The 230,686-nt window shown below is 48.0% G+C and carries 170 protein-coding genes and 8 pseudogenes (2 of these 178 only partly in view); 35 read left to right on the forward strand and 143 right to left on the reverse strand.

Annotation, left to right across the window (positions count from 1 at the left end):
- From MRBLPE1_RS04735 to MRBLPE1_RS04840, 22 genes are all read right to left on the reverse strand, one after another.
- A protein-coding gene (locus MRBLPE1_RS04735) for a carbohydrate ABC transporter permease (protein ID WP_364142179.1) crosses the window boundary here: on the reverse strand, positions 1-670 show its 5' portion. It extends 194 nt beyond the left edge of the window; only the first 670 of its 864 coding nucleotides appear in the window; its start codon is at positions 668-670; its stop codon lies beyond the left edge, outside the window.
- 5 nt (positions 671-675) lie between these two features.
- Complete coding sequence (locus MRBLPE1_RS04740) at positions 676-1,611, reverse strand: carbohydrate ABC transporter permease (protein WP_364144499.1); 936 nt, start codon at positions 1,609-1,611, stop codon at positions 676-678.
- 42 nt (positions 1,612-1,653) lie between these two features.
- The gene (locus MRBLPE1_RS04745; protein WP_414698851.1) at positions 1,654-4,557 is read right to left on the reverse strand and encodes an extracellular solute-binding protein; all 2,904 of its coding nucleotides are present in this window, start codon (positions 4,555-4,557) and stop codon (positions 1,654-1,656) included.
- Positions 4,558-4,693: 136 nt separating this feature from the next.
- Positions 4,694-6,094, reverse strand: coding sequence for an ABC transporter substrate-binding protein (locus MRBLPE1_RS04750; protein WP_364142183.1), 1,401 nt, complete (start codon positions 6,092-6,094; stop codon positions 4,694-4,696).
- A gap of 393 nt (positions 6,095-6,487) precedes the next feature.
- Positions 6,488-7,516 carry a LacI family DNA-binding transcriptional regulator gene (locus MRBLPE1_RS04755; protein ID WP_364142185.1) on the reverse strand — a complete coding sequence of 343 codons (1,029 nt, stop codon included), beginning with the start codon at positions 7,514-7,516 and terminating at the stop codon, positions 6,488-6,490.
- Between the two features lie 145 nt (positions 7,517-7,661).
- On the reverse strand, positions 7,662-10,484 hold the full coding sequence (locus MRBLPE1_RS04760) for a beta-galactosidase (protein ID WP_364142188.1): 2,823 nt from the start codon (positions 10,482-10,484) through the stop codon (positions 7,662-7,664).
- A gap of 259 nt (positions 10,485-10,743) precedes the next feature.
- Positions 10,744-11,976, reverse strand: a complete 1,233-nt coding sequence (locus MRBLPE1_RS04765) for a multidrug effflux MFS transporter (protein ID WP_364142191.1) — start codon at positions 11,974-11,976, stop codon at positions 10,744-10,746.
- Positions 11,977-12,108: 132 nt separating this feature from the next.
- Positions 12,109-13,095 carry a substrate-binding domain-containing protein gene (locus MRBLPE1_RS04770; RefSeq protein WP_364142193.1) on the reverse strand — a complete coding sequence of 329 codons (987 nt, stop codon included), beginning with the start codon at positions 13,093-13,095 and terminating at the stop codon, positions 12,109-12,111.
- Positions 13,096-13,100: 5 nt separating this feature from the next.
- Positions 13,101-14,912 (reverse strand): cache domain-containing sensor histidine kinase, encoded by a 1,812-nt coding sequence (locus MRBLPE1_RS04775; protein WP_364142196.1) that lies wholly within the window; start codon positions 14,910-14,912, stop codon positions 13,101-13,103.
- A complete protein-coding gene (locus tag MRBLPE1_RS04780; RefSeq protein ID WP_364142199.1) occupies positions 14,909-16,525 on the reverse strand; it encodes a response regulator in 1,617 nt (538 codons plus the stop codon). Before MRBLPE1_RS04780 ends, MRBLPE1_RS04775 begins: the two co-directional genes overlap by 4 nt.
- Positions 16,526-16,656: 131 nt before the next feature.
- On the reverse strand, positions 16,657-17,688 hold the full coding sequence (locus tag MRBLPE1_RS04785; protein ID WP_414698830.1) for an ABC transporter substrate-binding protein: 1,032 nt from the start codon (positions 17,686-17,688) through the stop codon (positions 16,657-16,659).
- 80 nt (positions 17,689-17,768) lie between these two features.
- A complete protein-coding gene (locus MRBLPE1_RS04790) occupies positions 17,769-18,737 on the reverse strand; it encodes an ABC transporter permease (RefSeq protein WP_364142202.1) in 969 nt (322 codons plus the stop codon).
- Positions 18,734-20,251 (reverse strand): sugar ABC transporter ATP-binding protein, encoded by a 1,518-nt coding sequence (locus MRBLPE1_RS04795; RefSeq protein ID WP_364142205.1) that lies wholly within the window; start codon positions 20,249-20,251, stop codon positions 18,734-18,736. Before MRBLPE1_RS04795 ends, MRBLPE1_RS04790 begins: the two co-directional genes overlap by 4 nt.
- A gap of 278 nt (positions 20,252-20,529) precedes the next feature.
- Positions 20,530-21,804, reverse strand: a complete 1,275-nt coding sequence (locus MRBLPE1_RS04800; protein ID WP_364142207.1) for a serine hydrolase domain-containing protein — start codon at positions 21,802-21,804, stop codon at positions 20,530-20,532.
- 176 nt (positions 21,805-21,980) lie between these two features.
- Entirely contained in the window at positions 21,981-22,295 is a 315-nt protein-coding gene (locus MRBLPE1_RS04805; protein ID WP_364142208.1) for a cupin domain-containing protein, read from the reverse strand.
- Between the two features lie 57 nt (positions 22,296-22,352).
- Positions 22,353-24,752 (reverse strand): hypothetical protein, encoded by a 2,400-nt coding sequence (locus MRBLPE1_RS04810; protein WP_364142211.1) that lies wholly within the window; start codon positions 24,750-24,752, stop codon positions 22,353-22,355.
- A 20-nt stretch (positions 24,753-24,772) separates the two neighbouring features.
- A complete protein-coding gene (locus MRBLPE1_RS04815; RefSeq protein ID WP_364142214.1) occupies positions 24,773-26,650 on the reverse strand; it encodes an alginate lyase family protein in 1,878 nt (625 codons plus the stop codon).
- 78 nt (positions 26,651-26,728) lie between these two features.
- On the reverse strand, positions 26,729-28,135 hold the full coding sequence (locus MRBLPE1_RS04820; RefSeq protein WP_364142216.1) for an ABC transporter substrate-binding protein: 1,407 nt from the start codon (positions 28,133-28,135) through the stop codon (positions 26,729-26,731).
- A 134-nt stretch (positions 28,136-28,269) separates the two neighbouring features.
- Positions 28,270-29,904 (reverse strand): helix-turn-helix domain-containing protein, encoded by a 1,635-nt coding sequence (locus MRBLPE1_RS04825; protein ID WP_364142218.1) that lies wholly within the window; start codon positions 29,902-29,904, stop codon positions 28,270-28,272.
- Positions 29,901-31,664 carry a sensor histidine kinase gene (locus MRBLPE1_RS04830; RefSeq protein WP_364142220.1) on the reverse strand — a complete coding sequence of 588 codons (1,764 nt, stop codon included), beginning with the start codon at positions 31,662-31,664 and terminating at the stop codon, positions 29,901-29,903. The genes MRBLPE1_RS04825 and MRBLPE1_RS04830 overlap by 4 nt, the downstream gene beginning before the upstream one ends.
- A 29-nt stretch (positions 31,665-31,693) precedes the next feature.
- Complete coding sequence (locus MRBLPE1_RS04835) at positions 31,694-32,530, reverse strand: carbohydrate ABC transporter permease (protein WP_364142223.1); 837 nt, start codon at positions 32,528-32,530, stop codon at positions 31,694-31,696.
- Between the two features lie 12 nt (positions 32,531-32,542).
- Entirely contained in the window at positions 32,543-33,433 is an 891-nt protein-coding gene (locus MRBLPE1_RS04840) for a carbohydrate ABC transporter permease (RefSeq protein WP_364142226.1), read from the reverse strand.
- 620 nt (positions 33,434-34,053) lie between these two features.
- Between MRBLPE1_RS04840 and MRBLPE1_RS04845 the strand changes: the two genes are divergently transcribed.
- The 3 genes from MRBLPE1_RS04845 to MRBLPE1_RS04855 are packed head-to-tail and all read left to right on the forward strand — an operon-like array spanning position 34,054 to position 35,119.
- Complete coding sequence (locus tag MRBLPE1_RS04845; RefSeq protein ID WP_364142227.1) at positions 34,054-34,470, forward strand: MerR family transcriptional regulator; 417 nt, start codon at positions 34,054-34,056, stop codon at positions 34,468-34,470.
- On the forward strand, positions 34,467-34,982 hold the full coding sequence (locus MRBLPE1_RS04850; RefSeq protein ID WP_364142229.1) for a hypothetical protein: 516 nt from the start codon (positions 34,467-34,469) through the stop codon (positions 34,980-34,982). Before MRBLPE1_RS04845 ends, MRBLPE1_RS04850 begins: the two co-directional genes overlap by 4 nt.
- A gap of 20 nt (positions 34,983-35,002) precedes the next feature.
- Positions 35,003-35,119 carry an ATP-dependent Clp protease proteolytic subunit gene (locus tag MRBLPE1_RS04855; RefSeq protein ID WP_364142232.1) on the forward strand — a complete coding sequence of 39 codons (117 nt, stop codon included), beginning with the start codon at positions 35,003-35,005 and terminating at the stop codon, positions 35,117-35,119.
- 467 nt (positions 35,120-35,586) lie between these two features.
- On the opposite strand, the gene MRBLPE1_RS04860 is transcribed toward MRBLPE1_RS04855, so the two are convergent.
- Positions 35,587-36,027, reverse strand: a complete 441-nt coding sequence (locus MRBLPE1_RS04860) for a nuclear transport factor 2 family protein (protein ID WP_364142234.1) — start codon at positions 36,025-36,027, stop codon at positions 35,587-35,589.
- Between the two features lie 85 nt (positions 36,028-36,112).
- A complete protein-coding gene (locus MRBLPE1_RS04865; protein ID WP_364142237.1) occupies positions 36,113-36,802 on the reverse strand; it encodes an SDR family NAD(P)-dependent oxidoreductase in 690 nt (229 codons plus the stop codon).
- Positions 36,803-36,964: 162 nt separating this feature from the next.
- On the opposite strand from MRBLPE1_RS04865, the gene MRBLPE1_RS04870 reads away from it, so the two are divergent.
- Positions 36,965-37,582 (forward strand): TetR/AcrR family transcriptional regulator, encoded by a 618-nt coding sequence (locus tag MRBLPE1_RS04870; protein WP_364142240.1) that lies wholly within the window; start codon positions 36,965-36,967, stop codon positions 37,580-37,582.
- Between the two features lie 84 nt (positions 37,583-37,666).
- Here the strand turns inward: MRBLPE1_RS04870 and MRBLPE1_RS04875 are convergent, their stop codons facing one another.
- The 6 genes from MRBLPE1_RS04875 to MRBLPE1_RS04900 all read right to left on the reverse strand — a co-directional run bounded on the left by MRBLPE1_RS04875 (position 37,667) and on the right by MRBLPE1_RS04900 (position 42,338).
- Positions 37,667-38,413, reverse strand: coding sequence for an SDR family oxidoreductase (locus MRBLPE1_RS04875; protein WP_364144504.1), 747 nt, complete (start codon positions 38,411-38,413; stop codon positions 37,667-37,669).
- A 41-nt stretch (positions 38,414-38,454) separates the two neighbouring features.
- Positions 38,455-38,613, reverse strand: a complete 159-nt coding sequence (locus MRBLPE1_RS33125) for a carboxymuconolactone decarboxylase family protein (RefSeq protein ID WP_414698852.1) — start codon at positions 38,611-38,613, stop codon at positions 38,455-38,457.
- Between the two features lie 285 nt (positions 38,614-38,898).
- Positions 38,899-39,606 carry an SDR family oxidoreductase gene (locus MRBLPE1_RS04885; RefSeq protein ID WP_364144506.1) on the reverse strand — a complete coding sequence of 236 codons (708 nt, stop codon included), beginning with the start codon at positions 39,604-39,606 and terminating at the stop codon, positions 38,899-38,901.
- 113 nt (positions 39,607-39,719) lie between these two features.
- Positions 39,720-40,292: a cyclophilin-like fold protein gene (locus tag MRBLPE1_RS04890; RefSeq protein ID WP_364142243.1), complete on the reverse strand. Its 573-nt coding sequence runs from the start codon at positions 40,290-40,292 to the stop codon at positions 39,720-39,722.
- On the reverse strand, positions 40,289-41,476 hold the full coding sequence (locus MRBLPE1_RS04895; RefSeq protein WP_364142245.1) for an MFS transporter: 1,188 nt from the start codon (positions 41,474-41,476) through the stop codon (positions 40,289-40,291). Before MRBLPE1_RS04895 ends, MRBLPE1_RS04890 begins: the two co-directional genes overlap by 4 nt.
- Complete coding sequence (locus tag MRBLPE1_RS04900) at positions 41,466-42,338, reverse strand: SDR family NAD(P)-dependent oxidoreductase (RefSeq protein ID WP_364142247.1); 873 nt, start codon at positions 42,336-42,338, stop codon at positions 41,466-41,468. Before MRBLPE1_RS04900 ends, MRBLPE1_RS04895 begins: the two co-directional genes overlap by 11 nt.
- A gap of 125 nt (positions 42,339-42,463) precedes the next feature.
- Between MRBLPE1_RS04900 and MRBLPE1_RS04905 the strand changes: the two genes are divergently transcribed.
- Both MRBLPE1_RS04905 and MRBLPE1_RS04910 read left to right on the forward strand, forming a co-directional pair.
- Positions 42,464-43,369, forward strand: a complete 906-nt coding sequence (locus MRBLPE1_RS04905) for a LysR family transcriptional regulator (protein ID WP_364142249.1) — start codon at positions 42,464-42,466, stop codon at positions 43,367-43,369.
- A 72-nt stretch (positions 43,370-43,441) separates the two neighbouring features.
- Positions 43,442-43,744 (forward strand): hypothetical protein, encoded by a 303-nt coding sequence (locus tag MRBLPE1_RS04910; protein WP_364142251.1) that lies wholly within the window; start codon positions 43,442-43,444, stop codon positions 43,742-43,744.
- A gap of 78 nt (positions 43,745-43,822) precedes the next feature.
- Here MRBLPE1_RS04910 and MRBLPE1_RS04915 read toward each other — a convergent pair whose 3' ends face one another.
- The 10 genes from MRBLPE1_RS04915 to MRBLPE1_RS04960 form a co-directional block, all read right to left on the reverse strand.
- A complete protein-coding gene (locus tag MRBLPE1_RS04915) occupies positions 43,823-44,689 on the reverse strand; it encodes a pentapeptide repeat-containing protein (RefSeq protein ID WP_364142254.1) in 867 nt (288 codons plus the stop codon).
- A 14-nt stretch (positions 44,690-44,703) separates the two neighbouring features.
- Positions 44,704-45,033, reverse strand: coding sequence for a PadR family transcriptional regulator (locus tag MRBLPE1_RS04920; RefSeq protein WP_364142258.1), 330 nt, complete (start codon positions 45,031-45,033; stop codon positions 44,704-44,706).
- A gap of 188 nt (positions 45,034-45,221) precedes the next feature.
- Entirely contained in the window at positions 45,222-45,545 is a 324-nt protein-coding gene (locus MRBLPE1_RS04925; RefSeq protein WP_364142261.1) for a hypothetical protein, read from the reverse strand.
- A gap of 134 nt (positions 45,546-45,679) precedes the next feature.
- Positions 45,680-46,387: a DNA alkylation repair protein gene (locus MRBLPE1_RS04930; RefSeq protein WP_364142264.1), complete on the reverse strand. Its 708-nt coding sequence runs from the start codon at positions 46,385-46,387 to the stop codon at positions 45,680-45,682.
- Between the two features lie 138 nt (positions 46,388-46,525).
- Positions 46,526-48,793, reverse strand: coding sequence for a helix-turn-helix domain-containing protein (locus tag MRBLPE1_RS04935; RefSeq protein WP_364142267.1), 2,268 nt, complete (start codon positions 48,791-48,793; stop codon positions 46,526-46,528).
- 114 nt (positions 48,794-48,907) lie between these two features.
- A complete protein-coding gene (locus MRBLPE1_RS04940) occupies positions 48,908-50,422 on the reverse strand; it encodes an extracellular solute-binding protein (RefSeq protein WP_364142270.1) in 1,515 nt (504 codons plus the stop codon).
- Between the two features lie 38 nt (positions 50,423-50,460).
- A complete protein-coding gene (locus tag MRBLPE1_RS04945) occupies positions 50,461-51,342 on the reverse strand; it encodes a carbohydrate ABC transporter permease (RefSeq protein WP_364142272.1) in 882 nt (293 codons plus the stop codon).
- Between the two features lie 20 nt (positions 51,343-51,362).
- The gene (locus tag MRBLPE1_RS04950) at positions 51,363-52,271 is read right to left on the reverse strand and encodes an ABC transporter permease (protein ID WP_364144509.1); all 909 of its coding nucleotides are present in this window, start codon (positions 52,269-52,271) and stop codon (positions 51,363-51,365) included.
- Positions 52,272-52,564: 293 nt separating this feature from the next.
- Entirely contained in the window at positions 52,565-54,250 is a 1,686-nt protein-coding gene (locus MRBLPE1_RS04955) for an alpha-L-rhamnosidase C-terminal domain-containing protein (RefSeq protein WP_364142275.1), read from the reverse strand.
- Positions 54,251-54,389: 139 nt separating this feature from the next.
- Positions 54,390-55,427, reverse strand: a complete 1,038-nt coding sequence (locus tag MRBLPE1_RS04960) for a glycoside hydrolase family 88/105 protein (protein WP_364142278.1) — start codon at positions 55,425-55,427, stop codon at positions 54,390-54,392.
- Between the two features lie 189 nt (positions 55,428-55,616).
- Here MRBLPE1_RS04960 and MRBLPE1_RS04965 point away from each other — a divergent pair, with 189 nt between their 5' ends.
- Positions 55,617-56,486, forward strand: a complete 870-nt coding sequence (locus MRBLPE1_RS04965) for a helix-turn-helix transcriptional regulator (protein WP_364142280.1) — start codon at positions 55,617-55,619, stop codon at positions 56,484-56,486.
- A 110-nt stretch (positions 56,487-56,596) separates the two neighbouring features.
- On the opposite strand, the gene MRBLPE1_RS04970 is transcribed toward MRBLPE1_RS04965, so the two are convergent.
- The 3 genes from MRBLPE1_RS04970 to MRBLPE1_RS04980 are packed head-to-tail and all read right to left on the reverse strand — an operon-like array spanning position 56,597 to position 64,320.
- Positions 56,597-58,897, reverse strand: a complete 2,301-nt coding sequence (locus tag MRBLPE1_RS04970) for a beta-galactosidase (protein WP_364144511.1) — start codon at positions 58,895-58,897, stop codon at positions 56,597-56,599.
- Between the two features lie 11 nt (positions 58,898-58,908).
- A complete protein-coding gene (locus MRBLPE1_RS04975; protein ID WP_364142283.1) occupies positions 58,909-60,915 on the reverse strand; it encodes a glycoside hydrolase family 2 protein in 2,007 nt (668 codons plus the stop codon).
- A 30-nt stretch (positions 60,916-60,945) separates the two neighbouring features.
- Positions 60,946-64,320 (reverse strand): DUF5107 domain-containing protein, encoded by a 3,375-nt coding sequence (locus MRBLPE1_RS04980; protein ID WP_364142285.1) that lies wholly within the window; start codon positions 64,318-64,320, stop codon positions 60,946-60,948.
- A 192-nt stretch (positions 64,321-64,512) separates the two neighbouring features.
- Between MRBLPE1_RS04980 and MRBLPE1_RS04985 the strand changes: the two genes are divergently transcribed.
- Positions 64,513-65,400: an AraC family transcriptional regulator gene (locus tag MRBLPE1_RS04985; protein WP_364142288.1), complete on the forward strand. Its 888-nt coding sequence runs from the start codon at positions 64,513-64,515 to the stop codon at positions 65,398-65,400.
- 64 nt (positions 65,401-65,464) lie between these two features.
- Here the strand turns inward: MRBLPE1_RS04985 and MRBLPE1_RS04990 are convergent, their stop codons facing one another.
- The 6 genes from MRBLPE1_RS04990 to MRBLPE1_RS05015 form a co-directional block, all read right to left on the reverse strand.
- Positions 65,465-67,045 (reverse strand): ABC transporter substrate-binding protein, encoded by a 1,581-nt coding sequence (locus MRBLPE1_RS04990; RefSeq protein ID WP_364142291.1) that lies wholly within the window; start codon positions 67,043-67,045, stop codon positions 65,465-65,467.
- Between the two features lie 104 nt (positions 67,046-67,149).
- The gene (locus MRBLPE1_RS04995) at positions 67,150-68,034 is read right to left on the reverse strand and encodes a carbohydrate ABC transporter permease (RefSeq protein ID WP_364142294.1); all 885 of its coding nucleotides are present in this window, start codon (positions 68,032-68,034) and stop codon (positions 67,150-67,152) included.
- Positions 68,035-68,065: 31 nt separating this feature from the next.
- Positions 68,066-68,932, reverse strand: a complete 867-nt coding sequence (locus MRBLPE1_RS05000; protein WP_414698853.1) for an ABC transporter permease — start codon at positions 68,930-68,932, stop codon at positions 68,066-68,068.
- 213 nt (positions 68,933-69,145) lie between these two features.
- A complete protein-coding gene (locus MRBLPE1_RS05005; RefSeq protein WP_364142299.1) occupies positions 69,146-70,933 on the reverse strand; it encodes a cache domain-containing sensor histidine kinase in 1,788 nt (595 codons plus the stop codon).
- 1 nt (position 70,934) lies between these two features.
- Positions 70,935-72,533 (reverse strand): helix-turn-helix domain-containing protein, encoded by a 1,599-nt coding sequence (locus MRBLPE1_RS05010; protein ID WP_364142302.1) that lies wholly within the window; start codon positions 72,531-72,533, stop codon positions 70,935-70,937.
- 20 nt (positions 72,534-72,553) lie between these two features.
- The gene (locus tag MRBLPE1_RS05015; protein ID WP_364142305.1) at positions 72,554-73,840 is read right to left on the reverse strand and encodes a cellulase-like family protein; all 1,287 of its coding nucleotides are present in this window, start codon (positions 73,838-73,840) and stop codon (positions 72,554-72,556) included.
- A 271-nt stretch (positions 73,841-74,111) separates the two neighbouring features.
- Between MRBLPE1_RS05015 and MRBLPE1_RS05020 the strand changes: the two genes are divergently transcribed.
- From MRBLPE1_RS05020 to MRBLPE1_RS05030, 3 genes are read left to right on the forward strand one after another with little or no spacing between them, the layout of a single operon-like run.
- Positions 74,112-74,966: an ABC transporter ATP-binding protein gene (locus MRBLPE1_RS05020; protein WP_364142308.1), complete on the forward strand. Its 855-nt coding sequence runs from the start codon at positions 74,112-74,114 to the stop codon at positions 74,964-74,966.
- Positions 74,959-75,612 (forward strand): ABC-2 transporter permease, encoded by a 654-nt coding sequence (locus tag MRBLPE1_RS05025; RefSeq protein WP_364142311.1) that lies wholly within the window; start codon positions 74,959-74,961, stop codon positions 75,610-75,612. The genes MRBLPE1_RS05020 and MRBLPE1_RS05025 overlap by 8 nt, the downstream gene beginning before the upstream one ends.
- Entirely contained in the window at positions 75,612-75,977 is a 366-nt protein-coding gene (locus MRBLPE1_RS05030; RefSeq protein ID WP_364142314.1) for a GntR family transcriptional regulator, read from the forward strand. The genes MRBLPE1_RS05025 and MRBLPE1_RS05030 overlap by 1 nt, the downstream gene beginning before the upstream one ends.
- Before the next feature lie 138 nt (positions 75,978-76,115).
- Here MRBLPE1_RS05030 and MRBLPE1_RS05035 read toward each other — a convergent pair whose 3' ends face one another.
- From MRBLPE1_RS05035 to MRBLPE1_RS05075, 9 genes are all read right to left on the reverse strand, one after another.
- The gene (locus MRBLPE1_RS05035) at positions 76,116-76,775 is read right to left on the reverse strand and encodes an SGNH/GDSL hydrolase family protein (RefSeq protein WP_364142316.1); all 660 of its coding nucleotides are present in this window, start codon (positions 76,773-76,775) and stop codon (positions 76,116-76,118) included.
- A 48-nt stretch (positions 76,776-76,823) separates the two neighbouring features.
- Positions 76,824-77,849: a glycoside hydrolase family 88/105 protein gene (locus MRBLPE1_RS05040; protein ID WP_364142319.1), complete on the reverse strand. Its 1,026-nt coding sequence runs from the start codon at positions 77,847-77,849 to the stop codon at positions 76,824-76,826.
- 12 nt (positions 77,850-77,861) lie between these two features.
- Entirely contained in the window at positions 77,862-79,154 is a 1,293-nt protein-coding gene (locus MRBLPE1_RS05045) for an ABC transporter substrate-binding protein (protein WP_364142322.1), read from the reverse strand.
- Complete coding sequence (locus MRBLPE1_RS05050; RefSeq protein WP_364142324.1) at positions 79,151-80,905, reverse strand: sensor histidine kinase; 1,755 nt, start codon at positions 80,903-80,905, stop codon at positions 79,151-79,153. The genes MRBLPE1_RS05045 and MRBLPE1_RS05050 overlap by 4 nt, the downstream gene beginning before the upstream one ends.
- A 155-nt stretch (positions 80,906-81,060) precedes the next feature.
- A complete protein-coding gene (locus tag MRBLPE1_RS05055; RefSeq protein ID WP_364142327.1) occupies positions 81,061-82,734 on the reverse strand; it encodes an ABC transporter substrate-binding protein in 1,674 nt (557 codons plus the stop codon).
- 31 nt (positions 82,735-82,765) lie between these two features.
- Positions 82,766-83,635: a carbohydrate ABC transporter permease gene (locus tag MRBLPE1_RS05060; RefSeq protein ID WP_364142329.1), complete on the reverse strand. Its 870-nt coding sequence runs from the start codon at positions 83,633-83,635 to the stop codon at positions 82,766-82,768.
- 13 nt (positions 83,636-83,648) lie between these two features.
- Positions 83,649-84,611, reverse strand: a complete 963-nt coding sequence (locus MRBLPE1_RS05065; RefSeq protein ID WP_364142331.1) for an ABC transporter permease — start codon at positions 84,609-84,611, stop codon at positions 83,649-83,651.
- A 217-nt stretch (positions 84,612-84,828) separates the two neighbouring features.
- The gene (locus MRBLPE1_RS05070; RefSeq protein ID WP_364142334.1) at positions 84,829-86,379 is read right to left on the reverse strand and encodes a response regulator transcription factor; all 1,551 of its coding nucleotides are present in this window, start codon (positions 86,377-86,379) and stop codon (positions 84,829-84,831) included.
- A gap of 426 nt (positions 86,380-86,805) precedes the next feature.
- Positions 86,806-87,384: a TetR/AcrR family transcriptional regulator gene (locus MRBLPE1_RS05075; protein WP_364142337.1), complete on the reverse strand. Its 579-nt coding sequence runs from the start codon at positions 87,382-87,384 to the stop codon at positions 86,806-86,808.
- Positions 87,385-87,548: 164 nt separating this feature from the next.
- Between MRBLPE1_RS05075 and MRBLPE1_RS05080 the strand changes: the two genes are divergently transcribed.
- Positions 87,549-88,778, forward strand: coding sequence for an MFS transporter (locus MRBLPE1_RS05080; RefSeq protein WP_364142339.1), 1,230 nt, complete (start codon positions 87,549-87,551; stop codon positions 88,776-88,778).
- A 473-nt stretch (positions 88,779-89,251) separates the two neighbouring features.
- Here the strand turns inward: MRBLPE1_RS05080 and MRBLPE1_RS05085 are convergent, their stop codons facing one another.
- The 20 genes and pseudogenes from MRBLPE1_RS05085 to MRBLPE1_RS05180 form a co-directional block, all read right to left on the reverse strand.
- Entirely contained in the window at positions 89,252-90,100 is an 849-nt protein-coding gene (locus MRBLPE1_RS05085; protein WP_364142342.1) for a formylglycine-generating enzyme family protein, read from the reverse strand.
- Between the two features lie 382 nt (positions 90,101-90,482).
- Positions 90,483-91,121 (reverse strand): glycoside hydrolase family 11 protein, encoded by a 639-nt coding sequence (locus MRBLPE1_RS05090; RefSeq protein WP_364142345.1) that lies wholly within the window; start codon positions 91,119-91,121, stop codon positions 90,483-90,485.
- A 578-nt stretch (positions 91,122-91,699) separates the two neighbouring features.
- A pseudogene (locus MRBLPE1_RS05095) lies at positions 91,700-91,798 on the reverse strand (RNA polymerase subunit sigma); the annotation flags it as partial.
- Positions 91,776-93,122 carry an amidohydrolase family protein gene (locus MRBLPE1_RS05100; protein ID WP_364142348.1) on the reverse strand — a complete coding sequence of 449 codons (1,347 nt, stop codon included), beginning with the start codon at positions 93,120-93,122 and terminating at the stop codon, positions 91,776-91,778. The pseudogene MRBLPE1_RS05095 and the gene MRBLPE1_RS05100, both read right to left, overlap by 23 nt.
- A gap of 11 nt (positions 93,123-93,133) precedes the next feature.
- Positions 93,134-94,390: a Zn-dependent hydrolase gene (locus MRBLPE1_RS05105; RefSeq protein WP_364142350.1), complete on the reverse strand. Its 1,257-nt coding sequence runs from the start codon at positions 94,388-94,390 to the stop codon at positions 93,134-93,136.
- On the reverse strand, positions 94,387-95,661 hold the full coding sequence (hutI, locus tag MRBLPE1_RS05110) for an imidazolonepropionase (protein ID WP_364142353.1): 1,275 nt from the start codon (positions 95,659-95,661) through the stop codon (positions 94,387-94,389). Before hutI ends, MRBLPE1_RS05105 begins: the two co-directional genes overlap by 4 nt.
- A gap of 10 nt (positions 95,662-95,671) precedes the next feature.
- Positions 95,672-97,345, reverse strand: coding sequence for a urocanate hydratase (gene hutU / locus MRBLPE1_RS05115; protein WP_364142356.1), 1,674 nt, complete (start codon positions 97,343-97,345; stop codon positions 95,672-95,674).
- Positions 97,346-97,366: 21 nt separating this feature from the next.
- Positions 97,367-98,908 carry a histidine ammonia-lyase gene (gene hutH, locus MRBLPE1_RS05120; protein ID WP_364142359.1) on the reverse strand — a complete coding sequence of 514 codons (1,542 nt, stop codon included), beginning with the start codon at positions 98,906-98,908 and terminating at the stop codon, positions 97,367-97,369.
- Between the two features lie 349 nt (positions 98,909-99,257).
- Positions 99,258-100,427: pseudogene (locus MRBLPE1_RS05125) on the reverse strand (glycosyl hydrolase family 95 catalytic domain-containing protein); the annotation flags it as partial.
- 27 nt (positions 100,428-100,454) lie between these two features.
- Positions 100,455-101,045 carry a response regulator transcription factor gene (locus MRBLPE1_RS05130; RefSeq protein WP_364142362.1) on the reverse strand — a complete coding sequence of 197 codons (591 nt, stop codon included), beginning with the start codon at positions 101,043-101,045 and terminating at the stop codon, positions 100,455-100,457.
- Positions 101,035-101,235, reverse strand: coding sequence for a hypothetical protein (locus MRBLPE1_RS05135; RefSeq protein ID WP_364142364.1), 201 nt, complete (start codon positions 101,233-101,235; stop codon positions 101,035-101,037). Before MRBLPE1_RS05135 ends, MRBLPE1_RS05130 begins: the two co-directional genes overlap by 11 nt.
- Before the next feature lie 70 nt (positions 101,236-101,305).
- Complete coding sequence (locus MRBLPE1_RS05140; RefSeq protein WP_364142367.1) at positions 101,306-102,136, reverse strand: hypothetical protein; 831 nt, start codon at positions 102,134-102,136, stop codon at positions 101,306-101,308.
- A gap of 69 nt (positions 102,137-102,205) precedes the next feature.
- Positions 102,206-103,084: a carbohydrate ABC transporter permease gene (locus tag MRBLPE1_RS05145; protein WP_364142370.1), complete on the reverse strand. Its 879-nt coding sequence runs from the start codon at positions 103,082-103,084 to the stop codon at positions 102,206-102,208.
- Positions 103,085-103,103: 19 nt separating this feature from the next.
- Positions 103,104-103,817, reverse strand: a pseudogene (locus tag MRBLPE1_RS05150) (ABC transporter permease); the annotation flags it as partial.
- Positions 103,818-104,028: 211 nt separating this feature from the next.
- A complete protein-coding gene (locus MRBLPE1_RS05155; RefSeq protein ID WP_364142372.1) occupies positions 104,029-104,592 on the reverse strand; it encodes an NADPH-dependent FMN reductase in 564 nt (187 codons plus the stop codon).
- A gap of 37 nt (positions 104,593-104,629) precedes the next feature.
- Complete coding sequence (locus MRBLPE1_RS05160; protein WP_364142375.1) at positions 104,630-106,234, reverse strand: AraC family transcriptional regulator; 1,605 nt, start codon at positions 106,232-106,234, stop codon at positions 104,630-104,632.
- 69 nt (positions 106,235-106,303) lie between these two features.
- Positions 106,304-106,894 (reverse strand): nitroreductase family protein, encoded by a 591-nt coding sequence (locus MRBLPE1_RS05165; RefSeq protein WP_364142378.1) that lies wholly within the window; start codon positions 106,892-106,894, stop codon positions 106,304-106,306.
- Positions 106,895-106,915: 21 nt separating this feature from the next.
- Positions 106,916-107,905 (reverse strand): FecCD family ABC transporter permease, encoded by a 990-nt coding sequence (locus MRBLPE1_RS05170; RefSeq protein ID WP_364142381.1) that lies wholly within the window; start codon positions 107,903-107,905, stop codon positions 106,916-106,918.
- Positions 107,902-108,909: a FecCD family ABC transporter permease gene (locus MRBLPE1_RS05175; RefSeq protein WP_364142383.1), complete on the reverse strand. Its 1,008-nt coding sequence runs from the start codon at positions 108,907-108,909 to the stop codon at positions 107,902-107,904. Before MRBLPE1_RS05175 ends, MRBLPE1_RS05170 begins: the two co-directional genes overlap by 4 nt.
- A gap of 73 nt (positions 108,910-108,982) precedes the next feature.
- Entirely contained in the window at positions 108,983-110,005 is a 1,023-nt protein-coding gene (locus MRBLPE1_RS05180; RefSeq protein WP_364142386.1) for an ABC transporter substrate-binding protein, read from the reverse strand.
- 296 nt (positions 110,006-110,301) lie between these two features.
- Between MRBLPE1_RS05180 and MRBLPE1_RS05185 the strand changes: the two genes are divergently transcribed.
- The gene (locus MRBLPE1_RS05185) at positions 110,302-111,837 is read left to right on the forward strand and encodes a sulfatase family protein (RefSeq protein WP_364142389.1); all 1,536 of its coding nucleotides are present in this window, start codon (positions 110,302-110,304) and stop codon (positions 111,835-111,837) included.
- A gap of 168 nt (positions 111,838-112,005) precedes the next feature.
- A complete protein-coding gene (locus tag MRBLPE1_RS05190) occupies positions 112,006-112,863 on the forward strand; it encodes an AraC family transcriptional regulator (protein WP_364142392.1) in 858 nt (285 codons plus the stop codon).
- Between the two features lie 54 nt (positions 112,864-112,917).
- Here MRBLPE1_RS05190 and MRBLPE1_RS05195 read toward each other — a convergent pair whose 3' ends face one another.
- Positions 112,918-114,684 carry a glycoside hydrolase family 2 protein gene (locus MRBLPE1_RS05195; protein ID WP_364142395.1) on the reverse strand — a complete coding sequence of 589 codons (1,767 nt, stop codon included), beginning with the start codon at positions 114,682-114,684 and terminating at the stop codon, positions 112,918-112,920.
- Between the two features lie 10 nt (positions 114,685-114,694).
- Entirely contained in the window at positions 114,695-116,716 is a 2,022-nt protein-coding gene (locus MRBLPE1_RS05200; protein ID WP_364142397.1) for an alpha-L-arabinofuranosidase C-terminal domain-containing protein, read from the reverse strand.
- A gap of 26 nt (positions 116,717-116,742) precedes the next feature.
- On the opposite strand from MRBLPE1_RS05200, the gene MRBLPE1_RS05205 reads away from it, so the two are divergent.
- Positions 116,743-117,009, forward strand: coding sequence for a hypothetical protein (locus tag MRBLPE1_RS05205; protein ID WP_364142399.1), 267 nt, complete (start codon positions 116,743-116,745; stop codon positions 117,007-117,009).
- A gap of 188 nt (positions 117,010-117,197) precedes the next feature.
- On the opposite strand, the gene MRBLPE1_RS05210 is transcribed toward MRBLPE1_RS05205, so the two are convergent.
- From MRBLPE1_RS05210 to MRBLPE1_RS05245, 8 genes are all read right to left on the reverse strand, one after another.
- Positions 117,198-117,701 carry a DinB family protein gene (locus MRBLPE1_RS05210; RefSeq protein ID WP_364142402.1) on the reverse strand — a complete coding sequence of 168 codons (504 nt, stop codon included), beginning with the start codon at positions 117,699-117,701 and terminating at the stop codon, positions 117,198-117,200.
- 40 nt (positions 117,702-117,741) lie between these two features.
- A complete protein-coding gene (locus tag MRBLPE1_RS05215; RefSeq protein WP_364142405.1) occupies positions 117,742-118,035 on the reverse strand; it encodes an RNA polymerase alpha subunit C-terminal domain-containing protein in 294 nt (97 codons plus the stop codon).
- Positions 118,036-118,429: 394 nt separating this feature from the next.
- Positions 118,430-124,108, reverse strand: coding sequence for a pectinesterase family protein (locus MRBLPE1_RS05220; RefSeq protein WP_364142408.1), 5,679 nt, complete (start codon positions 124,106-124,108; stop codon positions 118,430-118,432).
- A gap of 244 nt (positions 124,109-124,352) precedes the next feature.
- On the reverse strand, positions 124,353-125,882 hold the full coding sequence (locus MRBLPE1_RS05225; RefSeq protein ID WP_364142410.1) for an extracellular solute-binding protein: 1,530 nt from the start codon (positions 125,880-125,882) through the stop codon (positions 124,353-124,355).
- A 185-nt stretch (positions 125,883-126,067) separates the two neighbouring features.
- A complete protein-coding gene (locus MRBLPE1_RS05230) occupies positions 126,068-126,940 on the reverse strand; it encodes a carbohydrate ABC transporter permease (RefSeq protein WP_364142413.1) in 873 nt (290 codons plus the stop codon).
- A 33-nt stretch (positions 126,941-126,973) separates the two neighbouring features.
- Positions 126,974-127,945, reverse strand: coding sequence for an ABC transporter permease (locus MRBLPE1_RS05235; protein ID WP_364142415.1), 972 nt, complete (start codon positions 127,943-127,945; stop codon positions 126,974-126,976).
- Between the two features lie 297 nt (positions 127,946-128,242).
- On the reverse strand, positions 128,243-129,736 hold the full coding sequence (locus MRBLPE1_RS05240) for an extracellular solute-binding protein (protein ID WP_364142417.1): 1,494 nt from the start codon (positions 129,734-129,736) through the stop codon (positions 128,243-128,245).
- On the reverse strand, positions 129,733-132,039 hold the full coding sequence (locus MRBLPE1_RS05245) for an AraC family transcriptional regulator (RefSeq protein ID WP_364142420.1): 2,307 nt from the start codon (positions 132,037-132,039) through the stop codon (positions 129,733-129,735). Before MRBLPE1_RS05245 ends, MRBLPE1_RS05240 begins: the two co-directional genes overlap by 4 nt.
- 384 nt (positions 132,040-132,423) lie before the next feature.
- Between MRBLPE1_RS05245 and MRBLPE1_RS05250 the strand changes: the two genes are divergently transcribed.
- On the forward strand, positions 132,424-133,266 hold the full coding sequence (locus tag MRBLPE1_RS05250; protein ID WP_364142423.1) for a helix-turn-helix transcriptional regulator: 843 nt from the start codon (positions 132,424-132,426) through the stop codon (positions 133,264-133,266).
- A 707-nt stretch (positions 133,267-133,973) separates the two neighbouring features.
- Here MRBLPE1_RS05250 and MRBLPE1_RS05255 read toward each other — a convergent pair.
- From MRBLPE1_RS05255 to MRBLPE1_RS05310, 12 genes are all read right to left on the reverse strand, one after another.
- Complete coding sequence (locus MRBLPE1_RS05255; RefSeq protein ID WP_364142426.1) at positions 133,974-135,197, reverse strand: cytochrome P450 family protein; 1,224 nt, start codon at positions 135,195-135,197, stop codon at positions 133,974-133,976.
- Between the two features lie 425 nt (positions 135,198-135,622).
- A complete protein-coding gene (locus MRBLPE1_RS05260; protein WP_364144514.1) occupies positions 135,623-137,911 on the reverse strand; it encodes a family 78 glycoside hydrolase catalytic domain in 2,289 nt (762 codons plus the stop codon).
- On the reverse strand, positions 137,890-139,869 hold the full coding sequence (locus MRBLPE1_RS05265) for a GDSL-type esterase/lipase family protein (protein WP_364142429.1): 1,980 nt from the start codon (positions 139,867-139,869) through the stop codon (positions 137,890-137,892). Before MRBLPE1_RS05265 ends, MRBLPE1_RS05260 begins: the two co-directional genes overlap by 22 nt.
- A gap of 25 nt (positions 139,870-139,894) precedes the next feature.
- Positions 139,895-140,842: a zinc-dependent alcohol dehydrogenase gene (locus tag MRBLPE1_RS05270; protein WP_364142432.1), complete on the reverse strand. Its 948-nt coding sequence runs from the start codon at positions 140,840-140,842 to the stop codon at positions 139,895-139,897.
- A 100-nt stretch (positions 140,843-140,942) separates the two neighbouring features.
- Entirely contained in the window at positions 140,943-142,049 is a 1,107-nt protein-coding gene (locus tag MRBLPE1_RS05275) for an aminotransferase class V-fold PLP-dependent enzyme (protein WP_364142435.1), read from the reverse strand.
- Between the two features lies 1 nt (position 142,050).
- A complete protein-coding gene (locus tag MRBLPE1_RS05280) occupies positions 142,051-143,250 on the reverse strand; it encodes a hypothetical protein (protein WP_364142438.1) in 1,200 nt (399 codons plus the stop codon).
- A gap of 106 nt (positions 143,251-143,356) precedes the next feature.
- A complete protein-coding gene (locus MRBLPE1_RS05285; RefSeq protein ID WP_364142441.1) occupies positions 143,357-145,891 on the reverse strand; it encodes a carbohydrate binding domain-containing protein in 2,535 nt (844 codons plus the stop codon).
- A gap of 135 nt (positions 145,892-146,026) precedes the next feature.
- Positions 146,027-146,908 carry a carbohydrate ABC transporter permease gene (locus tag MRBLPE1_RS05290; protein ID WP_364142444.1) on the reverse strand — a complete coding sequence of 294 codons (882 nt, stop codon included), beginning with the start codon at positions 146,906-146,908 and terminating at the stop codon, positions 146,027-146,029.
- 11 nt (positions 146,909-146,919) lie between these two features.
- On the reverse strand, positions 146,920-147,819 hold the full coding sequence (locus MRBLPE1_RS05295; protein WP_364142447.1) for an ABC transporter permease: 900 nt from the start codon (positions 147,817-147,819) through the stop codon (positions 146,920-146,922).
- Positions 147,820-147,897: 78 nt separating this feature from the next.
- Positions 147,898-149,604: an extracellular solute-binding protein gene (locus tag MRBLPE1_RS05300; RefSeq protein ID WP_364142451.1), complete on the reverse strand. Its 1,707-nt coding sequence runs from the start codon at positions 149,602-149,604 to the stop codon at positions 147,898-147,900.
- 138 nt (positions 149,605-149,742) lie between these two features.
- A complete protein-coding gene (locus MRBLPE1_RS05305; RefSeq protein WP_364142454.1) occupies positions 149,743-151,383 on the reverse strand; it encodes a response regulator transcription factor in 1,641 nt (546 codons plus the stop codon).
- Between the two features lie 16 nt (positions 151,384-151,399).
- On the reverse strand, positions 151,400-153,154 hold the full coding sequence (locus tag MRBLPE1_RS05310; RefSeq protein WP_364142457.1) for a sensor histidine kinase: 1,755 nt from the start codon (positions 153,152-153,154) through the stop codon (positions 151,400-151,402).
- 1,176 nt (positions 153,155-154,330) lie between these two features.
- Between MRBLPE1_RS05310 and MRBLPE1_RS05315 the strand changes: the two genes are divergently transcribed.
- The 4 genes from MRBLPE1_RS05315 to MRBLPE1_RS05330 all read left to right on the forward strand — a co-directional run bounded on the left by MRBLPE1_RS05315 (position 154,331) and on the right by MRBLPE1_RS05330 (position 159,758).
- A complete protein-coding gene (locus tag MRBLPE1_RS05315; RefSeq protein WP_364142460.1) occupies positions 154,331-155,029 on the forward strand; it encodes a response regulator transcription factor in 699 nt (232 codons plus the stop codon).
- Positions 155,030-155,050: 21 nt separating this feature from the next.
- Positions 155,051-156,487: a sensor histidine kinase gene (locus tag MRBLPE1_RS05320; RefSeq protein ID WP_364142463.1), complete on the forward strand. Its 1,437-nt coding sequence runs from the start codon at positions 155,051-155,053 to the stop codon at positions 156,485-156,487.
- A gap of 95 nt (positions 156,488-156,582) precedes the next feature.
- Positions 156,583-157,341: an ABC transporter ATP-binding protein gene (locus tag MRBLPE1_RS05325; protein ID WP_364142465.1), complete on the forward strand. Its 759-nt coding sequence runs from the start codon at positions 156,583-156,585 to the stop codon at positions 157,339-157,341.
- 5 nt (positions 157,342-157,346) lie between these two features.
- Complete coding sequence (locus MRBLPE1_RS05330; RefSeq protein WP_364142468.1) at positions 157,347-159,758, forward strand: ABC transporter permease; 2,412 nt, start codon at positions 157,347-157,349, stop codon at positions 159,756-159,758.
- Positions 159,759-160,039: 281 nt separating this feature from the next.
- Here the strand turns inward: MRBLPE1_RS05330 and MRBLPE1_RS05335 are convergent.
- From MRBLPE1_RS05335 to MRBLPE1_RS05375, 9 genes and pseudogenes are all read right to left on the reverse strand, one after another.
- Positions 160,040-160,207 (reverse strand): annotated as a pseudogene (locus MRBLPE1_RS05335) (sigma factor); the annotation flags it as partial.
- Positions 160,208-160,221: 14 nt separating this feature from the next.
- Positions 160,222-161,067 carry a nicotianamine synthase family protein gene (locus MRBLPE1_RS05340; RefSeq protein WP_364142471.1) on the reverse strand — a complete coding sequence of 282 codons (846 nt, stop codon included), beginning with the start codon at positions 161,065-161,067 and terminating at the stop codon, positions 160,222-160,224.
- 118 nt (positions 161,068-161,185) lie between these two features.
- Positions 161,186-161,755 carry an SF0329 family protein gene (locus tag MRBLPE1_RS05345; protein WP_364142474.1) on the reverse strand — a complete coding sequence of 190 codons (570 nt, stop codon included), beginning with the start codon at positions 161,753-161,755 and terminating at the stop codon, positions 161,186-161,188.
- 393 nt (positions 161,756-162,148) lie between these two features.
- Positions 162,149-163,375: a carbohydrate-binding domain-containing protein gene (locus tag MRBLPE1_RS05350; RefSeq protein WP_364142476.1), complete on the reverse strand. Its 1,227-nt coding sequence runs from the start codon at positions 163,373-163,375 to the stop codon at positions 162,149-162,151.
- Between the two features lie 637 nt (positions 163,376-164,012).
- Positions 164,013-164,987 (reverse strand): formylglycine-generating enzyme family protein, encoded by a 975-nt coding sequence (locus tag MRBLPE1_RS05355; RefSeq protein ID WP_414698854.1) that lies wholly within the window; start codon positions 164,985-164,987, stop codon positions 164,013-164,015.
- 64 nt (positions 164,988-165,051) lie between these two features.
- Complete coding sequence (locus MRBLPE1_RS05360; protein WP_364142482.1) at positions 165,052-165,585, reverse strand: chromate transporter; 534 nt, start codon at positions 165,583-165,585, stop codon at positions 165,052-165,054.
- An 18-nt stretch (positions 165,586-165,603) separates the two neighbouring features.
- Positions 165,604-166,233, reverse strand: a complete 630-nt coding sequence (locus MRBLPE1_RS05365) for a chromate transporter (protein ID WP_364142484.1) — start codon at positions 166,231-166,233, stop codon at positions 165,604-165,606.
- A gap of 309 nt (positions 166,234-166,542) precedes the next feature.
- Positions 166,543-167,091 (reverse strand): hypothetical protein, encoded by a 549-nt coding sequence (locus MRBLPE1_RS05370; protein WP_364142487.1) that lies wholly within the window; start codon positions 167,089-167,091, stop codon positions 166,543-166,545.
- 262 nt (positions 167,092-167,353) lie between these two features.
- On the reverse strand, positions 167,354-168,811 hold the full coding sequence (locus MRBLPE1_RS05375; protein ID WP_364142490.1) for a sulfatase family protein: 1,458 nt from the start codon (positions 168,809-168,811) through the stop codon (positions 167,354-167,356).
- 245 nt (positions 168,812-169,056) lie between these two features.
- Between MRBLPE1_RS05375 and MRBLPE1_RS05380 the strand changes: the two genes are divergently transcribed.
- A complete protein-coding gene (locus MRBLPE1_RS05380) occupies positions 169,057-169,860 on the forward strand; it encodes a helix-turn-helix domain-containing protein (RefSeq protein WP_364142493.1) in 804 nt (267 codons plus the stop codon).
- 77 nt (positions 169,861-169,937) lie between these two features.
- Here MRBLPE1_RS05380 and MRBLPE1_RS05385 read toward each other — a convergent pair.
- Together MRBLPE1_RS05385 and MRBLPE1_RS05390 are read right to left on the reverse strand one after the other, a co-directional pair.
- Positions 169,938-170,225 (reverse strand): annotated as a pseudogene (locus MRBLPE1_RS05385) (formylglycine-generating enzyme family protein); the annotation flags it as partial.
- Between the two features lie 357 nt (positions 170,226-170,582).
- Positions 170,583-170,792: a hypothetical protein gene (locus tag MRBLPE1_RS05390; protein WP_364142496.1), complete on the reverse strand. Its 210-nt coding sequence runs from the start codon at positions 170,790-170,792 to the stop codon at positions 170,583-170,585.
- Positions 170,793-171,159: 367 nt separating this feature from the next.
- On the opposite strand from MRBLPE1_RS05390, the gene MRBLPE1_RS05395 reads away from it, so the two are divergent.
- Positions 171,160-175,398 (forward strand): GH32 C-terminal domain-containing protein, encoded by a 4,239-nt coding sequence (locus MRBLPE1_RS05395; protein ID WP_364142499.1) that lies wholly within the window; start codon positions 171,160-171,162, stop codon positions 175,396-175,398.
- Between the two features lie 163 nt (positions 175,399-175,561).
- Positions 175,562-175,693 carry a hypothetical protein gene (locus MRBLPE1_RS05400; protein WP_364144602.1) on the forward strand — a complete coding sequence of 44 codons (132 nt, stop codon included), beginning with the start codon at positions 175,562-175,564 and terminating at the stop codon, positions 175,691-175,693.
- Between the two features lie 33 nt (positions 175,694-175,726).
- Here the strand turns inward: MRBLPE1_RS05400 and MRBLPE1_RS05405 are convergent, their stop codons facing one another.
- The 11 genes from MRBLPE1_RS05405 to MRBLPE1_RS05455 form a co-directional block, all read right to left on the reverse strand.
- Positions 175,727-177,370, reverse strand: a complete 1,644-nt coding sequence (locus tag MRBLPE1_RS05405) for a response regulator (RefSeq protein ID WP_364142502.1) — start codon at positions 177,368-177,370, stop codon at positions 175,727-175,729.
- Between the two features lie 4 nt (positions 177,371-177,374).
- On the reverse strand, positions 177,375-179,120 hold the full coding sequence (locus tag MRBLPE1_RS05410) for a sensor histidine kinase (protein ID WP_364142505.1): 1,746 nt from the start codon (positions 179,118-179,120) through the stop codon (positions 177,375-177,377).
- A gap of 60 nt (positions 179,121-179,180) precedes the next feature.
- Positions 179,181-180,071 carry a carbohydrate ABC transporter permease gene (locus tag MRBLPE1_RS05415; RefSeq protein ID WP_364144517.1) on the reverse strand — a complete coding sequence of 297 codons (891 nt, stop codon included), beginning with the start codon at positions 180,069-180,071 and terminating at the stop codon, positions 179,181-179,183.
- Between the two features lie 47 nt (positions 180,072-180,118).
- The gene (locus MRBLPE1_RS05420) at positions 180,119-181,021 is read right to left on the reverse strand and encodes an ABC transporter permease (protein WP_364142508.1); all 903 of its coding nucleotides are present in this window, start codon (positions 181,019-181,021) and stop codon (positions 180,119-180,121) included.
- Between the two features lie 73 nt (positions 181,022-181,094).
- On the reverse strand, positions 181,095-182,702 hold the full coding sequence (locus tag MRBLPE1_RS05425) for an extracellular solute-binding protein (RefSeq protein ID WP_414698855.1): 1,608 nt from the start codon (positions 182,700-182,702) through the stop codon (positions 181,095-181,097).
- A gap of 403 nt (positions 182,703-183,105) precedes the next feature.
- Positions 183,106-183,363 carry a hypothetical protein gene (locus MRBLPE1_RS05430; RefSeq protein ID WP_364142514.1) on the reverse strand — a complete coding sequence of 86 codons (258 nt, stop codon included), beginning with the start codon at positions 183,361-183,363 and terminating at the stop codon, positions 183,106-183,108.
- Complete coding sequence (locus MRBLPE1_RS05435) at positions 183,350-185,338, reverse strand: YjhG/YagF family D-xylonate dehydratase (RefSeq protein ID WP_364142516.1); 1,989 nt, start codon at positions 185,336-185,338, stop codon at positions 183,350-183,352. The genes MRBLPE1_RS05430 and MRBLPE1_RS05435 overlap by 14 nt, the downstream gene beginning before the upstream one ends.
- 19 nt (positions 185,339-185,357) lie before the next feature.
- Complete coding sequence (gene gucD, locus MRBLPE1_RS05440; RefSeq protein ID WP_364144519.1) at positions 185,358-186,812, reverse strand: alpha-ketoglutaric semialdehyde dehydrogenase GucD; 1,455 nt, start codon at positions 186,810-186,812, stop codon at positions 185,358-185,360.
- 40 nt (positions 186,813-186,852) lie between these two features.
- Positions 186,853-187,758, reverse strand: a complete 906-nt coding sequence (locus MRBLPE1_RS05445; protein WP_364142519.1) for a fumarylacetoacetate hydrolase family protein — start codon at positions 187,756-187,758, stop codon at positions 186,853-186,855.
- Positions 187,759-187,857: 99 nt separating this feature from the next.
- Positions 187,858-188,616 carry an IclR family transcriptional regulator gene (locus MRBLPE1_RS05450; protein WP_364142522.1) on the reverse strand — a complete coding sequence of 253 codons (759 nt, stop codon included), beginning with the start codon at positions 188,614-188,616 and terminating at the stop codon, positions 187,858-187,860.
- A gap of 281 nt (positions 188,617-188,897) precedes the next feature.
- The gene (locus MRBLPE1_RS05455; RefSeq protein ID WP_364142524.1) at positions 188,898-189,689 is read right to left on the reverse strand and encodes an alpha/beta hydrolase; all 792 of its coding nucleotides are present in this window, start codon (positions 189,687-189,689) and stop codon (positions 188,898-188,900) included.
- A gap of 338 nt (positions 189,690-190,027) precedes the next feature.
- On the opposite strand from MRBLPE1_RS05455, the gene MRBLPE1_RS05460 reads away from it, so the two are divergent.
- Both MRBLPE1_RS05460 and MRBLPE1_RS05465 read left to right on the forward strand, forming a co-directional pair.
- The gene (locus MRBLPE1_RS05460; RefSeq protein ID WP_364142527.1) at positions 190,028-190,363 is read left to right on the forward strand and encodes a hypothetical protein; all 336 of its coding nucleotides are present in this window, start codon (positions 190,028-190,030) and stop codon (positions 190,361-190,363) included.
- Positions 190,364-190,378: 15 nt separating this feature from the next.
- Positions 190,379-191,047, forward strand: coding sequence for a cellulase family glycosylhydrolase (locus MRBLPE1_RS05465; protein ID WP_364142529.1), 669 nt, complete (start codon positions 190,379-190,381; stop codon positions 191,045-191,047).
- A gap of 292 nt (positions 191,048-191,339) precedes the next feature.
- Here MRBLPE1_RS05465 and MRBLPE1_RS05470 read toward each other — a convergent pair whose 3' ends face one another.
- Positions 191,340-191,474, reverse strand: coding sequence for a hypothetical protein (locus MRBLPE1_RS05470; protein WP_364142532.1), 135 nt, complete (start codon positions 191,472-191,474; stop codon positions 191,340-191,342).
- Between the two features lie 478 nt (positions 191,475-191,952).
- Between MRBLPE1_RS05470 and MRBLPE1_RS05475 the strand changes: the two genes are divergently transcribed.
- The 5 genes from MRBLPE1_RS05475 to MRBLPE1_RS05495 all read left to right on the forward strand — a co-directional run bounded on the left by MRBLPE1_RS05475 (position 191,953) and on the right by MRBLPE1_RS05495 (position 199,094).
- Entirely contained in the window at positions 191,953-193,518 is a 1,566-nt protein-coding gene (locus MRBLPE1_RS05475; protein WP_364142535.1) for a response regulator transcription factor, read from the forward strand.
- Between the two features lie 14 nt (positions 193,519-193,532).
- On the forward strand, positions 193,533-195,278 hold the full coding sequence (locus MRBLPE1_RS05480; protein ID WP_364142538.1) for a sensor histidine kinase: 1,746 nt from the start codon (positions 193,533-193,535) through the stop codon (positions 195,276-195,278).
- Positions 195,279-195,402: 124 nt separating this feature from the next.
- Positions 195,403-197,085 (forward strand): ABC transporter substrate-binding protein, encoded by a 1,683-nt coding sequence (locus MRBLPE1_RS05485; protein ID WP_364142541.1) that lies wholly within the window; start codon positions 195,403-195,405, stop codon positions 197,083-197,085.
- Positions 197,086-197,215: 130 nt separating this feature from the next.
- Positions 197,216-198,154: an ABC transporter permease gene (locus tag MRBLPE1_RS05490; protein ID WP_364144521.1), complete on the forward strand. Its 939-nt coding sequence runs from the start codon at positions 197,216-197,218 to the stop codon at positions 198,152-198,154.
- A 52-nt stretch (positions 198,155-198,206) separates the two neighbouring features.
- Complete coding sequence (locus MRBLPE1_RS05495; protein ID WP_364144524.1) at positions 198,207-199,094, forward strand: carbohydrate ABC transporter permease; 888 nt, start codon at positions 198,207-198,209, stop codon at positions 199,092-199,094.
- A gap of 664 nt (positions 199,095-199,758) precedes the next feature.
- On the opposite strand, the gene MRBLPE1_RS05500 is transcribed toward MRBLPE1_RS05495, so the two are convergent.
- From MRBLPE1_RS05500 to MRBLPE1_RS05515, 4 genes are all read right to left on the reverse strand, one after another.
- Positions 199,759-200,151, reverse strand: a complete 393-nt coding sequence (locus MRBLPE1_RS05500) for a hypothetical protein (RefSeq protein WP_364142543.1) — start codon at positions 200,149-200,151, stop codon at positions 199,759-199,761.
- A 10-nt stretch (positions 200,152-200,161) separates the two neighbouring features.
- On the reverse strand, positions 200,162-201,115 hold the full coding sequence (locus MRBLPE1_RS05505) for a DMT family transporter (protein ID WP_364142546.1): 954 nt from the start codon (positions 201,113-201,115) through the stop codon (positions 200,162-200,164).
- A 245-nt stretch (positions 201,116-201,360) separates the two neighbouring features.
- Positions 201,361-202,080, reverse strand: coding sequence for a hypothetical protein (locus MRBLPE1_RS05510; RefSeq protein ID WP_364142549.1), 720 nt, complete (start codon positions 202,078-202,080; stop codon positions 201,361-201,363).
- 14 nt (positions 202,081-202,094) lie between these two features.
- Positions 202,095-204,764 (reverse strand): Ig-like domain-containing protein, encoded by a 2,670-nt coding sequence (locus tag MRBLPE1_RS05515; protein WP_364142551.1) that lies wholly within the window; start codon positions 204,762-204,764, stop codon positions 202,095-202,097.
- A gap of 249 nt (positions 204,765-205,013) precedes the next feature.
- Between MRBLPE1_RS05515 and MRBLPE1_RS05520 the strand changes: the two genes are divergently transcribed.
- Complete coding sequence (locus MRBLPE1_RS05520) at positions 205,014-205,604, forward strand: response regulator transcription factor (protein WP_364142553.1); 591 nt, start codon at positions 205,014-205,016, stop codon at positions 205,602-205,604.
- On the opposite strand, the gene MRBLPE1_RS05525 is transcribed toward MRBLPE1_RS05520, so the two are convergent.
- Positions 205,601-207,070 carry a sensor histidine kinase gene (locus MRBLPE1_RS05525; protein WP_364142556.1) on the reverse strand — a complete coding sequence of 490 codons (1,470 nt, stop codon included), beginning with the start codon at positions 207,068-207,070 and terminating at the stop codon, positions 205,601-205,603. The genes MRBLPE1_RS05520 and MRBLPE1_RS05525 overlap by 4 nt on opposite strands.
- A 175-nt stretch (positions 207,071-207,245) precedes the next feature.
- Here MRBLPE1_RS05525 and MRBLPE1_RS33130 point away from each other — a divergent pair.
- Positions 207,246-207,446 (forward strand): annotated as a pseudogene (locus MRBLPE1_RS33130) (hypothetical protein); the annotation flags it as partial.
- A 27-nt stretch (positions 207,447-207,473) separates the two neighbouring features.
- Here MRBLPE1_RS33130 and MRBLPE1_RS33135 read toward each other — a convergent pair.
- From MRBLPE1_RS33135 to MRBLPE1_RS05545, 4 genes and pseudogenes are all read right to left on the reverse strand, one after another.
- Positions 207,474-207,575: pseudogene (locus tag MRBLPE1_RS33135) on the reverse strand (RNA polymerase subunit sigma-70); the annotation flags it as partial.
- A 139-nt stretch (positions 207,576-207,714) separates the two neighbouring features.
- Entirely contained in the window at positions 207,715-208,662 is a 948-nt protein-coding gene (locus tag MRBLPE1_RS05535) for a glycoside hydrolase family 43 protein (protein ID WP_364142561.1), read from the reverse strand.
- A gap of 52 nt (positions 208,663-208,714) precedes the next feature.
- Entirely contained in the window at positions 208,715-210,529 is a 1,815-nt protein-coding gene (locus MRBLPE1_RS05540) for a family 43 glycosylhydrolase (protein WP_364142564.1), read from the reverse strand.
- Between the two features lie 634 nt (positions 210,530-211,163).
- Complete coding sequence (locus MRBLPE1_RS05545) at positions 211,164-213,866, reverse strand: glycosyl hydrolase family 95 catalytic domain-containing protein (RefSeq protein ID WP_364142566.1); 2,703 nt, start codon at positions 213,864-213,866, stop codon at positions 211,164-211,166.
- Positions 213,867-214,001: 135 nt separating this feature from the next.
- Here MRBLPE1_RS05545 and MRBLPE1_RS05550 point away from each other — a divergent pair, with 135 nt between their 5' ends.
- Positions 214,002-214,889, forward strand: a complete 888-nt coding sequence (locus MRBLPE1_RS05550) for a helix-turn-helix transcriptional regulator (RefSeq protein ID WP_364142568.1) — start codon at positions 214,002-214,004, stop codon at positions 214,887-214,889.
- Positions 214,890-215,074: 185 nt separating this feature from the next.
- On the opposite strand, the gene MRBLPE1_RS05555 is transcribed toward MRBLPE1_RS05550, so the two are convergent.
- From MRBLPE1_RS05555 to MRBLPE1_RS05585, 7 genes and pseudogenes are all read right to left on the reverse strand, one after another.
- Positions 215,075-215,827 (reverse strand): response regulator transcription factor, encoded by a 753-nt coding sequence (locus MRBLPE1_RS05555; RefSeq protein WP_364142571.1) that lies wholly within the window; start codon positions 215,825-215,827, stop codon positions 215,075-215,077.
- On the reverse strand, positions 215,802-217,565 hold the full coding sequence (locus tag MRBLPE1_RS05560; protein ID WP_364142574.1) for a sensor histidine kinase: 1,764 nt from the start codon (positions 217,563-217,565) through the stop codon (positions 215,802-215,804). Before MRBLPE1_RS05560 ends, MRBLPE1_RS05555 begins: the two co-directional genes overlap by 26 nt.
- Positions 217,566-217,660: 95 nt before the next feature.
- The gene (locus tag MRBLPE1_RS05565) at positions 217,661-219,232 is read right to left on the reverse strand and encodes an extracellular solute-binding protein (protein ID WP_364142577.1); all 1,572 of its coding nucleotides are present in this window, start codon (positions 219,230-219,232) and stop codon (positions 217,661-217,663) included.
- Between the two features lie 76 nt (positions 219,233-219,308).
- The gene (locus tag MRBLPE1_RS05570) at positions 219,309-220,190 is read right to left on the reverse strand and encodes a carbohydrate ABC transporter permease (protein ID WP_364142580.1); all 882 of its coding nucleotides are present in this window, start codon (positions 220,188-220,190) and stop codon (positions 219,309-219,311) included.
- 32 nt (positions 220,191-220,222) lie between these two features.
- Positions 220,223-221,125, reverse strand: a complete 903-nt coding sequence (locus tag MRBLPE1_RS05575) for an ABC transporter permease (RefSeq protein WP_364142583.1) — start codon at positions 221,123-221,125, stop codon at positions 220,223-220,225.
- 330 nt (positions 221,126-221,455) lie between these two features.
- Positions 221,456-221,623 (reverse strand): annotated as a pseudogene (locus tag MRBLPE1_RS05580) (hypothetical protein); the annotation flags it as partial.
- 459 nt (positions 221,624-222,082) lie between these two features.
- A complete protein-coding gene (locus MRBLPE1_RS05585; protein WP_364142586.1) occupies positions 222,083-222,865 on the reverse strand; it encodes an alpha/beta hydrolase in 783 nt (260 codons plus the stop codon).
- 468 nt (positions 222,866-223,333) lie between these two features.
- On the opposite strand from MRBLPE1_RS05585, the gene MRBLPE1_RS05590 reads away from it, so the two are divergent.
- Together MRBLPE1_RS05590 and MRBLPE1_RS05595 are read left to right on the forward strand one after the other, a co-directional pair.
- Positions 223,334-224,557, forward strand: coding sequence for an SGNH/GDSL hydrolase family protein (locus MRBLPE1_RS05590; protein ID WP_364142588.1), 1,224 nt, complete (start codon positions 223,334-223,336; stop codon positions 224,555-224,557).
- Between the two features lie 397 nt (positions 224,558-224,954).
- Positions 224,955-226,121, forward strand: coding sequence for a glycoside hydrolase family 27 protein (locus tag MRBLPE1_RS05595; protein ID WP_364142591.1), 1,167 nt, complete (start codon positions 224,955-224,957; stop codon positions 226,119-226,121).
- A gap of 157 nt (positions 226,122-226,278) precedes the next feature.
- On the opposite strand, the gene MRBLPE1_RS05600 is transcribed toward MRBLPE1_RS05595, so the two are convergent.
- The 4 genes from MRBLPE1_RS05600 to MRBLPE1_RS05615 all read right to left on the reverse strand — a co-directional run.
- Complete coding sequence (locus MRBLPE1_RS05600) at positions 226,279-227,103, reverse strand: AraC family transcriptional regulator (RefSeq protein WP_364142594.1); 825 nt, start codon at positions 227,101-227,103, stop codon at positions 226,279-226,281.
- Positions 227,104-227,625: 522 nt separating this feature from the next.
- Positions 227,626-228,147: an IS3 family transposase gene (locus MRBLPE1_RS05605; protein ID WP_364142597.1), complete on the reverse strand. Its 522-nt coding sequence runs from the start codon at positions 228,145-228,147 to the stop codon at positions 227,626-227,628.
- 51 nt (positions 228,148-228,198) lie between these two features.
- Positions 228,199-228,747: an RNA polymerase sporulation sigma factor SigK gene (sigK, locus tag MRBLPE1_RS05610; RefSeq protein WP_081417215.1), complete on the reverse strand. Its 549-nt coding sequence runs from the start codon at positions 228,745-228,747 to the stop codon at positions 228,199-228,201.
- A protein-coding gene (locus MRBLPE1_RS05615; RefSeq protein ID WP_364142600.1) for an alpha-amylase family glycosyl hydrolase crosses the window boundary here: on the reverse strand, positions 228,737-230,686 show its 3' portion. 27 nt of this gene lie beyond the right edge of the window; 1,950 of the gene's 1,977 nt are visible here — the last part of the coding sequence; the start codon falls outside the window, past its right edge; the stop codon is at positions 228,737-228,739. The genes sigK and MRBLPE1_RS05615 overlap by 11 nt, the downstream gene beginning before the upstream one ends.

Raw genomic sequence — 230,686 nt, forward strand, 5'->3', positions numbered from 1 at the left:
CATCCGTTCCCCACAGCATTTGCATCATCAGGATGAGCAGCGTCAACCAGGCAGGCTTGACGAGCGGCATGACGACCTGCCAGAAAATGCGGTATTCGCTGGCGCCGTCGATCTTCGCGGCTTCCAGCAGCGCGTCCGGTATTTGTTCCATGAATTGCTTCATCAAATACAGGCCGAGCGGAAAAGCGAACGCTGGAACGACGACAGCCTGATACGAATCAATCCATCCCAAGACGGACATGATCATATAGTTCGGAATGGCTGTCACATGCGGAGAAAACATCAGCGAAAGGACAATGACCGTGAACAATATTTTATGACCGCGAAATTTGTGCTTGGCAAGCGGGTAAGCCGCCGCCGAGGCAAGCAGAATATGACCTGCGGTTCCTGCCACCGTAATAAAAAACGTATTGAAAATATATCTGGAAAATGGCACCCAGGAGTTTTTCATCACTTGAAACAAATCCGCGAAGTTATCGAACGTCGCATTCCTCACGAACAGCGTAGGCGGGAAGATGAACAGCTCATCCAGCGGTTTGAACGCATTATTTATGACATAAATCAACGGTACTGCCATAAAGGCACCGAACACGCCCAGCAAAAGAAGCAGCATGATATCCACCTGCCAAGAGCGGTTCACTTTTTTATTGAGACGTATGGCCAGCTTCATCCCGCCTATTCCCCCACCCTCTTCAGCAACTTTTGAACGACCAGATTCGAGCCCAGCATCAGAATAAACAGCACGGTTGCAATGGCCGACGCATAACCCATTTCAAACCGAATCGTGCCGTAATCCACCAAATGCGTAACAACCGTATGAGCTCCGTACTGCACGCTCGGAAAGCCCGCTAGAGCCATGGCGACGTCCGCTACTGCAAGGGAGGACGTAATCTGGATAACGGCGCCGAACATCAGCTGAGGCCGCATCGAAGGAAGGGTAATAAACCAAAGCTCCTGCCAGCGGTTTTTGACTCCGTCCACCGCTCCCGCTTCGTACAGCGTGCGGTCAACCGTCTGCAAGCCGGCAATGAACGCCAGAAAGCTGGTGCCCAGGCTCAGCCATAATTGGACGACGATGATAATCGTGAGCATGTATTTCGGATTCTGCAGCCACAGGATCGGCTCGTAAATGATCCCGATCTTCATCAGGAATCCGTTCATGATGCCGTACGAATCGCCGGAAAAAATAAATTGCCAGATAAAGAAAACGTTGCCCGATATCGACGGCGCGAAAAACACGAGCGTCATGAATGCCCTGACCTTCGGATTTAGCTCATTGATGAGCCAAGCAAAGACGAAACAAGCGATATAGCTGACCGGTCCGGTAATAACGGCAAAGATCATCGTATTTTTAAGCCCGATCAGGAATACGTCATCGTTCCACAACAGCTTGGAATAGTTTTCCCAGCCGATCCAGCGCGGAGGCTCCAGCATATTGAAATGCGTAAAGCTGAAGAAAATCGATATGACGACCGGGAGCACGGTAAATAACAGGAACAACAACACATATGGAGCCAGCAGGACGTATAAATGCCGATCCCGCTTTATGTCCTTGACGAACAACTCCCACTTCCCTTGCAAGCCGGCAGAGCGGCCCTTTGGCTGCATCATAATCTCGTCAGCGATTTTCGTTTTTTGCAAAAGAGTCCCTCCCTAGTCCTTTCCGTCCAAATTGAACTCGTTACGTTTTTCCGAGATCTCATAGTCGATTTCCTGTACATAGTCATACAAAGCGTCGGCTGTATTCGTGCCGTTGTTGATCACTTCGCGCAGCGCGTTGTCGAGATGCCTGCCCGTAAAATAACCGCCCGGCACCTCCGGCACACCCTGCACCCATTGCCATTGCTCTTCGAGATTGCGATAATCGCGCGCCGGCCACGGCAGCTCTTTGAGTGCTTCGATATTGGCCGTCGGATAACGTGCCGCTGCGCCCATCAGCCCTTCCATCTCTCTGCCGAAGCGTACCTGCGCGTCCTTGCTTACCCACCATTTCATGAATTCCCATGCCGCATCCTTATTCTTGGCCTGCTTGAGCATAATGGCGGCTGTTCCGCTGCTGGCTACGTCCCGGCGAATGGTGCCGTCCGGCTGCTCCATGCCTGGAACCGGAACGAACTCCCATAAGCCTTTGATTTCCGGCGCGGACACGGTCAAATAGTTATAGAAGGTATAATCTTGTATGCCAACGGGCATTTCTCCCGTTCTGAACCGCATCGGAAAATCGAAGATCAACGGAAGCTTGTAGCTGGTATAGAAGTCGGTCCATCTCTTGAATGCGCTGAGTCCAATCTCGGTATCGAGACCGCTCTTCGCCCCGTTGTCCGAGTAGAACGATCCGTCCATCTGGTATAACAGCATCGCGTAAGCACGGTTCGCCTCCAGCACGGGGACACCCGTCGCCTGGGCAATCGGAAGAGCGAAATCCATGTGGTTCTTCTGCAGAACCGGGATCATCGCGTATACATCCTCCCACGTCTGCGGCGGATCCAAATTCAGCTCCTCCAGGATGTCCTTCCGGTAAAACAGCATATTGAAGATTTGCTGTTCAGGCAGACCAAATACTTGATTCTCAAACTGGTAAGGAACAGTCGCGCTATCTCTGAATTGCTTTACGACCTCCTCGTAGTCCGGGAATTTCGTCAAATCCTCCGCTGCGTTCCGCATGCCGAAATTGACCGGCACATCATTTCCGACCTGCATGGCAACGTCGGGGCCTTCACCCGCTAGCGACGCGCGAAGCAGCACGTCCTGATTGACCAGCTTAAGATTTACGCCAATTCCGGTAAGCGGCGTAAACGTGTCGTCAATCATCGCTTTCAGAACTTGCGCCTGATCGCGCCCCGTTCCAACCCATACGGTTATAGACTGCTTATCGTGGGCCGTATTTCCGATCGTATTGTAATCTTCAATGAAGGAATGGAAGAAGGACGATACTTCGTGAACGGTTTTCTTGCCAAAGGAAGCATTCGCTTTAGGCAGCTTTACGTCAGACGATGCAAGAACTAAATAATCGATTTCGAGCGGCTGCTCTCTGACCTGGAGAATCCAGGCACCCACGCTGCCTACATTGATTTTGAATTGAGCCAGTCGCTTCTGAACCGATTCCGGTTTTTGGGCCAAATCTGCCAGCTGATAAGCCGTTTTGTTCAACACGGCGGTTTTGTCGCTTTTTTCGCCCGTCAGGCGTACTAACTCTTCCGACACGGCATACAAAATGTCGCTTTGTTTCTGGAACACTTCTACCATGTCGGGAATTTGTTTATCTAATTGATAATCACGGTAAGGATCTGGAACGTTACCGGTAATCATCAAGATTTTTCGATACATGGCATTTATTTCGAGCAGACTTGCTTCTACTTGGCGTATCAGAGGTGCGATCGCGCCCAGACTGATCTCAAGCTTCAGCTCGTGCTTCCCTTTGGTCAAATAGAATAAATAAGGCTCTTCCTCGCTGCCGAGCACATTCATCTGCCAGTCCGAGTCGTAATAAAACGGAATTTGCGTCATTTCCCGAAACGGGATTTTCCCGTCTATCCATAGCGAGCGCGTTGAATAAATACCCCGTAACAATTCTTGCCTATTCTTAATGGCAATGCGGTATAATCCGTCCTCCGGCGCTTCAATTTCCCATGCGATCCATTGGCCTGGCACGCGCCAGTTGTTTCCGCCGATTGTATTCATTCTGATCTTCGATACGTCATAAGGCTCTGTGGACGGACTAGAGCGGTCCGGAATGGGATATAAAGTCGGCGATGACTTAAGAGCGGCGTTCTCGCCCTGTACTTTGATCAGGTGCCCGCTGGTCTCGTTATAACCCTTAGACGCATAATCGGCCTTCGCCTCTTCGTAAGCAGCAGGCCCATCGTAGCGATACAATTTAATATAGTCGATAGCCATCGGCTCTCTGGAAGACACCAGTGTCAACGTGTGTTTGCCAGCCGAGAAATAGAAGAGATACGGTTCTTCGAAATATCCCTCTGTATCTCTAAACAGCGTCTCCTGCCACATAGGCGATTCGACCTGGCGCGGCCGCAGCTCGTTGCCCCGATTATCTTGCATGATTTGATCGCTTTCATTTTTCCATACACGGTTAAAAGTCAGGTTTCTGGCGCTGGTGAACGGAAGTTCTCCGTCGATCAACAGCTCCCTTTCGATTGCAGAGCTTTTGCCTTCTATCGGAAAATAGTTAATGGCGATATGATATAACCCGGCTGTCGGTACTTCGAGTTCCCACCCGACCGAACCGCTCTCCGCCGTCTTGACGAAGTTGCCCGATATTCCACCCAGTTCGCCTACGATTTCGGGGTTCATTTCATTTGCGCTTGTAAAGTCCGCCCCTCGAATCACGATCTCCTCATTTGGCCGTTCTTCATCTTCGTACTGCTGCAAATAATGCTCGTAGCTGTTCTCTGATACGTTCGTCAAGGAGTTCTGGCCGCTCTCTGCATCGGCTTCTGTATTTGTCGCGGCTTTAGTACCGGATGCGTCGGACTGATATGCAGGGAAAACCAATATCGAGATCAGCATAGCGATGACAATCAGCCAAGCGACGGTCATTCTGGAAAAGGCGATTTTCACCTCATTCCCCCCCTTTTGCAAACTAGCGGAATCTTGTTTTGTCAGCAACCGCCCAGTCTTCCTTAGTCGGAAAACCGGGCAGTGTCTGATTGCTTACCTATAATGCTTGGCGAATCTACTCTTTCTTCTCTTCGATCTCACCGCGCAGCACCTTTTCAGAAGCGGCTTGCGCGGGTCCGATAACTTGAGCGACACCCGTCGACGGCGTAATTTCACCTTTAATGAACTTACCTGTCACAGAGTCGAGCTGTTCCTTCACGCCGAGACCTCCGAACCGTCCGCCGATTACCCGCTGAACCTTGCCCGCTTCATTCATGGCATTTGCGATGGAAGTTTCATCCGGCAGCACATTTTCAAGCCACAGCTTGCGGTTTGCTTCATAGTTATCGAAATCTTGCAATTCTTCCCAGATTTTCACAATGGCTTCCGCGTCCTTGACTCCCTTTGGAATAACATAGGCAGCGGTTTGTCCGAGCGGATCCGTATACGTTGTTGCATTAGGTGCTTTAGGGAAGTAAACGTATCCCCATTCATCCTTCATCTTGTCTTGCAGGCGTCCCTCGATTTCCCATAGTCCGCCCGGATACATGGCAATGTTGCCTTCCGCGAAATATTTCGCCGGATCCTCCCAGTCATTTCCTTCGTTCTCCTTCACGACCTTGTGCGTGTTATACAGCTCATACAAGAAATTAAGCGCATCCATCGATTCAGGAGAATCAAAGCTTGCTTTTTTGTTCACTTCATCGTAGATAAGGCCGCCGTTGCTGGTGATCAGCTGCTCCGAGAAAATATAATGCGCGCCGGCCAAACCATATTGGTCAACCTTTCCGTCACCATTATTGTCAACAGTCAGTTTTTTCGCGGCATCAAGCATTGTCGTCCAATTCCAGTTGTCCTCGTCCATCAGCTGTTGCGGATCCTTCAAGCCTGCTTCCTTGAAAATCCGTTTATTGTAGTACATACCGGAATCGTTCGCGTTGTACCAGCCTTCCAGACCGAATACATTCTCACCGCCAAAACGCATCGATTCGACTACGTCTTGCGCAATGCGCGTATTATTGAGGGCGTCATCCAACGGCGTTAGGAATCCTCCGTGCATAAGCCCCCAAATGAAGCCGTCAGGCAGGCGGACGATTTCTGCAAAAGGATCGTTGGCCATGACAGAGGAAGAAAGCTTCTCTGAAGTCGACCAGTATTCCGTATTCAGATACTTAATTTTAACGTTGTATTTTTCTTCCACCTTTTTGATTCTTTCGCGGGCTAATTCGTCCGCTTCCGAATCTCCGACAGGAGTTGCATCCCACCAATGCGAAATACGAATTTCTCTGCCTCCCAAATCAGCGGCAGGCGGTTCAGGCTCCTCGGTCGGTGCAGCCGTTTCAGCCGGCGTCTCGCTTGCCGGTGCCTCGGTGGCCGGCGTATTTCCTCCGTTGTTGCCGCTGCATGCAGAAATAATCATCAAAACGACTGTTAATAAAACAATCAACATCGGTTTCATCTTTTTCATCTGTTTCATTGTTCAGCACACTCCCCTTAATGAATGATTAAACGAATAAAAGCAAGACGGTGCGGTAAAAAAAAGCGGCCCTACCCTCCCCGGAATGAAGTTATATATAGTGGCAGACTGCCATTATATAAATGATTTAGAAAAAATTTCTTTTCGAAAAAACAGACGTTCTGACCACTTTCAGATTTATGTAAGGGTTTTCATGAAACCCATTTCATTATAGCTCGCTTCCAATCCTTGGTCAATATTAAAGTTTAATTATTCCAAAATGTATCAGGGTTTTAAGAGGAACAAGCCATCGCCAACTCATCAGACCCTTAATAAAAAAAAGAGCAGCAACCCTATCAATCCGGCTGCTGCTCTTGAAGGAAGCTCTTCACTTTTATGTTCGCCGCGGAGGAATTATCCCCTCCGGGAACCCGAACTTTGCCGAACGATAAGCTGCGGTTCGAGCGAAGTCAACTTCTTGACATTTTCATTGTTCATCATGGCTTTAAGCACTTTAACAGCCGTCCTCCCAAGCTCATGCGCCTGCTGGGAAACGGTAGTCAGCTCGGGGATAAAATGACTCGCCAGCGGAATATCGTCAAATCCGACGATGGACATATCGTCCGGAATCGTCAGTCCGGCCTCCGTAGCCGCCTTGATCGCTCCGATCGCCGTATAATCATTGACGCAGAACACGGCAGTCGGCCTCTCCTTCATGGCCAGCAGCTTAAGCATTTGACGCTTGCCCGAATCGATGGAGAAGCTGTCCGGCAGCAGCCATCCCTCGCGTATCTTCAACCCCTCGTCTTTCATCGTCTTCCGGAATGCCCGCAGCTTGATAGATGTCGTCGTCATATGGCTTTCTCCGCCGATGAAGCCGATTTCCGTATGCCCCAGTTCGATCAAATGCCGGACCGCGAGAGCGGTGCCCGCAGACTCGTCCGTCGCTACCCTGACCAAGTCGGTGCCCCGCAAAGCTCCATTGACTAATACGGTCGGAATGACGCTGGCACACTGCACGAGCTCTTGCACCAGATGCTCCTCGCAGTTTTTTAAATTGATCCTCCCCCCCAAAAATATAATCCCATCCACACGTTTCTCCCGCAGAATGCTGAGATACTCCGATTCCTTCGCATAATCGCCGATCGTATTGCTAAGCAGGAATGTATGTCCAGACTGCTGCGCCTCTTGCTCTGCTCCGGCGAACACTTCCGGGAAAAAGGGATTGGTCAGATCGGGCACAATCACGCCAATAATTCCGGTTTCTTTACTAAGAAGGCTTCTAGCCATCGCATTAGGCTGAAAGTTGTATTTTTGAATTAGTTCTTCAATCTTCGCACGGGTGGATCCCCTTACCGGAGCAGTATCGTTCAATACTCGGGATACCGTCGAAATCGATACTTTTGCCTCCTTGGCAATGTCATATATCGTGACTTGTTTCACGCTTAACGCTTCCTTCCTACTTTCAAGTCTGTGCCCATTATAGCAAAATCAGACATTTTATATAATGGCATTACAAATTCCGCTGCTAAGAAGGGGCAGGCTCGTCGCTTCAACGATCGTTCCTGCCCCTGCTATAGTGTCTAAATTATGCTTCATTCAGCGTTTGCCAGCGCCGCTCCGATTGCATGTCAAAGAAGATACGTACCGAATCCGGCCGTCTGCCCTCTTCATCAAACAAGATCAGTTCATTGCTCGTTTCCTTCAGCCATGCCATCGGAATTTTGTAATCTTCTTGAGGTCCGATTTGCCAGTAGCGCCCTAGGTTGCGGCCGTTCAGAAGCAAATAGCCTTTGCTCATTCCCGTCATTCGGAGCTTCAGCTTGGGATTAACGTCCTCCGGAATCGCAGGAAGATCAAACATGCTGCGATACCATGCTGGTCCGGTTTCGATGGCGGCTGAGCCTTCCACGAACTCCGTTGCTTCATCCAGCTGGATAGCCGACCAGTTTTTCAGCTCCCGTGACCTGTTATACGTCAGCAGTTCCAGCCGATTCAACGGCGTTCGGCTTACCGGCATTTCAATCGTGTTGCTGCCATTCACTACATAACCGGAAATGTCGACTGCGTGGTAAGCAAACCAATTCTGGTAACCATCCATAGGAACCTCTTTACCGTTAATCCGAAGTCCGCTGCTTAACGCTCCGACCAGTATAGCCCCGTCATTTCCCGCCAGCTCGAACGATCGCGACAGCGTGGAAGCAAATGGACTGTTATGTACCTCGTCCAAATGGACTGCTTCCTCCCCGCAGTACCAGTCTCTTCGAAGCTCAACGGTCGAGCCGTCCAAATATACCGGCCCGAAAATCCCCTTTTCTTCACCCAAATTAGGGGAAAAATTGAGGCTGCCCATATGCTGCACAAGAAGCTGTATCTTGTTGCGTCCCTTCGACAACCGCATATTCGCGGATACCGCGCCGACCTGGCGGATTATCGCTTGCTCCAATCCGTTTACAAACAAACGCGCAGAATCTTGTATGGCGGAGAAAACGAGAGTGTTTTCTTGTTCCCAATCGCACTCGATTTCGCTGCTGTAAATAAGATAGCCGAATGCCAGACCCAGCTCCGCAAATCCGCGCGGACGTTCGGCCTGTTCGCCTCCCCCGAGCGATAGAAGATTTACGGTATTTCGCTTCCACTCCGACAAGCTTGGCGAGAGCAGCGGTTTGATGGCATTGCCGGCACCGCGTACCGTCGTCCTGCTTATTTGGTCTTGGCCGATGCCCTCTTTATGGCCCCAATCCCCTAAAAGGAACGGTTCGCTGTCGCAGCCGCCGCTTACCCCGCTAACGCTGCCGTCGGCGCCTAAGTCCATATCCTCCCAGCCGATAGCCCAGCGGACTCCATCCCCATGAAGCCTCCATGCCCGATCGGACATATAGCCGTTTAACGCAATCAACTCGATGAGCTGCCCGCCGACATTGACCTTAATGCGCTGAGATGCCTGGAAGTGGTATACGTCCAAACGCAGTGTTCTTCCGTCAAGGCTGCTCTCATGCGGGATATGTCCTGCGTTATCGAAATGGATCGATTGATCGGCTTCGAATACGATATGCGTACGCCCGCCGTCGTCACCCGCCAATACAATGGTTTGAACTTCGCCAATCAAGTCATTCCCGATCAGGAAACCGCCGCATGTGAGCTTTAGTCCTGGACAAATTTCGATCCGGTCGAGAATCGGAACGATCTGCCCCGGCTTGATCGACACCGGCAGCGTTCGTCCGCTTTCGAGCGTAATCTGAAACATTTCTTTCTCCTGCTTGATACTTTCGGCAAACCAAAGCTTTTGCCCGTTCCACTGTCTGCCTTGAAGCCTGGCTCCTTCCCCGCATCGCGCCTCGAAATTGTCCATCGGCTCCGACTCCAGCAAAAATTGGCCAAGCGCCAGCGTGAACAGAGACACTTTTTTGGCCATTCGGTATTTGGCTGTAACTCTTCCGTACTCCGACAAAGGAGCATCGTAATCATAGGAGGTAACCATATAAATATCGCTGCTGCCTACGGTACGACCGCCGTAGCCCCCAAAATTGGTGCCTCCGAAAAACATATAATGGCTGATGCCGTCAAAACCTGCACGAATCGACTCCATCATCCGCTTCTCGTACAAATCAGGCGTCTTCTGTGTGGCCGCCGGTGCTCCCCAATGCTCGAACCACCCTGTCCAAAATTCGGTAACGAGCTTCGGAACATCCGGCTGCTTACGCATTAACTTCCCGTAGTGGGAGTCCGCGCCCGACCAGAAATTTGCTCCTTCTATCGTTCCTTCCAAGCCTCCCTCGCAGGTGATTAAAGGAACGTCGATGCCACGATCCAGTAAACCGTCGCGAAGGCCTTTCATATAGGACAGGCCTGACGCGTCTTCGGCCAAATAGCCGTATTCGTTCTCGACTTGCACTAGAATAACGGTGCCGTCTTTCGTCATTTGACGGGAACGGATAATCGGAACAATCTGGTCAAAATAACGATAAACGTACCGAAGATAAGTTTCATTGTCCGTTCGGAACTGAATGTTTTTTTTGTTTTTCAGCCAATAAGGAAAACCGCCGAAATCCCATTCCGCACATATGAACGGCCCCGGCCGCGCGATGACCCACAGCCCCAGCTCAGAGCACAAATCAAGAAAGGCCCCGCAATCGTTGTCGCCGCTAAAGTCCCATTTCCCTTCTTCCGGTTCATGCACATTCCAAGCAAAATAAGTATCGATGCAATTCATCCCGGCAAGCTTTGCCTTGACCAGCACTTCCCGCCATTCCTGCCTGGGCATGCGAAAATAATGAATGGACGCGATGTTCAGAAATACTCTTTTCTCCCCAATGATAAAGCTCTTCGCATCGTAACGAAGCTGTATTCCCTGCCGAGCATTGTCTGCTATCGTTTGTTCTCCAATGTTGTTCCCTAGCGTATACGTCATAAATCCCTATCCTTTCCTTTTTAAACGCAATGTTTTAGTCCAATTGCTGATCGAATAGTTCACTCTTCATAAGTATAGATGGAGGCAAAAAACGTAATTATAATATGATCTGCCGTTTATGAAATGGGTTTCATAAATAGCACTTAAATTATAGAACTACTTTGTAAACGTTGTCAACGGATACCATTGGGTTCATTAAATTAACTAAAAAACCAGTGAGATCAAGGGTTTGATCTCACTGGTTTATTGTTAGGTCAGTCTATGTTCTTGCTTTTGATGCAATAGGGTTATTCGTGAGCTTAATTTGCGGCTTCTGTGCGAGTCCAAAGAAAGCGAAAAGAGCAAGCAGGCTGGTTGACAAGATGATAATCCCCATTGGAACCGCGGAATACTCTCCGGCAACGCCGACGAGCGGTGAAGTACATGCTCCAATCACAAAAGGCAACAAGCCAAGCAAGGCGGCTGCGCTGCCTGCCCTTTGGCTTTGCGAACCCATCGCCAGAACAAAAGAAGCGGTTGCCGTCATACCGATTGACGCCACAAAGAAGAACAACGGAATAACCAATGCCAGCAAAGGACCGTGCAATAAAATAACGAGCAACGCTGCAAAGCTGGCCGTACAAGCCAACAGCAAACCAAGAATAACAAAATTTCGTTCCGAGAACGATTTGCTGAACCGTCCAACGACCTGTGAACCAATAATTAAGCTTATTCCATTGGATGCGAACAACAGCGCGAACAGCTGCGGAGATGCTCCGTAAATATTTTGATATACAAATGGAGTCCCCGATACGTAGGCAAATACGCCACCAATCATAATGCCTTGTGCAAGCGCATAGCCGATAAACTGCCGATCTTTTAGCAGAGCTTGAATACCGGCTAACAGCTCTCCAAAGTTACCGGATACCCGATTCTGCGCAGGCAAGGTCTCTTTTAAGTTCATCGTTGCCAAAATAACGAGCAGTAAACCAACAATGGCCAGTACGAAAAACACGCCTACCCACGTTGTAAAGGAGATCACGCCGCTGCCAGCCATAGGCGCAATCATAGGAAACAAATTATTTACAAGCATGAGCATGGAGAAAAACTTCGTTAATTCCGTTCCGCTGTATAAATCGCGTACGATGGCTCTGGAGATAACAATTCCAGCAGAGGCAGCGAAGCCTTGAACAAAGCGCGCAGCGATAAACCAATAAATATTCGGGGAAACCGCACAGACGAAAGAAGCAAGCAGATAGAAAATAAGTGAAATAATAATCGGCTTGCGTCTCCCATGGACATCGCTTAATGGCCCCATAATCATTTGACCCAAACCTAAACCAATAAGGCATGCTGTCAAACTAAGCTGAACAAGAGAAGCTTTGGTTCCAAAATCAGCGGTAATTTGCGGGAATGATGGCAAATACATGTCAATCGTAAGTGGGCCGAGAGCTGAAAAAGCACCTAACAGCAATACTAATCTTAAGCGGTCATACTTATTTGTTGCAGACATCGTTATATTTTCTCCTAAACTATTTCAGAATGATGAATCATGGGTCAAGTGTAAACTTGCTTCATTATAGACCAAGATAGAGATAAACCCAATAGTATTTTTATCTATAACGAAAGCATTTTTTCAAATAACCTAATTTTCATCAAAAGGAAAGAGCAGCTTCTGTTTGTCGCCGGCATACATATTTTGCTTCGTTATCGCTTCCGATCCCGTATCGATCATCGGCAGCACTTTTTTACCCGCGCTTACATCAAGAGCAGCTTTGACTGCCAAATAACCCATATTAAACGGCTTCTGTACGATGGTTGCCTGCAACACGCCTTCCTCCAGGTAAGAAATCTCCTCCATCGAATTATCAAAGCCAATCAGCTTTACTCTCGTTACAACCTGCATCTCAATAATCGCTTTGGCGGCACCGGCAACCGTCGGCTCATTGAGCGCCACAATGCCGCTGAGCTCCGGCTCGTCCCGAAGCAGCTCCATCGTCTTTACGTATGCCAGCTCCTCCGATGCGTTACTGTAAAGCGTATCAAGCACTTTCAAACCGGGCTGAGCAGCCAAGCTGTCAAGCACGCCGCGCTCCCGTTCCATAGCAGTCGCAGAGCCCCGGACGAAATTAATAATAGCAACAGGCCCGTCTTGATCGGAATCGATCGTATCGATTAACAGCTGGCCGGCCTTCCTGCCGCCCTCATAATTGTCCGTAGCGATAAAGCTGCTGGAAATGCCGTCCTTCATCCCCGAATCGACAGTAATGAGTATGATGCCGGCTTCCACTATACGCTTTGCTACAGGTACGATCCGGTTATAATCCGTAGCCGCCAATATAATGGCCTGGGGCTTGTCTATAATCGCTTGCTCCAGCAGCGCAATTTGCCCGTCTATATCCGACTCGGATTGCATTCCTGCCAGCTTCACCGTAACGTCGAACTCTTCGGCTGCCATGTTCACGCCTTGACGCATCATCTCCCAAAATTCCACCTGCGGATCTGTCGTTTTCGGCACGAATAAAAAATGCGGTTTTTGCGGCTTCGTCTCCTTCATTCCAGCGTTCAGCATGAAAGCTGCGGCAACCGTAATTAGTCCGGCGCATAGAAGAGCACATATCGATTTTCGCATCATGGTTATTCTCCTTTACCCTCCATAATATCCGGCATCCGAAGGGTTACCGTCGTCCCCTCATCGAGCTCACTATCGAAGGACAACCCAAAGCGGTCTCCATAATTCAGCTGAATGCGGTGATTCACATTTTGCAGTCCTAATCCGCTCGTTGCGGATGAGGCCGATGCTGAGCGCGCGGACAGCGTATCTAACGAGCGGCCTTTGGATACGCTCGCTTGAAGCTTTGCAGCGTCAGTCCCAACACCGTCATCTATAATCTGAAGCGTGATGCCGTCGCTTGTTCTATCGCCTTTAATGAGAATATGACCCGCATCGGCTTTGTTTTTTATGCCATGGTAGATCGCGTTTTCCACAATCGGCTGGAGTACGATCTTTAATATTTTACAATCCATAATGGCTTGATCAACGTCGATGCTGTAAGTGAATTTGTTGCGGTAACGGATGTTTTGAATCGTTAAGTAATGCTCAATATGCGCAAGCTCAGCACGGAGGGGAATAAGCTCTTCGCCCTTGCTGATCGTCGAGCGGAGCAGCTTGGACAACGCTGATGTCATTTTGATCACATCGCCCATCTTATTCATCTCAGCCATCCAAATGATCGAATCCAGCGTATTGTAGAGAAAATGCGGATGAATTTGCGCTTGCAGCGCTTTTAGCTCGCTGATTCGCTTGTCCTCCTGCTCCTGCACGACCTGATTCATCAGCTCCTTAATTTTGCCGGTCATCAAATTGAACGTTCGCGCCAGCTTGCCGATTTCATTCGTGCCCTCAATGGCAAAACGCGTGTCAAAATCGCCCTTCTCTACTTTTTTCATATGTCCTTCCAGCTTTTTTATCGGTTTAGTCAGCGTTAACGAAAGCAGAATAGAGATGACTAGCGCAATAATTAAGCATAAGGAACCCCAGAGCACCGCTGAAAATTGAATTTGGCGCTTATCGCCGACAAGTTCCTCCGGGTAATTCACTCCGACGACCTTCCAATCGTAACGCGAGCTTCGAATCGTATAAAGCTTTGTCTTGCCGTCGCTCTCCGCCTTCAACATCCGATCGCTTGAGGCTTGCAAAATTTCATGGAGCGCCTCCGATTTGAGGCCTGAGTAAACAAGCTGCTGCTGCGGGTGAAAGATCAGGTCGCCGCTCGGATCAAGCAGAAACACATAACCGCGATTACCCATATGAATCTGCTTGCAGAGATCATCGATGACATTATAGTTCAAATCAACAAGCAGCACGCCGTTATTGCCGTCCGATGCAGACCCAGCCAGGCGGCTGATCGATACGACCCAGTTGTATTCGTTCTTATAGATGTGCTGCACGCGCGAGGAGGAAATGACCGGCTTGCCGCCTGCCTCCTTTGCGGATATATACCAGTCTTGGCTCAGCAATTCATGGTAGTCCTTCAACTGCGCGTCGCCGCGATCGGATACGAGTGCGCCATTCGTACCGATGAAGACGATGGATGCAATATCGTTGCGTGATTCGACAATGGAACGGAAGAAGGTGCTCGTTTGCTTAGCAAGCGCCAGCCCTTCCGGGTCTTGCGGATCGTAAAGGCGCATCAGCCGCTGCAGCTCCTCGTCGCGCAGCGCAAGCTCGGCAATGCTCTCCATATTGCCAATATAGGTCTGAATGTTACTATTCACCTGTTCGATTAGCTGCGCTGTATAGTCGTAGGAGTTGTCTTTCACGGCATCCGAAGAAATCAAATACGTATTTATGCTAAGGATGGCAGTCGTACAAATAATGAGACAGGAGAATGCGAGTGCGATATTGGTATGAATGCTTTTGAATTGAAAGAAAGAATGTCCTCTCATGACGGGACTTTCTCCCTCATCCTGGCTCGATAATCCTTCGGAGTCATCCCGATATGCCGTTTGAAAATAACGCTAAAATACTGCGGGTCTGCGTATCCGACCCGCTCAGCGACATCGTAGGCTTTCAACTGCGTCGCAACCAGCAGCTGCTTCGCCTTCTCAAGGCGCAGACGCGTTAAATATTCGACGAACGTATCGCCGGTATGCTGCTTGAACAAAGAGCTGAAGTAGCTGAGGCTGAGGAATACATGCTGACACACTTGCTGCAGCGATAGCTCCGGGCTGCTGTAGTTATCGTTAATATACAAAAGCGCATCCTCCAGCTGTGTATGGTTAACATGCGTCCGCTGTTCGGACAAAAACGCGATAACGCCGCGGCAAGTCTCATCCAGCCAGCCTTTCATCTGTTCGATAGATTTCAGCGTCGGAATGTTGGAAAACGGATCATCGCCCAGCACCTTCGAATCATCAAAGCCTGTCTGTGCGATCATGTTAATGAAGGCTGCCAATATGCGGTGCAGGTAACTGTAACAGCTGCCAGGCGCTGCTCCGGATTGCTTCAGCTCCGAGAACCAATCGCCGAGTATGTCTGAAGCTTGTGCAGCCTTCGCTGTTTTCACTGCGGCCATTAGTTTCTTCTCGAACTCGTAATATGAGGGCGTGCTTGTCCTTTTGCCGAACTCTACGTCGTGGATCGAAATAATGCTGCCCGCACCCAGCAGAAAGCGGTAATCCAGCGCCGAGCTAGCCTCCTGGTAAGAGAGCCGCAGCTTTGTCCGCGTCGGATAGATGCTGCCTATTCCGATCGATACGTCACGCTTTAAATATTTTCGAACCGCTTCCCCTACATGCGAAGCCAGCTTCTGTGCCTGTATCGCAATCTCCTCTGCGGTTCCCCCGAGCAATGCCACCGACTTATCATGGCCTGCTTGGAATACGATTCCTCCATGCTCCTCCTGAATCACTTCCTGTGCAATGTTGTGCATCGCGAAGCGCAGGAGCTCGCTGTCTCCGTAAGAGCTGCTCCCTGATTGCTCATCAGGCTCCTCCAAATCCATAAGCATCGCCAAATAATCCGGGCCGTCTAATACCTGACGGAAATCAAGAAGCTTCTGGTGGATGTCATTCTCCGTCATCGGGATGGTGACCAGCTTATGCAGGAAGCGCTCCCGCAGCAGCGGAAAGCTCTCATTCAACCGCTGCTGCAAGACTGCCATATCCTCCATGCGGGCTTGTTCCTCGCTTAGCTCCCGTTTCATTTTTAACAGAAACTCCGTAAATTCTTGCAAATTTATCGGCTTCAGCAAATAGTCCTTCACTTTAAGCTTAATCGCCTGCTTCGCATAATCAAAATCCTCATAGCCGGTAAGGATAACGACCTTAAGCTCCCGATACATGGCATTCAAATGCGCCGCAAGCTCCATACCGTCCATATAAGGCATATTAATATCGGTTATGACAACGTCTGGACGAAGCCGTTCTACAGCCTCGAGCGCGTCTCTTCCGTTACTGAAATCGCCGACAAGCTCGAAACCGCAGCGCTCCCAATTGGTTAGCTGCTTCACGCCTTCTCTTACTTCATCCTCGTCGTCGACGATGATCATTTTGTACATTCGAACGAGCCTCCTTTCACCAGCATTTCGATAGCGCTTACATGAATCCCTGCATGATGCTCCCTTTCACGAAGAAAACCGCAAAAAAGTAGACCGGAACTTCTTTTCCGGCCTACTGCATGAATGATTGCTTATTCGTATAGAAGCGGTTTGATTTCATCCGAATCGATATTCGTTTTGTCGTACCAGTGGAACCCCGTATCGATCATCGGCTCAACGCTCTCTCCGTTAATCGCTAACACGGCAGCTTTAACCGACCAATAGCCGATGCCGATCGGATCCTGCGTTATCGCGCCTGCCATTGTGCCGTTCTTGATCGCTTCCATTTGCAGTTTGCCGGAATCATACCCGATTACCGTAATTTTGCCCTGTTTGCCAAGTTCGCTTACCGCATTGACTACGCCGATCGCCGAGCCTTCGTTGGCACCGAAGAAACCCTTCAGATCAGGGTGTGCTTGCATAATCGCCTTTGCAAGGTCGGTTGATTTGAGCTGATCGCCAGCGCCGTATTGCGTATCGACGATAGTAATATCCGGATATTTTGCTTTGATTTGATTAATGAACCCGTCGCGGCGATCAATACCTGTGCGGCTCGTTTGGTCATGGACGATGAGCGCGACCTCGCCGGAGCCGCCGATCAGCTCAGCCATTTTGTCTGCCGCAAGCGCCGCAGCCGCAACATTGTCAGTTGCTGCTGTAGTGACCGGAATGTCGCTGTCTACGCCCGAGTCGAAGCCGACGACAGGAATATTGTTCGATTTTGCTTTCTCAAGCAGCGGAATGGAAGCTTTGCTGTCCAGCGCTGCGAATGCGATCGCACTAGGTTTCTTATCGAGCGCGGCTTGCAGCATTTCGATTTGTTTATCGACCTGTGATTCGGTCTCGGGACCTTCGAATGTAATCTCGACATCCAGCTCTGCCGCCGCTTTCTCGGCGCCCTGTTTCACCGCTTGCCAGAATTGATGCTGGAATCCCTTGGAGATGACCGGAATGTAGAGCTTCTTATCGCCAGCCTCGTTTAACGCATCGTTTGTTCCCGCAGAGGCTGGTTCATTCACTCCTTTGCTGCCGCTGTTATTTCCGCCGTTAGAACCGCATGCGCTGAGCACCATAACTGACATCAGTAGAAAAATTGCAGCTGAAATCCATTTATTTCTTTTCAAAGCCGATCTCCCCTTACGCTCGATTTAGTTGTATTAAACCTCATCCAGCCTCCTAGGCCTTCTGAGAGCCATACCGTTTTTTATTTTTTGCGGCGGCGCAATATATCGGCGTATACGGCTCCGATAACGACTAAGCCGACAATGACGACCTGCCATTCCTGCGGTACAGACATAATGCGCAATCCGTTTGTCAGAACACTCATAATGAGCGCTCCGATGACCGTGCCGAGAATCGAGCCTCTCCCGCCGCTAAGCGAAGTGCCGCCGATTACGACTGCGGCGATCGCTTCCAGCTCATAGCCTGAGCCCAGTGCGGGCTGCGCCGAATTGAGCCTTGAGGCCATCATAATACCGGCGATCCCGGCGAAAGCGCCCGTAATTACATAAATGACGATCTTCCAGAAGGTGACGTTAACGCCGGATAGCCTGGTCGCTTCCTCGTTGCTGCCAAGCGCAAAATTGTAACGGCCGATGATCGTCTTGGAAAGTACGATACTGGCGATAACCGCAAGCCCAAAGAAGATAAATACCGCATACGGCACCTTGAACACCGTATCCATGGCGATTTTCGAGAATGCAGGCGTGTCGTTAAAATAAATGGGCTTCGTCCCGGAGACGACAAGCGACAGCCCTTTCGTCACCATCATCATGCCGAGGGTCGCGATGAACGGCGGAATATTCATTTTGGCGACCAGCCAGCCGCTTATGAACCCGCACAGTGCGCCGGTCAGAATACCGCCCGCTATGCCGAAGGGGATAGACAGGCCCCAAAACGTGATAACAACGCCGGTCATTACAGATGCAAAGGTCATAACCGTGCCTACCGACAAATCGATGCCACCCGTAATGATAACGAAGGTTGAGCCAAGCGCCAGCACGCCGATGACGGCGGTTGACAGCATGATGCCAATCAAATTATCAAAGCGGAAGAAGTTCTCAGACGATACTGAGAAGAAAACGACTAATAAAATGAGACTGGCAAACGCCAGCAGCTTTTGTGTAGCGCCTGTTTTCAGAGAAACGGGCTTTTGTATTTCGGCTAGCTTCATTTCGCTTCCTCCTCCACCCGCATCGTTGCATATTTCATTATTGCTTCCTGCGTAGCTTCCTCACTGCTAAGCTCGCCGGTAATGCGTCCCTCGCACATCACGATGACCCTGTGGCTGATCCGCAATATTTCCGGCAGCTCCGATGAGATCATAATGATCGACTTTCCTTGCTGCACCAGCTCATCCAGCAGTCGATAAATTTCCGACTTCGCGCCAACGTCGATCCCCCGCGTCGGCTCATCGATCATTAAAATCTGACAGTCGCGCGTGAGCCATTTGCCGATAACGACCTTCTGCTGGTTGCCCCCAGACAAAAACTTTACCCGCTGGTCCACACTCGGCGTCTTGATTTTGAGCGATGCCACATGCTTCTCCGCGTTGCGCTCCATCCTTGATTGATTCATCCACCCGAGCGAATTTCTGAAGCTCCGGTAAGAAGCGATCGAAATATTCGTCTTCACGTCCATATCAACGAGCAAACCGAACTGCTTCCGATCCTCCGATAAATAACCAATCCCGTATTGAACGGCATCCTTTGGCCCTTTTATGTTCACTTTCTCCCCATTGATGAAAATTTCCCCCGAATCCAACCGGTCCGCGCCAAAGATCGCTCTGGCCACCTCCGTTCGTCCCGCTCCCATCAGTCCGGCAAAGCCTACAATCTCTCCTTTGTTCAGATGAAAGGATACATCTTTTATAGAGCTGCCGCGATTGAGCCGTTTTGCTTCAAGCACCTTTGTCTGCTGCTTCTTACCGTCTACGCTAGGCTTCGATGCCGTATAGATTTGCCTTCCGACCATCAGAGCGATGATTTCATCGATTGTCGTATCCACCGTACGCAACGTATCGATATAAGTGCCATCCCGCATAACCGTTATCCTATCGGTGATCCGTTTAAGCTCCTCCATCCGGTGCGAGATATAGACAATACCTACTCCTTCCCCCCGCAGCTGCTCAATCATCCGAAACAACTCATCAATTTCAGAGTTTGTAAGCGCCGCCGTAGGCTCATCCATAATAAGCAGCTCCGACTTAAAAGAGAGCGCTTTCGCAATTTCGACCATTTGCTGCTTCGCCACGGTCAGCTCCGAAACAAGCGTGCGCGGATCAAGCTTTAGATTCATTCTCTGGAACAGCGCCTGCGTCCGTTCATTGATTGCGTGCTCATCGAGAAAGAGCGGAATCATTGAACGAGGTTCTCTCCCGATAAAAATGTTTTGCGCAATCGTCAGATCAGGCATCAGCTGCAGCTCCTGATGAATGATGCTGATACCGAGGTTTTGCGCCGCTTTCGTATTGGCTATTTCGACTTCCTTGCCTTTATAGACAATCCGTCCGGCATCCTTCTTATAGACACCAGTTAATATTTTCATCATGGTAGACTTGCCGGCCCCGTTCTCTCCGACCAGCGCATGCACTTCCCCTGCATGAAGCTCGAAGCGGCATTGGTCAAGTGCAAGTACGCCCGGGAATTGCTTCATGATTCCTTCCATCGACACTAAAATCCGACTCATCGCTCACACCCCTCATCGGTTTGTGAACTCATTGTATGATGAAACCGGCGTGTAATATATGGAGAATTCTCTTGAGAAAAGTAGACGATTTTACGATAAACCGCTTCTGGACAAAAAAATCGGTATAGCGCGAGCGAATATCGCTTGCTGCGTTCCCAATAATAGAAACAGCGGCAGCCAGGGACATATAAATAATGTCCTAGACTGTCGCTGGCTTATTGTTGAAATCCTGAACACTCCTTAAACGTCAGTACAAAAATCCGAATACCCGGACCAATCTACTTGTTTGCAGGGTTATCCTTTATATACCCGAAAAACGTCATTTTGCCGTTTTCGTTTTCAGCAATACTGTACGGATGGATCTGATCAGAATATCTGCGAGCAAATTTACTTTCACCTACTGGATAGATCTCTATATGAAGATTCCCGGAGAATCTTGTAAAATATAATTTGCCATTCATAAATTCTACTTGAATCTTATCTTTCAAGTATGTTCCGCAATACTCTTTAAGCTTGCTTTCGTTGATGGGAAGCTCTTGATGCCTTTTTGGAAAATCCACCTCAACATGATGCAGAATATCCGAGATTGCATTGCCCAACCTGTACTGATCGATAGCATCATTATTTGAAAGAATGATGATATAAATATCTTCATCGAAATAATTTTGCATATAAGTGCTTATTCCAAGGTGATCTCCTCCATGGGAATATCGATCTGTGCCATAAACATGATGATGTTCCAGTCCATAGCAGTAGTTGTTTGCATTTTCGTTAAAAAATCTAGTATACGTTTTCTGCGACAGGATTTTCCGATCCCGTAAACAGATATACCATTTGTACAAATCATAGCAGTTTGAAATGATGGCGCCTGCACCAATGCTAAATTTCTCGTTATGATACGGACTTTTGATGTTTGCATCAAAATTTTTCACATAGTTACATGATCTGTTTTTAATAGGTTTGCAGCCGTCATCAACATCGCTGTTACTCATATTTAAAGGCAGAAAAATATGGTTCCGAATATAATCTTCATATTTCTCTCCGGAAACATTTTCAATAATCCATGCAAGCAAATTATAGTTTGAGTTATTGTAATCATATGTCGTGCCCGGTGGCTTTGCAGCCTTTTTATTGATATACCGCCGAAAGAAATCGTTTTGCGAATAATTCATTCTGTTGTAATCAGCAAAAAAATCATTTTCAAAATTGTGAAAATTATATAAGCCGGAAGTATGTGATAATAGATGATGTACAGTGATCGATTCGTCAATCTCTATAACGTCAGGGAGGTATAATCGCGCAGATTTATCGATGTCGAGCAATTTCCCTTCATATAGGAGCATAATCGCAAAGGCAGTAAACTGTTTTGATATGGAGGCGATTGAGAAGCATGAATTAATATCGTTTTTCAATCCAAATTCTATACTGGCATAACCGTGTGCGTTTTCAAAAAGCACATTGCCTTTTTTGATGACTTGAATAACGCCATAAAAGTCCCACAATGCCAGATATTCGTTAATGTATGCCTCTAGTTTCAATTGTATTGCTTGCACACGATCTCACTCCTCATAATCCACTCCTAATACTCTGATGATATCATTTGAAGCCTATTGTATCTAGAATTCTCCATATAACTATCTTGCCTTTAGCTTAAAAATGAAAGGAGCAGCTGCCGTAGCAACTGCTCCACTTTATAACTGGTTGATTTGGTATAATTAACCAATCATTGTTAATCGATTAAGTCCTGCCTCAGCGGAGTAAACGTATCCAGCAGTTTGCTCTTCTGAAGGGCGCGGCAGCCATGCTCGGCAAGGCTCGGAATGTAGATCGTCTCTCCTGCCGAGACGACGACTTTTTCTCCGTTGACTGAAAACTCCAGCTGTCCTTCCATACAGTAAGAAAACTGCTCGTGCACATGGCTATGCAAATAACCCTCCGCTCCCTCCTCAAAGTGAACCTCCATCATCATGATCGTCTGGCCCGGAGTAAATATTTTCCGTTTGACACCCGGCTCGGCATTTTCCCATACATTCAATCTGCTCATTTCAGCGTCCTCCTTTGTATTCCAATCTTTGTTGATTTCTTGTCAATTCCGTAATTCCTATACATATTGGGTTTTGTTTTCGCTCCTGATAGAGGCGAGAGTGTACCCATTTGAAGCAGAAAGCTTAAGTTTCGAATGATCGAAAGCAGGTGAGAGCGTTTGACAATAGTCTCTAAAATGACCTAAGCTTTCAAATTCCTCTTTTGAGCCGCATTGGCAAATATACGCCATCCTCGTTCCATATACACGGTATTCGCAATCGATCAGGCGGTCGTTATGAGGCACCATCGCGTCGCTGCACCATATCGCAACGTATCCGCCGTCCTTTTGCCCAAACAGCCATTGTCCATCCTTCGAAACGGAATCAAATTTGCTAGCCGGAAAAAACAGATGGGTAAATGCGATCGGATGGTCTTCACCGATGTCATAAATAACGCCAAGCAAATTGCCCTGTTGTTTGATTGCCGGCATGATGCCGTTCCCATACCAGTAGCCGGGGCGCATGCCGCCATCATCCGCCATCTCTCCCGGATGGTTGCTAAACACTACCGTATCATTATCAAGCGCTGCATACCACATATGCTGCTGATAACCCTGCACTCCCGGTTCAAAGCGCGATGTTCCGTGAAACCGCTCATTGAAAGATTTAATATAAAGATTGGATTCGATGTCGGCGGAATCGTCAAAGCTAATATTTTCCCAGAATGAAGGCTTCTCATCGTATCTCGGCGACTGCACCGAGGTCAGCATATAATCCTGCTGCTTTTCCAGCTTAACCCAAGCGTTTCCGGTCTGATATTCCATCTCTAATGGCCCGTTCATAAGACTTGCATAATGATGAGGCATTCGATACTTGCTGTTCATTAAAAAGACCATCCATTCGCTGTTCCCGACCGGAGTCTCGGGATTTAGCAGATGGATCAAAGCTTGGGCAGACTGGGTAAACGGTAAAATAACGGAACGGTATATCCTCGCCTGCGGCGCAATGATGGAGCCGCGGAAGGTATGACAGGCAAATGATTTCAGCATAAGATCGACCAACCGGACAGCCCTTTCGGATTCTTCTTCTTCCATATAGTCAACGACATTTAATAAAGCGCCCAATGTTACGCACATATAATCGGCACTTAAAAACTCTTCAAAGCCGTATTCTTCTATATCCGCCAGCCACTGCCGTATCCTGTCTTTCGCTACTTCGCTGACCTGCAGGCCGGTGCGGCCCGACCTTGGAAATATTTTATCCGGATACTGGTTGCCTGCCATGAATGCGCAAATGTAGAACATCAGCGCATGATTCTCACTCCAGAAGCACATGCCGTCAGATCCATCCTCCGTCATCCAGTACCGGTAGTTCAGAATCGTTTGTTCCGCCTTTGCGGATAAGGCCGCCGGCAGCGAAAACGATTGCATCATGCGGAGCAGTCCTGCCAGAAAAAAGTCCGAGCAATCTTCCCTTCTCTCCATCTGTTCAAGCGCCTGATTAATATGAGCCTCATCTTGTACAGCTTTCTTTCCCAAATGCCAGCGCGCCAGCACATAAAATAGGCCAAAGCGCAGCGGCTGAAACGCAGGTTCCGCCCCCATTAAAGAAAGCTCTTCAAACATAGCTCTTCTAATTTCATCTGACGATGCCGATTGGCGGTATGCAGGCTTTTTGTTATGCAGCAATTCAATTTTGCGGATCATTTTTTTATGCTGGATTTCACCATAAACGACAGCCATGACCATATCTCTTTTGACATCCGCGCAGCTCATGCCGCTGACATCCACGCAATCCTTGTCATTGCTCGCGTCATCATAAGTAAGATAGACCTTACAAGGCGCATCTGCCGGAAAGTATATACGGTTTCCTTTCATTTCAATGCCGGACAGCCAGTGGTCCAGCGCAAGGAACGGCTCCGCGTGTTCAGCGTCAGGAAGCGCAGGCGCCACTTTTTCCCTATGCTCCAATAATTGAATGCCAAATATATTTCTGGTGTCGCGGACCGCCAAATTCTGCATGCGGATCAACAAAGCGTTGTAGCCTTCTTTGAGGACCAGCTTTATTTCCTTCTTCTTAATCGGCTTATAAACCGGCTCGGTGACGGAACAGATCTTCTGATCGCCAAGCCATACATCCACTGCTGTATATGTCCAAAGAATCGCCCGGATCTCCATGTCTTCTTGCGCGACAAGTCCGGTTGCTGCCAGCAGCTCTACCTTTTTCGGCGTCACCGAAAATTGGCTAATATTCACAAATCCGCTTCCCGGATAGTAATATTCCCATGGCAGCCCCAACTCGCTCTTATCACCGATTTTTATGTTATCGGACGGTGCCGGTTTATTCCTTTCAGCAACGATCGATCTTAAATACTGCTCATAGCGGATCTGGTTTTTGTCGGCTTTGTCCGCTATAAAATCGGTAAGCAGCGGTCCCGATATCAGATAATGGGTAATAAATCCGCTCATTTCATCCATATCTTTCACCTCTTTGATTTTCATATCGGCAGATGGAACAGGGTTATTTCTCCTGTCCGATTCAAGCTTAGGACAGGATGGCCGAGCTCATCCGTGCTGACGCTCCACTCTGCGGGCTTTAATTCACCACTGCCGCGGTACGGTCTCAGCACGGTAATAAACCAAGCTCCTTCCGACGATGTCAGCAGTCCCTGAAGCACTTTTAGAGGCTGCATCGTCATCGGATGGACCGATTCCCAGCTGTCCTCCGCGTCAAACTCCAACGCTTCTGGTCCAAAAACAAGCATTTCGCATCCCAGCGGTGATGGCCCGCCTGCCAATCCGCTGCCGCTTACGTAAAACTTGGCTGTATGCTCCTCCTCCAGCTTCTCCACATTCCAGTTCAGCAGCCTGCTATGCAGGCGATGCTGATAGGTATGTCCTCCCGTTCCCGTCAAGCGGTCATATATGACCCACTCGCCGCTGGCTAGAAACCATAAGGCACGCATGTGCATAATACCGCGGCCCGCGTACCCGTCATGCTCCGCGCAAACCATCTGTTTTTCTGGATCCCAAGCTTTCAAAGCCACCCGGGCCTCAGGCTCTCCCCACCGCTGCGTTCGCAAATAAGGCGTTTGATCCTGCCCGTCCACAAGGACGGTGTTATGCGCGGACGTGCTTTTGAAATAACGGCGCCAAGGCGTCTCCATATAGGTATACGTCCCCGGATCTACAAACAATGCTTCGCCGTATGCGCACCATTCGAAGGAGAGAGCATCCGCATGACCATGCGGGCCCCCTAACGCGGCAGCATCAAAAATCAGCTTCTGTTCGCCGTTACCAAGTCCGTAATATCCGGCATTCGGGAAAGCGAAAGGCAGCTTCTCACCGCCGGCGAAAGTCTCTTGCCCCCTGCCATCATTACTCGCAAGCAACTCAACAATCCTCTTGGGACCGACCGTCCAAAATTGCTCATACAATTGCTCGGGTTGCATCCAGCATGGATCATTATAATAAAGGGCTGCCGCGTTGAGATCAGGCGGATGGCTGGCATAGGAATCAGCGAATGGTGCCATGCTGCCGTCCTGTCTTGTCATGCAGCGAGCGAATCGCACCATCCCCGCTAAAATGTTCTCATATTCCTTCGAGAACGCGAGTCCCCGCTTCTTCAGCATAACTGCGCAATCGACAAACAGCTCAAGCGACACCATATGATAATGAGGCGTAAGCTCTGAGTGAACGCCATCGGGCAGAACCTGTACGCGAATGCACTCTTCCAGCCTTTCGGTCGCCGTACTGCGCCACCTAGCGCTCTCCCCCCATGACTCGAAGGTAAGTCCTGCGCTAAGCAAACCGATCATATGCATGATGGAGTGGTTGATTTCCAGGCTTGCGGTATAGGTCGAGAGGAACCAGCCATGCTCCTTCACGGATTCGAAAAACCGCTGCTCCGAATCTTCGGTCCAGCTTTCCGATCCATGAAAAAAATGATACGCGTAAACCCATTGGCGAAGCCTTAGACCCGTCTCCAACAGGCGCCAAGGGCCCGGCCTTTGAAAATAGGTGATTTCTTCTGCCTGCAAACCGCGCGGACATGGCTGGGAGTCAATCCACCCCATAATATGCTCCAAGGCTTTGGCTGCATATTTCTCATCGCCGGTACAGGCGTATGCGGTACCTAGCGAACGGAGATGCTTAAAGCGGTTAATCCCCCAAGTAAACTCCTTATCGCCGGTCGGATTATAAAGCCAATTGATCGGATACCCCATGTCGATCTCGGTATTTTTCCAAATAAATCGGCTTCCCTCGCACCAGCGGTTTGCCTCCGCAATCGCTTCCGATGCCTTCTCGGGAAAAAGCCGTTTGAAGCTCTCGCCCCATTCGCGTCTTTGCTCTGCTCTAAAGAACAAATGATCCAATTGATCTTCTCCTCTCTCAAGGCCAAATAATAAACAGAAAGGCTGCCCTTGCAGGCAGCCTCTCATTCAACGGATCGGCTATTCGCCGAGGGATCCCTGAAGATTCTTGGCACTGAATGACGGATTAGCCTGGATATTCGTCAACCCTTCCGTACGGGCCGATGCGAGTGCCTTTCCATATCTGGTGTTCAAATCCTCAATTACGGTGTCCAGCTCCTGATTGCCCGTCAAAATATATTCGATGAAAACATCGCTGAACTTCTTGCCTTCCAATTTCGTCTCCGTGATTGACACAGGCGTAGCCGGATAGATACCGTCATATTTCGTAGGGAGAAAGCCGTCTATACCTGCGAGCTCAGGCTTGCCTGCCACCTCGTTAACATAAGGCAGAACGGAGAGGCCAAGCCCTTTCTCCTGATATTCCGAACGAAGCTCTGTATCGTACAGGTACTCCAAGAACTTCACAGCTGCTTCCTGCTTGTCCGATTTAGCGCTGATTCCGATATAACCGCCTGCGTTGACCCAAGTAACGCCGTTCATTTCGCCGTCCTTCGTAGGCACGAGAGTCGATGCCCAGCGAATGTCCGTCGGGAATTGCGAGGTATACACTGCCGGCTCGCTGGAATGGTTCACGTACATCCCGATTTTTCCCTGCGCGAATTGCGCGCGCAGCGGATCGATGTCCAGCGATTCAGCCCCTGGAATCATGCTGCCGTCCACTTTAATTTGACGGAGTGCCTCCGTAACGTCGCGATACATGCCGAAGTCGAATTCCCCGGTTTGAAAGTTAAAGCCCTCATGGCTGGTTTCCGAACCGAGCGAGCCCGATGCATATGCCGGACGCGTAAAGCCCGAGCCGTTCTTGAAATTGCTTGCAAAGCCGTAAACGCCTTCGCTCTTGCCTTGTTCCGTTATTTTCTTCGCATATTCAACCATCTCATCAAGCGTCTTCGGAGGCTCAGTGAAGCCTGCCTTCTCCAGTAAATCCACATTATACAGCAACCGCCAGAACTGACCTGTATTCGGAAGCGTATAGACGTGGCCGTCCTTTGTATAAATATCTTCAACCAGCAAGCCGTCAAACTTCGCCAGGAATTCCTTGCTTAGCAGCGTATCAAGCTGGGCGTAATAACCTTTATTCACATAGTTCTGAAAATCACCGCTCCGGAAAATGTCTGGCGCCTGATTGCTCGCAAACGCAACCTCCACCGCCTGATTGTAATTATCCGCCATAACTTTCATTTCCACTTCGATGTTATCCTGGTTCGTTGCATTATAGGTATCCACCTGCTGCTGCATATAATCCATATCATGCCGATCTATCGTCCAATAGGCAATTTTCGTTTTAGCGGCATCGCTGCTGCCTTCCTCCTTGCCTTGCTCCGCATTCGACCCATTACCCGTCGAGCATGCCGCCAGCATCAAAGCAAAGACCAGCAAGTAACAGACCAAAAGCGTACTCTTCGTTAGAAACCTTTTCTTCATCTGTTGTACCTCCCCTTTGTTTAGCAAACGGTGTTCCACCGGCGCTTCCCATCCGGTTCACCTTGCTGTCCCCATTGTAGCACCTAAGCGCGTCACGCCATGAAGGACAAACACACGATCCTGGGAGGGGAAAATCACTCTGATTCGCCGACATGGCCGACCCCTTCATATTTGGTCCGAAATTCCGTAGGTGTTACACCCGTATGTTTTTTGAACAGCTCGCTGAAATACGGCCTGTCCTTGTAGCCGAGCTCGAAGGTGATGTCCTGTACCTGCATGCCTTCCAGAAGCAGCTCCTTTGCCTTCTCCATTCGCGCAGACGTCACGTATTGCATAAACGTCATCCCCGTTTCCTTCTTAAAAATGTTGGAGAAATAGCTCGGGCTAAGATGCACGACATTCGCGCATTCCTGCACAGTCAAGTCGTTTCCAAGCCGGCTGCGCACATATGTCAGAGCCTGATGAATCAGCTGGCCGACATCGTTTTTCTGGCGTTTCTGGAGCCATTCGCAGCCGGTCAGTCCCAGCTGTTTCACATCGTCCATCAGCTCATCGGTTGAAAGATAACGGCCCTTCTTCATGGCACTCAAACGGTCATCGAGCCACATGCGCTGCTTGGGATCGGCTTTCTCGGCAATGACGCGGTACATGGAGAATGCCAGTCCGTAAAATAAATTCGTCATTACATCGGGATTGGGCGGAGCCGGATAGCGCAGGCATTCCTCGGATATGCTATCGAGCAGCCGCTCCATCCCTTCCCTGTTACCCGACCGTAGACAGTATAGAAGCTCCGTCTCCTTGTCAGCGGAATAATGTGGTGTAATATGGCCCTGCCTCTCAATATCGCTATACGAAATAATACAGCCGGTGCCGGAATAAAACTGGTAGCTGAGCGCCGTTTTGGCTTGTTCATAGGAATGCGCGATCTCTGCGATCCCTTCCACATGGCCACCAACCCCAATCGATATTGCCCGTTTCGCATATTGATTTACGTTGTCCTTGCAGGCTTCGGCAAGAGCGAGCACATCGACTTCCTCGTCCAGATTCAGCACAATGACGAACTGGCCCAAATGCTCGCGAAACACGATCCCTTTCACAAGCTTCTTAATGGTTTCCTCCAAAATATTTTGAACGGCAAAACGGGTAAGCTCTACTTCGCGTACAGGCAAAGGCGAGCGCTCATTCATTAACCCGTCAATTTGTACGGACATGGCTACGAAACCTCGGGTGCCCATATCGATGCCGAGAAACTCCCATTTATCATAAGCACGCTCAGGCTGCTCGTCATGTCGGATTAGCAGACGGAAATACTCCTGGCGTAAATAAGGCAAACTCTCCCTTACCTTCCTTTCCAGCTCCATTCGGCCCAATTGCTCCAGCCTTTGCGCTTCAATCTGGGCTTTGGCGCGCAGCACCACATCTATAATCTGCTGCTTCGTGAAGGGTTTGAGCAAATAATCGAACGCGCCGAGCCGCACGGATTCCTGAGCGTATGCAAAATCGGAATATCCGCTGAAAAAAATCACCTTGGCCGCATGCTCCCCGGACTCCTTAAGCTCGCGAACCATATCGATTCCGCTGCTGAGCGGCATACGAATATCGGTAAGCACGATATCGGGATGCTTTTCCCGGATCAGCCTAAGACCGTCCTTGCCGTTAGAGGCGGTGCCCGCGATTTCTATTCCGTACTCTGACCATGGGATCTTTTTCAGGATGCCGTCTATTACTGTTTTTACGTCATCCACTATACAGATCGTAATCCCGTTCATTCATTCATCACCTCTTGTATAGGGATAATCAGCTTAACGGACGTTTGCACGCCCGGCACGCTTTCCAGCTTCATCGAAGCTTTATAGCCGTAGTAGAGCGAAAGCCTGGAACCCACATTGGAAAGGGCATAGCTTGTACGCTCCGTTTCCAGACCGTTCAGCATATTTTGGACACGATCCGCATCCATTCCGATGCCGTTGTCAGTCACGGTCAGCGTCAGCAATCCGTCAGCAGCAGCAGCCTCGATCCGGATCCTCCCCATGTGAGGGAGCTCCTGAAAGCCGTGTAAAATCGAATTTTCCACAAGCGGCTGCAGCAGGATTTTGAGCACGGGAATGTCCTTCAGCTTCTCATCCACCGAATGGATTTCATATTGGAACAAATCGGGATAACACATTGCCTGCAAATTCAAATATTGTGCGACATGTTCGAGCTCCTGCCCGAGCGTTGTAATCTCTCTTCCATTGTTAAGTCCCAGCCGGAACAGCTGTGAAAGAGAAACGATCATCCTGCTGACGGCTTGCTGCTCTTCCATTTCGCTTTTCCAATAAATCGTATTTAACGTGTTGTACAAAAAATGAGGATCAATCTGCGCCTGAAGCGCTTTAATTTCCGATTTTCGTTTCTCCCGCTCAGATGCCTTGACCTCTCCGATCAATTCGCCGATCTGTTCAAGCATCCGGTTGAACTTGTGGCCGACCTGACTGATTTCATCTTCGAATACGCTTTCGAACCTGACATCGAGATGATTTTGCTCTACCTTAAACATTAGGTTACGCAGCTTAAACAGCGGCTTAAGCAAAAGCTCCGACAGCATGCTGGACATGACCAGAGCAAGTACGACACAGACGCCCATAATCGTTAAAATCGTCCAGCGCATATGCTGGACGGGAGCCAGCAGCTTCGACTTGGATTGGTAACCGATGAGCATCCAGTCGGAATTCATGCCGAGCGCCGAATAGTTAACCAAATTGGAGCCGCTGCTCTTAGATTCATACTCAAAGTGGCCTCTTTCGCTGCTGCCGATCCGTTCATACAGCTTCATGTCATTTTCCGGCATGACGGGAGCTGAGGAAAAGACCGCCCGGCTGTCGCGGTCAACAACGAGCTGCCTGAGGCTGCCCTCCTGCAAATGAGCCTGTATCAGCTCTTGCAATAGATCTTCCCGGATATTCACGACGACATAAACGCCCGGCAGCGACATATCGAATAAAGGCTTAATGATTAAGGAAATAACAGGATTGCCCCTGCTGAACAGCTCCTCGGCATGGCCCCGCACCCAAATCGTGCTCCACCGATTCTGCGTGCCCAGGATCAAAGCATTTAACGAAGAATCCGTGAAGTCAACCTTGCTTCGCCTGCTCTCCGTTGGATAAAAATCGCCAATAGGCGTATGCACCAATACCGAGTCGATCGACTGCTCGGCAATCATCATTTGAGCAAAGGACGTTTGCAGCTGAGAGAGCCTTTTAAAGTATTCTTGACTGTTATTTGATTGAACATCACGCATGGTGTCTTGAAACGGCTCCCCCATCATCAGCGTGGAGATCGAAACGACGATATTGCGCAAGCGCTCATCGAACACCTGCGCCGTTTTGTTTAACGTATCTTGGCTTGACTTCGTTGCCTGCGATTCCATTTCACGAGAAAAAAACACGGAAACATAAGTTCCCGTGACTGAAATACATACGACGGTCAGAAAAACAAACGAGACCCAAAGCCGTTTTTTTAGCGACATCTTTCTCAATAAACGTTTCATGTTGTCTATCGCCTCAATATATGAGATTATCAACCCTTGACAGAGCCGACCGTTACCTGCATGAAGGAGCGGTTAGCGAAAATATATACGATAAGAAGCGGCAGTATAGAGATACATGCGCCTGCAAGCATCAGTTGATTCTCAACTGCGGCTCCTGCACCGTATCTCAGGTTGGCCAGACCAACAGGGAGTGTCTGCAAATCGGGCCGCGACAGCGAGAAAACAAGCGGCAGGATATATTCGTTCCATGCGTTCCGGAAGGAGAAAAGCGCTACGACAGCTAAAGCGGGCCTGAGCAAAGGCAATATGATTCTCCAGAAAATGGAATAGAAATTGCAGCCGTCAATGAGCGCCGCTTCATCCAAATCCTTCGGAATACTGCGGAAAAAGCCAATGATCATGAAGAATGCGGTTGCATGGGCGCTAATGATAATGATTATGACACCCCATAATGATTTCTGCAAACCAATCGACACCATCAGATCAAACTGAGGCCGCAGCACGACGGCTCCGATGGATATGAACAACGTAAACGACTGAAGAAAAATAATCAGCTTCTTTCCTTTAAAAGCAACGCGATCGACAGCATAAGCTGCCATAGCGGATACAAGCAAAGTTCCCACCGTGGCAAAAACGGCCACATAAAGGCTGTTAAACGTAAATCCGGAAAAATCGGCTTGATTCCATGCTTGCACATAATTCTGGAATTGCCACTTTACTGGAAAAATCGTCGCCCCCGTCGTCAGCTCTAGATTCGTTTTGAAGGAGCCGAGCAGCGCAATGACGATAGGAAACAGCATTAGCGCCGCCGTGATCAGCAATAGTATCCAAATCGGCGTTCTGATCAGCATTTTACGAATAGTCATGATCCTTCCCCCTTAATAAACGTTGTTCAGCTTTTTCGACATCCAGAAGTAAAGCCATGTCACCAAACCAACGATGATGGCGGTCGTGAAGCCGATAGCGCTGCCGTATCCGATGTTCTGAACGGAGGAACCCGTCGTTGTCATCGGGAAAAACAGCTTGTACAGGTACAGGTACATGACTTCCGTTTTGCCGAAAGGGCCGCCTTCCGTCAATACCATAATGCTCTCATAGCCTTTAAGCGAGGTCGTAATGGCCAGCATAATAATCATCTGCAGCACAGGCCCCAGCATCGGAATCGTTATATACCATAAGCGCTGTGCCGGATTCACGCCATCCAGCGACGCCGCCTCATAAACGTCTTCGGGGATACTCTGGAGTCCGGCAATGAAGAGCAGCATATAGTTTCCTACAGCCCCCCAGACGGCAATAATAACGATCGTCAGCATCGCATAAGCTGCGCCAAGCCAGTCGATTGGTCCGGAGACGATGTTCAGCTTTAGCAGGTATTGATTAATAATGCCGTTGTAAGAGTTAAACACAATATAAAATACGATGGACATAACCGATGCGCTAAAGATCGTCGGCAGGAAAAATATCGCCCGGAAGGCATGCCGCCCGCGCAGCTTGCGGTTCAGTATAACAGCCAAGATAAGCGATAACGGCAGCGTAATAATTAGCTTCCCGCCTGCATACACGAAGGTGTTCGCAACGGACTGCCAAAACTCGGTATCCCGCGCAACCCGCGCAAAATTGCCAAGTCCGATAAATTTGGGCGTACCATAGCCCCGATAATCGTAGAACATATATCGAAGGGCCCATATTACTGGATATATGCCGAGAGCAACTGTTAGAAAAAAGCTGGGAAAGCTAAACAAATAAGCTCCGATCCGATTTTTATTCATGCTTCCATCTCCTCCCGTCTTGTAGCTTCATTGTATAGGATGCCGCGAGGCATACGGGATGGGGCAATCAATGAAGCTGGGGGGACGAAACTACTATAGTCCCGTTTTTTCTCCCGCAATAAGTTTCTGGAAAAATAAAAAAGCCAACGTTAGTTATAAAAACAACGTCAGCTTGTCCGAGTCATTACGCAAGGATTATAGTAGGATAAGGAATGGGGTTGAGAGGATTAGGCAATATCATCCGCCATTTTGTATCTTCAAATTTCCAAATAGAACTTGTAAAGAATACTGTATTTTTTCCTCGATGAATATTCGATAAGTCGTTAAAACTATTTTTCCTGACAATTGATGTATTTCATAATCACTCAATTTCATTTTCACAACACCAATACCATTTGTACCAAGTCCATCTTTTTTGCTCCAAACTCTTCCCGAACTTCCAAATTCGAATTCCCTGTTAGTTTAACGAACGACAAGTAATAAATGCAAAACGCCCTTGGCTTTACCGCCATTGGGCGTCTTTTGTTTGGAAATCTTGACTATTCACAAGACGTTACAGTAAACTGTAACCTATACACCTAACTGTATGTTAGTCAGTAAAATGTAATCCAGGAGGAAACATGGAAACTTATACCGCAAAACAGGTTGCTGACATTATTCAGAAAGATGACCCTCGGATGAACCTAAGAACAGTACGCTACTATACCCAAATCGGAATGATCCCTTCGCTCGAATTATCCGGTAATAAACGTGTGTACACAAACAAACATCTACAGTACCTAAGAGCCATTATCACACTGACAAGAACAGGTGAAACATTAGGAGTTATCCAAGAGAAGTTAAAATCCCTGTCTATTGAGGAAATTGAGAAAATCGGTAATCAGTTGCATCTTTATCAGCCCAATAGACTGCTCGAAAACGAAACACATCAAATCACGGAGGATGTCGTCATCTCCTTAAGTCCTCGAATCTCAGCAGAGGTTAAACAAAAAGTTATTGATTCTGTGTCAATGCTTCTAAGGGGAGAACAAAAATGATCTTGGAAACTAGGTTAGCGAAATCCATCATGGAAAATGAAGAAGGATTGAACCACCTTTGGATTCTGTTATCCGATGATCTTTTTGGCTACAAAGAATTGCAATTAAACGTGCAACTGCCAGAAGGAGTACATCGCTTACCGAATCTCAACGGTCACGCTGAAAATGAATCCATCATGCCGGATCTGTCAAAGGGCCAAGATGTACTATTGGAAATCTATACAGAGGACGCAATTGAATGCGGAGAACGAATCATTACAGTAAGTCTAGTTTACTCAGATGGTAGAAAGCAGATCGAAATGTCTCACAACATTCCCGTTACGTTCGTTAACGACGAGGAAATCGAAGCCGTGTCAATTGACGAAGAAGTCGTTGATCGGCTTAAAGAATTAAGAAATACATCCCCTCGTGAGATATTAGAGACCACTGAATGCGTGAATATTCGCCAAAACACGTTTGTTAAAAGCAACAAGTTCTCATTCCTAGAGGAAAAATATCGAGTCGATTACTGAGTGAAGGGGCTGTGGTGCTCGTGGCCAGGCAACCGATTAACAAAGTAGCAAGAGAAATTGACAGGGACAATTTTATGGACGCTCAGAAAGCAATGTCATACGGGCTGGTAGACAAAGTAATTACAAACGCTTCATGAAAGGCAGGATACGAAAATGGATGATCAATATGAATTTACTGTCGAGTATCAAGATCCAGTAAACGGTGTAACTTATTATGAGAATGTCATGGCTTCAAGTATGTCTGATGCGAAAAAACAAATTAGGAACAGACACCCAGATATCACAATACGTGCTGTGTCAATGAACCCGACTAACATTAAGACATCCGATAAACTTGAAGAAAACGAAATATGCTAAATCGCTCGTTAGCAAAACACAAAACGCCCTTGGGTTCACCTGCCCTTGGGCGTCCTTTTATACTAACGTGTCTCGTTAGCTTAACTCAAAATTATCAAGTATCGTTTTATCAAACCAAACATCCTCGTCAATCACGCTCGCCGGGTTATCTGCCATCATGATGCGGCGTTGTTAAGTAAGACATTTATGCCGACCAGAGATAATCACTTTGTTTCTTTAAGCTATGATTTTCCAAGTATTAATCAAATTAGCCTTGCAATATTCTTGCTTCTATAATTGAAAAGTGAGCAGTACGTTCCTTTATTAACCAAGTTCCGTTTTGACGTACATATATATCATCATATTTAACACTATAATCAGTGATAACTTCTTTGCCCTCTTCTTCTCTCACCATTTTCATTTGAGAGTACGAAACGCCTGTTGCAGTATCGCCATCCACTTTCACAACGTGTTGTGCGTTAATGGAGAAATAACGTTTTACAATAGAAGCGTGACCTGTGAACTCCTCTTCTAATTGTTTTGTTCCAGAAACATCAGACACCAATTGGCCACCGAAGTAAACCATATATCTAGTATCAGGCGTAAATAAAAGCATTTGTTCCGAAAGCTTTTTTTCATCTCCCAAATTTGAAAAAGCATCAACTAATTCTCTTAATTCTAATTTTGCTTGTAAAATTTCTAGCGACATAAATTTTTTCCTCCTCTAATTTCTGAACCGAACTGTATAAAATAATCAAAGAAAAAAGCTCAATAAAAAAGTTGCTACTTTTTGTTTAGATTACGACGGTTTGAGGAGTAACGCCTTTGGGATACTCTTCTTCCCATACATTCTTCTCTGTATAGGCTTGATACCACATGTCTGCAATAACATCTGGATCATCAAATGTGCCTGCCCCTGGTTCCTTAATAAACAAACCTAAGGATCGGTGACCAACGAAAATACCTTTAGGCGACAGTTCAGTATGAAGATTGGCAATATAATTGCGCATGCCTGACATTGCGATACCGATATTTCCCATCATTGGAACGGGATACAATGCGGATAATCCTGTTGTAAACAGCAAGGAACCTTCCTTCTTAGTCAGCATATCCGGCAGAACGGCATTGACAACATTGATGGTGCTGATAACATAGCCTTCAAATAGGTCCCTTGCATTCTCCACCGTTAATTCCAATACAGAAGTCGGAGGAAAATTACCAGGTGTAGGACTGAATTCCAGTACATCAATGTGGCCATACTTTTCTTTAATTCCGGTAATAGCCTGTTCAATTTGTTCTTTACTGTAAATATCAGCTGTAAAAGAAGAAGCTTGGATACCAGCGACTGTTAGTTCATCTACCATCTCTTGAAGCTTCACGGCATTACGCGCAACTAATGCAACTTGAAAGCCTTCCTTACCGAAACGCTTGGCCAAGGACAATCCGAATCCCTTACCTGCTCCAATTATCGCTATTGTTTTCATACGTCTATCTCCTTTTTGAATTGATGATGTTTTACTGCGTTTGACGTTTTTAATTGTAGAACGTAGAATTAAACCATTCAATGGTCGATATTCATCATTGTGATAATTAATAGTCACATTATCTTGATATGACCATTATCTTAATTGGATGGAGAGTTACAAATGGCTAAAGATAAGATAGACCTACGTATTCTAAAAACAAGGAAAGCCATTAAAGAAGCCTTCGTGACGCTAATTCAAACGAAAGGCTACGAACGGATAACCATACAGGACATTGCCGACGAAGCCATAATAAATCGAAACACTTTTTATTTACACTATATGGACAAACCCGATTTGATGGAGAATTTATGTCAGGAAAGCATGGAAAAATTAAATGCTTGCTTTAACATGGATATAAAAGATAAAGATATCCATGCAATAGATAAGGAAATGTTTATCGCAAGCTTAAGCGACATGTTTAAAGCTTTAGAAGCGAACATTGTTTTCTTTAGAACAATGCTTAGTCAAAATGGTCAACCTAGCTTCTCAACTCATTTAAAAGAAGCATTAAAAGATTTTATTCTTTCCGGTATTGGTGATCATTATCATAATCAAAAAATGAAAGTCGGACTGGAGTACATTATTTCAGGGTTAGTAGGCGTGATTTGTATGTGGATTTCAGATCCAGAGCATTTGGGAGTTGAAGAGGTCATCGAGCATTTGAGCGAAATTCATTTTAATAACGTATTGGACTTGTTAAAAACGTTTAACGGCAACAGCCTGGAGATACCTTATTGAATTAAAGGGAGAACTTACACAAAAAGCGCAAAAAGGCTGTCGAATCTTCTCGACAGCCTACGCTTTCATCATATCTTTTAATTATTACCAAGGTTGACTTGTTGGTCCAATTGTAAACTCATTAACGTTCGTATCTTCTGGTTGATCAATTGCGAATGCAACAACATTGGCAATTCGATCAGGTGAAATACCATATTGTTCGTACAACGCAGTCATGCCTTTTGATATATTCTTATCAGTAATCGTATCCAACAATTCCGTGTTGATCGCTGCTGGATAAATAGTTGCTGTGCGGATGTTAGTACCTTCTTGGGCAGATTCCATACGCAAAACTTCCATTAAATCACGAACAGCCCACTTTGTTGCGCCATAAACCGCTCCGCCTGGATAAGCTTTAAGCCCAGCTACTGATGAAGTAGTGATGATATGTCCAGACTTTTGCGATGTAAATGTAGGCAATACTGCGGCGATACCATTCAATACACCTTTAATATTAACGTCAATCATACTGTTCCAATCATCAGTTTTTAATGCGGAAAGTGGTGAGTTAGGCATTAGTCCAGCGTTCAAGAAGATTACATCGACACCACCAAAAGTTTCTTTAGCTAGTTGAACAAGCTGCTGATTATCATCTGGATTAACAACATCTGTGACGCGATACGCTGCTTGACCACCGTTCGATTTGATTTCTTCAACTAATTTTACTAAACGCTCTTCACGTCTTGAACCAAGTACAACTTTTGCGCCTTTCTGAGCTAATAGCTTAGCTGCAGCTTCCCCAATTCCTGAACTTGCGCCTGTAATTACAACCACTTTGTTTTCAATTGCCATTTCGTTTTTCCATCCCTTCAAAAACATTTCTTTTGCCACCATTACGGCAGACAAAGCTTTGGACCAGCCAGCGTAAAAGGCCAAATGTGTGATACCTCAATCAGCTCTTCTTCTGAAATGCCATTTTCCTTCGCCTTATTTAGATGGAAACCCCATTGCTGCGTATTCCCGCCTGTTATTAGAGAAGCTACTGTAATCAGGCTACGTTCCGAGGAGACAGCTCACTGCGTTCCCATACATCGCCAAACAGGATATCATCCTTAAGTTGTACAAGTTTTGGTGCAATATCCCCGATCAATTTACTAAACTAAACAAGAAGTGATTAAACGGTTAAAGCTGGTTAATCAACTCATGTCTATTATTATAGTCTTATCAAACGTTCATTCAATGGTTAAAACAATGGATTTTGTTGATATATCAACGGATTGCTCAAATATGTTAATTATCTTAAAAGAAGCTTGGTGAAATATACGATGGCTTTATTTTCACCAATCGATTGGTTTGCCATCCCTGAAGAACCCGCCACGAGGTCCTTCCGAACCCTTCATCGCTAATTGGAGGATCAGATCGGCAGCACGTTTCGGAGTTCTCGGAGCAGCGGGTCCTCCCATATCCGAGCTTACCCAGCCCGGATCGACTGCAAAAATTTTGATATCTCCTCTGAGTTCTGCTGCTGCCAGTCGGGTCAATGCATTCATTGCAAGTTTGGAGATCTTGTACGCTCCTGCGCCTTCGGACGACATGGCACTCATGGCTCCATATTCCGAGGAAACATTAATAATTCTTCCATATCCCCGCTTTTCCATGAGTGGAATAAATGTGCGCATAACATGGTAGACGCTGAAGAAATTCGTGGACATCGTTTTCTCTAGAATCGCAGGATCCATGGTTAATAACTTAGCATTCTCATCCAAATATACGCCCGCGTTGTTTATCAATACATCCAATCGGCCAAAGGTCTCGGTAATGGTCATTGCTGCTAGACGGATGCTCTCTTGATCTGTGACATCCATGACGGCGGAAGAAACATCCAATCCGGTCTCGGCAAGTTGTTGCGCCGCTTCAGAACCCTTACTTGGATCCCTGCTAGTCAAAATGACCTTGAACCCCATTGAAGCCAATTGTTTAACCAATTCATATCCGATTCCTCGATTTGCCCCTGTGACAAGAGCTACCTGCTTATCTTGCATTATTGGAAACCTCCAATCGACTGTAAATGAAACTTCTTGAAATAAATCGCTGCGATACTTAATATTAGTTTCGAGACGACATTCATCACTAACTTTAAAAGATTTAAGGAAGTAATTTAGTTCATTTTTTGAATGTTTACCGTAAAATCATCATTCATAGATTTAATCTTTTTTGTAAACTCTTCGGGGCCGGATTCGATCCTCCCTAATTTAATAAGTCCGCTCGAATAATTCCAGTCTGTATAATACATGTTCACATCTTTCCACGGAGCGTAATAACCGATATCTCCAACTTCCGGATCGCTTCCTGACGGCGCATCTTCCGCAGTCAATCCTTTATCCAAAATGCTCAATTTTTCGAAGCCGCTATACTCCTTAAATGTGAGTGTCAACGGGAGCCTTGACAAAAAATCCTGGCTTGTCGGATTATCATACATTTTTACAATGTATTCCTCATTATCAAATATCAATTTGATCCTCACATCCGTCGAACCGTCATGATCTACAGTCGGTGAAGCAGAAGGTTGGCCAACCGGGTCATTCGTTTCATCAGTCGTACCTGCTTGAATAGTGGTCCTGTTATTGGTTGCATTATCATTTCTGTTGGAGCTGGACTCATCTTTACCGCCACAAGCTGAAAGTGTGAAGGCCATCACCAATGCGAGAAGCAACGTTAACACTTTTCTCATCTTGATGTTATCCTCCTTGAATGGTTATGGTAATTGCTGTAGTTAGAAATCCTTGGATAAACTGCAGCGATGCTTAATATGAGGAACAGGATTCCCCCAAGTACGACGTATTGCGTACTTAATCCTGATATGAATAGTCCGCATACACTCGCTCCAATCGTTGTGCCCAAGTTGGCGGATGTTAGAAAGAGTCCATTCGCGAATTCAGGAGCCTCTGGCGCTGCAGACACAATCCAATATTGAGTAATGTTGCCTCCTATGCCACCCAATACTCCCCAAATCAAAATAATACAGGCCATTGGCACACTGAACGGTCCCATGATGAAAAGCATGATGTAAACTGCTCCCAATGCAAATGGATAAAACTTTACTGTGCTTAATGCATGTTTTGTAAGCAGCTTCCCTGCAATCATATTTCCAACCATGTTGGCCGCACCGTATAGGAATAGCATCAAACTGATTGTGTTCCAGGCATAATTGGTCACGGTTTTCAGATACTCGGAAAGGTAGCTGTACACCCCGAATACGGCTCCGTTCATAAAGATCACTGCGGCAATGGAAAGCCAGGTCATGGATCTTCTTAATACGAGTATCTGAGTACCATAAGAGACCCTTGTCTTAACAGGCATCGATGGTACAAACAGGAGTGTGGCGATGAATGCGACTGTCGTTACGGCAGCAAAGAACAACATCGCATGAGCAAGCGAAGTGGCGGTTGCAATCAAACTTGAGACAGGTACGCCAAGCACCATTCCTGCAGACACACCAACGAATACTTTGGCTACTGCCTTCGAAGCGTCATCCTTGCTGACGGACGAAGCTGCGATAGTAAATGCCAATGAACAATAAACAGGATGGAAAAAAGCCGGAATGACACGTGCAATCAATAACACCATAAAGTCTGTTGTGATAGCGGAGACAAGATTGCCTGCTATAAATATGCCAAGCACAAGCAGCATCAATTTCTTGCGGTTCATGCCCGAAAACAATGAAGGCAATATTGGGCCAGAGACGGCAACTGCAAGCGCAAAAAGACTCACGATTAACCCTGCGGTGGAGATGCTGACATGAAAGTGGTCCGCTATCAGAGGCAAAATTCCGATTACACCCATCTCGGTATTCAAGATACTAAATACACCCAAGGTTAAAATATAGACAAGCAACTGATTTCGTTTAGTCGTCATAGGCCATGGATGTCGAGAGATCACGGTAGGCATTGATCTGCGTCTGGAGGTCGACAATTTTCTGCTCTGCAATGCCTATCGCGTCGGCGCCTGCGATGAAGCGTCGCGGTGGTTGCGATTCGCTTGCAAGCATGAGGAGTGCCTTGGCAAGCTTGTTCGGATCACCGGATTGTTGCCCATTCTGTTCATTAAAAAATGCCATGTAACTAGCTCTGCGTTCCGCATAGTCCTCGACGGACAGCTTAGCGTAAGTCGACGACGTCTCCGTAAGAAGTTCCGTACGGAAAAAGCCCGGGTTCACAATGGTCGTATGAATGCCAAAAGGTGCTGCCTCAGGAGCCAACGACTCCATCCATCCCTCAAGCGCAAATTTCGAGGCAGAATAAGCGGAATTAAACTCGAATCCAGAAATGCCTGCACCTGAGGAGATTGAGATGATATGACCAGAACGCTGCTTGCGCATGACGGGCAAAACCGCACGGGTAACGTTCATAGGGCCGAGCAACGCAACCTGCAGCTGACGCTCGATTTGGTCAGGGGTCAATTCCTCGAAGAAGCCCCCATAGAAGTGTGCGGCATTATTGACCAGCACATCGATAATGCCGAACCGGTCGATAGCAGTCTTAACTGCGGATTGTGCATCATCAGGACGGGTAACGTCCAATTGGACAACTAATACATTCTCATCTTCACCGATCGCTTTTGCCACCGCATCCGTATTACGGCCGGCAGCCACAACTCTGTGTCCGGCGCTCAAAGCAGCTCTCGCGATATTTGCGCCCATACCTCGACCGGCACCTGTGATAAACCAAACCTTTTTCTTATCCATGTTCATCATTCCCTTCAGCACTTCAATTAACATAATTACTGTTTATATTTATTTTAGCGCGCTTTTTCAACATAACAAATACCTATATCTTATATCAAGATATGCTTGATGAGCATTTCTTAAACATGTATAGTATGAACAAAGGAGGACTGCCTTTAATGGAAATTAGAGTTTTGCGTTATTTTCTTACTGTTGCAAGAGAAGGCAGCATTACGGCGGCGGCTGATTTTTTGCACCTCACACAGCCAACCTTGTCTAGACAATTGAAAGATCTTGAACAAGCTTTGGGAAAAAAGCTATTTGTTCGCAGCAGCCACAGTATCCTACTTACAGATGAAGGAATGCTCTTAAGAAAGAGAGCAGAAGAAATCGTTGATATGGTCGATAAAGTAGATGCAGAGTTCAGATCCATGGAAGAAACAGTAAGTGGGGATGTCTATATTGGCGGCGGGGAAACAGATGCCATGAAACATATTGCCCGCGTAGTAAAAGACTTACAGTTAAGCTATCCAAATATACGGTATCACCTCTACAGCGGAAACGAAGATGATGTGACTGAACGGCTTGAAAAGGGACTTCTTGACTTTGGTATTTTAATTCAACCAGCAGCCGTCTCAAAATACAATTATATTAATATCCCTGCTAAGGATGTTTGGGGCGTTGTTATGAGGAAAGACAGTCCTCTTGCTTTCAAAGATTCCATTCAACCAGCAGATTTAATCAATGTTCCGCTTATCTGTTCACGACAGGCTATGAAGCAGACATTTTCTAAAAATGAATTTGCGGATTGGTTTGGTAGTGATTTTGATAAATTAAACGTTGTGGCTACATACAATCTAGCGTATAATGCTGCGATTATGGTTGAAGAAGGCATTGGTTATGCAATAACTCTTGATAAAATAGTAAATACGTCTAGTGATAGTAACCTTTGTTTCAAACCTCTAGAGCCAAAACTTGAATCTGGCTTAAATATGGTTTGGAAAAAGCATCCGGTCTTTTCGGCAGCTGCTGATACGTTTTTAAAGGGAATTCAGGCCAAATTTGGTGAATGCTCCAGGAATTAAAATATAAAAGAGGAAATTTCTTTAGAATTTCATAAAAAAAGTTTGGTGAATACGATACAGGATATCTCCGACATGGCAAATGTTAACCAAGAAACCATTAAATCCCAAATAAAAAGCCACCAAGCATTAATTGGTGGCTATCTATTGAATAACACTCGATTAGCTCATGATTGCCCTCCATATCTGTTTTCTCTTGAATATATAGTAACAATTCTAAGCCATCTTTTCTTGCCGCATCATGCTAAAGACCCTCACAATCCTGCTAAGTTGTTATCGCTTCCATTTATGCTAGTTGCCGAAAATAAAAAAACTGGAGAGCATAATCTGCTCATCCAGTTAATTCCGCTATCTCATTCGCTTCGCTTTCAATTATAGCAATGAACCTGTAGATCCTTATAGGACTTATTGAGCCCTGTTACTTTAATTGATTTGTTTGGCATAGTATGATCCCCCTTAAATTACGGTAACCTTAGATAGATCGACCTCCATGCCTTTTAGGGCGGCATAGGTCAGTTTATCCATCGTTGCGCCGTCAAAGCAGATGGTTTTGATCATACGATAGTACTTATTCGTTAAAGCAAACCCAGGCTGGAAAGAAACATTTCTAAATGTAGCGCCCTTGAACGAAGCTTCGGTTAATGCCGCTTTGTCAAACTTGACGCCGATAAACGTCTGTCCGTCAAAACACTGCCCGCTCAGATCAGAATGTTTGAAGTCAACCCCATCAAATAAACAACCTTCAAAAATCGTTCTTCTAAGATCGGTCAGCGTTAACGTCACTTCGGTCAGTCTTACTCCTGTGAATTTGGCTCCGTCAAGCCCCGACTTGCTGAAATTGGTTCGTACAAGGATCGTCTTATTGAAGCTTGCATTTCTCAGGTCAAGCGCGGATAAGCTGCAGTCCGTCAGATTCGCGCCGTCAAAAATGGCTTCGCGTACGTCGCTGGCCTTAAACGAACTGCCGGTCAAATCTGCGCCCGAAAAGTCGGAACCGTGCAACGCGCTGCCCTTAAACTGTCCTTTATGGGCCGTAACGCCTGCAAAGTCGCTTTTCGCCAGGCTGCTTCCGCTAAAGTTTGTCACCACCTGACGTTCCAGCGAGCGGGAGAGGTTGGAGACCTCCAGGATCGTTTGCTCGATGTCGCCGATACTCTCAATAGTCATCTTAAACGCTGTTTCATCGTCCTTGCCCTCAGCTTTGAGCTCACGGAACCGCTCCTGTAAATCGGAGTGCAGGTCGGCCTTTAATTCGGTAACGCTTTTTACTCCATCGTATGGCGTAAATACGCCGTTCAAATAATTCGTCAATTTCTGATTCATAACATCATCTCTCCTTATAATAAGTTTTCAAGCACGCGCTTCGCGTACTCCCAATTGCTTTTATTGCGGGCGTAAGCATCTTTGCCCTTTTCGGTAATCCTAAAATATTTACGCCGACCACCCTGTGATTCATCGCCCCAATACCACTCGATATCACCGTCGGCCTCAAGCCTCCGGACGCTCGAGTACATCGTCGCTTCCTTTAATTCATACTCGCCGTCCGAACGATCGGCAATCAGTTTTACGATCTCGTAGCCGTAGCGGTCAGCTTCGGATAAGAGCCTTAAAATCATCGTATCGGTATGTCCGCGCAGCAGGTCGGATGTAATTTTGTTCTCGCTCATGTAATCAACCTCCATGTTTGTATAATACGACACATTACTATGACTGTCAAGGTAGTATTTCTAATTATTTACTTTGCCTAAAAGCGAAAGTTCTTATCCTCAATGAGGACTCACAAAAATAAAAAAGCCGCGCTATGCGCGGAGCTTCATGGATGTATGTTCTTGTCCCTTGACCATACAGTGTCACTCTAATCAATGTTATTAATAAACTCAACAATATCATTGTAAAATTTTTCTTTGTCTTGCCCCTTAAGACCATGGCCTGAAGCTGCATATTCCTTGATCATTAATTTTGGGCACATACTCTTATAACGCTCAATATCAGAGTCCGCAACTAGTGAACCTTCAAGTAGACCTCGCGCAACTAAAACAGGTATATCAAAATTTCCTTTAATATCGATTTGCCGCGATTCCCTTTGTATCCCTCTGACAGCTGTCGGTCTAATTTGCTGAGTTCGGTTAAATGGAGCCAGATAGTTATTTATGTAATCTTCCGGCCACTCTTTATCCATTGCCCTGTGCTCTGGTGGATAGTCCCCAACCATAAAGTAATAGATAGCACAACGCAGCCTCACTGGAGCAGAGGCTGCGTGTTTTGCACTTATTAAATTGCTGCTGTCTTAAATTCTAGTGGCGAAGCAATCGTTTAACACCTTACATATTTGCGCTTGAAACCAATTCTCCCTTTATCTACTGTCTTTTGAATATTTTCGGAAGCGAGTAGAAACTTGCTTTTTGGCTTGTCCCGGTTGACTTCTACCGGGCCTACCGCCATTGCGGTCTCGACCGCCTTATTATGGAGAGGCAAATAGGACACCCCCACCGTGTAAATAAAATTATTCATAGCGTATTTGGTTCGTTCGGGAGAATCGTGAATCGTATTTTGCACGATTTCAAGCATATTGGCAAGCTTGCTTTCCGAAAATTCCACATCCGGTCGATTACCCAAAAGCCAGCAATAACAGCTCCAGCCCGCTGACATTTTCAGCTCTTCGTCGCCTGCAATCCACTTATCGGCAACTTCCTGTGCAATATCTGTTTCTGCCAAGGTCACTGCCACCACATAATCGGAAAGCATATAAAAATAAGCCGCATCAATCCAACGCTCAAAATCAGCTTCAGTCATTGCTTTTGGGTCTGCAATTACGCCGGCAAAGTACATGGCGTCGTAATTTCCCGTAGCATAAAGCTGCTCTGCTAAAGGTTGATTTTTTTTAATTTTCTTGGCGATGGGTTTCATTTCGCCAGTAGCCACACCAAAAAGCGGTTCGTGAGCGCCATTGGATACGTAAATTTTCTTGGTTCGTTCCTTGCCAAGAGCTTCAAGCTCCTGCATAACCGTTTCGTAATTCATTGTTTAACACTTCCTTATTTTTTGAAGGATTTTATCCAGTCTATCATAACTGCATACTGAACCGCGAGACGCAAAATAGCGCCACAGGCATAAGTGCCTGTAACGCTATTTTGAGTGGCCCGAACTTTCCAGTCCTCATTAACCCTCTTCACGGTATTGTCCCGGCGTCATGCCTACCATTTTGCGAAAGGAGCGAATAAAGTTAGCGGAGTTGTTGTACTGCAATCGCTCAGAGATTTCAACCACTTTCATATCTGATTCCTTCAGCCATTTCTTAGCCATGTCGATTCGATATTGCGATAAATATTCGCCGAAATTAATGCCAGTCTCCTGACGGAAAACACGGCTAACATAGTGAGGGTGATAATTGATGCGGGAAGAACACTCCTCTAATGTGAGCCCTGAATCAAACTCCCTTTTGACCATATCGATTACGGCTTCAGAAATATGCTTGAATTGGGAGTCTCTCCGAGTGCCCAATTCCTGAATGTAAGGAAATACAAATATGGACCAGAACCAATGCTCAATCTCCTGTACATTCCGCAGCTTGAACAAAGACTGAATTAAGGAGGCTTCATCTTGTGTGATTCGGTCCATGGGGATAGACAATTCCTGACCGAATTTGAGGAGGTCGATTAGAAGCCTCAGCAAGGATAACTGATAGTCCCGATGCTGGGCACGGGGCTGGAACAGCTCTCCGATAAATTGCGTCAAAGCCATCTCTGATTGCTCCAAATTCCCGGCCCGAATCGCATCTAACAAGGCTTGCTCCCCAGCATTCGGAAACCGGTTCAGGTTGCTTTTCTGCGGCTGCACGTCCTCTATAAACAAAATCGACTCTTGTCCCAGTCCTATCCTATACTTTAACGAGGTCATTGCTTCATGGAGAGCCTGCTGGGTTTCCGCGAACGAGCTGATGGGACGGCTGATTCCGATACTCACCTTAATCTCCAAGTATTGAAATATAGCCTTTTGGATTTCATCGGACAGGTTAAAAATCTGCTCTTTAAAGTCCGGCCCCTCTTTCGAAGAGCCGATCAGGGTCACTTGGCAATCCGATTTGACAATCGGCACCAGCCTTTGCTCGGACAGGACAAGCTCGCCGACGATATTGCTGATGGCAAACATGAGCAAATCCCGGTTAGCCTCTTCATATCTGGTATCCTTCAGCGTATCGATTTGAATGGCAACGACGCACATGGAAGGCCACGGCTTTTCCAATCCGTACAAGCTCAGTTTCTCCACAAAATCCGCAGGCTGGATCGTACCGCTAAACAACTTTTGCATAAAAAATTCCTTGAGCTGTATTTGCTGACCCTTAAGCTCGTTCATGATCAAGGACTGATTTCTAATCAAATAATCGACGCGGTCTCCGATCATCTGAAGCTCGCCGCTTGGCTTCTCCTTAGCATTCAAGGAAGGAATGCTGGTGAGCGCGGAATAGATAGATTGAATCGGACTGTACATCTTCTTGGATCCGAACCAGGCAACGATCAGCGTGACCAGCAGGATGATCAGGCATACAAGTAAAGTAAACCAGCCGATCACTTTATTCTGTTCGGTTACCTGATCGTTGGAGGTTACGGATACGTAGCTCCAACCGTTGTAAGAAGATTTCCGAAAAGTGACCGTCACTTCCTCTCCATCCCGCTTGGCGGCATATTGCCCGGAAGTATCCTTCGCTTCGACAAAGGACTCTAGGTAGGCCTGATCCAAAATGCTGCTTCCAAGCTGGGTACGGTCGCGGTGAACGATAATATTGGAGTTTTGATCCAGAATAAACGCGCTGCCGAACTCACCGTTTAGAAACGCATCGAGCTCCTTCATCACATCGGACGATAGAACGACGCAGATGATCCCTGTCGGATTAAGAGAGTTAAAGGGATACTTCTTCACAAAGTAAACGGACTGGTAGGAATTCGGAAGATCCTCCGATCCGCTTGTCCAGAAGGAACCTGTCTCTTTCCGGGCAAAAGCTTCAAGCATCGGCCTGAACTCCGGGGCGCTGTATTCGTTAACCCCGCTGCTCGAAACCATCCAATTCTTGTTCAGGCTGAACAGGAACACATCTTTGATGCCAAGCTCGTAGGTTTGAATCAACGATATTCCTTTATACAGCTCATGTACCAATTGGAAATCATGATTGGATATATTTTTCTCAAAGACACGGGTGACGACAGGTGACTGCAGCAGCTGCGTTGCCGAATTATCAACGGTTCTGAGCGTTTGTTCGGTACGCATCTGCATTTGCTGCAAAAGCAGCTTATTGCTCTCGTCTACTTTCTCCTGTACGGTTCGAGAGGAATTGTAATAGGCGAAGGCGCCGAGCAGAATGACGGGTACGGTGCCAATCAAGATAGACAATAACATCAGCTTCAATAGATAGGACGAGGACCGAAATCTCATAATGCCTCCATAGGATAGTTTCCTTACAAGTACTTCAAGTGTACAAGAAAACTCCGTTTTAAGCCATGACGCGGATCCTGACGTTTTATCTCATTTCCACGAGCTCCGGCATCCTTATTGCCCCTCTTGTTTGGCGTATTCTGCATTCATTTCCTCAATAACCTTGCTTCCGCCGCTTTGCAGCCATTGATCAACCGCTTGATCCCATTCGGCCTCATTAACCGAGCCCATAATGAATTTCACTGTGGCATCCGCTATGACTTTTGAGAGTTCCTTGCCCTTCTCAATTTCCGTATTGGAGATAAATGGTGCGGCCGGGTTAGCCAAGGCGAACGTAGCATTGTCCTTGAAAAGCTTTGTACTGAGCTGATCCAGCTCGGTTCCATAGTTTACAACTTGATCCTGCAAAATCATAAACTGATTGCCGTCTGTAATTTCGGCCCTCGTCTTCGGATCCGGATTGGGAGAATAATTTCCGTTCTCAATCTTGTACTGCTTCCCTTCAATGCCATATTTCATCAGATTCTGAATATCCTTCTCGGATACTTTGTCGAAGTAAGCGAGAATTTGCTCGAGCTCGGCTTCCGTCTTCACACTCGTTTTCGGAATCATGTACATGCCCAGATAACCGGCGCCGGCGCGGGTTCTTTCGCCCATCGGACCGGAGATCCGATTGATTAAGTTAATTTTAGCTTCCGGATCGACCTTCTTAATGTTTTCTTCGATATTTTTGCCGTCTAACATATTATCGATCCAGAGCCCTGCTTGGCCTTTATTCATAACAGACCGGCCGTCCTGGACGATTGCGAAGTCCTGATTAATCATTTTTTCGTCATACAGCTTCTTGTAGAACTTCATTGTATCCAGGTAAGCTTCCGTCATATGGGCCGGAACCAGCTTGCCGTCCTTTAGCTCCCACTCATTAGGGCCTCCCATATAGACCAGAATGTCTTTAAAGCCGGCTATGTTATTCCCCTGCATGCCTACAGCAAGACCAATCGTATCCTGTTTGCCGTTCTTGTCCGGATCTCCCGTTGTAAAGGCTTTCAAGGCCGTATAAAGTTCATCTACGCTCTTCGGCGCCTGCATGCCGAGGTTCGTTAGCCAGTCCTGTCGGATCATCATGCCGAATCGTGCGAGATCCCGCTCACGGTACACACCGTAGATCTTGCCGTCGATCGAGATGTTATTCAATACGAGATCCGACATCTTGCTCAAGTTCGGATAGTTTTTGAGATACGGTCCGACCTCCCAGAACATACCGGTACGGGCAGCGTTGACAATGAAGGAGGCTTTCGCTTCCAGCGCAACAAAAGTTTTCGGCAGCTCGCCGGATGCAACGGTAGCGCTTAGCTTATCTGTATAGGTCGAGGAAGGCACCCATGAAACCGTAAGTTTCGAGTTTGTCTTTTCCTCAAGCGTTTTTAGAACCGAGCTGTCTGCAGGCATTTGCTCCGGATTGTAGGTGGGCAGCATCATGGTCAATTGAAGCGCTCCTTGATTAGTGCCCGATTCATTGCTGCTTGGGGAATTTTCTTGATTCTTCCCTCCGCAGGCGGTAACAGACAATGCGATTGCGGCGAGCAGGGCTCCGGCTTTAACAAGTCTTTTCTGATTTTTTCTGTTCATTCTTAAATCCTCCCTTTTTCCATTCATCTATTATATCCTCATCCCTTAACCGAGCCCAGCAATACCCCTTTGGCAAAATGCTTCTGCATAAACGGGTATACAAGCAGGATCGGAAGAGTAGATACCACAATTACCGCCATTTTCACCGCTTGATCCGGCGGAGTAACATAATCCGCTTCCATCGCGGCGGAGTCTCCGATACCGCCCGAAGCCAAGATTACAATCTGCCTCAAGAGCACTTGAATCGGCCATTTGGTATTGTCGTTAATATACAGTACCGCGCTAAAGAACGTATTCCAGTGGCCTACGGCGTAAAATAACGAGAATGTCGCAATGGCGGGCATGGATAGGGGAAGCACAATTCTTAAAAAGATGCCCAGATCGTTGCAGCCGTCGATCTTGGCGGATTCCTCCAAGCTGTCCGGCAGCTGCTGAAAAAAGTTCCTGATAATAATTAAGTTGAAGGCACTGATCGCGCCTGGAATAAGCAAGGACCAGTAGGTATCGATCATCCCAAGCTGTTTGACAACCAGGAACGTCGGAATCATCCCGCCGCTGAACAGCATCGTGAACACTACCAGCATTAAGATCGGCTTTCGGAAATCCATATCTTTGCGTGCTAACGGATAAGCCATTAAGCAGGTAAAGAATATGTTGATCAACGTGCCTGCGACTGTAATGTAAATGGTTACCAGCAAACTTCTGGTGAGCGTTTGGGTAGAGAAAATATACTTGTATGCATCCAAAGTCAAATCTGTCGGGAATAGGATAAACCCGCGCAGCAGCAATTCTTTCTGCGTAGCGAACGAACCGGCAATGACATAAATGAACGGGATTACGGTAATCAAAGCAAATGCAAGCAATAGTGTGATGTTCAAGCTATCGAATATTCGGCTTCCCCAGCTTTGCTTGATCGGCATAGTGGTTCAACGCTCCTTTCCTAATAGATACCTTCTTCTCCGAATTTTTTGGCCAGGTTATTGGATACAACGACAAGGATCAAACCGACGATCGACTTAAATAAACCAACCGCCGTACTGAAGCTGTACTGTCCTTGGCTAATTCCGACGGAGTAGACATAGGTATCGAATACCTCTCCGACATCCCGGTTCATTGCGTTGAGCATAAGGAAAATTTGTTCAAAGCCCGTATCGAGAAAATGTCCTAGGCGAAGGATCAGCAGAATAATGATGGTGCTGCGAATCGCCGGCAGCGTAATATGCCACAACTGGCGAAGCCGGTTCGCGCCGTCCATTCGCGCTGCTTCATATTGCTGCGGGTCTACCCCGGACAATGCCGCAAGGAAAATAATCGTTCCCCAGCCCGTTTCCTTCCACATGACCTCAGCTGTAATGATCGTCCGGAACCACTCGTTGCTCACAAGAAAATTGATCTTTTCTCCTCCGAAACGTACCAGCAGCTCATTTACGATGCCGCCTTCCGTCGTCAGGAACATATAAGCAATGCCCACGACTACAACCCATGACATAAAGTGAGGGATGTATACCAGCGTTTGAACGATGCGCTTGGAGAATTCATGTCTCAACTCGTTGAGCATAAGCGCAATCACGATCGGCAGCGGAAAGAAAAACAGGATGTTGTAAGCAGCCAAAATGAGCGTATTCCGAAAAAGAACAAGAAAATTCGAATCGCTAAAAAGACGTTCGAAATGTTTAAGTCCAACAAACGGACTGTCCCAGAAGCCTAAAAACGGCTGAAAGTCTTTAAATGCGATGAAGATGCCATACATCGGCCAATACTTAAAAACGAGAAAATACAATAGGCCGGGGAGGACCATAAAATATAGCCACCGGTTCCGCACAAGTCTGCCCGTCATTGTCGATGACATTGCAGCCGATGACGCAGAGAATCTCGTTGTGATACTTTTTTGCATGTTGCTACCATCCTTTCGTTTCCTCGTCACATTGGCTTGGGTTATTGAATCTGCAGTTCCATCATAGGCAAGGGGTTAGATTGCCGTCGATAGTCCTTGCTTGATCAGATTGGCAGCCCACTGTGATTCTTGCGGCATTAACCGGGAGCTGTCATTAGTTGCGATCGCTGTCATTGGTTGCTTTTGCTAATTGTGACCATAATAAAAAGGCCTACCGTAAGGCAGACCCTAATTTGATCTTTACTATTTTAATCGATTACCAGGACCCCTGACGGCACCTGATATTCCGTTCGTATGCTTCCGTCCTTCTCCCGTTCGTGCCTGACATGAATGATGCCGTGCGGCGTCGGGTAATTGCCCTCAACCCAATCCAAATCATGTAAATTCGGCCTGATCCTCACCTTGCGAAAGCCCGGCTCCACCAGCGTAATGCCGAGCACGTACTCCGACAGCCAAGCGGTAGGCCCGGATGCCCAACCGTGGCATAAACTATGGCGATATCCCTTGTAGCAATAACCGCCGTATGTACCGTGCACATCGATTTTCCCCGGGGGCGTCAGTTCATCGATTCGTGCGGCATTGTCCATCCAATGGATATCGAAGTCTTCCCAGAACGTCGTCGCGCCGAGCTCCAGCATGCCTCCCCAATAAGCGCGGATACTTTCAAAGCAGCCGGCGATGTCACCGGCTTCGGCGCGGGCACGGAGCATATAGTAGCCATAAAATGTCGAATAGCCTTTCGGGGCGTTCGGCGCAATGACCTCGCGGTTCGCTTCAGAAAAATCCAACAGTCCGGCAAGGCCTTGCAGCGCTGCCGCTTGCTTGCTGAAAGCATGATGAGGCGCAATTTCACGCAGCCGCCTTTCGAGAGACTCGCAGAGCTTGACGATCTCATCCTCTCCAAGCAGCCGACAGAGCCGCGCGCCTGCCTGCATCGCAAGCACAAAAAGCGCATGAACGCCGGCCGTAACGCCGGCCGGATTGGATGATGCGGGCCAATCCAAGAACGGTCGATACACATCGATCGTTCCATCCGGCATTACTTTCCCCGCCAGCTCACGAAGCAGTCCAGTCAAGTATGTGCGTTGTTCCTGCAAATACCCCTCGTTCCCGTGCTGCATGTACCAATCATGTTGAACGAGCAGCCACCAAATCGAGTAGGTCGGCATGTCCATAAACATGGGCAGCGGGGAACGGTCCCTCTTGAAATCCAGACTGGACGGCACAATCTCGTGTTCGCCAAAAACGGCGCTGATCGTGGCGACTTCGGGATGCATGTCTCCGGTCCATACCATCCGGTCCCGCTTGATCCCGTCCCACAGGTAATCCTGCATATTCAGATGAACCGTATAGGCGCCCGTCTCCCATATCTGATTCAGCAGCGAATCGCTGCTTCTAAAACTACCCTTGTACTCGATATCCCGGTACAGGAACACGGCTTGTACGCTTTGCAGCTCAAGCGTGCCTTCATCTAATAGATCGATCCGCGCAAAACGAAATCCCGTCGTACCGAATTCGGTTGTCCCGAGGAGTCCGACGTCCACGATACTGTCGCGTGCCACATGGTCATTGGTCGCATTGCCCGGGCCTCCCAGATCACTCATCGCTTCCATGGCGGATTCGCCTAATCGGATACGTACCCGAACGTTCCTCGACGGGAAGCGTCCTTCAACAACCGATATCCTGATGCCTCCATGCAGCTCCATTCCGAAGTCCAGCAGTATGCCCGGCGCTTCCCCTTTATGGCTAAGAATGCTTGCGTTTGGCGCTTCTTTCGTCACCTGGCCGCCGTTCGAGCAAAGCAGTCCTTCCGGATTGATCACCTCGGAGTCGGCTCCAGAATTTGTGGTCCACAGAAGACGCGTAGGCTCGAGATAAGCTCTGGTTCGCGGATCGATGACGAGGCCTCTCTCCTTCAGCGATTTCATACTCATACCGATATCCCCTTTTCAATCGTTCTTCAATCTGAGGCGCATGAAATGCAGGTTGAAAAATGGAGGCATCGATTGATGCCTCCATCCGTTGTAGATTATTTTTTGCCGCATGCTTGTACCAAAAGCCGTAGTCGCCTACTTATATTTTACTGACAACTTCCTTATTTTGAAGCAGAGCTACCAGAAATGCCAAGGTCAATCCTTGGCCCCATCCTTGTACTCTCTTCTTGGAAATCACCTTGTAGTCATCTGCAGAATACATTACCGCCGTACCTGCTGATACATTCCGGACCGAGCCGTCTTCATCGATGTTAGCCAAGATGCCTTCATAAGCTTTGGCCATATAATTCTGATGCAGCGGGTGTGCATAGGATACCAATGAAGCGGCAATACCGGCGGAGGCGGAGGTTTCTTCATAGGAAGTTTCATCATTCAAGACCGTACGCCACAGTCCATTCGGTGATTGCAGCCTGACCAGAGCGCTTAATTGATCACCGAGAGCCCCTCCGATCTGCATCCACATAGGCATAAAGGGATTCAGCATTTTATAGGCTTGCGCCATCGTATACGCGGCCCATGCATTGGCTCTGCCCCAGTATATAGCGGACAAATGATCTTGCTTGACATTATCCCATGCGTGATAGAACAAATTCGTCTTCGTGTCCTGAAGGTATTCTTCATGCCAGTAAAATTGATTGAGCGCATCTTCAATGTATTCCTTTTTGTCAAGCTTAAATCCAAGCCGCAGCAGGAAATAGGCGGCCATAAACAACGTATCCGCCCAAGCCTGCTCAGGAAAGTCATTTTCGGAGGATACCGTATGCTGGAACACGCCTTCTCCGAATCGGATGGCGTCTTTTCGCAAATATTCGGCTTTCAAAAGCGCCAGATCAAGGTACTTGGAGTCGCCTGTCGCTTCATGCAGGGTCAACATCGTATGCCCCATGGCACAAGCGTTGACCATCATAGGCGGCAGCCCAAGCTCCAGGTACTCGTCCACCCATTTGACCAGAAAATCGATGTATTCTTGATTTCCCGTCACTTCCCACGCTTTGCAAATCCCGTAATAAGCCACTCCGCAGGACCAATTCCAAGTGAAATCCATATTCATTGTTCTGCGGACTACCCGGTCTATAAGCTCTTTTACTTCGTTTTCGTCGTATTCAAATTTTCGCATATTTATTCCTCCGTATACTATGCACGATGAAACTTATAGTTTTCATTATACTGTGCCAAAAATGATTCTCTTGCTTCAAGATTATCATGAAAATAGGAATGATTTCTCCGCATTTATGCACAAATATACCTTAAACACCGTATATATTGATATAATAGGTGTTCGAAGTTTATGAGAAAGGAGCCCTCCATGACCGTTCAATCACTCCCTGGCAAGCTTAGCTTAGGCTCAATGAGCGATCCGTTGTGGATCGAATACGACCGGAGAATCGGCCATTATTCAATGAATCACACCCACTACCATATGGCGTATGAAATTTATTATCTGTTTCGCGGGGAAAGGAACTACTTTATCAGAGACTCCTTCTATCCTGTCCACGCGGGTGATATGGTGCTCATCGACTCCAACGCCGTTCACAAAACGTCCGAGCGGAGCGAACCCAATCATGAACGGATTGTTCTACATTTTGGTCAATCATTCTTTAAGGAATATTCGCAGGAGGATAGGGATCTACTGCTGGCCCCCTTCGCCGAAGCCCAACCGCTCGTCAGGCTGAACCTGAAAGAACGGATGCATGTGGAAGAACTCCTTGGCTCTCTGCTGAGCGAACTAAGTGAATGCCCTCCAGGGTATCAACTGCACATCCGGAACATGGCTATTGAATTGCTGCTGTTCACGGCTCGCCACATTCTGAAACGCAAGGCTCTGCCGGAGATTGAGCTTACTCCGATCCAGCGGAAGGTAACCGAAATCATCCGCCACATTAATCTGCATTACAAGGAGCCTCTTCATCTGGACATGCTTGCCAAGCAGTTTTTTATTAGCAAGGGCCACCTGTGCCGCGTCTTCAAGGAAGTCACCGGCTTCGGCTTTACCCAGTACATCAACATCACCCGGGTAAAAGAGGCCGAACTCCTCTTGCGAGAAACGGACTGGAGTGTAACTCAGGTGTCAGAACACTGCGGCTTTGAGAACTTTTCCCACTTTGGAAAAGTGTTTAAAATGTTGTCAGGCCTCTCACCCCGCGCCTATCGGAAACTAGAGCACTCCAAAAAATGAGATCAGTTAGTCGTTTCAACCCGTTTATATTCGTTTCTAAAATAAAGGGGCTGACCTTGTCATCTTTGATGACGATCGGATCAACCCCTTTTAGCTTATTCAAATAATCTTTAAGATTGGAATTTCCTGTACAGCGCGGAGCGATAGTAAGGAACAGGCCGTATGTGATGGAATACAGCCAATTCGATGCCTTCAAAGCGTTCAACCAGTGCCTGATTCACGAAGGTGTGAACCGTGCCCTTGCGCAGCGGAGTAATGGACAAATGAATCGCTTGATGCTCAAGGTCGTCCTTAAACTGTTTCAAGCCGATCGGCCAAGCTTCTCCGTAATGAATATGATCCGTAAGCAAGCGGTTATCCAAATAGGCAGCTGCCACATCGCCGTCATATTCCACTTGCAGAAAGACATCCGAAATATGGCTGGGCCACTGGGTATCGATTTCGACAAGCGCGCTTCGTTCTTGAGGATAAGTTATTTGAATGTCCGGCGTGTAGGCTTCAACCTCAATTCGGTAGGTTTGGAACAGCCCCTCCTGCCGCTCAGTCAATAATCCGTGATCCAATCTTGTTTCTTCGGACAAGGCAGGTAAGACGGAAATGCTCCAGCTTGCATCACCTTCGGAGGTAGCGTTCAATCGCTCATCTTTTACATAAAGCCGGCTGCCGCTAATAAACAACCGATCTTCTCCCCAGATCTTGAACTTGTAAACCTGAAGCGCTTCCTGACGCGTCAAGACGATTACCTGCACCGTTTCATCATTCGCCAGCGTTACTTCAAGAGCATATTGCTTGCCGACTTGCGGCTTGACGATAATGGCATTCGGTTCCTCTATAATCGCAGCGGCTTGCTGAGAAACCCTGGCAACGCTCTTTCGGTTAAATACGATTTCCGGCTCAAGCCCCTCATGTGCATAAAAGACAAGCACGCGTTCCTTGCCGCCGTCCAATACCGTTAGCGGCTGTACGGTAGCGGTGATGATATCGACGCCGGCTGCTTCGATATGAAAAGGCAGCACCGTACTGGTTCCCTGTTTCAGTGAGAGCGTCCCGCTATGCGGGAACGAGACCTTACCCTTAGGCGTGTCAAGCTCGATCCTGACGCCTTCACGGTCAGGCATCTCCAAATGGTCCTGAAAATTGTTCAAGAATAGGAATCCTGAGCCATTCTTCTGCCGGACGCACCAACGGAGTGATTCGATATCCTCCGGATGAATGTCCGATTGACCAGCGGGAAGCACGGTTCCCATAGGCGCGATGACCTTGCCATATGCTTCCATGAACAGGGCAAGCGAACGGATTCGATCATAAGATTTGCCTACTCTCCCAAATTCGCCGAGAGGAGATTGATAATCGTACGTGATTTTCGGCAAACCGTACTCATTCAAGTAACCGTGCTTGCCAACAGCATTGGACCCGCCGTGGTACATATAATAGCCCAGCAAATTGCTGCCGCTCGCCAGCTTGACCAGCGTCATGGCCTCTACGCTCTCCGGGCTTACATTTGGTCTGGCCGTATAGCTTACCTGCATGCCGCCTGCCATCTCGCAATAGGCGACCGGGTATTCGAGCGTATCGTAATTGACGGCCTCTGACGGCTTTACATGCAAGTCCCGATAGATATATTCTCCGCTCGGCGGTTGATTTGGAATCCAAGGCGTGTAGGCATAACCTGCCAACATCGGCAGCGTGTCTTTTTCTGGTACAGCGGCGCCTCCCCATGCCGTTGCCGTGAAGAATGCAGGCTTTATTCCCGATTCCTCCGCAAGGCGGCGAAGTTCAGCCATATGCTCGTTACCGCCTTTGCCGCTAGACATGAATGCTCCTGCCTTATATCCCCATGAATCAAGAGGCGCACCGCAGTGCATAAATTCGTTCTCGAGCTGAACGCCAATGATAGGCCCGCCTTCCGCGAAATAGGAGCCTTTCACCTGCTTCGCAATTTGACGGTATAGCCGTTTGGCGTAGAATAGGTACCTCTCGTCATTGGATCGGATCTCCAGCGGCTTCTCAAACACCCAATCCGGGATGCCGCCGTTCCTGACCTCGCCATGGCAAAACGGCCCGATCCGAAGAATAAGCGGCAGCTCATGCTTTGCGCACAGATCGACGAAGTGTCGCAGATTGCGGCTTTCTCCCCATTGGAAGACGTTCTCTTCTTCCTCGTGATAATTCCAAAACACATATGTCGCAACAATGTTAATGCCGCCGGCCTTCATTTTTAACAATTCTTCCTCCCAATGCAGATAAGAGAATCGCGAAAAATGAAACTCGCCTACAATCGGCACGATCGGCTGGTTGTCCCAGGTCATATAAAAATTTGTAAAGCCGAAGCTTTCACCTTTTGGATTTTGCGCTTGATTCACTCCTAATTTCCCCGGAAATATTTGTTTGTTCGATCCATCCAGCTTCATGTTATATGCTGTCAATTGTGCTTGGCCTCCCGTAAATGATTTATTTCATTCTGATTCAAGCATCCGTTCATGACCGAAAACCCGGTAGGCCGAAATATTTCAAATTTCACGCCCTTCGTCTTTGCCGCAGCAGATACAACAATTTCGGTTGTCCACTCCACGCCTGCTGACAAATCGGGAATTTCGATCCTGATCGGATCGGCAGTAGTTCCATCCTGCTCCAGTATCATCCGGTATCCTTTTACCGAATAAGACGGGATATCACTGCGGACCAATAACGTCAACTTGAGAGCTTCGGCTTGCTCTGCCCATTCCGCTTGTAATGCAAGCGGAGAAGCGGTTTCGCGCAGCTTCCAATAGGAGGGCTTAGGTACCCCGTATAGATCCGTGGTTCCGTGCACGCGCTGGCGCAGCCGGCCATCGCCTTCCTCGCCCATCTGCGTGCGGTAATCGTTCAAACTGAAAAAGATAAGTGCGGCAATACACCCATGCTTGCGATACTCTTCCGTTTTCCGCTCCAAAATTTCGATGCGTCGCGGATCGCCCCCTTCGAAAGCCGGCTCGCATAAGCCATACTCCGCGACCGCAAGCGGCTTCTCTGGATAAGCCGTACGGATTTGGCTGATGACAGCCGTCTCGTCCAGCACTCCATGCCAAGTTCCGATATAATCGTTCCACATCAATAGATCCCCTGCGCCGGTTGCATCCTTTGACGGCTCGAAATGAACCGAATTGGATACGTAATTGATAAACCTGCTGCTATCAAGAATCTCAACAAAAGATTTTAATTTTTTCATGTAAGCAACCGTCTGGGGTGATTGCCCATTCACTTCATTGCCGATTCCCCTAGCGTAAATGCACGGATGATTGTAATGCCTGACAACCATTTCCTCCGCGTGCTGCATGGAAATAGGCAATAGGGTTTCATCCGGCTCATCCGGCTGCTGCCAGTGTGGAATCTCCTCTTGGACGAGCAGACCGTTGCGGTCACACCAGTCAAGCAAGACGCTGTCCTGCTGCCAATGAAAACGGGTAATGACGCAGTTGGCATGTTTGATCTGCTTCAAGGAACGAATCAAATCATCTTCGGTTTCCGCCATTCCTTTACCGGGATGAGAGCCAGGCATCCATTCCACGCCCATCAATCTTACGGGTTCCCTATTGAGCAGCAGCTTGCTTCCGTCTGTCGTGATTTCCCGAAACCCGACATGGACCGTAAGCTCGTCCGAGCTCTTATCGTCCAGCTTGAGTTCAAGCTTAATGTCATACAAATGCGGATGGTCAAAGTGCCATAACTTCACCTGGTCGATCATCATGTCATTTATGTCGAGCTTGCCGTCCGACACGCATACCGGATATTCTTCAAGCGCAATTGGCTTACCCTCATGCTCGACGGTGACCTTTAAAACCGCCTGCCGATCTGCCTTAATTCCGCGCTCGCAGAGCTTGATTTGACCGCTCAAAATTCCTCTATTGTGATTAGCACCAGCCTCTTTAAACAGGGGCTTTGCGTTTACATTAGCGTAATCAATAGCGGATTCACCCGTCACAATCAATGAAACCCCGCGAATCAAGCCCCCGTCATCCGCCCAATCAAAGCTATTTTTGATCGGCAATGCCAAATCGCTATTCTCATTATTGACAGACACCGTTAATAAATTTTCGGCGCCCGGTCTGGCAAGATCCGTTATATCAATAATAAACATGGTATAGCCGGAATGCTTATGCTGACCGGCCTGAATGCCGTTTAACCAGACGGTTGCGTCGCGGTAGGCCGCATTAAATTGCAGCCGCAGCATTTTCCCGTCCCAATCCGCAGGAATTTCCAAGTCATAAGAGTACCAAGCCGTACCGCGGTACTCCTCGAGTCCTTCCTCTACGTTCCAGGTATGCGGCACCTTTACCCTCTTTGAGTCTTCGAGCTTGCTCAAATACCATTGCTTTTTTATTCCGATTCCGTCTGGGTCTGTCCGGAAATGCCAATTCTCCGCTAATGGAGTCATAATACGGGAAGACAAGTGCATTCCTCCTTCCTTCGTCAGTGATGTTTATGGAATAGAAATGATAGACTTGCTCTTCATTCCATCTTGCGCCAGCTTTTTGTGTAGGGCAGCTCCCTGATGATTGCGGTCTAGCGCCAATGCCTGGTCGAATTGCTCTGCCGCTTCCTCAAAGCGTTTCAAGCCAAGCAGGCCCAGTCCCATCATAAAACGGCAGTGGATAACGTTGTGTCTGTCAAGATTCTCTTCAAATACGAGAAAATCCGGCAAGGATACGGCAAAATAATCGATTTTCACTTGATCGAACACATGCTTCTCGGCATAATCGATCAGTTTATTGAATCGGCGTTTCGCCTGTTTGGCGTTATTTAGCTTCTGCCAGGCCAAGCCTTGATAAAAAATCATTTCCGGCGGTTGGTCGTTATAATACATAGCGCTTGCCGGCTCCTCCAGCCCTTGCGAGGCTGCTTCGAAAGCCTGCTTTGCAGCTTCCGTGTTGTCTTGCCCTTCCAAAGCGCAGCCCAAATAGTAATGAATGTTGTTTTCTTGCGCCCCCTCCAGCTTCGCTTCGCCAAGATTAACAGGGTTTTCAAGCGCTTTTCTCAGCAAATGCTCTGCATCCGCGAACCGGCTGTCATCGATGGCAAGCTTCGCCAGCTCGACGTGCGCCTGCACGTATTGGCCAAGCGTTTTGCCTTCGCCGCCTTCCCATGGATGGAACTGTCGAATTTCTAGCAGCTGCAGGGCTTTCTCATAGCTGCCTATCGTATTGTGCAGCGTAACAAATTCTATATACAAATCATCCCGCGAATTTACTAGTTCAGGATACCGCTCCAGTAAAGCAAGCCTTTCCTCAGGCGTCCGTTGGATTTTCTTATACAGTTGATCCAGCTCATAGAAAATTCTCGCATCTTTATCATCGCAGGCGAAAGCAGCCTCTAGCGAAGTTCGCGCCTTATCCGGCTCGTTATTCTTATTAAAGTAAGCCAGTGCAAGATTGCGATGGGTGACGGCGTATGAAGCATCCAGCTTTGCGGATGATTCCCACTGAGCAACCGCGTCATCGTGGCGCTTCTTGTCATAGTAGAAATTCCCAAGGAAGTAACGGGCTCTTGCGGCATCAGGCTCCAGTTTTACGATATATTCCAAAACCGTGAGGTCAAATAGCGTATTGGGAAAGCAATAATCAGGAGCTGCTTTTTCTCCCGCCAAGAGATGCCTCGCCGCTAACTCCGCACGACCCGATCGGGAGTAACAATAGCTCAAAGCATAATGTACCATCGGGTATGCTTCGCTTTCATCGTTCGGCGCAATGATCCGAAGGGACTGAATCGCTTCCTCATAGAGACCCGAACCTGCGTAATCGGCAGCCAGCGCGATATGATTATGAGGATCCTTGCGCATGAGCCCTGTAAGCTCTTGAAGCGCATGTTCGGCATTCTCGGGTTCCCCAACCGCTTTATAATGCAAATGCAATTCATAATACGCTCCGAAATCGGCAATATCGAGCCCTATCGTTTCCATGGCTGCAGCCTTTGCTTCATCCAGGCGTCCTAGACGGCGAAGCAGGGAGGATCTTAAATCCCTAGCCTTATAATGCCGGGAATTCCGGATTAAGGAACGGTCGACAAGCTCAAGCGCTTCCTCAAATGCGCCCTTCTCTGCAGCAATTTGTGCGAGCGAGAAATATCCGCTGTCCTGCCAGGCCGCTGACCAAACGGCTTTATAGAAGGCGGCGAATGCATCATCAAGCCGCCCCTGCTGCTTCAGCGCCACGCCTAGCTGATAGTACGCTTCGCTGTCGTAAGGATTCGGATTTCTCCAGGTCAGGCTGCCGATTGCTTTCCGAAAATGCTGCTCGCTTTTGGCAAACAACCCTCTTCTCAGCAGTAATGTTCCGTAAGCAACATTGATTCTAATATCGGAATCGTCCCGTTTCAAGCCTTCCAGATAATAGGCTTCCGGCTCGAACGTCGCATGGCGGTATTGCTCCAGATGAAGCCCGGCCAAATACAGCTGCTCGTTTGTCTTCAAATCTTTTGGTTCCGGCAACGGCTTTGCAGCTTCCGGAATATCCTCGATTTGAGGTTTTTTCGGCTGGTAGCCGACCAATAGCCTGCCCGAAGCATTTTTAACGGTCAACTTCAGGTCATGCTCCTCGTCATCCGGATGCAGCGGAACGGAAGCAATAAACGTTTTTCCAGGCGAGAGCGCAGCCGTTTCCATGATATAAGCTCTGTTCTTGCTGCTAAGCTCAATCATTGCTCCTTCAAGTGCGGATGTCGCATAGGCTTGAACGGTTACCAGCTTCGTCTGCGCATCCACTTCTAAATTTACCGCTGCATCGATCGTCGCGTTTTTTACGACTCCGATATTTTTATAAGGCATGAAGTATTGTTTGAAGGATTTCTCCTCGAAAGGCTGAAGCCATGTGAAATCCGGCTGGTTGTCGGTATATACGCCTGTCATCAGCTCAATATACGGCCCATCCTCATCGGTCAGGCTTCTATCCCATGCCTGGCCGAACTCTCCATTTCCCCATGTCCACTGTTTCTTTCCCGGGGAAATATGATGATTGGCGACATGCAGAAGTCCCGCTTGCACCGAGTGGTCATACCCGCCGACAAAATTGAAATCCGATTTATAGGCCATATACGAGGTCGGAACCGGAATGTTCTTGTATCTGGAAATGTCCACACCCTCGGAATAATCCATTTTGTAATAAGTGCCTGTCGCAACCGGAAATTTGGATACGTCGCGCTTGCCATGATCGAACACCGCATGGACGTCGGGAGGAAAGACCGATTGGGTATGGTCGTTTACCGCAACCGCGGGGTTCGCCCACCATAAAAAGGTTTGCGGCTCCTGCGTCCGGTTGTAGAGCTGTGCATGAATTTCCAGGTATGCCTTACCCGGATGCAGCGTAAAGCCGGCCGTCACCTTCGTGCCGTACATGCGGTCGATTTCACTGACCCACACCGTAGCGCTGCCATCATCATTTTCCGTCATCCTATATTCGACCGGCCCAAACGTATTCGGGCGATGGTGTTGTGGCCAGTTAAACTCAATGCCCCCCGAAATCCACGGTCCCGCAAGGCCTACGAGCGCAGGCTTGATGACCTGATTATAATAAACAAAATCGTAATTGTTCGTCTTATCGACAGCCCGGTAAATCCGCCCGCCGATTTCCGGCATGATTTCGATTCTTATATATTCATTCTCCAATACCAGAATCGTATAGGGCTTTAATTGCTTTTCATCTTCGATTTTGTCGATTACGGGGTGAGGGTATACGCGGCCAGAGCTGCCCTGGTAAACACGCTTTTCTAAAAACATCGGATTTTTATCCGGTTTTCCTACACTGTACGTTGGAATTTCAACTACTTCTTCCCACACGCGGGAACGTTCATTAATCTGACTCATTAAACTCACTCCTCTACCTCTGATCGAGACATCCTTAATGCTATTTACAGCTTTACTTTACAGCATAACGGACGTCCAAACCATTAAGCATGTTCTGAAATCAATGGATTATATTCTGTTTTATTGATCAGTACTTTCTGCTAAAATAGGTTTATCATAACGCATCAACAAATGCCTGAAGGAGCGGCTTTCATGAAAATACAAAAAAAAGCGGACGGTTTCGATTTAGAAAAAATGTTTGTGCTTTCGCAAGACCAGCTTGGACTCATGGCCGAGCATCCGTTAATCAAACAGGCGTACATTACTGATATTGGATACTACCCCAAAGCTTCTTACCACTTTCGCGAGAGATTGCTCGGCACGGAGGCCTACATTATCATTTACTGCGTTCGCGGCAAAGGATGGTTTAAGCAAGGCCGCGAAGCCAAGATCGAGATAAAGGAAAATACCTACATGGTCATCCCCTCAGAGACTCCCCATTCTTATGGCGCAGATGAGGTTGAACCATGGAGCATATACTGGTTTCACTTAAAAGGCGAGCAGATTGAACACATTCTGCAGTCCAGCGGTTTGCGGAGCGGTTCCGCTCATTTGCAATCGACCGATGCCGAGAAGCTGATTGACCTTTTCCACCTATGCTATGACTTGTTGTCGGCAGGGGCTTACACGGATACGAGTCTCCTCCATGTATCGCATGCCGCCCGGTATATGATCAGTTATCTGGGCTTGATGCAGAAGCTGCACAAGGAAGAGAAATCGCAAGCTTATTTTGACCGTGCAGTCTTGTACATGCAGCAGGTGCTGGAGATGAGCCTCAGCCTGGATGAGCTTGCGGATCAAACAGGCATTTCCAAACAGCATTTAAATCATGTGTTCCGAAATGCTGCCGGCATTTCCCCAATTGATTATTATCTTCGTATGAAAATGCAAAGAGCTTGTCAATTGCTGGATCTGACCGACAATTCTGTCAAGGAAATTGGTCTGTCTATCGGGATCGGAGACCCGTTCTACTTTTCCCGGCTGTTCAAGAAAATGATAGGCCGCTCACCCACCGAATACCGCAGCCAGTTAAGAGGCTAAAATCGAAAAAAAGAACCGGCCGATGACTTTGGCCGGTTCTTTCCTTCTCTAATATATAAGGAGCTTATTGAATGGATTTTAAATATTCTTGCGTTTGTTTTTCAACATCCGCTTTTACTTTTTCGATTCCTGCTGCTTTTAGCTTTTCAGTTAATTGATTGTAAGCCTCATCGACATTTTTTACCGCGCCTATAAAGAGCGGACTGCCATACTGCGTAGATACGTTGGCAATATTCGCGATTTGAGCCTTGACGTTCTCGCTGTTGAAGGTGAAGCCCGCGTACAGAAGAGGCTTCAGCTTATCGCCGACGGAACTCCGGTGATCAACATACGACTGCGGCCAGTTAGCCATCGGCTTGAACAGATCCTTGTTGACGAACCAGAAGCCGCTAGAATCGGCCGGGAATGTATTGTTCTCCTGCGTTACCCCGTCCGGGAGACCGATTTTATCGTCTTCCGTAATCTCGTAGTTTTTACCTTCGATACCGAAAGACGTCAGATACACATATTCAGGGTCTTGCATGATCAGATCCATCGCCTGCAACGCGCGCTCCGGATTGTCTGAGTTGGCAGCCACGGCAAGTCCGTTGTTCAACCAAGTGTTTTGCGGCGCATGTCCTTGAGGCGACAATGCTGTCAAAATATCGACTTCGATGCCTTTCTCAGCACATTGCTCCGTAACACTTGCCACGTCAAGCGAATTGCCGAACGCAACGCCGGATAATCCTTCGCAGAAATTATCTTTCGATCGCGTCTTGTTGGCATACGGATTTTTGTTCACGTAGCCCTTGTCGTACCATTCTTTCATGATATTCGCAGCAAACTTGCCTGCGCTGAGGAATGGTTCCTCAACGGTCGTAAACACTTTGCCCGAAGTATCTTCGTAGTCATAGGCAATGCCTTGGGCCATTGGATTGCCGGAATCAAGCGGCTGCGTATAAGCAAGCTTCTCGTTCGTTAAATAGAGGAACGGAGTCGGCAAATCAAATTGGCTATCCAAATTAAGCGGAATCATATCGGGTTCGTTCTTCTTAATCGCTTCCAGATAAGGACCCAGCTCAGAAAGTTTGGATATCTCTGCAATGCCGTATTTTTCCCGCAAATCGCGGCGAATCAGAGCAACGCTCGCTTTCCGGTCAGGCGTAGCCGTCGGCACCATGTACGTTATGCCGTTGATTTCCGCAGCTTTCAGGGCAAGAGGATCCAACTTCGCCATGTGAAGCGGCATGTATTTCTTGAGCAGTTCTTCATTTAGCTCGTAATACGCTCCTTTCATGGCCTCCTGCACATAGAAGTTCCAATCAGCTGCAAAAATAATGTCCACATCCTCACCCGATGCGAGCACTAATGGATATTTCGACTGCACTTCGCCCCAACCGATGTAATTGAGATCAAGCGTGGCGTTGATATCTTCCTTTAGCTTTTTGTTGAGCTCCGTCAACACCTCCGGCATGCCTTTTGGGGCTTCCCCTAGAAGATACATGCTAAGCTTAACTTCTTTTGAATTGTCAATCGCAGCGTCGCTGCTTTCACCCGCATTGCTGCTTGCTGAAGGATCATTGTTGCCAGAATGGTTTGAGCATGCCGACAATACAAGAGCAAACATAACAAATGCAATGATACCTAAATTCATCTTTTTCTTCACTTTCTCAATTCCCCCTTGAACCTTGAAATGTGTTTATTAAGCTATATCAATCCAAGTTGCGGATTCATACCGAGTGAAGCTTGCCTCTATGGCTGCCTCTGGGCTTATCCTTTTACAGCTCCGATCGTAACGCCCTTTACAAAATACTTCTGTACGAACGGGAACACGAGCAGGATTGGCCCCGTTGCAATAACGGTCATGGCTAGCTTGAACGTTTCCTTCGGCTGGTCTATCGCCCCGGCATACTGAGCCATGGACGAGGACATGTTAACCGACGAAAGCATCTTATAGAGCATATATTGCAGCGGAATCAAATGATCTTTGTCCACAAACATCATAGCCGTCCACCAATCATTCCAATAGGCCAGGGCCGTAAACAGGCCAATAGACGCCAGCGCCGGCTTTGAGAGCGGCAGCACCATTTGGAAAAATATCCTATACTCTCCGGCGCCGTCAATTTTGGCCGATTCGATCAACGGCTCCGGTATGGAGCCTCGAATAAAGCTGCGAAGAATGAGAATGAACATGACGTTGAACATAGGAAGAAGGATAAGGACGCCAAGCGAATTTTTAAGCTCCAAATATTTCGTAACGAGAATGTAAAAAGGGGCAAGTCCCCCATTGAACAGTGTCGTAAAAAATAGGAAGAAGGCTAGCGCATTGCGATACTTCACTTCCTTGCGGTATAGCACGTAGGCTGCCATTGTCGAGAATAGAAGTCCAATCACCGTTCCGATGACCGTGATGATGATCGAGACGCGGTAAGCGGATAGCACTTCGGCCGGATATCGAAAGATAAAAGCATAGGCGTCAAGCGAAAAGTCCCGGGGCCAAAACCAAAAACCTTCTTTCAGAACCACGCTTTCCGCAGAAAGCGATCCCGCAACCAGCACGACGAAAGGAATGAATGTAATTAAAGAAATGATGCCGATGACGATATAAGCCAAAGAAGAAAATAACGGCGCAGCATTTAGTTTGTTCGTACCCATTTTTTATCACCCGCTTGTCATAATATGGCGTCTAGAATAAGGCCTGATCTCTATCGTATCGTCTGACGAGATAGTTCGCGGCCAGAATAATCACCAAAGTTAGAATAGATTGATAGAATCCGACGGACGAAGCCATACCGAAATCCTGCGTATTCACTAGCGATCGGAAAACGAGCGTATCGATTATATCTGTTGCGTCCATAAGCGAACCGTTATTCCCGATCAGTTGGTAGAACATGTCGAATTCGCCCCGCATAATACGTCCCAATCCCAGTAAAATCAAGATGATCATCGTTGGTCTCAACAACGGCAAAGTAATTCTCGTAATCTTTTGCCAGCGTGACGCCCCGTCTATCGTGGCCGCTTCGTACACTTCCTGATCGATGCCGACGATCGCTGCCAGATAAAGAATGCTGCCGTAGCCTACCCACTTCCACACATAAAGCAGGGGCAGTAGAATAAACCAATACCAGGAAGTCGAATAGATATCGATCGCGTCCAGTCCGAACTTCTTGAATAGGACATTAATAATTCCAAATTCGTAGTTAAGGAAGTTGTATACGAATGCCGACACCGTTACCCATGAAATGAAATAAGGAAGAAACAAAAAGGTTTGTGTTATTTTTTTGAAAAACTTCTTCTGAATTTCTGAGAGCAATACTGCCGTTACGATAGAAAAAACAGTGTACATTCCCAGAAATGCGACATTGTACAAAATCGTGTTTCTCGTAACGATCCATGCTTTGCCCGAAACGAAAAAGTACTCAAAATTCTCGAAGCCGTTCCAGGGGCTGCCGAAAATGCCGTCCCGGTAATTAAAGTCCTTGAAGGCCATAACAATTCCCGCCATAGGCGCATAAGCAAAAATCAAAAAGTATACGGCAATCGGAACGAACATCGTGTAAAGAGGCCAGTTCCTTCGGATTTCACCAATAAACGATATTCCATTCTTACTTTCTATTTTCCCTACATTAACCACCGTCTTGGGAACGGTTTCTTTTTTCATGCGATCACCATCCGTAAGTTTCTCACTGCTATGGCATAAGTTTAATGCGATATGAATCTGAAACATACGGGATAAAGTTACAATAACCTTCGAAAACCTATGCTGTTATTCGACAATCGCCTCAAGCGGTAATTTAATCGTCACGGTCGTTCCCTCCCCAACCGTGCTTGCGAAGCTTAGTCCGAAATCTGCTCCGAACAACAGGTCAATCCTCTCTTGTATATTCCGCACGCCGAAGCCGCCGGTTCGCTTGCTGCTTTTTCCGGCCATCGCCCCAGTCATCTGCTTCTCGTCCATTCCGACCCCGTCATCGCGGATATGAAGCAGCAGCCTCCCCTCCTTCGACTCTGCTTTGACGGTGATGATTCCTTGCTCTGAATCCTTCTCGCGAATGCCGTGCAAAATTGCGTTTTCCACGAGCGGTTGAAGAATAATCTTCGGCACCTCGCAGTTCTTAAGCTCATCGGAGAGCTCTATTGAGAGGGCGATGCCGCCTCCAAAACGCATATTTTGAATATGAACATAGGCCTCTACATGCTTGATCTCATTTTCCAGCGTTATCATTTCTCTACCGTTGGAAAGACTGAGCTTGTAAAATACGGCCAACTCCTCCACGACCATCGATATATCCTGTTCTTCGCTTTCAATCGCCATAATATTGATCAAATCAAGTGTGTTATACAAAAAATGAGGATTGATCTGCGCCTGGAGCGCCTTGAGTTCCTTGTTTTTCACTTCACGTCCGAGATGATAGGTCTCATCCATCAGCTTGCCGATATTTTGCACCATCGCATTGTAGGTTTGAATCAATTCCCCTATTTCGTCGCGGCTCTCGGTTAGCTGCGCCGCATGAAAATTGCCGTCCTTTATTTTTCTCATATGCCGGCTAAGCTGTCTCATTCTTCGGGTCGAGGATCCCGCGACAAAAAACGACAACGGCAAGACAAACGGAATAATGATGAGAAAGATATAAATCAGTCGGTTACGCGAATGATAAATCGTCTTCAAAATATCCGACTCCGGCACGACGACGACAAGCCGCATTGCAGCATTTTGGATGGCAGTAGCGCCGATCAGCAAGGTTTTTCCTTGATAGTTGACACGTTCGCCCCATCTATACGATTCTTCAAATAATTCCTTCTTATCGCGCGTCATTTGCTCCACGTCTTTCGCTTTCAGTTGAGCAGCCGTACTTGCGCTAAGAAGATCTCCTCGTTCATTGAAAAGAAAAGCAGAAGTATTCGGGGTTAATTTCACGTGGTCGAGTACGCTCCGAAGCGAGGAAATAGCGATTTGGGCGCTAGCGAGCCCAGAAAAACTGGTAACGCTGTGTTCTTCCGGTATTTTTCGCAAAATCGTAATTTTATCGCCGTCCGCGCTTCGGTCAAGCACCGTTGCTGGAACCCATGCAAAAAATCGCTTGGATTCCTTAAACTTTCTAAGCCATACCCGATCGGCGATTTGATCCATTTTTAAATAGTCGTTATTGCCAGCCTCACCAGCGAGTCCCGCATGCAAATACAACCGCACGCTTTCTATTTCCTGATTATACGGAAACTGATGCAGCACCTTGTCCACTCTGCTCGCATCAATAGACCATTCATTAACGTCGTCATAGCCTTTTGTTTTGCGTGCTTCGTTCTGGATCACATCGTTAAAGGAAATAAAATTCAACACTTCATGAATGGAATTAGCTTTGTATTCGAGATAGGACTTCGTTTCTTCCATTGTTCTGAGCGCCGAAACATCGGCCTGGACTTTACTCTCTTTGGCGCTCATGCTCAGATGAATATAAAGCAGTAAAATAAACGGGATAGACACCGCGAACAAAACGGCCGCGAACAACTTGTAACGAATGCCGAGATTCGACCACAAACGTTTTACACGCGTCATATCATTGGCCCACCCTTTCGCGGTACTCGGTCGGTGTGCATCCCGCATACTTTTTGAAGAATGTCGTAAAATAATTCGGATCGGCGAAGCCCACAGCCTGCGCAATCGTATAAAGCTTCATATCTTGCTCCCTTAGCAGCTCCTTCGCCTTCTCTACCCGCACGCCGGTCATATATTCCTTAACGGTTTGTCCGCTCTGCTTCTTGAAAAAAGAACATAAATACGTTTCGCTTAAGCCGACATGATCCGCGATCATTTGGATGCCAAAGCCTTTTTCGTGAAAATGGGTATGAATGAATTTGACGATCTCCCGCATTTTACCGCTCCCGCCCTTGCCCTCTTCCCGATCAAACAAAGCAAGAAACGACAGCACATAGCGATGCAGCCGGTCCAAATCCGGGATAATATCGATTTCCTTCCAAATATAGCGGCTGCCCCCGCCTTCTTCCTTATCGGTCAGGCCCTGTTGGAGCGCTATTTCAAGTAAGATTAGGAGGAACTGAAAATAAACATCTTTCACCCGCATAATGTCTAAATCTTTGCGCTGCCTAGCCCTTTTGGTCAGCTCTTGTATAATTTCATCAGCTTGCTCGACGTCTCCCCTGCGAACCGACTCGCGAAACCGTTTTAGTTCTTCCCAATCCGTATCCAACGGTTCGCCAGCCTGCTTCTCGGAGGGAAAAGCGATTTCGCCGTAGTCCTTGTAAAATTGCAAATTACCTGCATTAACCGCGGAATGATAAGCATCCGGGATATCGAACAGCTGCTCGGCTGTATGACCAATCCCCATGTGAAACTGAATATCGGGCCCTAAGATACGACGCAGTACTCCCCTTAGCTGCTCCAGCCGCGACCAGCCTGTCATGTAAGCGGATCCATATGTTCCCGGCATAAGGATGACGAGCCAGTTTTGTGAATCAAAGCCGGCGATGGAGCCCCATTCGAGCATTTCTTCGCTTTTAGATAAGCTGCTTAAAATCTCCTCCTGGACGATACGCACTTCCTTCGGAATATCCGAAAAACGCCAGAACAAAGGAGCAACCGCAACCGTGAATCTTCCTTCCGAAGGAATAAGAAAGGTATCGCGGTTGAGCAATGCAGGCAATACATGAGGGGAATGCGGCTCCGTAACAAGCTTGCGAACCATTTCCCGCCGCAATATAGGCAAGTTTTCGTCAAAGCTTGCTTGAAGCCGCAGTCCCTCCTTTTGCTTATCTAAATCCGTTTGGCGAGCACGGACTGCCTCGCCAACGACTTCCTTAATGCGGCCCGGATTAATGGGCTTCTCAATGAATTGAAATGCCTGCAATTGGATGGCTGATAATAAATATTCTTTGTCCGAGAAGCCGCTAAGAAAGATCAGCTTGGCATCCGAATCCAACATACGGAGACGTTTGGCAAATTCGATGCCATCCATCTTAGGCATACGGATATCGCATAGAATGATATCCGGCAACCAGTCCCGCGCCATATCCAACGCCAAAATCCCGTTTTTGACGGATTCGACCATCGTAATTCCTAGCGATTCCCATGCTATTCGATGATGAAGAAATTCTCTTGTCCGAACCTCATCGTCAATGATGAGAAGTTTCAAGCTCATTAGCGGCTCCCCCTAAGTTGTTATTCCGAATCTGTAATAAACTGATTCCACTTACGCTGCCAGCTGATATCATTCCAAAAAGGATGATGCGGCGCGCAATTCGAGCATAGCGTCATTCCCCAGAAGCCGAGAGCCATGCCTTTGCGCAGGGCGTATTCTGCAATGAACTTCCCCACGGGGCCTTCCTCAAAGCCTGCAAGCAGCGGCGTATAGCCGACGTAGCCTTCACCAATGACGATCGGAATATTAGTATGGCGAACCCAGTCGTGAATCTCCTCGAACCGGAAATCGGTCTTTTGAAGCATCGCTTGCTTGTGGGCGCCGTATCGGTCATATAAATACAAATCCCATTTGTCCGGATCTGCCCAATCATGCAAATAAATGAGCTTCATGCCTACAGGATTCCCCTCCATCCTCCATTCTTGGCCTCTAGGCAGCGTCCACTGTTCAAAGGAAGGGGCATCCCCCCGTAACAGTGTTTGGACAAAGGAATTCGGAAAGCTTGTCGTATCGTCATTCAAACCTGCTGCATCCATGAGCTCGTTGAGTACGCCTTTAATATATAGATGAAAATGCGCGACCTGCATATTGCGGGCGGCGTAGGCTTTCGGATAGGCTTCGTTCAGCGTATAGCTTGCCGTCATAAGTATGTCAGGATGCTGCTCCCGAAGGTAGCCAACTGCCTCCTCAATGTAAGGCTGCATGGCTTCGACTAGCGCGGGCGTATTGGATTCCGGTATGCCGCGGCTCGTGCCGACGGCGGTCAACTGCCCGAATTCCACTTCGTTATGCAGCTCCGCATATACGATTTGGCTCGCATAGCCTTCTTCTTTAATAAAACGAATCAGCTGATTCATCGACGCCGCAATCGTCATGAAGCGTTCTTCCGGCGGAATCGCCGCTAATATATCCCGAAGCCCCGGATGCGCGAGGAAGCTAGGGCTTTGCTGATACTCCCAGGAGGAAAGCATAATATAGCAATTATGCGCTTTGGCCTGTTTGAACAACTCAAGCAGATGGGCATGTCCGTCCAACTCTGCCCCGCCGCGGCAATTGTACCAGCGGGTACGCTGGCCTACCTCCCCCAGATTACCAAACTTTAATGGGCCCGGTCGCTTGCCTTCCGCCGTAAACAGCATAAACGGCATCGCGCATATCCGAATCGTATTGTAGCCTCTTTCTACCGCTTCTTCGAATCTAACCGCCAAATTGCTGTATGGCTCTCCGGGCAGCGTCATTGTGTACCAGGAAAAATCCCACATTGTTATCGTTAGTTTTCGGGGCAATCGTTTCATTAACTGATTCATCGATCTTTCACTCCTTAGTTAAATAAGCTATCATAGGCTTTTATACAAAGATTACAGGAGTATGCATCTGCGAACCATAGACGATCTCCTGTTCATCATGGATTATATTCTTATTCAGGGCGCGCACGCCGCATATATATGGCGTGATGATTTGAGTCCATGGATCATTGACTGGTTTCATCTGAACTTGATAAAAATAATTGACTTAAGAACTGTCCCGGTGATATATTGTGTATGCACAACATACACAATATACGAGGAGGTTGACTATATGCTTGCTTTAGAAATTAATAATTTAAATAAAAAATATAAACATTTCCATTTAAGAAATATATCTTTTCAACTGGAAAAGGGTTATATTATGGGATTTATCGGAGCCAACGGTGCAGGCAAAACAACGACTATAAAATCAATTTTGAATTTGATTCGTATGGATAGCGGCGAGATCCGTATTTTGGGCAAGGACATGATCGAACACGAAGTCGAATTGAAACAAGAAATTGGCTTTGCATTTGGAGACATCGATTTCTATACCCGAAGCAAAATCAAAACGTTAACTAACGTAATCAAAAAGTTCTATTCTAATTGGGATGATGAAGCCTATTACAATTATCTGAAAAGATTTAATTTGAATGAAGACAAAAAAATAGCTGAATTATCAACCGGAATGAAAGTAAAATACAGCTTGGCCCTTGCTTTATCACACGGCGCAAAGCTTCTTATTCTTGATGAACCAACGAGCGGACTTGATCCGGTTGCTAGGGACAATCTGTTGGATATTTTTCAGGAACTTGTGGAAGATGGAGAAATCAGCATTCTATTTTCGACTCATATTACAACCGACTTGGAAAAATGCGCAGATTATATCACTTATATCGATAACGGACAAATTATCAACAGCGCCGAGAAAGAAGAATTTATTGATACCTATCGCTTGGTAAATGGGAGAGAAGATCAATTGGATTTGATAAAAGACCAGTTAATTGCCTACAAAACGAATTCATTTGGCTTTACAGGCTTGATCCCTACTAGTGACTTTGATCCATCTTTGGATTTAAAGTCAACCGTGCCTAATCTTGAGGAGATTATGATCTATTTCTCGAAAAAGGAGGATATGCATGTATAACTTAGTGATGAAAGAATTAAAGTTAGGCGTAAGTCCTTTCTTTTATATCATGCCCTTCTTGACAGGTGCCTTAATGCTAATACCCAGCTGGTTATATTTCCTTGTCATCCTTTACTTTTGTTTTATCACGATCCCGAATATGTTTGCAGGATATAAAACCCAGAATGATTTGATATTTACAAGCATGCTGCCAGTAACAAAAAAAGACATTGTAAAAGCAAAGGTATCCGTTATTGTAATCCTGGAATTAATGCACATTGTTGTTGCAATGATATATGGCCTGATTAGTGTTCGCTTATATCCGAATTTGACCTACTATTTCTACGAACCATCCTTAGGTTTTTGGGGACTATGTTTCGTCATGATTGCAATCTTCAATATTATCTTTATATCCATGTATTATAAGACAGCGTTTAAATACGGCGCTGCCACGATTGTATCCATCACAGCCGCGATGCTGTTTGCTGGAGGCGCAGAATGGCTCGGAATACAGAATTCGTTCGTGTCTGATCTTTTCAAAGGAACCGGTGCTGATCATTTGGCAACGCAATTATCCATCCTAGTCATGGGCATCGTGATATTTGCGATATTTACGATTATCGCTTATCATATTGCCATCAAAAGGTTTGAGAAAGTGGAAATATAATGAACATAGCTATTTCAAATACATCTGATAAACCCATCTATCAGCAGCTTACGGAACAAATCAGCGCACAAATTCTCAAGGGCGAACTAGAAAGCGGGTATAGTTTGCCACCTATACGACAAGCGGCCACGGAGCTTCGTGTTAGTATCATTACCGTAAAAAAAGCGTGGGAAGAGCTCGAACGTCTTGGTTTGATTTACACCGTAACCGGCAAAGGATGTTTTATAGCCGAACTCTCGTCCGACGAGATGCTTCAAAAACGCAATGAAATGATCTTGAAGCAGATGGTTATTGACACTTCGTATTACAAATCCTTTGGCCTCACGGTAGAAGAAGTTTTTGAGCTTTTGACGGAAGTTTATTGAATATGTAATATAAACAGAAAACCACATCCAATGGATGTGGTTTTCTGTTTAATTTAATCGGACGGCGTATGATGTTCTACTTTTAGACTATTCTTCTTAATAATAGCGAAGTCAACATCCCAAGGTTGATAGGGCGTATTATAAACCACGGTTATAGTCGTAGCCGATCGCTTGCAGAAAAGCTCGGGCGATTACCGCATGTCCCGCCATGTTCGGGTGAACGCGGTCCCATGCGAGCGTGCCCGGATAAATATGGGATAATACCTGATTAAATGCAGCCTGGGTATCGACAAACCGAGCATCGTACTTGAACGCCACCTTCTTTACGACCTCGCCGTACTGATCCATCGTCCTGCGCATCGGATCTGCCGCATTCGGCTCGATATAGAACGGCGTCATTAACACAAGCCCTTGCAGCTTCGGCCTCGCAAGCTTTACAAGCGCCTCCAGCGTTTCTTCATATTCTTCGATATAGACATGCTGCTCGGTCTGGGCCGGCAGATCATATTGCCGCCAGACATCGTTAATGCCGATCATGATTGACAGCCAGTCCGGCTTCAGATCCAGCACGTCCGTCTGCCAGCGCTCTTTCAGATCGCGAACCGTATTGCCGCCTGTTCCCATGTTCACAACCCGAATCCCGCTCTCCGGATATGCTGCCGTCAGCAGCGCATCCACAAGCGAAACATAGCCCTTGCCTATAGCCCCGAAGAGCCCTTCCCCGTAAGGTCTAGCGCGGTCGCAATCCGTAATGGAGTCGCCGATCATGACCAATTTCGATTTTGGTTCCAACAACATGGTTTATCCTCCTTTAAATGCGGTAACCCCGTTTCAATTCACTTTGTTTCATTTCTCATTCTCGATGACTGCTGCCAAAAACGCAAGAGCGAGTCCCTGTCCCCAGCCCTGGGCCCATTTCCTATCGATGCCGAGGTAGCCGGCGATGTCGTTCATGACCGCGGTACCGCCCGATACGTTCAGCACGCGGCCGTTGTCCGCGATGTTCGTAAGTAAGCCGTCAAGCGCCTTCTTCACGTACTTCCCGTGCAGTGGATTACCTTGCATGACCATGGCTGCCGCGATACCCGCCGTAGCCGACACTTCGCCATAGGCTTCCGGATAATCGAGCACGGTGCCCCAGAGCCCGTCTTCCTTCTGCAATTTCTTGATAGCGGCCAGTTGATCGCGCAATGAGCTCCATATATGCATCATTGGAGGATACAAATAACCTTCCGGCAGTATCCTTGCCGCGCGGGACATCGTATAGGCCGCCCAGGCGTTGGCGCGAGCCCAGTACATGCCGGACATATGATCCTTCTTGATATGGTTGTAGCCGTGATACCACAGCGCGTCGTTCTCGTCTTGCAAATAGTTGATATGCCAGAAAAATTGATGCAAGGCATCTTCCACGAGATGTTTTTTGTCGAACATGATGCCTGCGCGCAGCATGAAATACGCCGCCATGAACAGCGTATCCGCCCAGCATTGTTCCGGAAAATCGTTTTTGGCCGACACCGTATGCTGAAGCACCCGGTCACTGAAACGCAGTGCATTATTCTCCAGGTAGTCGATCTTGCTGAAAATAAGCTCGGCATACCTCTCGTCCTTCGTATGCTCATATAAAGTAAGCAGCATATGCCCCATTGCGCACGTGTTGACCGTCCATCCCGGAAGCCCCGCTTCGATATATTCATCCACCCAGGCAACCATCCGGTCCAAATAAGCTTGCTCCCCCGTTACCTCAAACGCCCGGCTGACGCCATAGTAGGCGACTCCGCCAGGCCAATCCCATGTCAGGTCCATGCCGAACGTGTACTCCGCGACGCGTCCCATGACTTGCTTCAAATCGCTTGCTTTAGCGTTAATGTTCATTTTTTTATCCCCTTATTTCATATTTCGCGCTAAAATCGCGTTTGCTTTCAATCTAAATTCCACGGCCGCCGATTGCGGCGTTATTTTGTCGAACAGCAGCAAATCATACAGATTGCGAAGCACCGCCGTCACTTCCCCGGTTCCGACCGGATCCGGCGGATCGATCGTGCTGCTGTGCTGCTCTACCCATTCCACGTATTCGAATACTTGCTGCTGCTCCGGCTCCAGGAAAGGCTTCAGATCGTCTTTCACCTTCGCTGACACAGGCACGCCTCGTTCCGCCTTCATTACTTTATTCGCTTCCAGATCGTTGACGAAGAAGCTGATGAACTTAGCCGCTTCTTCCTTATGCTTCGAGTTTTTCGCTACGGAAAAAAACATGCCCGGCTTCAGAAACATGCCTTGATCTCTGTTCGGACCGGGAACCGGCGCTAACTGCAGCGGTTTGCCGTATTTCTCAACCGTCGTAATAAAATGATTGGAATACCCCCAGCCAAGCAGCGCTCCTCCCGTATAAAACGGATCCGAATCCGATAACCGAACATCGGAATACCATATATCCGGCGAGAAAATGAGACGGTTCTTCGCCATTCTCTGCATCCGGCCAAAATAGTCCACAAACAGCCCGTCATCCTCATACCCGAGCTTCGTTCCGTCAGCGGCAAACAGCGTGCGGCCGTACTGTCTGAGGTAGTAGGCAAAAAATTGCTCAGGCGTAAGGTCTGTTCCGACATAAACGCCTTTGTCTTTCAACTGCCCGCCCATCGCTTCAAAATCGGACCATGTCCAATCCTCGGTCGGCGGCTCAATGTCATGCAGCTTGAATACTTCCGGATCATAGACGCTGTACAGCGCGTTGACGCCCAAGTTTAAGCCGAATAAACGATCGCCAAGCTTGCCTCCCGATAAATTATTGTCGCTAATATGACTTGCGTCGATAAATCCCTTCTGAATATAAGGCGTTAAGTCCTCGAGTAAATCTAAGGTTCCATATTGCGCCAAATAGGAAACATCCATCTGCATGATGTCAGGCAGCGCGTTGCCTGCGGCATATGGCGCAAGCTTCTTCCAATATTCGTTAAAGCCGGTATATTCGAACTCAATGTTCACATTCGTATTTTGCTTTTCGTACATTTCGATCGCTTGAATCGTCGCGTTATTTCTAAAGTCTCCGCCCCACCAGAACACCCGAAGCGTAATTTTCTCTTCAGCCGAACGAACGGGATCATGAGACTCCGCCCTGCCGCAGCCGAACAATATCGCAACCATCCCTAGCAGCATCCATACCCGTATCGTCGCTCTCATCCTGCTTGTACCTCCTGAGTCAACGGCAGCATAACCATTACTTTCGTGCCGCTCCCCACCGTGCTTTCTAACAGCATGCCGTAGCTTTCTCCGAATGCGAGTTTCATCCGATCTTGAATATTCTTAAGACCGATACCCGAACCTCTTGTTTCAACTTCGCCGCTAAGCACTTTGCGCAAATACGGTTCATCCATGCCGGGACCCTGATCCTCGACGATAATGGCAAGCCGGTCCCCGCTTTCCTGCGCGTATATGCGAATGGTGCAAGGCTCGATCTGCGGCTCGAGTCCGTATTGAATCGCGTTTTCCAATAAGGGCTGAAGCGTTAGCTTCGGGATCAGCACGTTCGAATAGCGCTCATCTACGTCCATGTGGAAATCGAGTCGATGCTGGAAACGATACTTTTGGATCGTGATGTAATGCTGTACGATTTCGAGTTCTTCCGCGATCGTAATCACGTTACGTTTCAGGCTGATCGACGAACGAAGCAAATAGCCGAGCGACACCACCATGCTTGATATTTGTCCTTGATCGTTTTTCTTCGCCAGCCAATGGATCGAATCAAGTGAATTGTACAGAAAATGCGGATTGATCTGAGCTTGCAGCGCCTTAAACTCGGTTTCCTTGATAATGAGCTGATTCGCGTAATTTTCTTTGATTAACGTATTAATCCGGGCAATCATTAACCGGAAAGTTCGCTGAAGCAATCCAACCTCGTCCATTTGCTGAATAACTGCGCCTTGCATGCTGACACCCATATTGTCCAGGTCCCCGTATTGCACTTCCTTCATCTGAGTGATTAGCAAACGAATCGGCTTCGTTAAGCTTCGGGCGAACAGCAATCCGATTACGATTACAATGGCAACCGTTGCCGTGAACACAATAATCAACGTATTTTTAAGCCAAACGATTTTTTCGAAAATATGATTGTAAGGAACAACGTTGTAATAGGTCCAGCCCGTATACGATGATTTTTTCTGGGATAAAAATACCGCTTCACCGTTCAGATCCTTAATCTCATAACCGTCTGCCTGATCTAAAGGCTGCGCGGTTTGAGCAATTTCTGGGGAAAGATTGCGGAAAGGATAGACAACACTTTGTCCGGACTTCACGATCACGTCGCTGCTCTCTGAAGCAATGCCCGCGTAATCCTCAACGATCCGTTCAATATTAATACGCAATATAAGAAAACCGATCGGCTCAAGCGTCAGCGGCTCGTAAGTTCGCACTTCCCTTACGAGAATCAGCATCGGATCGGAACGATCCGGATACAACCAGCTCGCGGATCCTTTTCCGGCCGCCGCCATTTCACTGATTCGCTTATACTTCTCGCCCACTAGCTCTACAGAACCGCCGTATTTGCTTACCCTTTCCTTCGTATCGACCAAATGAACCGACTGCACATATCTCTCGGACGTGCTGATATGCGCCCATAGACGCTCGGTTATTCTCTTGCGGATGATATAACCGGAATATTCCGAGTCGTCCACGAGCAGTTCCTTTAAGCTTTGTTGAACGACCGTGTCCGAAATGATGCTTAATGACAGCGATTCTAGTTTCTTAAGCTCCATATCAATCGAAGATGACGATAAATTCAATAGTCTGTGCGATTTATCATACAGCTGCTTATCGTAAATCGAATAAGCATAATAGAGCGAGCTGAACGCCAGCGTTATGATAAGGACCATAATTAACGCGATGATAAAAAATATTTTCAGCTTTATACTCAAATTCCGATAGCCTTTGATCAAGAGAGAGTGCCTCCTTAGCAACGTTCATATACTAGATATAACATATTCAGGAGCTATCTGCGCACTCTAAATTCAAATTCGCATGATCGAAGCTGGAAGAAGAGACTGCTTGCCAAGGCTTTTGCCACCCCGGTAAACAGTCTCTATACGACCTATTATTTGCTCATATAACGTTCGTAAGCCGCTTGATGAAGCTTAACCGCTTCTTCAATGCCCATGCCTTTGATCGTTTCTGCCATTTTGTCATACTCCGAAACCGGCTTCGAGCCGTTAATGATGGCGGTCATCGTTTCGTTCAAGTACGTGTTAACTTGGCTCATAATGGAAGTCACTTGGCTAGCTTCGTCGATCGTCAAGCGAAGCGGAGGAAGCGTCAGATCCGAGGACTGCTTCATCCATTCCGTGTTCGCGTCTTTTTGACCTTGGTCAAACAGCAGCGCGTCCAAATATTTGCTGTCTTGGTTGATCGGACCGTCCATAATCGAAAGCGCGTAGGATGCAAGCGCTTGGTCGTACGTCAGGCCGTTCGGGTTTTTCGTAACCGTGTCGGTGAATTTGTACGTGTCGCCTTCTTTCGTGTAGCTCTCGCCTTCGATACCGAAGTTGAACAAGTCGCTGCCTTCCGGGCTGTAGTTGTAGTCCATCCATTGAACAATATATTTCAGCTTATCTTTGTCCGCGCTGGATGTAATCGCTTCGCCGTAAGTCAATACTTTATTGTTCAGGTTAAACGCAGCGTAAGATTTTCCGTCCGTCGCAAGCGGAGATGCTACGCCCGTCAGGTTGAAGTTCGGATCGGTGTCTCTCATCAGGTTGAAAAATTTGCCCATGCCGCTGAATACGCCGCCTTGGTAAGATCCAGCCAAGTTATTCGTCACTTTATAGTCGAACGCTTTGCCGTCGTTCGTCATAATCTCAGGATCGACCAGTCCTTCTTGGTACCATTTTGCCATTTCCGCAAGGAAATCCTTGTATCCAGGTTGGATCGGACCATATGCCACTTTTCCGTCTTGCATTTGGAAGCCGCCGATGACGCCGAATGCCGGTGAGAAGTCATGCAGCTTCGTCAGATTGCCCGGACCCCAGTTGCCGGTGAACGGGAGCTCATCCGCTTTGCCGTTGCCGTTCGGATCCTTCTCCTTGAACGCTTTCAACACCGTGTACCACTCGTCAATCGTTGTCGGCGATTTCAGGCTCAGCTTATCGAGCCAGTCTTTCCGCATAACGAGACCGGAAGTCGCGTTCAGCTTCACCGCGTCAAGCTTAAGCAGCGGGAACATGTAGATTGTGCCGTCGTCAAGCGCGATTTGCTTCTTCACGTCCGGATCGGATTCGATAATTTTTTTGAGGTTAGGCGCATATTGATCGATCAGTTCGTTCAAGCGGATAATGCGGCCGTCTTCGATCATTTTCTCGGGCCCGCCGACAGCATCTGCCCAGTTATAGTAAATAACGTCCGGCAAATCTTTCGTGGCGATCAGCAGGTTGAACTGATCCTTTTGCTGTCCAAGCGGCGGATGCGTAAAGTTCGCTTTGATACCGGTCAGCTCTTCTTTCTTTTTATAGCTGGCCATTTCACCGAAGTTTTGCAAAGAAGCCGTTAACTTGCCGTCGTTAGCACGCCAGTATTCGATCGTGAACGATTCGTCCGTAATCGGAAGCGGAATAACAGAAATCGCTTCTTCGCCTTTCGGCGCTTCTGTTCCCGCCGGCGTATTGCCGGTATTGCCGGTATTGCCTGTGTTTGACCCGTTGTTCTGCGAGCAAGCCGACAAGATGCTAATCAGCAGCATGGAGCTCACAAGAATTAACCCCGCTTTTTTCTTCACAGTGAATCGCCTCCAAGATAGGTTTAATTATTTATTGTTTCACGGCACCGATTAAAGCGCCTTGAACAAAAAATCGTTGGATGAACGGGTACACGATCATAATCGGCAGCGTCGAAATAATGATCGTCGCGTACTTGATGTTTTCCCCGATCGCAAAGCCAGTGTCCGCTCCCGCTCCCATTGCTTCCGTGCTGCTGCTAATTAGAATATCGCGCATCACGATCTGGATCGGGTATAGTTCTTGGCTGCGCAGATAGAGCATCGGGCCAACATAGTCGTTCCAATGATCAACCGCGTAATAAAGCATCATAACCGCAAGAATCGATTTGGACAGCGGAAGCACGATACGGAACAAAATAAGGAAATCGTTGGCGCCGTCCAGCTTGGCCGATTCGATCAGGCTGATCGGAATCGACTCGAAGCTCGTCTTCATAATAAGGAAGTAGAAGGTGCTGATTGCGCCTGGAATAAGAATCGCCCATCTCGTGTCGACAAGGCCGAGATTTTGCACGAGCAGAAATGTCGGGATCATGCCCCCGCCGAAAAACATCGTGAATGTAATCATCTTCATGAGCGTTTTTCTGCCCATCAAATCCATACGGGAAAGCCCGTATGCGGCGAGCGAGGTCATGAGCAGGTTGATCGCCGTTCCCGCCACAACGTAGATGAGCGTATTAAGGTATCCCGTGTAGATCTTCGGATAATTGAACACAAATTTGTAAGCTTCAAGCTGGAAGCCTTCCGGCAGCAGCATAAGCGAACGCGAACGAAGCATTTGATCCGGATCGCTGACCGATGAGTTAAGCACGTACAGCATGGGGTAGAAGCATAGCGCTATGACGAGACATAGCAGCAGCGTGTTGACGGTATCGAATATATATTCGCCTGTTGAGCGTTTCATAGGCTCCTCCTATTTACCAGAGACTTGTGGAATTCACCTTGCGGCTAATGTGGTTCGCGAGCAAAAGCAGCGAGAAGTTAATGACACCGTTAATGAGTCCGATAGCCGTCGAGTATGTGTAATTGCCTTCCAGAATGCCTGACCGGTAGACGAAGGTGGATATCACATCGGATGTCTCATAAGTTGGCGCTGTTTGCATAAGCAATATTTTTTGAAAATCGGAATTCATAACCGCGCCAAGACGAAGAATCAGCATGACGACAATGGTCGGCAATATACCCGGAAGCGTTATGTGCATCAATTGCTTCCAGCGCCCCGCTCCGTCCATCTTCGCCGCTTCGTACAGCTGCGGATCGATGCCGCTCAGCGCCGCCAGGAAGATGATCGACGCCCAGCCCGCTCCCTGCCAGATGTTCGATAAGATGTACATTGGCCTGAACATATCCGCCTCTGCCAGAAACATGACCGGCTGAAGATCGAAGAAGCCGCGAATGACGTTGAACAAGCCGCCGTCAAGAGCCGAGAACGTTTTCAACATACCGACTACGACAACGACCGATATGAAGTGCGGCATATAGCTGACCGTCTGCACCGTGCTCTTGAACCATTTCAATCTCACCTCGTTCAGCAGCAGCGCTAGTACGATGGGAGCCGGGAAACCGAACACAATACTATAAAAACTGAGGATGAGCGTATTTTTAATAATCCGCCAAAAGTAATAACTTTGAAAAAACATTGTAAAGTTGTCGAAGCCGATCCATTTGCCTTCCATGATGCCTTTAATCGGACTGTAAGACTTTTGAAACGCCATCAGGAGGCCGTACATCGGTGCATAGCTGAAAATCAAATAGTAGGCGACAACCGGAATCAACATGAGGTATACATATTTATTCCGAATAAGTTCCTTTTTGATGAAGGATAATGTGCTTGACTTCGCCTTTGCGCTCTTGGCAGCCAGCTGTTGTTCCAGCTTCATCGGGTAAACCTCCATCCTTCGTGTTAATTAATTAATGATTACGCTTATTAATATACCTTCTCCGCCTGACGATGCCCATGTTCATTTCCGATGCCTTTTTGTTCAAAACCGTTGCTAAAAATCCGATGAAAAAAATCCGACATGGGTTCGTAAGCCAAACAAAAAACACCCCGCATTCCGTCTAAATACGGATGCAGGGTGTTTCTATTCGAATCATTTATGAAGGCGATTTCCGGTATTCGGAAGGAGAAAAGCCGGTATATTTTTTGAATATTTTGCTGAAATACGAATAGTTATCGCCGAAGCCAGACGCTTCTGCCAGCGACCCGAACGTAAAGTCGCCGCCGCGCTCGATATGCTCCAGCGCCTTCTCGATCCGAATGTTCATGACGTAATTCGTAAACTTTTCGCCGGTTTCTTTTTTGAACATTTTGCCGATGTAATCGGGATTCATGTAAATTTCAGCGGCGATCGTCTGCAGCGTCAACGTTTCGTCGTTGTATCTCTCCTGCACGATCTGCATCACGCTTTGCACCATTTGCGACTGCTTGCGGCGGTTGCGCTCATAACGGTCCAGCGTAATTTCGCGGGCGATCGTCATGACCACCTGCTGGAACGACTGCAGTGTGCTGCCCGCGATCAGACCCGGCAGCTTATCCATATAACCTTTCATTTGTGCGGGTGAGCATATACGAATAATTTCCATGAAAATTTGAATAAGATACGATTTCGTTTCCTCGATCTCATATCTAAGCTCGGACAGCTCTTGGAACATGCGTTTCAGCTCAAGCTCCGTGTCCGCCCAGTGGCCCGCCTTGATCGGCATAGCCAACCGCTCCGGGTCGTATTCGAAGTCCCGCTTCTCCGCTTCCTCCGGAACGGAAATATCGCGTTCCGTAATTAAGCTGCCCTCCCCAAGATAAAACCGGTGATTCAAGCAGGCGATCGTATGCGTGTACAACCGCCTCACATGCGTCAGCTCGCCGGGCTCGCTCAGCGCGGCCGTCAGATCCAAACGGTAATACTTCATAAACGTGGAGCGGATCGCATCGATTTTTTCGAACAATTGCTCCTCGCTGAGCTCGTCCTCCATCAATAGCAGCACATGGCTTCCCACCGTTGAGCTTAAGACCGGATTTTGAAACACGTCCTCGGCAATGTTTTTGACCGCAAACAAATGCTCGTACTCGTGCTCGCCTTCAATTTCCGCAAGCAGCAGCCGGACGCGCTGGGTTTGGAACTGAAGCCCGAACAACCGGCCGAAATATTGCCATTCCATGACGCCGTATGTTTTGTTCGTGACGAGCTCTTTCAGAAATTGCTCCTTCGCATGCGGCAGCACGCGTTCGAGGCCGTACTTGATCGACTGCACGAAGTCGTCGTTATCATCCTTCTCCCGCCTCCGCCGCACGACTTCCGACAGCGCTTCCATAAGCGCCTCTTCGCTGCATGGTTTCAGCAAATAATGATTGACTCCGTGCTGCATGGCGGTCTTCGCATAATCGAATTCGGAAAAGCCCGTAAGTAATATGAACGCTATATCCGGATAAAGCTCCCGTACCGCTGCTACGAGCTGCAGTCCGTCCATCCCCGGCATACGTATGTCGCTAATAATAATATCCGGCGGATCGCGCTTCACTTTTTCGAATGCTTCCACGCCGTTTTGCGCCGTTCCGATCAATTGCGTGCCGCACGCTTCCCAGTCTACGACCGAGGCAATACCGTCTAGTATAATAAATTCGTCATCCACCAAGAGCACCTTATACATGGTTTCACTCCAGTTTTCCCGTCATACATCATTTATACTAGATATGAGTGCTATTTTACAAGTGCCCTGTTCCGAATGGAGCATGGTTTCTATTCTATGTAATAGCCGGTCCGGATCGCGCCTGAGAATTTCAAAACGACCCGGACCGTGCTTGGATCATAAGCAGAGCATTAAACCAAATCATTTGCCGTTCGGTACGTGATTACAACACTTATGTTATTTCGATTTTTTCTGTGCTGCGGATCTTCCCTGTTTTTTCGGATCGCTTGATTTTGGTGCGACATGTTGACTGTTAGGTTTGTTTTGATCGCTCATAATGGATTCTCCTTTGCATTGGATTCTAATTAGTTATGTGCTTATCGCAATGAAACTATAACCGAAAATTTTCTTCCCTTATTGACCGTCGTAAGTCGTTCGCATCTGGTCTTAAGTCGAACGGATTCCTTCAAAAACCTGCGTAACCAACTGCCTTACATAGTTATCGTCAAGCTTATCCCCCGTAACTAATAAACGGTATAAAATCGGCCCGTAAATCATATCCGTGCATAATGCGGTATCGAGATTCTTCCTCAGCTCTCCTCGCCGAACCCCCTGCTCCAAAATACCATGAACCTCCAGCCGGCGAGGCTGTATATAACGGGTCCGATAGGCTTCCGCCAATGCAGAGTCAACCTGCCCTTCGCCTATGATCTCAAGAAAAATCGAGCCCTCGCGGCTAGTCATAAACCGGGCCATATTCGTGGCATGCTCCAGAATATCCTGGAAGACCGAACCCGTATCCGGCACAGGCAGTCTTGCAGACGCAGCGGATAGAAATCCGTCCATCACCACTGCAGCCTTATTAGGCCACCATTTATAAATCGTAGCTTTGCTGACCTTGGCACGGTCAGCGATTTTTTCTACCGTAACGGCTCCAAAGCCCATTTCCAACAATAAATCATAGGATGCGGAAAGGATCGAGTTTTGCGTTTCCATATTGCGCGGACGTCCTCTTTTCCCCTGCATATGAATCCCCCTTTGTTATATGTTCCGTGTCCATCATTAAAAATCTATACGTTCAGTATACAAAAAATAAAATCCTAATCAAAGCCTATTTACAAAACGATGCGTTCAGTATATTATTTGAAATATAATTACGAAACTAAACGTTCAGTATTTAAAGGGGGATTATGATGCATAAAGAACAAGCTAAACAAGACAGCCGTATATCAAGTGGGATGATGGTTCTGTTGGCAGCCGCATGCGGGCTTATCGCCGCCAATCTTTATTACGCTCAAACTCTGGTAGGACCTATCCGCGATGCCATTGGCCTTCCTTCTACAGCAGCAGGATTAATTGTTACGGTTACTCAAATCGGTTATGTGATCGGGCTGCTGCTCATCGTACCGCTAAGTGACATCATTGAAAATCGGCGTCTCACGGTTTTCATGCTTATCGTTGCAATTGCCGCGCTGCTAACTGCCGCATTTGCGCCTAATGCGCCGTTGTTTTTGGTCGCTTCTCTATTTATTGGAATTGGATCTGTAGTCGCTCAAATTCTGGTACCCTTCGCCGCCTATTTAGCTTCTGATGTTCAGCGCGGCCGCGTGATCGGTAATGTAATGAGCGGCCTCTTACTGGGAATTATGTTGGCTCGGCCATTGGCAAGCTTTATTACCAGTCTATGGGGCTGGAGAGCCATATTTGTTTTATCTGCAATTGTAATCTCTCTATTGGCTGTTCTGCTATCGTATGTTCTTCCGGAGCGCAAGCCGTCTCCTAATGTACGCTACGGAAAACTAATTCTCTCTTTAGGCGCTATATTACGTCAAACGCCTGCATTACGACGTCGCGCACTATATCAAGCTTGTTTATTTGGAGCCTTCAGCCTATTTTGGACTGTCGTTCCTTTACATTTGGCTGATACTTTTGAAATGTCCCAGGGAGGCATTGCATGGTTTGCGCTAGTTGGTGTGGGCGGCGCGATTGCTGCGCCGATCGCCGGTAGATTAGCGGATAAAGGCTGGGACAAATGGTTAACGGGGCTAGCTATGATTGTAGCCGCTGTTTCTTTTTTGCTCATCCATCTGTTCCATAGCTATTCAACCCTTGCTCTGATTCTTCTTTTTGTATCCGCATTTACGCTCGACATGGCCGTGTCGGGTAATCTTGTAGTTAGTCAACGTACGATTTATTCGTTAGGCAGTGAAGCGAAAGGACGCCTAAACGGACTATTCATGTCTATATTCTTTGTAGGCGGAGCCATCGGATCATCCTTGGGCGGTTGGTCTTATACCCATGGGGGCTGGAAGCTCACAACTCTCATTGGAACCATCTTGCCGCTTTTGGCATTGATTTATTTTTTCACCGAGAAAAGAACACACAAGACCGTTACTGATTCGAAAACGCGAGCGCATTAAGTTCGTTTCACCGCTTCGTTTCGTTCGAGTGAGATAAGCTCGATTATCCATTTTGGGATGTCCCAATTTTTGATTGGATAGCTAAAAAGCTTACTCGACGAGGACTTTTACCGGTAGATTTAGACGTCTTTCCTACGCATTCGTTCCGTTCGCACGGAGTGCGGGGTCCGTCGCCCCTACGGGGATCGACCTCGGACTTCATCGCTGCCAGTGAGAGTGCCCCAAAAGCCATAGGCTTTTGGGGCACCCCTACTTCAGTTGTTTGTTCTCGCCTTCAAGCGCTCGAAAAAAAATCCCCTCCATTGATTCTTCATCTAGCTGCTACGTTAAGTAACCTAGACTCAAATCTAATTTTGGGGCTTAAAAGGTTGGAGCAGATATGAGTACAATAGTTGTCCTTATCTAAGTTTCTGATTCCCAACCCTTTCCTATCAGTAGATTTTTTCGATTATGCTTGATATTTCTTGTTACCGTCACTCGTCGCGACACACACGAAAACCTTGATCGGGGCCCATGCCATTCGCCTCGAAATTGCTCAGATATGATAACTCGCTGACGTCGCCCATCCAACCGCCGCCCTTCACAACCCGGGTAGAGCTACTATTACTATCCAAGTCTCCGTATCCGTTCCAGCACCATTCCCTTACATTACCTGACATATCGTAAAGTCCTAACTCGTTGGGTTTCTTGACGCCGATAGATTTTGTTTTATTATGGTTGTTTTCTACCATAGGCCAGTTCCATTCCCCTGATAAGTTTTTATCTCCAGCATTTTTCCAATACCATGCTACTTCATCTGCATTATTGCTTCCGCTGTAGGTGTAACTCTTGCTCATCTGACCTCCACCTGCAGCATATTGCCACTCCGCTTCTGTCGGCAATCGGTAACCATTAGCTCCCGCATTGATCGTTACTGTCCATTTTATATTATCGTTTTCACTCTTATTTTTCGGGTCTTTTTTATTCTTATCTATATTGTAATACGGTGTTAAGCCCTCATTTATACTCCTATTATTACAGTACACCACAACGTCATACCAGCTTACCATTTCTACCGGCAAATTATCGCCTTTGAATTCTGAGGGATTACTTCCCATTACCTCAATCCACTCTTTTTGAGTTACCTCATATTTGCCGATATAAAAGTTCGATAATGTTACATTTTTCCCATAGTAGTTGGACTTTGAGTTCATAAAAGTCCCGCCTTTGACTAATACAAAGTTATCAGGCATTTTTACAGGATTTTTATCAGGCTTTTCTTGCAAACAAGCGCTGACAACAAACATTATTGCCATTAAAAGGAAAAATAATAACTTTCTCATTGATATATCTCCTTTAAACTGATAGGAAAAATTATAGGCCGTGACGGTCTACAATTTGCCTCTGGCAGCATCGAAGACCGTTCGTCTTGCGGGAAACGGCCCTCCACGCGTCCGACTGACAGATCAAACTGGAAGGGAACGACCATCAGCCTGTCTCCAACTCTTAGAAATCGGTTCCCTCTTTACCCGCGAAGGGGGGCCGCCGCGCCCCTTCACTCTTCCAAAAGATAATATTCAAGTAGCATGTAGGTTGTAGCGTTTTTTGAAATATATAAGGCCGCCGGCTGTAAGACCGGGCAGTCTTAACCATATCAAATGAATACTTTCTCAATACTCTGGAAACGTTCGGGCGCCCGTCAGATACCTGATTGCAGGTGACCTGTTACCAAACCGTTACATTAGAGCTACCACTGCTTTGATATCCCTCTGTCGCTAACACCTGGTAGGACCAACTGCTTCCCAGATTCATTCCTTTACTCTGCCATGCGTTAACGTGGTTGCTAAAAGTGATAGCGACATTGCTGCCGGTCGCTCTCTTCGACTGACGGACACTCCAGAACTGGGTGAAAGTTTTTGTGCCGTCAATGGAAGGTGCGTTGACTCGCTCAGTCGTATAGATGTCATATGTGCCACCATCACTGGACACGGTGCCTTTATGCGTTCCTGTAGGTCTATAAGTGCCCCAGCTATCAACAACGTAATATTCTATGAGTGAGTTTCTTGTCCACCCATAGAGAGTCAAATACCCATTGCCGGACGGCGCCCAGACGCCGGCATTGTAGTTTACTACCCTAGATGGTGATCCGGTATTCCAGCCTTTACCGACAACAAAATTCCCGGTATTTGACCAGTTAACACTGTAATTTCCTCCAGATCCATTGGTAGCATTTACTGTCCCACCACCATCGGTCCAATTTTGCCAGTAGTCTGTCGCTGCACTTGCGGTTGCTGCAAACAAGGTGGTAATACTCATTGAAGCTGCAATAACTAACGTCAAGACTTTCTTATTAAACTTAAACATATTTTACCTCCTAAAATTTTTCGATTTATCACTAATTGCCTACATACTACTTGAATATTACCTTTTACAATCATTCCCTTTCATTTTTTGTCGGTTGTTTCTCTTTGCCGTACATAGCTTGTCCTGTGTCATATTTCGTGAACTACTAACTGTCCCTCCTACCTGAGAAGAAATTTTCTTTCAAGTATAATCGCAAGACAATTTTTGTCTTACATAACTAAATTATAGAAAGTAAGCGCATACATTACAACTTAACAAACTATAGATTTACCCCCATATTTTAACTAATCTTTAGAAACCGTCGAGGAACCGAGGTTACCGTAACGTTGGAAGAAGCTCTCGATAAGCTGCTAACAACTGTTTGAAACTAGCTTTGACGATTAGCGATAGATTTCCATGACATGCTCCGACCCGTCGAAGAAACACAACGAGGAATTGAAGAATATTTCCGTATTTACAATGAATGGAGGAGCAAAAATAAACAAGCTGACGCCAGTTGAATACCGACATCAGCTTGTTATTTAATGCTTTTAATGCTAAGACCAACCAATTCCTAACAAGACTTCATTCACAACTTCTCATCGCTCCGCCTTATAAAACTCATGATAAAGCTTCATGAGCGCCCTCTTCTCTATCCGTGATCCATAACTGCGGCTAATGCCCACTTCCTTCGCAATATGCGCCGCCCCACTTCTCGAATAACCAATTCACTCGCGAACTAATTTCTTGCTCGGCTACGGATAATAATCCGCCCTTGCTGAAGACGAGTTTGCCGTCGATGACGACATGGGCAATCGCGGTCGGCTGCATGGCATATACAACATTTGCGAACAATTCGCGACTTGGCGCCAACGACAAATCGTGAATGTCCAGCGCGGTGAAGTCCGCCGCTTTGCCGGCTTCGATCATACCAGTCTGCAGTCTTAACATTTCGGCGCCGCTCGCAGTTCCCATCCGGAACACGTCATTCGCGGTGATGCAGGTCCCATCCAATCGGGAAATTTTTTGCAGCAGAGCACACATCCGCATTTCTTCAAATACGCTGATCCGGTTGTTGCTGCAGCCCCCGTCCGTTCCCAAGGAAACTTTTACGCCTGAATTCAAGAGGTCAGGGATTCGGGTGACGCCGTCTGCGAGAAACATATTGCTGGAGGGGCAATAAGCCAGCGAGCCGCCACGGCTGCCAATCAGCTCGACTTCAGAATCGTCCAACCATACCAAATGAATGGCGATCATCCGTTCATCCAATACGCCTAATGAGTTCAAATAATGAAGCGGCCTAAGGCCGTAATACCTTAACGTCTCCTCGACCTCAAACATTTCTTCCGCGACATGGATATGGAAAGGGGTATCCAGCTCGATCGCAAGCCGATGTCCGGCCTTAATCATTTCCGGCGAAGCCGCGTGCGGGCTATGTGGCGCCGGATGAACCGTAACCATCGGATCCCCCTGGTATTTGACGGCAAGAGAACGAGTCCGTTTCACGGCTTCATCCACCGTCTCCCTGTACGCCGCGGGAGCGCCGTTCCAATCGTACATCGTCCGGGCAAAAACAAGCCGGATGCCTACGTCCTTCGCGGCTTGAATGACTGCCTCGTCATAGGCCGTGCCACCGTTATGAACATAGAAAAAGTCGCTGACGGTCGTGACGCCGTACCTGATCATTTCCCCGAAAGCCAGCAGCGCTCCCGCATAGACCGCTTCTTCATCAAGCAGCGGCGTGTACCGGTACAACGCTTGCTCCCTCCATTCCAGAAACGATTTATCGATGGCGATGCCGCGCAGCAGGCTTTGAAAAGAATGATTATGCGCATTGATCGTGCCCGGCACGATCGCTTTCCCTTCCCAGCGGACAAGCTCGGCATCAGGAAACGCAGCGGATACCTTTAGCGAAGGTCCAACCTCCGCGATGACGCCGTTCTCCACCACGATCGCAAAATCTTTCTGAAACGCTCCGTTTGCATAGACATATTCCGCTGCATACAGCTTCCGTTTGCTCACGCTAACCCTCCTTAAACATCCAATTTCTCATCCAGCGCCAAAATGGCATGAAGAAGGACGTTGCCCGCCTTCTCGATATCTTCGATCCGGCTCTCCTCCTCCGGACAATGGCTTTTTCCGTCCAGGCTGGGGACGAAGAGCATCCCCGAATGGGTGAGCGACGCCATATGCGCCGCGTCATGTCCGGCCATACTGCCAAGTGGTGCATGCGAATATCCGAGCTTCTCCGCCTGCAAAGCGCAAGTCCCGGCAACGAGCGGATCCATAGCAACCGGATGCTGGTCCAGCAGCAGACGACGCTCGATTCGAACCCCTCTTCTGGAGCAAATAAGAGCCGCATGCACTTCCCATTTCTCGATCGCTTCCTGGATATCGGCTCTCGTTTTCCCGCGGATCTCCATGTGAAAATGCACCTTGCCGGGAATAATATTGGCCGCATTCGGTTCGTTCGAGATCTTCCCAACCGTCCCTACGGTTTCATCGGATGGATGCGCGAGGCATACCCGCTCCAGCGCGAGCATCGCTTCGGCCGCCCCCAATAACGCGTCGGTCCGATCCTGCATAAGTGTCGTTCCCGCATGATTCGGCACGCCAATAACCGTCACTTCCTCACGATAAATTCCCGTGATCGCCGTTACAATGCCGACCGGAATGCCGCGATTCAGCAGTCTCTTCCCTTGTTCGATGTGCACTTCGAGAAAAGCTGCGAGCTCTTCCGGCTTCCGTCGCGCCTGCTCGTATCGCTCCGGATCCCCTCCCGCTTGACGCAGCGCATCATTCAGCAGCCTTCCGGTGTCGTCCCGGACGTCTTCCAAGTGCCGCCTTGTCAGCTTGCCGGCAACCGACCGGCTGCCGAATGTCGATAAACCGAACGGATTCGGTTCTTCCGCGCTAAAGGAAACGAGTTCGAGTGGATGCCGGGTCCGAATGCCCTGCTCATTCAGCACCAGCATAACCTCCAAAGCTAACAAGACACCGATCGCTCCGTCGTACTTGCCTCCGTTCAGCACCGTATCGACGTGGGAACCGAATGCTATAGCCGGAAGCGCGTTGTGCTTGCCGCGCCGGGCAGCCCAAATATTAGCCGCTTCGTCGACGCGAACGTCCAAGCCTAGGTCCGCCGCTTTCACTTTTACCCAGTCCCGGGCTGATAACTCCGCTGGCGTAAACGTCGTCCGGTCCAAGCCGCCCTGCTCATTGACACCGATTCGGCCGAGTTCATGAATGGCTTTCTCCAATCTAGTCGCATTGATCTTCAGCCGCTTCATGTGTAATTCCTTTGACCATGTACAATAACAGGAATGCCATTCTTAATAACCGTCTCCGTCAAATTAACGGCATAATGGTACTGCATATACTCGATATTCGGGGCATCGAAAATAACCAAATCCGCCTGCTTCCCGGCCTCAATGCTGCCGATCCGGTCCGCGCGTCCGATCGCATGAGCCGCATTGATCGTACAGGCGGTCAGCGCTTCGGCAGGCGTCATCCGCATTGTTAAGCAAGCCAGGTTCATCATAAAAAGAAGCGACTCCGTCGGGCTGGAGCCCGGATTCCGGTCGGTCGACAAGGCGACTGGCACGCCCGCTTCGATCATTTTCCGCGCATCGGCCGGCTTCGTCATGAGGAAGAAGGCCGTGCCGGGCAGAAGCACCGCAATGACGCCTTTCTCTGCCATTGCCCGAATGCCGGCGTCCGACGCCTGCAGCAAATGCTCGGCCGATACGGCGCCGATCTCGGCAGCCAGCTCAGCTCCCCCGTAAGGGACGATTTCGTCGGCATGAATTTTCGGCTTCAGCCCCCATTTCAGGCCGGCTTCCAGAATTGTCCTCGATTGCTCGGGAGTGAACACGCCCTCTTCGCAGAAGACGTCACAGTACTCAGCCAGCCCTTCTTTGGCGACAGCAGGTATCATTTCCTCCGTCAAAATTGTGACGAAGGCATCCGGATCCGACTTATACTCGGGAGGAACCGCATGGGCTCCCATGAAGGTCGAGACGAGATCGACGGGATGCTCGCCATGAAGAAAACGGGCTGCCCGCAGCTGCTTCAATTCATCCGCTAGCCGCAGCCCGTAGCCGCTCTTCGCCTCGATCGTCGTGACGCCGTGGGCAAGGAAACGGTCAAGCCGCTTCCGAGTCTCCCCGATTAACTGCGCTTCTGATGCGGCGCGGGTTTTGTTCGTAGAATTCAGAATACCGCCGCCTGCTTGCAGGATTTCCATATAGGTGGCGCCGCGGAGGCGAAGTGTCAACTCATGCTCCCGCGACCCGGCGAACACCACATGCGTATGCGGGTCGATCAGACCCGGGGTGACGGTCTTTCCTTCCGCCAAAATAACGATGACGTCTTCGCCTCCATGGCGCGAGACATACTCCGCAGCCTCTTGGTCGGCTCCAACGAAGACGATGCGTTCACCATCCACAACGACACCACCGTTCTCGATGATGTTCAGCCTCTCCATCTCTACTCCTGTCTTCGGTGCTTGGCTGCCCCCGCTTATGGTGGCGACTTGCGCCGCGTTCTTGATATACAGCATACGGGTAGTATCACTCCTTTCCGGTCACCTGTCTGTCCGCCATCGGCATCCGAATTCCCATCTTCTTAACGGTATCGATTGCCAGATCATAGCCGGCATCCGCATGGCGGACGATGCCCATGCCCGGATCGGTCGTCAAAACGCGATCCAATCGCGCCTCCGCCTCCTTCGAGCCGTCCGCGACGACAACCATGCCGGCATGAATAGAATAACCCATACCTACGCCGCCGCCTTGATGCAGCGATACCCAGCTTGCGCCGGCCGCCGTATTGAGGAGCGCGTTCAGAATCGGCCAATCTGCGACCGCATCGCTGCCGTCACGCATCGCCTCCGTCTCGCGATTTGGCGATGCCACGGAGCCCGCGTCAAGATGGTCGCGCCCAATCACGATCGGAGCCGACAGCTCCCCGGAAGCGACCATATCGTTAATGATGCGTCCGAACACCGCCCGCTCACCGTAGCCGAGCCAGCAGATTCGGGACGGCAGGCCTTGGAAGGCGATTTTGGCCTGCGCCATTCGGATCCATTTACATAAATGTTCATTGTGGGCGAACGTCTTCAGGATCACTTCATCGGTCTTGTATATATCCTCTGGATCGCCAGATAACGCCGCCCAGCGGAACGGACCCCGCCCTTCGCAAAACTGCGGACGGATGTATTCGGGGACAAAACCTGGAAAAGAAAAGGCGTCTTCCACGCCTTCATCGTAAGCAACCTGGCGAATATTGTTTCCGTAGTCGAAGGCGATGGCACCGAGCCGCTTCATCTCGAGCATCGCGTTCACATGCACAGCCATGCTCTCTTTTGCCTTCTTGACATAAGTCACCGGATCTTCCGCGCGTTGCTTGCTGCCCTCCTCCAATGATAAGCCCGCCGGCAAATAACCATTCAGCGGATCGTGAGCGGAGGTTTGATCCGTTATAATATCCGGGATGAAGCCACGGCGCAGCATTTCCGGCAGTACCTCAGCCGCATTGCCGACCAGACCGATGGATAACGCCCGCCTCTCCTTCCGGGCCTCGACCGCAAGCGAGATCGCGTCATCCAGGCTTTCCAGTACACAATCACAATAACTCGAATGAATTCGCTTCTCGATTCGTGTCTTGTCAACGTCGATCCCGATCAGCACGCCTTCGTTCATGGTGACGGCTAACGGCTGCGCTCCTCCCATTCCGCCGAGGCCGGCCGTTACGGTAATCGTCCCTTTCAAAGTGCCGCCGAAGTGCTGCCTGGCGCATTCAGCGAACGTCTCATAAGTGCCCTGAACGATGCCTTGACTGCCAATATAAATCCAGCTGCCTGCTGTCATCTGGCCGTACATCATAAGCCCCTTCCGGTCCAGCTCGTGAAAAGTATCCCAATTCGCCCATGCCGGCACCAGGTTCGAGTTGGCGAGCAGCACGCGCGGCGCGTCCCGGTGGGTCCGGAAGACAGCGACCGGCTTACCGGATTGCACCAGCATCGTCTCGTAGTCCTCCAGCTGCTTCAGCGTATCGATGATAGCATCGAAGCTCTCCCAATTTCGCGCGGCTTTACCAATTCCCCCGTAGACGACGAGCTTGCCCGGATATTCGGCCACCTCCGGATCCAGATTGTTCATCAGCATGCGCAGCGCCGCTTCTTGGACCCAGCCCTTCGTATTCAGCCCAGCGCCGCGCGGCGCACGAACGACTCGTTCCTTCATAGCGTCAAACCTCCAATCCAATTATTCAATCCGGACGACGGACGCGATTGCTTCCCGTACATTGGTCTTTCTCATCCATTCCGTCATGACGCGAATATCGCCTGACAATACGCGGTCTTCATCCATGAAGCTAACATGCTCGCGGCACCGGTCATAAATCCATTTCGTTCCCATACCCAGATACTCATGACCGCGAAAATCGGCGGCTTGAGCTGCGCACAGCAGCTCGATAGCTAGCACCGAATAGGCGTTTAATACAATCTGATTCGCCTTGCGAGCCGCGATCGTCCCCATGCTGACGTGATCCTCCTGGTTCCCCGACGAGGGGATCGAGTCTACGCTGGCCGGATGCGCAAGCGACTTATTCTCGGACACAACCGCGGCAGCCGTATATTGGGCAATCATAAAGCCGGACTGGACGCCTCCGTCCTTCGCCAGAAAAGGAGGAAGCTTCTCATTCAAAGACGGATTGACGAGTCTTTCGGTACGGCGCTCTGAGATGCTGGCGAGCTCGGAAGCACTGATGGCAAGATGATCCATCGCTAAGGCGATCGGCTGTCCGTGGAAATTACCTCCGGAAATGACACGATTCTCTGCAGCGAAGATAAGCGGATTGTCCGTTGCCGCATTCATTTCGATTTCCAGCTTTTCCTGGATATATCGCAGCGCTTCCCGGCTGGCGCCATGAACCTGCGGCGCGCAACGGATCGAATAAGCGTCCTGCACGCGCAGCTCTCCCTGCCCCGTCATCAACCGGCTGCCCTGCGTCAAATGCTGAATATTCGCGGCGGATTGTCCCTGCCCGGGATGCGGGCGAAGCGCGTGGGTAAACGGTTCGAAAGCGTCGCGTATGCCGCGAAGCGCCTCAGTCGTTAACGCCGCCGCACAATCCGCCCATCCAGCTAAATTGACGGCATCATAACAAGCAAGAGCCCCGATCCCCGTCATCACCTGCGTCCCGTTAATCAAGGCGAGACCTTCCTTGGCCTCCAGCGCGATAGGCTGTAAGCCGGCTTTGGCCATCGCCTCGTTGCCAGGCAGCCGATCGCCGAGAAAGCAGGCTTCTCCTTCGCCGACCAGCACGAGCGCCAGATGCGACAATGGCGCTAAGTCCCCGCTTGCCCCAAGCGAGCCTTGCTCCGGGATGACCGGCGTCACTCCGGCATTCAGCATATCAACCAGCAGTTGGACAACCACCGGCCGGATACCGGAATAGCCCAGCGATAAAGCATTTACGCGCAGCAGCATGGTTGCTCTTACCGCTTCCTCCGTCAGTGGCGGTCCAATCCCGCAGGCATGGCTTCGAATGAGATTCAGCTGCATCCGCTTCGTGTCTTCCGCCGAAATATAAGTATCACTGAATTTGCCAAAACCGGTCGTCAGCCCATATACCACCCGCTTCTCGCGAAGCAAATTCTCGACGTACGCCCGGCTAATCGCCATTTGATCAAGGCAGCATTGACTGATTTGCACCCGCTCCTTATAGCGGGCTACCCGGATCACTTGTTCAAGGGTCATCGTACCGCCGTCAACGGACAGCGCATTTTCGTCCATTGGCAACATGTTGGCACCTGCCTTTCTCTGAGTAATTAAAAAAGCCAATACCCTGGGTAAGGTATCGGCTTCTAATCACTGGACACGGAATGACTGTCGACTTCAGGCTCGACCGTTGCTTTTATTACGCTTTATGCTCTTATAGAATGATATGCCCTCTGCTTCTTCTTCATGCTCCGTCTGCTTTATGAGCAGATATCGTCTTCATTCCCTCTTCTTCATACTTAGAGAATTTCTATCATTCTTGCTTAATCGTATAGGTCATTCCAGGCAACGTTTCAAAAATAATGACGCCATTCCCGGCATTATATGATACTGACGAGTTGTCGGTTTCCACTTCAATAGGTAGTGCTGCCTTAACGCGGAATGGCGGATGAGCACCGAACAAGTTCGGATAAACCCCTCCTCCGGTAACGCCTGCCCTATCTTCCCGCACCAAATTCAACACGTTGTCAATTAAACCGTGTGCGCGGTTCCCGTCCCCGAAACGAGCCCATAGGCTCAGCTTCCATGCAAGGCCCCATCCTGTACCGATATCACTTCGTCTCTCTAGTGAGCGTTGTGCTGCTTTGAACATTTCAAGCTCCGAATTGGTAGTCAACTGACAACCGGGATAGACGCCATACAAGTGTGAAACATGACGATGATAAATATCTTGATCATCGAAATCGTGGAGCCACTCCTGAAGCTGACCATGCTTCCCGATCTTGTACGGGGTTATCCTTGCTCTTGCATTGGCAAGTTCTTTCTGCAGAGCATCATCCGTTTCCAGAACTCCTGCAGCTTCGATGCAATTCGTAAATAATTCATAGATCAAGGCGTGATCCATCGTTGCGCCTTTGCTCACAGCGGCCATTGAACCATCTTCCGTAATAAATTTATGTTCAGGTGATGTCGAAGGCGAGGTCACCAATCTCCCATCAGGCTCCTCCTGCAGCTAGTCGAGGCAGAAGAGCGCTGCTTCTTTCATAACCGGATAAGCCTTATCCCGCAGATAAGCAATATCTCTGCCAAACGCATAGTGCTCCCATAGATGCTGGCATAACCAAGGTGCGGCCATAAACCAGCTTGCCCAAGAGGGATCCCCTTCTCCGAAATCACCAACCGGCGTCGATTGACACCAGATATCGCTGTTATGATGGGCGACCCATCCTCGCGCTCCGTAATTTATACGTGCCGTATCCGCTCCCGTCTGTGACAGGTTTCTCGTAAATGTGAGCAGTGGTTCGTGACACTCGGATAAGTTACAAGTCTCGGCAAGCCAATAATTCATTTCCGCATTGATATTTAACGTATAGTTGCTGCTCCATGGCGGCCTTACATCCTTGTTCCATATTCCTTGTAAATTAGCAGCCTGTGTTCCACTTCTAGAGCTGGAAATCAACAAATAACGACCAAATTGAAATAATAGTTCTATGAGCTTCTTATCCTTTGATCCATACTGCGATATTCGAATGTCCGTCGGCTTGTCCGCATCTGTATTGGACTCTCCCAAATCTAGTGATACGCGTTGATATAAATGAAGATAACTTCAACGTTAATCACTCCTGCTCCGTTAATGGTTAGATCTGCCCTCACGATATTTGCCCGGCGTAACTCCCGTATACTTCTTAAACACTTTATTGAAGTAATGACGATTTTCATAGCCTACCTTGCTGCCGATCATATTGACCGGAATCTGGCGGATCTCGACCAAAAGTTTTTTCGCTTCGTTGATACGCAAGGTATTCAAATAATGGATAAACGTCGCTCCGGTTTCAATTTTAAATAGGCTACTGATATAGTTCGGGTGCAGATTCATGTATTCCGCAAGCATATCCAGCGAAAGTTCCTGCGAGTAATTCCTGTCGATGTAAGAGAGAATTTTGGCTGCATGGTGTCGATAATCGGAATCGGCATCCGTAGGAAGCTCTTTGAATATCTGATGCAGCAATGCGGCAATCTCATCCCTGTTGATCGGTTTGAGCAAGTAGTCTACGACGCCTGCGCGAATCGCCTTGCGCGCATATTCGAATTCATCGTAACCGGTCAAAATAATAAACCGTTGACATAGATCATGCTGCTTAGCTTCGTGGATCAATTCGAATCCGTCTTTCTCAGGCATATTGAGATCAGTTAAGGTAACATCAGGCTTATTATTCTTCATTGATGTGGTTATTATAAATATCCTGATAATATATAAATGAAGGCTCGGATTGTCCGTCCGCTTGCCGAATCCATATCCCGCTTCCCGGCTTCAAATGATCGACGGCTGGCCGCAATGCTGGATCAATGTCGTTTTTATCCAGAAATTGCTTTGCAATCGGGAAGACCTCATCCTTTCGTTTATAGATCATGATGGATCAATTTGATCGTTGGCATGCGCGAAATTTTCCGCCAGAATATATCCGTTGCGGTATAGGCTGTTCATAAATTTGAAAATTCAAGCATTTTGGGATGTTTAAGGTAATACTCTGCTTTCCCTTCTTTTTCGTACCAGGATCCAAAGCCGGCTTCGATGCCAAACTGTGTCATGAAATAAGATTCGATCCAGTTTTTATCCATAACGAGGGGAACCAACTCGGGATGTTTCTCCTTCACCATGCCGAGAAGCTTTACAAAGTCGTCCAGTGTTTTAAATTCCGGGTTGCCAAGTTCCTTCAAAATGTCCTCGCGCACGGCTATACCCGGGGTACCATCATTGCCTAGCGCATACTTGTTGTTCTCCCATTCCTGCTCAGTCGCAAACGCATTACGAATGGTATAGAAATTGCCGTCTTCCATCGTATTGATCGCGACCCGCGTAGGATCGATTTCAAAATTCGGTGCATACTTCTCGACCAGCTCATTCCACGGATACGAAATGTTCGAATTAGAGAGCCTGTCAATATCGGAGGCTGTAAAAACCAGATTAGGCAAATCGCCGGATGCGATCATAAGCGGCAGCTGTTTATCGTCCGTAGCAACTGTAACTTTGAGCTTAACGCCGGTTTTCTCCGTGATTTTATCGGCCACCGATCCTTTCCATTCTTTTATAGGGTACCAACTGTGGTTAATGAATAACGTCAATTCTTCGACATCCTGATTGCCGTCAGCCGTTTCGGTGCCCGAATTGTCAGCGCCTGGATCCTCGGCCGAAACATTGGCGCTCGTGTTGCTGCCCTTATTGCTGCCTTCGTCCGAGTTACCTCCGCTGCATGCAGACATCATAATGGAAAGCGACAGTACCAACCGTTTTATTCGTTGACTTCGCATCAAGAAAACCCCTCCATGTTTTATTGTTTATATTATCAAAGCGGATGCTTTAATAACGATATTGACGATTGACTAACCTTTTACCGACCCCAACATGATGCCTTTAACGAAATACTTTTGCAAAAAAGGATAAACACAAACGATTGGGGCGATCGAAACCACCATGGATGTAACCTGCAGCGAGTAATTAGTGACGCCGGACGCGCTGGCCGCGGCACCTACAGACTCAATGGGGATGTTGCTCTTGTTGATGATTTCCATCATCCTGAAGGTCAGCGTCCTCAGAGAATCCGATTGCACGAAATATGCCGAATCCAGCCACGAGTTCCATTGTCCTACCCCGAGGAATAGCGACATGGTTGCAAGAAGCGGGGTTGAAACCGGAAGAATAATTTTAAAGAAAATTACGAATTCGTTAGCCCCGTCTATATATGCGGATTCCTTTAGCTCAAGGGGGATCTCCCGGAAAAAGGATATTGCGATCAGCAAAAAGAAGGTACTAAGCATCGATGGAATAACATAAACACCGAACGTATTCAGAAGTCCGACCGAACGCAGTACGACGTAATAAGGGATCAGTCCGCCCGAAAAGTACATGGCAAAAATGATAACGGCAAAGTAAACTTTGCTAAGCAGAAGGTCCTTATGCGACAATCCGTAAGCGACTAGAGAGGTGAACAACACGCCGAGCAGCGTTCCAACTCCGGTACGGGCAACGGTAACGAACAGTGCATTATACCAATTGGAATCCTTAAGGAATGTGGCGTAGTTCTCCAATGTAAAGCTTCTGGGCCACAAATAGATGCCGCCGAGCAAGGAGTCCTTGCCTTGGTTGAACGAAATGACCAGTACGTAATAAAACGGATATAAAGTCGCGATCATGATGCAGAACAATAAAACGTAAATGACGCTGTCCAGCAGCATATCCTTCTGTTTCTGAGATGTCAGCAAATGACTGCCCTCCTTGTCTTCAAAATAGACTCGAGCCCGAAACTCTCTTCGCAATGTAATTGCTGGAGAAGATCAGCAGTACGGAAATTATCGACTGGATCAGATCGATTGCGGCAGCGTAGGAGAATCTGCCATCCGCCAACCCGACCTTGAATGCATAGGTTTGTACGATTTCCGACGTCGGGTTATTGACATCGTTGCCGAGCAAGTAGGCCTGTTCGAAGTTGGATCCTACCAGTCCGCCGCCAAGAATACTGCCGATTGTCAGAATGAGCACCACAACAATCGTTCCTTTGATGCCAGGAAACGTAACATGTCGAATTCGGGCCAGTCTTCCCGCGCCATCGATTTGAGCAGCCTCATAAAGCGCAGGATTGATGCCTGCTATCGCCGCCAGGAAAATAATCGTCCACCAGCCCATTTCCTTCCACACCGCGCTGCCGACAGCTAGTCCCCAGAAATAGTTCGCGTTTGTCAGGATATCCAGCGGCATGTCAATGAGACCGATTTTGACCAGTAACTTGTTTATGATCCCGATATCGGCTGAAAGAAAAGAGAACGCGATGCCTACCACAACGACCCACGAAATGAAATGCGGAAGATAGCTTACCGTTTGCACAAACCGTTTGAACGCCATATGTCTCACTTCATTCAGTAGAATCGCGAACAATATAGGCGCCGGAAACGCGAAGATCACTTTGAGGAAACTTAAGACGAGCGTGTTTCTTACCATTTGACAACATTCTTAAGAAAGCGTTGTCATTTTTTAAGGCCAATATGTAATGAGCTGCATGAATTTCGGTCCTAAATCTGCATGTCTAGCCTTATTCTTCTTTGGATTTACCTATGTAACGAAAAAATCCTACCATAATAAGCTATGGTAGGATCTATATATATCTGCGGTTAATGGTTATACTTCAACATTTAGGTTATGAGAAAGAATACTACTCATTCAGCCGTTGTACCTGGTCTATCCATTGCATAAACGATTGCACATAACGCTGCAAATATTTACGGGTCGTTTCATCGGTGAGCTTGCCACTCTCTTGATCAACCCTATCCAAAACTTGAGAGATATACATTTTTTGATTCGGCATGACGTACGACGAGGTGGCATCCAACGTTTGTCTGATTTGCTGCTGCGACAAAATCGTTCCTTTTACGCCTGGCGTTGCTCCTATCAAACCTGCTGGCTTCCGAATGAGCACAGCTGTTTTAGTTGGGGTCGATGCCCAGTCCAGCGCATTTTTAAGTACCCCCGGTATTCCCGAGTTATATTCCGGGCTAACAATAATAATGCCATCCGTCCTTTGAATCGCTTCGCGATAACGCATGACCGGATCCGGCCCTTCTCCTTGATCCAAATCCGCATTGTACAAGGGAAGATTCGCAATCGATATGTATTCATATTCTGCGGAATCTACCAGTTCAGGAATCGTATTCGCTATCATTCGATTGAATGAATTCTCCCTTAAACTACCTACTATAATCCCTATTCTTTTCGACATCAGCCATCCTCCTAAGTTTAGAAGCCATTCTCTCTACCTAATCATACAATATTCCCCTTGATGAGCTCCAGTCCAGCAGCTCGTTCATAATTCGTTCCCTGCCGTTCGGGGCCCAGCTCATGCCGATCCAATTCGGGATAAACAAGGTTTTTGTATGCGGGACGGCACTAATCGCTTTCCAAGCATTCGTTTGCTGGAAGCAGGCCAGCTTTTCTTCTTTCTGCATAACGTTATGATTGTGAATAAGCAAGTGATCGGTTTCAATAACCGGAAGGCTTGTCAGCGTGAACTCATGGTTGCGCTCGTTTAACGGTACGCAGCTGCCAGGTTTTAATCCGAGCTCAGAATATAATAGTTCATTAAGAGGATGGTTCACCATGCCTTGAACCCGTACCTTTCTCTTAAACAGCCGCAACAGCGCCACGCTTTCATTGCCAATCGCGCCCGATAGCCATTGCCTTACGTATTTCGCTTGCTTTTCCAAACGGGCAAAGTTTTGTCGTGCTTCGCTTTCCCTCCCGACGATCTCAGCAATTCTGATATGGTTCTTCCGCCAATCAAGCGTGAATTCCATAAATACGGTAGGTGCGATCGCTGATAGCTGCTCCTTTAGAAATTGATGCCTATGGTCCACGATAATAATATCCGGTGAGGCTTGGCGCAGTTCCTGAAGTTGCGTTTGGATGAAGCTTTTGATAAACTCCTCCGTCTGCTCGACATATTTGAATCCATTCATCGCATAGACGCAGCTTGCACCCAGGGAATACAAATTTTCATGATATTGATAGTTGGAAACAACGGCGACAGACAGTTCCTTCCTCTTAATGAACAGAGTAGGAGTTATACCGACAGACCGCTTGAATAATCTGCTGAAATAAAATTCATTTCCGAAACCGACCAAAGCGGTGACGTTCTTTACCGTACTGTCTGGCTGCGAAAGCTGTTCCTTAGCACGCTCGATTCGGATTTGATTCAAAAATTCGACGGGAGATACGCCTTGTCCGCGCTTAAAGCTTCTTGAATACGAGGTAGGCGTCAAACCCGCGATTGCTGACAACGTTTCCAGGTTCAGCTTCTTATCATAGTGCTTGTACATGTATGCAATGCTTTCATCCATTCCGCTGCTTGCCTCTTCCTCGTCCTGCTGACTCGTCCCCGCTTCGAGAAGCGCATGCAATAGACCGAGAGCCTGCAATTGAAGCGCAGCAGGCTGAGTCCGTGAAGACCGGCTATCCGCGTACAAGCTGGAGACATGTTCCATACAAGCTGCCGAATGCTCATCCCGAAGCTTGCCTGAAGGGATAAAGGAAACCTCGGCATCCGATGGGGCTGCCGCCCATTTCCCTTTTGTTCGGTTAACCGTCATTTGGCGGAATAGCAGGAGCGTATATTGGACCGATTCCGAGTGCAGCTCCGTATCCAGCTTAGTTCCCGGCGCAAAGAAAAACAGCTCGCCCGGATGAAACCGGAGCGAGCATTCATTGATATGCAGCAAGCCGCTTCCAGCCGTAACCGCGCATAGCGCGAAAGTATTCTTGTCGATCACGTGCGCGGCATGCCGCTTCCGCATCTTGCGCATACGGATAGAAGATAACAGTAATATCGGAAGCTGTCCTCCCGCATTCAGCATCTGCATCAGCATACATTCACCTTCTTCTTATAATCCTATTCCCAATTGATAATGATTATCACAATTATAGATCGGAATGGATTATTTGGAAAGGATATTCGTTTCGAATACGGTCAAAAGTTTTTCGGCAGGTGTGCGTACTATTCCTGGCGGAACCGCCTTGGCGTAGCCGACATGCAGGACACCTACAATTTTTTCGCCGGGCAGCACGCCGAACGTTGCCCGAAACTTCGGATTATTATTGTAATTGTTCGTTTTCCAAACAACGCCCAGTCCCTGCTCCCAAGCGGCCAGTTGGAAATTTTGAATCAGGCAGCAAACGGCGGCGTAATCTTCCTCCCGCTCCTTAAATCTGGAATCCTCCAGCTGGACAATAACCAAATGAGCCGGCACATTGGCTAAATATTCGTACTTTTGCTTCCCGTATTTTTCGCGGTCATCAGCTGAATAGGTTTGAACCATCGCTTCCGCGAATGCCGTTCGTCCATCGCCCATAAACAGCATGAACCGCCATGGCTGTCTGTTTAAGTGATTAGGCGCCCATACCGCTACGTTCAGCAGCTCTATGATTTTCTCCCTTTCAACGGGTTCATCCTTAAATAACCGGACCGTCCGTCTGTCTTTTATTAAATCCGCCATTGTTCCTGTATTCTTGCTCTCCACATCATTCATTCGTTTCTACCTCCTGCAGCGTTAGCTTTCGTTACGTCTTGCATAAAGCAAATAAATAAAAAAGGGAGCCCCGATAGCTGCCGTAAATACGCCGGCCGGTACGTCAAGCGGGAGAAACGCGGTCCGCCCTATGAGGTCGGCAAGCATAACGATGATCGCTCCGAGCATAGCGGAAACAGGCATCACCCGCTTGAAATTAGCGCCGATCAGCTTGCGTGCCATATGGGGAGCAAGCAGCCCGACAAAGCCGATGCCTCCTCCCACCGAAACCGCTGAACCGGCTAACGCAACGCTGATCATTAGCAAAATGAACCGGTTAAGCTGTACGCGGCTGCCGCTGCTCGTTGCGATATCATCGCCGAGCTGTGCGATATTGACATGGCGCGTCATGAGCATCGTAAGCGGCAGAAGAATAATCGTCCATGGCAGCAAAAGAAGAACATTTTCCCAATTGGCAGCGTAGACCGAGCCGGTCAGCCATGTATAGGCCTGACCCGCATCGTTTTTCGGATTAAACACAATCATCATCGTAGTCGCTCCGGACATTAACGCCGACATCCCGACCCCAATCAAGATCAGTCTCATGGAAGTGACGCCTCGTTTCCAAGCGAATAAATATAAGACAAGCGATACGATGCCCGCTCCCGCCAGTGCCGATACAGGCAGCCACCTTATGCTAACCGTTCCGGCGGCGAAGGTCAGAAAGGCAACCGCTGCCGCAGAGGCTCCTCCCGTTACGCCTAACATTTCAGGCGAAGCCATCGGATTACGAACGATGTCTTGCAGTATCGAGCCCGCCACCGCTAATGAAGCGCCTACCAGCAGAGCTGTCGCAATACGAGGCAGGCGCAGCATTTCAATAATCATCGTATTCGTGTCAGAGCCCTTGCCAACGAAGCTCTGAAAGACTTGAAAGGGGGAGATGTACGTGTCGCCCAAGCATACGCTAATGACAGCTGCTGCAACGCATGCCGCGGCGAGAGAATAAGCGATCCATGATTTCTTCTTCACTTCGATAATCCCCTTCGAGCGATATACATAAAGAATGGGGCTCCGATGACAGCCGTCATAACGCCAACCGGCATTTCTTCCGGAATCATAATGAAGCGGGCGCATATGTCGGCAGCAAGCAGCAGAATTGCTCCGCAAACCGCGCAATAAGGAATGAGCCAGCGGTGGTCGATGCCTGCAATATAGCGCGACAAATGAGGAACGACGATTCCGATGAACCCGATCGGGCCCGCAATCGCTACCGATCCTCCCGCTAGTATGACCACGATTGCTCCTACCGCTAATTTAAGCAAAATCGTTCGCTGCCCAAGTCCTTTTGCCGTGTCCTCCCCAAGAGTTAATACATTTAATCCCTTTGCCAGCAGCCAGGCTACCGCCCAGGCGCCCGCCATGTAGGGAAATATGGTCTCCAGCATTTCGGGGGATCTTCCGGCAATCGTTCCCGTCAGCCAATACAAGACCGTACTCAGGCCCTGCTTCTCCAGCGCGAGAATGCCTTGCGTAAAAGAAGCGAAAAGGGCAGTCATGGCTGCGCCGGCCAATATCATTTTCAAGGGCGTTAAGCCGCCCCTGCCCGCCGATCCTAGAACATATACGATAACGGCGGCAATCGCCGCCCCTAAGAACGATATCCACATAAGTGCATGCATATTGGAGACCGAGAGCAATATGGCAGCGCAGACGACAAAAAAGCTGGCTCCCGCATTGACCCCAAAGACGCTCGGCGAAGCGAGCGGGTTACGGGTCAGCGTCTGCATAAGAGCTCCCGCGACAGCCAAGCTCGCGCCAATGGCGGCGGCGATCAGCGCTCTCGGCAATCGCGTCGTGCGAATAATGATCTGATCCTTCGATTGCTCATCATAATGAACAATCGATTCCCATGCCGTCGGCCAGGTATAATTTTTGGCTCCGAAGAGAAGGCTCGCCATAAGGCAAATAAGGAGCATTACGGCGCCGACCGCAAGCCCGGCAGCTCTCCATCCGTTCATTCGGGTAAAGCGCATGTCGACATTCTCCTTAGCAAGCGTAAAGGAATGAGCATGCTGCTCATTCCCGGCATTTTATAATTTATAACGTCTATTTGAGCTCAAAATACTCATATAAATCATCCAGCATGGAGTTGGCCGCCAGCACTCCCGCGCTCAGGTTCCACGTTACTACGTCCACCTTGATGTATTTGCCGTTCTTCACGCCCTTCAGGCTAGCCCACAGCGGATGCGAGGTCCACTCCGTCTGGGCGGCAGCTCTGCTAGGCTCATCTTCCTTGATTTGGGTAATATCGAAAATATAATCGCCGTCCAATTGCTCCATTTGTTCCTTCGAGGTTATATTCACGACGGCCTTCCCTTCAACCATCTGAGCCTGCGGTCTTCCGATGCCAAGCTCTTTGAAGATCGTGCCGGCAAAACCGGTCGCATAGAAGCGTGCGCTTCCGTCCTTCTCAAATCGAATAACGGATGCCTCCGTAGAAGCCAGCCGATCGCCTGCCTTTTGTTTGAAATCGGCAACTCTCTGATCCCAATCGGCCAGCAGCTTACCCGCTTCCTCCTCCATATATAACGCTTGCGCCGAAAGCTTCATGTTTTCCTTCCAGTCAAATACCTCTTCCGTAATGATGGTAGGCGCAATAGCTTCAAGCTGAGGATAAATTTTCTCGTCGCGCGTTTTCGTACCGATAATCAGATCCGGCTTGAGCGCGATAATCGCCTCTATATTTGGCTGGTTCTCGTCTCCCAGGTTTTCGACTCCCGTCATTTTATCGCGCAAAAACTCGTACCAAGGCTGCTGATCCCATGATTCCACCGCACCTACCGGCTTCACGCCAAGTGCCACGGTTATATCAACCATTCCGTTAAACAAAACGACGACGCGCTCCGGCTTTTTCTCTAATGTAACGGAGCCCATCGCGTGTTCGATCGTTCTGGATGTGCCTGCCGCATCGTTATTCGCCGCCGCTGGCGTCTCGGTTTCGGCTGCACCCGCTGTTCCGCCATTGTTAGCAGCCCCGTTTGATTCGTTTGATCCATTTGTACCGTTTGTACCGCAGCCCGCAATCGCAATGGAAAGCATGAGCACCAGCAACCATTTAAACCTTTTCATGATCTTCCTCCTGTAAAATGATTCAAAATGAGAACGCATTTAATGATAATGATAATTGATATCAATAATACTATCCGCATTTTGTATCATTGTACATGACTGATTTTGTCCGTTTAAGGCACTTATTTTGTCATAGCGCTAACTTTAATTGCTCTTTAATCTTTCGCCTTCATCCCGGTAAGATAAAAACATTTCTTTAAATCCGCCTTACAAAATAACAAATACAGATCACACATTATGTCATCCTTCTTACTGCCAATATTGTCTATAATGAGAAGCAGGAAGGAGATGATTCTATGAAAAAACCAAATATACTACTGATTACGAGCGACCAGCAGCATTGGAATACGATAGGCGCATTTAACAATGAAATCCACACTCCCAATCTGGACCGGCTGGTTCGTGAAGGCACAACTTTCAACCGGGCTTATTGCCCTAACCCTACCTGTACGCCGAGCCGCGCATCCATTATTACCGGCATGTATCCAAGCCAGCATGGAGCTTGGACGCTTGGAACGAAACTGCTTGAGGATCGTCATACCATTGGCGAGGACTTCCAGCAGGCCGGGTATAAAACTGCATTGGTTGGTAAGGCCCATTTTCAACCCTTGCGGTCGACAGAAGAATATCCATCGCTCGAATCGTACCCAATACTTCAGGATTTGGATTACTGGAAAACGAAACAAGACTCTTTTTACGGCTTCTCTCATGTGGAGTTAGCCCGAAATCACACCAATGAAGCGCATGTCGGGCAGCACTATGCTGCATGGATGGAGGACAAAGGATGTACGAATTGGCGAGATTATTTCTTGCCGCCGACAGGCACCATGGATCCAAACCAGACTTACAAATGGCCAATTCCTGAGAAGTACCACTATAACACCTGGATCGCCGAACGTACCAATGCTTTATTAGAACAATATAAACAGAATGACGACAGCTTTTTCTTGTGGTCCAGCTTTTTTGACCCTCATCCGGAATACCTGGTGCCTGAGCCATGGGATATGATGTATGACCCCGATCAGCTTACCATCCCCTCCATGGTTCCGGGTGAACACGATAATAATCCGCCGCATTTTCGGATGACACAGGAAGAGGCCCCTGATTTCTCGGGCTTACGGGAGAGTGGATTTGACATACATGGATACCGCTCTCATCTTTTCTACGAGTATGGAAGCAAATTCCGGCTGACGGAAGAAGACAGGAAAAAGCTGGTCGCTGTGTATTATGGCATGGTCAGCATGATGGACAAATATATTGGGACTATTCTGGATAAATTAGACCAGCTCGGTTTGGCCGATAATACCCTACTCGTATTCACTACCGACCATGGCCATTTCTTTGGGCAGCACGGCTTACAAGCTAAGGGCGGCTTCCACTATGAGGATTTGATAAAACTGCCGTTCATCGTGAGGTACCCGGGATGCGTTGCGGCCGGCAAAACCTCTCCAGCATTTCAATCACTCGTCGATCTTGCGCCTACCTTCCTGTCTTTCTCGAATCTGCCTATACCTCATGCAATGACGGGAGTAGACCAGAAGGAAGTTTGGCTCGGGATGTCTGATCAAGCAAGAGACCATGCCATTTGCGAATTCCGGCATGAGGCGACCACCATCCATCAGAAAACGTACGTGGATGAACGATATAAAATTACGGTTTATTATAATCAGACATACGGTGAGATTTTTGACCTGGAAGAGGATCCGGACGAACTTCATAACTTGTGGGATAACCCTGATTTCGCCAGTCTAAAATCAAAACTCCTGCTGAAATACGTATGGGCTGAACTTGGTAAAGAATCGATGCCAATGCCTAGAATTTGTCACGCTTAACCCTTCCAAACCAAGACCTCAAGCCTGCAAGCTGCAACCATTGGACAATGGCGCCGCTTGCAGGCTTGAGGTCTTTTTCCCGAATAACGGGTTACTATTCACCTATGTCTGACGATGTTAAAATGATAGTGGCTTTCATCAACTTTAACTTCGGAAGAGGTCGTTTGCATGATAGAGTTCACTCATGAATATGCGGAACATTTATACCATACTCCCAATGCGTTGGAAAAGCATAGCGGTGTTATCCCCATCCGTATTGGCTATAACGAGGCAAAGCCAAATTATCATATAGGACCGCGGTTTATTGCTTATTATAGCTTGCACTTCGTTCTTGAGGGCCAGGTTACGCTGCGTACCAATCAAGAAGAGACCACCCTTACGAGAGGTGATCTGTTCGTTTTATTCCCTCATAACATTCATGAATATTACATTACTCCTCGTGAAGACCCCGCTCTAAAGATGTTTTGGGTTGCTGCTGAGGGCAAACAAATGCCACTGGTCGCCCGCCGGCTTGGGCTTACGCTCAAACACCCCTATATCAAAAATTTTTTCAATCAGGATCTTGAGCAGTCTTTTTTTCAGTTTGCATTTGAATGGAAGCATCTCGTGAAACAGGATGACTTCTCCTTAACGCAAGGGTTTTACTCTTTACTGAATCAGATCGTTCGATTATCTAAGCCGATTAAAGCATCCTCACCGACCGATGATTGGGTTGCTACGAGCATCGACTACATCCATTTGTATTATAAGGAAGGCATAACCGTTACGGACATTGCTGATCATGTCGGGATCCACCGCTCGCATTTTTCGAACGTCTTTCATCAGAAAGTCGGCATCCGGCCACATCGGTACCTGACGGATCTAATCATGAAGGATGCTATGAAAATAGTGAGAACGACGGCACTGCCGATTTCTCATATCGCCCTTTCCCTCGGGTATTCGGACGTTTACTCATTTACCCATGCCTTTAAAAGCTACCATGGGCAGCCACCAAGCTTTTACCGGAAATCAGAAGGCCCTCGCTGAATGATACGGACTGCGCAGCTCGCGCAGCCCGACTCTTATGCTGTATAAGTTCATTCAGGCTAAATTAATGGCTTTGATCGCAGCCAATGGAATTTTCGGCTTGCGATCCTCCGTTAGAAGCCCGTTGATTTCCTGCTGGACGTCGGTAAGCTGCGTATAGCAATACCCGCTAATATACTCGACGTTCTTAATCGCTTGGGTGATGCCGCGGAATCGCTTAATGAATTCCTCTTCCGAGGCAACCTGATCGCCGTAGCCCCAGCCTTGGTCCGACTGGAACGCGATGCCGCCGAATTCGCTGATGATAATCGGCTGTCCCCGGTATGCATACCCTTCCGCAAACGCGTACTTCCAGTGATTGCAAGTCGTTTCATTGGTCACGATCGCTTCCTTGCTGGCATAACGCTTCAGAAAATCGTCTCCTGACGCGACATAGTCATGCAGCGTTAAAATGTCCGATACGGTGTGCTCCCAGCCGTCGTTCGTGATGACCGGACGGTAAGGATCGATGGATTTGGTCAGATGATAAATGCCCTCGGTGAATTTCTGCTGCCGCTTATCGCGCAGAATGGATGCGACGCCCCATGATTCGTTAAATGGAACCCAAGTAATAATACTTGGATGGTTATATTGCTGCCTCACAATTTCCAGCCATTCCTTCGCGAACGCCTCAACCGCCCTATCATGAAACTCGAAGGTGGCCGCCATCTCGGACCACACTAGCAGACCTTTCAAGTCACACCAATAGAGAAAGCGCGCATCCTCAATCTTCATATGCTTCCGTACGCCGTTATAGCCCATCGCTAGGATGTGATCGATATCTTCGATTAGAGCTTCCTCGCTTGGCGGAGTCAGATGGCTGTCCGTCCAATATCCCTGATCCAGAATCAATCGCTGGTAGATCGGCACGTTGTTCAGCAGCACCTCCCCGTTCTTGATGGAAATCTTCCGCATGCCGAAATAAGAGAACACCCGGTCCACGACCTGATCCTTCGCATACAGCACAAATTCCACATCATATAAGTTCGGATGCTGGGGAGACCAGAAGCATTTCTTCCACGGCCCGTTCGCCTCATGCAGAAGATCAACCTCAACGGTCAGGCAAGGGCGGTCGATCGCAAGGCTTACTCTTTTAACTTGCTTGCCTTTAAACGTAACGATAGCTTCCAGCCTTAGGTCGCCAGCTCCGTCTTCTTCCACCCCTTGCACTTCGTAATCGAAACGGACGATGGAACGGTCGACATCCGGCGTGATCTTGACGGCGTCAAGACGCCGATCCTCCACGTATTCCATCCATACCGTCTGCCAGATCCCGGTCGTCTGGACGTAGAAGCATTCGAAATTGTCTTCCATCCAGCGCTGCTTTCCTCGGGGCTGATAACAGCTATTGCTGTCTTCTGCCTTCACCGTGACTTGATTATCGGCCCCGAATACGAGATACGGGGTAATATCGAACGAGAAGGCCGCGTAGCCTCCCTGATGCCGGCCTGCCAACGTTCCGTTCACCCACACTTTGGCTTCGTAATCCACCGCTTGGAAATGAAGGATAACCCGTTTCCCTTCAGCTTCCTTCGGGATGTGAACGGCTTTGTTATACCATACTTGCGGATGGAACTCTTCGATTCCGATACCGCTCGCTTTGGTTTCGTACGTAAAGGGCACGATTATTTTGTGGGTCTCATTGAATTTCTCCTGCCACTTCTCATTCTCCCCCACGCTATGGTCATCGAAGCGGAAGTTCCATTCGCCGTTTAAGCTAAGCCAATTGTCACGTACGAATTGAGGTCTGGGATAATCTTTGATATATGCTTTTGTTGTCATGCCGAGCCTCCTATTTCTTGTCTTTCTCCTTCATTACAAGTACATAAACGGAAGTAGGGCGCAGCGGATAACCTAGCTTCCATTCTTCGGCGGGGACGACTCTTTCCTTACATATAATCCGTTCTGGCTCGAACACGGAATTGATATCGTCGTAGGAATCTCCCGTTATTTCATATAGAACCGTTTCTTCCGCAGCCTCGAAGGCTTGCAGGTCAAGCGCCGCCTTCACCTCGTTCAAGCTGCGGTTCACGATAAATACGGATATGGAGCTGCGGTCGTCGTTCGTGCCGGCCACAATGTCAAGATCAGGCAGCGCGTCCAATAAGATAGGCGTCTCCTTGAGCGACGGAACGGCAAACCTCCCGCACTCGACTGCGACGGGTAGAGTATGCCGAACATCCCGATTCGCGTAAAGCTTCATCACTTCATATGTTGGCGTCCCGTATACGGTAAGAGGCATCCCGCTCCAGCCGGGCTCCTTGCCGCAATATTGATCGGCATAATAATCGCCTACGCGGATGCATCCGCCGAGCCAGCCGTTCACGAGATCGGAGAAGCTGCCGATGTGAACCATATCGCTGCAGCGTATCATTTCGTTCAGGTTGGCTGCATTGGCGACCGCCGCGCCCAATGTATGCTCGTTCGGCAGACCTTTCCGAATCGTGTTCGGATAATACATCGTGTTGTATTCCGTAATGGCCAGCTTCACATGGCTATGCTTCGCGTCCGCATGAATATGCTCTGCCGTCTGCTTGATGTGGTGACGGGTAAACTCAGGATAGGAGGCGATCGCCTTATACCGATCGTCCGCCGGCGTATTCCGGTTCATGCCAAAGGGACCGTAGCCGTGATACAAGTGAAGGGTAAGATAATCGAAATGCTCGCCGGCCAGATCGAGAACGGTCTTATTCCACTCCTGCTCGAAGTGGCCGCAGGCTAGAAGCATGATAGAGGGATCGGCCGCCTTCATGGCTTCTGCGAAGGAAACCGTGCGCTGAGCGAATTGATCCGCGGAGCAAGTGCCAACCTGCCACTGTCCCCACACTTCGTTGCCGATCTCCCAATAGCGGACATTATACGGCTCGGGATTCCCGTTCGCTGCACGCTGCGCACCCATGGGCGAATCGACGCTGCCGTTGCAGTATTCAATCCACTGAGCGGCTTCCTCGGGCGTACCCGATCCGTCATTTACGCAGATAAGGGGCTCCACCTGAAGCTCCCTGCAAAACCGGATAAATTCGTCCGTGCCGAAATATTTGCTGGTCCAGCCTCCCCACGCTTCGTTGTACATGACCGGTCTCTCGAGAACCGGGCCTATCCCGTGCTCCCAGTGGTAGGCGCTGATATAGTTGCCGGCGAGCCTCATCATCCCTGCGTTCAGATCCCGCGTCATGTCGATTACTTCGCGCTTCACCATGGCGATGCTGTCTACCGGTAATAGTGACACGTGGTCGAGCCAAAGCATACCCGTGGACACGTGATCAATCCACCTCGGGTGATCCGCCGGAACGTATACGCGGATTTCAGCGTCGATGCATTCGCAGGCAATAGACAGCCGCGCCTCGTACTCACGCCAGTTGTGGCTTTCGAGTTCGATCCGGACTTGTCCGAGAAGCTCATCCGAGCGCCTGTCCACCAATGCGACGATGATAACCTTCAGCTCGACGGAAGCACGGGCCACAAGCTTGACCGCGTAATCCGCAGGTCCTTTGAGCGCGGCTTTCTGCGCGATTCCGGCATAGGCTTCGTCATCGCTCAGAAGACGGATGCGCTGGGCGCGCCCCGAATGCTTCGGGGCGGGCGCCTCCAATGCGTACTTGGTGTTCCGCCCGTTCGTATAGGCGTACCAGCTTCCGGCTATCTCTGTCTTCGTCACGGCTTCGCTTTCGAAATCCATATCCGTAAGCGGAAACGCGAGCATCGCTTCCATATGATCCCGAATGTCTTCAACGAAATGGCCGAATAAATATGGGTTGACCGTATGCTCGCTCGTTCGGCTGCAATCAATCGTTATTTTCGCGTTAGTGTCCAAAATAAGCCTCCAGCTGATTTGTCGTAATGGTTAAGGATTTAATCATTAATCGATCTGATCATAACGCCCTTCACGAAATGCCGCTGCACGAATGGAAACATGATCAATACCGGCAAAGTGGAGACGATAATGACCGCGAACTTATTGCTCTCAGCAAGCAGGATCTGATTCTCCAGCCCAACGCTGCCGCCCTCGATGGTCGCCGATTGGCTAATAATGAGAATACGGCTGATTCATGTCACCTTGGCTGCTCCTTTCTCAACCACAAATTATGTAAGCGCTTAAAATTATAAATAATATTAATATATATTTATATACTTTATTTAATATAAAATAAGCCCGCGATTTCCGCGGGCTGACTTACTGAGCAATGGCCACTAACCGAATGTTCTTGTCCTCCTACAATAAAATCATTCATTCATGATAAAATGCTTAAAAATCCCGCTTCAGCCTATCGGCCAAAGCGGGATAAAGTCTTACTCTATATTACCGGAGCCGGTGCGCCATATTCGGCCCACTGCTCTTTCGTCGGGCCGTAAAGATCCGGCACACGAAGGCCGGCCTGACGCATCAGGACCGTCATTTGACCGCGATGATGAATCTCATGCTTTACGAGCATATCCAGCGTCAAGCCGTTCGGCCATTGATCGCCGTACATGTCGCTCATGTTGAGCAGATTCTCATCCTTCCAACTGGACTGAACAGCATCAAGGAGTGCTTGCGAGGTCCGCTTATAGAGCGCCGCAATGTCTGCTGCCGAAGCTGGCACCGACATATCTTCGCCCGGTCCTTCGAAAGACAATCCAGTCCGCGATGGCATTTCGTGCAACGTCTGTACAAGATGCCACGCAAGACGTCCAAGCGTTCGATGGTCGCTCGTAATCTGTTGGCCAAGAGACTCGTCCGTGAGTGTCTCTAGCGTCCGCAACGTTGCTGCCGTTTCATGCCGCCAAGTTGCGGCAAAATCCTCGATGTGTTTATACATATCCAACATCTCCCTTTTGTAATGGAATAACACCATTATATCATTGTTTGAATGATAACCCATTTTCCTTTAAAGTCGTCCTAAGTATAGGTAAAGATTTGGGCCCCATACCGTGAATTTGCAAGATCTCTTTTTCACTATATTTTGAGAGCTGTTGCAAAGAAGTTATTCCTTTGTGTTCCAATGCGCGTCTTGCCGGTGACGCAAGAAGGGAAAGAAATCCGTTGTCAGGTTTGCGTTCTTGCTCACAAGTCGGGCAGGAAAGACAATCGCTGCTTTTATAGAATCGGTGTCCATTGTCGCAAGTTTTTAAAGTTTTATTTGAAGCTGCCATTATTATTTCTCCTTTTCTTAATCCCTTCTACAAGAGTGAGTTGTTTTCATACCCGTATATCATGAGTTATCTCATGACGCTCTAGTTTTCCATTTCGATCGAATTGCAGTTTAAGTAAACAGTCATCAACCACAAAGAAATAGTAATAGCAACATAGAGAAGAATATATTCTTCACCGTTTGCACTTTTCGATCGATTACTCACATGTCACCGAATGCCGGAATGGAACCGGTATAAGTCATCCAAGCCCCGCCTATACGATGAAGAATTTCCAGGGTATGGGTGATAGAAGCTTCGAAAATGGGCCTATTTATCACTAGTTGACCGTCGACTCCATCACCGCAGAAAATGCCTCCCCAATACACAAGTTTGTGTATCGGAGAGGCAATATGGATTAGTGCTCTACAAGAACGGTTGTTGTTGCAATCGTCCTGTTGCCGGCATAGTCAACCGCTTCGTACGTGATTGTATAGATGCGTCCGTTGCCCGCACCGGAGCGCTCTGCGCGAAGCTCAAACTCGAAATCAGACGTGCCGTACTCCGCTCCTTGAATGTCGGAAGCGGTATTTCCGTCCCCAGTGCCGTTTTCCGGTTCACTGCTTGTAATGGAAACCAGTGTGATGGCAGCGATTCCGGTACCTTCATCAGTTGCATGCGGAGTGACGCGAATCGTTTCCATCCGATGTCCCCGTGACTCCAAAGTCGGTTTATCAACCTCAAGCTGCAAGGTCGGTGCCTGGTTGTCTGCCATAACAAACGTTACCAGATAGGTCCGAACGCCCCCATCTTGTGCGGTTACGCTGATCTCAGCCGTGCCGGGAACTGCTTCTGCCTGCTTCACCAAAACCTCGGATGTATCCGTCAGCGCCTCTGCCGCAATGACAGGGATAACGCTTGGAACCTCTAACTTAACCTCGTAATGCGACTTGGACGGATCAAAGCCCTGCAGAGGCGTTCCATCCAGCATAAGGCTCGAGAGCTCACGGTTGCCATCGGCCATAGTGACTTCAATGAACGGACTCCATCCGTCGCTGCCGGCGAGCAGGATAGCTGGCGCATATTGTGCCGCTTCCTCCAAGGTCAGCTGCTTCGTCCAACGAAATCTGCTCTTTGGATTTGCACCGGGACCATAGCTAGCAAATTCGCCATAACGTGCTGTTGTTTCATTATTGGCATTCCCCCAATTATTCCAGCCTTCAGGGGTGACATGTTCGCCGAGGTAACTGTTAATATAAATGACATTTGCATCTCCGCGCCAAGGTCTGCCGAGGGCAACGCCGGTAACCCCGGGCTCCGATGTAATCCGGCTGTTGATGAAAACGTAACCCGGCTTGCCTGCTCCCGTGGAAGCCGCGGTAACATAACCGGCCCTAAGGCTGTGGATAATGCTGCCTTCGAACACCGCAGTGGCATTGCCGAAGATAAAGTCGACAGTGCCTTCAATGTAGCTGTCCAGGTAGTAGTGACGGCCGTTATTGGCATACAACGTGTCCTGATGGCCGAGCAGGCTAACATCACGGAAATTCAACCTATCCGCATTGGCATAGAGCGCAACAGCCTGCCCGGCATTCATTCCGGCATCGTTCTGAATGGTCAGATGCTCTGCTGTAAAGTCACTCGCTTGTACCCTAAAGCTATAACTATTCGAAGTTCCGAGCGGGTTTCCATTGGCATCCAATGTACTCGCCGCATCTCCGAACACGAGAACGGTACCTTCCCTGCTCTCTCCGATCATGCGTACCTTGATTTTCGCGGACGGAAGATCTAACTTCTCCCTGTACGTTCCGTTTTTGATTTTGATGATTGTCGGAATGGAGCTGTTACTCGGTACGGCATTAATGGCATCCTGCACCTTCGTATATTGTCCGCTTCCATCGGCCGCTACGTTCAGCACCAGTGCAGGTACCTCTTGGACCGTAACGGAGGAAGCTCCTTCCGCATCTCCATTTGATGCAGAGACGAGATAATAATAAGGATTCCCGTTTATAAGACCAGAATCGGTGAAGAACGTATCGGTCAGTTCGCTAGCGACGATCGCGAACGGTCCTGACGGCGATTCGCTGCGTTTAACCGCATAAGATGCGGCGCCTGGCACATTGCTCCAAGATAAGGAGATACTGCCGTTGCCCGGATCGGCAGCCAGATCCGAAGGAGCGGCAGGCGTGCCGTCATCGGCCGACGGACGGACGCCAATCGGAGCGGAATCCAAGCTGTGCGTGCTGCCGTTCACTGCGTTAACCTTATAATAGGATGGAGAGCCATTATTTAAGCCAAAGTCTTCATAGGTGAGGGTCTCTACTTCCGCAACGACGGAGTACGGACCAACCAGCGTATCCGCACGTTTCACCTGATAAGACAGGGCACCGTCAACGGCCACCCATTGAAGCTGAGCCCCATGGGGTACCGGCTTTACCGCTATAACCGGCGTCGAGAGATGAGTGTAAGGAGTGACTGCGGCAGATGCCGAGTCCGTACCCTCGCCGCCGATGCTGGATGCGGAGACAACGTAATAATACGTTGTTCCATTTTCCAATCCTCCGTCCCTATAAGACGTCGCGGTTACGTTAGCGGCTATGGTTGTATAGGGCCCTTCCGGATTTACGCTTCGTTTAACCGTGTAATGAATGGCATTCTCTACGCTCTGCCAAACTAGATCGGCTTGCGTACTACGGGCGGAAGCGCTCAATGCCTCAGGCGCTTCAGGCTTTACGGCAGCCGTCGACGGCGTTGCCGTTGCTTGATTGGAAGGGCCGCTCTCACCTGTTGCTCCCGATGCAGTCACGACATAGTAGTAGGTGTTGTCATTCTGTACTGTCGCATCGATATAAGAAACGTCCGTTATACCCTCGGCAATCGTCTCGTAAGGCCCGCCATCCGCAGTCCCCCGTTTGACGGAATAGGTCGATGCGCCCTCCGCAGCGGCCCAATCCAGCTTAACCTTACCGTTGCCCGGGATAGCCGATAATCCTTTCGGGCTTTCTACCGGCTCTACGTAGACCTTGAGATTATCATAATAAATCGTCCCTTTTCCTGTACCCGGCATTTTGGCCGAGACCCGTCCGATGCCCGCCGTTTGAAGATCCGTTTCCAACGGCACGTTTTCTTCCGCCAATGTTTGGTTGATATAGATGTCGGCAGTTTGCGCCGCAACGTTTGCCACGATCTTCAGGTTATACCATTGGTTATTCGCCGGCGGATCCATCAGTTTGTAGTCTGCTCCGTTTTTCTTGTAGACGAGGGTATAGCTTGATTCCGCTACCGGCGCGGTCGGCTTGCGGAGCTGGAAAGACAGCGCCGTCTTGCTCCCTGTATCGTCCTGCAGGTTCAGCACGGTTGACGTACCCGGCCATGACGGGGAGGAAATATCGACCTCCAAAATAAATTTCCCTTTTTGCGGCGCAAATTTACGGAATAGCTCTGTACTGACTGCTGCATTATCGTACACCATTAACGCTTTGTCAGAGGGGTTGCCCATGGAGCCTGCCGGCATATCCGTTACGACGACCTTATGGTCGGCATCCTGCGGGTTAGGCAAGAACGTATATCCTTCCGGTGTCGTTTCATTCGTTCCATTCTCGAAATCGTCATTCACATAATAAACGGTTTCCGGTTCACCCTCGGCCGTTGCGCTTACCTCGTCCGAGTTGAAGCTGGTACCCTTATCATTTTTTGCTGCAACAACATAGAAGTAGGTTTTTCCGGCTGTTAGACCCGTATCTGTATATGAGGCTGCCGCGATGCCGGAGCCAATCTGCGTGTAGGGTCCTCCAGGAATATCGCTGCGGAACACATCGTATCCCGCCGCCACCGGAACCTCTGTCCAAGCTAAGCTCACGGATTCAACGCCTGCCGATGCCGTTACCCCCGTTGGGGCCGATGGGAAATCCGCATCCAGAGCATTCACAGCAGCATGAGAGAACACGGATGTATTGTACTTATTGACATCGTCGTCTGCTTTTGAAGCATCCGCCGCGAGTCCGAAATAGACGGTTTCTCCCAGCGGGGCTATGGTCGTATCGATCACGGACCAATCGATGCCATCATTCGAAATAAGGGAAGTAATCTGGTCTCCCAAACGTACCAGCTTCACCCAATACGGCGTATTGATAAAATCATCGGGCTCTATGCTCGTTACCGTTCCGCCGCTCGACAAACGCTTCAGCGTGATGCTTTTTTTGCCGTATTTGACATAAGGGATAAGCAACCCCACAAACTTGGAGGACGCGCTTAGACTCTCCCGGATCATCACGCCGGCCTCAGCCCCGTCATCGGTAGCCGTGATGCTCTCCACGCGTGCCACGACCTCTCCATTGCCGGTCATGGATTGATAAGCGTAATGGAAGTTATCCGTATCGCCGGCAATATCGCCCGCCGACTTCACGGTAACATCGGAGGCGGATGCTCCCAGCTGCGTATGACCGGCTATTCCCGGCGATCCGATATCCGCTGACTGCCATGGCAGCGTGCTGCCCGGGGTATTTACTTGAACGGCAACGTTACTGGATTGGGTAGAGGTGCCCGTATCGTCGATTGCTCGAACCGTTAGAAAATGTGTACCATCCTGGGCATTCTCCCATGTCAACGAGTACGGAGCGTTTGTATCCTCGCCCAGCTTGACATCGCCTAAATAAAATTCCACCTTTGCCACCGTACCGTCTGAATCGGATGCCGAAGCGCTTATTTCGACTTCGGATCCTTCCGTCACGACGGTGTTATCCGATGGAGAAGTAATGGCAGCTTCGGGATTAACCGAACCGTTCCCGGTAATCCCGTTCAAATAGACTTCCAGATTCGTATAACCGGAAGTATGGATGCCGTTGCGGTCGTCCGGGTTGTTCGGATTTAAGCCGTTTGCCGTTTCCCATTCGTTCGGCATGCCGTCATGGTCATCGTCAGCCCATGTCGATGCTGTCCTAGCAAACTCCAAATACCCGCCGACTTCCTTCTGCGAATTAATATGCCGTCCCGAGCGGCTTCTAACCTCTTGAACGACCCTCGCGTCGATTGCGTCTCTTCTGGGAAGTATGGCTCCTGCGCCGGCAAGAACATGCTCATAGGCAAGTTCTGCCGATTCCGGAATCGACGGGTTCGGCATCTCGACGGGCGAGCTCAGCTTGGATGCAGAATTCGCTACCTCTCCGACGCCCAGCCAATTGTCGGCAGTAACCTCGGCGGAGCCGTCCATCACATTGCCGCCAATGAAGATTCGCGTATTCTCGCTCACTCCGACAAATACCTGATCGCGAACGGTGCGATAGGTGCTTGGACCATACTTATAGTAGTTGTCCCGAAGGTTATACATCCCTTCTTCGCCGCCGTAAGAGGAGAAGAAGCCCCAGTTATAAATAACATTGTTATACATATCCGTAGGGAAGTTCGGAGAGCCGGCAAACCGCGGATTCCGGCTAACGTTATTCGCAATCAGATTGTGATGAAACGAAGCGTTATTGCCGCCCCATATGCCGCCATATCCGTGTCTTCCCTTTTGATGTGCCGTCATGAGCATACTCTCCGAGACGACCGACCACTGCACGGTCGTGTTCTCATTTACATACATGCTCAGAACCTCATCGACGGACCAGCTGAAGGAGCTATGATCGATCATAATGTTCTTACGATAACGTCCGCCGAAAGCGTCGTCTTCGCTCGGATGCCGATCCCCCAGCCGGAACCGCATATAGCGCACAATAAGGTTATCGGCTTCAAATGCCGTGTTATAGTCGGAAACCGTGATTCCTTCCCCGGGAGCTGTCTGGCCGGCAATGGTTACGTTCGATCCGGTTATTCTCAGTGGAGATTCCAGATGGATGGTACCGCCCACCCTAAAGACGATAGTCGTATTACTCCTGGCAACGCCTTCCCGAAGCGATCCCGGCCCCGAATCCGCCAGCGTCGTCACTTCGTAAACGTCGCCGCCTCTTCCGCCGGTTGTATACATGCCCCCGCCCTCAGCCCCCGGAAAAGCCGGAAGTTGTTCGGTTGGCGACGCAGCCGCCGTTTCGGCTAAAGCTGTTCCAGGCAGAGCGGAAACTAGCATGGAAGCAATTAGAAAACCCAAAAATAATTTTTTCAAAATCAGATCCTCCCTTAGTTTCAAAAATGTTCTTTTCCCGTTTGTTTTTGCAGCACATTAATGAATACTGCCTCTTCACCACCCCCTTCAAAATTATGTAAACGCATTCATAAACTGATTCATATCATGAGCTGCGATACTGACAAAATTGCCTGTAAAACCTCCCGAAGGTACCCATCCCCCTGAGCAAAAACCGTCTTAAGTAGCTTTCAGAGCCGTATAAGACGGTTTTCACGGGCCGCGGTTACTGTTGATCCTTCAAATAAGCCGCTTTATATTGTTCCATCAATTGATCTCCGCCGGCTTTTTTCCATTTATCGATTTCAGCTTGCCAGCCTGCTTCATCCATTTTACCCATAATAAATTTGGTTTCGGCGTCTGTAATCATCTGCTCCAGTTCTTTGCCTCGTTCCGTATAGATGGCCGAATCCAAAACAAGGGCCGGATTTTTTACAACGTAGTTTTCATTCTCTCTGACCAATTTTTTGTTTTTCAAAAACAGGTCGCTTTCTTGCATCGGTTTGTCCATATTATAGTTATCGCCGCGTTGGATCAGCGTATCGCGATATGGCTTGACTTCTTTGAAATCCGCATCCTTATCGAGCGGAACGGTGAAGTCGCCCTCCACTTTGTAGTGCTTGCCTTCAATTCCCTTGTTAATGAGATAAACCATTTCTTTGTCCAGCAGTTTGTTAAGGAATGTGAGCACTTGTCTCAATTCCTCTTCGGTTTTGACCGAGGACTTCGGAACGACTAACATCCCCGCATTGCCGCTTTCGCCAGGCAAACGGATGCCTGCCGGCCCTTCCATGGGAGCGACGTCAAGAGCAGCTGTCGGCACCACTTTTATAAGGTTCGTCAACATGGTCTGGGCATTGCCTCCGGAGATTCGCAGCCCCACATGTCCCGATTCATACGCTTTGTCATTGGTTGCGGAATCCACGACGGAGAAATCTTGATTAATCAGCTTCTCGTTATAAAGCCGTCTGAATAAATTCATTGTGGCAAAAAATTCCTCGGTCATAAATTCCGGCGTAAAATTGCCCTGATCGTCAACCGCCCACTTATTAGGTCCTCCTTGAGCGACGCTAAGACGAGTCAAAGTAGAAGCTGCGTTTTGGTTATAGTTTTTGTCAAGCAGCAAACCATAGGTATCTCTTTCTCCGTTCTTATCCGGATCCCCCTCCGCTACGGCTTTCAGCACGTTGTACCAATCGTCCAGCGTCTTAGGCACCGTTAATCCCGCCGCATCGAACCAATCCTTCCGGTATTGGACAACGGCACGCCCCATATCCCGGAAGAGCGGAATTCCGTATATTTTGCCTTCCACTTGAATGTTGTCGAAATAACTTTGCGGTTGGGCGGATAAGTTCCCGTATTCCTTGAGATACGGACCAAGCTCCCAAAATAAGCCTTCCTTCATTGCACTGATGCTGGTCGGAATATAGCCGACCTTCATCAGTTTAGGAAGTTCCCCCGAGGCAACCATGACATTGATTTTCTCATCGTAAGCCGCCGTCGGAATCCACTGGAATTCCAAATTCGTGTTCGTGTATTTGGCAATGGCCTGCTCAATCGGATTTCCTTTCGGGGGGATTTCCCCGACCTGATTGACCACGATCGATAGATCGAAAGGTTTCGCCTCTTCTTGCGGAGCCTGGCTTGCTCCAGGACTGTTGGTGGCTGCGTTCTGATTATTGCTGGAACTGCAGGCTGACAGAACAGCGGTAGCCAATAATACGCTCCCCATTAGTAGTGCCATTTTTTTTCTCATTCTTTTGCCCCTCCATTATCAATTTCTATGGATACTCCATACCCAAATATAGGAAAGTATAAGTTTTACTTTTATACTGACGCCTATATTTCACCGCGAAACGTAAGCTTATGCCGCCAGAGACGGCGATAGCCGTTTACGCTTGGTATGGAAGTTCATAGCCATTTGGCAGTGCCGCTGCAGCATTAACCTTTAACCGAGCCGAGCATGACCCCTTTGGCAAAATGCTTTTGCAGAAACGGGTAGACCAACAAAATCGGAATCGTCGCGAAAACAATTACGGCCATTCGGATCGTAAGAGGTTGAATTTCCGTACTATCGATCGAAGAGTCGCCGATACTGCTTGAGGCCAGTATGACGACCTCCCTGAGAAGCACCTGGATCGGCCACTTGGTGTTGTCGTTAATGTAAAGTATGGCGTTGAAAAACTGATTCCAGTGACCCACGGCATAAAATAATCCGAAGGTGGCCATAGCCGGCAAAGACAGCGGAAGCACGATTCGGAATAGCACGCCAACATCATTACAGCCGTCGATCCGCGCCGAATCCTCGAGCCCGTCCGGGATTTGCTGAAAAAAGTTTTTTAAAACGATCAGATTGAAAGCGCTGATCGCACCCGGAATCATCAATGACCACAAGGTATTGGTAAGGTGCAGAGCTTTAACCACGAAATAGGTCGGAATCATTCCGCCGCCAAACAGCATCGTGAACAAAACCGCGAGAAGAATCGTCTGGCGCCCTCTCAAGCGGGGTTTCGCGAGCGGATAGGCCATCAGCGAGGTGAAGATCAAATTAATCATCGTTCCCAATACGGTAATATAAATGGATACCAACATGCTTCGCACCAGCGTATTCGTAGAAAAGATATAGCGGTAGGAAGCAAGCGACCATTCCTTTGGCCACAGAATCAAGCCCCCCTTAGCCACTTCGGCAGGGCTTGTAAAAGATACAGCCAATACATAAATAAAGGGCAATACGCATACGAGCGCTATCAACAATAGAAGAGTATAGTTGACCGTATCGAAGATCCGATTGCCTATCGTTTTATCTTGAATCATTATGAAATCTCCCTCCTATCTCGATGAATTGTTTTAATAAATGCCCTCTTCCCCGAACTTTTTCGCTATCCAGTTAGCCCCAAGCACCAGAATCAATCCGATAACCGACTTGAATATTCCGACAGCCGCACTGTAGCTATATTGGGCTTGAGTCATGCCTATCGTATAGACATAAGTATCGAATACTTCACCTACCTCCCGGTTTGTCGGCGTAAGCATGAGATAAATATGTTCGAAGCCCGAGTCCATAAAATTTCCCAACCGCAAAATAAATAGAATAATAATCGTGCTGCGAATGGCCGGGAGCGTAATATGCCATAATTGCCGCCAACGTCCGGCCCCGTCGATTCTCGCTGCTTCATATTGCTGCAAATCCACCCCAGCCAGCGCGGCTAGAAAGATAACCGTTCCCCACCCCACCTCTTTCCAAATGGATTGTGAAATGATCATCGTCCGAAACCAATCCGACTCCAGCAAGAAAGCTGTTTTTCGGCCTGTTATTTGGTACAGAATCTCGTTTAGGATCCCGTTCTCAGTCGTAAAGAGAATATAGAAGATCCCGACAACAACGACCCATGATACGAAATGGGGAATATACACCAAGGTTTGAACAAAGTTTTTGAATCTGGCGTGTCTCAGCTCATTCATCATGAGCGAGAGAATAATGGGCAACGGAAAGAAAAAAAGCAAGTTGTACATAGCCAAAACAACCGTGTTTCTAAACAACATGCCGAATTGCGGCTCCGAAAAAAATCTTTCAAAATGCTTCAAGCCTACCCATGGACTTTCAAAAAAACCAAGATAAGGCTTGTAGTCCTGAAACGCCATCGTCACGCCGTACATGGGGATGTATTTGAAAATAATGAAATATAAAACACCCGGCAGCAGCATTAGATAAAGCCACTTATCTCGAACGACATCCTTTATTAGATATCCAAATTTGCTCTTGCCGGCCCGGGCATTGGCAATGGGTGTTCCTGCAGGAACATACATATCTTGCTTCATCTCCACAACCTCCTGAACGTTTCTCTGCGGTTTCTGACTTTATTATCGAGTCACACAGTCACGACCGGCTATAGGGCTTAGACAACCAGGCAACGATTCGGGCTATATTGGCTTCAAATGCACATAAATAAACTATTGGATGTGCTTTATAAAACTTATAGAGCCAAGCGTAAACGGCTGACGCCGTCCTTAGCGGCAAAAGCTCGTTTCGCGGTGAAATATAAGCATCGTATAAGATTCAAATTTATACTTTCTTATATTTAAAAAGAAAGACGCTGCGAAGATTCGCAGCGTCCTTTATTTATTCAGCTTACTGTAAGATTGTTCATATTCCCGAATCATATGCTCTCCGCCGGCTTGCTTCCACTTTTCCAATTCTGCCTTCCAACCTGCCTCGTCAATTTGTCCCATAATAAACCTAGTCTCTGCATCCGTGATGATCGTTTCCAGTTCTTTGCCCCGATCCGAGTAGATTTCCGAGTCCAGAGTCAAAGCCGGATTCGAAATGAGGTAGTCGTTATACGACTTAGCGATTTGTTGGTTCTTGCGATATAAATCAGGCTGCAGGCTTGGCTTAAGCAAAGCCTCTTCCTCACCAAGAAAGGGCAGCATGTCCCGATAAGGCTTAACCTCTTTAAAATCCAAAGTCCGGTCCAACACTTCCGTAAACTCGCCCTTCTCCGCCCAGTGCCGATTTTCCACTCCTTTGGAGATAACCGTTTGCATGGAAGGCTCAAGAAGCATATCCAGAAAATCCAGTATTATTCTAACTTCTTCTACAGTCGAAACGGAATCTTTGGAAATGGCGAGAAAGCCCGCATTCCCCGGCTCCTCCGGCACCCTGATACCGCCCGGTCCCGTTAGCGGAGCTGCATCCACTACCCCGTCAGGAATGTATTTGGACAACTTATCCTGCCAGGTTTGGGCATTTCCTCCGCTAATCTGAATGCCCGCACGACCTGAGTCATACAATTTTACCGTTTCAATGGTATCGATAACCGGAAAATCCATATTGATCAGATTTTCCTGGTACAGCCGTCTGAAAAGTTTCAACGTCTCGTAAAACGGCTCGGTCATGAACTCGGGGGTGAAATGGCCGTTCTGGGCCTGCCATTTGTTCGGCCCTCCCTGAGATACCGAAATTCGTGTTAATAAGGAGCTGACATCTTGATTGTAGCGTTTCTCCAGAACCATTCCATAAGTATCGTCTTTCCCGTTTCCATCCGGATCATCCAAGGTGAGCGCTCGGGTCACCCGGTACCAATCCTCTAATGTAACCGGCATCTTCAGGTCCAGCTCATCGAACCAGTCCTTGCGATACTGGATCGTTGCGCGGCCAAGGCTGCGCATAATCGGAATGCCGTATATTTTTCCGTTAACGGAAATGTTCTCGTAGTACCGCTTATTAATTGCCGCTAAATGGGGATAGTCCTTCAGCAAGGGACCTACTTCCCAAAACTGTCCCGCCTTCAGCGTAGAGATAAAACTCGGCGAATATCCTAACTTGACCAGCTTGGGAAGCTCTCCGGACGCAATCATCAGCCTAAGCTTTTCATCATATGCAGATAAGGGTATCCACTGTATCTGCAAATTGGTATTCGTGTAGGCTTCGATCGCTTGTTCCACTGCATTATTTTTGGGCGGCAGTTCCCCTACCAAGCTTGCCCCTATAGACAAATTAACTGGCCCGTCGACCGATGCCCGTTTGTCGTTAACGCCCAATCGGCCGCATGCGGCAAGAATGCTGGACAAAAGTAGAATACTAAGCAGAGTCGCGGAAAACTTCTTCATTCGGTGCTCCCCTTCATAATCTTTTCGCGGTATTGTCCTGGCGTTATATTGAACATCTTTTTATAACTCCGGATAAAAGAGCTGTCATTCTTGTACTGCATTTTCGAACCGATTTCCGATACCTTCATATTCGTCGTTTCCAGCATAATCTTGGCCATTTTAATCCGGTAATCTATTAAATACTCACTAAATGGAACTCCTATTTCCCGTTTGAAAACACGGCTTAAATAGACCGGATGATAGTTTAGCATTTGAGCGCAGGATTCCAAACTAATCTCCTGATCGTATTTTTCCTGTATGATCTTGACCAGCCTATCCGCAATCTTGATGTATTGCGTTTCGGATTTTTCCGATAACGTCTGGATCAAAGGGGCAAACAACTTCGATTCGAACCAATATAAAATTTCCTCGCGAGTCTGAAGATGAAGCAGCCCTTCTACGGACCACTTTTCCCCAAAAACCTTTTTAAGCGAATCTCCTTGCTCCTGTATGATTTGCAGCACTCTGGAAACCAGCTGAATGAGCATCGTCTGGTGCTCATGCGAATACCTGTCTTTGTACAACAACGCATCGAGATACTGCTGTATGATTTGAGAAGCGCTGTTCGGCTGCATTTCCCGTACGGCGTAAATCAGCCTTTCTTCCAATACTTTCAAATGGGTATACTCATACTGGTCCGCTACCAAATTATTCACGGTATCCCTGTAATGAACAATAATTTGCGGACCTAGGCTGATCCGAGCCTTCAAGGCCGATAGACTCTCTCCATAGGCTTTAACCGTACCAGTTAGATGAATAAAGGGGTCGCTGATCCCGATGCTTACCTTCAGCTTCATTACATCTTCGGCGTTCCTTTTAATGCAATCGGCGAGTTCATAAAGGATAAGCCTGACTTGATCGGGCTCCTCGTGATCCGTGGCAACCAGAGTGACTTGGGATTTATTAATGGTTATAGGACTAAAGCGAATCGATGCCGGCAACACCTCTTGGGCGATATTGCCGATGGCGTATAGCAGCAATTCACGGTCCTCTTCGCCGTAGCGGGTTTCCTGAAGATTATCTATCTGAAGCGCAAGAACACCAAGAGTCTTCCAGCCTGTGGGAAAACCGTTTATGGGTGATCGGTACATATAATCGTTCTCCGTCAATTGTCCCGTAAATAGCTTTAGAACAAAAAATTCCTTCAAGTGGCTCGCCTGATCGGACATTTGCTGCTCGATATGGTTTCTAGACTTGGCCAGAGACTGCATACTGTGCTTTATGATTTCCAGTTCATCGCTTTTACGCGGGACAGTCTGCTCCTGACCGGAAGAACCGAGTCCCTTTGCAATCTCCAACAGATGCCCGATTGGGCGGTACATCCGGCGGCTGCCATATAAGGCTGCCGCAAGGACAATGAATAGGATGGCTGCACAGACATATACGGTTAGCTCCGCAATTTTGCGTGTCTCCTTCTTCAGATCTCCAATGGATACGACGGAAACATAGGTCCAACTGTTGTAACTGGAGGAACGGTACAGCACGGCTACCTCTTCCCCGTTTAACTTCATATTAAACAGCCCGAATTGCTGGTCCGGTCTTGTATGCAATCGATCGGCCAAGGCAACGTTAATCTCCTCATAACCCTCTTTATTTGCGTCCGCTCCCAAAATATTGACCCCTGATCGATTTAAAATATAGCTGCTGTTCGACGCAGCCGAGGACAGAGCTTCATTAATTTCGGATGCGACAATACGTATGACGAGAATCCCTTGCGGCTTATCGGTCTGCGGAAGGATCGGGATTTTTTGGACGAGTGTAATCGCTTCTACAGGTTCGGTAAAATCGCCGTTTGTAGCCGTCATCCCTGTATACCACTGCATGTTTTTTGGACCTTTGACGTAATCCAGCAATTCTTGACGGTTCTCGAACTGGTCCAGCGGTTTTAAGATATTTAGATTTAGAGCCCAATTGCGCTCAATATTAACCAAATAAGCTTGCGTAATGACAGCATCGCTTGATTGAAGGTTGTACATTTCGGCGGTGAGATTCCTGATCGGTTCAAAGTCCGCAGGGCTATACGATACATTCATGGCCGTCTTAACAACGGAAGAATTGGCAAATTGAGTAGCAGATTTCTCGATAGACTTCAGCATCTGCTCAACCCGCATCTGAGTCTGCGTTAACCATTGCATATTTTCCTCTTTTACTTTTTCTTCGATATCCCCGGAGGCAATGAAATAGGAAACAATTCCAATGAGTATAGCTGGGATCATTCCAAGTAAAAGACTGTATGACAATAAGCGCAGCAGATATCTGCTCATTCGAATTCCTCCTATGTGCCGCATCTGAATAAACCGCTTTCATTTGTTCGTTCAAGTTATTCGAATAAGCTTTATATAACGTTAAGGATGATTATATATGAAGCATATCTATTTTTACATAGTTCTAATTGATGCTGCTTGCATCATCTATCATCTTACGCTTCAAGAGTTTCATGCAATATGCAGCAGTTAACTTTTTGCCTAAACCTGCCGTGTCAGACCGTCCTTGCGGTGCAAATTCCATCGCTACCCGGACGGCAAAGGAAATATGCTAAGATTGGGACATCGAAGACTAGCAAAATATGATAAGATATATACCAATATTATCTGAATATATGCAGATCCCCAGATCGGTTTTGCTGGATGAGTAAGGAGGGATTACGGATGAATGATCTTATCGAAAATAAATACACCATTGAAGGCTCGTCATTTTCCATTCAACGTATGCGCCGTTACGGCTTCTCTTCGATGCCGCGGCCTCATTCGCATACTTTCTATGAACTGTACTGCTTGCTCGAAGGCGAGCGCGTATACTTTATTAACGGCAAGGTGCATGTCGCGCAACAAGGCGACATTGTCATAATCGTCCCCCATGACCTTCACTCAACGGCAAGTTCTCAGGTGGAACAATTCGAGCGGATCCTTATTCATTTCACCCCGGAATTTCTCCATGATGCTAGCAGAAGTTTGCTTCAGATGCCTCCTTTTCAGGAATCCGTCTTAATACGGGTTCCTCGAAAGGAGCAGCCGGAGATTGAACGACTCCTGTTGCAAATGGTCGGAGAATGCAAGGATCAGCACTCGTTATACAACGCTTTTGTGCGCCATCTTCTCGCCGAGCTGCTGATTTGGCTTCACCGAATAGACGCCGTCAGTCCCTCATTACCGCAATCCAGTCATCCGATGCATCAAAAGGTGTCGGAAATTACGTCTTTTATTCAAATGAACTTCCGCAGCGCTCTAACCCTGGAGAAGCTGGCTCAGCAATATTTCATCAGTCCAGCCTATCTAAGCCGCATCTTCTTGAAGCTGACCGGCTTCCATATTAGCGAATACATTCGGGTAGCCCGCATCCGTGAAGCGCAAAAGCTGCTCAGGACAACCCGTCAGAAGGTACATGCTATAGCTGTGCAGGTCGGCTTCGAACATGTTTCTCATTTCAACAAAACGTTCAAAAATGTAACCGGGGTTTCGCCCCTGCACTACAGGCAGGATCATCACTATTGACTTAATTCAGGCAGAGCGAGCGCCGGATACTTCCAGCATTCTATTGCCGTTCTTCCCTCCCGCTCTTCCTAATTCAACCTCCTGACATTGGTGCAGCTTTACTTAGACCGGTTTTTGTTTTTTTCGATTCCATGGCATCCACTTCTATTGACTTTCAATTTCCATATTCAGATTATAGAACAACAATATAATATTTTTGTGATAACGATTTTATCAATTTCGATAAAAATTATATATTTTTGTCCGTTTTACAAAAGGGATTCTGTTTAGTACTACAAAGCTACCCATTCAAACGTTTGGGCTTAACCTTTTTTAATAAACCGTCTCACTAAAATATTTCGAATTCGCAATCTGAGTCAGTGTCTCAACGCTTCGCCTTATCCTCACCTGTATTGTCGATTTTTTTGACGTTGTGGACTCAAAACGATGTAAAATTTTTTTCTTTACTACCAAAAAATGCATCTAAAAAACGACCTGGCATAAAGCCAAGTCGCATTGAAATCAGATTCTTATTTGTTCTAAAAACCACCGACAGAATCTTGTTATTTTACTAGCATCCGAACGAAACATACTGGATTCAAATTTCATCTGAAAACAGGGGTATCCGATAGCATCTTTTGGTACCAATGTAGTGGAAAAAATTCTTCAGACCGCGTTTATCTTGAAGTGAGATCACTTGTTTGTACATTTGTTTGTTCCTCACCTCCCTAAAACACAAGCGGAATTTCTTTTAAGCCGCGAATAATGATGCCATGACGCCAACCCAAAGACTCTCGATTAGTTTGCAATCTTAATGCAGGCATTCGCCGAAGCAATGTACTAATGGCAATTTCCCCTTCTAATCTCGCCAAAGGAGCGCCCATGCAGAAATGAATCCCCTTGCCGAAAGCGAGATGGTCATTCACTTTCCTTGTAATGTCGAAAGTAATGGGATCAGTAAAATGACTGCCGTCACGATTTGCCGACGATAGAGCTACAAACACCATCTCTCCTTTTCGGATCTGCTTGCCTTGAAGCTCTACGTCTTCCGTCGCCCATCTCATGTTATTTACTTCAACTGGCCCCTCATAGCGCAAAATCTCTTCGATCGCCGAATGGATCAGCCCAGGCTCGTTTTTCAGTTTTTCCAGCTGCTCCGGATGCTCCAATAATGACAGCACACCATTGCCGATTAAATTTACGGTTGTTTCATGACCAGCGATGATCAGAACAAATATCATCGCATACAACTCATGCTCGCTAAGCATATCTCCGTCTTCCTCGACACGGATAAGATCGCTGATTAAATCCTGCTTTAAATCGCTTCGTCTTTTAGCAATTAACTGCTGTAAATAATCTATAAATGCGATCAATGCTTGCTCGCTGCGTTCGGCGAGCATCGGATTATTAAACCCTTCCATGATGGCGCTCGACCAATCACTGAACTTATTCTGATCATCGACCGGAACACCCAGCATTTCGCATATGACCTTGATAGGCAATGGAAAAGCAAAATCCTGGATCAGATTCATTTCTCCCTTTGCTTGTACTTGGTCAAGAAGATCATTGGTCAGCTCCACGATTCGTCCCCTGAGTTCCTCTACCATTCTCGGGGTGAAGGCCTTCTGAACCAACCGCCTAAGCCTTCGGTGATCGGAAGCATTCACGTTGCTTAGATTTCTGGAAATAATCTCTACATGGGACGGAAGTTTCCGTTGTTCTACGCCTTCCTCAACCGGATGGCTAGTCACAAATCGCGAATCATTTAATACAGCCGCGACGTCCTCATAAGTCGTAACCATCCATGCATAATGACCACTAGGCAAAAGAAAACGGGATACCGGTTCTTTCTCGCGTACTTCAGCATAGATGGGATGAGGATTTCGAATAAACGCTTCGTTCAGAAAATCGATTTTCGACTGGATGGGTTCCTTCTGCTGATTTGTAGTCATCTGCAGCCTCCTATGGCAATTAGAATTTAATGACAATTCCATTTTATACTACTCGTAAATTTTATAACAATGATTCATTGGTAGTGAGTAAATAAACCCATTAAAATGTAGTATTTATAATTATACTTATAGTTCATTTTAACGAATAACACACAAAAAAAACGACCTCGCATTCACGAATCCGTCTTGTTTAACTCCTTATTTTCGTTCCAGCTAATCCAAATACCACCAGAACGATTCAACTTCGCTAGTCAATCATATGTTCAGGCCTGTCCAGCATTGTTCGGTGCAACACTTCGATATATCCGTATATTCGTGCCCCTATCTTGTCGATGAGACTGTACCATTGGCGTTCTTCCGCCTTGCAAACAAGGGCTGGTCGGAGCTAATGCTCTGATCAGCCCTGTATTTGGACACTATGCGATCTAAATCAAAATAAACTCTTGGTCTCCGTGCCCTAGCTCCCTAATCACTTCTTGTTTTCCGAACCGGATCTCAAGTCTCGCTTGCACGTCTAAAGGTATCTTTACATTTACGCGGATGCCCCCGCCAACCGTCTTCTCCCACCGAACGAACAAACTCCCCTGTATTGTCCAAACCAACGCTTCGGCAAACGATAATTCATCGGGGATAAACGGACGTATTACTGCTTTCGTAAAGCCCGGAGCTTCAGATCGTATGCCAACTATATATTCTTGAAAGAGTCTAGCCGGATATCCATTCCACGCATGGGAATGGCTCTCGACGTCTTCCCAACCCTCCCACATTGTTTTTGCTCCTTGCGCAATCATATATCCCCAACCTGGATATTCCCTGCTGCTTAATATGGCAAAGGCTTCTGCTTCTCTCTTATTCTCGAATAACATCCGCAGAAGCGGCAACGACAATACGGTGCGACATTCCCATTCTTTACTCGCAACATAGGCAATGGCTTGCTCTCTATCCTCATCAGGGACAATGCCTGCATATAAGGCAATCGCCGTCACACCTTGATGGTTTTGGCCAGAATCTGAGCTATCTCTAAAACACTTGGTTTCGTGGTTGTACAAATGCTTGATGATATTACATGACAATTGTTCGGCTTGCTGCAAATAACTCATCTGTTTCTTATCTTCACCAATTAATGATGCGACGTCACTTGTTATTCTAATTGCTTGCACCAACTTAATTTGCTCTACAGTCAAGAACATACCCGCATGCTCGACAGAAGGATAAGGCCAGTCACTAATATGCCAGCCTTTATCAAGGGGAACAAGACCCGTATCTGAATCTAGTATTCCAATGAAATAATCGACCATTTTATGCAACACACCGAAGTAAGACCTAAGCAGTGATACTTGTCCAGAGGCTTCATAAAGCTTCCACAGCAGTGTCGCATAATGCAAATCCCATTCCGGAATTTGGAGCTTGAACTCGGGATTAGCAGAATTTGACGGAGCAACGAATGGAAAAGTACCATCCTCAAGCTGAGCGTCAGCGAAATCACTTAGGGTTTTCTCAATCACGGACAGCGCATTGAAATTATAGAGCAATGCCTCCGCCTGCAGATCCGTATCGGCAATATATTGAGCTTGCTCGCGATGAGGACAATCAACGGTTTGCCCAAGCGTATTGTTCTTCTGTGTACGAATGCATGCCTCATATGCAGCATTCAAGAGCTCACTAGAGCATTTGAAACTTCCTCCGTGTTCTATTGCTGTGTACGCCACGCATACGGAAAGTCCGATTCCTGGCTCTATCGATATTGGATAACCTGTGACTTCAACATAACGAAAAGCTTTATAAGAGAAGTCAGGCTGCCATTCCTCTAGAGAGTCCCCCCGCATCGTATATTGATCATAATAATGCTCTGACTCCTCATTGCACACATTGTGCTTAACGCGTCCATTTTCGTCTAAATCCTCGGAGTATCTGAGTCGGATAATTGCGCCTGCAAAACCCTTCAACCTAAGCCGCGGCCAGCCGGAGACAATTCTGCCTGCATCAAACACTTGAGGCATAACTGCTTCGTCCTCATTACCAGGAAACAAACTTAACTTCGTTAATGGAAGTTCTTCCTCAATTGCTCCTTCAGGAATCGATTGAGTGACCATTGGCCAATCGTTACGAGCGATCTTCGCTAGCTTGGCTTTAGCTGTTCTAGCGGAACTCCCACTCTGCCAGCCAACATTGCGCCAAGAAATATCCCATTTTCTCGCATCATAATCTTCTATTGCTGATATTCTACGATTCTGCTGATAGCGTGTACCCGTTCTATGAGGCTTATCTAGCAGTGTTTCCCAGTTTGAATTCGTGTTCACCATTTGTTTCTTTCCATTCACATAAGCCAGGTGAAGCTCCAGACGAAATCCTGGAAGGCCATCCACATAATTTTGTCCGCCGCCACCAAGATAGTGCACATCTGCAGTGATGCAATTCATGCCTGGATTTAAACGTTCACCAATTTCATATTCTAAATAGAACTTCCTCTTAAATGGATTTGTTGGTGCAGGAGATCCATATCCCCCAACTTTAGCTCCATTCAAATATACATGTAGATAATGATGCCCCGATACATAAAGTCGAGCTGAAGCCAATTCCCCGCGAACGTTGAATTCCTTACGAAAATAGGCAAAGTCATTTATCCTTATGCGCTTAGAGTGCCAAATCCAATCTGATGTCCATTTAATAACAGTCAGCTCCTCACAGAGTTCTAACCTAGCATGTTTGCGAATGCTCTAAAATAGAGATGATGACCATAATCATTAGGATGATTGATATTGTTCAAAAGCAGGCTTTCTGGCGTTTTTCCCGCTTCTAATTCCTCTCTCCATAACTTATATACATCTGCGACACCGACTCCATATTGTTCACTTAGTCGATGAATCACATGAACATATTCAATCATCCTTCCACTTGTATGCTTCCATAGCGGGTTAGGTTCACAAGGGGTAATAAGTAATATATCCGTGTTTCCGCATGCTCTGATCGTATCAATAATATATTGTAGATTTCGTTCATAATCCGCAGGTGAGACACCAAGTCCGTGCTCATAAAGGTTCTGATCATTCATTCCATAACCGATGGATACCAGATCCGGTTGCATAGGAATCACATCACGTTCTACCCTTGATGCTCCACCTTCACTGGTCTCGCCCCCTATCGCTTTATTCACGATTCGGATGCTTCCCCCAAGATGAAATTCACATAGGTAATCAGCAAAACGTCGGAAAAACGTAAAGCTATTCTGGCTTGCTTCTCCTCCCGCGCTGATACTATCTCCATAGACGACGAAGATGACTTCTTCGCCTGCTCGCAGTTTACTTGCGACTCTTGGCATGATGGTCGATAATCCATTAATCACCTTCCGGATATCGGGGATAGAATCTTCAGGCTCGTATTCGTATTCCGCATACACCGTATAAGTCGTATTGCTATAGTCTTCATACTTTGTTTGATCGAAGCCCACGATGTCATACAAAGGATGTAGAGACCAATCTGCTATACGACTGCCTATCGTTCTGCGAATAGAGGCATTCGTATAATCAACCAAAAAATCCGATCCCTCGGCATATTCGATTGCCTCAGGATTATTTCTGTCAGCATCACTGAAAATGCGTACACGCGTTCCTGCCAAAGGTTTCTTTTTTAATGGAAGTTCATCATCCTTTACGAAAACAAAAGATTCTGTTTGTTGTCTAGATCGCCAATCGAGCACAACTCCTAAAAATCCTTCAGATTTGTCCATAATGAGCTGCCAAGCCTTTTTTCCCTGAGATGCCGAGAAGTCATGTGTAATCAAGGGAAGCGTGGTCAATCTTCCATCTGCGATGGCGGCTAGCGTCTCATTCATTCGCTCCGTTGTCCATCCGGAAGGACAATGCAAGGTGATCTCTTGAGCTCTCAGCTGTTGAATGTCAATTAACCCATTACTCCCAAGGAAGCCAGCCGTAACAAAGTGACTATTCAACTTCATTCGAGGCCGCAATGCATGGAACACGGATAATGCCCCTACGCTATCAACAACAACCTGAATATCAGTTAAATCTTCAAGTCCTTCCACTGTGCCCGGAATCCGAATATTAATGCCTTGAATGTCCGCAGGAAGCAAAGCCAATCTTTCATCTCTGCGACCCAGCATGATCACCTTTGCTCCTCTGGAGAGCAGAGTTTGCGCAGCCCAATGACCGACCAATCCATCTCCAATGACAACGGCTCGGTCTCCAGGTGCAACATCAGGTCTCATTCCGCAATTGTACCCCACTTGCGCGAGTACAAGCGGTGCATAAGCCAAAGCATCATTAGGACCTAAATCGGGCAGTTTCCATACTTGGTTGAAGTGCGTTACAGCAGGATTCACGTGGCCGCCCGTATCAAACGCCATTCCTGCTACTTTGCTTATCGAAGCAAAAACACGGTCTCCCGGTTGAAAGCCACTTACGGCATCGCCAACTATCCGCACAATGCCAACCTTCTGGTATCCCGCAACCTGTGGAAATGGAAGCACGTCCCCCGAGAGCGTTACTTGCTCCCCTGAAACCCGCTCACCTCTGAGAAAAGATTGCTCTGTACCAACGCTAATCCATGAATACTCTAAATCTATCACAACATCTTCTGGTCCAGGGTCAGGCGTCTCTACATCGAGATATTCCACTTCGTTCACACCCGTAAATACGATCGCTTTCGCTTTCATGACTCCACCTCCTAAGAAATATGACTTACATATCAGTCTGTGGGTATGCATAAACCTTAATCGCTTGTTGAGATTGCAGGAGTGAGATCGTCTTCCCGTATTCAGATAGCGGAACGTGATGAGTCTGCAGACATTCCGTGTTTAACCCTTTGTTTACTACCAAATCTAGCAATAATGCCTGATCCTCTGTTTCAAATCTGCGGTACCGATAGGATTCGAGTCTTATTCCTTTAAACCATAAGTGATCGGCGTAGCGAACTTCTCCCTTTAGCACCCCGAATATAACCAGATGGTGATCTATCCGTTCAAGCACGTTTTGAATAGATGCAGCTGCCCCCACACAATCGTACCCTAAGTCAAAGCGCTCTCCGCCAAGCTCTTCCGCATGCTTGGCATCACCAATACCCAAACTATTCACAAATTCGATTCTTTCTCTATTAATATCTATAGCCGTTACCCTGTCAGCCCCCATCAGCTTTGCTGCTTGAAGGGCTAAGATACCTGCAGGACCAAGCCCTGATACAAGCATCGACTTCCCTCGCATATCTCCAAATTGGAGAAGCCCGATCAATACACACTTCAACAACTCGAAAGACACAGCCTGCTTCCAAGAGACTTCGTCTGGGAGCTTGATTAACTCATGCTCTCGATAATTTAAATATTGGGCATAAGCTCCGGGATCGACCAGATGCTCAAGCGCAGCTACTCGGTCACCAACCTTAAAGGCGGTAACCTTACTGCCAACCTCCGCTACCGTCCCCGCCATCTCATGTCCTGGAAAGCCTAAAGGAAGCGGGTATTCTGGTTCTTTAGAGGCGTCGAACATATCTTTCCCGCTCATCATGTTCATATCCCAACGCGGGCAGGTCGATACGATGTGAATAAGAACGGTTATTTGATCCTCCAGAGGAGAAGCAAGTTCACTTTCGATAATCCTGTAGTTCCCTTTTCCAATTATTTGCAAGCTTTTCATAAATGATTCCCGTCCTCTCCTGGGTATGTTCGAGTTGTTTATTCACTACCGATAAAACAGGATCTTTGCTCTCACTGAATCCCTGTATGGTTTCCTTCCGCTACTCTAATAACGCGATAATTGCCTCAATCACATGAGCTACTTCATCATCCTCCAAACATTGCGGATTAATGACGAGCTCATCCTCTTGTATATTAGTATAGATAACCGGTTCCATCATCATCAGTCGATTCTGAAGCTCTTGCGCAGAGGAGCCGGTAGGCTTGAGAAATACTCTAGGTATATCCGCTGGCTGCACGCCGGGCTCCTTCGGAAACCCTCGTCGCACGTGAGTACCCCGTATTGGAGAAAGTGACTCTACGATAATGGATACTATGGCTTCCCAACGTTTCATTTCTTGAACATAATCTTTCTTTACGAATAACTCCACAGCCCTAACAATACCCGCAATGGTTTCTTTATCTGTTTTCATAGAACGACCAATACTAAAGTTGGGACTGCTGTTCGCTATGCAAGCTTCTATTAGATCTCTTTTACCTAGAATAAGACCCGAAGATTGCGGACCGCGAATTTCTTTACCACCGCTTATAATGACAAGGTCTGCACCCTGCTTTAGATACTTCGTCACATTATTAATCGGCGGCAGTTCCGCGGCTGCGTCTACTACAATGGGGATTTGATTCCTCCTCGTAACTCTAATAATATCAGCGAGAGGCAAGGAGCCTTCCACCTGTTCAGCCGCTGCTACATAAAAAAATAGAGCAGTATGATCAGAGATGGCTTCTTCAATCTGCCGGATTGAAACTTTAGATATCTCACCGATCTCTCTTACCTTAGCACCGGATACCCTTAGTGCCTGATCATATAGAATTCTGTGGCTTTTGAGCATCAAAGCTTCATCAGGAATGCCTGTTGTCTCAGGCAGCTGAATAATTTTCTCAGCATCTCCTCTAGTCATACAAGAGGCGGCTGATATGGCGATTCCGGCGGAGGCACCTGAAGTAATGCATGCAGCTTCAACTCCAAACAGCTCGGCTATTCTCTCCCCTGATTTGGCATGAAACTTATGGATGTCCACAAAAGCACCTGCAGCCTCGTTCATTGCCGCAAGCACTTCTGCAGCCATCTTAGAACCGCCTATTCTCGTTATCGTGCCACAAGCATTAATAATCTTAGTTACTCCTATCCAATCATAGATATCCGCCATGCTAATCGTCCGATAAGATGTAAAGCTTCCCTTCACCTGGAAGAAAGATGGAAGAGAGTTCTCCTGACACGCTGCTATAGCTTGTAGGAATTTCAGCACCAGTGGATTTGCAAACCTCTGTTAAGACAGAAGGCTTAGAAGACAGATGATATCTTAAAGTTTTATTATTGGTGGAATCTAGATTCACGACCATGATGTAATTCCTACCGCAAGAATCCACAAAGTGCGAAACAATCTGATCCTCATCATCAACAGGCTCCCAGAAATAATTCGCAGGGAGAGGTTTCGTACCTGGCGGCAATTTCCCTTTAAAAAACACATTGCGAGATATCAATCCCATTAAGATGGGTCCCCATTGCTTGATTTCCTCATTTAAAGACTGGACGGGAACGTACAAATCTGTTTTGTTACCGGCACTGTCCATTATCGCTGTCGTAAAATGGGTGTCCGGGCCTTGATCTATGGGCTGGAACCAAGTAAACCAATATAATCCCTTTACACCATAGGCTAGGTTCGTATATACATTCCATCTCAGCTCATCGGCATTCGGACGGCGCAGATATGCAGTTTCCCCTAGTGAAAGCCCTACAGCTTGTAAGTAAGCGGCAATCTTCAGGTCGTACTTTAAGCCAACAGCTCTTAAATTTTCCATGTCCTTGAAATAGTCCGAACCTATTACGTCACCAGCAACGAACGGATAGGTATCCATCGTAAGATACTCAAGGTTGGCAGGACCTGCCTGATTCACCCATTCTTCTAAATAATCCTTATGGTTGCTATCCGGAACGCCGGAAGCAGGAAACATATTCACATTTGGAAAGGAATTTGGATCATTCCATTTCAATCTTTTGTATACATAAGCGGCTCTTGAGAGTTGTTCCTGACTTGGCTCATCCTTGATATAATAACCCCCGGTTGCAGGATGGTGCTTATACGAGCTAGCAATAGCATCAATTTCCTCATCCGTGGCTGTTGTCATTAGCTCCTCCATCCGCGAATCCGAAACCTGAACTTTAATCCCGCGGGCAAATGCCAAATCCAGAATGGTTTTCATTTGTTCTTCTGTGTTGATTCCTACTACATTGGGGTAGAAGGATTGCATAAAATTGATATGTGCATCTTGGATGTAGTTATATTGGATATCATTAGTGGCAGCCCATGTAGGAATATAGAATATACCGATTGGAAACTCTTTGTTCAATTCCGTCCACTCCTTAGCTTATAATCACCTATGCATCTATAAGGACAGATGCATGGGATCTGCTAGATAGATATTCACACAGCTTGATTTGAAGTTAAGCCTGACATTAATGGGAGAGGATAAAATCATCGAAATACATATCATAACCGTAAGTTTCAGTTTGTATATACAAGATCGCTGATGTTAATTTACCTGTCCAAGTGATGTTCAGCGTGTCAGAGTTCTGGGTCCATTCGGTGCTATGAATTGTTTTCCAATTTGTATTGACCCAATGCGTTCCTAAATCATCCCCTAGTCGAATAGCGATCTGCGCCCGATCCGATGTTCCAGCGGCCAATTTCAACCAACCAGACAGATGGTAAATCCCTTGGTTATTTGTTTTGAGCATAGATGTGACATCTTGAGTAGGACTACTAAACAATTGAGTTCTTCCGACAATTTTGGCGCTGTAAGCTCCTGAGTGTCTGTTGGTGGAATTTGTGGTAACCGTTCCTCCATATGGAGCCGACCATGAAGTCGTGGTCCCGCTTTCAAAACCGGAATTTGCTAGCAGATTACTGCCCTTGTGCTCCGAAAAACCGTCCACCACCATATAGGTTCCTGACTTCTTAACTCCTTTGATCGTATGGGTACCATAGCTTAGTCCGGTCTTGCTATACACGGCTTGCTGAGTTTTGTGGGAAGACGTGCTATAGGTACTTATCGTTTGTTGAAATACATTGTCGATGTAAATATCCACATTGCCGCCGCTCGTGTCCATGTCCGTCAAGAACTCTATACCCGTTCCAGTGAATGTGTACTGAAAATAATCATTATTCATGGTCGTATAATGCAGATCATTCTTATAATCCCCAGTACCGCGTCCATCGCTATAACCCCAGCCCGTGCCCGAGTACGTTATACCTTCAAACGTATCATTCGTCTTAGAAGCTTGGCGTTGCATGCTGCCTGGCGTTACCTTAAAACTATCAACCGTCATGAATGTCCCCGATTTCTTCACGCCTTTGATGGTATGCGGACCGTTAGACAATCCTGTCTTGCTATAGATCGTTTGCATAGGGAGACGAGACCCGCTGGTGTATGTGCTTACGGTTTGTTGGAATACATTATCGATATAAATATCCACGTTGCCGCCGCTCGTTTCCTTTTCCGTTATATACTCCACACTTGTGCCGTTAAAGGTATATTCGAAGTATTCATTATTAACACTTGCATGATGCACATCATCAGCGTAATCACCAACTCCCCGGCTTGTGCTATGAAGCCAGCTGCTTCCCGAATAGGTAATTGCAGCATCGGAATCATTAACATTCGTTGCAGGCAAGTTGAAATCAGACGAAATCGCATATAACTTACCTTCACCAGGGAGGAACGTCGCTGAAATGTTTCCTGTAGTATTACTGTAGTTGGTGCTGACCTCCGCTCCCGTAGATTTGGAAACCTCCGTAACCGCAGATGGCTTGGAAGGTAAATTGAAGCTTAACGTTCTGCTATTGGCATAATCTCTGTTTACGACCATCACATAACTTCTGCCGTCTTCATTAGCAAAATGGGACAGAATTTGGTTAAAGCTTGTTGTTGGATTCCAGAAGTAATTGGCTGGAATCTCTGTTGTACCAGTGGGGATGGTCCCCTTGAAGTACACATCTCGAGAAGTTAGTCCCATTAAGGTGGGTCCAAGCTTTTTAACCTCTGACCCTAAGGTTTGCGCAGGGGTATATAGATCCGTTTTATTTCCGCTTCCGTCCATAATCGCCGTCGTGAAATTGTTAGGGGTATAGATTTCAGGCTGGAACCAAGTAAACCAATATAATCCTTTCACACCATAGGCAAGGCTATTGTATACATTCCATCTTAGCTCGTTTGCATTTGGCCGACGATAACCAGCGAGGTTATCCCCATTCGCTTGCAGGTATGCTGCTGTCTTGAGGTTATAGGATAATCCTGCCGCTCTTAAGTTGGCCAAATCTTGATAATAGTAGCTTCCAATGCTCCCATCGTCCTTGAATGGATAGGTGTCCATAGACAAATATTGCAACTTGGAAGCCCCCGCCGTAGTCACCCATTTTTTCATATAGCTAAGGTGCTCGCTTGGGCCTCCTGGCACACCGGAATCAGGGAACATATTCACATTAGACATCGAATCCGGTTGGTTCATTAAGAATCGATTATAGACATGCGCGGCTCTGGGGAACTCGAACTCGTGCGGCTCATCCTGGATGTAATAACCCGCTGTTGCAGGGTGGTTTTTGTAAGAGTTAGCTATTGCATCTATATCAGCATCCGAAGCCGCGGGCAGTGGCTGCCCCGTCCTCGTACCCATCAGATATTCTGATCTCGTATCAGAAACCTGCACCTTCATCCCTCGGTCGGCCGCCAAATCCAACACAGTATTCATCTGTGAGATCGTGCTAGGCTGGTTCGTATTCGGGTAGAAAGTTTGCAGAACATTGATATGCGCATCTTTAATATAATCATATTGTGTAGCGTTCGTATAAGGCCAGGTAGGAACATAAAAAATACCCATTACAAACTCCTCGCCAGCAGCTTTAGCTGGGGAGGCGAAACTAATTGTAATTGCGGTCAACATACAAGAAAGAGCTGTTACGATGGATGTAAAACGTACAAACGTTCTTCTCATTAATAAACACACCCTTCATGAATGATGGATTATCCTAATAACCATTTCTGGATATACGCAACAGATAACGGAGACTTCCCCTCATGAATTAATTGTGAAATCTCGTCTTGCGGGATGCGATCAAGCAGTCTTACCCTATTCTTTCACGCTGCCCAGAACGATTCCCTTAACAAAATATTTCTGCAAGAACGGATATACGAGCAAGATGGGCAATGCTCCAAGGAAAATTTGAGCTGACTTAGCCGTTCGATCTGATACCTCGCTTAAATCTTTCATCGATTCACCGCTTACTGTTGTCAGATCAATGCTGACCAGTATGGTCTGAAGATAGGTGGATAAAGGGTAATTATCGTGCGACTTCATCAATATCAACCCGTCAAACCAAGCGTTCCAATGGCCAACGATCGTGAAAAGCCCTATGGTGGCAAGTGCGGGCATTGATAATGGAGCATAGATGCGCCATAAAGTTGTCCAATGGCTCGCACCATCAATTGAAGATGATTCTTCCAGCTCTTTTGGTAAACCTCGAAAGAAGTTAAGCAGCAGGATAATGTTAAACACGGGAACTGCTCCCGGAAGAACAAGGGCCCATATCGTATCCATAATACCCGTCCATTTAACCGTCATGTACCAAGGAATCAGTCCACCGCTAAACAGAATCGTGAATACGAACAACCATGCGTATAATGTTCTGAATCTGAAAGTTTGCGTTTCTTTGGACAATGGATATGCTACAAGCAAAGTAATCATCATGTTAATGAAGGTTCCCAGAAACACTCTCTCAAGGGTTACAACAAGAGAATTAAGAAAGGCCGGTTTCTTTAAGATGAACTCATAAGAATTTGTAGTGAAACCAACTGGCCACAGTTTGACCAAACCTGCTCCGGCAGCACTGCTGTTACTGAAGGACAAGGCAAGAACGTGCACAAGCGGCAAAATGCAGATGATTGAAAGAGAGACGAGAAACACCATATTCCATACGTTAAAGATCCGATATCCGATACTCATTCGTATCATGGAAAAGCCTCCTAGAAAATCCGGTAGTTAGCAAGTCGATAAGCAAGAAAGTATGACAAGGAGATCATGATAAAAGATACAAATGACTTAAATAAGCCAATTGCTGTAGCCACGCTGTATTGCGCTTCCTCTAAACCCACTCGAAAGACGAGCGTGTCGATGATGTCACCGCTTTCATAAACAGATGGACTATATAAATTGAATACTTGATCAAATCCCGCATTCAGAACGTTGCCTAAGCTAAGAGTTGCGAGAAGGATGACAATCGGCAGGATGCTTGGCAGCGTGATGTTTAAGGTCTGCTTCCATCGGTTTGCTCCATCAATGACGGCTGCTTCATAAAGTGACGGATTCACACCAGTCAAGGCAGCAAGGTAAACAATCGTGTTGAAGCCGAATTCCTTCCATACATCTGATAAGACGATGGTGATCGGAAACCACCTATTGTCGCCGAGAAAATAAATGGGCTCAAAGCCAAAAGCTTTGATGATCTGATTCACAATTCCTTGTGATGGAGAGAGAATATCGATCAGAATGCCCCCGAGAATTATCCAAGAGAGAAAGTGAGGCAAATAGATAAGTGTCTGTACCCCGCGTTTCAACCAATCCTTGCGTATTTCATTCAGCAACAAAGCAATGGTGATCGGCACAATCTGTCCGATCATGATCTTAAAGCCTGCAATATAGATCGTGTTCCATAATACACGGAGGGAATTGGGCATATCCCATACATATTTGAAATGATCGAAGCCTACCCACGGGTTATCAAAAAAAGGGCGTCCAGGGAGAAACTTTTGGAATGCCAGCGTTAAACCGAAAAGGGGTACGTAGCTGTATATCAGGATTAGAATGAGCCCGGGCAATATCATCAGGTGAAGGGGGAACTCTCTTCTCCATTTTTTCGATAGCATCTGATCTACACATCCTTTTAAAGACAGCAATGGGAAGTAATATGTTTACTTCCCATTGCTCTTGTCTCTGATTCATGTTTATTGCTTAGCGAACCACTCGTTTACTTCCTGGGTTATCTGGTCTCCACCAAGCTTTTTCCAGTTATCTACGAATTTATCAAATTCATCGATCGAGGATGCTCCCATGATGATCTTCGTGAATGTTTCCTTAAGCAGTGTATCCAGTGTCCCTCCTTTTTCTCCCATTGTAGGAGTTGGCGAACCATAGAATTCATTGCGTAGGAATACATCTCGTTTGACATAATCATCAATGACTGAGAAGGAGCCGCCTGGTCCGAAGACTGCATGCATACCCCAACCCTTGATGTCTCCATTAATGAATGAAGCCACTGCATCGAAATCATTCTTGAAATTAGCTTTCATTCCTGTGGTATCATTTGTTTCCAGAGCCTTTGTAATCGCTTTATATTTATCCATATTAGTCGTTATAGGAGAGCCTGCTATAATCGCGTGTTTAAAGGCCTCTACACCATCTTTAGTTGCTCCATATACCGAGGGCTCAATCATAGAATCGAATGAAATGTCATACCAAAGATTAAGCATTTTGATAGCTGCTTCCGGATGCTCCGAATTTTTCTTAACGACATAATATTGAGGTACTTGGAAAGGAATTTGCGCCTTAACCGGCTGGTCGTTAGCCGAAGGAATCGCGAAGGATTTCCACTCCATGGAAGAATCTAATTCCTTTCCGCCTTGCAATGGCCACAGAGGAGTCCACATCATTCCGTAATACATACCGATCTTGCCGGATGTAACCGTTTCAGCTACTTTGGTGACATCCTTCGTTCCGAATTCCTTATCGATTTGCTTGGATTGATACATCTTCTGCAGCTCTGCCAAGGCAACTTTCATTTCTGGCTGTATGTTGCTGTTAACAAGCTTGCCGGATGCATCCTTGATCCAGGTATTGTAATAAGCATTGTAGCCATTCAAAAAGCCTTCGAAGCCTCCGAATCCGCTGCCAAGATCCTTAGTCAGAGCCAAACCGAAGGAATCAGCTTTGTTGTTGCCATCAGGATCTTTGTTGGTAAAGGCATCGGAAATGGCTCTAACGTCTTCCATTGTCTTAGGTTCTGGCAATCCTAATTTCTTCAGCCAATCCATTCGAACCCACAGCAGAGCTACCTCATCAATATCCGATCCGATGCGAGGTATCGCCATCAGCTTGCCATCGAATGTTGCCGATTTAAGGGCTAAGCCACCATCTTCGTTTAATACTTTCTTCACATATTCAGAAGAGTGTTTATCGAATACTTCTGTTAAATCTGCTATTTGTCCAGCTTCGGCTAACTGCTTCAATTGATTCGAATTAACGATAACGATGTCAGCCAAGTCATTACTCGCAATCGCTACATTCAGCTTCTGAGTGTACTGATCCCCTCCGCCTTGCAAGATCCAATCAAACTTCACTTTAATGCCGAGTTTGTCCTCATACGCTCTCGTCCACTCGTTATTCTCCGCCGTATCCCCTTCTACGAACTTGGTATTATCATCGTAAGGCCGGATAACGGTGACCTCAATCGGAGGATCGAATTTCCCTAACGGGTCAATAACTTCGTCGGATGGCACTGATGTAGACTCACTCGCAGGAGCGGTCGATTCTGCTGCTGCTGACGGACTAACAGATGTACTATTCTTCTCATTGTTTGTACTGCACGCCGCGAGCACAGTCATGAGCATCATCGTGCTTGCAAGAACCAAAGCAGCCGATCTTATCTTCTTCATTCGATATTCCCCCTACGCTGTTTTGAGAAGAATGGTCTTCCTGCTTTAATTATAGGTGGGGCTGAAAGTGTATACTATTGGAGGATTTCAACTTCACTTGACTTATTTTTACGACATATTAACATCAGATCAGAATAATTATTTACGGTAATATTCTCGATAGGCTTGGGGAGTGTACTCGGTTGATTTCTTGAAAAACCGGTTGAAATACGCTGCAGATTCGAACCCAACCTTTGTTGCGATATCCTGCACTTTGTCATTCGTATCCTTAAGCAGTCTCTTCGCCTCGGCGAGACGGGCTGTCATGATCGTGTCAGACAGCCCTTCACCCGTTAACTGCTTGTACAACCTAGACAAATAAAACGGATTCAAAGAAACGAGTTCCCCCAACCGGGTTAATGATAAATCCTCTGATAAATTCTCATCGATATATTTTTTAATCCGGGTTACTAAGCTCCTGCTATGCTGGTTGGTCATTCCAACTTTATTCTTGAATAAGGTATCGCCGATCTCGATTAGGCGGATAATCGTTTCTTCCCAAGTTCCCTGAGAATCCTGATTCAGCAAACGATTTAATTCCGTTTTCTCCATTACAACTTTCAAAAAACCCTCGTTCATCGCGTAAGTCATAATCATAGATAAAAGCTGATAAGAGGCGATTAGCCTCAAATCAGCATCCGATCGAATGTCTGAATCGTTCATCAGCTCCATTAATTTACGCTTGAATTCTATTTGCTGACCGCTAACAAGACAGAGCTCCAGCTGACTCGTCTGCTTCTGAAGCATTTTTGTCTGCGAATCCTTGAGAGGTGTTGTGGAGATCATTTCTGCGGATACATCCGTTAGTAGCAGTTCGTGTCCCATGCCGAAGTTTCTTCGCATCACTCTGTTTAACTCTTCGAAACGATCGGATATGTTGAACCATGTACAGCACTCACTAGAAACAACAAAAGACAATTTCAATTTAAGCAGCTCTTTGCAGGTTTGTTGAATGCGTTCAACCGTTCCTAGGACAAAACGTGCAAGTCGCCGTTCATCTATCATCAAGTCATGATTACTAGCAAGTGGTTGAATTAACCAAGCAATCCTCGTTTTGTCGTACGTGATGGATTCCAGCTTAACGGAGGATTTCATATATTCATCCGCGATATTTTGTACCCCGTACAGGAGTAAAGCCTTATCCGCGGAGGAATACTCTGACCATTCATCGACTTTTCCTATAAATAGCAATACGGGATCACTTTCAACAAATGTCAGGCTTAACTCATTCATCTGTTTCTGGAAGGTAGAATTCGGCTGCAACTCGCCATGAAGGAGTTCAAGCAAATATTCCTTCTGCAAAAAAGGAAGCGCAGCATGAAGCTGGGCTTGAGCCTTTTCAAACTGTGCCCCTCTCTCTATTTCTTGGTTTAACTCCTCCATTGCTTTATTCACCGCAGCCAGAATCGCCTGATCACCTTCTGTCTTCAGAATGTAATCCACCGCTCTGTGATGTATGGCTTCTTTTACATAGGAGAAATCATTGTACCCGGTAAGAAAGATAATCTTGCTCCTAGGCCACTGCTGTACGATTCGTTTCTGCAATTCCAACCCATTCATGCCAGGCATAGATATATCAGTCAGTACAATATCCATCGAGGTCCTCTCGAACCATTGTATCGCTTCAGCAGCAGAGTTTGCCTTATACACTTCCAGTTCCGTAAAATCGGCTTCTTTAATCATTCCTGCCAACCCATTCACGATAAAAGGCTCATCATCCACGATTAGGATCCGACGCATTTCTTTATCCCCCTTGTCAATTAGTTATGGTGGTTGGTATCTTCACTTGGACCTTCAGCCCGCCTAGGATGCTTCTCGAAACGATAAGGCCGAAAGCATCACCAAATTTCAACCGCATACGCATATGGACGTTAAGAATCCCAGTCTTCTCAATTGATCTATTCCACTCCGAAGCAAGCTTTCGCTGAATTTGCAACAATTCCTCATCACTTAATTCATCACCGTTATCTTCGACCTCAATCACCGTGACCCCATCTTTTTGTTGTGACATAGACATTGCAATGATACCGCCTGCCATTTTGGATTTAAGCCCATGTTGATAAGCATTTTCCACCAATGGTTGTAGAATGAGTCGTGGGATACAAACCGAATGATTTTTCTGTAAAAAATCCGTAATTCTAGCTTCGATCCGATTGTGAAAGCGCATCTGCTGAATTTCAATATAAGCAATCGTATGATTCCATTCATCCATCAAAGATGCCTCATCATTGGAATTTCGGGTAATGTAGAGAAAATATTCTCCTAGATACTTAGTCGCTCTAACTACGTTATCAACGTCATGAGCATCCGCCATGCGATGGACCATAAAGTAAGTATTATATAGAAAGTGCGGGTTGATTTGCGATTGAAGCTGCTTAAGCTCAGATTGTTGGGCCATAATTCTTGACTCATATACCTCCTGAATGGAAAGGCGCAGCTTACTGACCATACTATTAAACTGACCGTATAAATATTGAAATTCGTCGTCATTTTCATGCGCGATAGAGAGGGATAGTTCTCCCTTCTCAACTCTTCGGAAAGCTCGGACCATCTTATGAAGAGGGGAATGAATCAAACGAAATATCCAGTAGGAGAAGGCAATTACGACAGCCAAGGATAATCCCGATAAGATCCAGAACCAAGTGCGATACTTGTTGAGCGGACCCAGAATTTGTTCCTCTGGGACATAAATAACCAAATCCATATTTAGCAGCTGTGACCTTTCAAAGGTCACATAATAATCTCTGCTATTTATCTTGACTGTTCCTTGGCCGAAGCTCTCTTCCGACGATTTACTTTTAACGAATTCTTTTACATGATCAACTGCTGGATCGTATGGATCATTAAGCAGAGCCCATTTTTGATTTTCATTAATTAATAGAGAGCCTTCGCCATCGCTATTAATCATGTGACCAAGAAAAGTTTGTAGACCTCTTTGATCCATTTCAGATTGTAAAATATAGATAGGCGGTTTCGTTGAGTAGGAGGGATTCGGATAGATTGAATTAATGAGAAGTTTTCCTTTCCAATAGACGATGGGCGACACTTGTTTACGGCTTAACTCTTGCAGTTCTGCAACCTCGTCTATAGTCATTCCTTCCTCGTCTGTCAGGGATAATAGCGTCTTGCCTATAAGAGGTATATAAGCTTTGGCTTCCGAAATAAATAAATTCGAGTTTTTCAGGGTCCAAAGTTTGTCCTGAACCCTTTGTTGCATCAACATCACTTCATAATAAGGCAAAATCGAAGAGATTGTGCTCAGCTTAGCTAAATCATCGTCCACTAGATACTGCTGATGAAGCCGGATAATCCTCTCCATCTCTGCTTCGAGCGATTTCATATTCGAATGAACACGTGATTCCATTGAAGTTAAGATCTCTTTCCGAACACTTTCCGCCCCCATTCGGTTCATTTGCAGGCTTACGAAAAACAAAGGGACGATCGCGACTAAAAACGTCAACAACAGCTTAGGAAAGATCGTCATCTTCCGTAAAATAACATTGATCGACATGATGCTCACATCCTTTAGAATCATACTAAAATTATCTATCTAAGTTCTTCGCTAAGTAACATAATGTTACCTGTCAGAGAAAATTGAAGTCGCTTGCACTTTTCCCGCTTTTCTTGTCTTTATTCTACTTATTTACCCGAATTCTTGAAGGACTGGAAATAGGGCTTCCATACAAAGCGTAAACCGGATTAATTTCATCCAAAGTTATCCATCTGCTATTAAACTTTTGTTGTTATGGGCTCATTATGACAATGCAAAAAAAAAGCTGACTTCAGGTTCTCACCCAAGATCAGCTTTTTCTAAAAAATTAACGCTTCGCCTTATAAAACTCTTCGTTTATGATGACATCCCGACGAGTGGTAATCCCGTTTCAGCATTCTTCTGCAGGCTTCGGCTTATTGATATTGGCTCGCTTGGGCTGATCGGCAAATCCGGATTGCCTGCTTCGATGCCCGCAGATCGATTACTTCCGAATTGTTACCTTAATGCGATGGTAAGAGGCACCCATTCTTAAAGCTTTGAGCTCTACCCGCTCAACGTCTCGTTCTCTTCCTCCAATGCAAACCTGCTGAGAGGAATTATAGCAGCTAATCCATACACTGCCGCCCCGATTGCGCATTTGCTTGCAAAGCTCTTCCATTTCGATACCATTGCTGTTGAAAATAACGGTCATAACGCCGTCGTATTTAGACATCATCTTTTGCGCAATTATTCAACCCTTATCATATTGCAAATACTTACATAAATTTATAAATAAATATAACGTATTAATGTAGTATTTAGAATATATTTTAAATAAGAATATAAATATGTCGTTTTATAAATTATAGTAAAATAGTACCTATATTATAGAATTTAGTCAATCCAGTACTAAGGCCACATCCGGGCAGTCCCTCTATTAAAAAAATGGAAGATGAAGTAGAATGAAAAAGGAAATTCCGACCATGAAACCGGTTTGATAAGGCGCTACGTGCAGCTCCAGCTGTGTATATACCTCGGTCTTTCAAGGTTTATGCAGTGGTTTGTAATCCTTCAGCATGATAGAACCCCTACATTCATCAGCCGCATTCGGATTCATACTTTGTACCTACGAAAAAATGGAAATATAACCAATTTTGAAAGTTATTATTTTTTCGTTAAGCTGCACAAATCAAACATTGAAAATGGTGAATAACGATGAATCGACAAAAAACTATTCTTATCATCGAAGACGAGAAGGATATCTCGCGGATTCTAAGGGACTATTTAACGAAGAACAAATATGAGGCTGCTATCGCAGGGAATGGGAAAGACGGCTTGCACATGATGGAGCTTCTGCAGCCGGATTATATTATTCTCGATATTATGCTGCCGGATATGGACGGCATAGACCTTTGCAGGGAAATTCGCGAGAAAAGCAACGTCCCTATCCTTATTTTGAGCGCCAGAGGCAGTGATACGGATAAGGTCCTAGGTCTTGGTTTCGGTGCGGATGACTATATGACAAAGCCATTCTCATTAAGCGAATTATTAGCCCGGATCAATGCCCACTTCCGCCGATATGAAAGCATGGTCGTCGTGCAGCAGGATCCTGACTCGCTAAGTCTGGGAAATCTCGTTATCGACAAAAAGGCTTACAAAGTAACGGTTGACGGCAAAGAGGCTGCCCTCTCCGCGAAAGAGTTTGAGCTGCTCTATCATTTGGCCAGCCATAAAAACCAGGTATTCTCCAAAACCCAATTGCTAGATGCGGTTTGGGGATATGAATCATACGGTGACGAGAATTCGGTTACGGTTTATATACGCAGGCTGCGGGAGAAAATCGAAGCGGATCCCTCCCATCCTGCCTATCTGAAGACAGTATGGGGCGTAGGATATAAGTTCAGTCTGGACTAAGCATACGATTGGAGATGACACATGTCTTTGAGCCTTTGGTTAAAAAAATGGTTAACAGCCGTTACGGCAATTCTTATCATCATGACAGCATGCATTGCTTGCTTGCTTCTCTATATTTTTAATAATGACAGTGAATCCAACCCAAAATACGTCATTAACCAAGCACGGTTGGCGGTGAACCCCATCCTTCTCTATTTGGAGCAGAACAGCGGAGATATCAGAAACGAGAAGGTACAAGAGACTTTGGACACGATGTCAACACACAACGAAATGAACATGATATATGCGGAATTGGACGGCACCGTTGCCTTCACCTCCTTTCAGTCCATGCCGGCTCCCCGCTTGAACCTGAGTACTTCTCTGCACTATGATTTGCATGATGCGGAACAAGAGGGCAATCTATTTAAAATTGCTTTTCCCGTCCTAGACGAAGTATCCCGGACGCAAATTGGAAACGCCCTATTTTACCTGCCGAAAGACATGGTTTATAGCCAAAAATCCCATCATATACCTCTTGCTATATTTCTTCTTGCCATTTTATTTTCCTTAATATTAGCAATTATGCTAATTATAGTCAGTAAAAAAATCAAGCACCATCTTATCTCGCCCATTCACACGCTTAAGCACCATTCCGAAGCGATTTTAAAAGGAAATTACGAGGAGAAAACCCATTATGCCCGAATGGATGAGCTAGGCGACCTGTATGCCATGTTCGACCAAATGAGAATGGAAATTATGCATTTAAGCACGCAGCGAATCAATCAGGAGAAAGCCCAGAAAGAGCTGATTACGAATATCTCTCATGAGATTAAAACACCTCTAACTACCGTAAAAGCCTACATTGAAGCAATACTAGAGGGAGTGTGCCCGGATACAGATACGATGATGGAATATGTCGAAGTGATGCGGAGCAACACGGACAAAATGGCTCGCCTCGTAGAGGATCTGCTCATTCATGCCTTGCAGGAACTGGGCCAAATTTCAGTTGAACCTAAGGAGCAGTATAGTTTGAACGTCCTCCAGGATATTTTAAAACCGATTGGTCATTATGTGCGCATAAACGGCGTGACCTACATCGAGCCTCAGGACATACCGAATGTACTTATCAAGGTTGACGCCGTCCGCATAGAGCAGGTCATAACGAATCTTGTATCCAATGCACTAAAGCACACCTCGTCTGGCGACACCATCCGGATCGGCATAGAGCTTGCGTCCGCACAACTGAAATTCACCATTACGGATTCAGGAAGAGGCATCCTGCCGCAGGACATGCCTTTTCTATTCGAGCGTTATTTCAGAGGACAAGCGAAAACAGAGGGCAACACCTTCGCCCAAGAGGGCACAGGACTAGGCCTTTCGATTTGCAAGACCATCATTGAGGCGCATGGAGGCACCATTTCCTTCAAGAGCAAGGAGGGACAAGGAACTACGTTCCACTTTACGCTCCCTTTATGCTAGGTTTCCACTGTAATAGTTTATTAATAACTTGATAAGCTTTTTTAAAGATCGAGGACCTATACTATTACTTACATAGAAACTGGGAGTGATAGCCAATGGCTAAGAAAGCGATTATTCATGCAAGAAATCTTTGCAAAACCTACAACACCGGCAATGAGCAGTATCATGCGATTCGGAATCTTGATCTGGAGATTCACGAAGGGGAGTTCACCGTCATTATGGGGAATTCCGGATCAGGTAAATCCACCTTGCTCTATCTGTTAAGCGGGCTCGATAACGTCACAGCCGGCGAGGTATATTTCCGCGATCAGCGCATTGACCAATATAACGAAAAAGAACTTTCCGACTTTCGCACCAGGAAAATCGGTTATATCTATCAAAGCATCAACTTGGTTCCGGATCTTTCGATCTTGGACAATGTTTCGTTGCCTGGCTATATTGCCGGGAACAAAAAAAATAAAGTTAAGGCCAAAGCACATGAGCTAATCAATGCCATGGGCATTGAAGGCCAAAACAACCGGCTTCCCTCTCAAACCTCGGGCGGGCAGCAGCAGCGCGCCGCCATTGCCAGAGCGTTAATAAATTCCCCCGACATCATCTTCGCGGATGAGCCTACCGGCAGCTTGAATTACGATCACGGCAAAGCCGTTCTTGATATTCTGACCAAAATGAACCGTCAAGGCCAGTCTGTCGTCATGGTTACCCATGACATTAAGGCCGCTTGCCGAGCCGACCGGCTGATCTTTATTAGAGACGGCAAGATCGGCGGCATCCTTGAATTCGAGAAATTCGATGACAAGAATACCCAGGACAGAGAGTCGATGATCTTTTCTTTCGTTTCGGGGAAGGAGTAATCATGATGACTGCCGTTTGGACGCTTAGCTTGTCTTACCTCAAAAAGAGCAAAATACAGAACTTGTTCATCGCACTGCTCATCTTGTTATCCACCCTGCTTGTCGCTACAGCAACGATTATCATTTCAAACACAGGAAATCTGTTTACCGATATGCACAACCAGACTAATGGCTCCCACCAAATCCTGACCTTCGAGAAAGGGCTTCATGACCCCGAGCTTGTCCATCAATGGTGGGAATCTCAAACAGGCGTCGATGTATCCAGTCTCATGCGCTACCGCACCTTATCCGGAATTACTCATCAAGAGCAAGATATACCGAATCTTTATTTATTCATGATGGATATGCCGAAACTTCCTTTTGGCGTTGATAAGCTTGTTTTTGCAGAGGGCGAGCAAAGTGCCGGACCGGAGAAGGGCACGGTTTGGGTTCCGACTTCCATGGCTTACGCTAATAATATTGCCGTCGGCGATACCATTGGCTTCAATACCGGCAAGGCGCCTTTGGAGCTAAAGGTGTCCACAATCGTCATTGATGTTCCCTACGGAGCGCCGTTTACGAACACGGCACGCGTATGGATGAATAGCGAGGATTATCAGATTAAGCTCACTGCACTTGAGGGAGAAGACAACTATCTGATGGGATTGCGCTTTGATGATTACAGCGCGAATATCGGCTATTGGGATCGCTTCACGGGTGAGCTTGGCACGCCTTTCTTGGAATCCAAAATGGAATTCGAGGGCATTTCCTCTTTCTATCTGATCATTAATCAGATTATAGGCTTTGTTATGATTTTCCTTGGTTTAGTCATGATGCTTATTGCGCTAATCACAATCGGTTTCACGATTTCCGATGCGATTCTTGCCAATTACAAAACGATAGGCGTCCTGAAATCATTAGGGCTGACCTCTCGTCGAACGATCGGCACCTATGCCATTCAATATGGCTTCCTGTCAGCCATTGCGATAATTCCCGGATTGGCGCTAAGTACCATGCTGTCCAAAGTTATCATCAATCTTTCCGTATCTTCACTTCGAACGGACCATTCTGATCTCAACATTCAAGGAACCGGCGCTGCCCTTCTCGTCGGACTGCTTTTATTTGTACTCGTTCTTCTCTGCGTCGTCTTGTATGCCAAGAAAGCCCGTTCGGTGCAGCCAGTGCAAGCGATCCGCTACGGCATGTCCGAAATGGAAAGCAACAAAATAAAATCAAGGATGAATTCTGCCGGCGCGCGTAAAATCGGGTTTGGCAATCTGCCCGTCATCGCCGTCATCGGTTTAAGAAACCTGATCAAAAATCTAAAGGGCTCTGCTTTAATGCTTGTATTGACCCTGATGGCATCCTCGGTGCTTGTGCTAGGGTATGTGGTGCTGAGCAGCATCATTGGGATCCAGCAAACAGCGGCGAAATGGGGCTATGATTCCGCCAACATTGCAGCCATGGTTATCAATAAATCCACCTTCCCGCGTGCTGAATTCGAGAAGGCCTTGACCTCCGATTCCCGAATTAAAGACGTTGGGTGGCAGGGCAATCTGACCGCTATCGTCAATTCGGAACCAGCTCCGAACAAGGAGAATACAAACGCTCCTACCCTAAGCATCTATTTAAGCGTAGTTGATGGAAGCTATGAGAAGTTTGGCTTCGCGACGGTGTCAGGCCATAACCCCCGCCAAAAGAACGAAATCGCTATTGGAGTAAATGTGGCGAGGAGCTTGGACAAAGAACTGGGCGATGTTATCGAGGTGTATATCGAAGGCAAGAAACAATCGCTGATCATCACAGGCATATATCAAGCGATCTCGAATATGTCCAATTCCGCTCGAATGACCATCGAGGGGGTAAGAACGGTTAGTCCTGGCTTCAATAGTATGGATGTCGCCTTCATTAACGTGAACGATCTGTCGCAAGCCGATGCAGTCGTCCGCGATCTGAATGACAGATTCAAGGAGTCAACCTCTGTCGTAACGCAGCAGACGCTTCTTGATTCCGTCTTCAAGGAAGCCGCTAATATTCTAATCTACCCGATGAGCCTGATGGGACTGTTCTTTATTTTCGTGACCTTTATTATTATTTACAGCACCTGCCGCATTAATATCCGGATTGAGAGCAAAACCTATGGTATTTATAAATCGATAGGCATGACCTCCAACCGAATCCGATTGTCCATCGCACTGGGCATAACCGCTTTAGCGGCCGTAGGAGCCCTGCTAGGCATAGCAGTAGGCGTTTACCTGCTCCCTGTCCTATTAGAAACGATTCTCTCGAGCTACGGCATCGTTCAATTGCCGGTCATTCTGAACTGGGGCGGCATTATAGCCGTGGCCTGCATAAGCATCCTGTCAGCCGCTCTCGGCTCATGGGCATCATCCAAAGTCATTAGTAAAGCGTCGCCTCGAATTCTTGTGGTTGAATAACAGGCTATATCAACTAATTGAAGGAGGAACGAATATGCAGGGAATTTACAAAAGAATGCTGCTTGCGACCTTCGGTTCAGTGGGGAAAGGAAAGCAAATCAATCTCTTGCCTCCGAAGTTATGCCTCTAAAATAAGAAAAATGGCTGAACAGGCTTCACACTTGCACAGCCATTTTTCCTTTTTCGTTCATCAGCTGCCTTCTCCACTCGCTTTTCCTCTCGATTGCCGGTAGCTTTGGTATACACTGGTTGAAGCTGCCATCCTTCATAAGACTTCAAAGACGGAGATGCATAAGTATTTTATTCTCAATACAACGAGCCGCAAACGTCGCGATCTTCCTGCCCTTACCAGTCTGAAAGCTCTCGATTGCTTTGATCAGACCGATTGTCCAGATCGAGATCAAATCCTCGAGATCCTCCCCTGTATTGTCGAATTTTTTGACGTTGTGGACACGACCCTATGTCAATCCAGTATGCTAGGAGCATTAAAGCGATCTAGAAACAAAGTCGAATTGATGACCAGATTATCTTCAGGGCAAGTTCGTCCCAGAATCCGCCACCCCTGCTTATTCAACTGCGATTCATCAATCGCTTCGTACATGATTTGCCTCATTCCCTCAGCTGTGCGAATAGCTACTAGAGGATCTGGGGAAGTACGACTAATTTGTTCAAGCACCGCCCGCTTATTTCTCACGAGACTAGCCACAAAAATCCGGTTATAAGAGCTATAATCGAACTCCGATCCATTCTTCATGACGACAGTCACTTTAGTCCCTAAGCCCATATGCTCGAGTAAAGAGCTTGATGCATCATAAGCCACAGAATCCATTTCCAGACAAATGACTTCCATATCGCCGAGTAGGTGCAGAATAATAGGACTTAGCGGCATCGGCCCACTACCAACAAAGACAATCGGCGACTTCTCTGTCTGACTATCCTGACGAATGAATCGACGAAAAGCAGACAGTTCCTGACTAACTAAGGCCATGTAAATGTTCCAGTTAGGCAACCTCGTAACGATATCCAAAACGAAATCCTCAGATTTGCAAATGTGATGAGAATCACTTAGCTCAACTAGAAATTCGGCTTCTGACAACTTATCCTGCAATTTTTGTTGATTCATTCGAATATACTCATTGCTTAGAACGGCTTGCACCTCCTCCGGTAAATAATGGGATCGTAACTGTATTGAAAGATGACTAATAATGTTTGTAACCAATTGATTAGCAGGAGACAGATCTAATTCCTTCTGAAGAAGTTCATTTGCTTCACGGATAAAAGCGATAAAGTTGTCAACCATTTGCATCATTGGCGCATTGCCTGTAAGTATTATAGAACCAGTAGAATTACCCTCCATTAGAGAATGATATCTATAAAATGAGTAAAAGAAAAAGCAGCCTAAGTAAAGGTGAATGAGTAATTTATTTTTAAAACGTACTAAGCCGTAGTTCATAAAAATACTGCACAATTGGATGCTTTAACTTCATCTTCTCGGTCATATTTAAAATTCGCTTTTTTCCAACTCGTCTGTCCACCAAAGCTAGAATATTCAATAAGATATCATTGCTCTCTATGCTTTCCTCTATAGAAATGGATAAAAACTTATTAGCTATAACGATAAAATTCGATTTACTTAATGATGACTGTGCCAACAAAAGCTCTTTTGCATATTCTGATTTTTTTCTGCTTCTTGCAATTACTTTTAGACGATCCTCCGGAACTATCCCCTTGGTATCTTTTCTGACTGCTTCAATTTCTTCATTGTTGATAGGAATTTGGATATCTGAATCATTCTTAATTTCCAGCTCCGTCTGATACCATCTGATTAAGTTAGTTGTATCACTCATATTAAGTACGTTCTTTTTATCTACTGCAATATAGCAAAGCCCTGCTTTATCGGGTAAATAACGGTAGCTCGTTGCACGGTATTCGACCCTTCCATATAACGCAGGACAGAGAAAACTCTCCAGATTTTGTTTCAATTTGCTCCAGGCCATATACTACTCCTTGTTCTATATTAATAACTACCTATTGCGGTAGTTGTTCTATTATCCATAATACAATAACCAACATCCAATTCTCTATGTTCGAATGAAAATACCTCCGCCGCTGAGGGGAAAGCAGATTCAATTCAGTCAACAATATACTCAAGTTCAAGCAAATAAAACTATCGATCTTGTGGACGAGATCGTACGGGGGCATCTTGATGAGAGGGGAGATCGATGAAGAGTAAATAAAGAAATTATGTCTTTTCGTCTCGTGATCAGCAAAAACGCCCGAGGGATCCTGTTCATTGAGGGATCTCTCGGGCGCTTCATGGCATGATGACTATGCGTTAAGGGTTACGGCCGGCTGTAGCAGGGCCGGAGTTTTTTGCCTTGGCTCCTAAACTATTGGCGCACTCCTCTACCGCCACCCGCTCCCCCTCGACCTCCACCTCCGCGTGATTGCGTGATTTGAGTGATTTGTTCTCCATTGACCGTGACATTGCCGCCATTCAATTGGGCTGTACCATCCGCGTCAAAGGCGGAAGCTGCTTCTACATTAATGGTTCCTCCATTAATATAAATATCACCGTTTGAATCAAATGCATCCGTATCACCGCTTGCCATACTTACATCAATAGTACCGCCATTGACTTCAATCGCTGCATCAGAATTGACTTTTGGTGTGGCGTTTATGCCATCATTATTCGCATACAATGTAATCTGACCATCATTCACCTTGATATGGTTTGCCTCGATGCCTTCTTCAGAGGTCTTAATGTTAATGGTGCCGCCATCTATTTGAACAACGTTGTTGCCGGTGATGGCATCATCGGCAGCGGTGATATTTAATGCGCCACCTTCAATATAGATATTCCCAAGGGAAGCATCCTCATTGTTTTCGCTATGCAGGGCATCCTTATCCGTATCAATTGTAATCGTTCCATCATTGATAAGAATGGCATCATTGGCCTCTATAGCATCCGCAGATGAATGAATGGTATATACGCCTCCTGTAATTTTAAGATCATCCTTTGAAGAGATACCATTACCTTGATTCGAAACAATTTCTAAGGTTCCGGTTCCATTCAGGGTCATATCTGCTTTTGAGAAGATGACCGCATCCAAATTGGTATCACCATCCGCCACATAGCTTCCGGAAACCTCCATGTGGTTCTCACTTTCAGTGGATGTAACGAATACATTATCCGCTGCTTTCACATAAATGGCAGGTGAATCTTCATTGGTTATACTGACGCCGTCAAGGACGATTTGAACTTTTGCATCCTCGGCAGCATCAACCACTACTGTCACATTTTCTACCTCACCACTAAAGACATAAACGCCTTCCTTATTCAGTGTCACATCTTGATTGCTTTCCAAATTCATTTGTGTTGCAGTTGCAAGATCCGCCGACTGTTCTAAATCCCGATCACTGAATAATTCCGATGTGTCTAGAACGGAAGCTTCCGCTGCTGACGTTGCGCTTGGCGACACGGTCGAAGTTGCTGTTTGAGTGGTTGCAGCAGCAACCCCGCTGCCGACTTGTGCCTTAGAGCATCCCACGGCGGATACGGTAAGTAATGCGGCCAAAGTAATGGCGCATATGCTTTTCAGCTTTTTGGTTTTCATGAATTAACACTCCTCGTATAATCAGTAGCAATCATCTGTTTATTTTTCAAAAAGCATTATCGCTTCATGACTTATTTAAATCATAATACAGATAACTTAAATCAAACTTAAATAACGAATCCTAGAGTTCTTTTTTACGAATAAAGTCAGCCAAAAAAAAATAAAATTCCCTCAAACTTATCCGTCTGAGGGAATATAAAACACAATTCATATTTCAATTAATAACTTTCAAAGCCCTGCATATCAGGTTATTTCCTGGATCGACTTGGGGAGTCCGCTGCCCACTACGTGACGAACATTTAACGCTCCATTCGGACTGCTAGCGCCGGCTTTTAGATTCTACTAACAGCCAGATCCACTACTCTGGAATACAGATCCCAACCACATTCATGAAGAAAATAAGCTCATTATGAATCTTTAAATCCGGCTCGTTAACTACCGTAAATTTCCTATTCCGTTAGAGGATACGCCGCTGCAACCGGCTGCCCAGAATGTTTGGAAAAAACGCTTCAGCTCAAGAGTTGGCGAAAAAAAAACCTCCGGTTAACCGTGATTTCAACTCCATGATCGCATGGCGTAGTATTCACCGTTACCGTGAGGGTATTAAGATACTCCATTTATTCCGTTTCGAGAGCAATTAAGTTACTTTAGGGATCAGGTCCGCGGCCACGCGGAAACCCATGTTGCCTGTTGAGCTGTCCGGTGTATTGCCGCTTCTCGCCGCTACCCTGTAGCGGTTGCAGTAGGAGCGATGGCACAGATACGAGCCTCCTCTCATCGACCTTTTGCCTGTATCCTGTGTGTATCGCGGATTAACTGACGACGTTTGACGGTGATAGGCAGGACTGAACCAATCCGCACACCACTCCCACACATTGCCGGCCATATTATACAGTCCGTAACCGTTCGGCTCAAACGACCGTGTAGGAGCCGTGCCGATATAGCCATCGCTTGCATTATTTTTAACCGGGAACTTTCCCTGCCAAATATTGCACATATGCCTGCCGTCTGGCCTCAGCAGGTCTCCCCAAGGATAGGTCCTTCCCTGTAAACCGCCTCGTGCCGCATATTCCCATTCCGCTTCCGTCGGCAGTCTTGTCCCGGACCAGGAGCAGAACGCCGCGGCATCATTCCAAGAGACATGAACGGCCGGATGATCCATACGACCCTCAATGCTCGAATCCGGCCCTTCCGGGTTATTCCAATTTGCTCCATCAACGACAAGCCACCAGGGGACTTGCCGCGGTACGTTCTTAACTCTGATGTTCGTTTCATCAGATACCAACAAATGGAAGACATATGACCATCCATAGCTTTCTGCTTCAGTTCGGTATCCGGTTGCATCCACGAATGCCCGAAACTGCGCGTTCGTCACGGCGCAAGCCGAGATTTTGAAGGATTCGAGTTCCACCCTCCGAACCGGACCTTCTCCGTCGCCCGGAAACCCTTCGCTCGAATTTGTTCCCATTTCGAAGGAACCGCCCGGTATGATAACCCAATCCAAGTCGATGTGATCCGGCGCAGGAACGGCAGTTTGTGACGGCGCTGGGACCGCTATAACACTGGGCTCAATGTTCACTTGCTGCCTGCTTACCGCACAGCAGGATTTCATTTGTTCCACTCCTTCGCCTCCCTCCAAACATTTGATGCCTTTTCATGATTCATTAATCATTCGATTAGAATAGAATAATTCCTGCCGCCCCTGCTGCAGCGATAACGGCGATAGGATGAAGTTTATACTTGATCATCAAAAACATACACCCGGAACATATCGCAAGCGTAACGAAAGTCTTCCATGTGAATCCCTCTTCACGCCCATTAAGGAAGCCAAAATAGATGGCCGCATAAATAATAAGTCCGGTTATGATAGGACGAAGACCATAAAAGGTTGATCGGAACCATTTGCTGCGGCTTTGGCGAAAAAAGACGGCGGACAGCAAAATAACGGCGGCGAGTGAAGGCAGAATCATGCCTAACGGCGGCGCGACGGCCCCAGCCAATCCAGCCGACTTATATCCGATCAAGGTAGCGCTGTTCGTTGCGATCGGTCCTGGCGCCATACCGGCAAGTGAAACCGCTTCCTGAAATTCGCTGTTCGTCAGCCAGCCGTGGGCTTCAATTTCATATTGAATCAATGGAATGACAGCATAGCCTCCGCCAAATGAAACGGAGCCAATCTTAAAGAAGGTAATGAATAATTCCCACAGCATGACTCGCGCCTCCGATCGTCAGATAAAGTATTCGGGCTCCCGCAATGACTTCGCATTAATACCCATTCTCTCGGTTCGAACCTCGAGACCGATCCACTCTTTACTCTTTACAATGACCAGCCCCACGACTAAGCCGAGGAGGATTACAAAGAGCGGATTAATGCTGAGCAGCAGCAGCGACAAAAGCGCGGCCGTCGTCACGCAAGTAGTGGACACGTCAAACACCGATACTTTGGCCATTCGGTAGGCAGCCATCAAGATCAAAGCAATGACGGCGGCATGAATACCGCTAAGGGCCGCTTGGACTTTGGGTTCGTCACGTAAAAACAGGTAAGCGAAACTAAGCATGATCACAATAATAAACGTAGGAAGCGTGACGCCCGCAATGGCCGCGACAGCTCCGATGACGCCTGCTTTCCGATAGCCTACGAATGCAGCCGCATTCACAGCGACTCCTCCGGGAGCCATGCCGGCCATAGACAGCATATCGGCCATCTCATCTTCTGTAAACCATTGACGCTTGATGACAACCTCCCGTTCGATAATCGGCATCATGGCAAAACCACCGCCGAAGCTGGATGGACCAATCTTGAAGAACGTCCAAAAAAGCTGGTTAAGGTTACCAAAGCGCGCAAAAAACCACTTCACTGGAACCGCCCCCCTTTCATTACATCCATTTTACCATCTTCTTTTCATTTTGGGATAAAGATTTACTGATAAAACAAATAAAAAGAATTTATATCCAAATAAACATGGTATTTTTACTGAATAACCAAATATTCCGATATTTTAACTCTACTTAATTTCAATTTGGAATTAAGAGCAGTAGAAGGATGTGAACTTGATCCGATGTAAAAAAATAAGAACGGGCAATATGATCCCGTTCCCTTCGATTTATCCGAACGTTACACGAAACCCGCAGCTGCTCTCAACCGGTCCCTGTCTTCCTTTGTCGGCTCAATTCTTTATATCCCCAGTCGGATATACTTCTCGGATGGGGCTTCGTCCGCTTTCATGGTTCCCATTCCCTTTCATTGAAGCTACTAACCCATTCCATTGATCCGAAGATAAGTTTATGCTTTTCATCGCGCCTTGAGCTATTGATTTCGTGAGGCCTTCATCTTTAGAAAGCAAACTGATCCGCTCTACGCAGCAGAGTGAATCCGCATACATATTCAATTCGTTTTTCAATATTAATAAATCTGAAAAATCCTCCGTAAGTTGTGGTTTATTTACCGCATTCAAGACTGCCCTGCTGTTGGTAAATTCGATTGTTTTTGTTTCGAAATCTAAGATAAGATTATCGATCATGCTTTTCCCTGGTTCCAATGTCTCAGCAGCATACAGATCGAAATTCTCTTTCTTTACATTTTCATTAAAAGAACGATCTTGAAGAAAAATGTATACGAACGGCAGTAGTACAGCAACGCAAAGTACTGCTAAAAACCTGATAAACAGATCTTTAAATTGACTGCTTTTAAAGATTCTGAGCAGAAGATTTAGCATGAAACCACCTTTTCAAATTTGTCATCTTTATGTCAATGTTATCACTTCATATAAATGTTGAAAAACCTTACATTACAATAAACCTTACCCGCAACATCATGGCAGTATATCCAAATTTTTTTCTTGTCTCCCGCCAAAAAAACAGCCACCAGAAACCTTTTAAATCACTTTTTCACTGAAGAGAACAACTCTCTCATGAAAATTGATTTAAAAGGACTGATGGCTTTTTCTTCAAACGTCTATTTTTATAACATTTTCACTGCTATTTCTCTTGTGGATGCCTCTTTCTCAATTCCTCCACGTAATGTCCTCTGCCCGACTCGATAAGTCTTACGGCATATTCGCTGAGATTGCCCTTGGCATGATAGGGCCCGCCTTCCCGTATGACGGTCCAGAGCGGGTCAACATCGTGCTCCATCGACATCATCATCTGATCGTGCCAGTCGAGCAGGCGGTATGCAGCCTCTCTGCATATGTCAGGGCGGACGGAAGCCAAGTTGTGCAGCTCATGAATGTCATCCTCGATATGAAACAGCATCTCTTTGTCGAACAAATGATAGCCATCGTGGTAGGTTCGGATGTAGAGCCATTCGTCGAACCTTACGCTGCGCTGGCACACATGTGCACATTGCGAGATAATGAGGCTGTCGCGTCCCGTATCTTCACCCGTCAGGATCGAGCCGGCATAGCTGCGGCCGTCCCAGCTCGGCGCCGGCTGAAGTCCCAACAGCTCCGCCATCGTCGGCGGCAAATCCAGATGGTAGTGAAGGCCTTTATCCACGTGTCCGGCTATGTTGCCCGGCCAACGGATGATCATCGGGATCCGGCATGTCGCTTGGTCTGCCGTACCATGTTCGCCGTAGATGCCAAGCTCGCCCATATTCTCTCCGTGATCAGCCGTTATTATAATTACGGTATCGTCCAGAATGCCTTTCTTCTCCATCGCGTTCAGAATCATGCCGATGTTATCGTCCATGTGGCGCACACCGCAATCGTACCCGTCGATCATGCGGCGGAGATCATTCCTGTCCATGAGCTCCCCGGGATAACGGGGATATTGGAGCGAGGCACGGTTGTTATACATGTTGATCTCGTGCGCGCTGTGCGGTCCCACCTTTTCCCGGTGCGTTGCAAATATATCATCGGTAATCCATTCCGGGAGCGGATCGTCCTTGAACGGGTTCCCGAATTCCTCCGGCGCACGATATGGCGTATGCGGGTCCCAATAGTTTACGTAAAGCATCCAATCATCCTGCTCGGCATTGCGCTCAAGCCAATCGAGCACGACCGGCGTCACCTCCTCGGCCGACTCCATACCGCCCTTGCCCGTATTGTAAATTTCATTGAAGCCGGCATAGAACGTCCAGGCGGTGTGCCGTTCTCCGAACGGGCTGACAAGTGAGGTTTTCATCCCCGCGCTGCGGAACAGGGAAGGGAAGCTTTCACTGGCCAGCTTGCTGCGGAACTCGCGGGATTCGCCTTCATGGCGCACATCCGCAGCGGTCCCTCCGTGACCGACAACCCCGTTATGAATGCCGAATCTCCCTGTCATAAGCGCGGTTCTAGAGGGGAAGCACGGCGCATCGGACGTGTAATAATTATCGAAGCGGACGCCTTCGGCGGCGATCCGGTCAATATGGGGTGAGGTATTCCTATGATACCCATAACAGCCAAGATGGTCAGGTCTGGTGGAATCAAGATCAAGCAGCAATACTCGCATCGTTCAATCTCCTTTACTTCGATTATTAGTCGTTCGTCCCTGCAACTGCTGCAGCTCCATGATAACGCTTTCTTCCAGCGCTATGTTCAGTATAAGAGTCCGGCCTTTTCTTTGTCGATGTACATAATCTCCGGAAGATGTACATTTCAACACTAACTTGAAGATTTCAGCACGTTTTCGATTACATTGTGATAAACATCAATGCTATAATAAAGGCAACCATTTTCATTAAACGGGTGATGCTTATGCTGACAATTAAATCTGTACATTTTGACGATTTCATCCCGAATTGGCGTACGCATTCCGAGGTTATCAATTACAATGTGCTTGTTCTTGTCACGGAGGGCAAAGTTTCTTACAGGATCGAAAACGAGGATTATACCGGTGAACGGGGAGACTTTATGTTTATTCCGCATGGCTCGCGTCGCGCCGGAGAAAATCACCCCTCCGGCCCACACCAAAAATTTACGATCATCTTCAACTATGAAGTTGATTCCATGCCATTCATTCCTTTTCTTCACGATAAGAAATTTGTACAATTCAAGCTGTGGAGGCTTCAGTACGTGCAGCGAAGATTTGAACGCTTGTATGAGGAACTGCGGCAGGGGGAGAACTTTAGAACCTTCATTTGCCACGGCATCCTGCAAGAGCTGATCGGCATCGTCGCAAGAGAACTGGAGAAGCCCGAGGTTACACCGATCAAAACGAAATATGCCGATATGATAAAACACTATTTGCTTGACCACTACCGCGAACAGATTGAGATCAAGGATCTGGCACGATTGATTCAGCGGTCCCCGAACTATACGATCGCCGTATTCCGAGAGGTTATCGGACAATCGCCGATCAAATACATCCATCAATTGCGCGTGATAGAAGCATGTAACCTGTTGCTGAACTCCGACATGTCCATCTCCAATATCTCAAGCTATTTAGGCTACTATGACACCTCTTACTTTTTCCGGATATTCAAGAAATACACCTCGATGTCACCTACAGACTTCATGACCTACGGGAACCAGCAGGACGCGGCCCAGTTGTTCACCTGAGCCCGGTACCCTACCATAACAGCCCGCAGGTATCTGCGGGCCCGGTTATAAAGAAGGAATCTATCCATTGTCGCTATCCGGACGACGCAAACTCCGATATTCCCCGTCGAGCTGTCCAGCGTATTGCTGCTTCTTTCTGCAACCCGGTAGCGGTTGCAATAGGAACGATGGCACAGATAGGAGCCGCTCCGCATCGAACGCTTCCCCATTGGTATCGTAAAGCGGGGGTTCACAGCTTCCGTCAGCCTGTGATACGGCCAACTAAACTAATCAAAACACCACTCCCAGACGTTTCCTGACAGATTGTAAAGCCCGAATCCCTTTGGCTTATAGGCATCTAAGGGAGCCGTTTCGATATAAACGTCATATATGATCTGTGGTAGTAGTGGTTGTAGTATAGCAACTTCATCCCAGTTTGGCATCACTTGCACCGTCCATGTTTGCCGACTCGATAAATTCGCTTGGAATTTTAATCGACAGATTGTCAAGCTAAGCGCGACAGATCTTCCGTGAAAGCTTCGTAAGCGGATACCTAGACATTTTCGGGGGCGATGATTAAAAAATCGCATGGCTTCAGCCAATTTCTCATCCTAGACTTCTGCTAGGTTGTGAAAACAACCTGATGTCAGGTTGTTTCAATATAGAACGAACCAGCCCCTATTATGGTGGCTGGTTCGTTTCTTTATCCCTTTTTCTTTAATCTAATTGCTGCTCAATAACCTTTACCCAAGGTAGGGAGACTGCTCGATATTAATCGTATTACGATAGGCTTCTAATACGATTTCTCCATTAGAACTTGGCAAAATCATATACTGAACGATATTTGGCAATTTTGCCGCCAGACGGAATCCTACCCCGTCATTCAGGAGGCTGAACTTGCTGATCCGCCTTTGGCTATAGTGAAATTCATTCACTACATTTCGGCGTCCCATCTCGTTTCAATCCCTACAGTGTAATCCGCATGGCAGGTTCCGGGCTCCTTTACTCGAATCGCTGCTTAAATAATAGCAATGGTTCATCTGATTTCCGATTCACATCGACCGAGCCGATGGAACCGTGCAGATTTATGTACGATTCTTTAACGTAGAAATTAAAAGAAAAAATCCGAAGATATTGAAAGTTTTCTGTTCAAGATGCCTATATACTGTCTGAGAAGAGCGAGCGCTCACTTGAGAATCGGCACGGAAAGCGTTGGTTCTGCATATCCGAAAGGAGGAGAATCGGACGGATAAGAGGTTTTACGCGATAAATTGTATACGCTTACATAATTAATTACACTATGATGGGAGAAGTCTAATCATGAGAAGAAATAAACTCTTCAAACTAGGCGCGCTTCTGGCTGCGGTCATTGTCAGCTCAATGCTTCTTGCGCTTCATACGTCTGCCGTTGCCGAGTTCTATTCAAACGTGCCAGGCTACGTGCCGGTTACGGGAACCTGGTCCGAGCAGACCGGCGAGGGACTTAAAGGCATCAGCGCCGCGAGCGCCAATGCGCTTAGTATGACGAATGCGGCAAGCGATACGAATTTTACGCTTGAAGCGGATGTGAAGGTAGACGCCTCCACTCCTTACGGTGTAGGCTCGCTCGTTTTTCGGGCGGCAGAAGACGGCAGCAAAGGCTACGCGGTGGGCATAGATCCGAATTTGGGCCAGATCCGGCTGTTCGATCTGGCGACTGGCACGAGCGTCGGGACTCCATACAGTACAACGCTGAATACGAATACAGCCTACCATCTGAAGGTTACGGCGGACGGACCTGCGCTCAAGGTCTATTTGGGCGGCACGCTTGCGATTTCCGTCAGCGACACCAAGTATGCCAAAGGCAACTACGGTTACAACGTTTTTAACGGAACAGCCTATTTCCAAAATGTAACCGCTTACGATGTATTAACGAATTTAACCGGCTGGATGGCTTCCTCTGGCACGTGGACTTCGACCTCGCTCGGCCTGCGGGCTTCGGCGGCAAGCGGTCAGAACGGCTACTTTATGGCCGTCTCAAGCGCGGACAGCTTCACTTATGAATCTGACGTGATCATTGAAAGCAGCTATGCCGTCGCCACGATGCTGTTCCGCTCCAACTCGGCCGGCACACAGGCCTATGGGCTGCAGATTGACGCGAATATGGACCGGCTTCGCTTGTTTAAGACGAACGGCGATGTGACGTTGGCAACCCAAACCGTCACAATCGATACAGGGAAAGTATACCAGCTTAGAATTAAAGCAGATGGCAGCTCTATCAAAGTATATATTCAGCAAGCAGGCTCGCAGATCTCGACTGGCTACACGCCGGCCATCTCGGTGACGGACTCCAGCTACATCTCCGGCCATCTCGGTCTCGCCGTCTACAACGGCAGCGCTGTGTTCCAAAATATCCGCATCAGCGATCTAAACACGAACCTGTACGGCTGGACCGACACGGGCGGAGCCTGGGCGCCGCAACTGGGTGGAGTCAAAGCCGTCAGTGCCGGTACAGCCAATACGTTCCGCATGGCGGAGAACACCTCGTCCGATTTCGTGCTGGAGGGCGATCTGAAGGTAGATGCTGTAACCCCTCTCGGTACCGCCGCACTCGTCTTCAGGGGGAACGCGCAGGGCACCTCCGGCTACGTTGTGAATCTCGACCCGAACCTCGACCAGGTGCGCCTGTTCAACGCTAACGGGGGAAGCACGATTGCATCGGCAAGCCGTACGATCGATGCGGGCAAGTCATATCATCTGGAGGTTAACGCCGTCGGCTCCAGCATCAAGATTTACCTTGACGGCTATGCCACACCGGTAATCTCGGTGACCAATACCAGCTATTCAAGCGGCAAAATCGGGATGAACGCCTACAATGGCACCGCCTATTTCCAGAACGTGTACGTCACGGAAGAAAGCGAATGGTACAACGAGCCTTTTCGTCCGCAATACCATTTCACATCGCCGCGATACGCGGTCGCCGATCCGAACGGGCTGGTCTATTATGATGGGGAATACCATTTGTTCCATCAAGAAGGTGGCAAGTGGGCGCATGCGGTCAGCACGGATTTGACTAATTGGAAAAACCTCCCGATTGCGATTCCTTGGAATGACATGGGACATGCATGGTCCGGCTCGGCGATCGCCGATGAGGATGACGTCACCGGTCTGTTTGGCGGAGGTTCGGGGCTGCTCGCCTACTACACCTCGTTCAATCCAGACAAAACGAAGGGCAATCAGAAAATCGGCCTCGCCTACAGCACGGACAAAGGACGCACGTGGTCTCTCTACGGCAGCGGCGCCATTATCGAAAATCCGGGAGGCGTAAACGGCAGCTGGGATTTCCGCGACCCGAAGGTGATGTGGGATGAAGACCATTCCAAGTGGGTCATGGTCGTCTCCGGCGCTGATCATATCCGGTTCTATACGTCGACGAACCTGCTCGACTGGACGTATGCCAGCTCCTTCGGCTACGGCGATTACCTGCACAGCGGAATTTGGGAATGCCCGGATTTCTTCCAGCTCCCCGTGGACGGCAATCCGGCGAACAAGAAATGGGTGCTGACGATCAGCACAGGAGCGGTCCGGGCGACGGACGGCTCGGCTTCGGAATATTTTGTTGGCGGCTTTGACGGAACGACGTTCACCAGCGACAATGCCGCGTCAACGGTTCTTCGCAGCGAGCGGGGCAAGGATATGTACGCCGCTATGTCGTTCGCAGACATACCCGATGCGGACGGACGGCGCATTCAGCTCGGTTGGATGACGAACTGGGACTACCCTTTCAGCTACCCGACTCGCCCGTGGAAAGGACAATTGTCCATCCCGCGCGTTCTTACGCTGAAGAACTATGCCGGCGAAGGCGTCCGGCTCGTGCAAACGCCGGTGTCCGAGCTTCAGGCGCTGCGCGGAACGGCAGCTTCCATCAGCAATACGACCGTCACCCCTTCGACGTCAAATATATTGGCGAATTTCTCGGACACAGCCTATGAAATCGTCGGCGAGTTCGAAATTCCGTCAACCGACGTCTCGACGGAATTCGGCTTCCGGCTTCGCGAGCTGGGCGATCAGAAGACGTATGTCGGCTACAAGCCTGGACTGAGCCAGATGTTCGTTAACCGGACCGATGCCGGAATGGATGATTTCACCACCTACTTCTCAGGCTGGCAAGAGGCAACGGTTGCGCCAGTGAACAACAGGATCAAGATGCATATTTTCGTCGACCAGTCCTCGATCGAGGTGTTCGGGAACGACGGAAAAGTCGTGTTCTCCAATGTCATCTTGCCAGGCGATGCAAGAGACGGACTCACCTTCTACACGAACGGCGGAAATGTGAAGGTCGTTTCGCTTCAAGTGTATCCGCTCGCAAACACGTGGCGAAACGAGCCATCCTCCGGCACGACTCCACAGAAGGTTGTCATGGACCGTACGCGCATGTTTCTGACGCCGGGAGCGACCGAGCAGCTGTATGTCGCCGTTCTGCCGCAGAGCGCAACCAATAAAAACGTCATATGGAGCTCCAGCAACACGGCAATTGCTACCGTGTCCGCAGTGGATTCCAGAAGCGCAAACGTAACGGGGGTTGCGCTCGGCCGGGCGGTCATTACGGCTACGACGCAGTCCGGTGGAATAATCGGACAAACCGTCGTCGAAGTTGGAGGCGCTTTTAACACGAACCTGACCGGCTTGGCAGAGCCTGATACGGGACGCTGGTATAACTCTGCGGATGGCATTGCGGGCACTTTTGATCAAGATACGAACTACATCTCTACGGTTTCGGCAGACAACTTCACGTTTGAAGCGGATATTCGTATTGACTCCTCGGGCGGAGCCGGCTCCCTGCTCTTCCGCTCAAACTCGGATGGTTCAAGCGGATATTACCTCAACGTGGACCCGAATTTCCGTATGATCCGGTTATTCTACAAGCTGAACGGAAGCTTTAGCCCTAGCCAGATGCTGGCAAGCTTTCCGGCCTTTATTCAGCCGGGCAGAACCTACCATGTCAAGATTGTCGCGGGCGGCACGAATATTAAAGTTTACTTTGACCATGCAACGTCGCCGTCCATCGATGTGAACGACACCGCTTTCTCCAGCGGTTATTTCGGATTAAACGCTTTCGGAGGCATCGCCTATTATCAAAATGTATACTGGTGGTCGCAAGTAACAAGCGGTTCCGTCTATCGGCTGGTCAACACAGGTAGTGGCAAGTCGCTTGATGCGGCCGGCACCTCAGACGGCTCCAACGTTCAAATCTGGTCTTGGCTTGGAACTAACAACCAAAAATGGACGATAACGTCGAATACAGACGGCACGTACACACTCACCTCGTCAGCCAGCGGCAAAGCGCTTGACGCCGCCGGTTCTGGAGACGGCGCCAACGTTCAAATATGGCAAAACTTCGGCAACGCCAATCAGAAGTGGATCATCACGCTGAATAACGACGGCACATTCAAGCTGAAGGCTTCGAACAGCGGCAAAGCGTTGGATGTCGCGGGCGGAGGAACCGCCGACGGTACGAACGTGCAAATCTACTCAAGCAACGGGTCGTCTGCTCAGAAGTGGCAGTTGATCAAGGTGTAATAGAACGGGGCAGGTGTCTTCATGACGCCTGCCCCGAATCATATCTCATGTAACGCAGTATATAGGTGCAAGATTTTTTAACCTTTATAACAATAAACTGTATATACAGCTGTACATATGTATAACTGCATGTACAGTTATTGAGGCGATTATGCTACAATATATGGGCAAATTCTTGGCATTTCCGCTCTATGCAGCCGATAACAGCGTATTGCCTTCCATAAGAGCCGCCAACCTGACCCTTTCCACCGTCGCCATCGCTATACGTACTGCTGATTATATCGTAAGCAGCTAAAAAATTTAGCGCGGGATATTCAATAAAATACGGCTAATGTTCGTCCCTAGCAGTGTCCCTGTATTCTTGAGGGGTCATTCCGGTTGCTTTCTTAAAGAAACGAGTAAAGGATTGCGGCGAATCATAGCCGACCCGAGTCCCGATCTCCTGGATCTTCAGCACTTCTGATGCAAACAGCTCCTTCGCTTTCCCGATTCTTGCGTCTTCAATGTATTCCGACACGTTCAGACCTTTCTCCTGTTTAAAAAGGCGGGATAGATAAGACGGATTAAAATGGACGCACTTAGCCAATCGAACAAGCGAAAGCTCTTCAGCGATATGCTTATCAATATAATGGCAGACTGCTGCCATGGCTTCAGCAGCCCTGCTGTTCTCGACGTTTCGTCTAAGCGTGAATAGCAGCTCTGCTGTCCTGGAGAGGTAATCAAAGCCTTCCTGCCACGAGCAATGCGCATCAAAGCGCAGCAATGCCGCTGTCGGAACTTGTTCATGAAGCTGTCTGCGGTTAATGTAGGATATAAGCACCAAGGCCAAAGAATAATATAACTCCGCAGCTTGGGCGCCTTCCGCCAGCCGTCCGGTGTCGATGGGCATAAAAAGTTCTTGCAGGAGTTCCATGAAAGCATCCTTCCGCCCGCCTTCCAAATGACCGGCAAGCTGTTCGAACTTCTCGCTGCGCACTCGCTCTTTCGTCTGCCCGGCCGGTCCGTTCTCTTCGATTTGTACGGTCATCACCATGTTTGCGCCGTCACCAGCCCGGTTGTACTGCAATTGCCTGATTCTCTCATAGGCATCCGGTAAAGCTTCCCAGTCGATAAGCGTCCTGCAGACAGTAAAAGACGATTCTAATTGGAGGGAGTCGCAGCAGACGGCTTGGATATGCTCTAATGTACCTTCAAGAAACCGCACGATTGTTTCATACGTCTGAGCCGATTCGGCCGGCGGAGTATTGTCTTCCGGCTGGATCAACCAAAGCAGGTCGCCATATCTGTCAATCAGTCCTACGGATCGTGTTTTTTCTCTGAGATAGCCGTCTCCAAGAAGCTTGACGGCTAACGCCGCTTCCTGTCTCTCGGTAAACGATGGCAGTGACCTTGCCCGAATCAAACTGCCTAGAACCAGCAGGACCGGTTTGTGAGGATCAAGCAGAATATCCAGCTTCCGGAAGTCTTCCGCTCTAACTGTCGACATGCCTCCTTCGGTACCGAACAGCAGATGGCGGAAATAATCGCCATGCGCCAGTGTCTCTAGCGTGTTTCGCTGTTCCGTCGCCTGCTGCAGAAGATGATCCTTCTGCAGCTCTCCGTCCAGCTCCCGTAAAACATCACGCACCTCGGCAATCACTTTGGCATTGCCTTCCGTCTTCAGCAAATATCGCACGCCACTTGCCTGAATCGCTTTGTAAATGGATTCAAAATCATTATAGCCCGTCAAGAAAATAATCCGGCATCTCGGCCAGTTCCGGCGAATGATCTCCATCAGCTCTAATCCGCCGATTTCAGGCATTCTTATATCTGAGAGAACAATGTCGATCCGGGTGTCATTTAACCACTCCAACGCTTCGCTCCCGGAATAAGCTTTGTAAATGTCCAGTCCCGGTATGCGCAGATCGCTCAAAATTTCGGCTAATCCATCCGTTATAATCTCTTCATCGTCCACAACGAGCAGTTTATACAATTGGTTAACCCTCCCCCAGCGGTACTCGGATCGTTACCCGGATTCCTCCAAGCTCTCCTCGAGTTATGTACAGCCCGCTCCCCTCGCCGAAAGTGATGACAAGCCGGCGATGAATATTCACCATTCCTGTCGTTTCAGACTTGTCATCCTGATATGCTATTGCAAGGGAAATTCGCTCAAGCTCCTCGTTGCTCAAGCTGTTCCCGTTGTCTTCCACGATAATGCATGCCCAATCTTCGAAGCGTTCAAATTGAACCGAAATGAAGCCATTTCGCGCCATTTTTTCGAGACTATGTTCGAACGCGTTCTCAATAATGGGTTGCACAATAAGCCGAGGAATCAATATCTCCTCAAACGCTGCAGGCAAATCGTCGAACCGGACCTGAATTCGTCGTGAAAACCGCAGCTTTTGAATTTCGGTATACATCTTTGCATGATGAATCTCTTGCTTCAACGTCACCTCATCCGATGCATTACGGGTCACAAACTGGAAGTACTCGCCGAGCTGAACCGAGAACTGTTCGATCCGCTCATTGTCCCCTCTTTTGGCCATCGTGTTTATTATAAAGAAGCTGTTGTACAGAAAGTGCGGATTAATCTGCGATTGAAGCTGCTTCAATTCCGACCGCTGCGCCAAAATTTTCTGTTTGTACACTTGATCGATAAGCGTCCGCAAATTGGCCACCATCTGATTGAAACGAGCATAGATATAACGAAACTCATCGTTTGCATCATGCGCGATGGCCAACTCCAGATCCCCGCTTTCCAGACGGCGGAATCCTTTAACCAGCTTAAGCAGAGGTTTGTGGATAAACTTGTATGTCGATAAGGCATAAACCATAATGATGATGAGCGAGACAAACGCGAAAAGCCAAGCCCAAATATAAAATTTGTCCAGCGGCCTTCTTACGATCAGCTCGGGGATAAACCGGTAAATGGACATGTCAAGATGACTGGAGTAGGCATGGGAAACGAAATAGGAGCGACCTTCAAGCTCAAGCGATTCGGAATTGCCGTCAGCTATCTTCGAGAGTTCATTCTTAAGCTGCTCTTCCACGTCCTTTGTCCGGCCGACTCCTTGTCCGCTTACGAGAACTAATCCGGCATGGCCGGTGATAAGGACGGCAGAGCTATCCGGATACACATTGAATTGCTGCAGCGCTTCCTGGAGTTTCAGATTGTCTAGCCCGATTTCAACGATGAAGAGCGGCTCTCTTTCTATCGTTCCGGCAGGCTTGGCTGCAATAAGGAGAAGATGACCCTCCCAATCCGTCAATTGGGTTTGCTTACCTAACAGCGCGCGCATAGCTTCATAACGCTTTTCGTCAAAATCTTTTACGCCGTAAATGGCCGAAATGGTTTTGCCGATCGCCCGAATATGAACGTTGACATCCAAGATGTAGTCACTGCTGTTCTGCATTGTAATGGCACGTCCTAGTACCGAATTGATGCTTTCCATCCGTTCAATGTCGCCCATCGATTCCCAAATGATAGCAAGATTGTTCAGATCGGCGTCTTCCACAAAGCTGTACTGAAGGAGCTTCATTCGCTCAATTTCATTCTCCAGATCGTTCAGATAGAACGAGATTTGGGAGACGGCCGTCTTCGAGATGTCTTCGCTCGCGGTTCGGATGCCCCAGTGATAAATATAAATGCCGAGCAGCGCGACAGGCACCATGATCAGCAGAAAGGTGACGATCAACCGGATGAAGATCGTATTTCGTAATGAGAATTCGGGACGTCTAACCAAAACAGTTTCCCCCAGATCTTTTCCTCTAGTATAAACCACCCTTCCCCGGTACCTGCTGCGCTATCCTTTTACGCTTCCAAGCACGATCCCCTTGACAAAGTATTTTTGCAAGAAAGGGTAAGCGGCGATAATCGGGAGTGATCCGAGAAAAATTTGTGACGCTTTTAACGTTCTGTCCGAAATAAGAGCCAGATTCATCAAATCTTCGCGCGACATCGAACCAAAATTCATCTGGATGACAATCGTTTGAATGTAGCTCTGCAGCGGATAACGAATAGGGTCCCCCATCAATATGAGACCGTCGAACCAGCTGTTCCAGTGCTCCACCATCGAGAACAGCGCAAGCGTGGCAATCGCCGGCTTGGAAATCGGTACATAGATTCGCCATAAAGTCGTCCATTGTCCCGCTCCGTCGATAATAGCGGACTCCTCCAGCTCTTTGGGCACCTCACGGAAAAAATTAAGCAACAGCACGATGCTGAACACCGGAACCGCACCGGGTAGAACCAGAGCCCAGATGGAATCCAGCAGACCCAGTTGTTTAATCGTAACGTACCACGGGATAAGGCCGCCGTTGAACAGCATGGTCACGAAGAAAATCCAGGCATACACGAGCCGGTAACGGAAATGCTGCGTCTCTTTGGATAACGGATAGGCAACCAGAATCGTAAGCAAAAGATTCAGCGGGGTACCAATGGCGATTCGCTCCAGAGAGATCAGCATAGATCGCCAGAAGCCTTCCCTTCCTGCCGTAAATTCATAGGAAGCCAAAGTGAAATCCACCGGCCAAAGCTTCACATAACCTGCTGATGCTGCGGCGTTGGAACTGAACGATAAGGCGATAATATGAAGAAGCGGGAGCACGCACAGGAGAGCAACCGCTATCAGAAATACAGCGTTCACGACAGCGAACCAGTCGAAGCGCTTGCCGGTTTTCGGTGAACGGTACATGATGGATGAATCCGATTTGGCAGAGTTACCTGACATGGTGGAACCTCCTAAAAAATTCTGTATTTGGCGAACCGGTAAGCAAGGAAATACGAGCCCGATATCAGGATGAGAGATACGATTGATTTGAAAAATCCGACAGCAGTAGCCACGCCGTATTGCGCATCGAGAAGTCCGATCCGGTACACAAACGTATCCAGTATATCGCCGCTCTCATATACTTGAGGGCTGTACAAGTTGAACACCTGATCAAATCCCGCATTCAATAACTGACCGAGACTAAGCACCGACAACAGCACGATGACCATTCGCATGCCGGGCAGCGTAATATACCATGCTTTCTTCCAGCGATTCGCGCCGTCGATCGTCGCAGCCTCATACAAGCCCGGATCGATGCCGGTAATAGCCGCCAAATATACAATAGTTCCGTAACCGAAGCTTTTCCAAATATCTGAGACGATCAGAGTAGCCGGAAACCACTTGTTGTCCCCCAAAAAAAAGATGGGCTCGATGGAAAAAGACTTCAGCAATGCGTTAACAATGCCGCCCGAGGGGGACAACAGATCGATCAGAATACCGCCAAGCACAACCCATGACAAAAAATAAGGTAGATAAATCGTCGTTTGGATCGACCTCTTAATCTTCTCATTCTTCAGCTCATTTAACAGAATTGCGAAGATGATCGGTACAAACAGACCGAGCACTAGCTTAAAGCTGGAAATGTAAAGCGTGTTCCAAAGCACCTGTCCAAAGCTCGGCAGCTCCAAAACATAGCTGAAGTTCTCCCACCCCACCCATTTCTGCTCACCGAAAAGCCCTCTGGCGGGAATGAATTTTTGGAAAGCGATCGTGATCCCAGCCATTGGAATATATGAAAAAATCACGATTAACAGCAAACCCGGTAAAATCATCAAGTGAAAAGGTAGCTCTCTCCTCGTCCTTGCGCTCTTCATTGTATTTCCCTCCGATGCATGGGCAAACATGTAGGGGAGCGCCGCCATGAATGCGCACTCCCCCTGTTAGCCTCTACTTATTGGATGCGTACCAATCATTGACTTCCTGCGTGATTTGATCGCCGCCAAGCTTCTTCCAATCTGCGACGAACTTGTCGAACTCCTCGATCGGTTGGCCAAGGATAATTTTTATGAACACCTCGTTTTGCATTTTCTCCAGCGTCGTTTTACGCTCGACCATTGTTGCCGTAGGCGCGCCTACAAATTTGTCAAGGAGGAACAACTTGTTCTTGTCGTACTGATCGGTAATTCCCATCGAGCCTTCCGGACCGTAAATACGTTCCCAGCCCCATACGGCAAAGCCTTCGGTAGCGCCGGAATTGTAAAGATCGATCTTCTCCTGAATCGTCTTGGCTTCGCCCTTAAGCGTCGACATATCGCCGGCTTTGCGGGCCGCGTCGATCTGACGGAACGCCTCGAGATTTTTCTTGGGCGGAGCCGGGGTTACCGGTGACAATTGCCATACGCTTTCAGCTTCCTTCGGCGCATAATACTTATCAAATTCAGCCGTTTCACCCCAGTTTTTCTCCACGTGCATATTGAAGAGCTTGATTATCGCTTCCGGATTTTCGGCGCCTTTTCTGACCGCGAAAAATTTCGTGGTACTGAACTTCAGCGGCACCTTCGGCGTTTCACTCGTCTCCGATACGATCGGGAACGCCCGCCATTTCGCGTTTTTGTCGTTATCCTTGCTCAGCTGGAGCGGCCAGATGGAGTTCCATTGCTCGCCATACTCCATCCCGATTTTCCCCGCCGAAATCTGCTCGGCCACCTTGCCGCCGTCCTTCGTTCCGAACTCCTTGTCGAGCTGTCCCTGCTTCACCATGTCCTGCAGTACTTGCAGAGCTTTTTTCACCTCAGGCTGAATGCTGCCAAACTCAAGCTGTCCGGATTCGTTCTCAACCCAAATATTCGGATATGCTTTAAAGCCGGCCATAAAACCTTCGAGGCCCATAGCTCCTCCCCAGAGACCTTTGGTCATGCCGAGACCGTACGTGTCCTTCTTTCCGTTGCCATCCGGATCGTTCTCGGTGAATGCTTTTGAAATCGCCAGTACATCATCCATCGTCTTCGGAGGCTGGAGCCCGAGCTTCTCCAGCCAATCCGTGCGTACCCAGATAAACATGGAACGTTCGATCGACGGATCCACCTGCGGAATGGCCATCAGCGTGCCGTCGTAAGTCGCAGCGTCAAAAGGGCTAGTCCCTTCCTGCGATAAAATATCCTTCAGCAGCGGAGATGCATATTTCTCATATAATTGTGTCATGTCCTCGATCTGATCCGAATCCGTAAGCTGCTTCAGCTGGATCGCATTGACCGGAATAATGTCGGGCAGATCCCCGGATGCGAGCGTAACGTTCATCTTCTGCAAATATTGATCCGAGGTGTCCGAGCCTTTGACGACCCATTTGTATTTGATTTTGATGCCGAGCTGCTCCTCGTAGATGCGGGACCATCTGTTGTCTTCCAGCGTTTCGTCCTTCAACACGCCAAGCACGTTGTTCTCGACGACATCGCTCAGGCTTCGGACGGTCGTCACTTCAATAGGGGGATCAAACTTTCCAAGCGGCTCCGCGGCCGTCTCGTTTCCAACAGCCGATCCATCGCCGGTGTCAGTCATATTTTGCTCTGCCGACCCATTGTTGTTCCCTCCGGTATTGGCGCTGCATGCCGAAGTCAGCATGACCGCCGCTAGCAGCAGCGTCATTCCTTTGGTATAGGAGTTTTTTCGTTTATTTTGTTTCATTTCCGAATCCCCCATTTCAATATTTGTGATATGCCGTTTATAATGGCTACGCTTTCATTATAATGTTCCACAATTGCGCCTAACAATTTTCATCTTTTTACTTTGTTAACCCGCGTTTACTAATTGCAAGCGCTTACCAAAAATACTGCCATTTCGAATATTCGTCATTATACGAAGTTCCTTCGCCACGGCAAATACCCGACCTTTTAGAAAGGGTCGGGCTCCGTCCGTTGTCGCTTGCATACCGATCATAGGGAATCACAAATCTTTAATGCGGTTATTCTTCCATCTCACGGTAAACAAAATAATCGAAATCCGCATGCTTTCGGGCACCGCTTAAATCCTGGACGCACACGCCGACGAACGCTCCGGTGAAGCCTTGGTCGAGCAAAAATTCGCCGCGCTTCGCCTCCGCATTCTCGTCGGACATCCGCCCGGCCTCCAGTTCGGGCCCGATCGCCGTCCATTGGTGCCCGTCAGCCGAATAGTGAAATTGGGCCGTTTCGTATTCGTTTTTCGGACTATTTGCCGGCACCTTCCGCCGCTAGCGCGCGCATGCCCGCTTCAAGAGTCCGGATGATACGATTCGTGTCGTAGACGCAGCCCTGCCAGGTTCCGCCGCTGGCTGATTGCAGCGCGGCCCACAGACGGGTATCGTCCGGGAGCCCGGGGTCCTCCGACAATCCGGGATGAGGCGCTCTCGCAGCGAGAACAGCCGAGCCGGCTTCCGGCGTTTCGGGCTGCGGGCCGCAGCCAACCATATGGATCGAGCCCTCCAGCTTGCGAGTGTCGATACGGATGTCCACCCAATCGCCGTCTCGAAGCAGTCCGACGGGACCCCCGGCTAGCGCCTCCGGCCCAATATGGCCGATGCAAGCGCCGGTCGACACGCCGGAGAATCGGGCATCGGTCAGAAGCGATACCTGCCGGCCGAAGGTCAAATGCTTCAGCGCGGACGTCAGTTGGTACGTCTCCTCCATCCCGGTGCCCGACGGGCCGCGTCCGATCAACGCCAGAATGTCGCCTGCTGCGATGCCGCCGGTCTTAATCGCACGGATCGCGTCGCGTTCGGTCGTGAACACTTTGACCCGGCCTACATGTCGGAATACACCTTCCGCATCCAGAACCGAAGGTTCAATCGCCGTCGACTTGATCACCGATCCTTCCGGCGCGATATTGCCGGCAGGGAACGTGACGGTTGGTGTCAGGCCTGCAATCCGCGCCCGGTCCGGGCTGTAGATGACCGTGTCCGGGTCGATGCCTTCCCGCTCAGCGAGATAAGCGCGCATGCGCCGACGCCTCTCGGAAGTCTCCCACCAGTTCAGCGTCTCGTCAAGCGTGACGCCTGCCGCAGTGAGCACGCTTACATCCAGAACGCCGAGGCGTCGAAGATGCAGCATGACCTCAGGCACGCCGCCGGCCAGAAACACGCGAACTGTCGGATGCGGTACGGGTCCGTTCGGCAGCACGCTGACGAGCCGCGGAACGCTCCGGTTAACCTCCGCCCAGTCCCCGGCGTTCGGCACCGCGAGTCCCGCCGCATGCGCGATCGCTGGGATGTGCAGCAATAGGTTGGTGGAGCCGCCGAAGGCCGCATGAACCGCCATTGCGTTTCGGATGGACGCGTCCGTCAGCAGGTCGCCAAGTGTCAGGCCACGGCTTGCCAGCGCCATGGCTGCCCGGGCGGATTGGCGCGCCATCGCCGTCCAGACCGGCTGGCCAGACGGGGCCAGCGCGGCATGCGGCACGGTCAAACCCAATGCCTCCGCCACCACCTGCGCGGTTCCCGCCGTGCCGAGGAACTGACAGCCGCCGCCCGGCGTCGCGCAGGCTCGGCAGCCGAGATCCGCAGCCTCTTCCAGCGAAAGCTCGCCGTTCGCGTAACGGGCGCCGATCGTCTGGATTTTCCCGGCGTCCTCTCCATTCGTCGGCGGCAGCGTAACGCCGCCCGGCACGATAACGCCGGGAAGCTTCTTCATGCCGGCAAGCGCCAGCATCATGGCCGGCAGCCCCTTGTCGCACGTTGCGACGCCTATAACGGCAGCTCTCGTAGGCAGTGAGCGGATTAGCCGCCGCATTACCATAGCCGCGTCATTGCGATACGGCAGCGAATCGAACATCCCTGTCGTGCCCTGCGAGCGGCCGTCGCACGGATCGCTGACATGGGCGGCGAACGGGATACCTCCCGCCCCGGCGATCTCTTCAGCAGCCGCCTTCATCAACAGGCCGATCTCCCAATGTCCGGTATGAAAGCCGAGCGCGACCGGCGTGCCGTCCTCGCCACGGATACCGCCAAGCGTGCCCAGAATGAGCACCTCCCTGCCCTGCAATCGGTCCGCCCGCCAACCCATGCCGACATTCTGGCTCCAACCGAATAGGTCGCCGCTCGGTGCGTTAAGCAGCAGCTCCGGTGTAAGTGGCAGCTTGCCGGATGGTCCCGGCGCATGCGTGGCCACCTCGAAATAATGCTCGTCTTCCCGGCCCATCACAGCTTTTAACAGATCCTCCATCGTGCGTTTCCCCTCCCGGTTAAGGCTTCACGAACACCGTTTTCACCGACGTATAAAACTCGATCGCCGCCTGTCCCTGCTCGCGCGAATGAGAGCTGGAGCCTTTCATGCCGCCAAACGGAGCCTGCAGTTCTACGCCTGCCGTTTCGGCGTTGACGCGGACGAGCCCTGCATCCGTTTCTTGAACGAACTTCAGAGCATTACCGATGTTGCGGGTATACAGCGAAGCACTGAGGCCGTATTCCGAATCGTTCGCGAACTCAATCGCCTCATCCAGGTCGCGCGCCTCGATCAGCGCCAGCACCGGACCGAAAATTTCCTCCCGCGCAATGGACATCCTCGGGGTCACCCGGTCGAATACGGCAGGTGTCACAAAAAAGCCGTCCGCGAGCGCCGAATCAGCCGGCCGATCGCCGCCGATGAGCAGCTCCGCGCCCTCCTCCTTGCCTTTGCGAATGTAGTGAAGCACTGTATCATACTGCTTCCGGTTGGCGCATGGGCCAAGCCACGTATCCGCGTTCAGGCCGTCGCCGACCCGGAGCGTCTTCACCTTCTCGAGCAATTTCGTCCGGAAAGCATCATAAACGTCGCGCACGACGATTACCCTGCTCGTTGCCGTACATTTCTGGCCGGTGGAGCGCAGCCCTCCGCTGATCGTCGCATCAACCGCAAGATCAAGATCGGCGTCGGCGGCGATGATGATCGGATTTTTTCCGCCCATTTCCAGCTGATACTTGGCCCCGCGGGCCAGTGCGAGCTGGCCGACACGCTTGCCGACGGCGCCCGAGCCCGTGAACGTGACACCATGAATGTCCGGGTGCTCGGCGATCCCTTGCCCGATGACGGCGCCGTCGCCGATGACCATGTTCACCACGCCTGCCGGAAAGCCGGCTTCATGGAAGCAAGCCATAACCAGCGAAGCGGTAACAGCCGTCTCGGCTGCCGGCTTCCAAACGACGGTATTGCCGTAGATCAGGGCAGGCGCCATTTTCCAAACTGGAATCGCTACAGGAAAATTCCATGGCGTAATAATGCCGACAACGCCGAGCGGCGAACGTGTTGTGAACATTAATGCTTCCGCGTCCGTCGCCGGAATGACCTCGCCGACTGGGCGCATTCCCTCGCCTGCGTAATAGCGCAAAATAGCCGCGCCGCGCGCCGTCTCGCCCTTCGCCTCGCCGAGCGTCTTGCCCATCTCGAGGGTCATCGCCCGCCCGATTTCTTCCATTCGGCTTTCCAGCAGATCCGCAGCCTTGAACAGCAATGCGCCGCGCTGGGCGCCGGTCAGCTTGCGCCAGGCGTGCCGGGCCGCTTCGGCGGATGCTACCGCAACGCCTAGATCCTCGCGGTCAGAGTCGGGCGCTTGCCCGACGATTTCGCTGCTGCGGGCCGGATTATATCCGGGCTTGCGCCTGCCGGAGACCGGCGTTTTCCATTCCCCGCCGATATAGTTGTCGATTATCGCAATTTCCATGTTCGCCGAATGTTCGCTAATTGCCATTGCTTTATCCCCCTTAGGCGTGAATAGGAGCCGTTTCCAGCTCATGAGTGCAGAGTACCGTGTTCACCAATGTCCCGATGCCTTCGATTTCAATCTCGATCCGATCGCCGGATGCCAGCGTGAACTGGTTCGGCGGAACAAGACAGGTGCCAGTCAGCAGTACCGTACCGTCGAACAGGTCGTTATCCCGCTTCAGGAAGCCGGCCAGATCCTCCAGTCTGCGCTTCAGTTGCCCGGTACCGGCCGATTCTTCAACGACCAGGGCTTCATCCCGGTAAATGCGGCAGGCAATCGAAAGCGCGTACGGGTCAGCCACCGTTTCCGCCAGCCGGACGAACGGTCCGATTGAGCATGATCGCTTCCAAATTTTCGCCTGCGGCAGGTAAAGAGGATTTTCGCCTTCGATGTCGCGGCAGCTCATATCATTGCCGGCCGTGTAACCGACGATTGCGCCGGTGCTGTCCAGAACAAGCCCCAGCTCCGCCTCCGGAACCTGCCACGAGGAATCGCTGCGCAGGCATACCGCTTCGCCGGGACCAACGGTACGGGCAGCGGTCGATTTCATAAACAGCTCCGGGCGCTCGGCATCGTATACTTTGTCGTAAAACGTGTCCGCGTCAAGCCGCCCTTCCGTCGCCTCGTAATTTCTTGCCTCGCGGCTGCGCTGATAGGTCACGCCGGCCGCCCATACCTCCGGCGCGTCCAGTGGAGTCGTCAGGTCCAGCGTCTCCGCCGGGACTCCGAGCGGCGAGAGGCTTCCGAGCAGCGTCTCAATATAGGCCGCAGTTGTCTGTCCGGCTGCACGAGCCTCTGCGACAAGCGCCATCAGGTCCTGCGCGTCCAGCCGGTAAGCTGCTCCTTCTTCCGTCCTCACTCCTAAATAGATTCTTGAAGCTTCCCGATAACGAAAAATACGCATAATGACATGGCCTCCCGTTTTCTTTGTTTTATAATATAAAACCAAGTTCTGATATAATGACAAACGAAGACCCGGCCAGGATCTTTGCGCCTCCAAGCATTATCTTGGGCGGTGGCCGAGTCCCCGGGAAATCTGTTCTGACGTTTCCTGCAAATACAGGACGAACTGCGCCAATTCCTCATCGCCGACCGTAGACGTCATAGTTGAAATGCTGACCGCCGCCGCAACGTGACCGCCGTGGTCGAATACCGGCGCCGCGGCGCAGCGGACGCCCGGCTCATTCTCTTCTCGGTCATAGGCGATTCCTGTAAGCCGCACGGAGCTTAGCTCCTTCTGGAAAGCCGGCTCATTCGATATCGTATGAGGCGTATGAATAGAATAATCGTATCCCTCCAGCATCCGCGAAAGCTCGGCCTCCGGCAGGAACGCCGCCAGCATTTTACCGACTGCACTGCTGTGCAGCGGAACGCGCCTGCCGATCCGGGAATACCGGATCGCAGCTTTGCTCCCCTCGACCTTATCGATATAGACGCCTTCCGCTCCGTCCCGGATGACCAGATGAACGGTCTGTCCCGTCTTCACGGACAGCGCTTCCATCGGCCCTCTTGCAATCTCCCGGATATCAAAGCCCTGCAATAGCAGCTGCCCCTTCTCCAGCAGACGCATGCCGAGCCGATAGAGACCGTTCTCGTCCTGTTCAATGTAGCGATGAAGCTGAAGCGTCTTGAGCAGGGAATGCACGGTACTCTTATGCAGTCCGACCCTGGCGCTGATCTCGGTAATTTTCAGCTCGCGGTTCTGCTCGTCGAAAAGATCAAGAATAGTAAGCGCCCGGTCGAGCGATTGTATGATCGGCATGGAATATACCTCCTCCTTTCGTTCTATAATATAAAACAATGTTCTTATATATTGTACCAAACTATCGACAAAGTCGTCTAGCTGCTTATCTCCTTAGAAGCCCACGCAAGTGCAAGTATTGGAACGCGATTTTGCACCTAATCGCTATGGCGGCAATAGACTGGCGGATATTGACGGTGCGAACCGGCTAAGGAGATGCTCAGATAGTCGAGAATCCAAAGTTCCATGATACCATGGTTTTTTTCAGCGTTGTACCTATAAGGAATCAGTCGCTAGACAAGTTATCTAAAAATGAGCTGAGAAAAATGGTATAAATCGTTCTTCCAAACCGGCCAATCATGACCGCCGCTCTCCTCGTACCAAATGTGTGGCACATTGTTCCGTTTCAAATAAGTATGCGTCCGATCGCTGACATGCTTAAGATTATCCAAAAGCCCGCATGACAACCAGAGCAGTCTGAGCCTAGACGATGCTTCTTCCGGTTCCGGGACAAGCAGCTCGGGCTCCTTCGTGTTAGGCGCGGAAGAAAAACCCCCAATCCAAGCAAATCGATCGAGATTGCCTAAACCGATGTTGAGCGATTGACCTCCTCCCATCGATAAACCGGCAATAGCACGGTTCTCTCGCCCCATTAGAACTGAATAGTTCGATTCTATATAAGGTATAAGATCATGAAGCAAATCGGATTCGAAATCTTCGAACGCCTTTAATTTGTTTGCTTCAAATAGGTCCCCCTCCGCCCGGTCGTTCAGCATTGCACGACCGTTAGGCAAGACCACGATCATAGGCGCAAGCTTGCGGTCTGCATACATATTATCAAGAATCACTTGCGGACCCGCATGATTGTACCATTCTGCTTCGTCCCCGCCGATACCGTGCAATAAATAGAGAACGTTATACCTTTGATCTTCGGAATAACCGGGAGGGATGTAAATCATCGCTTTGCGCTTGCTTCCCACTGTCATTGAGAAATACTCAACCGTTGTTATTTTTCCGCGGGCAATGTTTTCCCTGTACTGGTCATACCCTGGCTGAGCGGCATGTCTTATAGATTCATCTTGATCCGGATTCATCATATTCCCTTCCCCTTTCTGATTGCACTTGTTTCATATCCAAAAATTATAAACTTTGCAAACTGCACTAACAACCTGTCAATTGATACTTCTCGCTCGTACGTCAAAGTTAGAGTTATAAGGGTCATAGAACCATTATTTGACAGGTTACGACCTTAACCCCCGAATAGTACACTCGTTTTTGTAAACGCATACATATTGCTCCTAGTAAATAACTACAACGCTTTTTCTTTCTCTTCCTTATAGGCTTTAGGCGCTCCATCTACCATCCGTTTCGCCCTATCCGAGTACTACCATGAATTTACATATATCAAACAAAAAAAAGGAGATGAGTATTAATGATCAAAAAGAAAGTCAGATTGGCAGTTAAGCTTCTGTTGCTTATGGCGCTAATAATGTCACCGTTGCTATTGAGCAGCAATAAGGCAGAGGCGTGGGACGGCATGCCGATGTCCAAGCTTCATGTAAGCGGCAACCAATTGGTGAACAGCAGCGGGCAACCGGTGTTGTTAAGCGGATGGCATCAGCCTTCGGGCTCCTATTGGACGTACCAGAGCAGCAACTACTACCTGAATCAGAATGGCGGGAATCGGCATGCGGCCATCTTGGCGTATTTAAAGGATATCACCGACACTTTTACGAGCACTACAGCCAAATACGGCAACAACCATTGATGGTATATGAATCAAGTGCGTCTATTCATTGATCGGGAAGACATGGGCGATGTTGCGGCGGGCACGTACAATTTTGCAGGCTTGCAGGCCGTTACACAGAACGTCATCATTCCTTATATCAACTATGCCAAGACCAAGGGCCTGTATGTCACCCTCGGCCTCGATTTCACTTTAAGCAACAACGAAGCAACAACGCCGGCCAATCTCGCCAAGTTTAATCAGATTTGGAGTTACCTCGCTGATCAGCCGGGAATCAAGAGTGCGGACAATGTTATGTTCGAGCTCATTAACGAGCCAGTACTATCTGATGTCAATGGTGTTTGGGGCGGTCATCCTTCCCAATCCAATTTCGTTGCTTACTGGAACTCGCTCAAAAATTTCCAAAACTCCATGATCTCCACAATTCGCGGCAAAGGCGCGGATAACGTCATATGGGCATCGGGACTTGGTTGGGATCAATACTATCAGCTGTGCGCAGCGTATCCGCTGACGGATCCATTGAACAATATCGGTTATTCGGTGCATTGGTATCCGGGCTACGGCGCCCATGATGATTACACTACTTTGCAACAGCAGTGGGACACCAATATTAAGCCTTGCGCAGATAATTATCCAATCAATATTTCAGAGACAACCTGGTTCAAGACCCAACCGGGAGACTCCTCACTAGGACACCTTCTTTAGATTCCTTCAATATAGCCTCCTTTAAGCTCCAAAATCCGATCTTTTTATACACTCCCGTCGCACACGTGTCAATATCTTATATAGCATTTTATCTAACGGTAATCCGGGGCCTTATTGACTGATACATTAGCAATAATTTGAGTTCAAACAACCAATCGGAGCATAACTTCCCACCCTATCGGCTTCTGCAATTTGAACTAACCGTCGTGTGATGTGACCTCCAACTGAGCCTGCGCGTAACCATTTCTCCGGCAAGCCGACAACGACTCCTCCTTCTCCCCGGACCACGGCTTTATACCAAGGCTTCGTTCGCAGTCACATCCTCCTCCGTGTAATTCAGCAAAGCCCCTGTAGAGATCCGGTTTCCATCGAAGTCGTAGATCGTCAATTCCCTAATGGTTTGGGTCGGTCCTATGGATGCTACCATAATCTCGCTAAGCTACTTGTTATTCGCAATCTGATCGATCGAATAAAGATGCAGCATCCTTCGTCCGTCCCGATCGGCAGAGCCTCCGGTAGCTGCTTGTAATTCACGATTGGTATTCCATTCCCTTCCGCTATGCAATTCCCTTCAATTATAATGATATTGATTATATAAATTAACTTCTAACTCAATTTTGCTTATAATTAACTGCCGGCTATTTAAGGAGCTGACGGACATGTGGCCGCTGGAATATATTAATCTGCTCCGGGTTAACAGCGCCGCACTCATGATCCAATCCGGCTCATGCAGCATGCTGGAAGCGGCGTTGAAAACGGCTTTCAGCATCTAAGCTACTTCTCAAAGCAATTCATGAAATACAAGGGGATGTCGCCTTCGGCTTTCAAACGCCTGCAAGGGAGAGCTTCATTCCCAAACTGACCTAAATAAATGTATTAGCAGATTTCACGAAGGAGGAAAAACCATGTATAAGGTGCTTATCGTGGATGACGAAATTTTTGTCCGCAAAGGGTTGATCAGTCTAATGGATTGGTCGTCACAACAATTTGAAATCTGTGGCGAAGCGGAAAACGGGGAGCAAGCACTGGAGCTTATTGAACAACTGACCCCGGATCTAGTCATTGTGGATATACGCATGCCCGTGCTAGACGGTCTGGAGCTGATCCAAAAGGTGAAAGCGGAGGGCGACCATCAACCGCTGTTTATCATCTTAAGCGGGTACCCCGACTTCTCTTATGCTCAGCAAGCCTTCCGTTTCAATGTGTCGGATTATATCCTGAAGCCGGTTGATGAACAGGAGCTAACATCTACCTTAAAAAAAATAGCCAATACGCTGAATCAAAAACAGCTCTTATCGATAACGAGAGAAAAGCCTCTTGTCGAAACCGTCATCGAAAGCTTGCTGCAGACCGAGCCCAGCGAGCAAGTGATGGCACGGATTGCCCATGCGCTGGAGCTCCCACTCTCCTCTTCCTATACGTATATCATTGCAGAAATACAGGATAGGCTGCCTCAAGGGGTAATCGACTATTTGCCCGCACTGCAAACGTCGCTCCAGCAATATTTTCATCATGAGGGACAACCTCTGCTCATTCATGTACGCGCGTACAATCAATATGGCTTTATTGTGCCGCAGTTGTGGCTGGACGAGCAAAGCGAGGCAGAGCGGACGAACTACGGTAAGCTGCTTGATAGGCTGGAGACGGAGCTTGCAACGACAATAGCTTTGTTTATAGGCCATACGGCAAGCCATTTAAAACAGATCGCTCATTCCGGAACCAGTGCCGCGGAATGCTTGAATTATCGTTTTGCCGCCGGCTTTAACGGCATCTTTATGGCATCGGACCTGCTGGAGCTGCCCTTATATTATTTTGATGTGGATGAAGACCTGCACAGCAAGCTCATTTATGAGATTGAAGCGGATCGAAAGGAAGGTTATAACTCCGCTATTGATGCCATTTTTATTGCCTTTCAGGAGCGGCATTTCGCTTCAGGTGCAGTTACGAATACGATAAGGCGAATTATGATTGCTATCATCAATATCATCCGGCAGCTGGAAGGAAACGAAAAAGATCTGCAATGGTTGGACGAGTTGCTCAATTGGCAGATGAAATACCGCAATTTGAAGCAGCTAAGGCATGTTTTTTTGCAATTTATAGAAGAAGCGGCTAAATATATCGCGGAAAAGCGAGGCGAAAAGAACGAGGGCAGTATTGAAAAAGTAAAAAAATATATCGACAGCCACTACAAAGAAAACATCTATCTGAAAGGGATTGCTGCCGAATTTCATATGAATCCGGTCTACCTCGGACAGCTGTTTCGCAAAAATTACGGCGTTTATTTCAATGAGTATGTGCTTTCGCTTCGCATCGAGGAGGCAAAGCGGCTGCTGCGGCAAACGAAAAAACGCATGTACGAAATCGCGGATCTCGTAGGCTTTCAAAATGCCGATTATTTTGCTGCCCAGTTTGAAAAGCTGGAGAACATGACGCCAACGGATTATCGCAATAAGATGATCGGTAAAAAATAAGGAGGCTCCCCCTCGTGCTCAACTTTCGTTTTCATCATTTGAAGCTCCGAAACAAGCTGGTCTTCATCTATATTGTATGCGTATTCGTACCGATCGTACTAACTAACGTGATGTTCTATCATGTGACAACCATTAACATAAAAAATCAGAAAACGGCAGATGCGGAACAAGCAATAAATCAATTGAAAGCCGAATTAGGGGCAGTCATTGAAGATGCGGCAGGCATTTCCTATCTGTATTCTATTAACAAGCAGCTCAACAATCATTTGAACATCGTTCATGCGTCTCATGATCGCTATGTGGAGTCGCTGAATGACATTTCGAATCTGTTCAACCGAGCCGATAAGGAGTACAAAACGATCAGCTCCGTTGTCATTATGAGTGACAATCCGACGATACTGGCCTCGAGCCATATCATCCGGCTCGAGGACGAGATGCGGAACGCGGATTGGTACCATCAAATTAAAAATCTCAATAATACGTATCCCTATTTGTACGTGACGCCCGATAGTATCAGCGTTATTCAAAAGCTATCCGATCGCCGGACCGAGACGTATGAGCATGTGATGAAAATAGACTTGAATATGGATTATATTAATCAAATTCTTGATTTATCCAGCTTTAAGGGGGATTTTTACTTTCTGGATCCGTCTTCCCAAGCCCGTTACGGCAGACTGTCCAGCGGTCAACCAAGTGTTCAGGCCTCATCAGGGCAGACACTAAGCCTCAATGAGATTCCCAGGCCCAATAAAGCAATCGTAATCAGCAAGCAATATCATAATAATCGCTATTTGGGAGACTGGACGGTATACGGCGTGTTGGATGAAGAGAAAATTTTGTACGATGTCAGGCAATCGGGGCAATTTATCCTATGGTTTGCAGGCATTAATTTTCTTGTGCCTACGATCGTCATCGTGCTTGTTTCCCGCTCGATCCATACACGCATTCAAAAAATTCTGAAACACATGAAGTCTGTAAAAGGCAAAAACTTTGAACGTATTCCTTATCATCGGGAACGGGATGAGGTAGGCGAGCTTGCGGTGGAGTTCAACCGAATGAGCGAACGGATCGAAAACTTGATTAATGATGTGTATGAAACGGAGCTACAGAAGAAAGAGCTGGAGCTTAGCCAAAGACAAGCCCAACTACATGCGCTGCACAGTCAGATCAATCCTCACTTTTTATTTAATGCGCTGGAGACGATCCGAATGCGAAGCCAGATGAAGGGTGAGATACAAACGGCCAAGACGATTCAGAACATGGCCAAAATCTTTCGTAAATCGATTCTTTGGAAACGTAGCTTCGTTACGATTCGCGAGGAGCTAGAGTTAATGGAGAGCTTCCTTGAAATTCAGAAGTACCGTTTTGACAGTAAACTGGAGTATCACATCGAAGTGGATCAATCCCTTCTGGATATTGAAATTCCGAAGATGACCTTTTTGCCGTTTGTGGAAAATGCAAGCATCCACGGCATCGAGAATGTGCCGGGCATTGGCTATATTACGATTCAGATTGCGCAAGAACATGGTCAGATTGTCTTCCTCATTGCGGACAACGGGGTCGGCATGGATCAGGAGAAAATACGGGAGCTTCATCATTACCTCCACGAGGAGGCTATCATGGGCGATTCCATCGGAATGAAAAATGTCATTACTCGCCTGAAAATATGTTATGGTGAATCGTTCAGCTTCACGATTGACAGTGCTCCGGGAGGCGGATCACGGATCATGCTTCGTCTACCAATGGACAAAAAAGATTAATTCAGCATAAGAAAACCTTAATTATACAAAGACCGATCTAAGGTTTGCTATATAACAATAGCATGCGTTTTCTTCTATACTGAAAGTGCTTACAAATACTTTGATAGAGAAAGGGGATTCAACAATGCGCAAGAAAAAATGGCTGCAGTACAGCCTGGCCGTTCTAACGGCTGCGACAATTCTCCTTGCTGGCTGCTCAAATAATAATTCAGCAGGAAGCAGCACGGATGCAGGCGGAACGAACGGAGAGGTCAGCACAGACCCGGTAAGATACGATTACTTCGCCTTCGGTACGAATAAAGACGTCATTGCCAGCAACACAACCATCGGCAAGATTCTCCAAGATCAGACAGGTGTCGATTGGAAGATGGAGTACGTCGTAGGGGATGCAAGCACGAAGTCTGGTGTCATGATTGCCGGCGGCGACTATCCCGATGTCATCTCTCCGGTAGGCGAGCTTTCTAAGCTCTTGGATGCAGGCGCGTTTATCCCACTCAATGATCTAATTGAGAAGTACGGCCCTAACATCAAGCGTGTCTACGGCGACTATATGGACAAGATTACGCATGAGGACGGCAACATCTACATCCTTCCTTTCACTGCCAATGTAAACGGCTATTTGATGGAGCCGGACGCGTCCAGTACGTTTTGGATGCAGCGCCGCGTGCTGAAGGAATTCGGGTATCCGGAAGTGAAAACGCTTGATCAATATTTTGATCTGATCGAGCAGTATCAAGCCAAATACCCTTCTGTAGACGGAAAAGGCACGATTGGCTTCCTTACGTTCGCCGGCACCCCTGGTGAGTTTTTCACCATAACCAATCAGCCGATGCATCTTGCCGGATATCCGAACGACGGCAACGTCCTGGTTGACATGGAAACCCATGAAGCCAAGCTTTATATGGGCACCGAATATGAAAAACGCTGGCTTGCCTCATTAAACGAGATGAACCGGAAAAGCTTGCTTGATCCGGAGACCTTTACCGCTAACAAAGACCAATACCTGGCTAAGCTTACTTCCGGCCGCGTGCTGGGATATGCCAACTATTCCTGGCAGATTGGAGATGCGACCAACAATCTGAAAGCGGCGGGCAATGACGACCTTCGTTATGTGGCGCTTCCCATTGTCTTTGACGAAAGCATCACAGATGCCTATATAGATCCTCCCTCCTTCGTCAACAACCGCGGGCTAGGAATTACCGTGAGCGCTGAGGATCCGGTACGCATCATTAAATATTGGGATAACATGTTGACAGAAGAAAATCAGAAGCTCATTCAATGGGGTGAGAAAGATGTCACCTATTCGGTAAATGAAGAAGGCCGTTTTGTCATGAGTGAGGAGCAATTAGCCAACCGCAACGACAATGAATTCAAACGTACGTACGGCTGGGCGTATTTCGATTATGAGTGGCCGCGTTACGGCAACAACTCGGTGTACGAGGACGGCAACGCTCACGTGCCCACCAGTCAGCCGGAAGTAGCTGCGGTCAATTACACAGAGGGTGATCTAGCCTTGCTAAAAGCCTACGGTCTGAAGACTTTCTCCGGTTTCTATTCCGAACCGGTTGAGCGCCCATGGTACCCTGCCTGGAGCATCGAGAAAGAACAAGGCTCTCCCGAACAGATCTTCAATCAGAAAGCAGGAGATCTCCAGCAGAAATACTATCCAAAAATGGTGTTTGCTTCCGAAGCCGCCTTCGAATCCACTTGGAATGAGTATATTGCAGAATTCAACAAGCTGGGTGCTGCCGGTTTCGAGAAATTCATATCCACTAAGGTGAAGGAGCGTGTCGCAGGAAATTGGTAGGCGGCAGCTTCTGAATCATAATAATGAACCGGGAAAGGTGAAGTCACTTCACTTTTCCCTTCTACACTTGTTAGAGAGATACAGTTTTAGCCGGAAGGGAGACGGATCGGTGGAGAAACATGCAGTACAGATGGCAAGATCAGCTTCTGAAGATTCGCGCCTGAAAACCTTAATTAAAACATTGTCTAAACAGAAAATGCTAATGCTGATGTCGTTGCCATTTCTCATCTGGGTCATCATATTTAAGTATCTTCCGCTCTGGGGATGGACGATTGCTTTTCAAAAATTCAGATTGGCAAGGGATCTATTCGACCAGGCCTGGATCGGATTGGATAACTTCAGGTCTTTGTTCCAGGAACAACAGTTTTATCTCGTCCTGCGCAATACGCTCGTTATGAGCTCTATCAATCTGGTGCTGGGGTTTGTAACGGCCATCGTGCTGGCACTGCTGCTGAATGAACTGCGTAAGGTCTACTTTAAGCGGACGGTGCAGACGATCAGCTACTTGCCGCATTTTATTTCGTGGGTTGTAGCTGCAAATATCGTGCAAACAGCGCTGGCGCCCGAAGGTATAGTCAATGTGTTGCTGCTCCGAATGCAGCTCATCGATCATCCTATTCTGTGGTTGGGGATAGGCGAATATTTCTGGGGGATCCTCGGAGTAACGGAAGTATGGAAGAATGTCGGCTGGAACACCATCATTTACTTGGCCGCCATTACGACGATTGACCCTACTCAGTATGAAGCAGCAGAGATGGATGGCGCTTCACGTCTTCAACGGATGTGGCATGTTACGCTTCCAGGCATGAAGCCAGTCATCATCATTTTGCTGATTATGAATCTGGGTCATATTCTGGAGTCCGGGTTCGAAGCGCAATACTTGCTTGGCAACGGCATTAATGTTGAATTCTCGGAAAATCTGGATATATTCGTCTTGAAATACGGCATGCAAATGAATAACTTTGGCTTGGCGACCGCAGCCGGAATGTTTAAAACCGTGGTCAGCTTCATCTTCCTCATCGCCGCCAACAACCTCGCCAAACGGATGGGCGAAAGCAGATTGTACTAAATGAAAGGAGGCTAAGGCTGTGGAACAAGCCAAATCAGCTCGAAATTCTTCAATGGGCGATAAAATTTTCGATGTGTGTAACATCATTTTTATGATTATCCTAATCATTTTGACCCTGTACCCCTTCTTGAATATGTTTGCCTTGTCGTTTAACGATGCGAATGATTCGATTCGAGGCAGCATTTATATTTGGCCACGCGAATGGACTCTGAGAAATTTTGAATATGTGTTTAACGAGTCCAATGTGTTTTATGCGACCTTTATCTCCGCGGCACGGACGATCATCGGGACGATCATCTCCGTGTTTTGTACGGCGATGCTGGCTTATACGATCAGCCGTCCTGAATATGCATTGAAAAAGTTTGTAGCTATTACCTTCATTTTTACGATGTATTTCAGCGGTGGCTTGATTCCGAGCTACCTGCTGACCAAAGAGCTTGGATTGTTGAACAGCTTCTGGGTATACATTATCCCGGGCATTATCGGCGTGTTCAATATGATTGTTATCCGTTCCTTTATTGAAGGTTTGCCGGAGGGTATCATGGAATCGGCTAAAATCGATGGCGCCGGAGACTTTACCACATTTATGCGTATTGTGCTTCCGCTTACCGTTCCTGCTCTAGCTACGGTGTCTTTGTTCGTAGCGGTATCCCAGTGGAACTCCTGGTTTGACGTATTCTTATACAACTCTTCACGGCCTAATCTAAGTACCTTGCAGTACGAACTGATGAAGGTGTTGTCCACATCAAGCGCTACGACAAGTTCAGGCGGCTCGGCGGCTGATGCCTTTGCTAATGCGCAGGGAAATGTAACGACGGTTACGCCAACATCGGTTCGCGCAACGATGACGATCGTAGCCAGTGTGCCGATTATTATGGTCTATCCGTTTCTACAGAAGTATTTTGTCAAAGGGATGGTCGTTGGCGGGGTAAAAGGCTAAAGCAAAACGGCTATTCAAAGAGGCTCAATCTTTCGAGATTGGGCCTTTTTATATAGCCAGCGAGCACTAGTATCGCACGACGCCTTTTTTCAGGATCACATGGGCGAACAGCGACTTTTCGCCTGTAGCGTAAGATGCAGTCTGACTTGCTGGCTTATCCTGTATATGCAAAAATAGATGATTCCCTTTACAAGTAATGCCGTAAATATGGTCTAACGGCTCGAGTGGCCTGCGTTCTATAGATGGCTTCGCCGTTCTTCTTCATGAAAGCTCTATAGTGCTGACGTGCCACGGTTTTTAGATGATTTTGCCTTGTAATGAGAAGGTTTTTTACCTAAGTTTTTTTTGAACTTCATATGGAAATAGTTAACGTTAGAGATTCCTACACGGGCGGCAACCTCGTGAACCTTGAGACCACACTCAAGCAAGACCTAGGCTTTGCGGATTCGAACTTTATCCAAATAAATACGGAATGGGTCGCCTGTGACGCTTCTAAACAATTGGCCCAAATAAGCACTGTTATAATGAAACTTCTCTCCAAGAGTTTTCAACTTCAAATTCTCAGAGTAATGACATTCCACAAAGTCCAAAACTTGCGCAATAACCGTATCATCCCTGCATTGCGATCCTGACCGATTAAGAATAAGCATCAGTCTATCTTCGATCATCCTCTGCAACGTCTGGAAATTGGCTGCTTGAAAATGTCAGAAGTCAAAGACTCAGGGTCTTGTATATCGAAATATGTTATAGTATTCATTTTCAAAAGTCTGGTGAGCATGAGCGAAATCCACTGTGAAGTGGCGGCTTTAATTGCCCGCTCAGTTCCATAGTATTGTGCGATCGAAAGCAGACCTTCCTCAAGCACGCGACGAAGTAAGGATCGACTTCCGAAATCGATAGCGTAATACAATTTTTCAGATAGAATGCCGATATCAGGCGCCTCCTGCGGCAGAATATTAGCGCTGCGGTCGATAATTCTCGTTTCACGTAAAACTACTCCTACTGTTGAGTCATGGATGAATACAACACCCTCTTCACGATCTTCAAAATGTCTCATTAGTTTCAGCTTAATGGCTTCGAGTAGAACCCTGCGCCTCGGCTGCCTTCGGTTTTCCGAGTCTCTGCCTGTCCCTCTGCAACAAATACATGGCGAATAGGACACCGATTCCTCCAAGCACCTGATACACCGTCAGCGATTCATGCAGCAAGAAATACCCCGAGGCGGCCGCCGTGATCGGAAGCGTATACCCGTAAACAGATGCTTTGAACGGGCCCAGACGTGCTAGGCTCCAATTGTGCAGCGTAAAGCCGACCATGGTAGCCAGAATGGCCGTATATGCGAGGCTGATCCAACCGTGAGACGAAATGCCGGCGAAATAGGCGGCGTCCGCCTTCCACAGTACATACGGTAGCAGCGAAATGGCGCCGGCCGTCATCTCCCAGGAAATCAGCAGCATAAGCGGATAGCGCGACGTCAATCTGCTCATCAGTATAAGATAGAAGGCGCCAAAGAGGCTTCGCAGCAGCAGCAGGCCGTCCCCGCGAAGCGTATCCAGCCCGAAATGCAAGCCCTGCTCGCCACCCGCCACAATCACGATAACACTTACGAAAGCAAAGGGAAGGCCGATCAGAATCCGGTACGACAACCGGATTTCCTTGAGGGCAAGCGAGATGATGACAGTCAGCACGGGCATGAAGCCGCGGCCCAATACGGAACCGTTAGCCGCGTTCGAATACTGCAGCGCGTAGGACAGCAGCACCTCCATCCCGATCGCGGACAGGATGCCGAGGAACAAAATGCGGCCCAGATCGCGGCTTTCCATGCGGAGGCTGATGCCCTTTTGGCGGAAATGGAAATAGGTAACAAGCCAAAGCAGCGGGGCTATTAAAGCATAGCGAAGCCCGTTGAACATGACGGGATCCCATTCGTGGCCGCCAATTTTCATCGAGCTGATATTGATGCCCCATAACAGGTATACAACCAAGAAACCGAAATGCGGGAGAAGGAGCTTTTGGGACATTATCGAAAAATCCGCCTTTCCATAGCCATAGTTATCCCCCACTATACGCCTCCTTCGCCTTTTGATCAAAAAGCGCATTATGGAGCTTTCACAAGAAAAACCCGGAAAAACATCGGCTGACGATGATTAGTCGGGTTAAATGCGTGCGCCGCATAAATCTGGGCTCAAGATATTTCCCCAAAGCACCCGAAAAAAAAAAGGCAGCCGCATTCGCTCGTCGGCGAAGAGACTGCCTTGTTTTGCTTTTATCCGGCTATTTTCACGAACTGATCCGCGAATTCCGCCATGCGCTGCGCCTTCGGCACGGCGGCATCGGCCTTCTGGTAAACCGTCCTAATCTTGTCGAGCGACAAAATGAGCCACTTCAAATCCCGTTTGTTCGCTTCGATGATGAGCTTCTCCATATCGGACTGCGGCTGCACCTTCATCAAATCGTCCAGCAGCTTCTTCGCTTCCGTATTCGTGCTTGTGTAAATGTCCCGCCCCTGCTTCGCGCAATGCGTAATATTGGTCAAATTCTCGCGGGCAACCGTCCGGTAATCCTCGATAATCCGGTCATGGGCCTCCACAAATTCCGGATCGCGCGACAGAAACAGATGGTCGAGCGGATTGAGTCCCGGCAGCGGATCCTCCGGCAGCTCTTCGATCTTGCGCAGCACCTGCTCCGTCATAGACACGTAGCTGTCCAGATTCATCTTCATGCCGGCGATTGCTTCCGTCGCCTGGCTCGTATTTTTTACGGCGACGAGCACGATGGTCAAATATTCGAAATGCACCTTATGAAAGTTCAATGCATAAGCGGCAATCGGCAGATCGATCAGCTTCACGATTTTTTTATAAATGAATTTGTATGCACTGACGACCGTCTTCTGATTGACGACAGCCGCCTTATCCTTGTTGGCAAGCGCCTTGTCATGCTCGAGCCGATCCTTGTTCCGGTCGCTGAGCGTAAAGGTGAAATCCATCTCCCTGCCTCCTCCTATACGGTTACAGCCGCTGGTTCTTCCTCTTCGTCCTCAACCGGCTGAGGATTAAGCAGCGCATACAGCTGGGCTGCCGCCTGATCCTTCGATTCGAGAATTTGCAGCGCCAGCTCCCTCATCCGGACCTCCGTCTGCAGCAGGTCGTTTTTCAGCTCCTTCTCCCTGACCGATTGCAATTGCAGGTTGCTCGAGTATTCGTCAAGCGCCTCGCCCTGCCCGAGCACCGCATCGACAACGATGCCATCCGTCCTCAGGACATGGTTGTTCGCGGCCATAATGATGCCTGGAACCTTGATTATCGATCCGGTTGATTCATCGGCGTATTCGGAATAGTAGTCCTTCTTGATGCGCAAGTAATTTGACGCCGGAATGACGCTTCCGTTCGCATCCTTCAGCACCGCTTCTTCAACGAAGGAGTGGTGAATATCCTGATAATCGAAAATGTTCATGAGCTGGTACATGATCGTATTGCGTATTTCATCACGCTTCTCCGGCACGATAATTTCCGAAAGCAGCTTACCCAGCTCAGGCAGCGTAACCTCTTGATAATAGCTGTTGCCCTCCCCTTCGATTTTCTCGTCGCGGTAGAAGCCGATCCGTACGTCGACCAGATGGAGCAGCGTAATAAATTCCTGGTTCATTTGGCGGAAAACAAAATTCAGCGTTCTGCTCATATTAATATTTTCGATCTCGCGGACAATCGAGGTCTCGTCGGTCGTCGTCATCTTCACCTCATAGGTCGTGTCGATCTGCATGTCGCGGCGGGCGGACGCTTTGGACACATGCTTCTGTGTCGAATTGACGATGTTCTTCGTCAGCTGCTCCCTCGCCGCATTCGTCGCGCCGCTCGTCGAAGCGCTTGCCGACGCGTTCAGCCAGCCGCCCCAGCTTACTCCTACGCTTGCTTCCAGCTTGTAATCGTTGCTGGATTCGTAGCCGGTTTTGTTTGAGGTCTCATCCCCGATCGACAGCTCGAATTCGCTTGCGATATCGTCGGTCACGGAATCGAGAATAGTCGATGCGCTCTTCATCGTCTCTTCCTTCTGGGTATAGGTACGAATGCTGATCTTGCTTTTCTCACCCGGAAGCAGGGAGAAGGTTTTCAGCGTGCGCCCCGCACCGTAATTGGCCAGGAAGGAGGATAAGCGGTACGATTCGATTAGGATGATACGGTTTTTCCGCGAGCTGACTTCCGGCAAAATCGTCACGTTCACCTGGGTAGCCGCCTGCATCGTATTGCCGGACATATCGGTAGCGCGCGCTTTGATGACGCATAATCCAGGCAGGTCAACCTTCACCGTCGCTTTCCATTGCGACCAGTCGCCTGGCGCCTTCTCAACCGCACGCACATAAACCGGACTGTTGCCCAGCGAAACCTCCACGACCTTCACGCCGCCGCTGTCAGCCGCGGTGCCGAACACTTCAATGACGGCTCCTTTCGTATAGGTGCCGGCGATCGCCGCGTTCAGCGCCGGCGACGTAATGCTGATCGTAGGCGCGGTCGTATCCACGCTCACGTTCAGGCTCGTTTCTCCTTTCAAGCCTGCCGCATCGTAGCAGCGCGCTATAATCGAATGGTTGCCTGCCGGGATCGACAGCCCTTTGCTCCAAGTGGCATAGTTGTTCGGCGTATCGACCGCGATCGGATTTTGCCCGTCAAGAAGCAGCTCAACCTTTGTAACTCCCCGGTTATCCCCCGCCGTTCCTTGAACGGTAATATTTGCGGCAGGGCTGTTGTTGGTCGAAAGAACCGCGCCAGCTGCAGGCGATGTGATCGCAATCGTCGGCGGCGTCACGTCCGGGGCCTGCTCCAGCGTCACGTTGATTTTTCTCGTGGTGATGTAAGAGAGTTGCTCGTTTGAGTGGTACGCGTCCGCCTGTAAAGTAACCTGGCCTTGATCCGTTATCACGACGCCCGAAAGCACCCAATTATCTCCGGAAAGCTGGGCTTGCTTCCATGCGCCCGAGCCTGCCTTGACCATCACCCTTGAAACCGTCCCCAGCACGGCCGTTGCCGTTCCTTTAATATCGATCACTGCTCCTGTATGCGGACCCGTGATATTCGTGCCTGCTGCAGGAGCGGTGAAGGAAGCCGACACGGATTCTTCAATCGGATCCTCCTCTGGCGGCCAGTCATCGTCATCACGCATCTGGTCGTCAATAGGAGGCGTTTGGTACGGATCTCCGCCGTCCATCGTCGCCAGCGGGGCGAGAGCGGCCCTGAGCGCTTGCGCTTTCGGCTCGGAAAACTCAGACGCAGCAGGAACGGAAAGCGCATAATCGGCCACGAACCGGTGCGACCATGCGCCCGTCATCGTACGGAACAGGCTGAGCTTCTTCCCTTCCCTCGCCTGAAGCTCCACTTCCTCCTCTGTCAGCTCGATGAGTCGCGTCGTCATCCGGTCGCCGGAGCGCTTCACCTTACGCAGTTCCTCTACCGGCAGCTGCGGGGAACTTGCCGTCCCGAAGCTCAGCGACGCCGCCCCGAAAGCGGCCTTCGCCTGAATGCCCGCTTGCGGCGGCAGGAAGCAGTTATCCGCAATGTCGAGCTCGATATACGTTCGGCCGCTGTAGGTTGTCGGCTCCGGCACATTATAATTAAGTACGGGCGCTGTATTCTCCGATGCCATTTTTACCGCTGAATCGTTCGTTTTTTTCTGAACCATATTCACCGTCTCCTTTGTTTTCAACTCGATTCGTTGACGGCGCCTTCCGCATTCCGCTATCCGGCCCGCCGTTCACAATTCGGAGTATACATTGGCGCCGGCTTGGCTGAGGAGGATGAATTTTTATCACCCCTGCCGTTAGGCCGGGTGATAAAAATTCACCCTACCGGACAGGATCCGTGCTTGCTATACTATCTTTAACTAATAAGAATACTGGCTTAACGGTATATGCGGATGGGGGGAAGACAGATGGGCAGCATACGCGTCATGCTGGTGGAGGACGATCCGTTCTGGCAGCAGAACTTAAGCGCGGATTTGGCGGAGGAGCCGGATATTGAGGTTGTTGCCGTAGCCGGCACAAAGGAGGAAGCGTTACTTGCGGCTTCGCGCCATCCGATAGACATTATCCTGATGGACATTAATCTAACCGGCAACAATCTCGACGGGCTGGAAGCCATGAAGGAAATTTTGTCGGAGCTTGACAAGGAAGAAGATATTAAAGTCATTATGCTTACTTCCCTCACCGAAAGGGAGGTCATTATGAAGTCGTTCAGGCTAGGCGCGCTCAATTACATTACGAAGCAAAGCTACAAAGACATCGTCCGCGCGATCAGGGAGGCTTACGAAGACCGCTCGACGATTCACGCGGACGCGGCCCGCATCATGCGCAGTGAAATACAGCTCATGGAGCTCTCACCCATGGAACGGGAAGTATTCGATCTGCGCAAGGAGGGGTTGAGCAAGCAGCAAATTTCGGAAAAGCTGCATAAGTCTACGAATACGATCAAATCGCAGCTGAAAAGCATAAAAAACAAACTGATGCATTTCAAGGGCGATTAAGTCGGCTGTTCTTGGACGGCAGCTGCCGGAGAAGCCATGACAGAAGCGGCGGTGCCTGTCTGTATGTAGCGCCAAATCGGGAAATGAAGCATGACTGACGTCCCTTTCCCCGTCTCGGTATCCGCGATGGCCAGGCTGCCTCCGTGCTTCCTCATGACCAATACGCAATAAGGCAAGCCGAGGCCGTGATTGCTCGAGTTTTTCTTGGTCGTATAGAACGGTTCGAAAATTTTGCTGAGCTGCTCCTTCGGAATGCCGCAGCCGCTGTCTTTTACCTCTATGGTGAAATGCCGCTTGGATCTCATGGCCCGGAGCGTAATCGTGCCGCCCGTCTCTTCCATGGCGTCTACAGCATTATGGACCAGATTGGACAGCGTCTCCTTCAGATGCAGCAAATCACAGGTCAGCTCGCCGCCTTCATCCTGGATCTGCACGACCTCGACCGAGCGTCTCTCCAGCAGCGGCTGCATCGGATGCAGGACGGCGTCGAATAGCTCCTTCACCCAGATGCATCCTTCGTTAATCACGATATCGTCTGCTTTCTCTTTGATTCTCCCCACCATATCGAGCAGATGCGCCGTCACCGAATGAATTTGGTCGATCGACTGCAATGACTTTTCGGACTGGCCGGAATGAATGAAGCCCTGCGTCTTCTCCGTCAAATAATTGATTTTCTGGATTTCGTTCTTGATGGAATGGTTCAAAATGGATACGCCCATCGTCAACGCCCGCATCGAATAATCCAGCCGTTCGCGCTCGATTCTGAGCTTAATACCGAGGAAGCCGTACTTAACCGTGTAATAAATAATGACCGCAACGAGGCCCAAAATAATAACCGCGTTAAGTTTCCATGTTCCGTTGCTCACCAGATCGAACTTCCACTCCCTCATCGACAGCCAGACAAAGCCAAGATAATCGGAAACGAATGCCCACAGCGTGCCGAAGGAGAACAGAATGGCCACCCGTTTCTTGTTCCTTCTCTCGTAATATTCCTTCTCGCGCGCGAATGCGATATGGTAGAAGGCATATCCCAACAGGAAATAAAAGCCGCTCCACCAGCGGAAGGTGCTGACATCGAAGGTGCTCCACGGCTCGCGTAGAAGATGAACCGTAAACAGCATGGACGCGGGAATCGCAAGCAGAAGCGATAGCAGCAGCCGTTTTTTGTCCGATGGGACAGCCCCGATCCACAGCCCGCCCATGCATGCCGCAAATGGAAAAAAGTAAAAGTAAACGTTCATGGCCGCCGCGCTGAGTTGGAAGATCGCGGTGCTCACGAAAGGCGACAGCCACCCGTAAGGCTGGAGGAAGGGAATGATGACCAGATGGACGGAGAAGGCAAAGCTCGACATCCCTCCAATGATCAGCGTCATGCCGATCCAGAAGTTGCTCTTAAAGCTGTAAACCAGAAATACGATACCCATGGACCAAAGCGAGAGGAACATGAGAATATACAATAAGCCCACGAACAACCCCTACCTTTATCAGTACGATACTGGTACTGCAGAATACCTCCATTTTATCACAAATTGTAAAACTGGCATATTTTGAGATTTCACAAGCGTTGCATTAATGTTATCTGAATATTCATAATAATCAACTCTCTTTGCGTCTGAGCATAAAAAAATCCTTTACAATGGAATGGAAGGTAGTACCTGTCCAAAATCCAGTGAAAAGGATCAGCTCAAGGACAAGAATGCCCAATTTTCTTCATTTGGTAAATGGCTTTCCCCAATTTGTACGAAGACGTTCACAGATCGAATTGCTCAGACCGGCCAAGATAAATACATTAAGAAGCTCACCACGCCAGCTTATCTTAAATTGTTTCTTCATGCCCAATTGCAAAGACGTGATGGGCTTCGAGATATTCCGCGACACATAGCTCCGCGAAATACCAAGCTCCTTCGCAATCTCCCGCTGAGCTTTAAAAGACGTATCAAAATCCATTCGACCGAAAAGGAATGACTTTTCCAAAAAATAAAGAAGAACCCCTACCATGAGAGGCTCTTCTTCTCGAACAACTGCAAGAAGATCAAAAAATTTCCGAATAAATGGTCATGGACACCTTAGCGCTTGTCTAACTCACTTAGTTGTAGGATAAGTCGAATACCTAATACTCAGATGGCATTTTTTTATAAGCTTTCAAACTTTCATATTCTTCCATGGTAATCGTCAAGATGGTTCCATGCTTATAACCATATGGGAAAGTAAAGGATTTATCCGAACGAATAAATCTTCCTGATGACAATTTCTCTGCTATAAACGGAACATACCCTTGTTCTTCTGCAGAACATCCATAAAAATCCAAGAATAAGCACCATCTGCCATCTTCTAATTTAACTGCTGTTGGAGCTTCATATTGTCCTGATTGCAGTGACTCCATGCTATTATCAAATTCTTTAATCTTCTCAAATGGTCCAGTTATATTCTCTGATTCCATTAGAATAATTCTAGCAGGATTCTTTTCACTCTTTAAGAATAAATAATACTTTCCATCTTCCTCATACATTGCAGAATCAATGACTCCACTGTCTTCTTTCTGATATAAAAGCTTAGCTTCTGTAAAATTCACAAAATCTTTTGTTCGGGAATAGTAGATTCCCTTTTCTCCATAGTTATTGCTGCTATGGGGTGATGACCAGTGAATGACATAATCATCATTTTTCATATCATAAATAATATCCGGTGCCCACAAACAGCCGAAGTCTTCATCTCCCAATTTGATCATCCTCTGTTCTGACCAGTGAATCAAATCATCAGACTCCCAAAGGACCAGACATTTGCTTCCGTTTCTGGATATTTCGTCCCAAGAATGTTGATACTGATTCAACATACCATACGACAAACTTAAGTCTGTTGCTAAAATAATAAATTTACCTTCTTTGGTTCTAGTAATCGTAAAATCTCTGACGCCCTTATCGCCATAATAACTCCATAAAACAGGCTTTCCATCATTAACTTCTTCCCAATTAAAGCCATCCTTACTAACGCCGAAGTAAACCTGTTCTCCGTCCGGTGTTCTCTTCTCCTTAAAATGTACAAATAAATAAGCTTGCATTATTTCTAATCCCTCCCTTTATAATATGATTTATTTATTACGCGGGCATCCTCTACAGCTGCACCTGCTGCATCAGCCCATCTGCGCCAAAGGTGAGAGGGTCTATGCAAACTTCGCGATGATAGCCTTTTCCTTGTGTAAACCGGGTCAGCGGCGTGACAAACCGGTGATAAGCAATCCAATACTTATCGGTGCTGGGCTCCTGAAGAATCGAATGATGAGCGGTACCGAGCATATCCTTTTCCTTATTTTTGACAAGAACCGGGTAACGGTAAGTTACCGGCCCGTAAAGATGCTCCGCCGTACCATAGTTCACGTGGTAATCCTCGCTGCCGGTGTCGTCGCAGGACCACGTGAAGTGATACTGCCCGCCGCGCTTTAGAACGGTGACCGCCTCCCGGAAGTCATGCAGGCCGACAAGATTCTTCATCGTATCCTCGATTACGCTCACCATATCTTCGCCGAGCTGTACGATTGCAGCGTGTCCATTCCCAAACAACAGGTAAGCCGTTCCGTCTTCCTCGAAAAAGACGGATGGGTCAATGGCCTGGCCCATGGAAATTCCAAGACGCTTTAACTGGTCCATTGTAACAAGCGGCTGCGGCTCCGCGCGGAACGGGCCCACCGGAGTTTCAGCAACCGCAACGCCTATGGCGCTCTCACCGCTTTTCATTTTGCCACAGAAATAATAGAAATATTTTCCGTCTTTGCTGGCAATAGCCGGAGCCCATGCGCTGCCGACAGCCCAAGGTACATCTTCCGTCGCAAGATCCAAAATCACGCCTTCGTCTTCCCAAATACGCATGTCAGCCGAAGAAAACACATGAAATTGCGTGCCCGACCAGCCCGTGAAGCCATCGGTTGTGGGATAAAGATAATAGCGATCTCCGAATTTCGCTAGGTCCGGATCAGCAAATTGCCCTGGCAGCACCTGATGGCCATCGCCATACACCGCCAGAAGGCGGCTGCTTTCAGCAGCGGTAATAGGCAGGACTCCGCCGTGGCGTTTCTTGGTTTTCCCTAAATCGAACGACCCTTCCGGCAGAACCCGGAATTCACCGCTTTCAAGGTCGGAGGTCAGCAGGGGGAGATAGCCCTTTCCTTCCGCAAAGCGGTCCACAATAAGGCACCACTCCTCGCGGTCGCCCAGTTTGAAAATTTGCGGGCCTTCCACACCGTACAATTCCTCTAAAACCGGAACATGCAAATTGGTAAATGAGTCTTTTTCCAGCGATGAGCCTTTTTCGACCCTGATATTCTTAGTCGTTTCATCCTTAGAAAAACGGTAGTAGGTACCGTTGTGGGCAATTATCGTAGTATCAATGATATGGTTTTCCCGTTCAATATACTTTTCAGGCGCTGTAAAGGTGCGAAAATCCTTGGTACGGGCGCTATAAATTTTTTGTTTCCGCTCTTTTTCCTGCGGCTCCTGCGTAGCGGAAGCCCAAAACACCAAAAATTCTTCCGCTGCTTCGTCATAAATAGCCTCTGGCGCCCAGACGCAGCCGGCTCCCGGTACACCAAGCGTCACAGCCCATGGTGAAGACCAATTCAACAGGTCGGTGGATTCCCATATGATCATATCGCGGCTTCCTTCATTCGATGCTGCGGACCAGCCTTTTCCGTTTGCAATGCGAAGATCCGTGGCAATCAGATAAAACTTGTCCTCCTTAGGCGAGCGCACTAAAAACGGATCCCTCACTCCCATTTCTCCCAGTTCGGAACGCAGAACCGGTAAGCCCGCGTTCAGGTCTTTCCAATGCAGGCCATCCTCACTGTAGGAGAAATAGACCTGCTCGCCGTCGGGCTGTTCCCCGATAAAATGCACCAAAAGATAACCCGAATAACTGCTATTATGTACTGACAAAAGAAAGCCCCCTTAATAAATAAATAAATAAATAATTAAATATCGCATCACGTTTACACTTGTGGTTAATCCTCCCATATTTTCCCGGGTCAGTGCCCTTGCATTCCTTCGCTCTACCTCGATGACGAGTTTGGGGACGACTTTCTCAATATTGATGTCGTTCTTGGTGGGAGGTTTTTACTTTTATGAAATATTGTATTAATATAATTGTTAATCCGACGATAAAAACATTAATTCATGTTTCATGATAAGACATATTTGACTGGAGTGCAATCCTTAATAAGAAGCCAGTAGTCGGCAAACGTTGCCGCTACAGGGCAGCATTAGTTTTCCGGTCGTTCATTTAATTATTGCTTCTGCTTATAAAACTCATGATACAAGTTCATCAGCCTCAGTACCAAGAATCTCCTCCCTGCTGTACTCGTCAGCAATGGAACAGAGTAGTGCTGTTATACACGGTTAACGGGCACTAGGGATATTATCGTAAGCTTTATATCTTTCGGTAAGTCTCTCCTCCTGCGTCCTCCCACTCTCCCTCGCTACTAAAAGAAGATACGCAGAAATTCTTTACCAATAATGCAAGTAACCCGACTGCTTAAATGCAGCCGGGTTGCATGTTTATTCAGGTAATGCTCTAAACAAATTCAGCTGTTACATCTTTTCCCTCACTTAGCGTTAACACAATAAACTTGCCCATTCCACCTTCATGCACCTGAGCTTCCTTACCGTTAACGATGGCTCTCGTCCAAGGAACGCCCGCACTTAAATGGATTGTATTATCGTCAACTCTTGAAAACAATGTAGCTTTGGTGGTTCCGGTCAACAAATTCCATGATAAGTGTTTAACCTCTACTTGCGTTCTTGCCATAAGTCCATCTATAGATCCCGATTGCCAGTCGGAAGGCAATGCCGGAAGCAGCTCGATTTCGCCCGTATTCGAAAATAGCAACGTCTCATTAATTGAAGCTACGACGCCAAATGACGTATCCGTACAATAGCAATGATTTCTGCGATTCGTATCGTGGTCTGTCATTAGAGACGGGTAATAGCCAGCATCCGTCATCATGGGCAACAGCGAAGAAAGTACGCCTTCGCCTTGTTTGAGCCGCGCGCTAACCAGCGCCTTATGCATCCAGCCGTGCCCCGCCGTCGCGTCCTTCGTATTGTACTTGTCCCTATTATCAAGCGCGATCTTCGCTGCTTTAGCGAGCGCTTGATTGTTCTGCGTTTCATAAGCAGGCCAAGCTACGTACAGATGGCTCAAATGGCGGTGGTTATTATTTTCCGTATATTCATTCATCGCCCATTCGCGCAAAGCGCCATCCGCGTCATATTTATAATCAGGCAGCAGGTCTAAGAGAGTTTCCCATTTCGCAATAGCGGCTTCATATCCTTCGCGCTTAACGGCCTTCTCCATCGTTATGACCATTAGCAGACCATCCCTAGCAGCCGAAATGTCCATTGTCGCATTAGCCGTAATCGTGCTGTTATAGCCAATAGGATTGTTCTCCGGCGAATAGGTAGGGATAATCATATACTTCTCTCCTGGATTTAACGATGCTTTTCCGCTTAGATGACATGCATTGCCGTTCATGTCCGTGTAGTATTCCGGTGTACATATCTGTTCCCAGAAATTAGCTTGTTTCGTCAGCAGCGGAAGCAAAACATCCTTCTCCAGATCCAGATATCCCTTCCTCAGCAGATCCGTGAATTCTTCATCGGAAAGTCCCCCGTCATTGACGCTGAGAAGCGACTGCAGTTCATGAATTCTCATCGTATCAACAATCGGGATTTGCCTATTACCGTAGCACTGCCAGTATTCATAGATCGGTAGCAGACACCAGCTTGCTCCGGCATTCCAATATTCAAACGGATAATCATTGTCGTATTCCACATGCATGCCTCGGTCGCCGTCAGAGTTGACGGATACCTGAAGCGCATCATGCATCCCGTAAGCCTTGCGAGCATTGTATGCAAAGTCTGGCGCATTCCGTAGGAAAAATGCGATATATCCAAGCTGGGCTTGCGTCAGATGCCCCGTATTCATGGCCGCAACCTGCAAATTCACATTTGCGTCAAGGGTGTAGATGCCGCGCCAACCCGGATTCCATTCACCGGTCCACATGCCGTACAAGCGAGGCGCGCTTGAGCCGCTGCAGCATATCATCGCATACCGGCCTTGGTTGTAGATTTGCTCCATGAAGGCATGATTGATTTTCGATACGGATGATTGTTGGGTATGAATCAGCGCTAGATTATCCGCATGCTTATCCATGTCATCGCCAGCTAAAGAGAAACGGACAGCATTAAATTCAGCAGCATGCTGCTCGGCATGGGTAGCAAGGGCAGCGTAATAATCAAAACGGCCTTGAGGATCACTATACTTCTGCGCGACAGCGTTTGTATGCCGGAATAACTGCTCTACGAGAGCGTATTGTGCCATATCGGCAAAATCTTCAATCCTGCCCATCTCATAAGTTCGATTGGATTGCGTAATGAGATATACGGCATCGGCATCTATTATTTGAATCGCCGGATTCTGATCGCTGCCAACGTTCATCGTTTCATGCGTTTCTTCGAGCAGAATTCTTTTCTTCGTACCGTTTACAACGAGTACTTTCGTTAGTCCCGCATAGCCTCCATTATCGAGCTCGCTGCCCGCGTAGGATGGATAATGCGCGACCTGTGCAATATATTCGGCCTGCGGATCTACCAGCTTCTTATATTGAAGAGCTGTTACCTCAGAGGTGCCGTTGCGGGCACGGCTCATATTCGAAATATCATCGATGGAGATCATCATATTAATTTTGGTACCGGTGGCAGATTGCTCGATCTTCGTAATCGAAACATTGTCTGCTCTGGAAGTGAATGAAGTTCTCATCCATCTGCCGAACTCATCGGAGTAACGCACGCCCGTCTCCGCCGTCTCATAATTCGTCCATCGCTCATAGCCGGTTACGCTTCCTCTATCTCCTGTGTTTAATCGAAGCTGATGCCCGGGATGGTAGCTGTAGTAGAACGTTCTGATTCGGGTCGAACCGTTCTCGTCCTTAATCTTCCATTGGTCATTTTGGTTAAAAACATTCCATCTAGCATCGTCAAGCTGTTCCGTTAATTCATCAGGAATGAATCTCGGATCTCTAGACGGATAGTTGAACCACATATACTGAAAGATAAAGCTATCCGTATATGGCGAGCCTGACGTAATATAACCGTTCTCGCCATTGCCGCTAACCATACCGTCACGCCAAGCGTATCCGGGGTTGGATGCCGGTACATCGGTATATGTGTAAGCGTAATTTCCTTTTTCAAACATGCGCGCAGTTGACGTTGTCATAGTCTTATTTTCCCCGCTTCCCTATGCTCTTTGCTTTTCGTTATAATTATATCGATACAAGGATGTAGACGTTATCGATTAAGACGACCAAAGGTACCTTTGAGGTGTCGCATTTTGGCAGAGGAGAACATGGATATGAACCTGCCCCCTATTAACATCGGCAATATGGATATTAAGCTCGCGCTTGGCGGCTTTGTACTGAATGTCTTGTATGTGAAGTTCGGCTATTTTCACAGCTCGATGCGCGAACACAGCCATAGCCACGGCAGCTATGAGCTTCATTACATCCCTAGCGGTCAAGGTATACTGGTGGCAAAGGGAGAGCGTTATCCTCTCACGCCTGGAACGTTGTTCATGACCGGACCAGATGTCGCACATGAGCAGATTCCGGATCACAGCGATCCTATGGCTGAATACTGCATCTTCTTCGAGGTGCTCCCTGGTGATTCCCAGCTTACCGTAAGTAAATACAGCACCCATAAGGATAACCTCCTGTCGGAATTGCTGGTGAACACGCCGTTCTGGATCGGACCGGACAACGAAAATATGATGGTTTTGTTCGAAATGCTTGCAGACGAGCTGTCATCGAAACGCCTCGGGTTTCACCATATGGCAACGAATATACTAGAGATGATCGTTACCCGAATGGTTAGGCATTATACGGAGCACAGCTCCTCTCTGCTGGACGTTCCGGTAAAAACGTTGGATGATAGCAGGCTGCTTACAATCGAGAATAGCTTCTTATACGAGTACCCTTCCATTACGCTAGGGCAGCTTGCGGACAAGCTGGGTCTGAGCACCCGGCAGACGGAGAGGACCGTGCAGAAGCAATACGGCGTTACCTTCAAGGATAAAAAACAGCAATCCCGAATGAGCGCCGCAGCCCAACTTCTTACTACAACCGACTTGTCCATTAGCGCCATTGCTACAAGGACCGGATTTGCAACACTGGAACAATTCAGTCATTCGTTCAAACAATATTATGGCATGACCGCTACCCAATACAGGTCTCTAAAAAAATGACGATGATTTAACGCAAGCCGCATTCGGCATTATGCCTTGCCAAGGATGCCCAGTCTGACCGGCCAAACCAGCCCCGAGGTCAACTCACCCCGATAACGAGTCGGAATCGTCACATAATGATTGGCGAGCCCCCGGTTGTTCCTCGCCTCTACGGATATGACGCTGCGGCAATTCAGGAGCCTTCATCAATGACAACCGGATTTCCTATACTCTCCGGGAGTGACGCCTACCGTTTTCCGAAAAACTTTATAGAACGTGCGGCTGTTATCGTAACCGACGCATTTGGCGATTTTGTCCAGCGGGATATCTTTGGTGCCCTCGAGCAGTTGCTTCGCTTTTTCAATACGTACCTGATTCAAGTATTTGACAAAGGTATCGCCCGTTTCTCTTTTGAACATTTGTCCGACATAGCTGGGATGAAGGTTTAGGTTTACCGCTATATCAGGCAAGGAAATATCCTTCATGTAATTCATTTCAATAAAAGCCTTCATGAGCGAAATATTCTCGTTCTGTGGGGACGCGGTTAGGTCGTTCGACGATAATGGCTCTGGTAGGTGCTGTTTTTCCTCCAGCAGCACCAAGGCGATTCGCTTCAGCAGCTCGGCGAGCTCCTGCTGATTGACGGGCTTGAGCATATAATCCACGACCTGCAGTTGAACCGCTTTGCGGGCATACTCAAATACATCATGTCCGGTTAGAATGATGAACCGTTTCACCTTCTTCTGCTGCGCCTGCTTGATGAACGCGAGTCCATCAATCCCCGGCATATGGATATCCGTAATGATAAGGTCGGGCTGAAAATAGTCGATTTTCTCCAATGCGTCGATCCCGTCGTTAGCCAATATGATTTTGCCGAACGGCGTATTTTCTTCCTCGATCATATCGCGAATGCCCTCTAGTATAATGGGCTCGTCATCCACGATCATCAGCCTCAGCATGCTTGATCTCCCCCGTTTGCAGAATAAGAGTAAACGTCGTTCCCTGTCCATCCCCGCTTGTAACAAGCATCTTCGATTCCTTGCCGAAATACGCCTTCACGCGCTCGGTTACATTGCCGAGGCCAATGCCCGTTCCTGTCGATAAAGCGAGATCGGCTATACCGCCGTGAAGTCTTAGCCGCAGATTCGATAACTTCGGTTCTGGAATACCCGCTCCGTTATCCGTAACATGGATTTCAATAGCATCTTGAGTTCTCTTGAAATGAATGGCTATCTTCTTCGTCCCACGAATGTTCGACAGTCCGTGTATCATGCTATTCTCTACGAGCGGTTGCAAAATAAATCTCGGACAACGAACCTTGAGCAACTCTTCATCCGTTTCAAGCTCGAACAGAAGATCCCTCATCCGAATCTGATGAATGGCAATATAGGCCTTGACATGCTCTAGCTCCTCTTGAAGCGTCGTATCATCCGATTGCGATAAGCTGTAGCGGAGGAGATTGCCTAAGGAATAAGCCATCTCAGCTACCGTATAATCCTTGTTCGACCTAGCAAGCATTCGCATCGTCTCCAGCGTGTTGTACAAAAAATGAGGCTGAATTTGCGCTTGCAGCATTTTGAAATCCGCGTCCTTCTTCAGCAGCTCCACCTTCTGCACGCGATTGACAAGTTCATCGATGCGCCCGATCATTCCGTTGTAATTGGATATGAGGAAGCCGATCTCATCCTTGCCCAGCTTTCCCGTATAGGGGGTTCCAATATCGTCCAAGCCGACTTTGCGCATATGGCGGGACAGAAGCAAAATCCGCTTTGTAAGCGATGACAATAAAACGTAATAAAAGACCGACAGCAAACCAAGAAGCACGATTCCAGCACCTGCGAGCCAAAGCTTCGTCCACAAAAATTGGAACAAGGCGTCTTGTTTATTGATTTCAACAACGGTTAAGCCGAGGCGCGGCACTTGTACGGAATTGACCATCAGCCTCTCTCCGTCAACAAGGAATGTACTGTCCTCTCTGGTCAAAACGGATGATTTGATCCCCGAAAGCAGCCCGGTATGGATGAGCGTTTCCCTCCTCGAGCTGAAAACAGTGCCCTCCGAATCCATCAGCAAGATCGTATTTTGCGGATGAATGGCACTAAGCGCTTTCATAAACTCCTCTATGAGTGCTGATTTTACCGTAATTTCAACAATGCCAAGCTCGCTGGTATACGTTTCACTGTAAAGCTTGTGGTAGTACACCATGGAAGGCTCCGACCCGGCGACGATTAATTTCTTCCACAACCCTTTTGCCGGAAGCAGTTTTCTCTTCTCCTCGTTGCTAAGCTTGCTCCCTATCTCCGTATAGTCCGCGAATTCAGGGAATGACAACAGCCTGTTCTGCGTTTTCGGGTACACGACAAGATGCTCGACCATCGGCTCCCCAAGAGATGCAAATGCAAAGGCGGGACTGATCTCCTTTAAATATGAGTAAATAAGATCCCTGTCATATACGTAATCCCCCCGCAAAAATTCAAGCAAGGCGGTATTATTTTGGTAGATGGAATACAAAGATTCGATCTTAGACAGACTGGCTTCCAAATTAGCCCCCTGCTGTTCGATATTTTGCTGATTGGTCAGTTGATACTGTGTAATCAATCGTCCATAGAGCTGATTATATACAAACGCCGAAAAAACAAGGAACGGAAGAACGATAAGAAAAATATAGCCAACGACCATTTTTGAGCTAATGCGCATAGTATCAAATCTCCTCGATAAACTGAAAGCAAGCGAGCTCATACGGAAGGCCGCCCTTGCGGGCTAACCTTCCATATGAGCTTATAAGCAGCCTCTTATTTCGTCAAGCTATCATACTTTTCCTTTAAAGGCCCGTATTGTTCGGTTGCCCAAGCCTCCAGCTTCGACATACCGATCTTCTCCGCTTTTTTCAATATCTCTTCGTATGCTTGTTCCGCTTCGGCTTCCGTTGGCGCCAAATACACCTTCGTAACCTCCGTCTTCACCATGTTGTCTATGTTGGTACGAATGATCTGTTCGGGGGAATCCGTATCCGGATTAATCATGCCGATTGCCGGGTTGAAGGTTGTGATCTTCGAGTACGCTTCGCCTTGACGAGTCGTTTCCGATCCGCTCTTGTACGTTCCCAGCGCCATGCCAACTCCCGTCTCAGTCGGTACCCCCCACCAATATACGCCTTTTTCCTTAAGCGTCTCCAGATCCTGAACATTGTAGTTGAACTCCGGATAACCTGCCTCGTTCCATGTCCAGTCCTTTCCTTCGATTCCCCATTCGGCTGTACGCCAGCCCTCTTCCGAATACAAGTATTCCAGGAATTTCACGGTCGCTTCCACATTTTTGTTGTCCTTCGTCACATACATGCCAAGTCCGCCGGTTCCGGTACTAACGACAGAAGCTTCAGCACCTAGAGGCTCAGCAAGTTGGATAAATTCAAAGCCCGAGTCTTTACTGGATGCATTCAGACGATCCGCGCCGGAATAGGTCCACGTGTAAGCAAAGCCTTTGCCGGAAACCATCATTTGCTCCGTCTCCGATTCATTCTTGTAGGCAAAGTTTTCCGAGGTAACATAACCATTGCGGTACAAGCTGTTCATATACAGCATCGATTTTCGAGTGGCATCTTGTCTGAGGTAGTACTCAATCTTACCGTCTTTATCTGCAAATCCGCCTACTGCACCATATTGCGTATCAAAGTAAGGACGTTGCCAGTTCGGATTAAGAATAAGCGGCATCGTGTCCGGATATTTCTCCTTAACGGCAGCAAATACCTTATCCAAATCTTCAAGCGTCTTAATAGCCGGATTGCCGATTCCCTCCAAAATATCTTTGCGAAGCGTAAGCCCCGGTACCATCATATGGGCATATGGACTAGCTTTCCACTCCGCTTCGGTTGAGAAATCGTTCCGAATGGCGTAATAGTTGCCGTCATTAACCGTATTGACGAGCTCCTTGACCGGATCGAACTTCACGCTAGGGGCATATTTCGGAAAAATTTCATTATAAGGCAGGCTGATGTTGCCATCCGACATAAGCTTGAAGTTAAAGGAAACGATGATATCGGGCAAATCTCCCGATGCAACCATCAAGGCAAGCTGCTTGTCATCCGTAGCTACCGTAATTTTCGGTTTAACGCCGGTCGCTTTCGTGATCGCTTCCGGTATTTCACCCTTCCAGTCCTGGAACGGATACCATGTTGCATCGACGAACATCGTCAACTCGACCGGTGCCTCTGCCCCGTTATTGCCGGCAGCTTCTCCTTCCGCTTTTCCATTATTCGTGCTCGCCTTTCCGTTATTGCCGCTGTTGTTGCTGCAAGCCGATAGTGCTCCTCCTACCAATAATAATGCTGCGAAGATGACAATAATCAGTTTATAGCTCTTTTTCATTCCCATACCCCCGTCTATAATAGTCTTATTTTAAGGCCGCCAGTCCGATTATTAAAGAGACGGCCGAAAAACCGCATCAACCTTTGACTGAACCTAACATCATACCGGATACAAAATACTTCTGCAAAAACGGATAGACACCGAGAATAGGAACGATCGATACGACCATTGCTGTCGCTTGGACCGAGAAAGGCGTAACGCTGGAACGCGACATCGCTGCCGCTTGCGCATCTCCCGATGGTACCATGGACTGGTTAATAACCTGCATCATCCGGTAGGTCAGCGTACGAAGACCTTCATCCTGTACGAAGTATGCCGAATCCAGCCAGGCATTCCATTGACCGGAGCCGATGAACAAGCTCATCGTAGCAAGAAGCGGCATCGAGACCGGAAGAATGATTTTGGCAAAAATACGTACCTCCGAGGCCCCGTCGATTCTTGCCGACTCCCCTAGCTCTTCAGGAATATCGGTAAAGAAAGAAATCGCGATCAATAGAAAAAATAAATTCAGCATACCCGGAATAACATAAACGCCGAATGTATTGATGAGCCCAAGGCTCTTCAGCACGATGTAGAAAGCGATAATACCGCCGGAGAAATTCATCGCTACTACGACAATCGTAAAGTAGCTCTTACGGAAGATGAGATCCCTCTTCGCAAGACCATAAGCGACAAGCCCGGTAAACAAGACGCCTAGAACGGTGCCCACAATGGTCCTTAACAGCGAAATGCCGAATGCGTTGATCCACTTCGGATCCTCGAGAAAATAGAGATAGTTGCCAAACGTGAATTGCCTTGGCCACAGGTACATGCCTCCGGCCGCGGTGTCGGTGCCTGCATTAAAGGTAATCAACAAAATATAGTAGAACGGATATAGGGTTCCGAAGACAACAACGACGAGGATAATCGTAATGATCGTGTCCAGTATCCGATCCTCTAACGTTATTCTTCTGCGCATGATGATTCACCACTCTCTTGTTTCTTATTGAATCAGAATAATCCGTTGCCCGACACGCGTTTGGCTATAGCGTTGCTGCTGAATATCAGGATCACGGATATAACCGATTGCATAAGATCGATTGCCGTAGCAAACGAGAATCTTCCTTGGGCCAGACCGATCGTGAAGGCATAGGTCTGAATGATCTGGGATGTCTCGCTGTTAATCGTATTGCCAAGCAGCATCGATTGCTCGAAGTTCGATCCGACTAACCCTCCACCTAACATGCTGCCGATCGTTAGTATTAAGACAACGATGCTTGCACCCTTTAATCCTGGCAGCGTAATGTAAATAATTCGCTTTAAACGGCCCGCGCCATCCATCTCGGCCGCTTCGTATAGCGATGGATCAATGCCGGCAAGCGCTGCAAGGAAAATAATCGTCCACCAGCCTGCTTCCTTCCATATGGCTGTCGAAACAGCTAGTCCCAAGAACGCATCCGGATCGGTTAAGATGGAAAGCGGCTCCTTGATCAAGTGAAGCGAGAGCAGAAAATCGTTGACGATGCCAAAGCTTGACGAGAAGAACGCATAGGATATGCCGGTAACAACAACCCATGAGATGAAATGCGGCAAATAGCTGACTGTTTGTACGAACCGTTTCACGAAGACATGTCTGACTTCGCTTAAGATAATGGCAAACAGGATTGGAATCGGATACGAAAAAATAATTTTCAATAGGCTGAGCACTAACGTATTGCGCACCAGCATCGGAAAGTTATAGTCATTGATGAGCTCTTTAAAATGTGACAAGCCTGCCCAGGAGCTGCTGAAGATGCCATCGATGCCGGTTGATATTTTATAATTTTTGAAGGCGATGATGATTCCGAACATCGGAATATAACTGAACACGAGCAGGAACAACAATCCAATCCATACGAATACCTGGAAGGGCAACTGTCTTTTGAACTGCTTTAAAAATACGGTTTTCTGAATGGGGTTCGCCTCTCCTTTCGGTCTATTTCGTGCTAGCTAGCTGCGCTGCGACCTCTTGTTTCTCATTATAAAAGCGCATACATTCCATGAAAACGGTTCATTTCGCATAAAAAGATGTCCTTTTTCAAGGTAGCGCATACGGCAAAAGAAAAAATAACCAATCATTGAGATGTTCAATGATTGGTTATTTTTTCGAGCTACTAACAAGTATAAGATTAACCGATGTATTCAAACTGTTGCCTAGTTCATCACTGCTGGCGTATAAAAAAATTAGCAAGTAAAGTAAGAACATTAGGACCGTAGATTTTTCGTCCCCAAAGTAAAGAAAATTACTATAACATTAAAGACGGCTTCTTTACGCGAAACAAAAAACCTTGATACTCCAAGATTTGCTCCCCCCGTCTTGTCCAACAAGTGCCGGATTTCGTCTCCAGTAAATTCGATCCATACATATACCCACGGGTCCTGCGGGTCGAGGTAATAGTAGACTTCCGTATGCGGATAGAGGAAAAAGCTTTAAACGCTTTTAATGGAAAAACGCTTTGTCGTGTTTCCAGAACGCCTTTTCCGATAGTTCTTTAATCGACTCATCTTACCAAGATACCCATTTGATCGCCCTTCTGCCCATGTCGAACACCATTTCAGGCTATCTCTGACTGCTTCCTTTGCAGTCAATTCGACGCTTCCAGCACGTTAGCATTACCCGCATTGCCAGGTCCATTCGTAGTCGTGCCTCCGCCTGAATTCCCAATGTATCCCGCCATAGACACCAATATGAGACTACAAAGCGACAGCTTTGTCTCGTGCTTCCACATCATATTTAAATTGTTATTGAAAATGATATCTCTACTCTACCTATCAAACTATAGAGGAATTAAAACCCATTTGTATTAACTAAAAACAACATTCAATTGAACATTAGGCTAAAGCCCATTCCAAAGCGCCGCCGATCTTATCATTCCAGAACTCCCAGGTATGGGCTCCAGCCGTTTCCTTGTATATGTGTTCAATCTTCTCGCTAATCAGGAACTGATGGAACCTCTGATTGACATCGAGCAGAAAGTCTTCGGTCCCGCAAGCCATGTAAATTCGCGGAATACTTAAATCATCTTTCTTCAAACGGCGAACCAGCTCCTCAGGATCTTTATCGCTTCCCATCACCTGTTCGAGGTCTCCGAAAACGCTCTTATAATAGCTGTACCCTGCGATTCCATTATGATGACCGGGCTGCATCCGCGCGATATTGTAAGAGATCAGCGCCGAAGACAACGCAATGATCTGGCCGAACGTCTCCGCGTATTTCAGGCCGTTCCGAAGAGCCCCGTAGCCCCCCATCGATAAACCGCCGATGAAGGTATCTTCTCGTTCCAGCGATACCGGGAATGTCCGCCGTGTAAACTCCACCAGCTCCCGGCCAATAAATTGGCCGAACAGCGTTTCACCTTCTTCGTCGTCCAGATAAAACCGGTTTTCCCCAGCTGGCATAAATACCGCAATGCGGTACCGGTCCGACAGCTCTCGTATACGCGAGAAGCTGATCCAGTCCGTGTGGCTGCCGCAATAGCCATGAAGCAGGTACAAGGACTTCAGCGGTTTGCCGCCCTCGCCTTCCGTTTCCGGTCTATCGAGCGGTAGCAGCGCGTTGAACGTGACTTCCCTCTTCATGCATGACGAAAAAAAACTTATTTGCATCATGGCCATATATGCATCGCTCCATCATTTATTTATGTATTGTTATCCAAAACCGAGAGATTGCCATTGCTGATTCAGATCGCCGTGATAATGATTTTGCTGCAGCTCCGCCCCCGTCTGACGTGGAAGCTCCCGCAACCTCGACCACTTTGTTGCTGTTGACATTAAGGATACGGATACAATAATTACCTTTGATTCGATAGGCATGGCACCTCTTGTATCGCAGTCCGATGCCCTCCCGTTCTGTTATATCGGTCTTTGCAGGCTTGCCTCCTCTTCATGGTTCCAAGTATACTGCGCAAGAAGAATCCCGGCGTTTTCTCCTTCAAAGTATAGCTGTCGGTTATTGCCAGGGGCAACCTGCCGATCACTCAAAGTTTGCGGTTTCGCGTGTCAACAACCATTCTTTAACAGGTTTTACGCCAGAACACTTCGTAATATGATAAGTTGATTAACTATTATGGAAGGAGCTTTTTAATGACAGACCGATTGCCCCCGCAGGGAAGAGAGATCCCCATGGCTGTGCATTCTTGGGCCTATCGCGAGATGATCGCCAAATCGTTACTTGGAACAAGCAACAACAAACGATTAAAAGCCGTTATCGATAAGGCGAAGAGAGGCGAAAAAGTGACGCTCGCCTTTATCGGCGGGTCCATTACTCACGGCGCGGGAGCCGATCCGCTCCATACGGCCTGTTACGCCTACCTGACGTATGCCAGCTTTAAGAAGACCTTTGGCCAAACCGGAGGCGAGGCCATCCGTTTGATCAAAGCAGGCGTAGGCGGCACGCCTTCCGAATTGGGCATGATTCGTTACGATCGGGATGTCCTGCGAGACGGAGCCGTGCAGCCGGACATCGTCGTCGTGGAGTTTGCCGTTAACGACGCCGACGACGAGACGGAGGGCGTCTGCTACGAAAGCCTCGTCCTGAAAGCGTTGTCCGCCGAAAACTCTCCAGCCGTTATCTTGCTATTCAGCGTGTTCGAAAGCGATTGGAATTTGCAGGAGCGGCTGTCCCCTATCGGTCGGCAATACGGGCTTCCCATGGTGAGTATCAAGGATGCGGTGACGGAGCAATTCCGCAAAACCCAAGCCGAGGGGCGCGTTATTTCCAAGCAGGATTTCTTCAGCGATATTTATCATCCTACGAACGCGGGACACGCGATTATGGCTGACTGCCTGAGCTGGCTGTTCACGGAGACCGATCGTTCCGTAATGGTTTCCGAGGATACGGTCATTGATTTACCTCCCGTAATCGGTAACGATTTCTCAGGCGTTCGCTTGCTGGACCGCCGCAATGGACCAGACATGGTCAAGATTGATGAAGGCGGCTTTCGCGCAACCGATTCCGATCTGCAATTCGCGGAGATGGACGACCATTCTTTCGGCACGCCGCAGTTCCCTAATAACTGGATGCATACAGCCGAATCCGACAGCGAGAGCTTCAGCATGACTCTTCGCTGCAAGAGTCTTCTTCTCGTTTACAAAAATACCGGTAGGGACGACTTCGGAGATGCCGACATATGGTTCGACGGTCAGCATGTGAAGATGGCCATGTCTCATACTGTGAAGTGGACGCGCTGCCACGCCGTCATCTTACACCGTTCGGAGCAATCCGAGGAGCATAGGGTCGAGATTCGAATGGCCGCCGGACACGAAAGCAAGCGGTTTACGATTCTGGGCTTCGGCTTCGTGGATTAGAAGAAAGATAGCTTAAAAATAGGGAGTTGCTCGCCTCGAGCTACCCCCTTTTCGTTTCCTAACCACCATCTTTTATAAAAAAATGGTAATTGGCGATGTTTCCCGATGGCCGTTTACGCTCAACAGAACCAGCGGCTGAATGTAAGCTGCAGCTTTATTCGCGTACTTGATCGTGGACTTCATCTTTTGCCTCCTGCATGTTCCTGTCAATAAAAAAAGTGTGCCGTGAAGACAGAAGGTTGGGATTATTATGAAATTCTCAAGCAACATCATTCCATATACAAGCAACGTCAATCTATAGGCTGGAAAGAGTAGACATGATTTAATACGAAAAGAACACAACATGAACCTAATCCCTTGGTACAGTGACAGGGGTATGAAAGGATGGAAAACGAGAGTGAATCCTAACAAACCGCTTGGTCTAACACCCTCCATGGGGTGGAATTCATGGAACACCTTCACCTGGGATATTAACGAGCAGCTGGTTCGGGATGTCGCGGATCTTTTTATCTCGGAAGGCTACAAAGATGCAGGCTACGAATATATCGTGATCGACGACTGCTGGAGCTTGAAAGAGAGAGACGAGAACGGAAATTTGAAAGCCGATCCTATCAAATTCCCCAGCGGCATGCGGGCGCTTGCCGACTATGTTCACGCGAAGGGCTTGAAGTTCGGCATGTATTCGTGCGTAGGCACCCATACTTGCGCCGGTTATCCGGGCAGCTTCGAGCACGAATTCCAGGACGCCCTGTTATTCGCCGAATGGGGAGTAGATTTTTTAAAATACGACTTTTGCTTTAAGCCCCGCCATATCTCAGGCGAGCTGATGTATAAACGCATGAGCCTCGCGCTCAAAAACTGCGGCAGGGACATCCTGTTCTCCGCATGTAATTGGGGGGAAGACAATGTATATCAATGGATACGCGAATCAGGCGCCCATATGTACCGGTCCACTGGAGATATCCAGGATCACTGGGACTCCATTAAAAACTTGACATTATCCCAGCTAGATAAGGAATGCTACACCGGCTCCTTCTGCCATAACGATATGGATATGCTCGTAGTCGGCATGTACGGCGGAAGCAACAATGATTTTATTGGCAGCAAGATTGGCGGTTGTAGCGACAACGAATATAAAACCCATTTCTCGTTATGGAGCATCATGGGGTCTCCGCTTATGATCGGCTGCGATATCCGGAACGCGAATCAGGCGACAAAGGACATTTTGCTGAACCATGATCTCATTGCAATCAATCAGGACATTGAAGGCCGCGGTGCATACCGCATCAAACCGGAACCGCAATGGTTCCATTCGGACGATGTTTTTATGCTGGTAAAAGTACTGACGAATGGGGATCTGGCTATAGGCTTCTTCAACCTAAGCGACAGTCAGAGAGAGCTTTCGCTGCAGTTCTGGGACATTGGGCTTCCTTATGCTTCGGGAATATCGTTGTCCCTGTATGACTGCTGGGAGCACAAGGAGCTCGGCGTGTATAAGGAACGATTCTCTCCCGTCGTGCCCGCTCATGACTGTCTGGTGGTACGGGCTAAGTTGGTCAACTAAATGGGGAGCAGAACGTGCAGAGAATGCCGTGTTCCGCTCCTGACGGATGACGTGGCTATCTATCTGAAGCTTGTCTCCCGATCGACGCAAGACTTTTTATGCATCAATTGCCTTGGCGAAAAACTGGGCTGTGGACGCGAACCCATCGATAAATTGATTAGGTATTATAGAGCTTCCGGAAAGTGTATGCTGTTTCGTTAGCCGGATAAGCGCCATGCAGCGTCAAATATTCCGTTGGAGTAAGTGACGTTGCTTTTTTGAATACCTTGGAGAAATACAATTGGTCCCCATAACCAACTGAGAAAGCAATCGATTTGATAGACAAGTCGGACGTTTTCATTAACTCGCAGGCGCGCCGGACACGGAATGCGGTCAAATAGCTAGAGATAGGCATCCCCGTTGCATTCTTGAACAAGCGGAATAAGTAGCTGCGCTCCAGCCTCACGGCGTTAACAATATCCGAGACGGTCAATGTTGTTTTCCAATAGTTCGTTTCGATATATGCTTTCGCCAGCTCTACGTAATCCGTTGTTCGGATCGAATACTCCGCAGGAAAATATTCCATATAGTAAGATAGCAGCAGACGCAGCCTAGCTTCGGCACGTATTTTTTCAAAGGGTGCACCCCCTGCGATCTCTTCGATTGGAAAATGCGGCATCAGATTGACTGGGGACACAGGAACAACCGGCTTATCGGGAACGAAGCCCGTCTTGTCCAACAAGTGCCGGGCTTCGTCCCCAGTAAATTCGATCCATACATATACCCACGGGTCCTGTGGGTCGGGGTAATAGTAGACTTCCGTATGCGGATAGAGGATAAAGCTTTCACCCGCTTTTAATGGGAAAACGCCATGCCGTGTTTCCAGAACGCCTTTTCCGCCAGCTATGTAATGCAGTGCGTAAATATCCCGTACGCCCGGTCCCCATTTGTGCAAATTGAGCGGCTTATAGCCGCTGCAGGTACAGATTAATGGATGGCTCATGTACGCAAAACCTTTCATTTTGTCCGTTGGAGCAAAAATTGTTTAATTTCCTCCGAAAGCTTTTTTCATTACGATACACATCCCATAACGAAATATTTCCAAAACCATATAGTTGATCCAGTATAACGCCGTCTTCCTTCACTGACAACCAGTCAAACTATAGTTTCACTCACGAGACTTCAAGTAGAGGAGCCGGTTGGGAATTTCGAAATAGAAACAGCGGTGGACATCGACTCCGCAAAAAGTCTAAGCCCCCCGCTGTTTCTATTTCGAACTGATATAGATTTTCGTAAGCAAACCGTAAAGGCTTCTCTTTAACGCGGTACAAAGGCGGTTAAACACCCGAATATTTGAGTCTCTGTCACTTATACTAGCGTTGGCGTAGCTTTCCTCCGTTATTCTCACACTTTAACTGTTTTAGGCTGCACTTGTTGCATAGCTACCGCTTGACGGAACTGCTTCAGAGCCAAATTATATAAACTTCCGTGCATGCGCCGCTCGTTATAAAATGAATATAGTTCGTCACGATCTCGTACGCTTACTAGTAGTTGCTGAACTCATACCGCTGCAGACATTCAGCTTCCAAAAGCTGTCGCTGCCATAAGGTCGCTGAATCAATCCTGCTGCATTTTTCCCTTCACAGGACAGTCCCATGTGGAAATCGATGACCTCACGGTCTAACTCATCATTGACGCACAGCAAGTAGAAGAAGCGCTGTTCTCCTGTGATGTAGCCATACTTGATGTCCATCTCCCAGAGCTCGTTCGAAGCTTTAATCTCGCGGTTATTGGCCAATTTGTGCGGATGCTTTAATTGTTTTCGCCGCTGCGGCTGGAGCATCTCCATCTCATCGAGTAACCGGTGTACTTTCTTCTTGTTTATCACCAAGTCATACTCACGCTGCAAGCAAATTGTCAATTTGCGGTAACCATACACGTCCGTTTCTCGGTTTATGAGTTCACAGAGCCATTCTTGAATATGGCTGTCATCAGCATTTAAATAAAATCCAAAAGACCGTTTCACAGGCCGGTAATAACGCAGCAATATTCCCTCTATCTCAAAAGTGAATGCCACAATAAAAATAGATCAAACAGCTTATCTCTTCGCCTTATAAAACTCATGATAAAGCTTCATCAACGCCCTCTTCTCAATCCGCGACACATAACTCCGCGAGATCCCAAGCTCCTTCGCAATCTCCCGCTGCGTCCGCTCATCCCCACCATGCTCAAGCCCAAAGCGGCCGATCACAACTTCCTTCTCGCGGTCATCGAGTATGTCTAGATTCTTATATATTTTGCTCTTCTCAATCTTCAGCTGCACTTTATCGACGATATCATCCGCCTCGGTGCCGAGGATATCAATTAAGGTAATCTCGTTACCTTCCTTATCCGTACCGATCGGATCATGCAAAGAAACGTCTTTCCGAGTCTTCTTCAAAGACCGCAGATGCATAAGTATTTCATTCTCGATACAACGAGCCGCGAACGTCGCGAGCTTCGTGCCTTTGCCGGTTTGGAAGCTCTCGATTGCTTTAATCAGTCCGATTGTCCCGATCGAGATCAGATCCTCGAGATCCTCACCGGTATTGTCGAATTTTTTGACGTTATGAACACAACCCAATGTAATTTGAGTTTTACAACTGATACATCACCATAAACACCATCGCCGTACGGCTAGCGAGCTGTAATTCGAGCTTACCAGCCGCCCATTTGAACTGCGAGCGCGGTCCAAAACCGCCAAAACGCGCGTCGTCCGTATCAAAAATCAGTTCAACAGGCGTTGAGTCAAAACTGACAAATTTCGTGTCCGTCGGATGGAAATTGAAAGCAAAGAGCAAATCGCCCTTCTGGTAGGCTAGCAATTTATCGTCGTTTTGAATCCACTTCTGTTGCAGGCTTGCGGTCTTCTGTAAAAATTTTGAATCGTGCTCCAGCGCAATCATCGCATTGTCAAAATCGAGCAAATACTGAAAGCGAAGCTCTGGATTGGTCGCAAGCGACCATTGCCGCCGCGCATGGTCAAACGAGTCGCCATTACCCTCGCGCGGAAAATCGAGCCATTCAGGATGGCCAAATTCATTGCCCATAAAGTTCAAATAGCCCTCGCCTGCAAGCGAAAAAGTGACAATCCGCAAAACTTTATGCAGCGCGATCGCACGGTCAATAATCAGCGACTGCGAATGAACATCCATCGAATAGTAGAGCTCAGCATCCGCGAGCCACATCATGAGCGTCTTGTCGCCGACAAGCGCCTGATCGTGACTTTCCGCATAGCCGATATTTTTCTCTCCTGGCCGCCGCGTCGTCAGCTCCCACCAAAGCCCCATCAGGTTCAGCTGATCATCCGATTTCGTCTTGAGCTGCTTGATCCAGTAGTCAGGAATGCCCATGGACAGACGATAGTCAAATCCAATGCCACCATCAGCCAGCGGGAGCGCCATACCTGGCATCGCAGACATATCTTCAGCAATCGTCAGCGCTGATGGATTGACCTCGCGGATCAGCTCATTTGCGAGCATCAGATAGACGATTGCCTCGATGTCCTTATCCATTGAGAAATATTTCTCATAGCTGTCAAAGCCCGTCCCGAGCCCATGATGGTGGTAAAGCATACTCGTCACGCCGTCAAAGCGGAAGCCGTCAAAATGATAAACTTCAAGCCAAAATTTCAGATTCGATAGCAGAAAATGAATGACCTCGTCCTTGCCATAGTTAAAAAGCTTTGTGTTCCAAGCCTCGTGCTCTCCGCGATCGCCCTCGTGGAAATATTGCGACGTCGTGCCGTCAAATAAATTCAGTCCTTCGCCCACATTTTTCACCGCGTGCGAATGGACGACGTCTAATAGGACACGCAGCCCCAGCCCGTGCGCTGTGTCGATCAATTCCATCAGTTCGTCAGGCGTTCCAAAACGGGAGCTGATTGCATAGAAATTTGATACCTGATAGCCGAAGCTCGCGTAGAGCGGATGCTCCATAATCGCCATCAGCTGGATGGTGTTGTAGCCAGCCGCCTTGATCCGCGGCAGCACGTCGCGCGTAAATTCCTCGTAGCTATTGATCTTATGCTCCTCTGAAGAGATACCAATGTGCGCCTCATAAATCAGCGGCGCTTCAGTTGACAGGTCGGGCGCGGCATTTTTGAACTGATAGGTTGGCTGCATAATCACACCATCAAATTGATAATTATCATTTTGTATGGCGTAGCTGATGTAACTCGGCACGCGATAGAGCGGCTCACCATCCACGATCAGTTGAACCTTAACCTTAGAGCCGATTGGTAGGCTGCCCGGCATGCGCAGCTCCCAAACACCGCCATTCAGCCGCGTCATCTCGTGCGAAAGCCCATTCCAGCCGTTGAAATCGCCGACCAGATACATCATCTCCGCATTCGGCGCCCATTCACGGAAAGTCCAGCTGTCGCCGTCCTGATGAAAACCGAAATATTTGTAGCCATTCGCAAAATCCGAAAGTGTCTGATTTTCACCACTCAACAGCCGATTTTTCGTCCGCTCAAATTCCGACATCCGTAGCCGCAAGTCTCCCTCAAACGGTGCCAGCCACTGGTCAATCTCCAAAATTTTTAA

It is taken from the genome of Paenibacillus sp. LPE1-1-1.1, from assembly GCF_040676435.1.
In the GTDB taxonomy this organism is placed as follows: Bacteria; Bacillota; Bacilli; order Paenibacillales; family Paenibacillaceae; genus Pristimantibacillus.

Bases quoted from the DNA above. Each gene is read 5' to 3' on its own strand.
- MRBLPE1_RS04740 (WP_364144499.1), bottom strand. From the start codon at position 1,611: ATGATGCAGCCAAAGGGCCGCTCTGCCGGCTTGCAAGGGAAGTGGGAG.
- MRBLPE1_RS04745 (WP_414698851.1), bottom strand. From the start codon at position 4,557: ATGACCGTCGCTTGGCTGATTGTCATCGCTATGCTGATCTCGATATTG.
- MRBLPE1_RS04750 (WP_364142183.1), bottom strand. From the start codon at position 6,094: ATGAAACAGATGAAAAAGATGAAACCGATGTTGATTGTTTTATTAACA.
- MRBLPE1_RS04760 (WP_364142188.1), bottom strand. From the start codon at position 10,484: ATGACGTATACGCTAGGGAACAACATTGGAGAACAAACGATAGCAGAC.
- MRBLPE1_RS04765 (WP_364142191.1), bottom strand. From the start codon at position 11,976: ATGTCTGCAACAAATAAGTATGACCGCTTAAGATTAGTATTGCTGTTA.
- MRBLPE1_RS04770 (WP_364142193.1), bottom strand. From the start codon at position 13,095: ATGCGAAAATCGATATGTGCTCTTCTATGCGCCGGACTAATTACGGTT.
- MRBLPE1_RS04775 (WP_364142196.1), bottom strand. From the start codon at position 14,912: ATGAGAGGACATTCTTTCTTTCAATTCAAAAGCATTCATACCAATATC.
- MRBLPE1_RS04780 (WP_364142199.1), bottom strand. From the start codon at position 16,525: ATGTACAAAATGATCATCGTCGACGACGAGGATGAAGTAAGAGAAGGC.
- MRBLPE1_RS04790 (WP_364142202.1), bottom strand. From the start codon at position 18,737: ATGAAGCTAGCCGAAATACAAAAGCCCGTTTCTCTGAAAACAGGCGCT.
- MRBLPE1_RS04795 (WP_364142205.1), bottom strand. From the start codon at position 20,251: ATGAGTCGGATTTTAGTGTCGATGGAAGGAATCATGAAGCAATTCCCG.
- MRBLPE1_RS04805 (WP_364142208.1), bottom strand. From the start codon at position 22,295: ATGAGCAGATTGAATGTATGGGAAAATGCCGAGCCGGGTGTCAAACGG.
- MRBLPE1_RS04810 (WP_364142211.1), bottom strand. From the start codon at position 24,752: ATGGATGAAATGAGCGGATTTATTACCCATTATCTGATATCGGGACCG.
- MRBLPE1_RS04820 (WP_364142216.1), bottom strand. From the start codon at position 28,135: ATGAAGAAAAGGTTTCTAACGAAGAGTACGCTTTTGGTCTGTTACTTG.
- MRBLPE1_RS04825 (WP_364142218.1), bottom strand. From the start codon at position 29,904: ATGAACGGGATTACGATCTGTATAGTGGATGACGTAAAAACAGTAATA.
- MRBLPE1_RS04830 (WP_364142220.1), bottom strand. From the start codon at position 31,664: ATGAAACGTTTATTGAGAAAGATGTCGCTAAAAAAACGGCTTTGGGTC.
- MRBLPE1_RS04835 (WP_364142223.1), bottom strand. From the start codon at position 32,530: ATGACTATTCGTAAAATGCTGATCAGAACGCCGATTTGGATACTATTG.
- MRBLPE1_RS04840 (WP_364142226.1), bottom strand. From the start codon at position 33,433: ATGAATAAAAATCGGATCGGAGCTTATTTGTTTAGCTTTCCCAGCTTT.
- MRBLPE1_RS04845 (WP_364142227.1), top strand. From the start codon at position 34,054: ATGGAAACTTATACCGCAAAACAGGTTGCTGACATTATTCAGAAAGAT.
- MRBLPE1_RS04850 (WP_364142229.1), top strand. From the start codon at position 34,467: ATGATCTTGGAAACTAGGTTAGCGAAATCCATCATGGAAAATGAAGAA.
- MRBLPE1_RS04860 (WP_364142234.1), bottom strand. From the start codon at position 36,027: ATGTCGCTAGAAATTTTACAAGCAAAATTAGAATTAAGAGAATTAGTT.
- MRBLPE1_RS04865 (WP_364142237.1), bottom strand. From the start codon at position 36,802: ATGAAAACAATAGCGATAATTGGAGCAGGTAAGGGATTCGGATTGTCC.
- MRBLPE1_RS04870 (WP_364142240.1), top strand. From the start codon at position 36,965: ATGGCTAAAGATAAGATAGACCTACGTATTCTAAAAACAAGGAAAGCC.
- MRBLPE1_RS04875 (WP_364144504.1), bottom strand. From the start codon at position 38,413: ATGGCAATTGAAAACAAAGTGGTTGTAATTACAGGCGCAAGTTCAGGA.
- MRBLPE1_RS04890 (WP_364142243.1), bottom strand. From the start codon at position 40,292: ATGAGAAAAGTGTTAACGTTGCTTCTCGCATTGGTGATGGCCTTCACA.
- MRBLPE1_RS04895 (WP_364142245.1), bottom strand. From the start codon at position 41,476: ATGACGACTAAACGAAATCAGTTGCTTGTCTATATTTTAACCTTGGGT.
- MRBLPE1_RS04900 (WP_364142247.1), bottom strand. From the start codon at position 42,338: ATGTTAATTGAAGTGCTGAAGGGAATGATGAACATGGATAAGAAAAAG.
- MRBLPE1_RS04905 (WP_364142249.1), top strand. From the start codon at position 42,464: ATGGAAATTAGAGTTTTGCGTTATTTTCTTACTGTTGCAAGAGAAGGC.
- MRBLPE1_RS04910 (WP_364142251.1), top strand. From the start codon at position 43,442: ATGGCAAATGTTAACCAAGAAACCATTAAATCCCAAATAAAAAGCCAC.
- MRBLPE1_RS04915 (WP_364142254.1), bottom strand. From the start codon at position 44,689: ATGAATCAGAAATTGACGAATTATTTGAACGGCGTATTTACGCCATAC.
- MRBLPE1_RS04920 (WP_364142258.1), bottom strand. From the start codon at position 45,033: ATGAGCGAGAACAAAATTACATCCGACCTGCTGCGCGGACATACCGAT.
- MRBLPE1_RS04925 (WP_364142261.1), bottom strand. From the start codon at position 45,545: ATGGATAAAGAGTGGCCGGAAGATTACATAAATAACTATCTGGCTCCA.
- MRBLPE1_RS04930 (WP_364142264.1), bottom strand. From the start codon at position 46,387: ATGAATTACGAAACGGTTATGCAGGAGCTTGAAGCTCTTGGCAAGGAA.
- MRBLPE1_RS04935 (WP_364142267.1), bottom strand. From the start codon at position 48,793: ATGAGATTTCGGTCCTCGTCCTATCTATTGAAGCTGATGTTATTGTCT.
- MRBLPE1_RS04940 (WP_364142270.1), bottom strand. From the start codon at position 50,422: ATGAACAGAAAAAATCAGAAAAGACTTGTTAAAGCCGGAGCCCTGCTC.
- MRBLPE1_RS04945 (WP_364142272.1), bottom strand. From the start codon at position 51,342: ATGCCGATCAAGCAAAGCTGGGGAAGCCGAATATTCGATAGCTTGAAC.
- MRBLPE1_RS04950 (WP_364144509.1), bottom strand. From the start codon at position 52,271: ATGTCATCGACAATGACGGGCAGACTTGTGCGGAACCGGTGGCTATAT.
- MRBLPE1_RS04955 (WP_364142275.1), bottom strand. From the start codon at position 54,250: ATGAGTATGAAATCGCTGAAGGAGAGAGGCCTCGTCATCGATCCGCGA.
- MRBLPE1_RS04960 (WP_364142278.1), bottom strand. From the start codon at position 55,427: ATGCGAAAATTTGAATACGACGAAAACGAAGTAAAAGAGCTTATAGAC.
- MRBLPE1_RS04965 (WP_364142280.1), top strand. From the start codon at position 55,617: ATGACCGTTCAATCACTCCCTGGCAAGCTTAGCTTAGGCTCAATGAGC.
- MRBLPE1_RS04970 (WP_364144511.1), bottom strand. From the start codon at position 58,897: ATGAAGCTGGATGGATCGAACAAACAAATATTTCCGGGGAAATTAGGA.
- MRBLPE1_RS04980 (WP_364142285.1), bottom strand. From the start codon at position 64,320: ATGAGTCAGATTAATGAACGTTCCCGCGTGTGGGAAGAAGTAGTTGAA.
- MRBLPE1_RS04985 (WP_364142288.1), top strand. From the start codon at position 64,513: ATGAAAATACAAAAAAAAGCGGACGGTTTCGATTTAGAAAAAATGTTT.
- MRBLPE1_RS04995 (WP_364142294.1), bottom strand. From the start codon at position 68,034: ATGGGTACGAACAAACTAAATGCTGCGCCGTTATTTTCTTCTTTGGCT.
- MRBLPE1_RS05000 (WP_414698853.1), bottom strand. From the start codon at position 68,932: ATGTTCGTTCCGATTGCCGTATACTTTTTGATTTTTGCTTATGCGCCT.
- MRBLPE1_RS05005 (WP_364142299.1), bottom strand. From the start codon at position 70,933: ATGACGCGTGTAAAACGTTTGTGGTCGAATCTCGGCATTCGTTACAAG.
- MRBLPE1_RS05010 (WP_364142302.1), bottom strand. From the start codon at position 72,533: ATGAGCTTGAAACTTCTCATCATTGACGATGAGGTTCGGACAAGAGAA.
- MRBLPE1_RS05015 (WP_364142305.1), bottom strand. From the start codon at position 73,840: ATGAATCAGTTAATGAAACGATTGCCCCGAAAACTAACGATAACAATG.
- MRBLPE1_RS05020 (WP_364142308.1), top strand. From the start codon at position 74,112: ATGCTTGCTTTAGAAATTAATAATTTAAATAAAAAATATAAACATTTC.
- MRBLPE1_RS05025 (WP_364142311.1), top strand. From the start codon at position 74,959: ATGTATAACTTAGTGATGAAAGAATTAAAGTTAGGCGTAAGTCCTTTC.
- MRBLPE1_RS05030 (WP_364142314.1), top strand. From the start codon at position 75,612: ATGAACATAGCTATTTCAAATACATCTGATAAACCCATCTATCAGCAG.
- MRBLPE1_RS05035 (WP_364142316.1), bottom strand. From the start codon at position 76,775: ATGTTGTTGGAACCAAAATCGAAATTGGTCATGATCGGCGACTCCATT.
- MRBLPE1_RS05040 (WP_364142319.1), bottom strand. From the start codon at position 77,849: ATGAACATTAACGCTAAAGCAAGCGATTTGAAGCAAGTCATGGGACGC.
- MRBLPE1_RS05045 (WP_364142322.1), bottom strand. From the start codon at position 79,154: ATGAGAGCGACGATACGGGTATGGATGCTGCTAGGGATGGTTGCGATA.
- MRBLPE1_RS05060 (WP_364142329.1), bottom strand. From the start codon at position 83,635: ATGAAACGCTCAACAGGCGAATATATATTCGATACCGTCAACACGCTG.
- MRBLPE1_RS05065 (WP_364142331.1), bottom strand. From the start codon at position 84,611: ATGAAGCTGGAACAACAGCTGGCTGCCAAGAGCGCAAAGGCGAAGTCA.
- MRBLPE1_RS05070 (WP_364142334.1), bottom strand. From the start codon at position 86,379: ATGTATAAGGTGCTCTTGGTGGATGACGAATTTATTATACTAGACGGT.
- MRBLPE1_RS05075 (WP_364142337.1), bottom strand. From the start codon at position 87,384: ATGCAGGGGAAAAGAGGACGTCCGCGCAATATGGAAACGCAAAACTCG.
- MRBLPE1_RS05080 (WP_364142339.1), top strand. From the start codon at position 87,549: ATGATGCATAAAGAACAAGCTAAACAAGACAGCCGTATATCAAGTGGG.
- MRBLPE1_RS05085 (WP_364142342.1), bottom strand. From the start codon at position 90,100: ATGAGAAAGTTATTATTTTTCCTTTTAATGGCAATAATGTTTGTTGTC.
- MRBLPE1_RS05090 (WP_364142345.1), bottom strand. From the start codon at position 91,121: ATGTTTAAGTTTAATAAGAAAGTCTTGACGTTAGTTATTGCAGCTTCA.
- MRBLPE1_RS05105 (WP_364142350.1), bottom strand. From the start codon at position 94,390: ATGAAGCGGCTGAAGATCAATGCGACTAGATTGGAGAAAGCCATTCAT.
- hutI (WP_364142353.1), bottom strand. From the start codon at position 95,661: ATGCTGTATATCAAGAACGCGGCGCAAGTCGCCACCATAAGCGGGGGC.
- hutU (WP_364142356.1), bottom strand. From the start codon at position 97,345: ATGAAGGAACGAGTCGTTCGTGCGCCGCGCGGCGCTGGGCTGAATACG.
- hutH (WP_364142359.1), bottom strand. From the start codon at position 98,908: ATGTTGCCAATGGACGAAAATGCGCTGTCCGTTGACGGCGGTACGATG.
- MRBLPE1_RS05130 (WP_364142362.1), bottom strand. From the start codon at position 101,045: ATGAAGAATAATAAGCCTGATGTTACCTTAACTGATCTCAATATGCCT.
- MRBLPE1_RS05135 (WP_364142364.1), bottom strand. From the start codon at position 101,235: ATGATCTATAAACGAAAGGATGAGGTCTTCCCGATTGCAAAGCAATTT.
- MRBLPE1_RS05155 (WP_364142372.1), bottom strand. From the start codon at position 104,592: ATGTCGAAAAGAATAGGGATTATAGTAGGTAGTTTAAGGGAGAATTCA.
- MRBLPE1_RS05160 (WP_364142375.1), bottom strand. From the start codon at position 106,234: ATGCTGATGCAGATGCTGAATGCGGGAGGACAGCTTCCGATATTACTG.
- MRBLPE1_RS05165 (WP_364142378.1), bottom strand. From the start codon at position 106,894: ATGAATGATGTGGAGAGCAAGAATACAGGAACAATGGCGGATTTAATA.
- MRBLPE1_RS05175 (WP_364142383.1), bottom strand. From the start codon at position 108,909: ATGCGCTTTACCCGAATGAACGGATGGAGAGCTGCCGGGCTTGCGGTC.
- MRBLPE1_RS05180 (WP_364142386.1), bottom strand. From the start codon at position 110,005: ATGAAAAGGTTTAAATGGTTGCTGGTGCTCATGCTTTCCATTGCGATT.
- MRBLPE1_RS05185 (WP_364142389.1), top strand. From the start codon at position 110,302: ATGAAAAAACCAAATATACTACTGATTACGAGCGACCAGCAGCATTGG.
- MRBLPE1_RS05190 (WP_364142392.1), top strand. From the start codon at position 112,006: ATGATAGAGTTCACTCATGAATATGCGGAACATTTATACCATACTCCC.
- MRBLPE1_RS05195 (WP_364142395.1), bottom strand. From the start codon at position 114,684: ATGACAACAAAAGCATATATCAAAGATTATCCCAGACCTCAATTCGTA.
- MRBLPE1_RS05205 (WP_364142399.1), top strand. From the start codon at position 116,743: ATGGTTAAGGATTTAATCATTAATCGATCTGATCATAACGCCCTTCAC.
- MRBLPE1_RS05210 (WP_364142402.1), bottom strand. From the start codon at position 117,701: ATGTATAAACACATCGAGGATTTTGCCGCAACTTGGCGGCATGAAACG.
- MRBLPE1_RS05215 (WP_364142405.1), bottom strand. From the start codon at position 118,035: ATGGCAGCTTCAAATAAAACTTTAAAAACTTGCGACAATGGACACCGA.
- MRBLPE1_RS05225 (WP_364142410.1), bottom strand. From the start codon at position 125,882: ATGAGAAAAAAAATGGCACTACTAATGGGGAGCGTATTATTGGCTACC.
- MRBLPE1_RS05230 (WP_364142413.1), bottom strand. From the start codon at position 126,940: ATGATTCAAGATAAAACGATAGGCAATCGGATCTTCGATACGGTCAAC.
- MRBLPE1_RS05235 (WP_364142415.1), bottom strand. From the start codon at position 127,945: ATGAAGCAAGATATGTATGTTCCTGCAGGAACACCCATTGCCAATGCC.
- MRBLPE1_RS05240 (WP_364142417.1), bottom strand. From the start codon at position 129,736: ATGAAGAAGTTTTCCGCGACTCTGCTTAGTATTCTACTTTTGTCCAGC.
- MRBLPE1_RS05245 (WP_364142420.1), bottom strand. From the start codon at position 132,039: ATGAGCAGATATCTGCTGCGCTTATTGTCATACAGTCTTTTACTTGGA.
- MRBLPE1_RS05250 (WP_364142423.1), top strand. From the start codon at position 132,424: ATGAATGATCTTATCGAAAATAAATACACCATTGAAGGCTCGTCATTT.
- MRBLPE1_RS05255 (WP_364142426.1), bottom strand. From the start codon at position 135,197: ATGACTACAAATCAGCAGAAGGAACCCATCCAGTCGAAAATCGATTTT.
- MRBLPE1_RS05265 (WP_364142429.1), bottom strand. From the start codon at position 139,869: ATGAAAGCGAAAGCGATCGTATTTACGGGTGTGAACGAAGTGGAATAT.
- MRBLPE1_RS05270 (WP_364142432.1), bottom strand. From the start codon at position 140,842: ATGAAAAGCTTGCAAATAATTGGAAAAGGGAACTACAGGATTATCGAA.
- MRBLPE1_RS05275 (WP_364142435.1), bottom strand. From the start codon at position 142,049: ATGGCGGATATCTATGATTGGATAGGAGTAACTAAGATTATTAATGCT.
- MRBLPE1_RS05285 (WP_364142441.1), bottom strand. From the start codon at position 145,891: ATGAGAAGAACGTTTGTACGTTTTACATCCATCGTAACAGCTCTTTCT.
- MRBLPE1_RS05290 (WP_364142444.1), bottom strand. From the start codon at position 146,908: ATGATACGAATGAGTATCGGATATCGGATCTTTAACGTATGGAATATG.
- MRBLPE1_RS05295 (WP_364142447.1), bottom strand. From the start codon at position 147,819: ATGCTATCGAAAAAATGGAGAAGAGAGTTCCCCCTTCACCTGATGATA.
- MRBLPE1_RS05300 (WP_364142451.1), bottom strand. From the start codon at position 149,604: ATGAAGAAGATAAGATCGGCTGCTTTGGTTCTTGCAAGCACGATGATG.
- MRBLPE1_RS05305 (WP_364142454.1), bottom strand. From the start codon at position 151,383: ATGCGTCGGATCCTAATCGTGGATGATGAGCCTTTTATCGTGAATGGG.
- MRBLPE1_RS05310 (WP_364142457.1), bottom strand. From the start codon at position 153,154: ATGTCGATCAATGTTATTTTACGGAAGATGACGATCTTTCCTAAGCTG.
- MRBLPE1_RS05315 (WP_364142460.1), top strand. From the start codon at position 154,331: ATGAATCGACAAAAAACTATTCTTATCATCGAAGACGAGAAGGATATC.
- MRBLPE1_RS05320 (WP_364142463.1), top strand. From the start codon at position 155,051: ATGTCTTTGAGCCTTTGGTTAAAAAAATGGTTAACAGCCGTTACGGCA.
- MRBLPE1_RS05325 (WP_364142465.1), top strand. From the start codon at position 156,583: ATGGCTAAGAAAGCGATTATTCATGCAAGAAATCTTTGCAAAACCTAC.
- MRBLPE1_RS05330 (WP_364142468.1), top strand. From the start codon at position 157,347: ATGACTGCCGTTTGGACGCTTAGCTTGTCTTACCTCAAAAAGAGCAAA.
- MRBLPE1_RS05340 (WP_364142471.1), bottom strand. From the start codon at position 161,067: ATGATGCAAATGGTTGACAACTTTATCGCTTTTATCCGTGAAGCAAAT.
- MRBLPE1_RS05345 (WP_364142474.1), bottom strand. From the start codon at position 161,755: ATGGCCTGGAGCAAATTGAAACAAAATCTGGAGAGTTTTCTCTGTCCT.
- MRBLPE1_RS05350 (WP_364142476.1), bottom strand. From the start codon at position 163,375: ATGAAAACCAAAAAGCTGAAAAGCATATGCGCCATTACTTTGGCCGCA.
- MRBLPE1_RS05355 (WP_414698854.1), bottom strand. From the start codon at position 164,987: ATGAAATCCTGCTGTGCGGTAAGCAGGCAGCAAGTGAACATTGAGCCC.
- MRBLPE1_RS05360 (WP_364142482.1), bottom strand. From the start codon at position 165,585: ATGCTGTGGGAATTATTCATTACCTTCTTTAAGATTGGCTCCGTTTCA.
- MRBLPE1_RS05370 (WP_364142487.1), bottom strand. From the start codon at position 167,091: ATGCTAAATCTTCTGCTCAGAATCTTTAAAAGCAGTCAATTTAAAGAT.
- MRBLPE1_RS05375 (WP_364142490.1), bottom strand. From the start codon at position 168,811: ATGCGAGTATTGCTGCTTGATCTTGATTCCACCAGACCTGACCATCTT.
- MRBLPE1_RS05380 (WP_364142493.1), top strand. From the start codon at position 169,057: ATGCTGACAATTAAATCTGTACATTTTGACGATTTCATCCCGAATTGG.
- MRBLPE1_RS05390 (WP_364142496.1), bottom strand. From the start codon at position 170,792: ATGGGACGCCGAAATGTAGTGAATGAATTTCACTATAGCCAAAGGCGG.
- MRBLPE1_RS05395 (WP_364142499.1), top strand. From the start codon at position 171,160: ATGAGAAGAAATAAACTCTTCAAACTAGGCGCGCTTCTGGCTGCGGTC.
- MRBLPE1_RS05400 (WP_364144602.1), top strand. From the start codon at position 175,562: ATGGGCAAATTCTTGGCATTTCCGCTCTATGCAGCCGATAACAGCGTA.
- MRBLPE1_RS05415 (WP_364144517.1), bottom strand. From the start codon at position 180,071: ATGTACCGTTCACCGAAAACCGGCAAGCGCTTCGACTGGTTCGCTGTC.
- MRBLPE1_RS05420 (WP_364142508.1), bottom strand. From the start codon at position 181,021: ATGAAGAGCGCAAGGACGAGGAGAGAGCTACCTTTTCACTTGATGATT.
- MRBLPE1_RS05425 (WP_414698855.1), bottom strand. From the start codon at position 182,702: ATGACTGACACCGGCGATGGATCGGCTGTTGGAAACGAGACGGCCGCG.
- MRBLPE1_RS05435 (WP_364142516.1), bottom strand. From the start codon at position 185,338: ATGGAGGATCTGTTAAAAGCTGTGATGGGCCGGGAAGACGAGCATTAT.
- gucD (WP_364144519.1), bottom strand. From the start codon at position 186,812: ATGGAAATTGCGATAATCGACAACTATATCGGCGGGGAATGGAAAACG.
- MRBLPE1_RS05445 (WP_364142519.1), bottom strand. From the start codon at position 187,758: ATGCGTATTTTTCGTTATCGGGAAGCTTCAAGAATCTATTTAGGAGTG.
- MRBLPE1_RS05450 (WP_364142522.1), bottom strand. From the start codon at position 188,616: ATGCCGATCATACAATCGCTCGACCGGGCGCTTACTATTCTTGATCTT.
- MRBLPE1_RS05455 (WP_364142524.1), bottom strand. From the start codon at position 189,689: ATGAATCCGGATCAAGATGAATCTATAAGACATGCCGCTCAGCCAGGG.
- MRBLPE1_RS05460 (WP_364142527.1), top strand. From the start codon at position 190,028: ATGATCAAAAAGAAAGTCAGATTGGCAGTTAAGCTTCTGTTGCTTATG.
- MRBLPE1_RS05470 (WP_364142532.1), bottom strand. From the start codon at position 191,474: ATGGTAGCATCCATAGGACCGACCCAAACCATTAGGGAATTGACGATC.
- MRBLPE1_RS05475 (WP_364142535.1), top strand. From the start codon at position 191,953: ATGTATAAGGTGCTTATCGTGGATGACGAAATTTTTGTCCGCAAAGGG.
- MRBLPE1_RS05485 (WP_364142541.1), top strand. From the start codon at position 195,403: ATGCGCAAGAAAAAATGGCTGCAGTACAGCCTGGCCGTTCTAACGGCT.
- MRBLPE1_RS05490 (WP_364144521.1), top strand. From the start codon at position 197,216: ATGGCAAGATCAGCTTCTGAAGATTCGCGCCTGAAAACCTTAATTAAA.
- MRBLPE1_RS05495 (WP_364144524.1), top strand. From the start codon at position 198,207: ATGGGCGATAAAATTTTCGATGTGTGTAACATCATTTTTATGATTATC.
- MRBLPE1_RS05500 (WP_364142543.1), bottom strand. From the start codon at position 200,151: ATGAGACATTTTGAAGATCGTGAAGAGGGTGTTGTATTCATCCATGAC.
- MRBLPE1_RS05505 (WP_364142546.1), bottom strand. From the start codon at position 201,115: ATGTCCCAAAAGCTCCTTCTCCCGCATTTCGGTTTCTTGGTTGTATAC.
- MRBLPE1_RS05510 (WP_364142549.1), bottom strand. From the start codon at position 202,080: ATGGATTTCACCTTTACGCTCAGCGACCGGAACAAGGATCGGCTCGAG.
- MRBLPE1_RS05515 (WP_364142551.1), bottom strand. From the start codon at position 204,764: ATGGTTCAGAAAAAAACGAACGATTCAGCGGTAAAAATGGCATCGGAG.
- MRBLPE1_RS05520 (WP_364142553.1), top strand. From the start codon at position 205,014: ATGGGCAGCATACGCGTCATGCTGGTGGAGGACGATCCGTTCTGGCAG.
- MRBLPE1_RS05535 (WP_364142561.1), bottom strand. From the start codon at position 208,662: ATGCAAGCTTATTTATTTGTACATTTTAAGGAGAAGAGAACACCGGAC.
- MRBLPE1_RS05545 (WP_364142566.1), bottom strand. From the start codon at position 213,866: ATGACAACGTCAACTGCGCGCATGTTTGAAAAAGGAAATTACGCTTAC.
- MRBLPE1_RS05550 (WP_364142568.1), top strand. From the start codon at position 214,002: ATGAACCTGCCCCCTATTAACATCGGCAATATGGATATTAAGCTCGCG.
- MRBLPE1_RS05555 (WP_364142571.1), bottom strand. From the start codon at position 215,827: ATGCTGAGGCTGATGATCGTGGATGACGAGCCCATTATACTAGAGGGC.
- MRBLPE1_RS05560 (WP_364142574.1), bottom strand. From the start codon at position 217,565: ATGCGCATTAGCTCAAAAATGGTCGTTGGCTATATTTTTCTTATCGTT.
- MRBLPE1_RS05565 (WP_364142577.1), bottom strand. From the start codon at position 219,232: ATGAAAAAGAGCTATAAACTGATTATTGTCATCTTCGCAGCATTATTA.
- MRBLPE1_RS05570 (WP_364142580.1), bottom strand. From the start codon at position 220,190: ATGCGCAGAAGAATAACGTTAGAGGATCGGATACTGGACACGATCATT.
- MRBLPE1_RS05585 (WP_364142586.1), bottom strand. From the start codon at position 222,865: ATGGCCATGATGCAAATAAGTTTTTTTTCGTCATGCATGAAGAGGGAA.
- MRBLPE1_RS05590 (WP_364142588.1), top strand. From the start codon at position 223,334: ATGACAGACCGATTGCCCCCGCAGGGAAGAGAGATCCCCATGGCTGTG.
- MRBLPE1_RS05600 (WP_364142594.1), bottom strand. From the start codon at position 227,103: ATGAGCCATCCATTAATCTGTACCTGCAGCGGCTATAAGCCGCTCAAT.